The following is a 230,686-nucleotide window of genomic DNA, read 5'->3' as shown; positions in this document are numbered from 1 at the left end:
CCCGCACGCAGCATCGTGCGCGCAGCAATCGCGGGGACGCCGTTCACGGCGAATGTTCCGCTGTGTTTGATCCGTTTCCAGAGCCCCGAGGAAATGCCGCGCGTGCGCATCAGGTACGCCTTTGCGGGGCATGTTTCATCCGCGTGCAGGTCGACTGTGATTTCCATCACTCGCTCTGTTTCTGCTCCTGACGGCGCAGGGCGAGGATGATGCGGAAAGAGACGGAGAGGATGATGGCAATGACAGTCGCGAGCGACATACCGCGCAGTGTGACCGTGCCGATGGTGAGGCTTGCCGTCGAGACACCGACACCCATGACGATCGAGGTGAGGAGGAGATTCATCGGATTGTTGTAGTCCACCTTCGCCTCGACAAGGATACGGATGCCCGAGGCGGCGATGACGCCGAAGAGCAGCATGGAGACGCCGCCCATGACGGGCGTCGGGATGCTCTGGATGAGCGCGGCGAGCTTGCCGAGACAGGAGAGCAGGATTGCAAAGATCGCTGCGCCGCCGATGACCCACGTGGAGTAAACCTTTGTGATGGCGAGCACGCCGATGTTCTCGCCGTAGGTCGTGTTCGGTGTCGAGCCGAAGAAGCCCGAGAAGATGGTCGAGACGCCGTTTCCGAGGAGGGAGCGATCAAGCCCCGGATCCTTTGCGAGGTTGCGTCCGACAATATTGCCCGTGACAATGAGGTGGCCGATGTGCTCCACGATGACGACAATGGAGGCGGGCAGGATGATGAGGATGGCACGCAGGTCGAACTCCGGCGTGTAGATCGTCGGTATCGCGAGCCACGGCGCGCTCTCAACGTGCGAGAGATCGACGATGCCAACGGCAAAGGCGATGATGTAGCCCGCGACAACGCCGATGAGAATCGGAATGATGGAGAGGAAGCCGCGGAACGCCATCGAGGCGAAGATTGTGATGGCGAGGGTTGCGATCGAGACGAAGATGACGGTTGCGTCGGTATTTTCTCCCGTCAGCCCTGCCATGCCCGCCGCCGTCGGCATTAGCTCGAGTCCAATGACGGCGACGATTGCGCCCATCGAGGCGGGCGGGAAGATGACGTCGATCCAGCTCGTTCCGATCGTATGCACGATGAAGCTGACAATGCAGAAGACGATGCCGACGACGATGAAACCGCCGAGTGCTGCCTCGTAGCTGTACTCGGAGAGGACGAGGAAGACGGGGGAGAGGAAGGCGAAGCTCGAGCCGAGATAGGCGGGAATCTTGCCCTTGCAGAGGATGAGGTAGAACAGTGTGCCGATGCCGTTGAAGAGCAGCACGGTCGCGGGGTTGACGTGAAAGAGGATCGGCACGAGCACGGTCGAGCCGAACATCGCGAAGAGATGCTGCAGGGAGAGCGGGATGGTGGTGAGGAGCGGCGGGCGCTCCGTGGTATCAATGACCTTTTGGGACATGGTGAATCACTCCGTTTCAGATGGGTAAAATATTTTATGAAAGAAATCCTGCGTCTGCTGCAGGCGTTCCTATGATACCACAGTCAGCGGTGGGGAACAATCATCATTTCATAGGTCGTGCTTTGTACTTGCAGTTTTTTGTAGAATTCGGTAAGATAGTCCTATGAAATGAAATAAGGACGTGAATTATGAAGTATCCGATGAAACTCATTGCGCCGCTGAAGGACTATCTCTGGGGCGGTACGCGGCTCAGGGATGAATACGGAAAGGAAACGCAGCTGACGAAGGTCGCCGAGAGCTGGGAGCTTGCCTGCCATAGGGACGGCAAAAGCGTCATTGCAAACGGCGCTGCGGCGGGATGGACTCTTTCGGATTGGCTCGCGGAGGCGGGCACGGATGCACTCGGCACGCGTGCGGCGAAGTTTTCGTATTTCCCACTGCTCATCAAGCTCATCGATGCGCGTGACGATCTCTCCGTGCAGGTGCATCCAAATGATGATTATGCACTGCGCGTCGAGGGGGAGTACGGCAAGACGGAGCTGTGGTATGTCGTGGACGCAGCACAGGGGGCGGAGCTGCTCTATGGATTTGCGCACGAGATCTCAAAGGAAGAGTTTCGTCGGCGCATAGAGGACAACACTCTGCTCGATGTTGTGCGTCATGTGCCTGTGCAGAAGGGCGATGTCTTCTTCATCCCTGCGGGGACGCTCCATGCAATCGGCAAGGGCATCCTCATCTGCGAGATCCAGCAGAACTCGAATACGACGTATCGCATCTACGATTACGGCCGCATCGGTGCGGACGGCAAGCCACGCGATCTTCATATCGAAAAGGCGCTTGATGTGACCTCCCTTGCACCTGCTCCCGCGTATGCGTGCGGCAATGAGGTCGACATCTTCGCGGGAGCGAGGGCGCGCCTTCTGGCGGCGTGCGGGTATTTCACCGCCTATCATCTCACAGTGGACGGGGAATGTGCGCTTACTGTAAGCGAAGACTCATTCCAGTGTCTGACCGTGCTTTCGGGCAACGTACAGCTTCGCACTGAAACGGACGAACTGCAGGTACAAAAGGGGGAGAGCGTCTTCCTGCCCGCAGGATTGGGACACTGTGTGCTCACGGGCATGGGAGAGCTGATTCTCAGTAAAATATAGAGCAGAACAGGTAGGGCTTGACGGCTTTGTTATAATGAAACCGTTAGGAGAACTTTTATTAAGGACTCGCTGATAAATATGGCGATTCCTTACGAATGCCCAAAGGGAAGGTGAGACTCATCGAATTTCATGCCTTGACAAAGGAAGACAAGCCGCTGCTTGATCGATATTTTCGTGCGAATTACTATGAGAATTCGCATTTTAACTTTACGAATCTCTACATGTGGCGCGAACCGTTCCATGTCCACATCGCCGAGGAGGACGATGTCCTCTACGTTGTGAGCGAGTGGAAGGCGCGTGTCTCCGCCTTGCAGCCGTTTTGCGATTCCGCGCTCTATCCTGCGGCGACGAAGAAGCTGCTCGCGTACTTCGAGGAGATTGAGCAGCCGTTCCACATCTATGACATGGAACGCGGCTATGCGGATTTCCTGCGCAGCTGCGACTGCGCACACTTTGAGGTGGTCGCTGACCGCGACAACTATGACTATGTGTACCTTTCGGAAAAGCTCATCAGCCTCGCGGGCCGCAAGCTGCACTCGAAGAAGAACCATCTGAATGCGTTTCGCAAGGAGCATCCCGACGCGGTGTTCGTGCCGATTACGGATGAGATCGTAACGCTGTGCAAGCTCGAGCTGAACAGCTGGTACAAGCAGCACAAGCAGGAGGACGGGACCGTTGATCCGTTCATCGGCTATGAGCGTACGGCGATCCTCGAGGTGCTGAACAACTTCGCGGACTTCGGGCTGAAGGGCGGCGCGATTCTCCTCGACGGGCGCGTCATCGCCTTTACCTTCGGTGAGCAGCTGAACACGGATACAGCGGTCATCCACGTGGAGAAGGCAGACCCCGAGCTGCGCGGCGCATATCCCGCGATCAATCAGGGGTTCGTGGAGCACGCGTGGAGCCATCTGACCTACATCAACCGCGAGGAGGATATGGGGATCGAAGGGCTGCGCAAGGCAAAGGAGTCGTACAAGCCCGAGAAGCTGATTGAGAAGTTTAATGCGACCTTGGTCGGATTTGCAAACTGCACGTGAATATGGTAAGATAGCACAACGCTAGGATAACGCAGGCGCGTCCTTCGCCCCACATCAGCGGCGAGGGACTTTCTTGTTTATATGGATGATGCAATGTTATACGGGGGGAACGATCATGAATCACACGAAGTACACCAAGGGATACTATATGCCGCCTGAGATCCGTCTGGACTGGCTGCGCCAGGACGCGCCGGACAAGGCTCCAATCTGGTGCTCGGTTGATCTGCGCGACGGCAATCAGGCACTCATCATCCCGATGAGTTTGGACGAGAAGCTGGCGTTCTTCGATCTTCTCGTGCGTGTGGGGTTCAAGGAGATCGAGGTCGGTTTTCCTGCCGCGTCGGAGACGGAGTACGAGTTCCTGCGCCGCCTCGTCGATGACAATCTCATCCCCGACGATGTGACCGTGCAGGTGCTGACACAGGCGCGGGAGCATATCATCCGAAAGACGTTTGATGCGCTGCGCGGCGTGAAGAACGCGATTGTGCATGTCTACAACCCCACGTCTGCAGCACAGCGCGAGCAGGTATTTGCACGCTCAAAGGAGGAGATCCTCCAGATCGCCGTGGACGGCGCAAAGCTTCTCAAGAAGCTGACGGAGGAGGCGGGCGCGAACTATCGGTTTGAATACTCGCCCGAAAGCTTCACGGGCACGGAGCCCGAATATGCGCTCGAAGTCTGCAATGCCGTTCTCGATGTGTGGCAGCCCACGCCCGATCGCAAGGCGATCATCAATCTTCCCTCGACGGTTCAAATGTCGATGTCACACGTCTACGGAATGCAGATTGCCTACGTCAATGAGCGGCTGAAATACCGTGACAGCGTCGTCCTTTCCCTCCACCCGCACAACGACCGCGGCTGCGGCGTAGCAGATGCGGAGATGGGGCTGCTCGCAGGCGCAGATCGTGTCGAGGGCACGCTCTTCGGCAACGGGGAGCGCACGGGCAACGTCGACATCATCACGGTTGCAATGAACATGTTCGCGCTCGGTGTCGATCCGAACCTCGACTTCTCCGATCTCCCGCACCTCGTTGAGGTCTATGAGCAGGTGACGCGCATGCAGGTCAACCCGCGCCAGCCGTATTCGGGCGCACTCGTCTTTGCCGCGTTCTCCGGTTCCCATCAGGATGCCATCGCCAAGGGCATGAAGCACTGGGATGAGAACAAACCCAAGCACTGGTCACTGCCCTATCTCTACATCGATCCGAAGGATATCGGGCGCACGTACGACGGCGATGTCATCCGCATCAACAGCCAGTCGGGCAGGGGCGGTGTCGGTTATATCATGGAGCAGCAGTACGGCATCAGCATGCCGAAGAAGATGCGCGAGGATCTCAGCTACCGCGTCAAGTCCGTATCCGACAGCGGGCACAAAGAACTCCTGCCGGACGAGATCTACAAGGTGTTCATGGATACCTACGTCAATGTTGTATTCCCGTTCGAACTCACGGATTTCCATCTGAAAAAGCAGCCGGACGGCACGCGCATGGGCGACGTTCATCTCAAGGTGGACGGCGAGGACCGCACGTATGAGGCACGCGGCAACGGCCGCCTCGACGCCATCTCGAACGCCATGCAGGCAAATCTGGGGCTTCGCTACACGAACCTGACCTACAGTGAGCACGCGCTTGAGATCGGGCAGACCTCGCGCGCCATCTCCTATATCAGCATCACGGGCGAGGACGGCAATGTCTACTGGGGAGCGGGACTGGATACGGACATCATCACCTCGTCCATCCTCGCGCTCTTCAGTGCGATCAACCGCATGAAGGCAGGGCATTGAGAACGTGACCGACCTCGTTGCCGAAAAACTGAAGTTGCTGCCAGAGAGTCCCGGCGTCTATCTCATGAAGGACGCGCGCGGGAAGATCATCTATGTGGGCAAGGCAATCGTCCTCAAGAACCGCGTTCGGCAGTATTTCCAGAGCAGCCGCAATCAGGCGCCGAAGGTGCGTGCGATGGTTTCGCACGTTGCCGACTTCGAGACGATCATGACAGCGAACGAAGTCGAGTCGCTGATTCTCGAGGCAAATCTCATTAAGAAACATCGTCCGCGCTACAATATACGGCTCAAGGACGACAAGAGTTACCCCTATGTCAAGGTGACGGTGCAGGAGGAATATCCGCGCGTCTTCATCACGCGGCGCGTACTGCGTGATGGAGCGCGCTACTTCGGCCCCTATACGAATGTGACGGCGCTGCGGGACAGCTTAAAGCTCCTGAAGCGCCTTTTTCCTCTGCGTACGTGTCGGACAATGCCTGATCGGCCATGCCTTGAGTACCATATCAAGCGCTGTCTCGCACCCTGTGTAGGCAAGGTGGGGGAGGAGGATTACCGAGCGATGATCCATGCTGTTCTTCTCTTTCTCGAGGGACGGACGGACGATGTGGAGCGTGAGCTTGAGCACCGCATGGCACTTGCGGCGGAGGCGTACCACTTCGAGACGGCGGCGCGCCTGCGGGATCAGCTCATAGCCGTGCGCAAGGCGGCAGAGCGGCAGAACATCGTGACGGGCGCGGGAGATCAGGATGCGCTCGGCATGGCGCGCTCGGCGGCAGGCGTCTGCGTGCAGATCTTCTTCATCCGCGGCGGAAAGATGATTGGGCGCGAGCACTTCCTCCTCCGTGGGAGCGAGGAGGAGAGCGATGCGGACATCCTGCGCGCCTTCCTCGAGCAGTACTACAATCAGGCGACCTTCGTGCCGCGCGAGGTGCTGTTGCCGCATGCGATCGACGACGCTGCGCGTGCGATCATTGAGCAGTGGCTCTCAGAGAGAAAGGGCGGTGGCAAGGTCGCGCTCCTCACGCCGCAGCGCGGGACAAAGCGCGATATTGTGACGATGGCGACGGGCAATGCGGAGAAATTCCTCGCGGATGAGGAGACACGCCGCAGTCTCGCCAATGAGACTACACTCGGCGCGGTCGAGGAGCTGGGGCGCTATCTCGGACTCAAAAAGCCGCCGCGCCGCATGGAATGCTTTGACATCTCGCACAATCAGGGGCAGGAGACCGTCGCCTCGATGGTCGTCTTCGAGGATGGCATGCCGAAGAAGTCCGACTATCGCCGCTTCAAGATTCGGAGCGCGGAGGGCAAGCCCGACGACTTCCTCTCCATGCGTGAGGTGACGACGCGACGCTATGTGGGACTGCCCGAGGACGAACTGCCTGACCTCATCATCATCGACGGCGGCAAGGGTCAGCTCTCCTCCGCGCTCGAGATCATCCGAAATGAGGCGGGGCACAAGGATGTGCCCGTCGTCGGGCTCGCAAAGCAATTCGAGCTCATCTTTACAGAGGGGCATTCGGAGCCGGTCGAGCTGCCGCGCCGCAGTCAGTCCCTTTACCTCGTCCAGCGCATCCGTGACGAGGCGCACCGCTTTGCCATCACCTTTCATCGCAAGCTGCGCGGCAAGCGCAACCTCGTCTCCGTCCTCGATCACATTGTCGGTGTCGGCCCGAAGCGGCGGCAGAGTCTTTGGTCGCACTTCGGCACACTCGATAAGATCAAGGCGGCATCTGTCGATGAACTCGCCGCTGCGCCGGGGATGAATCGCCCTGCGGCAGAGGCGATTGTGCATTTTTTCGACGCACAGCGTGCGCTTCGTGGGAAAGATTAGCCGTACTTCCACCGCTATCCGGTACATTTAATTTCGTTGCGTCCTATCAAGATAGGATTCTCCCCCAAAAATGACGAACTGTATGATTGCACTGCAGTTCTGATTATTGTAGAATTATCAAAAAGATTTGAAATTGATGACATCTCGTTGAGGAGGTGTCGCACGATGATCATCTTTCAGCGCATGCAGATATGGGGTGCGACGCTTCTGCTCACGGCAGGGTTTCTCCTTGCAGCCTGCGGCATAGAGACGCAGAGCGTGCAGCCGGATGAAAATATCGTTGTTGTCTACAACTGTAATACGGATGACTGGACAGCTCCGCTTGCCAAAGAGTTTCAGGAGCAGACCGGCATACAGGTACAGCTTGTCAGCGGCAGTTCGGGCGAGCTCATGGCGCGTGTCCGCACGGAGCAGGAGAACCCGCACGGCGATATTATATGGGGCGGAACGACGGATGCCTACGTCGCACTTGAGTCCTATCTCGAACCCTATGTGTCACCCGAAAAATCTGCAATTCTACCCAATTTTGTGCGCGGGAACAATGCATTCTACAACATGGTTATGGATCCCTACGTCATCGCCTACAACAGTGATCTGGTGAGCGAGGCAGACGCCCCAAAGGGGTGGCGGGATCTGCTCGACCCAAAGTTTCGTGGACGCATTGCACTGGCAGACCCGACGAAGTCCACGTCCTCCTATGCCGTCCTCCTGACGATGATGGATGCCCTTGGCGGCGATACCACAGTCATCGGAGAAGTGGCAGAGCAGCTCGACGGACGCAGTACCGCCAGCTCAGCAGCGCAGATCAAGGCACTTTCCGATGGAGAATACGCCGTTACTGCAACGTTTGAGGAGGCTGTACTCACATACATTGCGGGCGGTGCCCATATGAAGATTGTCTATCCTGAAGAGGGGACGGCTGTGTCCTCGGGCGGAATTGCAATCATTAAAAATGCGCCGCACGCAGAGAATGCAAAGAAATTCCTCAATTTCCTGATGAGCCGTCAGGTTCATGAACGCCTCGGCGAATATGAACGACGCTCAACGCGTGCCGATATTCCGGCACCGCCGAATCTTCGTCCTCTTTCGGAGATTCGTTACATTTGGTTTGATACGCAGCGCGCCGTCTCCTTTCGGGACGAGTTCCTAAGCAAATGGCGCGCGGCGGTTATCAAATAAATCCCCATTTTCCCCCCATCCCCCCATTCCCATATTTTCCCCTTCCAAGACCGTCACGTTTCGTGGCGGTTTTTCCTTTGCTTTCGTTCCTTTTTGTATGTAAATATATTTTTTCTATTTATACATGATTTTACTTGACAGGAATTGAATTTATCCGTATTCTTTCTTTATAGTCTGAACATTAAGGAAGACTTTTGTTTTCCTCGTTTTTCCGTCGCTCTTTACTTGCGGCTGGAGAGGGGCTGCGCCATTTATGGGACGATATCGGATCAGCTATCAGAAGCGACTGCTTGCCTATCTGCTCTTTGGGGGACTCTTTCCGCTCCTTTTAGCTTCTGCGATGATCCTCTATGCGGCGGATCGTGTCTATGAAAATACGCAGGCAAAGGGCGGCCGTGCCGAGGTACAGCGCATCTCGCGCGAGATCGACAATCTTGTCGGCAGCTATCAGCGCCTGATGAACCCTCTGCTCGTGCGTGGGGAGACCATTGCATTTCTGCGTGGTGAGCGTGCAGATGTAGAGAACATCTACGGCGATCTCTATGCGATTCTGGCAGGACGTTCCGGCGAGGCAGCAATCTATCTCCTCTCCGCAGACGGCAGTCAGGTCATTGCGACGGATGATCTGCCGCGCGATTATCGGCTGCCGGAACATCTGCATTGGGGGCTGCTCGGCCGTGCCGTGGAGGGGCAGGACTGGGTGATTGCTTCTGCAGACCGCTATGAGGCAGATCGCAGGGAGACGGTCTTTTCGATGGCGCGTGCGATTCGTCAGGGGGAGGAGCTGCTCGGCTTTGCCGTTATCGATGTGCGGCGTGAGGCTCTTGTGCCGCTCATTCAGCGTGTGCAGGACGGCAATGAAGGGCAGATCATCCTGACGGATCGCTATCGCTATGTCATGATGGACATGCTCGATCATCACCGCGAGGGTTTTTCTTCCGTATTTTCCACGCCCGAGGAGGGGACGGCTTCGGAGTCTGTCTTTCGCGACTATGCCTACTCCTCGTCGGATACGGGCTTTGCCGTGCATCTGCGCCAGCGGCTTGACTCCGCACCGCTTGACTATCTTTTCCGTCTCGTGCTGATGGTGGATGCCGTCGCGCTCTGCATGACTGCGTATCTTGCCTATCTGCTGAGCCGTCATCTCTGGCGTCCGCTGCACAGCCTTGCGCTTGCCATGCGCCGCGTACGCAGCCGCGATGATTTCTCGGTACAGGTGGACGCGCAGCGCGGCGATGAGATCGGGGAACTTGCACTGACATTTAACAGCCTCGTTTCGCATATCCGCACGCTGCTTGCAGAAAATCGGGAGCGCGAGCGGACACTGCGCGTGGCGCAGGTGAAATCGCTCACGGAGATGATCAAGCCACATTTCATGTATAATACGCTCAACCTCATCAAGTGGAGTGCAAAACTCGGCGATAGTGAGGGGGCTGCCGACATTGCCGTGCAGCTGGGGAAGTTGCTGCGTGCCTCGGTGAGCATGAAGGAGTTCGTAACAGTGGCGGAGGAGCTCACCTTTCTCCGCACGTATCTGAAGATCCAGCAGCGCCGATTCGAGGGGCGCCTCAAGGTGACGGTGCGTGTGGAGTCCTCGGCATATGGCTGTTATGTGCCGAAGCTGATTTTGCAGCCCCTTGTGGAAAATGCGATACAGCACGGCATCGAGATGGCAGAACGCGGCGGATGCATCACGATCACAGGCGCGCGGGAAGACGGGTATCTCGTCTTTCGCGTGAAGGACAACGGACAGGGGATGAGTCCCGAGCGGCAGCAGGAAGTGCTCGCGCGGCGGGATGACAATCATTTTGGACTTTACAATGTGCACATGCGCGCGGTGCTGAATGGGGATGAAGTTTGCGGAGTTGAGTTGCACTCTGCGGAGGGGAAAGGGACGGAGGTAATACTGAGATTGAAGCACTGGGAGGAGGCTCCTCATTATGATTAAAGTGCTGATTATTGACGACGAGCCCATGCAGCGTGAGGGCATTATGCGCCTGACGCCGTGGGAGGATTTTGGCGCCGAGGTCATCGGTGCGGCAGGCAGCGGCATGGAGGGGATTCTTCTCGCGCGCGAGTATCGTCCCGATGTACTGATTGTGGATATCAAAATGCCCGGGCTCTCGGGGCTGGATGTGATTGCGCGCCTGCGCGAGGAGCTGGAAGCAGAGTACATCATTCTCTCAGGCTACGGTGAGTTCGAGTACGCGCAGCAGGCGATTGCACTTGGCGTATGTGCCTATCTCCTGAAGCCGCTTGACGATGAGGAGCTCTCCGCGGCCGTGCGTCTGGCAGCAGACCATATCAGGGAGCGCCGCGTTCATCTCCATGAAGCGAATGCTTCGGAGGTCATCGTCACACATCTCGATCTGCCGGAGGAGGAGCCGGTCCGCGGCTATCTCCTGCACGCTGTGCGCCATATGGAGGAGCATATGGCGGAGCCGATCACCGTGCGTGAGGTCGCGGATGAGCTGGGACTGAGCGTCAGCTATCTGCACAAGCTCTTCGCACGCTGCGGCACCTCGTTTAGCGCCTATCTCACGGATTGCCGCCTGCGCCGTGCGGGGCAGATGCTGCGTGAGGGCGATGAGAAGATCTATGCGATTGCCGCTGCCTGCGGCTATCAAGACACGCGCTATTTCAGCAAGATCTTTCAAAAGCATATGGGCGTAAAACCAACAGAATATCGCCATGGTAAGGAAGCACTGATAAATTCAGCACCGCCATCTTAGCGCATCTTTTTGCCCGCACTTCGCCCTCGATCCTCCACAGAGCACCACTCTGCGTCCGGTTTGCCTCCTCGTTCGGACGAAAAAATCTACGCCAATCTGACGGGCTTCATTTTATCAGCGATTCCGTAAAAATTTATAAATTTTTTTCAAAACCCCTAGCCAAAATACAAAATATGTTGTAATATAATAATTGTTATTGGGTAGTAACTTATACATAAGTCTAACCTCCCGATACATCTGTGTGTTATGTTTTAATCGTGTGTATTATATTAAGGAGGGCTTCCCATGAAGACATGGGTTTGTACGGTTTGCGGTTGGGTCTATGATGAGGCAGTCGGCGATGCCGACTACGATCTCGCCGCAGGTGTGGCGTTTGAGGATCTGCCGGAGGATTTTGTCTGCCCGCTCTGTGGCGTGGACAAGTCTCTGTTTGAACAGCAGGAGTAACGTCGTCCATCTAGGAGAGCAACCCCGCGTATGCGGGGTTTTTTCATGCCAAAGAGCGCGAGCTCCTGAAAAATTTTGCTTTTCGGGCAAAAATCTCGTATAATGAACGTCATATTGTTTAAGGAAGCACTGATAAATTCAGCCCGATCATCTTGGCGCATCTTTTTCGCCCTCTCTGCGTCGACAAATCCTCCACATAGCTTTTGCTATGCGTCCGGTTTGTCTCCTTGACAGGACAAAAAATCTACACCAATCTGACGGACTTCATTATTATCAGCGATTCCTTGCTAACGGGGGATTTGTCTTTGGCAGAGCAAATTGAAATCAGCGTCATCTTCCTTGTCTATATGCTCGTGATGATGGGGATTGGCGTCTATTACTATCGGCGTACGCGTAATATGAGCGACTACTTTCTTGGCAATCGGAAACTCGGCGCATGGGTGACCTCGATGAGCGCCGAGGCATCGGATATGTCGGGGTGGATGCTCATGGGGCTGCCCGGATTTGCGTATGTGGCAGGGCTCAATGCGGGCTGGATTGCCCTCGGTCTTGCACTCGGTACATGGGCGAATTGGCAGTTCATTGCGGCGCGCCTGCGCGTCTATACGGAGCTTGCGAACAACTCGCTGACGCTGCCGGATTTCTTTGAGAATCGGTTCTTTGCGACATCGGGTGCACTGCGCATCGTGCCGGCAATCTTCATTCTGATCTTCTTCATTCTCTATACGTCTTCGGGATTCGTGGCGGCGGGGCGTCTCTTCGAGACGATCTTTCAGCTGCCGTATTTCACGGCTCTCATTGCAGGCGCGGCCGTGGTCGTCTTCTATACGCTTGTTGGCGGCTTCCTTGCCGTCTCGCGCACGGATTTCATCCAGGGCGTGATGATGTTCTTCGCGATCCTCGTGGTGCCCGTGGGTGCTGCCGTCATGCTCGGCGGCTTCACGGCGACGGCGGAGCTGATCTACATGGAGCACGCCTCGTTCTTTTCGCCGCTGACAAAGGTGGACGGGAGTACGCTCGGATTCATTGAATTCATTTCTCTCATGGCATGGGGCATCGGCTACTTCGGACAGCCGCACATCCTCGTGCGCTTCATGGCGATTCGTCATGCGGAGGAGCTGCCGCAGGCGACGCGTATTGCAATGGCGTGGGTGGTGATCTCGCTCTCCGCTGCGATTCTGGTCGGCATGGTCGGTGCAGTCTATCTCAAGACACCCCTTGAGGGGACGGCGGCAGAGACGGTGTTCCTCGCGATGGCGGGCGAGCTCTTCCCGCCCATTGTGGCAGGGCTGATCCTTGCGGCGGTGCTTGCGGCAATCATGAGTACAGCCTCTGCGCAGCTGCTCGTTGCGGCATCGGCGTTCGCGCAGGATATCTATCGGCGTAGCTTCCGTCCGAATGCACAGCAGGTGGAGCTCGTCTGGGTGAGCCGCCTGTCCGTGCTTGCAATTGCGGCGGCGGCGATCTACCTCGGACTGAGTCCCGATAATTTCATCCTCGATATGGTGGCGTACGCATGGGCGGGATTTGGTGCCTCGTTCGGCCCTGCGCTCCTCATGTGTCTGTTCTGGCGACGCACAACGGAACGTGGCGTGCTTGCGGGGATTGTGACGGGCGGCATTACGGTGCTCATCTGGAAGCAGTTTGCGCTCTTTGGTCTCTATGAGATTGTGCCGGGCTTTTTGCTCGGACTTCTTGCGATCTACATTGTGAGCAAGCTCGATCGGGAGCCCGCACCTGAGGTGACGGAGCTCTTTGACCGCGTAGACCGCACGTAATTATTGTGTTTGTTACTGCATATGCAGTGTTTCCGAGATACAATGTATTTTTGGTTGGGAGGACAGGATGTCATTTACGTTTACGCACGTGAATTTCAATGTGCTTGATCTTGCACGCAGCATGGACTTCTATGAGAAGGCCTTCGGCTTTCGTGAGAAGCGCCGCTTGGAGGCTGAGGGATTTACGCTCGTCTACCTCTGGGATGGCGTGACGGATTTCGAGCTCGAGTTGACGTATCTGCATGCGCGCACGGAGCCGTACGATCTTGGGGAGAAGGAGTTCCATCTCGCGCTCTATACGGACGATTATGCTGCAGCACGCGCAAAACATGCGGAGATGGGCATCATCTGCTATGAAAATGCGGAGATGGGCATCTATTTCGTTGAAGATCCGGACGGGTACTGGGTGGAAGTTTTGCCAAAAAACATGTGACGAATGCCGTTGTTTCGTGTATAATAGGGAATACATGTAACAGTCCGTAAAAGAGGGTGAGTTTGTATGGGGAAATTACGGGTGCTGATTGTGGATGACTCCAAGATCAGCCGCGTGATGATTGCTGAAAATCTAAGGGATACGGATTTCGAGGTCTGCGGGATGGCGGCGGATGCGGTAGAGGCACTGCGCCTTTACACGGAGCTGCATCCGGATCTTGTGACAATGGATATGAATCTGCCAGATGCAAATGGGTTGGAGTGCAGCAAACGTATTCTTGCGGCGGATGCGCATGCAAAAATTCTGATGATCAGTGCGATGAAGGATCTGAATCTCATCACGCAGGGAAAGGCTGTCGGAATCCGCGCATTTTTGCAAAAGCCGGTGTCGAAGTCGGATCTTGTGGACACGCTCCATCTCATCTGTGAGTCTGCGGTGAGTCAGGAGTCGGCGTTTCGTGAACTCTATGCCAAGCCCTTTGGGCGAGGTCTCCAACAGGGACTCGCAGGGCTTCTCGGCATGGAGGGGGAGGTCGAGATTGAGCCGTATGATTCGCGCTCACTCGATGTGAGCGGTGTTGCCGTCATTATCGGCATTACGGGATTCACGACAGGTCGTGCGATTTTCTATATGGATGAGTCTGTAATCAAGCTGTTCGCGATGCACATGCTTGGACGTGCATCTGTGGAAGAAGTCGATGATGTCGAGGCGGTGGATGCCGTCGAGGAGGCGGCGAACATCCTCGCGGGACGTGCCGTCTCGAAGATCAACAACGTACTTGAGGGAAAGGAACTGCGCCTGACACCGCCGGGGACGATTCATGGGTCTCAGGTGCATATTGTCAGCCCACGTATGACGACGTTCTGCATCAGCATACGGCTGCCAATTGGAATGGTGCGGATGAATGTGGGCTTTGCAGAGGGAGAGTAGTAGATGGATGCAAAACTGATCAATCCTTTTGTGGATGCCTTTACAACGGTCATGCCGATGCTGGGGTTCCCCGAGCCGACGCGGACAAAACTCTATGCCGCATCGGATCGAGTCAAGAGTCACGGGGTATCGATGCTGGTCGGCTTTACGAAGCAGATCCGCGGGAATGTCGTCTACAATATAAGTGAGGATACGGCAAAGTTCATCGCCTCTCAGATGATGATGGGAATGCCGGTGGAGACGTTTGACGAGATGGCACAGAGCGCGATCTCGGAGCTTAGCAACATGTTGACGGCGCACACGGCGACAAATATCACGGGGCTGGGACTCGACGTTGACATCTCCACCCCGTCTCTGAGCGTGGGCAAGGATTTCGATGTCAAGATCAGCGATGGGCAATACCTCGTTGTGGAGATGAATTTGAGCGGTCAGATGGTGGATCTCGCGATTGCCGTCGATCAGAATTAGGCTATGCAGGACACTTTTTGTCGGAGGGACGATTCGATGAAGGGTGCGGAGCAGGTACGTGTCTTCCTCGACGGGAGGCAGGTGGATGCTGCGGGCGAGGAGAGCCGCATTGCGCTGTCCGTTACCGGACAGCGTTTTTTGCGTGGTGAGAGCCACTATGTCAGCTACGATGATGCGACGTTGATCGATGGTGAGACCGTTCCGTCGGTTCTGCGGATCGGCGCGGCGGGGGTTATGCTCCAGCGTCGCGGCGTTGTACGCTGGACGCAGCATTTTGCCGCAGGTGAGGAGCGCTCGAGCAACTACCGTACGCCGTACGGCACTTTCCTCATCAAGACGGATACGCGCCGCCTGCGCATGCGTACATTTGCGGACGGGCGGGAGGAGATATATCTCTTCTATACACTCTATGTGGATGGCGTGCGTCAAAGTGATAATACGCTCGAGATACGGATCGAACCTATGTAAAGGAGTAATAACGAAGGTGGATATCAAGCAGCAGATCGAGCAGGCGCTCATACGCGCAGTAGAGGCAGCTGTGGCGGCGGGAGAGCTGCCGGAGGGCGGCGCACTCCCTGCAATTCTTCTGGAGGAGCCGCCCGAGAAGGAACTCGGCGACTTTGCGACGAATTTTGCCATGCAGTCCGCACGCGTCTTTCGTCAGCCGCCGCAGAAGATTGCAGCCGCGATACAGGCGCATCTCGCGGGTGACTGGCTCGATCGTGCGGAGGTCGCAGGCCCCGGCTTCATCAATCTCTATCTCAAAAAGTCGGTGATTGCCGATACTCTGCGTGCCATTCTTGCTGCAGGAGAGGACTATGGTACGCTGCCATCGCAGGATGCGCCGCGTATTCAGGTGGAGTACGTCAGCGCGAACCCGACGGGTCCTCTGCACGTAGGACATGGGCGCGGTGCCGCCGTTGGTTCGGCGCTTGTGAAGTTGCTGCGCACGGCGGGATATGCTGTGGACAGCGAGTACTATGTGAACGACGCAGGCAATCAGATGAATCTCCTCGCTGTGTCGGTGAATGCGCGCTATCTGGAACTCCTTGGCAAAGAGGTGGTCTTCCCCGAGAATGGCTACCACGGTGCGGATATCGTGGAGACGGCGCAGCGGATCATTGACCGCGAGGGGGATAGGTATCTCGCACTGCCCGAGGAGGAGCGTCTGCAGCTCTTTCAGGATGTCGCCTACCGCGAGAAACTTGCGGCGCTTGAGGAGGATCTGGCGGATTTCGGCGTGACCTTCGATCGCTGGTACAGCGAGCGCACACTGCATCCCGATGCCGTGCGTCGTGTGGTGGACACGCTGCTCGAGCGCGGGAAGGCATACGAGAAGGACGGCGCAGTCTGGCTGCGCTCGACGGACTACGGAGATGACAAGGATCGCGTGATCTTCCGCGATAACGGCGTACCGACCTATCTCGCAGCAGACATCGCCTACCACGACGATAAATACGAGCGCGGCTACGGACGCCTCATCAACATATGGGGCGCGGATCACCACGGCTATGTGGCGCGTGTCAAGGCGGCGATGGCGGCACTCGGACACGATCCCGAAGTGCTCACGATACTCCTCCTGCAGATGGTGAGCCTCTACCGTGATGGAGAGCTCGTGAAGCTGAGCAAGCGCACGGGTGAGACGGTCACACTGCGCGAGCTGATGGAGGAGGTCGGCGTCGATGCAGCGCGCTACTTCTTCCTCATGCGCTCGCTCGACAGTCAGCTTGATTTCGACCTCGACCTTGCCAAGAAGAAGTCCAATGAGAATCCCGTTTACTACATCCAGTATGCGCATGCGCGCATCTCGAGCATCTTCCGTCAGGCGGATGAGGCGGGGATTGCCGTGCGGGATGGGGGAGAGCTCGAGCTCCTGACGGACGAGACGGAAATCGCACTCATCAAGAAGCTCGCCTCCTACCCCGAGGAAATCGCGCGCGCAGCGACGGATTATGCTCCGCAGCGCATTGCACGTTACAGTCATGAACTCGCGAGTGCATTCCACTCGTTCTACAATAAATGCCGCATTGTCGGACAGGAGCCGGCTCTCGCCTCTGCGCGCCTCGCCCTTGTGCTTGCGACAGGGCGCGTGATTCGCCACAGTCTCGGCGTGCTCGGGGTCTCGGCACCGGAGAAGATGTAAGCGCCGCTTGAAAGGAGCGTATCTATGGATTTTGAACACATGTCGGAAGTGGACGCCGCCTATCACATCCTCGCGAAGAAGGGGACGCCCGTTCACTATAAGGAGCTGATCACCGAGGTCATCGAGGCGACGCACAAACCCGTACAGTCTCTGGCGATGGCGATCTCCGAGATCTACACGATGATGAACATGGACAGCCGCTTTCACTATGAGGGCGAGAGCAAATGGGGGCTGACGGAGTGGGTTCCGCCTGAGGTCAAGCGCTCCTCGTCCCGCGCCTCCTCCGCTACGGCAAAGACGGCGATTACGAAGGAGACAGCGCGCAAGAAGAAGCTCGAGAGCATTCAGAACTGATGTAAGGAGTGCGGAGGAACGGCATGGCAAAGTATATTTTCGTCACGGGTGGAGTGGTCTCATCGCTCGGCAAGGGCATTACGGCGGCATCGCTCGGTCGGTTGCTCAAGAATCGCGGGCTGAAGGTCACGATTCAGAAATTCGACCCCTACATCAATATTGACCCCGGCACGATGAGCCCCTATCAGCACGGCGAGGTGTTCGTCACCGACGACGGGGCGGAGACGGATCTCGATCTCGGGCACTATGAGCGCTTCATCGACATTAACCTCACAAAGCGTTCGAATATCACGACAGGCAAGGTCTACTCGACCGTCCTTAACAAGGAGCGCCACGGCGACTATCTCGGCTCGACGGTGCAGGTCATTCCGCATATCACGAACGAGATCAAGCAGCGCGTCTACGATGTGGCAAAGGCGGACAACGCCGACGTGGTCATCACGGAGATCGGCGGGACGGTCGGCGATATCGAGAGCCTGCCGTTCCTCGAGGCGATTCGCCAGGTTAAGAAGGAAGTCGGCAAGAACGACGCACTCTATATCCATGTGACCTTGCTGCCCTACATCGGGGCGGCGGGCGAGCTGAAGACGAAGCCGACGCAGCACAGCGTCAAGGAGCTGCGCGCGATCGGCATCCAACCGGATATCCTCGTCTGCCGCACGGAGCAGCCGATTCCGCGCGAGATGAAGGAGAAGATCGCACTCTTTTGCGATGTGGATGCGGATGCCGTCATCGAGAACCGTACGGCAGCGACGATCTACGAGGTTCCCCTCATGATGCAGCAGGAGGGACTCGACCGCATCGTGCTCGAGAAGATGGCGATGAACTTCGATCCGTCCAATATGGAGACGTGGGAGAAGATGGTCTTCAAGATCAACCATCCCACGAAAAAGGTGAAGATCGCCGTTGTCGGCAAATACGTCGCCCTGCCGGACGCCTATATGTCTGTGACGGAGGCGCTCCATCACGGCGGCATCGAGCACGATGCTCAGGTGAAGATCACGTGGATCAACGCGGAGGAGCTTGAGGCACCGAATGCCGATCTCGATGAGATCTTCGTCGGATGCAGGGGGATTCTCGTCCCCGGCGGCTTCGGCGACCGCGGTGTCGAGGGGAAGATCCGCGCGATCCAGTATGCACGCGAGCATGAGATTCCCTTCCTCGGGCTCTGTCTCGGCATGCAGTGTGCCGTCATCGAGTTCGCGCGTCACGTTGCGGGTCTCGCCAATGCGCACAGCACGGAGTTTGTGCCCGAGACGCCGCATCCCGTCATCGCCCTGATGGCAGATCAGCAGGATGTGGAGGAAAAGGGCGGTACCATGCGCCTCGGTGCATATCCGTGCATCCTCTCCGACGCGTCCCGCTCCCGTGCAGAATACGGCACAATCGAGATCAGCGAGCGCCATCGCCATCGCTTTGAGTTCAACAATGCCTACCGTGCACAGCTCGAGGAAAAGGGCATGGTCATTGCGGGCACAAGCCCCGACAACCGCCTCGTGGAGGTCGTGGAGATCGCGGATCATCCGTGGTTCGTTGCCTCTCAGTTCCATCCGGAGCTCAAGTCGCGGCCGAACCATCCGCATCCGCTCTTTGCAGGTTTTGTGCGCGCAGCGCTCGCTGCAGCTCCCAAATGAACGCACTCTTTTCGATCCTGCGTGCAGACAGCGGCGTGCATCAGCTGGTAGATTCATTGGGCGGGGAGCCACAGCAAATCCTTGCGCACGGCTTTGCCGGCTCTATGAAGCACGCTGCCGTCGCTGCTGCCTATGACAGCGCCCCGCGCCCACTCGCCATTGTGACGAGCGGGCGCGAAGCGCTGCGCGCGTGGCAGGAGGATCTGGCATCGCTCCTGCCTGAGGCGGATGTCTACGAACTGCCCGAGCTGGATCGCATCGATTTCGCTGCACCCGGTGCGGCAAAGGGGCTCGAGCGTTCGGCACAGCGGATGAACATTCTCGCCCGGCTCCTGCGCCATGAGCCGATCATTGTGCTCGCGGATATCGGGGCGGCGGCACAGAAGGGGCTCAGTACGGCAGAGTTTTCGCGCGCTGCGCTCTCCCTGCGCCTCGGTGAGGAACTGCCGCGCGATACGCTGCTCGAGCGCCTGACTGCGCTCGGCTATGAGCACGCGGCCGAGGTGGAGCACGTTGGGCAGTTCAGCGTGCGCGGCGGCATCGTCGACATCTTTCCCATCAACGCGCTCTCTCCCATCCGCATCGAATTCTTCGACGCGGAGATCGACTCTATGCGCGAGTATGATCCTTTGACAAAGCGCTCCATCAAAAATATCGGCACGGCTTCCGTCATGCCGCTGCGTGCAGCGGATGATGAGGGGGAGGCGTGCTTTTTGACGTATCTCGGACGAGAGGGAATCACGCTGCTCGATGAGCCATCCCGTCTGAGTGCAGCGCTTTCGGACGCTGCGCAGGAGGATGACATACGCGCCGCGCGCCTCTTCTCGTGGGAGGAGCTGGTTGTGGCGGGCGCGGCGGGACACGAAGTGTTTGCCGCACTGATGAGCCGCTCCTATCCCGCCTGTGCACCGACGACCCTTGTCGGCTTCCACATGGTGCCGATGACGGCATTTCAGCGTCAATTCGCCCTCCTCGAGAGTGAACTGCGCCGTTATCTTGCGGATGGGACAAGAGTGCTTGTCCTCGCAGGCGGCGTGGAGCGGGCGAATCTCGTCCGCGATATGCTGACGGGATGGAAGATCCCTGCAATTGTTCTTCGCAGGGAGGGTGAGGAGGTCAGGGATGCGGTAGTCGTGACCTCGGGGGCATTGCGCGCGGGCTTTGAACTGAGCGCGGCGAAGATTGCGGTTCTTACGGAGCAGGATATCTTTGGGCGCCACAAGGCAAAGCTGCGGCGCACACCGTCGGCAGGGGAGCGCATCCGTCACTTTCGCGAGATTGCGCCCGGCGACTACGTTGTCCATGTATCACACGGCATTGGGAAGTACCTCGGGGTGGAGACGCTCGAGGTGGCAGGTGTGCACCGCGACTACCTGCGCATTCAGTACGGCGGAGACGACAAGCTCTTCGTGCCGACAGATCAGGTCGGCCTCCTGCAAAAGTACATCGGCTCGGAGGGCGCAGCGCCACGCCTGCACCGCATGGGTACGGCGGACTGGGCGCGTGCGCGCGCAAAGGCGCAGAAGTCCGTGGAGGATATTGCCGACCATCTGCTCGAGATCTACAGCGCGCGCCAGCTCGCGAAGGGGCATGCCTTCACACCCGACGATGCAGGTCAGCGCGAGTTCGAGGAGGCGTTCCCCTACGAGGAGACGGCAGATCAGCTGCGCGCCGTTGCAGAGATTAAGCGCGACATGGAGAGCGAGAAGCCCATGGATCGCCTGCTCTGCGGGGACGTGGGCTTTGGCAAGACAGAGGTCGCCGTGCGTGCGGCGTTCAAGGCAGCAATGGACGGCTTTCAGGTCGCCGTGCTCGTGCCGACGACGGTGCTTGCCCAGCAGCACTACCAGACCTTTGCTGCGCGCTTTGCCGAGTTCGCGCCGAAGGTGGACGTGGTCTGCCGCTTCCGCTCCGTGCGTGAACAGGCTGCAACCCTGCACGAGGTGGCACGCGGGCGCGTGGACATCCTCATCGGGACGCACGCGATCCTCAATCGGAAGCGCGTGCGCTTCCAGAACCTCGGTCTCCTGATCGTGGATGAGGAGCAGCGCTTCGGCGTCACGCAGAAGGAGAAGATCAAGGAGTTCGCGGCGGGGGTCGATGTGCTGACGCTCTCGGCGACGCCGATTCCGCGCACGCTGCATATGTCGCTCGCGGGAGCGCGCGACATGAGCATCATCGAGACGCCGCCCGCCGACCGTCTGCCCGTGCAGTCCTACGTTGTGGAGAGCAGCGATGCAATGATGCGTGGCGCGATCGAACGCGAGCTTGCGCGCGGGGGGCAGATCTATTTCATCTACAACCGCGTGGAGAGCATCGACCGCATGCGCGAGCATCTGCTGCGTCTCGTGCCCGAGGCGCGCATTGCCTCGGCACACGGGCAGATGAACGAAGACGTGCTCGAGCAGGTCATGATGGACTTCTACGAGGGACATTATGACATCCTGCTCGCAACGAGTATCATCGAGAACGGCATCGACGTGGCAAATGCGAATACGATCATCATCTACGATGCTGATCGCTTTGGGCTCTCGCAGCTTTATCAGATGCGCGGGCGTGTGGGGCGTTCGGCAAAGATGGCGTTTGCCTACTTTACGTATCGACGCGACAAGGTACTCAGCGAGACAGCGGAGAAACGTCTGCAGGCGATGAAGGAGTTCGCCCAGCTTGGCTCGGGCTTTAAGATCGCCATGCGCGATCTCGAGATTCGCGGGGCGGGTAGTCTGCTTGGAGCACAGCAGCATGGGCATATCGCAGGCGTCGGCTTTGAGATGTATGTCAAGCTGCTCGAGGAAGCTGTTGCGCGCAAGCGCGGTGAGGCACCTGTGCCGCCGCCCGTGGAGACGGTCATCGATCTGCCCGTGGAGGCCTATCTCGACGGCGGCTACATCGATGATGCGATGCACAAGATCGAGATCTATCAGAAGATTGCCGCTGTCCGTACGAATGAGGATCTGGATGCACTGCTCGACGAGCTGATCGACCGCTTCGGCGAGCCGACAGCACCTGTGCTCGCACTCCTCGACATCGCGCGCATCAAGAACTATGCGCGCAGCTTTGGCGCGCGCAGCATTGCGGCTAAGGGGGAGGCTCTGGATATCGCACTGCCCGAGGGAGAGAAGCTGCCCCTGCCCGCGCTCATGCGCCTTGACCGCGCCTTTGGGCGGCGTGTTGGGCCCCTGCCGGAGGGAGATGGCTACCGCATTCGCTTGCAGCCGAAGGAGCGCAGGGAGATATTGGATACGGCACTGGAGATTGTGCAGATGGCAAGTGGAGAGTGAGATATGGCAGAATATAAACTGACAGTGGCGGGACTTGGTCCCGGGGATGCGGGGCTTATCACGCGCGCGACATGGGCGCGCATCGAGGCGGCGCAGCACATTATCCTGCGCACGCGCATTCATCCGACGGTGGAAGTGCTCGATGCAGCGGGGATTTCTTACGAGACGTATGACCATCTCTACGAGGAAGCCGACGATTTTGATGAACTGTACGCGTCAATTGTGGATGATTTGATGGCGCGTGCACGCACGATGGATGTGCTCTATCTCGTTCCAGGCAGCCCCTTTGTCGCTGAGCGCACGGTACAGCTTCTGCGCGAGCGCACGATGGAGGCGGGGGTGCCTCTCGAGATCCTGCCTGCGATGAGCTTTTTGGAGCCGCTTTTTGCTGCACTCGAGCTCGATCCCGTGAACGGGCTCTCCATTGTGGATGCGATGGATGAGGAGGCTGTTGCTGCGCCACCTGCACAGAATCTCATCATCACACAGCTCTATTCACGTGAGCTGGCGTCTGATCTGAAGATCCTCCTGATGGAGCACTTCCCAGATACGCAGGAGGTCATCTATCTTCATCATCTTGCACTGCCCGATGAGCGCGTGCAGCGCATCCCACTTTTTGAACTTGATTGGCAGGAAGATATTGATCATCTGACCACACTTTTTATTCCATACACCCCTGGTTTTTGGGAAAATGGATAAAAAAACGTGTATTTTTAGGGAAAAAAGCGGTTTTTTTTGATTTTCCCCTTGATTTTTCGAAGTAATTCTGTTAAATTCTCTCATGACAGCGCGACCCCTTGTGGTCGCTAGGAAAATGGAAAATATCTAAAGGAGGATGCTACTTTGAACAAGCAGGAATTGGTCGCAAACGTAGCAGAGCAGGCAGGTCTGACGAAGAAGGACGCAGAGAAGGCGGTCAACGCCGTTTTTGAGGCAGTCAAGAATGCGCTTTCCGAGGGTGACAGGATTCAGCTGATCGGCTTCGGTACCTTCGAGGTGAAGGATCGTAAGGCACGCAAGGGGCGCAACCCTCGGACGGGCAAGGAGATCAACATTCCGGCCTCGAAGACGCCTGTGTTCAAGGCTGGCAAGGCTCTGAAGGATTCTGTGAACTAAGTTTTCTCTTGAACGTGAGACCGGACTTCCGTTGGGAGTCCGGTTTTTCTTTTGATCGGACGGATATGGAACAGAATATTTTTACACGGGATGCCTTCGTGGGAAAAACGGCACTGATCTCGGGCGGCACCTCGGGCATCGGGCTGGCTGCGGCAGAGATCTTTCTTGCGGGCGGGGCATCGGTCATGCTCGTGGGGCGCGATGCGGCGCGTGGTCAGACGGCGCTTGCACAGCTTTCGGCGGGGGAGCGGGCGCAATTTACGCGCTCTGATGTGCGCCGCACGGAGGACTGCCATCGTGCGGCAGAGGAGACAGTGCACGTGTTTGGCGACATCGATATCCTCGTGAACTCTGCCGGGATCTACGTAGAAGGTGCGCTGGATGATCTCACGGAGGAGACCCTAGATGACTTGATTGCGACGAATGTCAAGGGGACATTCCATCTGACGCAGGCGACGCTGCCGCATCTGCGGAGCACGCTGGGCAATATCGTGAATGTAGCCTCGGATGCGGGACTGCACGGGAATTATTTCTGCGCGGCATATGCGGCGACGAAAGGGGCGGTCATCGCCTTTACACGCTCACTTGCGCTCGACCTTGCAGGCGATCAGGTGCGCGTGAATGCCGTTGCTCCTGCCGATATCCTGACGCCGCTCACGGAGCGTCAGCTCTCATCGCAGCGTGCCCGTGAGGAGCAACTGCGGGAGATGGCGTCAGTCTATCCGCTCGGACGCATCGGAACGCCCTGCGAAGCCGCTGCTGTAATCGCATTTCTCGCCTCACCCGCAGCAGGTTGGGTGACGGGGAGCGTTTACTGTGTCGACGGTGGTCTCACAGCGTAAAAAAATTTTGTCCATCGTTGAAAATTGTGATACAATAATCGTGGTTCTGTGAGGAGGTGGAGGATGGAGCGTGCCCGTATTCTCATCCTGACAGCGTCCATCGGGTCCGGACACACGCGCGCAGCCGAGGCAATCCGTGCAGCGCTCGCGGCGCACCCGCAGGCAGATGCTATACAGGTGGATGTTGTCGATTTTATGGCGCGTGAAGTTTCCACAATTCACTACCTCATGAAGCGCATCTATCTCACGATGCTGCGCTTCGTCCCGGATCTCTATGATGTGTTCTTCCGCATTGCGGGAAAGAAGGCGAGCGGCGGTATTGTGCGCGGCGCATTTGCGCAGGTGATGGTGCGCACGATGGGACGGATCGTGCGGCGTTATGAGCCGGATCTCGTCATCGCGACGCATCCCTTTCCCGAGGGGGCTGCGGCGCTCTGGCGCACGCGATATGGAGGCTCCTACGCATTGGCGGCACTCCTGACGGACTATGCGCTGCATGCAATCTGGCTTGTGCGCGGCGTAGATCAGTACTTTGTCGCAACGGAGGCGATGGCGGCGGAGATGGCAGAGCGAGGATTTGCTCCTCGCACGGTAGAGGCGAGCGGCATACCGATTGCGCGGGCGGATTATGCGCTGAGACAGATGGAGGCACAGGAGCGGGTAGGCCTGCATGGAGGACTGCCGACCGTTCTTCTCATGGGCGGAGGACTCGGACTCGGCGGCATGGATCGCACGCTTGTGGCACTTGAGACGCTTGAGCGACGGCTTGCCATCCTCGTTGCTGCGGGGCACAATGAGGTGCTCGAGGCACATGCGCGTCGTGTGGCTGAGACATCGCGGCATGTGATCCGCGTCTTTGCCTATACCGATGAGGTGCCTGTGCTCATGCGGGCGGCAGACCTCCTTATCACGAAGCCTGGAGGTCTCACGATTAGTGAGGCATTTGCAGCGGGGCTGCCGCTCCTCCTGCACGATCCGATTCCAGGTCCTGAGACAGAGAACGCCGTCTATGCGACGCGGCGTGGAGCCGCCGTATGGCTGCACCCAGGGGAGCGCATGGCGCCTGCGGTGGAGGAGATCCTTGCGCATCGGATTTCGGAGATGCGGCGGGCGGCAGGTGACTGTGCATGTGAGGATGCAGCACAGCGCGTGGCCAAGATTCTGATGGAAATGCTGACAAGGAAGAGGGGGCATACGCATGGCAAGGAGAAGGACGCATAGGAGACCGCGCTGGTTTATGATCGCACTCCTTCTCATTCTGGCCTATTTTGGCTCGATGATCGTATCACAGGGATTCTACCTCTCCCATGTGTATGAGGATCAGCGTCTTGCAACGGAGCGCCTCACGGCGGCGCAGGAAGAGAATGACCGTCTGCGCGCTGAGAAGGAGCGTCTGGGCGAACTCCCCTATATTGAGAAGCTGGCGCGTGAAGAGCTGGGCATGACGGGGGCGGGGGAGCTTCCCTATGCGCCAGGAAAGCGTTCCAACAACAATTGACTCCATATCTGTGAAAACGCCGTACAATGGCTCCGATGCGCACCTGAATTTCTTGACACAGGATGTATTTGCCCTGTATAATAAACGGGTCAAATAAATATGGGGGACGACCCCGACGGTTTGTAGTTGAAGGGAAGAGTTGTATTGGCCATCGAAGTTGGCAGTGTAGTAGAGGGCGTCGTGACGGGCATCACGAATTTTGGCGCCTTTGTCGAGCTCCCCGAGGGAAAGACGGGACTGATCCACATCTCAGAGGTTGCCGATGTCTATGTGAATGATGTGCACGATTTCCTCAGAGAACGCGATACGGTCAAGGTCAAGGTGCTCACCGTGGACGACCGCGGCAAGATCGGACTATCGATCAAGGCGCTTCAGGATAAGGCGGCAGCCCCGGCACAGCCGTCTGCAGCTCCTGCACGTCCGCCGCGCCCCCCACGTGATATGCGGCGCACGGCTGCCTCGCGGCAGATCGGCTCTCCTTCCTTCGAGGACAAGCTGTCGCGCTTCCTGAAGGACAGTGATGAACGGCTGACCGATCTGCGCCGCAAGACGGATTCCAAGCGCGGCGGACGCGGATCGCGCCGTGGCTGAGACAGGGATGTGCTGATATTGGATGGAATGTGTGCGCTCTTCTGCAGCAGCATACAGTCATAGAAGAGGGAAAAGGGCACTCCGTTTGGAGTGCCCTTTTTTATATCGGGAGCATATCTTGCTGAAAAATCTCGAAGGTATTCTGCGCGCACATGATTTTTTCAATGCGGCGCGTACGCTGCTTGTTGCATGCTCGGGCGGAACGGACTCGCTTGCCCTGCTGGATGCGTTGGAGCGTCTGCACAGCGCGGGCGGTGCGCGTGTCATTGCCGCCCACTATGAACATGGCATTCGCGGTGCGGCGTCCCGTGCGGATGCGCGCTTTGTCAAGGAATTCTGTGCGGCGCGTGCGCTTCCGTTCGTATGTGAGTCGGGTGCCGTGCCTGCCTATGCGCGCACGCATAAGATCTCGATTGAGATGGCGGCGCGCATCTGCCGCTATGACTTCCTGCATCGCGCAGCCAAGGAGCATGATGCGGATGCGATTGTGCTCGCGCATCATGCGGACGATCTCGCAGAGACCGTACTCCTGCGCATCCTGCGCGGGACGGGGCCTGCGGGGCTCGCGGCGATGCGCGTCTTTGACGGGCTGCATTTGCGCCCGCTTCTCTCCCTCACGCGCGCCGCAATCGAGGCGTATGCGGAAGAGCGTGGGCTGTTGCCGCGTCACGATGCGACAAATGATGCCTTGGATGTGTGGCGTAATCGCATACGTCATGAACTCCTGCCCGCGCTTCGCGCGCAGTATAACCCCGCCGTGGGGGATGCGCTCACGCGACTCTCTGCCCTTGCGGCGGAGGAGGACGATTTGCTCGCCGCACTTGCGCGCGCGGAATACAGTCGGGCGCGCTGCGAAGGTGGGCTTTCTATCGAGGTACTGCGCGCACTTCATCCCGCCTTGCAGCGGCGTGTGCTGCGCCTCTTCTGGGCGGCAGAAACGCAGGCGGCGCAGGATTTTTCCTATCTCCATGAGGAGCGGCTGCGCGCGCTCCTCACTGCCGAGGGCACGGCACATGCTGAGATGCAGGGGGGATGGCATGCATACAGCCGCTATGGCGTGCTTGCGCTTTGCCGTCTGCCCGCACACAAAGATGCTTTAGAAAATCGTGAAATTTTGCTTCCTTTCACCCGCGAATATGCTATAATGAATTTTCAGGGCATGGAGTTTCATATCAGGTGTCTGAACCGCATGACAGCGGATGATTGGCGCAGGATGGAGGCGCGCGAAGCGGTCTATGCAGATCGCATGGCACTTCCTCCGCTCGTCCTCAGGACGCGGCGGGAGGGCGACTATATGCAGCTTCCCGTCGGGCGAAAGAAGCTCAAGGAAATCCTGATTGATGACAAGATTCCGCGTGAGGAGAGGGATACGATGCCGCTCATTGCGCTTGCGGATACACATGAGATTTTCTGGATTGAGGGCGGACGGCGCAGCACGCTTGCGCCCGTGACGGAATCCACCCATGATATTTTGTGTATTTCATATGTGAAGGAGACGGTAGCCAAATGATGAGCAGCGACATCGAGCGTATTTGTTTTTCCGAGGATGATATTCGCACGCGCGTGCAGGAACTCGGCGCGGAGATTGCGCGGGACTACCGCGATGCACCGGAGACGGTCTACTGTGTCGGCATCCTGAAGGGGGCTGCGGTCTTCTTCACCGATCTCGTGCGCGCCATCGATCATCCCGTTGCCTTTGACTTTATGCTTGTGTCGAGCTATGGAGACGCGACGGTCTCGAGCGGGCAGGTCAAGATCCTGAAGGATCTCGATTTCTCCATCGAGGGCAAGCACGTCATCATCATTGAGGATATCATCGACTCGGGTACGACCATGCACTATCTGAAGCAGATGCTCCAGGGGCGCCATCCGAAGAGCATCAAGATCTGTGCGTTCCTCTCGAAGCCCTCGCGCCGCGTCGCGCCCGTGGAGATCGACTACCTCGGCCACGAGGTGCCGGATGAATTCCTCGTGGGCTATGGCCTTGACTATGCGGAGAAATATCGGAATCTGCCCTACATTGGGGTGCTCAAGCGTTCCGTCTACGAATAAACCGGAGGAGGTAGAAATTGAATCAGTCGATATTGCGAAATCTTGCTTTTTACGCGCTCATGTTCTTCGTTGTCTGGACGGTCGCCGACTATATGTCGGGCAGCCATCAGGCACCGCAGGCGACGGCGCTCGGATACAGCGACTTTAACGCAAAGGTGCAGTCGGGCGAGGTCGACAAGGTCGTCATCGTACAGAACAACATCCGCGGCACGCTGACGGACGGGACAGAGTTCACGACGATTGCGCCCGATGCACCGAACAGCGATCAGGATCTCTACAAGCGCCTTTCGGACAAGGGGATCAATATCTCAGCGGAGAATCCGCCCGAGCCGCCGTGGTGGCAGACGATGCTCACCTCACTCATCCCGATTGCGATTCTCATCGGTTTCTGGTTCTTCATTATGCAGCAGTCACAGATGGGCGGCGGCCGCATGATGAACTTCGGCAAGTCGCGCGTGCGGCTCATGGTGAGCGACAAGAAAAAGGTGACGTTTGCCGATGTCGCGGGTGCGGACGAGGCGAAGCAGGAGCTTGAGGAGGTCGTGGAATTCCTTAAGACCCCCGAAAAATTCAACGACCTCGGTGCGCGCATCCCGAAGGGCGTCCTGCTCTTCGGCCCTCCGGGCACGGGTAAGACCCTCCTCGCAAAGGCGGTTGCCGGCGAGGCGGGCGTGCAGTTCTTCACAATCAGCGGCTCCGACTTCGTCGAGATGTTCGTCGGCGTCGGTGCTTCACGCGTGCGCGATCTCTTCGAGCAGGCAAAGAAAGCCGCGCCGTGTATTGTCTTCATCGACGAGATCGACGCCGTCGGTCGTCAGCGCGGGGCAGGGCTCGGCGGTGGACATGACGAGCGCGAGCAGACGCTGAACCAGCTGCTCGTCGAGATGGATGGCTTCGCATCGAACGAGGGCATCATCATCATCGCGGCGACGAACCGCCCCGATGTGCTTGACCCCGCGCTCCTGCGCCCCGGTCGCTTCGACCGCCAGATCGTCGTGGACAAGCCCGACGTGCGCGGGCGCGAGGCGATCCTCAAGGTGCATACGAAGGGCAAGCCAATCGCGGATGATGTGAATCTGGACGTGCTTGCGCGCCGTACGCCCGGTTTTACGGGCGCGGATCTCAGCAACCTCGTGAACGAGGCGGCGCTCCTTGCTGCGCGCCGCGACAAGAAGAAGATCTACATGGCGGAGATGGAGGAGGCGATCGAGCGCGTGCTGGCAGGCCCCGAGCGCAAATCCCACGTCATGACGGACGAGGAGAAGCGACTCACGGCATACCATGAGGGCGGTCACACCCTTGTCGGTCTGCTGCTCGAGCACGCCGATCCCGTGCACAAGGTCACAATCATTCCGCGCGGGCGTGCGGGCGGCTATATGCTCTCCCTGCCGAAGGAGGATCGCTCCTACCGCACGCGTTCGGAGCTGTTCGACCGCATCAAGGTCGCGCTCGGCGGGCGTGTTGCAGAGGAGGTCGTGCTCGGTGAGATCAGTACGGGTGCATCGAGCGACATCCAGCAGGCGACGCAGATCATCCGCAGCATGATTATGCAGTACGGCATGAGCGATACCATTGGCCCCATCGCCTACGGTGAGGAGAACCATCAGGTCTTCCTCGGGCGTGACTTCAACCGCGACCGTAACTATTCCGAGGAGGTCGCGGGCGAGATCGACCGCGAGGTGCGCCGTTACATCGAAGAGGCGTACGAAGCGTGCCGCGTCATCATCACGGAGAACCGCGAGAAGCTCGATTTGATTGCGAACGCACTGCTCGAGCGTGAGACGTTGAATGCAAGCGAGCTCGAGGAGCTGATGACGAAGGGGGAGATCAGCGATAAGAGCAAGGATGACGACGATACGGATGATACCGGCAAACCTGCGATGATTCCCGTTGATGTCGTGATCGACGACTCTACGCAGACGAGCGAGGAAGCAGAGCGCGCCGCCGAGGAGCGTCCTGCGCCCGTTCCGAGCACAGAGCCGAAATTCAATGTGACGCAGTGGAATAAATAGAAACAATGACGGAGGCGTTGCTGCATGAATGAGAATGCGGCAGCGCCTTTTCTTTAGGAAATGTGAGATTTTGACGATAATATAAGGGATACATTATCGTATGGATGTGATTGCAGGGGTGCGAAAAGAGGAAGACTATGCAGTGGTATGAAGAGATCATGGAGGCGGCGCAGGAAGCGGTCGACTATGTCGGCGCTGTCCTGCATGAAAATGGTGTGCTGACGGTACCTGCACAGCAGGTCTTGACGGATTTTGCAGCGGCAATGGATTCTGTCGCAGAGTATCTGGCGGGAGAGGAAGGCACTCTGATCGAAAAATGTCGTCGCTATGCATTGAATGCAGCGCATTCTGCCGAGAAGGCACTGGCGGCTGAAACGTCAGAAGAGGCACGGTCGTACTTCTCCTACGAAGTACGACCGCTCTTTCTCGACCTGCACTATCAGCTTGATCTGGAATATAACATACTGCGCCACCCTGAGCGAGAAGAGGAGTATCTGGCGCAGACACTTGCGGCATTTGAGGCGGCACGCAAACGCCCGCGCCGAACAGATTTCAAATATCGCATCTCGATCATCGTACCTGCCTATAACAAGGTGGAGTTTTCGCGCTGTGCCATCGAGAGCCTCTTCCGTCATACGGACTTTTTGCGCGGGGATATCGAGCTCATCACGATCAACGATGGCTCGTCTGATGAGACGGAGGAGTATTTCAACAGCCTGCCGCACGAGAAGAAGATCAATCTGAAACACAATGTCTACAATCATCTCGGCTGGGGCATTGCACGCCACATTGTCGAGGGGGAATACGTCGTCTATTTCTCGAACGATGCCGTTGCGACACCTCATTGGCTCGAGAATCTCCTTGCCGTTCATGCGGCGGAGCAGGATGTGTTCTGGGTCGTTCCGACTTGCAACGCAGGCTGTATTGCCAACTATCAGGGCATTCCTGTGGACTATGAGAATACCTTTGAGGCGATGGGGGAGATGGAGCAGTTTGCTGCGCATTACAATGTATCGAACTCTCTCCTCTGGGAGGAGAGAGCAGTTCTCATGCCATTCGTGAGCGTTGTGCCAAATCTTTTCGACGTGCCTGAGATCCGTGCGGATTATCGCTATGTTATGTGTGACTTTGAGGATGATGACTTCTCGGCAATGCTGCGTCGCTCTGGATTTCGTCAAATCCTTGCAAAGGATACCTTTGTTCATCATTTCGGCGGGATGACGTTGAACGAGGTTCGCACGAAGCGCGGCAAATATAAGAGCATCGTATCCATGCGCCCCGTCTTCCGCAGCAAATGGACGGTCGATCCGTGGGAATCGCGCGGACACTTGCCTTTTCTAGGTGAATTTCTAAAGGGTCTGCACGATGTTCGATCAGTGGAGCGCGTTCTCATCATCGAGCCGCTCTTCGGCGAGGGAGTGCTCGCCGTCCGCAATCATCTCCGTCAACGGCGGCAGGAGTCCATCATTGACGTCATCGTGACGGATGTGCGCTACCTAGTGGACGCACAGCATATGGCGGACAATGTGCGCTGCCTGTCCTCGATTGACTGTCTTGAGGAGGAGCTGAACGAGAGTTATGATATGATCATCGTTGGCGCGCCGCTGAACAACCTTGATATATCCCATATCATTCCTTTCTTTCAGATCTGTCACAGACATTTGCGCGCACGCGGCTTTCTCTATGCCACATGGCACAATTTCAACAGCTTTACGCATACGATGGAGAGTCTGACGAATGAGCTTCCATATCTCGCCCGCCCTGTGATCATCTCTCTCGAAGGACAGCGCATACTTCCGACGCCGCACCTCGTCGAAGCGTTGGAGACGCAGTTCTCTCCGTCCTTTGTACGTGTGGGATATATGAGAGTGGGGCATATCTTCGAGGGCCTAGAAGATTTTGCCGAAATGACGGGGCAGCTTCTCCACGTCGAGGATGATGAGAAAACGCGCGTTCAGCGACTTCTCACGGGAGATGAAATTGCTGTCTGCATTACGCAACAGCCTATATGATAAAATACGGAGATATGGTATGATAACAAGATTGCAGAAGGAAGATATCACGGTTATCCATTCGGATGAAAAAGAGCCGATCGTATATGGCGATGTATTGGATCCCTATGCGAACCGCGAGAAGAGTGTCGCTAGTGTTGCAGCAGTGGATGATCCTCTCGTGAGCATCTACTTTCAGGCGTTCAATCATCTGGAGGATTATACGAAGCCTGCGATTGCTGCGCTTCTGCGGTATACATCGGGGATTGACTATGAGCTGATCTTAGTGGATAATGGCTCTACAGATGGGACGTTCGAGTTCTTTCAAAGTATTCCGCATCCACGTAAACGCATTTATCGAATCACGAAGAACATCGGGGCGTTTTATGCCTACAGCGCGGCGAAGTATGCGACGCAGGGTCGCTTTCTGCGCGGAAAATATTTTGTAGGTCTGCCGAATGATATTCTTGTAACAAAGAATTGGTTGAAGAATATGCTTATCTGTATGGAGTCGGATGAGCGTATCGGATTTGTTGTGCCCATGTCGGACAATGTGACAAATAAGCAGAGTGTTGACTTGGGATATTCCAACTTTGCAGATATGCAGGAGAAAGCAGCGGCTTTTAATGTATCCGACCCGCGAAAGTGGCATGACCGCCTGCGCCTGATCCCAACTGTGTGCGTGATTCGCACCTCTCTGCGCGAATGTTACGAAGCCGACTATGCCTTTGTCTACGATTTTGCGGATGATGATGTCTCATTTACCTATCGACGGCTGGGATATCGAATTGTTCTGTGCGGTGATGTATTCGTCCATCATGAAGGAAGCAGCATTGGTAGGGCAGACCCAAAACAATATGCTATGAATATTGAGAAGGGGCGTATTCTGTTTCGATTGAAATATAATGGAATAGATGCTTGGGATGATGTTATCAACTTCGAAGTGTTTTTGCAAAGAGTCCTTTTTGAAAAAATAGCAATGAAGGAGAATGTTCGCGCTCTTGGTATTGATGTGCGCTGCGGAACACCGCTTCTCGAGATACGGAATACTTTGCGTAGTGACGGCTTTGGGAGTACGCGGTTGACGGCATATACCACCGATCCGAAGTATTGGCAAGATTTATCGTCATTTTGTGATGATGGAGTTCTCTGCGGAGATATTGACAGACTGTCTGATAAGATTGGTAATGAACGGTATGACTATATTATCATCGGAGAATATGTGGATCGCTATGAGGATCCCTTTTCCGTGATTCAGGCTGCTGCAGCGCATTTGGCAGAGCATGGCACATTGGTTTTTAAGGCACGCAATTATGACATCCCATATGATCTGCAAGCAGTTGCCAATGCCATGCAGAGTGAGCCACAGGCGCTTGCGCAGGGATTGTCAGGATTGACAGAGAAACTTGCAATGCTGCCTTATGTTATGGATATATATCCCTATATGGAAGAGGTGTATGATCTGAGAGAAAATTTCTTTGCACAGCTGAGAGCGATGGAGGAATACCGGAACAATTCCTATGTGCGTGAAATATTCTCGGAGGAGCGCTTTGACGCGCTGATGACCCAGTATGCCGTTGTATTGAGGAAGAGCGTATGAAATCGCCTGCGGATCTGCATAAACTCGAACAGTTTTTTACATCCCTCCATGAGACACCCGCGCGGCATGGATTTTCTGCTTTTCAGGCACAGCCGCTGCTCCTCTACGGGGCGGGGAATCTTGGGAAGAAACTCTATGCGTGCCTTGTCGGTAACGGCATCGAGCCGCATGGCTTTATCGACCGGAATGCTGCGCGATGTAGCACGTCCGCACCGGTCTATGCACCGGATGCGCCGGAGCTGGCTCCACACTGCAAGGACAGCGTTGTAATCCTTGCGGGACTCTTTGGTCGGATGCAGGACAGAGCCATACGCCGCTCCCTTGCGGGAATCGGTTTTCGGCATATCTACGCTCTACATGAGATTGACTGGCAGGCAATCAAGAGCCGTAGCTTCCTCTCGCATATGTTTATCGGCTCGTACGACCCCATCAATCTGCCGCGCGATGCAGAGAAGATACGCGCGGCATATGAACTGTTTTCGACTGAGGAGGAGCGCGATTTCCTTCTCGCCGCATTGTCCGGCTATCACGCGCACGATGTCACGCGCTTCCCGCAGCCGCTGCCCATCGAGGGGCAGTATCTCGCGGCGGATGTGCCGGAGGAGATGGACTACCGTCGCCTGATTGACTGCGGTGCCTACGACGGCGATACCCTGCGCAGCATCCTCGGGAGCGGCAGAGAGATCGAGGCGTATGCGGCGCTCGAGCCGCAGGGGGATCTCTGCGCAGGGATTCAGACCTATATCGTCGCGCAGCAGGGAATTCACGAGGCACATATTCTGCCGCTCGGGGCATCGGATTGCTATGAGCAGCTGCATTTTATGGAGGTCTCGGACGGACGCTCTGCGGCAAAGGCAGACCCGACGGGCACGGCGGTACTCCCCTGCGCACCGCTCGACGCCGTGCTGCGTGGCTTTGCGCCGACGATGATCAAGATGGACATCGAGGGTATGGAGCCGCGTGCGCTCAGAGGGGCACGGGAGCTGGTTCAAGCATATCATCCGCAGCTCGCGATCTGCGTCTATCACGATATTTCACATCTGTGGGAGATTCCCCTGCAGATCAGGGAACTCTATGAGGGCTACCGCCTCTACATCCGCAACTATCAATTCATGGGACTGGAAACGGTCGTGTATGCCGTTCCCTGACCCTCTGGCGAAGGAACGCCGTTAGGAGAGCAAAGAGCAATGGCAGAGATCAAGCCAAACTACGATACAAAGAGAAAAAAGCTCGCGGAGATCATCCCTCTTGCAAGCCCCTTCACCGTCTATATCGAGCAGACGAAATACTGCAATTTCAAATGCTTCTACTGCATTCACTCCACTCGTGACGAGGAGGGCGGCGAATTCCGTGCCCTCGGACATCGTATGCAGCATATGGACGAGAGCTTCTTCGAGAAGATCATCCGCGAACTCAAGGAATTTCCGCAGGACGGCGTCAAGCGCATCGTCTTCTCGGGACTTGGCGAGCCGCTGATGAACCCGCGTCTGCCGGAGTACGTGCGCATGGTGGTGGAGGCGCAGATTGCAGGGCGCGTCGAGGTCATCACGAACGGCCTGCTGCTGACGCCTGAGAAGAGTCGAGCGCTCGTTGAGGCGGGCATCACGAACATCAATATCTCTGTGCAGGGGCTTGATGCGGCGGGGTATGAGGAGACGTGCGGCATCCGCATCGACTTTGAACGCTATCTCGAGAATCTGAAATACCTCTACGAGCACAAGGGGAACGTCCAGATTTACATCAAGGCAATCGACGCGACACTGGGGACAAAGGAGAACGAAGAAAAGTTCTTCGAGATCTTCAGCCCCTTTGCCGATCGCATCTACATCGAACACCTCGTCGTCATGCAGCAGCAGATGGACGGACTCCGCGAGATCGTCGATGGTTCAAAAAATTTCTACGGTGAAGAACTTGATGTGAACCGCAAAGTTTGCGCCCAGTCTTTCTATTTCATGCAGATCGGCTGTGAGGGCGACATCTTCCCCTGTCCCGTGCCGGGGCTGGGCAAGAACCTCTCTATGGGCAACGCGAAGGAGCATACGCTCACGGAGATTTGGAACGGCAGCCGCCGCAGGGGATTCCTGCGCAAGATGCTCAAGAAGGAAAAGGATCAAATTCCGGATTGCGCGACATGCACTTGCTTCAATGCAATCAACAACCCGATGGAGCAGCTGGACGATGATGCGGAGCGTCTGCTGCCGCTCTTTGCAGACTAGGGAGGGACTATGGCATCCGAAATAAAGCCGATCTACGGAACGGAACGCGTCCAGCTCGCCTCCGTCCTTCCACTTGCGACCCCGTACAGTGCGTTCGTCTTTCCAACGACGTTCTGTAATTTCAAATGTGCCTACTGCGGGCATTCGCTTGGCTTTGCCGAGATGAAAAAGCAGTATGACTTCACGCCAGAGCACATGACGATGGAGACGTACGAAAAGACCATCGAGCAGCTTGCAGAGTTCCCACAGCGGCTCAAGATGCTTTCGCTCACGGGACAGGGGGAACCGCTGCTCAACCCGCACATTGCGGACATGGTACGCATTGCGAAGGGGCAGGATGTTGCCGAGCGCATCGAGATCATCTCGAATGCCTCCATGCTCCGTCCCGCGCTCGCCGACGCACTCATTGATGCAGGGCTGGATACGCTGCGCGTCTCGCTGCAGGGACTTTCCTCGCAGAAATATGCGGAGATTTGCCGTGCAAAGGTGGACTTTGATGAGTTTGTCGAGAACATCCGCTATTTCTATGCCCATAAGAAGACGACGAACCTCTTCCTCAAGGTGATGGATGTTGCCTTGGACGAGGGGGAGGATGAAAAGTTCTACGAACTCTTTGCCGACTGCACGGACCGCATGTATATCGAGCACATGCTGCCCGCTTACGACGGCGTGGAGATGACGAAGGACATGGTGATTGAGACTGACCGCAACGGCATCAAGACCGATCGCATCTATCAGGTCTGTCCGCTCGCATTCTATATGCTCGGGGTGTTTCCAAACGGCGACGTTGAGCCGTGTGATACGATCTATAAGCCCATCGTACTCGGCAATGTGCACAATGGACGGATTCTCGATATGTGGCACAGTGAGCAGATGCACGAATTCTGGCGGATGCAGCTTGAGGGACGGCGCAGCGAGAACAAACGCTGCGCGATCTGCTGCGCGGCGAACGATGTCGCACATCCTGAGGATCATCTCGACGACGATGCGGATGCGATCCTCGCACGCATTGAGGAGTTACGGAGATGAGGGCGCAGCGCATCGACGGGCAGACGCCGGGCGGAAAGCGCACGCCGCTCGCCGATGTACTGCCGCTCGCGACGCCTTTCTCCGTACAGATCTTTCCCGTGTACGGATGCAACCTCGCCTGTGCCTACTGCATTCACTCCGTCCCTCCATCGGAGCGCGGCTTTGTTGCGGGCAAGGTTATGCTTGATTATGATCTCTATGAAAAGTGTATTGACGGCTTGACCGAGTTCCCGCAACCGCTGAAGATGCTGCGCTTTGCGGGGACAGGCGAACCGCTGCTGCATCCACGCATTGCGGATATGGTTGCCTATGCAGCGGAGCATGGCGTTGCCGATACGATCGACATCGTGACGAACGGGCTTGCCCTCACGGAGGATCTTTCGCGTGCGCTCATCGACGCGCGGCTCGGCAGAATACGCATCTCGATACAGGGGATAGACGATGCGGCGTATGCGCATACGAGCCGCAGCGGCGTCTTTCGGGAGCTGGTCGAACGCATTCAGTTCTTCTATGAGCATCGCGGTGCGACGCGGATCTATGTGAAGATCATCGACTGCGCGCTGAAAGAGGGCGAGGAGGAGCGCTTTTTGGAGATCTTCGGCGACATCTCGGATTTCATCGCCGTGGAGCATCTGATCCCCGCCGTGCCGCAGATCGACTACGATCAACTCGGCGGTGCGGCAGAGGTGACGCAGAACGGTGCGGCTGTTGGGAGCGCCGCCGTCTGCCCGCAGCCCTTCTACATGATGCAGCTGAACCCTGACGGCATGATTGTGCCGTGCTGCTCGATGGAGACACCGTATATCCTCGGTGATCTTGCGAAGGAGTCCATGCGCGCCATTTGGCAGGGTAAAAAGACCGAGGCATTCCGCCGGGCACAGCTCACATTCAACAAGGATAAATACGAAGTCTGCGCCAAGTGCAGACAGTACCAATACGCCATGTTTGAGGAGGATATCCTCGACGGCAATGCCGCAGAACTCTTGCAGCGCGGCGTGATAAGATAGGGAGATAACATTGATGGGAACGAAAAGAATTGACGGAATGTCGGGTAAATGTGACAATATGGCGCCGCCCTCTTCGACAGATACCAAGAAATATACATGTGTTTCACCACTTTTTGCCAGTAGGGCATGGAATTATTTGCTCGTGATGCCGCGCTTCGTCGATAAGGTTGGCGAGTGGTATCAGTTCCCACTCGGGATTCCCTATGTTTCTTCCTGTATGAAGGCGGCGGGGCTGCGTGTGTATACACTCAACATGAACCACGAGGAGGGTTCTGTTGCCGATACGGTGCAGGCATATATAAAAAAATATGATATTGGGATGCTCCTCACAGGGGGACTGTCCTTTCAGTACAATGCCATCAAGGAGATCCTGCAGGCGGCCAAGGAATATGATCCGAATATCGTCACCGTTGCGGGTGGCGGCATCATCACGAGTGCACCCGAGGCAGGCATGGAGGTCTTGGCGTTTGCTGACTATGGCATTATCGGTGAGGGGGAGGAGACCACACCAGAGCTTTGCAAGGTTGTTGCCAAGGGCGGCGATCCACTCTCTGTCAACGGGCTCATCATTGCACCTCGTGTCCTCGGAGAGGAGCTGCGCGAAACCCCGAATCCATACAAGCGCGGTTATCGACGCACCTTGCCGCGCAAGGAAGTGCGCGATCTGGATTCGATTCCGTTCCCCGACTATGATGGTTTTGACTTTGGCAGGATCGCCGGTAATATGGCGAATTTGCTTGGAATCAATGAGGATCATGCGATTACAATGACTTCGAGCCGTTCCTGCCCATTCCAGTGCACGTTCTGCTTTCACACGAGTGGCAGTCACTATCGAAAACGTTCATTGGATAATTTCTTTGGAGAACTCGATATTCTTGTAGAGAAATACGGCATCAAGTACATCTTTGTATCGGATGAGCTTTTCGCATATAATTTCAAGCGCGTCCTCGAGTTCTGTGCCCGCATCAAGCCGTACAATATCCGCTGGTGGGCGCAGTTCCGTGTCTCGGATGTGACGGAGGAGATGCTCCGCGCATTGAAGGATGCGAACTGTGTTACGATGGGCTTTGGTCTCGAGAGTGCGGACGACCGCATCCTTGAGAGCATGAACAAGAAGATCAAGTTTGAGCAGACGGAGCGTGCACTGAAGCTGACCTATGACTATGGCATTACGATACAGGGCGGCTTCATCTTTGGCGATGTGGAGGAGACACTGGAGACGGCGACGAAGACGCTGAACTGGTGGAAGGATCATCCGGAGTACGGTATTACGCTAAATTTCATCACAGCATATCCCGGTACGCCGCTCTACAAGCAGGCGCTGCAGCGGGGACTCATCAAGGACGAGGTGCAGTTTATTCGCGACGGCTGCCCCGTTGTGAACCTGTCGAAGATGTCAAAATCTGAGATGGACTGGGTCGCCGAGCAGATCATGACGCTGCCGCAGCGTGCCTTCCTCGTTCCGGATAGGATTCGGGAGGTCACACTGGACTACGAGGAGAAGCGCATCGGATTTACAGGGGATTGTACCTCGTGCGGTATAGAGAACACATGGAAGAATGTGCGCTTCTTTACGCGCAATGTTCTGACCTGTAAGGATTGCGGAAAGAAGCACAAGCTGCCGATCCTGCATGAGGTCACGGACTGCATATCGCATTCGGTTGCGCATCTCCTCACGGAGAAGGGGCGCGTTGCGTTCTGGGGGATCAACGATTACTTTGCCAATATGCTGCCCGACCTCCCTGCCGTGCAGAATGAGCACGCCTATCTGATTGACAACTCTCGGATCAAGCAGGGCGGTATCGTTGAGGGGAAAGTCATTCACGCACCCGCGATCCTGAACGAGCTGGGGATTGATACAGTCGTCATCCCTGTTGTCTCCTATGTGACGACTATCGAGAAGCAGATTCGTGCGGAGTATCCGCATGTAAAGGAAGTCATCAATATATTGGATCTGATTCAGCCAATCGAGGAGGGTGAGGCTCTTGTATGCTGACCATGCGGATACCTTTGGAGGTCTGCGCGATACAGACTATGTACTCTGGGGAACGGGGCGCGTAGCGCGGGCGTTCTACGAAAAATACTGTGTCGATCGAAAGCTGCTGCACGCGCCGCTCTGCTTCTGCGACAATGCTGCAAAGATGCAGGGGATGCAGATAGACGGTATACCCATCTATGCGTCTGAGTGCGTATTTGAATCCGCCCATACACATTATCTGGCGGGAAAACCGTTTGCAATCATCATTGGGGCGACGGGGATCAATCTGCTGCAGATTGTCTCGCAGCTAGAACAGCAGGCGGTCAAGGCGCAGATATGTTCCGCAGTTCAGATGGATGCGGCTGCCTACTATGCCGAACACAGGGCGGAGATTGAAGAGATCTGCGCGATGTTCGCCGATGAGAAATCGCGCCGCTTATACGCGCGTCTGATTGAAAACATGATGTGTGGACGCCCGCTGGATTTCTCCCTCGCCAAGACAAATCAATATTTTGCAAATGACGTCATTCCAACGCTGGTCGACGATGAGATATTCGTGGATGCCGGCGTATGCGGCGGTGAGGAGATCGACAAAGCGCTTGCGATGAATCCGAAAGTTCGCGTCTGTGCCTTCGAGCCGGATGCGTCAAGCTATCGCCTGCTTTGCGAAAAGTACGCGGCACTGCCGCAGGTTGCGCTCTATCCTTATGCACTCTGGAATGAGGAGCAGCAGCTTGTGTTCAGCGGCAATCAGGCGACGCCCTCGGCGTCACGTTTGGAGACGCACGGGGCGGCACAGGGGGAGCGGATTCAGGCGATGCCGCTGGACAGCGTGCTGACAGAGGTACCGACGCTCATCAAGATGGACATCGAGGGCGCGGAGTACAATGCGCTCCTTGGGGCAGAGGAGACGATACGGACGCATCATCCGAAACTTGCGATCTGCGTCTATCACAGTCTCGAAGACTATATCCGAATCCCTCTGCTCATCCGCTCGTTTTACAGCGGCTACCGCTTTTTCTTCCGCCATCACAGCGTGACGAGCGGGGAGTCCGTACTCTACGCGCTATAGCGCGTGGAGGAACTGCCGAAAGGAAGATGTTTTGTGAGGATCACGAGAGATCGTGCCATGGCGTATCTGGATGAGGCGCGGCGGCTGAATGACGGAGGCTGGATTGTCCACTCGCTTGCCGTCGGAACGGCGGCGGAGCGCATTGCGGCTCTCGTTGAAGGGCTGGATGCGGAGCGCGCCTTTGTGTTCGGGGTGCTTCACGACATCGGGCGCAGATTCGGCGAGATGGGCATGAATCACGTGATCCTCGGCTATCACTTCCTTTTGGAGCAGGGAGATACGGAGGCGGCGGAGATCTGTTTGACGCATTCCTTTCCTGTGCAGGAGATCACGGCGGTCCACGGCGGCTGGGATCTGACGTCGGAGGACTATGCCTTTCTGGATTCTTTTTTGCAGGAGCGCACATACACCAAGTATGACCGACTGATTCAACTCTGTGATGCGATGGCGACGGGTGAGGGGATCGTGGCAATCGAGCGGCGCATGATGGACATTATGCTGCGCTATGGCATTGACGAGACGAGTTTGCCGCGCTGGCACCAGCTCTTTGCGATGAAGGCGGAGTTCGAGCAGTACATGGGGCGCTCCGTGGAGTCCGCCCTCGGTCTGTGTACGCTTGTTGCGATATGAGGAGGTGATCCCGTGTTTGAGATAGAGGAGACACCGATGGGGGGGTGTCTGAAAATCCTCCCGATTGTACGGGAGGACAGGCGCGGTGTGTTTGTCAAGACCTTCCACGTCGATGCGTTTCGAGAACTGGGGTTGCCGACCGTCTTTGCCGAGGCGTATTTTTCCGTTTCGCACCGAAATGTGCTGCGCGGGCTTCACTTTCAGATTCCTCCGATGGATCATGAAAAGATTGTTTACTGCGCGGAGGGGGAGGTGCTGGATGCGGTTGTGGATCTCAGACGTGCGTCGCCGACATACGGCCAGCACATACTTATTTCACTGCGCGCAGCAGAGGGGACGATGCTCTATATCCCGCGCGGTATGGCACACGGTTTCTGCACGCGCAGCGAACACGCCGTCATGATGTATCAGGTGACGAGCGTCTATGCGCCCGCTTGTGACGCGGGAATTCGCTGGGATTCGGCGGGGATTCCGTGGGATATAGAGAACCCCGTCATCTCGGAGCGTGATATGGGGTTTCCCGCGCTCTCCGATTTCGTCAGCCCGTTCGACTAAAGGAGTCTATTATGCGCGAAGTACTGCATATTACAACGCATATGGGCGGCGGTGTCGGCAAGGTGCTGTCGGGTGTCGCCGCCCATGCGGCGCGGAAGGGGACGCGCTATCGCCACCGCATCCTGCTGCTGGAGCAGCCCGAGAAGATGAACTTTATCGACGCCTGTCGTGCGGATGGCGTGGAGATCATCTGTGGAGCGGATGTGCCCACAATAGAGTCCGCCATGCGTGCTGTCGATGTCGTTCAGATAGAGTGGTGGCATCATCCACAGATGGCAGCATTTCTCGCGGACTTTCCGCAGATTGAGATGCATTTGACACTCTGGGCGCACGTCTCAGGCTGCTATTATCCGTATATTCCTCCGACGTTCCTGCGTGTGCCGCAGAGATTTATCTTTACGTCGCCCTATTCGCTGGATAATCCCTATTGGAGCGCGGCAGAGCGTCGCTGGGCGCGTGAAAATACGTCAGTTGTGCACAGCTCGGGTGGTTTTGCGGCGATCCAACCGCATACGGAACGCGTGCATGACGGTCGCTTCGTCGTCGGCTATGTCGGCACGCAGTCCTATGCGAAGCTGCATCCTGACTTTGTGGCGTACTGCGCGCGCGTGTCACATATCCCCGGCATCGAATTCGTGCTCGTGGGTGATATGACAAATGCGGCGGCGATTCGTGCTGAGGCATGGGCATACGGTATCGAGGAGCAATTCCGCTTCGTCGATTATGTGAGCGATGTGAGCGCGGAACTCGCGCAGATGGATGTATTCGGCTATCTACTGAACCCAACGCATTTCGGCACGACGGAGAACGCTCTGCTCGAGGCGATGGCGGCGGAGCTGCCCGTCGTCGTTCTCGATCAATGTGCGGAACAGTATCTCGTCGTGCAGGATGAGACGGGGCTGCGCGTACAGGATGCAGAGGGCTATCGGCGTGTGCTGGAGGAGCTCTTTGCCACTCCTGCGAAGCGCCGCCGTCTGGGAAAGGCTGCGCGGCAGCGGATTCTGCAGAATTTTTCCGTGGAACGCACGACAGCGCAGCTGCATGAGATCTACGATGCAATCCTGAACGAAGCGCCGCGCCGCTATGACTTTCGGGGGGCGCTTGGGTATACGCCGCATGAATTCTTTCTGCATGGGTTGCCCAATGACCTGCGTGTGATTTTTAGAGAAAGGGTGGCAGCACAGACGTTGCCGCCGATTCTCAGGGAACAGAGCAAGAGCTCGTTGCCGCATTTCTGCCGTGTATTTCCTGCAGATGAGCAGCTGCAGAGATGGCGGGAGTATTTCTGCGGCGACTGATAGGATGGCTTTGGAGAGGAGTAGCATAGATGAAGCGTAGGGCACTGATTACAGGTGTGACGGGATTTCTGGGGGGATATGTTGCTCGTTGCCTCTTGGAGGACGGCTGGCAGGTCACCGCCATCGTGCGCGCGTCCTCACAGGTCAATGTACTCCCTGTGGAGCTGCGCGAAAATATACAATTTTACAATGCTGATCGTATGAAGCTGCCGGAAATTGTACAGGATGCCGCTCCGGATGTGGTCTTTCATCTTGCTACATACTATACGACAGTTCACACATATGAAGAGATTGATAGGCTGATTGCGAGTAATGTTGCTTTTGGAACGAAGCTACTCGAGGCGATGGACGTGAACAATGTTCGCCGACTCGTTTATGCACGCTCCTCGTGGCAGCATTACAATGGGGATGCCTATGAGCCGGCGAATTTGTATGCGGCGACCAAAGAAGCATTTGATGCAATCGTTAAATTCTATACGGCGGCGCGGGGATTGCAGACGATCAGTCTGACGCTGTTCGATACATATGGAGAGGATGATCGACGCAACAAGTTGCTCGCGGTTCTGCCGCAACTTGCCGCAGAGGGGCGGCGCTTGGCTCTATCCTCGGGGGAGCAGCGGGTGGACTTTGTCCATGCGGAGGATGCAGCGCGCGCCTTCCTGCTTGCAGGAAACTACCTTGCGGACGGGCACTATGAACTCTGCGGCGATTATGTCGTATCCTCAGGAACAGCCGTGACACTGCGCGAACTCATTCGTCGCTATGAAGAACTGCGCGGGGAGAAGATGCTCGTTGACTGGGGTGCGCGTTCCTATCGAGAACGGGAAATCATGATTCCGTGGCGCGGAGGCAGGATTTTGCCGGGATGGGAGCGAAACCATAAGGAACTGATGTAGGGGAGAGCTGTTATCAATGCGTGACATGATGTCGAAGGGAGCAGGCATATGAAGGTTGTTATCTTGGCAGGCGGACTCGGTACGCGGATCAGCGAGGAATCGGCGCTCAGACCGAAGCCCATGATCGAAATTGGTGGGAAGCCGATCCTTTGGCATATCATGAAGATCTATTCGTATTATGGATTTCATGAGTTTATCATCTGTCTTGGATACAAGGGCTATATGATAAAGGAATACTTTGCCGACTACTATCTGCACACATCGGATGTGACCTTCGACTTTACGATGGGAAATGCGATGACTGTACACAACAATGTATCCGAGCCGTGGAAGGTGACGCTCGTCGATACGGGGCTGCATGCCCAGACGGGGTGCCGTATCAAGCGCGTACAAAAATACATTGGAGACGAGGCGTTCATGCTGACGTACGGCGACGGTGTGAGTGATGTTGATCTGAATGCCCTCCTTGCAGCGCACCGTGCAAAGACGGGGCAGACGATCGTGACAATGACTGCCATCCAGCCCGGGGGCAGGTTCGGCGTGTTGGATATTGCATCCGATACGAATGAGGTTAGCCGCTTCGTCGAAAAGGCGAAGGAGGACGGCGGTTGGATCAACGGCGGCTTTATGGTGGTAGAGCCGGCGGTATTCGACTATCTGCGTGATGATGATGATTGTGTCTTTGAGACGGAGCCGCTTGAGACGATCGCGCGGAGCGGCGGGCTTCACGCATACAAGCATACGGGCTTTTGGCAGTGCATGGATACCCAGCGTGACAAGTATCGATTGGAAGAACGATGGGCGTCCGGGAGAGCGCCATGGAAGCTGTGGGTGTAATTTTCTATGGAAAATAAGAGGTTTTTGACGTGGCAAAGCTAAGCATTATTATCCCTGTTTACAACATGAATAGGCAGCTTAATCAGTGCCTTTTGACAATACGGAGAAGTGTGCGCTTGCCATATGAGGTAATCATTGTTGACGACGGCTCATCGGACAATGAGCGTGTTGCAGTTTCTGTGGCAGGGGATGACGTTCGTGTCCTTCGCAGTGAGGAGCATCATGGTTTTTCGCATGCCGTAAATATGGGAATCCGCGCGTCTGTTGGAGAAGTTGTTCTATTTCTTCATGCAGATGTCTTGCTCGCACAGCACACTGCAGAGGATATGTTGGATGTACTGATTAGTGATCCCAGGACGGGGGCGGTGTGTGCCGTTGCTCCACGTACGTATGAGTGGGAACAATACCTTCCAGAAACAGACTATCACTCCTTGGATGCTTTTGAAGCGGTCGCAGAGGATGTTCGAGCGCGAGCCGGAAACAAGAGATTTCCTATGATCATCGCGGAGCTGTTTGCACTCATGGTGCGCCGCGATGTACTTGAGAGAGCAGGACTTCTTGATGAGGAATATTCGGTGCCTGCCCTTGCGTCATATGATTATACCATACGAATGACGCGTGCGGGGGACGGCATCGCTGCGATACCAAGCATATATGTGCACCATAATGATAGTATCCATGCCCAGGAGATGGAGGAGTACGACCTGCTGCGTCAGCGTGAGCGCTCACTTTTTTATTCGAAACAGGGGCTTTCTCTCGATTATTCCTTTTACGTACGTCTGGATATTCTGCCGATGGCAGATCTGACACGTGAGGGGGTGCGAGTTCTCGAAATCGGTTGTGCCTGCGGGGCGACGCTAAGGGAGATTGGAGCACGAAACCCAACGGCATTGCTGTATGGCGTCGAACTCAATGAGAGAGCCGCTGCAATCGCAGCACCATTTGCGAAGATTCTCTCTATGAATGTAGAGAATCTTGACCCTGCAGAGATTCCGGAGCGTTTTGATTACATCATCATGGGGGATGTGATTGAGCATCTGTTAGATCCGTGGACGGCGGTTCGCAATATGCGCGAACTGCTCGTGCCGGGCGGTTCGATCATCGCGAGTATCCCGAACGTGGCTCATATCACCAATCTCTATAATATGCTGAGCGGTTCTTGGACGTATGAGGACATGGGGCTGCTTGACCGTACGCATTTGCGTTTCTTTACAAAATCTGAGATTGTCAAGATGTTTGAGGAAGCCGATCTTGTCATCGATGACATACGACCAAGATCGGTGACACTTGGTGATTCGTGGGAGGCGTTTCGAGAAGAGATTCTTTCTCTTCATATGATTGACGTGAATCCCGAGGATCTGGATGCATATCAATGGTATGTGCGCGCACGGCGCGCGTAGGATGTGGAAGTCCATTTTAGATTTTTTTGTGGCATGGAGTCGTTATCTGCGCTATAATAGGGCGGATGACGGCTCTATGATTTTGTGGAGGGATATGATGAGCAGGGATGTGCTGGAACTCCTGCGGGCGGCGGGCGGCTATATCTCAGGCGAGAAGATGGCGGAGCGGCTCGGTGTGACGCGCGCAGCCGTATGGAAGAAGATCGCAGCTCTGCGCGATGCGGGCTATGATATATCGAGCGCGCCGCGCAGCGGCTACGTCCTGCGCTCCGCCCCTGACCGCCTGATCGAGACGGAGATTTCGCAGGATCTGAAGACGGCGCTCGTCGGTCGGAAGGTCATCTGTTACGATGCGGTGGACTCAACGAATCTCGTGCTGAAAAACCTTGCACGCGAGGGTGCGGAGGACGGCACGGTGGTCGTTGCCGACAGTCAGGGGACAGGGCGTGGGCGCATGGAGCGCGCGTTTTTCTCGCCGCCCGGCAAGGGCATCTGGGTGAGCATTCTCCTGCGTCCGACATTCCTGCCGCAGGATGCGCCGAAGTGTACGCTGATGGCGGCTGTCGCCGTCGCGCGTGCGATGGAGGCGTTCGGGCTGCGTGCCGAGATCAAGTGGCCGAATGACATCCTGCACGACGGGCGCAAGCTGGTCGGCATCCTCACAGAGATGAGTGCGGAGATGGATCGCGTGAACTATGTCGTGATCGGCATCGGCATCAATGTGAACATTGCACCCGAGGATTTCCCCGCAGAGCTGCGCGCGATAGCAACGTCGCTGATGCAGATGAAGGGCGCACCGCTGCCGCGCGTGGCGTTCCTACAGGAACTGCTGCGCGCTCTCGATGATCTCTATGCGAGCGTGCAGCGCGAGGGCTTTGCTCCTGTGCTGGCGGCGTGGCGGGAGTATGCCGTGACACTCGGGCAGGAGGTGCGCGTGATCGGCCCTGCGGGCGAGGAGTTCGAGGGCGTTGCGGCGGACATTGATGCGGAGGGCGCGCTCCTTGTCGACACGGCAGAGGGGCGGCGGCGCGTGCTTGCGGGCGATGTGTCGATTCGCCCGCGAAGATAATTTATTTCCGAAAGAAAATTGATAGTACGGAGGAAAGAACTTGCTGCTAGTACTGGACATCGGCAACAGCAACATCGTCATGGGCGCGTACGAAGGGAAGCGGCTTCTGCGGCACTGGCGCATCTCGACGGATCGGCAGAAGACGGGCGACGAATACGGTATTCTGTTCAATGAATTGTTTCGTTATCAGGGCATTGAGATGTCCGATATCAAGGCAATCATTATCTCCTCGGTTGTACCGCCGCTTGTCGTTCCCCTGCGAAAGATGTGTGAGCGCTACTTCCGCATCCGCCCGCTGATCGTTGGGCCAGGCATACGAACCGGTATACGTCTGAACTACGAAAATCCGCGCGCCATCGGTGCTGACCGCATTGTAAATGTCATCGGCGCACACGAGCAGTTCGGCGGGCCGCTCATTGTCATCGACATCGGGACGGCGACGACATTCGACATTGTGGCGGAAAATGGGGACTTCCTTGGCGGTGTGATCGCGCCGGGGCTTGGCTCGAGCGCAGAGGCTCTCTTTCAGCGTGCGGCGCAGCTGCCGCGCATCGAACTCGTGCCGCCGAAAACAGTGGTCTGCCGCAGTACGATCCAAGGCATGCAGGCGGGCATCATCTACGGCTACGTCGGGCAGATCGACGAGATCGTCCGACGCATCAAGGCGGAGCTTGCGATGGAGATGAAGGTGGTCGCGACGGGCGGCTTTGCACGCATGGTAGCAAAGGAATCGCAGACGATCGACAAGGTCGATCACTTCCTGACGCTCACGGGGCTGCGTGTTCTCTATGAGCGAAATCAGCCGTGAATCCGATGAAAATAGGAGCGTTCACGTTCGATGATCCCGTCTTTCTCGCACCGATGGCAGGGGTGACGGACACGGCATACCGCGTGATCGTACACGATATGGGCTGCCCGCTCGCGTTTGCAGAGATGGTGAGCAGTCAGGGCATCCACTACCGCAACGAACACACGATGAAGATGCTCCGTACGGAGGAGGGCGAGCGTCCGATTGCGATGCAGATTTTTGCCAAATCTGCGGCGATGGCGGCGGAGGCTGCCGCCTACATCGAGGAGATCGGGACGGCGGACATTCTGGACTTCAACATGGGATGTCCCGCGCCAAAGGTTGTGAAGAATGGCGAGGGCTCGGCGCTCATGCGCGAGCCGAAAAAGGCGGAGGAGATATTAACCGCGATTCGCCGCGCAACGAAGCTGCCGTTCACGGTAAAAATGCGGCTTGGCTGGGATGATACCTCGCGCAACGCTGTGGAAATTGCACGGATGGCAGAGGCGGTCGGTGTCGATGCCGTTGCCGTGCACGGGCGTACGCGTGAGCAGTTCTACAGCGGCAATGCGGACTATGCGGCGATCGCCGAGGTGAAGCGTGCCGTCAATATTCCCGTGATTGTGAGCGGTGACATCCGCCGTCCTGCCGATCTTGCGCATGCACTCGACATCACAGGTGCAGATGCGGTGATGATCGGACGCGGCGCGCAGGGGAATCCGTGGATTTTCCCGCAGCTCATTCACTGGCTGCACACGAGGAAGGAACTGCCCCCGCCGACTCTCGCGGAGCGTGCACAGGTCATCCTGCGGCATCTCGATCTCCTCGTCGGCTATAAAGGCGAATATGTTGGCATCCGCGAGATGCGAAAGCATGCGGCATGGTACACGCGCGGTCTGAAAGGCAGTGCAGAGCTGCGCGAGCGATTCAATCGCGCGGCATCAAAAGATGAATTCGTGCAGATTTTGCACGAGGCGTGGGATATATGAAAGGAATACATATGAGTGACGATAAGAAGACCTCGGTCTGGTTGAAATACACAATGGAGGAACGTGCCGCAGTCGATGTACTTGCACACGGCTACATTGACTTCCTCTCGGACTGCAAGACGGAGCGCGAGAGCGTGACGAAGGCAGTGCGCCGCGCACGCGCAGCAGGCTACCGTGACCTTGCGGATGTCATCGCGAATGGGGAGACACTTGCGGCGGGGGACAAGGTCTACGCGGTCAACATGAAGAAGGCGATCGTACTCTTCCATATCGGGGCAGAGCCGATGGAGCACGGCATGAACATCCTCGGCGCGCACATCGACACCTGCCGCCTCGATGTGAAGCAGAACCCTCTGTATGAGGACAATGGTCTGGCGTATTTTGACACGCACTACTACGGCGGTATCAAGAAGTATCAGTGGGTGACGATCCCGCTTGCACTCCACGGTGTCGTCGTGAAGAAAGACGGCACGGTTGTCGAGATCACCATCGGGGAGAAGGCGGACGACCCCGTCTTCTGCGTGACGGACCTCCTCGTACATCTCTCGCAGGAACAGCTTGAGAAAAAGGCATCAAAGGTCATCGAGGGCGAGAAGCTGGATGTGCTCATCGGCGGTTATCCGCTGAAAAAAGACGACAAGGAATCCGTCAAGGACGGGATTCTCGCGCTCCTCAAAGAGCATTATGACATTGCCGAGGAGGACTTCAACTCGGCGGAGCTGACGCTCGTTCCGGCGGGACGTGCACGCGAGCTCGGCTTTGACCGCAGCATGGTGCTCGGCTACGGGCAGGATGACCGCGTCTGCTCCTATACTGCACTTTGCTCTATGCTCGAGACGGAAGCGGTAAAGCGTACGGCGTGCTGCCTTCTCGTGGATAAGGAGGAGATCGGAAGCGTCGGCGCGACGGGGATGCAGTCACGCTTCTTTGAGAACATGGTCGCAGAGGTGCTCTCTGCCTGCGGGCAGTATACGGAGATCGCCCTGCGCCGCACCCTTGCACGCTCAAAGATGCTCTCCTCGGATGTGTCGAGCGCGTACGACGGGCTCTATGCGGATGCGTTCGAGAAGAAAAATGTCGCATATCTCGGGCGCGGCATGGTGTTCAACAAATTCACGGGTGCACGCGGCAAGTCCGGATCGAGCGATGCGAGTGCAGAGTACCTCGGCGAGCTGCGCCGCATGATGGACGAAAATGGCGTCAGCTATCAGCTTGCGGAACTTGGGCGCGTCGACCTCGGTGGCGGCGGTACGATTGCCTACATAATGGCGCGCTACGGCATGGATGTGATCGACAACGGCGTCGCTGTCATGAGTATGCACGCGCCATGGGAGGTCACGAGCAAGGTTGACATCTACGAGATGAAGAAGGGCTACGACGTATTTCTGCGGAATGCGTGAGGGCTTGTAAATACTGCATGTCCCTGCCGTCAGATGGCGGCAGGGACATAATTTCTTTTAGGAAAGGGAGTACAGGTATGGTTTCGCAAGAGATGTACGAACTCGGAACGAAGAAATCCACGATTCGCACGATCTTTGAATATGGGCAGAAGCGTGCGTCGGAGGTCGGCGCGGAGAATGTCTTTGACTTCAGCCTCGGCAATCCGAGTGTGCCGACCCCAGACTTCATTCGGGACGCGGCGGTGGACATCCTGACGCACAGTGACCCGACGGAGGTGCACGGCTACACGATTGCGCCCGGAAAACCGCAGGTACGCGAGATCCTTGCGGCCGACATCAAAAAAAGATTTGGTTTGGAAGTCACAGGGAAAAATCTTTTTCTTACGGCGGGGGCGGCGGCATCCGTGACAATCGCATTCAAGGCATTGACGGAAACGGGAGATGAATTTGTCACGATTGCGCCGTTCTTCCCCGAGTATCGTGTCTTTGTCGAGGCGTGTGGAGGGCGGCTTGTCATCGTGCCCGCAAAGACTGACAATTTTCAGATTGACTTTGCCGCACTTGAGACGGCAATCACGCCGCACACGAAAGCCGTTATCATAAATTCGCCGAATAATCCGAGCGGTGCAGTCTACAGCGAGGAGACCATTCGGCGGCTTGCGGAACTCCTGCGTACAAAGGAGCAGACGTATGGACACCCGATTTTTATCATCGCGGACGAGCCCTATCGTGAGATTGTCTACGATGGCCTGAGCGTTCCGTGCATTCCTCTCTACTATGACAACACGATTGTCTGCTACTCCTACAGCAAGTCCTTTTCCCTGCCGGGCGAGCGCATCGGCTATATCGTCGTCCCGGATACCGCTGCGGATTTTGCACGCGTCTACGGTGCAATGGCAGGTGCAGCGCGTGTCCTTACACATGTCAATGCGCCTTCGCTCTGGCAGCTTGTCATTGCACGCTGTGCGGGAAAGGCTGCTGATCTGAGTACATACGCACATAATGCAAAGCTGCTCTACGAAGGGCTGACGGCAGCTGGGTTTGAATGTATGCGCCCGCAGGGGGCGTTCTATCTCTTTCCAAAGGCACTCGAAGAGGACGATGTGGCGTTCTGTGCACGCGCACGTGAGTTCGATCTGCTCCTTGTGCCGGGCGCGGACTTCGGCTGTCCAGGATATTTCCGTGCGGCGTACTGCGTGCGTACGGAGATGATCGAGCGTGCACTGCCGCACTTTCAAGAGTTGAGAAAAACTTACAAAGAAATACATGAATGAAGTTCGTTAATGATGACTTCATTAAAAAAGGTGTATTGACAATCGGTCTCTACAGAGCTATACTTAGTATCGATTCAAATTTCGTAAGGGATATCATTATCGACGGATATACCACGAACTTATAGAAGAATTATACGCGTTTTCATACGTTTGACAAGGAAGGTGTTCTTTTTGACCAGTGCTGAACTCTTTGAAAAAGGCGGACCGGTAATGTACCTGCTGCTCCTGTGCTCGCTCACGGTGGCAGCGATTGCTATCGACCGTTTTTTGCTCTATCGTCGTGCATCGCAGGGGGCACGTGCGCTTGAAGCGGATGTTGCCGCCGCGCTTCGCAAGAAGAAGCTGGATGAGGTCGCACCTGCTGTGAAGGGCAAGGACAACATGGTTGCCCATCTCATACAGAGTGCGGTCGATGCGCGTGCGGCAGGGGAGGATGTTCCCATGACGCTTGAGGCGGTCTACGGTGAGGCGGCAATGCTTCTGCGTGCACGTCTCAACTATCTTTCAACGATTGTCACGCTTGCACCGCTGCTCGGTCTCTTGGGCACGATCTCGGGTATGATCCAGTCCTTCAGCGTGTTCAACCTGCAGGCAGGGCAGCCGATGGCAATTACGGGCGGCATCGGAGAGGCACTGATTGCAACGGCGACGGGACTTCTTGTCGCGATCTTTGCACTTGTTGTGCACACCTACTTCGCACAGCGCATGGACATGATGCTGACACTGCTCGAAAAGACGATGAATACCCTGCTCGCGGGGTTCGCCGCGAATGATGGAGGGCATTCTCATGCGTCGTAATTTTCATGATGTGCGTGAGCCGCTCGTCATGATTATCCCGATGATCGACATTATGCTCTTTCTGCTCGTTTTCTTCATGCTCAGTACGATGTATATGGTGAATGCGAGCACAGTGCAGGTCAGTCTCCCACAAGCGGCGAGTGCACAGCAGGACACGCGCCCGCACATCGTATCCATTACGGTGACGGAGGACGGCAAGGTTCTCTTTGACCGCGATGAGGAGCCAACGCGGGAACTTACGGCGCGGGTCAAGACGCAGCTCGAAGATGATCCCGATACGGTCTTTGTCGTGCGCGGCGACCGCAAGGCGGACTACCAGTTCGTCGTCACCGTCTTTGATGCGCTCAAGGAAGCGGGGACGCGCCATGTGTCCATCGCGACGGAGACGGGAGGGGTCTGAGTGCAGTATCAGACACACTGGCGTCTCGCCTTTGTCCTCGCGTTCTTCTTTCACATCATTGCGTGGCTCTTTCTGACAATTCTCATTCCGCACGTCTTCAAAGCACTTGAAGCACCTCCGCAGGAGGAGCCGATGGAGTGGGTCGAACTCGCGGATGATCCAGGGCCTCCCGAGGAGGAGCAGGCGGAGGAGCCTCCTCCGCCCCCTCCGCCCCCGCCTGAACCCGAGCAGGTCGAAGAAGAACCGGCCGTGGTCGAGGCGGAGGTTCCGGAGGAAGCCATCACGGAGATTATGAAGGAAGTCGAGGAAACGCCGGAAAAGGAGGAGCCTAAGGTTCTTCGATCCGGCGAGGGGAAGCAGATCGGTCAGCCCGGCAAGATTCTGCATGCGGAGCAGCCGCCCTATGGTGTCGTTCAGTTCAAAGGCCGCATTGCCGTCTCGGCACGCATCGGTACGGACGGCAAGGTCATCAGCACCCGCATCCAGGTCTCCTCCGGAAATGCGCTCTATGATCGGATGGCACGGCGCATTGTCGAGAAGCAGTGGAAATTCGAGCCCGCGAAGGATATGAACGGGCAGCCGATGGAATCCGATATGCAGTGTCCTGTTTACTTTAACATGAAGCCTGCACGCAATATCAAATAATGTGCATGTGCCGGAAGAAGGAGAGGAATAAGTAATCCCATGAGAAAACTCATTGTATTCATTATGGCGCTCTTTCTGCTCCTGCCTGCAGCATCCACAAATGCTGCGCAGACGTGGCAGCAGATCCACGACCACATTGCCGCTGAGATGAATAATGTCTACACGATCTACCAATCAGGCAATGCGGAGGGGGCAAAGGATGCCGTCAATGATATCTACTACGGCATCTATGAAAAGGACGGTCTGGAGAGTGCTGTGCGCAGTGGGATCTCCTCCAAGAGTGCGAACCTCACGGAGTACCAGTTCTACACACTGAAAAAGGCGATCCGCGCGGGTGCACCGCAGTCTGAGGTAGAAGCCGAGGGAAAAAAACTTCTCGATATGGTTCAGGCAGAAGTGACAACCCTCGAGACAGCGGGCGTGCAGTCGGGCGGCTGGGGCATGTTCCTGCAGGCGTTTCTGATTCTTCTGCGTGAAGGCGTTGAGGCGATCCTCGTGCTCGTCGGTATCATCGCCTACCTTGGGCGTGCCGGACACGAGAAGGAACTCTCCACGGTCTATAACTGGGCGATTGCAGGCGTTATTGCAAGCTTTATCTCGGCTTATCTCTTCGTTGAAGTTCTTGATAATACGGCGACGACGGGCTCCGGACGTGAGATCATCGAGGGCTGTACGGCACTCTTCGCCGTGCTTGTCCTCCTCGGTACATCTGCATGGATGGGCGGCAAGTCCAACGCGAAGGCGTGGAAATCCTACATTGACAAGCAGGTGAAGCTGACACTCTCGACGGGGAAATCACGAGCGCTCGGTTTTGCCGTATTCCTTGCCGTCTATCGTGAGGGTGCAGAGGTCATTCTCTTCTATCAGGCACTTTTCAACAACGCCATCGGCGATGTCGATATGATTTGGGGCGGCTTTGTCGCTGCTTGTGCTGCGCTTGCCCTGATCTTCTTCCTCATGCAGCGCGGTGCACTGCGCATCCCGATCGGTCCGTTCTTCAAGGTGACGAGCGCGTTCATGTTCATTCTCGCCGTTACGTTCCTTGGCGGCGGACTCAAGGAACTGCAGGAGGCCGATGTGATCTCCACCTCGGTCATCGAGGCGGTTCCCGTGCCGAGCATCGACTTGCTCGGGCTTTATCCCACCTATGAAACCATTGTGCCGCAGCTTTTGCTGATTGCAGCGGCGGTCGCGATGGTATCATATAGAAAGCGCTCTGCTGCGGCAGAGGCGTGAGTTTTCCCCGCAAGAGGGAGCAGTGTTTCATCTTTTTTAAGGAGGATTATCCCATGAAGAAATCCGGTCTCAGCATGCTCAAGAAGGCGCTCGCAGTTGGCGCCATCGCATTCTCCACGTTTGCGATCAATGCGAATGTCAGCGAAGCTGCATTCGAGGAGTTCCCGATCGGCGACGAGATTGAGAATACGACGAACCACTTCAAGGTTGCGCTCGTGTACTTCCAGCCGGTTACGATGGAGCCTGCCGGCATGAGCCTCCCGGCGGATCAGGCGGATATCCACATCGAGACGGATATCCATGCAACCGAGGGCAACGAGTGCGGCTTTGGTGTTGGTGAGTGGATTCCCTATCTGACGGTGCACTACAAGTTCACGAAGCGTGAGACGGGCGAGAGCCTCGAGGGTGTGTTCATGCCGATGAGCGCAGACGACGGTCCGCACTACGGCGCGAATGTCAAGATGCTTGGCGCGGGCACCTATGACTGCGAATTCTCGATCGACAGCCCTGCACGCCAGAACTACATGCTCCACACCGATAAGGAGACGGGCGTTCCGGGTCATTTCTGGACCGAGCCGGTCAAGATGAGCTGGGTGTTCAACTACGTTCCGCGTAAGTGGTAATTTCAGCAACTCCCGGACGATGACGGCGTGGGATTCCTGTGCCGCAGATTGTCCTGCCGGAATTAGAATGGCTGCCGTCCTTCGGGGACGGCGGCTTTTCTAGTAGGAAAGGGTTATTACAATGTTACAGGCGTTTCTACAACAATTGGTGCCGGCGCTCGAAGAGAGCATCAAGCTCGCCGTGCCGCTCGGTATTCTGCTTGCAATCATTCTGCCCCTGCCGAATCAAAGCATTCGCCATACGTTTGTGCGCGTTTTGAAATGGGGCTTTTTCCTCTCGCTCTTTATGACTGCCGTGCGTGTCGGTACAAAGTCCGCAGTCAACCGCGAGATTTTCGAGAGCATGGCAATCGGTGTCGATCTCGTGGGCGCGCTCGTTCTCTGTACGATCCTCCTGCGCAGCCTGCATCGCGAATGGACCTCAAAGGAGGAGCGCGTCTTCCGCCTCGGAACAGGGGCTCTTGCGCTTGGCATCTTCCTCTATCACGGGTTGGAGCTTTGGCTGATCCCCGTTGCTACGGTTCAGGTTGCGATGGGAGATTATTTCACACTCATCTTCTTTGTGAAGATGCTCGGCTTTTTCGGCGGCATCTTTCTCGGCTTCCTCTCTGGGTATCTGGCGTACCATGCGGCAGCTGCCCTCAACCACGGGCGTCTCGTTTTCGTCTTTACTGTGCAGATGGCGGCGACTGCCGTGCAGCAGGTCATATTTGTCATGACGGTTATGATGGCGCGGCAGGTGTTTGGTGCAGAAAGTCTCATTTCTTTCATGGCATCGTTCATCGACAATCAGAACAAGATCATCTATGCGATTTACTTCGTTTCGATTCTCGTGCCTGTCACGCTCTTTCTGCAGCCGCGTCCCGAGCGTCCCGCTTGGGCAAATCCCGCGCAGTACCGTCAGCTGCTCGCCCGTGCGATTCGGCGCAAGCGCTGGGGATCGGGGCTGCTTGCAATGCTCGTCCTGACAATCCTCATATCGAGCGTCGGCGGTTGGTATGCGAACAAGAAGGAACAGCTTGTCCCTGCCGTTGCAGTCAAGGCGGAGGACGGTCTTGTGCAGATTCCGCTCGAGGAGGTTTCGGACGGACATCTCCATCGTTATGCCTTCCGTGCCTCAGATGGGACGGAGGTGCGTGTCATCATCGTACAGAAGGGCGGCTCTGCGTTCGGCGTGGGGCTTGATGCGTGTGAGATCTGCGGACCGACGGGGTATTTCGAGCGCGACGGACAGATCGTCTGCCGCCTCTGCGATGTCGTCATGAACAAGGCGACGATCGGCCTTCCCGGCGGCTGTAACCCGATCCCCGTGGAGTACCGCGTGGCAAACGGTGCGGTGCAGATCGCAGGGGATACGCTTGAAGCGGCGCGCATTCACTTCCGCTGACGGCATGAGAGGAGGAAAGCCATGTTTTGGCAAATGGTAAAAGGGGCGCTCATCCGTCAGCGCGGGAGGTTCATCCTCATCGCACTGACGGTCGCCCTTGGCGTTTCGCTCGCGACTGCCATGCTGAATGTCATGTTCGACATCGGCGAGAAGGTCAATCAGGAGCTGAAGGCATTCGGTGCGAACATAACGGTAACACCGCGCAACTCGATGGTGCTCAAGGATCTCTACGGCGTGGAAACCACGAAGAGTACACATCGTGAATACCTTGAGGAATCGGATCTCGGCAATATCAAGACGATTTTCTGGACGAACAACATTGTTGCATTTGCACCATCACTGACGACGAATATGACGCTTGCGGACGGTGAGACCGTTCCGCTCTTCGGCACGTGGTTTGAGCACACGCTCACGCTGCCGACGGATGAGGTCTACACCACGGGCGTGAAGTTCATGAAGTCGTGGTGGCACGTCGACGGTGACTGGGCGGATGATACGCAGACGGATCAAGTGCTCGTCGGTACAAAGCTCGCACAAAAACTCGGTGTGTCGGCGGGCAGTACACTCTCGTACAAGAAGCCGGACGGTTCGGATGGCACGCTGACGGTCACCGGCATCCTTTCGGGCGGCGGCGATGAGGAGAACCAGATTGTCGGCTCACTTGCTCTTGCGCAGAATCTTGCAAACGCTGCGGGGAAGATCGATCAGGTCGAGGTCAGTGCGATGACGACGCCGGAGAATGATCTTGCACGCAAGGCGGCAGAGAATCCGAAGTCGCTCTCACAGGCAGAGTATGACATCTGGTACTGTACCTCATATGTCGGATCGATCGCCTATCAGATCGAGGAGGTCATGCAGAATGCGGCGGCGCATCCCGTGCGCCAGATCGCAGAGTCCGAGGGCAAGATTCTCGGCAAGACACAGCTCCTTATGCTGCTGATTACAGTGCTCTCGCTGCTCTCTTCGAGCCTCGGTGTCAGCAACCTCATCAGTGCGAACATCATGGAGCGCAGCCGTGAGCTCGGACTTCTCAAGGCGCTCGGCGCGACGAATCTCGCGGTCGTGCTCTCCGTGCTTGCGGAGATCTTTATCGCGGGGATTATGGGCGGCATCCTCGGCTATGTCGTGGGGCTTGGCTTTGCGCAGCTCATCGGCGAGAATGTCTTTGGCTCGGGCATTGCGGTCAATCCGTATGTCATTCCGATCATTGCTGTGCTCATGTCGCTCGTGCTGATCATCGGGAGTGTGCCCGCGATCCGTATGCTTCTGTCGCTGCAGCCGGCAGAGGTTCTCTATGGCAGGTGATGAATGATGAATCGATATAAAATGTTCTTTATCATGGTCGCCAATTCCCTCTTGCGTCGGCGTGCACGTATGGCAATCGCTCTGCTCGCCGTCGCCATCGGAGCGACGATCATCTCGGGCATGATTACGGTCTACAAGGAAGTCCCCGAACAGATGGGACGCGCATTCCGCGCCTACGGTGCGAACCTCCTCATTCTGCCGGGGACGGACAAGGGCGCGATTCAGGAGGATTCGGTTGCCGCCGTGCGTAAGTCCCTCTCGGGCTATGAGATCGTCGGTATCACACCGTTCCTTTACGATACGCTTCTCATCAATCATCAGACGGTGATGGCGGGTGGTACGGATTTTGCCGTCCTGCAGGAGGTCAGCCCGTATTGGCAGATTCGCGGTGACTGGCCGACGGTAGGGGAGAAGGAGATCCTGCTCGGTGCGGAGTTTGCGGCAAAGCTGCGTGTGAACCCCGGTGATACGATTACCGTTTCGGGCGGCGAGGGCACGATCGTGAGCGATTACCGCGTGTCCGGCATTGTCCGAACGGGCGGAAACGAGGAGAATTTTGTCTTTGTCTCCCTGCCCGATATGCAGAGCATGAAGGAACGCCCCGGTGAGCTGAGCCTTGCGCAGGTCTCGGTCGTTGCGGGTCAGGATGAACTGACGCGTGCGGAGGAGAAGATCCGTGCGGACGTGCCCGGCGTTGAGCCGCAGCTGGTCAAGCAGATTGCCCAGTCCGAGGGCACGGTGCTTGGGAAACTTCAAGCGCTCGTGCTCATCGTCACCGTCGTTGTCCTCGTCTTGACGCTGATCTGTGTCTCGACAACAATGATGGCGATTGTGACGGAGCGTCGCCGCGAGATCGGGCTGAAGAAGGCACTCGGGGCGGATAACCGTCACATTGTCATGGAGTTCTTCGGCGAGGGGTGCCTCCTCGGTGCGCTTGGCGGCGTGCTCGGCTCGGGCTTTGGCTATCTCTTTGCCCAGAGTGTCAGCGTCAACGTCTTCGGACGCGGCATCGAGTTCTCGGCGACCATCGTTGTCGTTGCACTCGTTATGTCTGTTTTTGTCACGGGGCTTGCATCGCTCCTGCCCGTGCGCATTGCGACGAATGTAGATCCCGCGATTATCCTGCGCGGCGAATGAGGAGGAATAACGCATGAGTTTGCTTGAACTGCGGCACGTTTCCAAGGCGTATAATGAAAAGGTACTTGCTCTGGACGATGTCAATCTGAAGGTTGAAAAAGGCGAATGGCTTGCGGTCATGGGCCCCTCCGGCTCGGGCAAGTCGACGCTCATGAACATCATCGGCTGTATGGACAGTGCGACGAGCGGAGAGGTCATCCTCGACGGCGAGGTGCTGACGGATGCGACCCCCGAGGAGCTGACGCGCTATCGCCGCGACAAGATCGGCATCGTCTTTCAGCAGTTCCACATGATCCCGTACCTCACGGCTGTCGAGAACATCATGGTCGCGCAGTACTACCACAGCATGCCCGACCGTAACGAGGCAATGGCGGCACTCGAGCGCGTCGGACTTGCCGACCGCGCGAGCCATCTGCCGAGCCAGCTCTCGGGCGGTGAGCAGCAGCGCGTCTGCATCGCGCGTGCCCTCATCAACTATCCCGTCCTCATCCTTGCAGATGAGCCGACGGGCAACCTCGACGAGCAGAACCAGAAGCTCGTCATGAAGATCTTCCATGAGCTGCACGATGAGGGGCATACGATCCTGACTGTTACCCACTCCGCCGAGGTCGGCGATGAGGCGCAGCGCTGCGTCATCATCGAACATGGTCATATGCGTGAAAGGACGGCGTGACGATGAAGAAAAGCGTATTGGGGCTTGCTGTACTTCTCTCGATCGGGGTTATGATCACAGGCTGCGGCGATGAGAAAAAGGAAGCACCGAAAAACGATGCGAAGCCTGCCGCACAGGCGGTGTCACTCGATATGACAGGGGTCAAGGACGGTACGTTTGCGGGGGATAGTTCCAAGCACGAACAGCTTGGACACTCGCATGTTGAACTGACGATCGCAAACGGTGCGATCACGAAGGTCGTCCACACGGGCTTTGACAAGGACGGCAAGGTAAAGGACGAGAATTACGGCGCGGATAAGCCAGAAGGTGTGCGCAAGAAAGCGCAGAATGCCTACAAGGCAATCGGCTCGTACGCAAGCCAGCTGGAGAGCAAGAAGGATCTCGCGAAGGTCGACGCCATCGCGGGCGCAACCGTCAGCTATGACCAGTTTAATGAGGCAGTCGCAAAGGCGGTCGAAGCGGCAAAGAAGTAAATCGTATACAGATAAAATGGAAGTCGTCATACATCATGTGTGGCGGCTTCTTTTTGTCTGTGGTACAATAGGGAAGACAGTTACAGTCAGGAGGCAACCATATGATAGACGATGCAAAACTATTGGAGACGGTCATTTCAGAATTTGAGGCACTGACGCACATTCCGCGTCCTTCGGGACATGAGAAAGCCGTCAGCGACTACCTCAAGAAGCGGTTTGAGGAGATCGGCTGCACGGTGACGCAGGACGAGGTGCTGAACATCATCGCGGAACTCCCCGCGACGAAGGGCTGCGAGGCTGCGCCGCGCACGATCCTGCAGGGACACATGGATATGGTCTGTGTCGCGAAGCCGGGCGTGATTTACGATCCTCTGAACGATCCGATCAAGATGGTGCGTACAGAGGAGTCTCTGACGGCGGACGGCACGAGCCTCGGCGGCGACGACGGCATCGGCGTTTCGGAGATTTTGACTGCGATGCAGCATACGGAGGAACACGGTGCGCTGCGCGCCATCGTCACGGTTGATGAGGAGCAGGGGATGTCAGGGGCGCGGCATCTCGCTGCGGATCATCTGAAGGATGCGCGTTTCCTCATTAATTGCGACTCCGAGGACTATCATATCATGACAGTCGGCAGTGCGGGCAGTGTCAACCTTGACTTCTCGCGTACACTTTCGCGCAGGGAGTCGGAGCTGCCCGCCTATCGCATCGCGGTGGAGGGCTTGCTTGGCGGGCATTCGGGGGAGCGCATCGGCGACGGGCGCGGCAATGCGATTCGCACGCTCGCGCTTGCACTGCAGGCACTTGAGGCACATGGTAAAATTGAGATTGTCACATTCACGGGCGGTACGGCACGCAACGCCATCCCTCCGACGGCAGAGGCGGTCATTCGGACAGGTATTAACGAGCGTGAGATTGTCAATGCACTGGTCGCGGAGGAGAAGCGTTTCCATGCGCTCTATGGCACGGTCGATCCCGCCATGAAGTTTGCATTTACTACGGTGGAGAATGCAGGGCGCGTCATCGGCGAAGCAGAGGAGCGTGACCTCATCGACCTGCTCACGCTCCTGCGTACGGGCGTGCATGATATGTCGCGTCTCCATGCAGATAAGGTGGAGACCTCGGCGAACCTCGGCGTTCTCCGTATGGACGAAAATGAGGTGTGCGTCCAGTTCTTCCCGCGCTCTTCGGTGAATGAGCGTCTGGACGAAATCATCGTGATGGCGCGGACGATGGCAGAGCGTACGAATTTCAACCTCACAGTGGGATCGCAGTCGCCCGCATGGCGTGAGCGCGAGAACAGCGTCCTCGCGAAGATCATGGGCGAGGTCTATGCTGCGCAGAATGACGGAGCAGAGATGAAGATCGAGAGCATCCATGCAGGCCTTGAGACCAGCTGGCACGCAGCGAAGAATCCGGAGTTGGACATGGTGTCCATCGGCGTGACGACGACGGGCATCCACACACCTGCCGAGCGTGTCGATGTTACGACGATTGTTCCGGAAGCGAAACTGCTGATGGGAACCCTGCGCCGTATTGCACAGGAGAAGGAATAAACGGATATTCTCAATTAGTTTTTCATCTCTATAGAAAAAAAATGTGGACTGTGCTATACTATTCTCATTGATTGTGATTATATATTGGAGAGTTATTATATAATAACATGCGGAGGGAAAAAGTATGGCAGAGACCTATACGATGGAAGATCTGAAAAAACGTCTGCAGGCAACGCAGCGCAAGATGACACCGCAGCGCCAGATCGTGTTGCAGGTGATTCTCGATCATCCGAGCGAGCATCTGAGCGCGGAGAAGATCTACGACATCCTGCGCGGCACGGAGTCGGAGATCGGTCTTGCGACGGTCTACCGCAGCCTTGAGATTCTGGTGTCGCTCGGGATCCTGCAGAAGATCGAATTCGGCAAGGAATTCGACAAGCGCAATAAGGGCTCGTACTCCTACGAGTTGAACCCGATTGATCCGAACCAGCACTTCCACCACCATCTGATCTGTACGGAGTGCAAGGAGATCTCGGAGTTCGAGGAGGATATGCTTGATCATCTGGAAGAGGATATCTTCAAGAAGACGGGCTTCAAGGTCGAGAACCATCAGGCGAAGTTTTTCGGCATCTGTAAGAAATGTCAGGAGCAGCAGAAAAAGTTGTGAAGATTCGGTCTCTTACGATCAACAGCAGAGCCGAGGTCATTGTTAAAATCGTCCGCGAGGTATTGACTCTCTTCAAGGTGGAGATCGTCGGGCGGGCAGGGGAGGCGGATTACGCCCAGCTGTCGGTGGTGAACCGGCAGACGGGCTGTGAGCCGCCTTCTGTCATGACCGAGGTTTTTCTTTTTGCGCATGATGGCGCGTGCGAAAAATTTTATTTTGTTTCGGATGGCAAGGCGGATGAAGTGCCGCGTGCCGCCGTTCATCGCGCCATCAAGCGGAATGTCTACGCATTCTTCCGCACACACTTCGCCGTGCCGCCCGCGCCGTGGGGCATCCTCCACGGGGTACGTCCGACGAAGATCGTGCATCGTTGGCTGCGCAGCGGCATGAGCCCCGAGGAAATCATTGCGCGTCTCGGCGAGGACTACAATTGCAGTGCGGACAAAGCGCGTCTTATCACGGATGTTGCCGTGCGTCAGCTGCCGTTTCTCGCGCAGGGGGATGCGCGAACCGTGAGCATCTACGTCGGCATTCCATTCTGTCTCTCGCGCTGCCTCTACTGCTCCTTTCCGTCGAATTTGCTTCCCTCGGAGAAGAAGCTCCGCGCCTTTATGGATGTGCTCGCACGCGACCTCGATGCGGCGGCAGAGGATGTGCGTGCTTTGGGGCTTACGGTGCAGAGCATTTACATCGGCGGAGGAACGCCGACCAGTCTTCCAAATGATTTTTTTGCCGAAATGCTCAAAATGGTATATAATGCGTTTTATGGAGCGCATATCGCGGAGTTCACGGTGGAGGCAGGGCGTCCCGACAGCATGAGTGCAGAGAAGATTGCTGCGATGAAAGAGCACGCGGTAACGCGTGTGAGCGTCAATCCGCAGTCGATGCAGGAGGCGACGCTGGAACGCATCGGCCGTCACCACAGCCCCGAGGACATCGTGCGTATGGTGCATGAGATTCGCGCGGCAATGAACGTGCACATCAATATGGATGTGATCCTCGGGCTGCCGGGAGAAACGGCCGCGGACGTGGAGCGGACGATGGCGGCAGTGACGGCACTTGCGCCCGACGATATCACGCTGCACGCGCTAGCCTTGAAGCGCGGCTCGAATCTCAGGCTCAAGATGGAGACGGAGCACGTCGAACTGCCGTCTGATGCGGAGACCAGGCGCATGAGTGAAGCTGCTGTACGCGCGGTGGAGGAGGCGGGCTATCGTCCGTACTATCTCTATCGGCAGGGCTATATGAGTGGCGATCTCGAGAACGTCGGCTATGCCCGCGCAGGTGCCGAGAGCATCTATAACATTCAGATTATGGAGGAGCACCAGACGATCATCGGCATCGGCGGTGCCGCCACGACGAAGGTACTCGGGATTCGCAGCGGACGTATGCGCTCCGTGTTTAACGCAAAGGATCTTGTGACCTATCTGCGCGATATTGATATCTACATTGAAAAACGCCGTGCGCTCCTGCGCACGGAATACGAGGAGGAAACACCCTGATGCTGACGAATGCGCCACGGGGGACAAAGGATATACTGCCCGATGCAGTGGGAGCGTGGACATACGTGGAGAATGTCATCCGCGAGCTCTGCGCCCGCTATGGCTATCATGAGATCCGCACGCCTGTCTTCGAGCACACGGAGCTCTTCCAGCGCGGTATCGGCGACGGCACGGATGTCGTGGACAAGGAGATGTATACCTTTACTGACCGTGGGGAGCGCAGCCTGACGCTGCGCCCGGAGAATACGGCATCCGCCGTGCGTGCCTACCTGCAGAACAAGCTCTATGCGGACGGAGGGCTGCAAAAGCTCTTCTACATCGGCTCGATGTTCCGCTATGACCGCCCGCAGGCAGGACGTATGCGCGAGTTTCACCAGTTCGGTGTGGAGGCAATCGGCGGGGAGAGCCCTGCCGTGGATGCCGAGGCAATTCTCCTCGCCTATGACTTCCTCACGGCACTTGGTCTAAAGGGGCTGACGCTCAAGCTGAACTCGGTCGGCTGCCCGAACTGCCGCCCCGTCTATCGGGATCGTCTGCAGGCGTACTTCAAGGAGCATCTGCACGAACTCTGCGGCGACTGTCAGGATCGCTACACGCGGAGTCCTCTGCGTATTCTTGACTGCAAGGCGGACGCCGACAAGCCATTTATGGCGGGCGCACCTGCGATTACGGACTGCCTCTGTGCAGAGTGTGCGGAACACTTTGAGGAAGTACAGTCGCATCTGACAGATGCGGGCGTTGCCTATGAGCTCGATCCGCGTCTTGTGCGCGGGCTGGACTACTACACGCGGACGGCGTTCGAGATTGCCTATCCGCCGCTCGGCGCGCAGAGTGCCGTTGCGGGCGGCGGGCGCTATGACGGACTCGTGGAGGAACTGGGCGGCAATCCGACCCCTGCGGTCGGATTTGCAGCGGGGCTGGAACGCGTTCTCCTCGCACTCGAGCAGCAGAGTCTTCTGCCCGCGCGTCCGTCCGATGCGGATGTATTCATTATTGCGCTCGGCGATGCTGCGGCGCACGCGGCATTTCCCCTGCTGCATGCACTGCGGCAGGGCGGTGTGCGTGCCCTCATGGACTATGCGGGGCGCAGCATGAAGGCACAGATGAAGCAGGCGAATAAATCCGGCGCGCGCTATGCCGTCATCCTCGGGGATGATGAACTGACGCAGCATGTGGCAGTTGTGCGGGATATGGAACAGAGCACGCAGGAGAGTTGCTCTCTTGACGATATGGTAAAACGATTGATTTCTGAGGTGAAGGGCTGAGATGGAAACGATGCAGGGACTTAAACGGACACATGACTGCGGCACGCTCCGCAAGGAGCAGGTCGGCGGAGAGGTAACGCTGTGCGGCTGGGTGTCGCGCCGCCGTGACCATGGCGGGCTGATCTTTGTCGATATGCGCGACCGCTCGGGACTCGTGCAGATCGTCTTTGACGAGGCGGCGATGGCGGTGGGCACGTTCCACGAGGCGGAGTCGCTGCGCTCGGAGTTCGTTATCTCTGTGCGCGGTGCTGTACGCGCACGCAGCGAAGACACGGTGAACCCGAACATGGCGACGGGCGAGGTCGAAGTCGTCGTGAACGAACTGCGCATTTTGAACAAGGCAAAGACGCCACCGTTCTACATTCAGGACGGCATCGACGTGGACGAGATGATCCGTCTGCGCTACCGCTATCTCGACCTGCGCCGTCCGGAGATGCAGGCAAATATGATCCTGCGCCATCGTGTGACGAAGATCATGCGTGATTTCTTCGACCGTAACGGCTTCCTCGAGATCGAGACGCCGATGCTCTGCAAGAGCACGCCCGAGGGCGCGCGTGACTTCCTCGTGCCGAGCCGCCTCAATGCGGGCGAGTTCTACGCGCTGCCGCAGTCGCCGCAGATCTTCAAGCAGCTGCTTATGGTCTCGGGCTTTGAGAAATACTTCCAGATCGTACGCTGCTTCCGCGACGAGGATCTGCGCGCAGATCGTCAGCCCGAGTTCACGCAGCTCGATATCGAGATGTCCTTCATGGATCAGGATTCCATCCTGACACTCATGGAGGAGATGGTCAAGGAGCTCTTCGAGAAGAGCATCGGCGCGAAGATCGAGACGCCGTTCCGCCGCATGGGCTGGGATGAGGCGATGGAGCGCTTCGGCTCGGACAAGCCCGATCTGCGCTTCGGCATGGAACTGCAGGACATCACGGACTATGTCGGCGGATCGGAGTTCAAGGTCTTCAACGCCGTCATGGAGGCGGGTGGACGCGTCAAGGTCATCAACGTCGAGGGCTACGCGAATATTCCGCGCCGCGAACTGGACGGGCTGGTCTCCTATGTGCAGAACTACGGGGCAAAGGGACTTGCGTGGATTCAGTACAGTGAGGAGGGCGTGAAGTCGCCCTTCAAGAAGTTCTATTCCGATGAGACATTCGAGACGATCAAGAACGCCGTCGGGGCAAAGACGGGCGACCTCCTGCTCGTTGTCGCCGATCAGCCCGCTGTCGTGGCACAGGCACTCGGCGAACTGCGTCTGGAGATGGGTCGCCGTCGTAACCTCATCGACCCCGATGCGCTCTCCTTCCTCTGGGTTGTGGACTTCCCGATGTTCGAGTACAGTGCGGAGGAGAAGCGCTACAAGGCGATGCACCATCCGTTTACCGCGCCGCGCGATGAGGATATCCCGCTTCTCACGAGCGACCCCGGACGCGTCAAGGCGAACGCCTACGACATGGTGCTGAACGGCGTCGAGATCGGCGGCGGCAGTCTGCGTATCTACCGCAGCGACCTGCAGGAGCAGGTCTTTGAGACCCTCGGCTTTGCGCCGGAGGAGGCGCGCGAGCGCTTCGGCTTCATGATGAACGCATTCGAGTACGGCACGCCGCCGCACGGCGGGCTCGCGTTTGGTCTGGATCGCCTCGTCATGATTATGGCGAAGCGCCGCTCGATTCGCGATGTCATCCCATTCCCGAAGACGCAAAGCGCGTCGGATGTCATGTGCGAAGCACCGTCGCCCGTAGACGAGAAGCAGCTGCACGAGCTCTATATCCGCACGGCTGTGCCGAAGAAAAAGACGGATGGCGCGGCGCAGTAACAGTGATTCTGAAAATAGGGAGGGCGTCTTGTCAGGCGCTCTCTTTTCGCGATATGCATCGCGATACAGGAGGGGTGTGCCCTTGAGCGAACGGGTCAATATTCTTGGCGTGGAGGTGGATGCCGTCACGATGTCGGAGGCGGTTGCTGCTGTCCGCTCCTATATGGATGAGCGCGCGGGCGTGATGATTGCAACGGCAAATGCCGAGATGATTATGCGTGCAACGCAGGACAGGGAGCTGTGCGATGTTCTCAATGCAGCGGCACTTGTCGTGCCGGACGGCGCGGGGACGGTCTGGGCGGCGCGTCATCTCGGGCACGCGATGCCCGAGCGCGTGGCGGGCTACGATCTCGCACAGGAACTGCTGCGTGCGGCTCCCTCAGAGGGGCGGCGCATCTACTTCTTCGGCTCTGCGCCCGGTGTTGCAGAGAAGGCAAAGGCAAAGGCGGAGCAGCTGTACCCCGGCATCGAGATTGTCGGCGTGCGCGATGGCTACTTCAAGCCGGAGGACAATGCGGCGATCATTGAGGAGATTAAGGAGGCGAAGCCTGACCTCCTGCTCGTCGCACTCGGTGTGCCGAAGCAGGAGAAGTGGATTGCCGCACATCTGGCGGAGCTTCGCGTGCCTGTCGTGATTGGCGTCGGCGGGACGCTCGACGTGATGGCGGGCGTGATGAAACGTGCGCCGCGCTGGATGCAGAAGGCAAAGCTCGAATGGCTCTTTCGCGGGATGCTTCAGCCGAAACGTGCAGGACGATTGCTTGCTCTGCCGAAATTCGTGCTGAAGGTGCACGCCTCGCGAAAATAAAAGCCGTATCTGTGGACAAAGAATAGGCTTTCCATTATAATTGATGCAAGTGTAATCATTTGATAAGGAGGCGGATGCGCATGGTCATTGTAAGCGAGGGCTATAAATTTATCGGCGCGGCGCTTATACTGGCTCTGATTCTTGGCATTTTTGCACATCCGTACGCGGCAGTTCCGTTTGTCGTGCTCGCGTGCTACTTTGCATATTTCTTCCGCAGTCCCGCGCGCGAAATCGTGCAGGATGTGAATCACATTCTCTCGCCGGCGGACGGCACGGTCACGGAGATTACGCCCGTAGGCATGGATGACTTCGTGGGCGAGCCGTGCAACAAGATCGTCATCTTTATGTCGGTGTTCAACGTGCACGTCAACCGCAGTCCCATCCATGGTGAGATCAAGCTGCAAAGATACTACTGCGGCCGCTTCCGCCCCGCCTACAAGGACGAGGTGGGCTTTGAGAACGAGCACCATCTGATCGGCATTGATCGGGGCGATCTGCGCATTACGGTGAAGCAGATTGCGGGCATCCTCGCGCGCCGTATCGTCTCGTGGGTGACGCTCGATGATCAGCTGCGGCAGGGGGACATCTACGGCATGATCCGCTTCGGCTCGTGCCTTGAGATCGTCATGCCCGAGCGCGCGGAGATTCTTGTGACAAAGGGCGAAAAGGTTCAGGGCGGCAAGACCGTTCTGGGGAGGCTCGAAAGCGAATGAATTACAGACGGTTTCTGCCGAATCTGTGCACGGCGATGAATCTTGTCTTCGGTATGTGCTCCATCCTCTCGACCATCGAGGGGCATCTCGACTGGGGCGCACTCTTCATCTTCTGCGCGCTCATCGCGGACGGTCTGGACGGGCGCATTGCGCGCGCGTTCGGCGTGTCCAGTGAGTTCGGCAAGGAGATGGACTCCCTCTGTGACCTTGGCTCATTCGGTGTCGCACCCGCAGTCCTCGCATGGACGCTTGCTCTGCACAACTACGGATTCGTGGGCATCGCAGTGACGATCTTCTTTGCCGTCTGTGGAATGTGGCGGCTCACGCGTTTCAACGTGAATGCGAGCGTTGTGCACGGCTACTTCATGGGGCTTGCAATCCCTGCGGGCGGCAACCTCGTCGCCATGTCCACGTGGCTCTTCCTCGAGCTTGGGGGCGACCCAACCTCGTTCGGTCTTGTCTATCCCGCAGCCGTCGCCGTGACGGCGTATCTGATGGTGAGTCACGTCCACTATCCCGACTTCAAGGGGGGCGGGGAGAAAATCTATATGGTGTCCAAGCTCTTTGCGCTCGTTGTTTTCGTGGGGATTCTGTACGTCGGCAGCGCGGCAATCCTGCCCGCTGTCTTTACGGGGATCTTTGCGACCTACGCGCTCTTCGGGATTGTCAATTATACGATTGCCGTCATGGCGCGTGCAAAGGAAGGCTGAGCCCGCATGACTGAGTTCATTCAAACTGTCTCGCCCTATCTTCCGGCACATATCTTCGACATCATTATGGTGCCGATGCAGATTATTCTTCTACTTTTTACCCTCTATTTTTTTTGTATCGGCTTCTGCTGCCTCTGGCGGCGGAGGGAGCAGAAGATCCTGACTCCCGAAAAGACGTTTGCCGTTGTGGTTGCCGCGCACAATGAGGCGGCGGTCATCGGGCAGCTGATCGAGAATCTGAAACGTCTCGACTATCCCGCAGAGCTTTACGATATCTATGTGATCGCGGACAACTGCACGGACGATACAGCGGAGATCGCGGAGCAGGCCGGCGCAATTGTCTGCGTGCGCACACATCCGACGAAGAAGAGCAAGGGCTTTGCGCTCGAGTGGATGTTCGATCGCCTCTTCGAGATGGACAAGGAATACGATGCGATTGCCATCTTCGATGCGGACAACCTTGTGCACCCGAATTTTCTGAAGGAGATGAATCATCGCCTCCTGAAGGGGGACAAGGTCATCCAGGGCTATCTCGACGCGAAGAACCCCTATGATACATGGGTTGCGGGCACGTTCGCCATTGCATTCTGGGTCATCGACCACATCTCACATCTTGCAAAGACGAACATCGGACTCTCTGCCTGTCTCGGCGGCACGGGCATGTGCATCACGACGGACGTGCTGAAGCGGCACGGCTGGCGCGCGACTTGCCTCACGGAGGACATGGAGTTCACGATGAAGCTGCTTGCCGAGGGCATCAAGACGACGTGGGCGCATGACGCCGTGGTCTACGATGAGAAGCCGCTCACGTTCAAGCAGGCATGGAATCAGCGCCGCCGCTGGGCGCAGGGGCAATTCGATGTAGCACACCGCTTTATCCCGACGATGATCCGCGAGGGGTGGAAGCGGCGTGACATCCGCATCTGGGACGGCTGCATCTACCTGCTGCAGCCGCATTTCTTGATGATCTCGACGTTCTTCATCATTATCAGCTACGTGCAGCTCGCATTCCCGCCGTTTTACACGAGCATTTACAAGTTCCTGCCGTCTCAGCTCATGACCGCAATCATGATCGGGCAGTACGTTCTGCCTATGATTATCCTCATCAAGGTTCGCGCGAAGCTGAAGGCGTGGTTCTATCTCTTGCTCTATCCCGTGTTCATCTATTCGTGGATTCCGATTATCTTCCTCGGATTCATCCACCGCAACGAACACGAGTGGAGCCATACGAAGCATACGCGCGCCATGAGCATGGATGAGGTCATGAGCGACGTGAAGTAAGAAGTAAAATAAAGGCTGCTGCATGACTGCAGCAGCCTTTTCATAAACGAGAAGGAGAATAATATGTATACATTGCGCGTTGAGGGCGCATTCGAGGCGGCGCACCGCGTGGTGAACTATCCGGGCAAATGCGATCGTCTGCACGGGCACAACTGGGTGGTCGAGGCGACGTTTCAGGGCAGAGAGCTCGATGAGCTCGGTATGCTGATCGACTTTAAGATTGCAAAGAGGGCGCTTGCCGCAATTCTGGACGATTTCGACCACTACTATCTGAACGATTTCCCGCCGTTTAGCGAGGGGCTGAACCCAACGGCGGAGAATCTTGCACGCATTATCTTCGAGCGGCTTGCGGTGCGTGAGGAAATTGCGGCATCTCCCGCAGAGCTGACTGCGCTCACCGTTTGGGAATCGCCAAAGTCCTCTGTCACCTACACGAAGGACTGATATGCGCGAAAATATCATCGAAATTTTTTCCTCCATACAGGGGGAGGGGAAGTACGTCGGCTGCCGGCAGGTATTCGTGCGCCTAGAGGGCTGCAATCTCGACTGTACATATTGCGACACGGAGAATGAGATTGGACGGCATCCACGCTGCATGGTGGAGATTCCTGTCGGCTCGCATGAACTTGTGCCTTATGAAAACCCTCTCTCACCCGAGGAGGTTGCGGAGATCATCACACGTCTCGCGGACGGCGTGCCGCACCACTCACTCAGCATTACGGGCGGCGAACCGCTGCTCCATGTGCCGTTTATCAAAGAACTCGCCGCACATACTGCGCTGCCGATCTTTCTCGAAACGAACGGCACATTGGACAGGGCTCTCGCGGACTGTATCGACTGCATTTCATACATCAGCATGGACATCAAGCTGCCCGATGTGCTCTCTCGGCCCGTCTGGGATGCACACGCGCGCTTCCTATCTGTCGCGCGCGCCGTCGATGTCTATGTGAAGATCGTTGTTGCGGCAGAGACGCGGGCGGAGTATGTTGAGCGCGCGGCACGCATGGTCGCGGAGATTGCACCTGCGACCCTCTTTGTTCTCCAGCCCGTCACGCCATACGGCGGCTGCACTCCGCCAACGCCCGCACGCCTCCTCGAACTCCAGCGCATCGCACTCTGCCATCTCCCCGATGTCCGCATCATCCCGCAGACCCACCGCATGATGGATCTGCTGTGAAAATGTGTCATTTATCACGAGAAACTATTGACGGATATGGTAAACTAAACGGATAGTGATACTTAGTTATTTTTAGAAAGAGAATATATATGAAGATCATTGATGCTCATCTGCACTTTGGCAGAGGGGAGTATTTTGATACCGTTGCGCGGGCGGCGGGGCACGAGAATACGGAGGAGGCTTTGCGCCGCGACTTTCGTGCGTCGAACATTGTCCACGGCATCGTGATGGGCAATCTGCCTGCGGAGGAGACGAGTCCGAACTATCCCGATATCTTTCATTACTGTGTTGGAATCGGGGGCGACGGTGTAACGGAGATCGTGGAGGGGCGCATCGAAACGCTTCTGCCCGCGCTCGAACAGCATCTAAAAAATGAGCGATGCGTCGGCATCAAGCTCTATCCTGGCTATCATTATTTCTATATCTACGACGATATGCTTGCGCCCGTCTATGAACTTGCCGCGCGGTATCAAAAGCCTGTTGCGGTGCACACGGGGCTGACGGCGACGGAGAAGGCGCTCCTCAAATACGCGCATCCGAATGTGATGGACGAGGCGGCGACGAAGTTCCGCAATGTGAATTTTGTCATGTGCCACTTCGGCGAGCCATATTTCACGGACGCAGTTGCCGTGATGGAGAAGAATCCGAATGTGAGCGCCGACCTCTCGGGGATGCTTGCGGGAAAAATTCAGGATTTTGCGCTATTCTGTGAGCGCAAGAAGTTCTACATCGAGCAGCTGCATGGCTGGCTTGCATATTTGAATGCCTATGACCGCCTGATGTTCGGGACGGATTGGCCGCTTGCAAATCTGGACGACTACATTGCGTTCACGAAGCTGCTCATACCCGAGGAGCATTGGGATGCGGTGTTCTATGATAATGCCGTGCGGATCTACAATCTGCACATATAATGTAAAGTAAGGGAAAAAACCATGGCGATACTGGATATCAAGAAGGCGGGGGATCCCGTCTTGAAACAGGTGGCGGCACCGGTCGACCGCCTCACGAAGTGGCATCGGAAGCTGCTCGACGATATGGCGGAGACGATGTACTCTGCGGACGGCGTGGGGCTTGCTGCGCCGCAGATTGGGAAGTCGCTGCGGATCGTTGTGATTGACGTGCAGGATGAGAACGGGCTGCTCGAACTCATCAATCCTGTCATCACAATGCGCGAAGGTTCTGTGACAGATTCCGAGGGTTGCCTCTCCGTGCCCGAGGTCTACGGCGATGTGGAGCGCGCGGCGCGCGTGACGGTGGAGTATACGGATCGGCGTAGCCGCAGGCGCAGCCTGACGGCGGAGGGGCTGCTCGCGCGCTGCATTCAGCACGAGTGCGACCATCTTGACGGCAGACTCTTCATCGACATTGCCGTGAGTCTGCGCAAGGAGGAGAAAAAGGAGTGACGAGAATGCGTGTCGTCTTTATGGGGACGCCGGACTTCGCCGTGCCGACACTTGCGGCGATCGCCGCGCGCAGCGATCTCGCCGAGGTCGTCGCTGTTGTGACGCAGCCTGACCGTCCGCGCGGGCGTGGAAAGAAGCTCAGCCCGTCGCCCGTCAAGGCGTGGGCGCTCGCGCATGATATTCCCGTCATGCAGCCCGTGCGTGCGCGCGATGCGGCGTTTGTCACCGCATTTCGAGATTTGAAGCCCGATGTGGCGGTCGTCGTGGCGTTCGGTCAGATCCTCTCTCAGGAGGTGCTCGATGTGCCCGTACACGGCTGTATCAACGTGCATGCTTCCCTCCTGCCGAAGCTACGCGGGGCGGCGCCGATTCAGCACGCTATCATGGCAGGTGAGCGCGTGACGGGCATCACGACGATGCAGATGGACGCGGGTCTCGATACGGGCGATATGCTCCTCTGCCGTGAGGTGCCCATCAATGCGGATACGACGTATGGCTCGCTTCATGATGCGCTGATGGAGACGGGGGCAAGTCTCCTCGTCGAGACGTTGGAGCAGCTCGCGGCAGGGACGCTTGTGCGCACGCCGCAGACGGGGGAATCCTCGTATGCGGCGCGCATCACGCGCGAGACAGCCGTCATCGACTGGTCGAAATCTGCGCGGGCTCTGGACGCCCTCGTGCGCGGGCTGAATCCGACACCCTACGCGCAGACTGCGCTTGCAGGAGATACCTACAAGGTTGGGGCATTGCGCTCCACAGGGCGCGTGGCAAGCGCAGAGGTAGGCACGATCATCGCTGCCGATGCCAAGGCGGGACTCGTCGTTGCGGCGGGGGATGAGGACGTGGAAATCACGGAGATTCAAGCGCCCGGGAAGAAGATGATGGCGGCAAACGCCTTTTTGAATGGCTGTGCGCTGACCGTCGGCGCGAGGTTTTCGCCATGAGCGGCGAGACGCTGACGGTGAATGGCAAGAAGGCTGGTGAGAAAAAGACCATCGCTCTCCCGTCGCGCCCGAAAAAACGCCTCTTTATCGGGATGCTGCTTCTCGTGACCGTGCTCGCAGCGGCGCTTCTTTTTGGTATATGGTACATCGGTGTACCGGGGCTTGAGCGCATTCAGCCGGCACTGCCGTGGATTATCGGGGGGGCGCTGACGCTTGCCGTCCTGCTGTCCTTCTTCGGGATTTTCAATATGGTGCTGGCGATTGCAGGACTTCCGTACCTTCCATGGATGAAGCGGCAGACATATGAGCTCATCAATTTGCTCTTTCCTGCGGCGGTGCGCCTCGGCGCAGTATTTGGCGTCAAGCGGCGCAGACTCGAGGGCTCGTTCATCGCGGTCAGCAATCTGCTCTTTCACCGCATGCACATCCGCGTGCCCGCAAACCGTCTGCTCGTCGTAACGCCGCACTGCTTGCAGCTTGCGAGCTGCCCGCATAAGGTGACGCGTGACCCGAACAACTGCAAGCGATGCGGTGGCTGCAACATCGGCGACCTCGTGGCACTCGCGGACGAGATGGGCTTTCACTTCTTCGTGGCGACGGGCGGAACACTCGCGCGTCAGATCATCTACAATATGCGCCCGAAGGCGGTGCTTGCAATCGCGTGTGAGCGCGATTTGATGAGCGGCATTCAGGATGTATTTCCCCTGCCGGCTGTCGGCGTGCTGAACATCCGTCCGAACGGTCCATGCTACAACACGAGTGTGGACATGGCTGAGGTGCGCCGCCAGCTTGAGGAGATCATCGAACCCGTGGAGCAGGTTACGGAGAAAGGGCATAATGCAGAGGTATCGTGAGGACAAAATCGACCGCGTGCGTGAGCTGGCAATGCAGGTATTGCAAAAAATTCACGTCGAGAGCGTGTATGCGAATGTCGCGCTCGCACAGACGTTGCGCGATACAGTGCTCGCGGAGCGCGACCGCCGTTTTCTGACGGAGCTTGTCTACGGCGTCACAAAGGCGGGGGAATCGCTCGACTATATGATCGGGCAGTACGTCGCCGACATCCGCAAGGTTCAGCCCGCCATCCGCGAACTCCTGCGGCTTGGCTTCTATCAGATCTTCGTCATGGATCGCGTGCCGCCGTCTGCCGCGTGCAATACTGCGGTGGAATTGGCGAAAAAACATGGGCGCAGGGGTGCGGATTCGTTCGTCAACGGTGTTCTGCGCGCGGCACTGCGCGCGCCAGAGCGTGCGGTTCTGCCTACGGGACGGGATGCGCGCGCACTTGCGCTCAGGTCTTGGCATCCTGCGTGGATGGTCGAGCGTTGGATGCGCGCCTACGGCTACGAACGTACGGAGGCGCTCTGCCTCTGCAATAATACGAGCGCGCCGCTCTCCGTGCGCGTGAATACACTGCGTACGAACCGCTCCGCGCTGATGGAGCAATTTGCAGTTGCTGGGGCAGAGGCACGCGCCTCTCGGTGGGTGCCGGACGGCATTGTCCTGCATGCGCATGGGGCGCTCGATGATCTGCCGCCGCTGCGCGCGGGACTCGCACAGGTGCAGGATGAGAGCTCGATGCTTGTCGCACATGTACTCGGGGCAGAGCCGGGCATGACGGTGATCGATGCCTGTGCCGCGCCGGGCGGGAAGACGACGCATATCGCTCAGCGCATGGAGAATCGCGGGTGCATTCTGGCGTTTGACATCTACGAGGAGAAGATTCGACGCATTGAGCAGAACGCACGGCGGCTCGGCATCTCCATCATCGAGGCAGAGATGCGCGATGCGCGGGAAATTGGCGCAGCATACGAGGCCATGGCGGATCGCGTGCTCGTCGACGCACCATGCTCGGGGCTCGGCGTGCTCAGGCGAAAGCCCGATGCACGCTGGAAGAAGAGCGTGTCGGACAGAAAGACCCTGCCGCCCATCCAGCGTGCCATTCTCTGGAGTGCGGCACGGGCGGTGAAGTCGGGCGGCGTGCTGGTCTACAGCACGTGCACAATGGAGGAATGCGAGAATGCCGCCGTTGTGCAGGACTTCCTGCGCGCGCATCCCCATTTTACTCTCGAGCAGACGGGCGCATTCCTGCCTGAGCAAAAGACTGCGGAGCCGATGGTTCAGATCATGCCGGAGACGGATGAACCGGACGGCTTCTTTATCGCGCGCATGAGGCGGACATGAAAAACATCTTCGGTCTGACAAAAGAGGCGCTTGCCGATGCGCTCAAAGAATATGATATTCCCCGCTTCCGCGCGGATCAGATCGTCCGATGGATGTATCAGCGCGGTGCGGCTTCTTTTGATGCGATGGACAATCTGTCGAAAGCGCTGCGTACGCAGCTTGCCGCGCATTTCTCTATCGAGCGTCCGAAGGTCGTCTCGCGTCTGCATTCTGCGGACGGGGCGACGATCAAGCTGCTTTATGAATTCACGGACGGGCAGACGGCAGAGACGGTGCTGATGTGTCATCCGTACGGCAACAGCGTCTGTGTCTCGACACAGGCGGGCTGCCGCATGGGCTGTGCGTTCTGCGCCTCGACACTGCATGGCCTGCAGCGCAATCTGACAGCGGGGGAGATTGCGGCGCAGGTGATCGGCATGGCGGATTTCCTGCGACAGGAGGGGGCTCGCGTCGATACGATCGTCGTCATGGGCTCGGGCGAGCCGCTCGAGAACTATGACAATGTGATTGCGGCGCTGCGCCTGCTGCACGAGGAGTACACAATCGGCCTCGGCTATCGCGGCGTGACGCTCTCGACTTCGGGCATTGTACCCGGCATTGAGCGGTTGGCGAAGGAGGGGATTCCAATCTCACTCTCGATCTCGCTGCACGCGCCGACAGAGGAACTGCGTTCGAAGATCATGCCCGTCAACTGCATTTACCCGCTCTCGGATGTGCTGCGCGCGGCGCGTGCCTATGCGGAGCGGACGAAGCGGCGCGTCACCTACGAGTATATTCTCATCCGCGATCTGAACGACTCTGCACGCGAAGCAGAGCAGCTCGCAAAGCTCCTGCGCGGACAGCTTGCGAGTGTGAACCTCATCCCCATCAACCCCGTCGCCGAGCGGAATCTCTTCCGCCCGGACAAGGCTGCCATCCACCGTTTTCAAAAGACGCTCGAGGATCGGCGCATTGCCGTGACCCTGCGGCGTGAGATGGGAACTGATATTCAGGCGGCGTGCGGACAGCTGCGCAACCGCCTGATGGAAGCTGGACTATAAATTTCCATATTTTTGTGGTATGATATAACAGTTAAGCAGTTTATTCTGTATTTATTTCGTTACCAAAGGAGAGTATTGCACGATGATTGATCGCGTGGAATCTTTTCTGGGAGAGCATATCGAGGGCTTTTTCAATCGCAAGTTCAGCAGTCACCTCGAGCCTGTCGAGCTTATCAAGGGGCTCGAAAAGGAAGCGAAGAAGCAGGGCGCGGGCGGACGTCTCGCCAACGCTTACGTCATTTCGCTCGGCACGGAGGACTATCAGCGCCTCTGCTCACACCGCGTGGCGGATGAACTTGCTGTGGCACTCAAGAAATATATCATTCGCGCGGATCTTGTGATGGATGGGAAACTCGGCATCTGCTTTGCGCTCGATGAGGAGCTGCGCGCAGGCTCCTATCATCTCGCGGCGCGTGTGCAGCACGACTGTGTGCCCGTAGAGGAGGGTACAGTTTCTCACGATACGATGGCACAGACCATCGTGCTCGAGCGCCCCTCCATCATAGAGGCGCGTTGTCTGAACCTTCCGCCCGAACATGAGATTGCGACCCTTACGGTGCTTGGCGGCGCGGACGAGGGCATATCCGTGCGTCTGGGAGAGCGCAAGATCTATATGGGGCGTATGGCGCGCAATGAGTTCATCCTGACGGATTCGAATGTCTCGCGCGTACACGCGTGGATTGCGTATGAGCAGCACCGTCATGTGCTGTATGATGCCGAGAGCCGCAACGGCACTTTCGTCAACGGCACGCGCATCACGGCGCAGCGGCTGCGCGACGGCGATGAGATCCGCCTCGGCACGACGGCACTGCGCTACGGTGTACTGTGATGCCGGCGCTCGCATTGAAGGCGCTGCGCGTTCTGCTCGAATACGGCGCGCTCCTCTGGCTTGCGTACGCCGTCCTGCGCCTCGGGCGCAGTATGTTCCGTACGCTGCACAGAGATATCAAAGAGACGGCGCGTCTGCCCGAGGCGCAGCAGGGCGCAGCGTCCTTCCTCGTCATCGCGGGCGAGGGGCTCGCGGGGCGGCGCTTTCCCGTGGGACATGAGCTCACAATCGGGCGCAGCCCCGACAACGATATTGTACTTGCGGATAATTTTGTATCCCATCATCATGTATGTGTCTATCAGAGAGAGAATGCGTATATCGCAGAGGATTTGGGCAGCCGCAATCACACCTATCTGAACGATGGGCTGCTGACGGGGCGGGCGTATCTGCGCGCGGGCGATGTCCTTCGCATCGGCGCCGTTGCCCTGCGTTTTGAGAGGTAAGCACATGATAGAGGTTTCGAGTGCGTCGGACATCGGACGCGTGCGGACATCGAATGAGGACAGCTACGGCGTATTTGCTCCTGCGGTCTATGTCGTTGCCGACGGGCTGGGTGGTCATGCGGCGGGCGAGGTCGCGAGCCGCATGGTGGTCGCCGCCGTCCACGATATGGCAAACGAGGGGGCGGCGATGGATACGGCGACGTTGAAAAGCGCCGTCCTGCGCGCCAATCAGCAGGTGCTGGATGCCTCGGCGGGGAACGCCTCCTACGAGGGGATGGGGTCGACGGCGACCGTCCTCCATGTGGATGAAGCTGCAGGGATGGCGTACTACGCGCACGTCGGGGACAGCCGTCTCTATCTCCTGCGGCGCGGCGTATTCCGTCAGGTCTCGCGCGACCACTCCTATGTGGAGGAACTCGTCGCGCGTGGTGAACTCAGCGAGGCGGAGGCGCAGCACCATCCGCGCAAGAATGTTCTCCTGCGTGCCGTCGGCATCGAGGAGCGGCTGCACGTGGACGGGGATTCCTTCCCGCTTGAGGCGGGCGACCGTCTGCTCCTCGCGACGGACGGTCTGACAAATATGGTGGACGATGCCGTGCTTGCCGCCCTGCTCGGCGGAGATTTTGCAAATGTAGCGGAGCGCATGGTGGAGCAGGCGCTCGCAGGGGGCGGCAGCGACAATATCACGGCGATTGCCCTTGCCTACGAAATGCCATGACAGCGGGTCTGAAATTCGCGCCTGTGGGGCTGCTCCTCTGCGCGCTCGGCGTTCTGTTTCTGAAACAGGGGGCAGGGCAGGCGGGATGGGTATTTGACTGGCACACGCAGCTCGCATATCTGCCGTGGCTCGCACTCCTCATCTGCGCGGGCGCCGCAAGCTATGTACTTGCGGCGCAGCGCAGATTGGACAGCGTTCCTCTTTCGCTCGCCTATCTGCTTCTCGCCGTCGGCCTTGCGGAGATTGCACGGCTGAAGCCCGAACTGTTCACGGCACAGCTTCGATGGGCGTGCGTCGGCATCGCCTTCTGGGCGCTGACGGTTGTTCTGTGGGAGCATCTGAGGAATTTCCTTGCCTATCCCTATGTATTGGGGATTGCGACGACGATCATCCTGCTCCTCCCGCTGCTGTTCGGCGTGAGCATCGGCGGCAATACGAATTGGCTCGCGTTTGGCGGCTTTTCCGTGCAGCCCTCGGAGTTCGGCAAGATCCTGCTCATCTTCTTTCTTGCGGCGTATCTCGCCGACCATCGTGCAGTGCTGACCCTGCCCGCGCGGCGCTTCCTTTTTCTCCATCTACCGCCCGTGCGGTTCATCGCGCCGCTCGTCGTACTCTGGGGGCTTGCCGTCCTCATGTTCGTCATCGCGCGCGATCTCGGCGCGGCACTGCTCTTCTTCGGGATGGCGGTGCTTATGACCTATATGGGGACAGGGCGTAAATCCTACGTGTTCCTCGCGGGGCTGTTCATCCTCGTGGCGGCGGCACTCAGCTACGCGCTCTTCGGGCACGTCCGCGTGCGCTTCGACATCTGGCTGCATCCGTGGGCGGATCCGAACGGTATGTCCTATCAGGTCGTGCAGTCGCTCTTTGCCATCGGTACGGGCGGCATCTGGGGGACGGGCTTTGCAGAGGGGCATCCGCTGCTCATCCCCGAGGTGCACACGGACTTTATCTTTGCGGCGATTGCCGAGGAGTTCGGGCTGATCGGAGCCGTCTTCGTTCTCATGTGCTACGCTCTTCTCTTCTGGCGGGGCAGCCGCATCGCGATGGGTGTGCCGCGTGCGGAGGAGTCGCTGCTCGCGGCGGGTTGTGCCGCAAGTCTCCTGCTACAGGCGTTCATCATCACGGCAGGTGTGACGAAACTCCTGCCGCTCACGGGCATCACGCTGCCGTTTGTCAGCTACGGCGGCAGCTCAATGTCGGCGAGCTTCATTCTTGTCGGCATATTGACGGCACTCTCGGGCGAGAGGAGGGGGGCAGCGGATGGCTGATCGGAAACTCCGAAAGCATATGGCAGTCGCGGCGGCATTCCTGCTCGCCCTGCTCGGTGTTCAAATTCTCTATCTCGCAAAGCTGAGTGTTTGGGATGGGGCTATGCTCGCCGCCCATCCGCTCAATACGCGCTCTGCGCTGATGGAGCAGGGCATTCGGCGCGGGCGCATTGTGGATCGTGCGGGGAACGTGCTCGCGGAGAGTGCGGCGGACGGTATGCGCTCCTATCCCTACGGCAGAATCCTCGCGCCTGTGACAGGCTATCAGACGGAGCGCTACGGCGCAACGGGCGTGGAGCAGACGGCGGGGCAGGAACTCAGCGGCGTGACCTTGGATGTCGCGCATATGGGACCTTTGCGTACGCTTCTGCGTGCAGATGCGGGCTATGATGTCCGCCTGACCGTCGATGCGCAGCTCTCGGAGACCGCATGGAACGCTCTTGACGGGCGACGCGGTGCGGTCGTCGTCATGGATGCAGAGACGGGGGCAATCCGTGCCATGGTGAGCTCTCCTTCCTACGATCCCGCCTCTGCGGCGGCGAACTGGGATGAACTCACGGCACGCGCGGACAGCCCTCTGCTGAACCGCGCGGCGCAGGGACTCTACCCCCCCGGCTCGACATTCAAGACGCTCATTGCCGACGCTGCGCTCACCGCGGGTGTGACGAATTCCGACGAGGTGTTCACCTGTACGGGGGAACTTGCGATCGGTTCGGATTACGTACTTCATGAGCCGCATGGCGAGGTGCACGGAAAGCTCCGACTTGCAGATGCGCTGCGCGAATCCTGCAACGTCACCTTTGCGACGCTCGCCCTGCGCCTTGGTGGCAGCGGTCTTTCATCGGCGTTTGATCGCTTCGGAATCGGTGCAGAGCTGACGGATACCGAGATTCCGATGGCAAAGGCGCATGTCCCTGATCTAAAATCACTCGGTGACGGGGAGATCGCGCAGCTCGGCATCGGGCAGGGGGCGCTGCTCGTCACGCCCTTGCAGATGGCGCTCGTTGCGGATGCCTTTGCAAATGGCGGGCGCATGATGCAGCCGTATCTGGTCGGGCAGGTTCTGACGGCGGACGGGACACCTCTCTATGAGGCGCGTCCACAGGTATGGCGGACAGCGACGACGGCGGAACGAGCGGCTGTCATCGACGGCTATATGGCGGATGTCGTTGCCGCAGGTACAGGCACGGCGGCGGATGTCGCCGGTGTGCGCGTCACGGGCAAGACCGGCACGGCAGAGAATGCGAGCGGAACAGATCACGCATGGTTCATCGGCTCGGCAGAGCGCGGCGGTCAAAAGATCGTCGTTGCCGTCCTCGTGGAGGAGGGCGGCTTCGGCGGGCGCGCAGCGGCAGGGATTGCACATCAGGTGATACGAACGTATTTTGAAGGGCAGCGATGAATACGCTCAACGCACCCTTTCTGAGATAGTGATGGCAGAGGCGTTAGGAGGAACGAACATGGTCGAGCGTGTCTTGGATGGACGCTACGCGCTGGAAATGCTGGTAGGCAGCGGCGGAATGGCAGATGTCTATCGGGCAAAGGATCAGCTCTTGGAGCGCACCGTCGCCGTCAAGATTCTCCACCAGCAGTACGAGAATGACACGGAGTTCATCGCGCGTTTTCAGCGCGAGGCAAAGGCGGCAGCGCGCATTACGCATCCAAACATCGTCAACGTATTCGATGTCGGTGTCGCCGAGGGGCGGCACTACATCGTCATGGAATACGTTCCGGGGCGTACGCTGAAGGAGCGCATCAAGGAGGAGGGACCCGTGCCCGCCGCCGAGGCGCTGCATATCACGCGTCAGATCGCAGGGGCGCTCGCACAGGCGCATGCAAACAACCTCGTGCACTGTGACATCAAGCCGCACAACATCCTTGTCATGCCTGACGGCAACGTCAAGGTCGCGGATTTCGGCATCGCGCGCGCGGTTACAGAGTCCACGATGACCTACAATGACAACATCATGGGCTCGGTGCATTACTTCTCACCCGAGCAGGCGCGCGGAACGATCATCACACCGAAGTCGGATGTCTATTCCCTCGGCGTCGTCCTCTACGAGATGCTGACGGGACGAATTCCTTTCGATGGAAATACGGCAGTAAGCATTGCCCGCAAACATCTCGAGGAGGAGCCGCAGCCCGTGCGCTCCCTCGTGCCGAACATTCCGCCCGTGGTTGAGGCTCTCGTCACGCGTATGATGGCAAAGGACCCGGCTCTGCGCCCGGACAGCCGTATGCTCGTGCAGGACATCATGCGCACGGAGCAGATGATGCGCGGCGACACGGCGGCAATGCCGGCATTCGATCCCGATGCGACGCGCGTCCTCACGCCTGTGGAGGCACAGGAGATCAGCGCCGTTGTGGAGGCGGAGGAAGAGACGGCAATGGAGGAGACAGAGGAGAAGTCCTTCTTCCGCACGAAGAAATTCAAATTTGGTCTTGTCCTCATCCTACTGCTCGGCTTCTTCACAGGATTTTTCCTGAGCTTTGGAAAGTTCTGGAGCTCTGTGGAAATCACAGTGCCCGATGTGACGGGCAAGCAGCTTACGCTCGCACGGCAGATTCTCGAGGATCAGCATCTGCGCGTCACGGTCGCCGAGACCTATGATGCCTCCGTACCCGTGGGCGTCGTCGTGTCGCAGAGCCCCGAGGCAGGTGCAACGGTCAAGGAGGAGCGTACGATCACCATCTATGTCAGTAAGGGCGGCGAGGAACTCGAGATGCCAAACCTGCGCGGACTGAAACAGTCGGATGCGATCGACAAACTCCAGCAGATGGGGCTGCGCCTCGGTTCTGCCTACGAGACGTTCTCCGATGAGGACAGCGGCACGGTCATCTCGCAGGATCCACGCAGCGGGACGCGGATCAGCAAGGGGCAATCCGTGGACATCACCGTCAGTAAGGGGCAGAAGGTCAAGAAGATCAGCGTTCCCGATGTGAAGGGCGTTCCCTCGGATCGTGCGCGCACGATGATTGAGGGCAGCGGTCTGAAGGTTGGTAGTATCTCGGAGGAGGCGAGCACACAGGCGGCGGGCACTGTCGTCAGCCAGTCGCCCTCTGCAGGCAGTGAGGCGGACAGCGGCAGTACCGTACGTCTCGTGGTCTCGAGCGGCAAGAAAACCTCCGGTTCCAAGGAAGATGCGAAGGGCGGCGACAGCAAGAAAAACGACAAGGATCCCGCCGGACGCCGCATCCAGACGGAAAAAACGGAGTAGGGAGTGCATGGTGGCGGAGCAGGGACGTATCCTAAAGGTCTATAACAATGTACTCCATGTCGCGACAGAGGATCATATGATCCTCTGCAAGCTGCGCGGCAGGGTGAAGAAGGGGCGCAGCGAGCTGACGCCTGTCCCCGGTGACATCGTTTCACTTGAACGCATATCATCCGATGAGGGCGTGATCGAGCGCATTGAGGCGCGCACGAACCTCTTGCAGAGACCACGCGTGGCGAACCTTACGCAGATCGTTGTCACCGTCGCGGCGGCATTGCCGGATCCGCACCCACTCGTTGTGAGCCGCTTCCTCGTGCTCGCAGAACGCTCGGGCATCAAGAAAATCGCTCTTTGTGTGAACAAGATGGATCTCTGTCAGGGAACACCGGAGGACGTTCTTGCGGCATACGAGGCAGCGGGCTATCCCGTTCTGCGCGTCTCGGCGGAGCAGGGGACGGGACTGCGTGAGCTGCACGAGCGCCTTGCGGGCGAGATCACCGTGTTTGCGGGACCCTCGGGGGCGGGGAAGTCCTCCCTGCTGAATGCGCTCGACCCATCGCTTGCCCTTCTGACGGGAGTGGTCAGCGAGAAGATCGGGCGCGGGCGCCACACGACGCGCCGCGCTGAACTGCTCCCGTTTGCAGGGGGCTATGTGGTCGATACGCCGGGCTTTACACAGCAGGAGCTGACGGAGATCGCGCCCGAGGAGCTCGCGGCGTGCTTTCCGGAGTTTGCCCGCCATGCGAGCTGCCGCTTCGCACCGTGCAGTCACAGCCACGAGCCGTCCTGCGCCGTCAAGGCGGCTGCAGAGACAGGAGAACTTTCACGCGAGCGGTATGATGCCTACATCGCACTGCTCGATGAACTAAAATTGAAAAGAAAATAGGAGAATCCAATGGCACACGAACATGATCACGAAGAAGAAATGCTCGAAGAGGAGCACATCCACATCGAGCGTCCCACGATCGTCGCACCGTCCATCCTTTCGGCGGACTTTGCAAATCTCGGGGCGGATGTCCGCCGCGTGGAGGAGGCAGGTGCGGAGTACATCCACATTGACGTGATGGACGGGACGTTCGTGCCGAACATCACCCTCGGTCCCTGCGTCGTGGAGAGCCTGCGCAAGGTATCCAAGGCGGTCTTTGACGTGCACCTCATGGTCGAGCATCCCGAGACCCATATCGAGCCGTTCGCAAAGGCGGGCGCGGACATCATCACATTCCACGTCGAGGCGACGCGCCACGCACACCGCGTGATTCAGCAGATCAAGGCGGCGGGCTGCAAGGCGGGCATAGCCCTTAACCCCGGCACGTCGATCTACACCCTTGAGGAGCTGATCGACGATGTGGACATGGTGCTCCTCATGACGGTCAACCCCGGCTTTGGCGGGCAGAAATTCATCGAAAATACGCTCGGCAAGATTCACGCGCTCTATCATACGGTCATGGATAACGAGCTGGATGTCGACATCGAGGTGGACGGCGGCATCAATGCAGAGACGGCAGAGTCTGTGCGCTCAGCGGGGGCAAATGTGCTCGTCGCAGGTTCCTATATCTATGGTGCAAAGGACATTGCCGCAGCAGTTCGCTCGCTGCGCGGATGAGAGGGCACGATATGGGGGAAAAAGCAGTAATCCTGCTCTCGGGCGGGCTCGACAGCTGTACCTGCATGGCGGTTGCGCGCGCAGCGGGCTATGAACTCTATCCGATCAGCTTCGACTATCATCAGCGGCATGACCGCGAACTGGACTGTGCAAAGCGGATTGCTGCACACTATCATGTCGCGGAACATCTCATCATTGAGACAAATATGAATGCAATCGGCGGCTCTGCGCTGACGGACGACAGCATCGCAGTGCCCGCGGGGGATGCAGACCGCACGGAGATTCCCGTCACCTATGTTCCTGCGCGCAATCTCATCTTTCTGAGCTATGCACTTGCTTTTGCGGAGCGCGTAGGGGCGACTCATCTCTACATCGGCGTAAACTCTGTGGACTACTCAGGCTATCCCGACTGTCGCCCCGAATTCATCGCCGCATTTCAGGCGGCGGCGGATGCGGCGACGGCAGCTGCCACCGAGCGTGGACGGCGCATTGTTGTCGAGACGCCGCTGCAGCATCTCTCGAAGGGAGAGATCGTGCGTCTCGGTACTGAGCTCGGCGCACCGTACGAACTGACGACAAGCTGCTATCGCGGCGGTGCGGAGGCGTGCGGCGTCTGTGACAGCTGTGTCCTGCGTCTGCGCGGCTTTGCCGAGGCGGGACGGCGCGACCCGATCCCGTATGCGGCAGGAGTACGATGATGCTGGATGTACAGAACCGCGAGGATGAACGTGGCATTGCGATTCAACGCGTCGGCGTCAAGGAAGTGCGTCTGCCCTTCCTCATCAAGAAGCAGGCGGGCGGCTATCAGCAGGTACTTGCGCGCATCGCGTTCACCGTCTCCCTGCCGATGGAATTCAAGGGGACGCATATGAGCCGCTTCCTCGAGATCCTCCTGCCGTGGAGCGAGAAACCGCTCGCCGAGGAGGAGATGGACGCCATGCTCACGGAGGCATTGGATCGTCTTCATGCAGAGGCGGCTGAGGTATCGCTTGCCTTTACCTATTTTCTTGAAAAAAAGGCGCCCGTCAGTGGGCGCACGTCGCTGCTCGATGTGGACGCTTCCTTTACGGGGCGCAAACGGTGCGGCGAGCCGATGCAGTTTGAACTCGGACTAGCAATGCCGTTCACCTCGCTCTGCCCGTGCAGCAAGGAGATCTCCGCCTACGGGGCGCACAATCAGCGATCCACGGCGCGCGTGCGGCTCAGGTATCGCGAGGGGGTGCCGTGTATCTACATCGAGGATCTGGCAGAACTTCTCGAACGACAGGGATCTGCGCCGATCTATCCGCTGCTCAAGCGTGCGGATGAGAAGTATGTCACCGAAGCGGCATATGAGAATCCGAAATTCGTTGAGGACATCCTGCGCGATACAGTGCTCGCACTGCGCAAGCTGCCCGGGCTTGCATATTTCTCACTGGAATGCGAGAATGAGGAGTCCATCCACAGCCACAATGCCTTTGCGGCGCATGAAGAGTATTTGAACGAGTAGGAGAAAGGGGAGAGCGTAGAGCATGAGCAAATTTGCGCGGCGCTTCCTCTTTCTTTTTGTGCTTGTTGTTGGTATATCTGCTGCGGTCATCTACACGACTGTGGACATCAATACTCTCCACAATCTGACGCGTTTTCATCCGTGGTCGCTGCTGCTGGCGCTCTTCGCCGTCGGGCTTGGGATGTTCTTCGACGGCAGCCGACTCATGCATCTCGTGAAGATTTCCAACGAAAAAATCACACTGTACCAAGCGGTACAGGTGATCTTCGGCAATTATTTCCTCGCGCTCCTCACTCCAGGGGCGACGGGCGGCGCTGTCGCACAGGTCATGTTCCTGCGCCATGCGGGCGTCCCCACGGGTAAGGCTGCTGTTCTCGTCATTGTGCGGACGCTGCTCTCGATCTTCTTTCTCGCGCTCTGTATGCCGTTCATCTTCCTGCACGATGAGGGGATTGTGCCGGGGATATCGAATGATGTCCTCATGGCGGTCACGCTTGCCGCATTCGTCGGCATCGTCCTTATCGTCGTCGGTGCGCGGCGTGGCTACCTCGACTATCTCGTCGTCTGGATCGCGCGTCGCCTGCGCGACAAGAAGCGGCATCAGCTCTTCGGACTCTACCGCGATACAAAGAGCGCAATCTCGCTCCTCCTCGGCGCGCCTCGTCAGATGCTCGTCGTCTTCGCCGAGTCGGGGCTGAACCTCCTCTGTATCTACGCCGTCGTGCCGTGCCTCCTGCTCGGACTCGGCGTTACGGATGCCGACTGGTACACTGTTATGGGGCGCATTATCTTCCTCAATATGCTCCTCTACTTCAGCCCAACGCCGGGCGGCTCCGGCATTGCCGAGGGCGGCTTCGTCCTCCTCTTTGCCGCGACCGTCCCCGCAGGCACTGTCGGGATTGTTGCCGTCTGCTGGCGCCTCATCGCCGAATACCTCCCGTTCCTCATTGGATTCTACTACACCGTTACCGTGTTCGGACGCGAATTTTTGCGACGGTATTAGTGATTCCATTAGATTAAATTTTCTTCTGCGCCGTAATTTCGGCGCTTTTTGTTGACAAAGAATATCATTCTTTGTATAATTCTGGGCACATCTATTGGGGGATGTTATAATTGTATGCTATGGAAAGCGAGGAAACAATTGGGAATGAACTTTAAGTCTGTCCTCGGGGGGGGGACACTTGCACTTGCTAGCGCGGTCATACTGCCAACAGCAGCATATGCAGCGGATGCGGTGCATGCGGATGATTTTCAGACCTATGATCTCGGCGAGGTCGAGGTCGTCGGTCAGCGCGCGGAGGAGCCGCAGACGCAGCCGGTCACGGAGCCGGTTACGGAATCGTATGCGGGCGGACAGGTTGCGCGCAAATCGCAGCTCGGTGTCCTCGGCGAGCGCGACTTTATGGAGACGCCGTTCAATGTGCTGAGCTTCACGGAGGAGCACATTCAGAATCGGCAGGCGCAGACCATACAGGATCTTATCGCTGACGATCCTGCGGTACAGGAATCCTCGGGTTCATCTGCAAGTAACATGTGGACAGTGCGTGGGATGGAGCTGCAGGGTGGCGACATTGCATTTAACGGGCTATACAATATCGCGCCAAACTATACGAACAGCCTCAATGCAGTGGAGCGTGTCGATATCCTCAAGGGACCAGGTGCACTCCTCTACGGCATGGCGCCAAACGGTGGTGTTGGAGGATCGATCAATCTCGTGCCGAAGCGCGCTAAGGATGAGCCGATCCGCCGCTTTACGCTCTCCTATGGGAACGGCAGCCAGTTCGGTCAGAGCGTGGATGTCGGTGAGCGCTTCGGCAAGAACAAGGAATACGGTGTACGCATCAACCTTACGCATCGCAACGGATCGACCACATTCGACCGTGAGAAGCAGGAGACAACGGGCGCTGCGATCGCTCTCGATATGCGCAGGAACAAGTGGCGTGCCTCGCTCGATGCGGGGTATCTGCATCGCGAGTTCAAGAACGAGACAACTTCTCTGCGTATGTCGAATGCTATGGTCGCAGCGTACGGGTCGATTCCAAAGTCACCTTCTTCTAAATTGAATCTCGGAGAGGATGGCACCTTCCTCGATGCCAAGGAGCGCTATGCCCTTCTGCGTGCGGACTATGATTTTGATGAGAACTGGTCTGCATATGCGGCGGCAGGACTGCGCCACAGTGAGCAGGATTATACCTACAACGTATTTCGCCTGACGGGAACCGATGGCACGGCGCGTGTCATTAACTATGCGTTCCCTAGAGAAAGCAGGGCGAATACGCAGGAAATCGGTACGAAGGGAAAGTTCCAAACTGGCGATCTCGCACACGAGATGACCGTTGCATATAACCGTACGCACTGGACAGCGTATACGAATACGAAGACGCTCAATGCATACAATACAAATCTATATAATATTGTATGGCAGGGCGTACAGGGCTATACGGGGCTGTCTCTGCCCAAGACGGGAGAATCCACCCTTTCGGGGCTTGCGATTACCGATGTCATCACCGTACCAAATGAGCGGTGGCAGTTCATCCTCGGGGCGCGCTATCAGAAGATCAAGACGGAGAGCTTCAGCCGTACCACGGGGCTGCGGTCAGCAAGTTACAATGAGGCGGCTTGGAGTCCTGCCTATGCCATCCTCTTTAAGGCAACGCCGAAGATCTCCCTCTACGCGACCTATATGCAGGGACTGCAGGAGGGCGGTACGGCGGACAGATGGTCTCTCAATGCCGGTGAGGTGTTTGCGCCGATCAAGACGAAGTCCACGGAGGCGGGCGTCAAATTTGACCTCGGAAAATTTGCAACCGCTCTCAGCATCTATGAGCTGCAGAAGCCAACTACGATTGATGACTATGTTACCTCGAGCACATATTATCAGCGTCAGGTGGACTATACGAGCCGTGGACTTGAGATTTCGTTCTTTGGTGAGCCGCGCACGGGTACGCGCGTACTTGGCGGTCTGACATGGATCGACGCTCGTTATGGTCAGGAAAATTATAACGGTAATACATTGGAAGGCGTTGCAAACAAGAAATTTGTTATGAGTGTGGAACAGGATGTGCACGGTGTTCCCGGGCTTTCGGTTTCCACTCGATTCCTCTACACAGGATCGGCATATTACGATCCGAACAATGTGCTGCGCGTAGCACCGTGGTTCCGCATGGATCTGGGGACGCGCTATTCCTTCCATATGGGAACGATGCCTGTTACAGTTCGGCTCGATGTGAATAACGTACTCGATCGTCGTTATTGGCAGGCAACGGGCGGCGGCTATCGCGTCAATCTTGGCGAGCACCGGAACTTCATGCTCTCCGTTACGGCAGATTTCTAAGCATTCACATAGTGAGCATATGGCTCGAAAGAACCACGCAGCTGCGTGGTTCTTTTCGTGCCTTGATGGGGGAGTGATGGATTGACACGATATAACCGCGCCTTTTTCCGCGATGTATGGAGTCTCATGCGCGGCTTTTGGCGTATGCGTACGCGATGGACGATGTTCTTGCTCGCCGCCGTGATTCTCGGTCTGCAGGCGTACTATGTTTCCGTCATGGTGGACTACAATGCATGGCAGAAGATGTTCTACGATACCATTCAGGAGATGGATTCGGACAGCTTCTTTTTCTATCTGAAATACTGGCCGATGTATATGGTTGCCTTCATCGCGATGGAGGTCGGGCGCAACTATCTCATGCAATACCTTGAGATCAAATGGCGCACGTGGCTCGTTGATGACTTCGTCCGCCGCTGGCTTTCGGGGCGGACATACTACCTCATGCAGATTGATGAGGAACTCAGCGTGGATGGAAAGAGCGCTGTCGATAACCCCGACCAGCGCATTACAGATGACGTGCGTCTCTTCGTCTCGTACTTTCTCAATTTGACGCTCGGGATCTTCAATGCCGCAATGCGCATCTCGTCCTTCGGGGCAGTTCTTTGGGGACTGTCGGGTATTCTGGATATTCCTCTTTTCGGCGAGAATTTTGCCCTGCCCGGCTATATGGTGTGGCTTGCGATTCTTTATGCGCTGCTTGGCACAGGGGCAACGCTCTGGGCGGGGCGTCCAATCGTGCGCCTGAGTAACCGCCAGCAGGAGTATGAGGCAGATCTGCGCTTTGGGCTTGCACGTCTGCGTGAGCATTTCGAGAGCATAGCGTTCTACGGCGGAGAGGAGCGCGAGAGCGCAGGGGCGCTTGGGCGATTCAATGACGTGCGGCGGAATTTTTTCAGCCTCATGCTGCGGCGCGTACAACTCACGTGGGTCACGGAGCTGCACTGGCGCATCGGTTTCCTCTTTCCGTATATGGTTGCTGTGCCGCGCATCTTCGCTGGGGAGATGCAGTTCGGCGGACTGATGCAGACGGCGGTTGCATTTCAGCAGGTCGTCAACTCTCTGTCCTTCCTCGTCCTGCGCTACTACTCGCCAACGGAGGCGTCGATTGCACAGTTTCAGACGGTCGTGCACCGTCTTACGGACTTCCGCAATCACATGGAGCAGGTCGAGCGCACGATGTCTGCCTCCAATGTGCGCCGCACAGAGGCAGGAGAGAGCCTTTCGGTCAAGGAGCTTACCGTCTGTCAGCCGGATGGGCGCGTGCTGACAAAGGATCTTTCCTTTGATCTCACGCGCGGGGAGCACCTCTTCATCGAGGGACCCTCGGGCATTGGCAAGAGTACTCTCCTGCGCGCGATTGCGGGAATCTGGCCGTATGGATCTGGCAGCATTACCATGCCGCAGGGAGCGGAGATGCTCTTCTTGCCGCAGAAATCCTATCTGCCAATGGGGACGCTGCGTGCGGCACTTCTCTATCCCGCAGCGGAGGATGCGGCGCATACGGCAGAGATTGAGACTGCTCTCGAAAAGGCGAATTTGGCGTCATTTATCCCGCGTCTCGATCAGGAGGAGAACTGGGCGCAGGTACTCTCGCTCGGCGAGCAGCAGAGACTTGCATTTGCAAAGGCGCTGTTGCTGAAGCCAAAATGGATCTTTCTCGATGAGGCGACCTCGGCGCTTGACGAGGAGAACGAGGATCGCATGTATCGGCTCCTCTGGACGGATTGTGCGGACGCTGCTGTTGTCAGCATCGCACACAGGCGTCGTGTGGGTGCCTACCACGAGCGCAAACTTCTGCTCACGGCAGGAGGCGCATGGCACGCAACATAGCAAAGAGGCACCGGTTATACCGGTGCCTCTTTGCTGTTACGGACGACATACGCCGCAGGGCTCATAGCCGTCGGAAATCGCTGCTTCGCGCGAACTGTAGGGAACGAAATGCGGCGCGTCGGGATGTTTGATCGTTCGACAGGTGGCATAGTGGAACTTGCCGGACTTCGTATTCGCCAGATAGTCCGTCGCGAGCGCAGGCGCTGCAGCGGAGAGTGCAACGGCAGCGATGGTAGCGAGCGCAATCTTTTTGAGCATATGGATACTCCTTTCGGGACATGATATGCGTGATTATGCCCTAAAAGTTATTACTTTGCAAGTATGATTTGATTTTCAATCAACACCTATTGGGATATGCTCGTATAAAAATATCTACCAAAATATAATTGCTACTTGCAAAAAGTCAAAAAAACAAATATAATATAGAAAAGCACAATTAAGGAAACAGAGAAGGTGATATGATGAGCAACATTGCCGATATGATTGAGTCCTACATTCTCCGTCAGCTCGCCACACGGCAGGATGGGCAGGTGGAGCTGCGGCGGACGGAGATTGCAGATGAGATTTCATGCGCGCCGTCGCAGATCAGCTATGTGCTCTCCACGCGTTTTACGCAGGATAAAGGATTCGTAGTAGAGTCGCGGCGCGGGCTGGGCGGGTTCATCCGCATTGTTCAAGTGCCGCTGCGTGATCTCGTCTATCAGGACATGCTGTCGAAGATCAACGAAGAGACCGACATGGAGACGGTGCAGTCGATGGTGCGTTACCTCGCCCAACACGGGATGGTGGAGACGCGCGAGGCTGCGCTTCTCATGCAGGTGGTGACGGGGCTGTTCCACTCGGAGACCCTCGCCGCTAAGGAGCGTGTCCAAATGCTGAAAACAATGATATTGACACTGGAGAATTTCCGATAGCTGTTCGATATAGATAAAAAGGACGCTGCATCAGAGGCGCCGGACGGAAAGGCAATCGTTATGATCTGTGAGGAATGCGGCCGCAATGACGCGATTGTGCACATTGTGCAGATCGGGCCGGGCGGTCGGAGTGAAAAAAATATATGTATGAGCTGCGCGGCACGCTATGGAGCATCGATCTTCCGCGCACAGCAGGAAAATGTCTCGGCAGAGGATTTCCTTAAGGGAATCTTCGGCAGCAACCAGCAGGATACAGCGGCAGAAGAGGACGCACCGCATATCACATGTCCGAACTGCGGCGTGCAGTTTCAGGATTTTCCGCAGACGGGGCAGATTGGCTGCTCGGTCTGTTACGAGACGTTTCATCACGAGCTCACGCCGCTCCTGCGGCGGATTCACGGTGCGAGTGTCCACCGCGGCAAGATTCCGCGCCGCTCGGGGAGTTCGATCATGCTTCGTCAGGAGGCGGAGCAGCTGCGCGCCCGCTTGAAGGAGGCGGTGGCGCGCGAGGAGTACGAGAAGGCTGCGGAGTACCGCGATCGGATTCGCAGCCTCGAGAGCCGCATGGAGGAGCAGCCCTATGGCAGTTGATGAGCTCCTTCGGAGCAGTCGGCTCTCGTGGTTCGGCACGGAGGGCGCGGACAGCGATGTCGTGATCTCGAGCCGCGTGCGGCTGGCACGCAATCTCGTATCGCTCCCGTTCCCGGGGCGTGCCAATCTCGCGCAGCTGGCGCAGATTCAAGAGACACTTGACCCTGTCCTTGCGGGACTCGGGGCAGAGCTTGGGCAGCCGTTTGACCGCATTGCACTCGATGAGCTGACGGCTCTGCAGCGTGAGGTTCTAATCGAGAAGCGCCTTATTAGTGAGAAATTTGCCGAGGTGCAGCCGCATCGGCTCGCATATATCAGCGCCAATACGCGCATCAGCATTCTCGTCAATGAGGACGATCATCTCAGGATTCAGTCGATGTCGCCGGGGCTTTCGCTTACGCAGGCATTCGAGATGGCGTCGCGCGTAGATGACTATATCGAGGCGCATCTCGACCTCGCCTTTGATGAGACGATGGGTTACCTGACGGCATATCCGACGAACCTTGGGACGGGGCTGCGCGCCTCGGTCATCCTTCATCTGCCGGGGCTGGTATACACGCGCAACATCGAGAATATTGTCAATACATCGCCGCAGCTTGGACTTGCTGTGCACCCGCTCGAGGGGATTGGCGAGGGGGCACATTTCTACAAGATTTCCAATCAGCTCACCCTCGGTTACTCAGAGGCGGAGATGATCGAGAATTTGCAGACGGCTGCGGGAGAGATCGCCGCACATGAGCGGCGTGCACGCAAGGCACTTTCCTACTTTGGTAAGGATGGGATCGAGGACGGCATATGGCGTGCCTTTGGCATCCTGTCCTATGCGCGCTCGCTGACGGAGCAGGAGCTCTTCGCTCTCGTTTCGCGCGTGCGCTACGGCATTGACCGGGGGATCATCAAAGAGGTGACACCGGACTGCTATGCGGAGATCATCGTTGCGGCACGCGACGGTTATCTCAAGTATGCGGCAGAAAACGAAAATCTATCAACGGGGGAAATCAGCGCCATACGCGCTTCGCGTGTGCGCGCGATCTTACAAAAATATCGAACGCAGGGATGAGGAGGGGGACAGCTTGAACTACCGTCAATTTTTTACACAGGCGGCGATTAAAGCCGTAGAGTTTTCACAGTATATTGCGCAGCGGCGCGGCAAGGGATACATCGGAACAGGCCAGCTTCTGCTGGGGATCATGCACATGCGTGACACCATTGCAGCGGAGGTGCTGGATAAGTTCGGCGCGGATTATGACAGTGCGGAGCAGGTGATTCGCAATTCGGACGGGTTTCAGGATGTCCTGCACCCGGCCGAGGATGTACCGTACTACACGCGCCGTGCCCAGCGCGTCATGCAGGGCGCAATCGACACCGCCCGCGAGGAGCGTTCCTTTGTGACGACGGAGCACATTCTGCTCAGCTTGCTCACGGAGGCGGAGGGCACTGCCGTCCATACGCTCGAGGAGCTGGACGTCGACATCGAGGAGCTGCAGAGCGAGGTGCTTGAACGCATGAGCGAGGCGGAGGAGTCGAAGGAGAAGTCCTCGCGCAGAAAACCGAACAAAGGAGGCGCGAAAGGTCTGCCCGCATCGCTCAAGAAATTCGGGCGTGATCTGATCGGCGTTGCGCGGACGGGCGGGATTGATCCCGTCATTGGGCGCGCGGCGGAGATCGACCGCGTGATCCAGATCCTCGCACGCCGTACGAAGAACAACCCCATCCTCCTCGGGGAGGCGGGGGTCGGAAAGACCGCGATTGCAGAGGGGCTTGCCCAGCGCATTGCAGACGGCGAGGTGCCATTCCTCCTCGAGGACAAGCGTGTCGTCACACTGTCGATGACGGCGCTCGTGGCGGGGACGAAGTATCGTGGCGAGTTCGAGGAGCGGCTCAAGAATGTCGTGGATGATGTCATTAAGGCGAAGAACATCATCCTCTTCATCGACGAGATTCACACGCTCATCCGCGCCGGCGGCGCGGAGGGCTCTCTTGATGCGGCAAATATTCTGAAGCCCGCTCTTGCGCGCGGCGAGATGCAGATCATCGGCGCAACGACGCTCAGCGAGTACAAGAAGCATTTTGCGAAGGACTCCGCTCTCGCACGCCGCTTCCAGACCGTTATGGTGGAGGAGCCGGGCGAGGAGGATGCGGAGCAGATTCTCTTTGGTCTGCGCAGCAAATACGAGGAGTTCCACCGTGCGCGCATCGAGGATAACGCCGTGCGCGCGGCTGTGCGCCTCTCGAAGCGATACATCACGGATCGCTGGCTGCCGGACAAGGCAATCGACCTCGTCGACGAGGCGGCATCGCGCGTGCGCATGAAGAACACGGGCGGAACGGATCAGCTTGTGGGTCTGCGCGCGGAGATCACGGAGATCGTCCGGCAGAAGGATGCTGCGATCAGCGGGCAGGACTATGAGGCGGCAGCCGAACTGCGCGACCGCGAGCAGGAACTGCGCGCCCAGCTTGAGGCGTCGCGTCGCGGCGAGGATCAGCGGGCGGAGATCGTGGTGACAGAGGACGATATTGCTGCTGTTGTGGCGCAGTGGACGGGCATTCCCGTCCAGCGAATCGCGGCGAAGGAGTCCGATCGTCTCCTCGCGCTCGAGAAGCACATCGGGCGTCGCGTCATCGGTCAGGACGAGGCGGTACGCGCCGTCTCGAAGGCGGTGCGGCGCGCTCGTGCGGGTGTCAAGGATCCGCGCCGCCCGATCGGCTCCTTCCTTTTCCTCGGCTCGACGGGCGTAGGAAAGACGGAGCTTGCACGGGCACTTGCGGAGTCTGTATTCGGCTCTGAGGATGCGATTATCCGCTTCGATATGTCCGAGTACATGGAGAAGCATACGACGGCGCGTCTCGTCGGTGCGCCTCCGGGCTACGTCGGCTACGAGGAGGGGGGGCAGCTCACGGAGGCCGTGCGCAAGAAGCCGTTTTCCATCATCCTCTTTGACGAGGTGGAGAAGGCGCACCCCGATGTCTTCCACATGCTCCTGCAGGTGCTTGAGGACGGACGTCTCACGGATGGGCAGGGCACGGTCACGGATTTTCGCAATACAATCATCATTATGACCTCAAATGCAGGTGCAAACCACCTGCGTTCGACGACGGGCACAATTGGCTTCTCCATCGGAGCAAAGGCGAAGGACACGGACGAGGAGCGCGCGAAGAAGCGCGTCATGGAGGAGGTCAAGAAGATCTTCCGTCCGGAATTCCTCAACCGCATAGACGATATGATTGTCTTCAATGCACTGGGAGAGCCCGAGCTGACGAAGATTGTGGACATCCTCCTGCGCGATGTCAAGGCACGCCTTGCCGAGCAGGAGATCAACATCGAGGTCAGCGCGTCGGCAAAGCGTGTGCTCATCTCGAAGGGGACGGATGTCAAATTCGGTGCGCGTCCGCTGCGCCGTGCGATTCAGAAGAACATCGAGGACGAGCTTGCCGAGCGTATTCTCGCACGCGACTTCACGGCGGGGGATATCATCTCCGTGCGCAAGTCTGGTGACGGGCTTGACTTCGTAAAGAAGGATACAAGCCGCAACAAGCGCGTCAAGGGCGATAAGCAGGCATCCTATCATGAAGTATGAGCGGTCTGTCAATTTTTTGGCATCGCCGACACGCGCGGGGCGCGCGGGGGACTTCCTCCTCAATCTGGGCTGGTCGCTGTACTGGCTCGCCCGTGCGGTGCTGCGGGCTCTGATAAGTAAATGGAAGGGACTGTAATGAAACAGTCCCTTTTCTTTGGAAAGAATCGGGTTTTATGGCAAAGAAGAAAAAGACTGCATATGTCTGTCAGAACTGCGGCTATGATACGCTCAAGTGGATGGGGAAATGCCCCGGCTGCGGTGCGTGGAACTCTCTTGTGGAGGAGATTGTCACGCCGCCCGCAGAGGAGCGCAGGGGCGTCGGTACGGGGAATGCGGAGCGTCCGCAGGCAATCGGCGAGATTGCCGTTGAGGATCTGCCGCGCTTCTCGACCGGATCGGGGGAACTTGACCGTGTGCTCGGCGGGGGTGTCATCCCCGGCTCGATGGTGCTCATCGTCGGCGATCCCGGCGTCGGCAAGTCGAGTCTCACGCTGCGCGTTTCGGCAGACATTGCACGCGCAGGACAGCGCGTCCTTTATGTGACGGGGGAGGAGAGCGCGCGGCAGATTCGCATGCGTGCGGATCGTCTGCAGGCGATTGCTGACGATCTCCTCGTCGTCAGCGAGACGAATCTCGATGCGATCTGCGCACATGTGGAGCGCGAGCAGCCCGCACTCTTTATCATCGATTCCATCCAGACCATGTACCGTCCCGACATTGAGAGCGCGCCCGGCAGCGTCTCTCAGGTGCGCGAGTGCGCGATGGAGCTCATGCGCGTTGCAAAGACGGCTGGCATTGCGGTCTTCGTCATTGGTCATGTGACGAAGGAGGGCAGCCTCGCAGGGCCGCGCGTCCTCGAGCACATCGTGGACACCGTGCTCTACTTCGAGGGGGAGCGCAACGCCGAGTATCGCGTGCTGCGCGCCGTGAAAAATCGCTTCGGCAGCACGAACGAGCTTGGTCTGTTCGAGATGCGCGACGTCGGGCTTGTCGATGTGCCGGACGCATCGAAGCTCTTTCTCTCCGAGCGCGCAATGGAGAGCGGCTCGATCATCGTGCCAACGGTGGAGGGGACGCGCCCCTTGCTCGTCGAGGTGCAGGCACTTGTTGCGCCGACGCCGTACCAGCCGCCGCGCAGAACGGCGGACTCTGTCGACGTGAAGCGCATACAGCTGCTCCTTGCCGTCCTCGAAAAGCGCGTCAAACTCCCCATCGGCGCGGCGGATGTCTACGTCAAGGTCGCGGGCGGCATCCGCCTCGACGAGCCCGCTGCCGATCTCGCACTCTGCGTTGCAATGGCATCGAGCTTTGCGAACCGTCTGCCGCGTCCGCATATGGTCGTCTGCGGTGAGGTCGGGCTCTCGGGTGAGGTGCGCGCCGTCTCACAGGCGGAGCTCCGCGTTGCTGAGGCGCGGCGGCTGGGGTTTCACGCGGCACTCCTGCCGATGAAGAACTATCGGCAGCTGCAGGGGAAGTTCGAGGATATGCAGATCTTTGGTGCGGAGAATATTGGCGACGCGCTGAAATGTGCCATGCCAAAAAATATTTAAGGGAATATGAATTTCTTCCGATAAAAAAATAGAAGAGGTGATGTGTAGATGAATGCAAGCAATCTCATGGCTGTAACACCGGCTGATGGGATCTCCGCGGGGGCAGGTGCGCCAAAGGGGCGCAGCGGATCTGCGGGGAATCGTGCGCAGGCAACCTCAGGGAAGAATTCGTTCAGCGATACGTTTGGCGCACTGCAAAAGGGAATGGATGCAGAGGCGGCAAAATCAGAGACGCGTGTGACTTCCGCCGATGCGGCACAGACGAAAACGCTGCAGACGGAAAGTGTTGCGCCGTCGCAGGACACACAGGATGTGACGGCACAAATGCCGAAAGCCGCCGGTCAGAAACAGGTGGAGCCCGGCACAGAAAAAACAGCGTCGGTAGATGAGGCAGCAATCCCAACCGCTGCCGTAGCAGCACTTGCGGCTCTCGTGAACACGGATGTGCCACTTGCGGACAGCGATGTGAACGAGGGGCTTGATGCTGCGCTCACAGAGATCTTGGAGCGATACGGACTGACGGCAGATCAGCTCGGCGATACAAAGCTGAAAAATGCCGTGCAGAATCTCCTGCAGGTCCTGCCGGAGAATGCGGCAAAGAGCCGCAACCTCCTCCGCGCACTCGAGGGACAGCCGCTCGTGCAGGAGAATGCAGCGGCAGAACTCGGCGCAGCTGTTCAGGGTACCGAGGCGGGGAAGAACCCCAACGCGGAGCGGGTTCTGCGTCTGGCGGCACTTGAGACCGTACTGCCCGCGCAGTTGCGCGCCGTGCTCAATACAGAGCCCGCATTGACAGTCGAGAATGCACCTGTACTTACGGCTGAGACCGTCCCAACAGCAGAGGCGCTTCCAGCAGAGGCGAATGCTTCGCGCAATGCTGCAAATATCGCCACCCTTGTTGAGGGGCAGTCAGAGAATTTGCAGGCGGCGACGGAGACGGTTGTTGCTCCGATGCTCAGAGCGCAGTCCGAGCAGACACAGCCTGCGGTACGTACGGCGACAGCGCTCGTTGGGGAGAATCTGACAACGGACGATGGCACTGCGAACCCTCTTACAGTGCTTGCTCAGCGTACGATGCGTCATGATACTTCGCAGGGTGATGCATCGGAACAGGGCACACAGCAGCAGTCAGCACAGGGCGAGCAACAGCCTGCGCGCATGACGACCACGATGCCCTTTGAGGTTCAGACGCGCACCACGGAGACGGCACCGCAGCCCGCACAGCCCATTGCAGTGCAGCCGAATGCAGGCACAACGCCGATACAGGAGGTTGTTTCTCCTGCACCTGTACAAGAGGCACAGCGTCCGCAGCCAGACTATGAGATTCCACGTCAGATTGTGGAGCAGGCGCGACTTATGCGCACACTCACGGATACGCAGATGGTCATCCGTCTGCGCCCCGAACATCTCGGCGAGCTTACGCTTCGTGTGGCGGTTGGTGCGGATGGTGCCGTACAGGCATCGTTCCACAGCGACAACGCACATGTGCGCAATGTGATCGAGAACTCCCTCGTTCAGCTCCGACAGGAACTGAACAACCAGGGACTCAAGGTCGACCGCGTCGGTGTTTATACCGGTCTCGCGGACGGGCAGATGCCGCAGGGGCAGGGGCAGGAGGCATGGCAGCAGAGCAGCAGTCATCGCGGTGAGACGCAGATTTACACGCGCGGCGATGCCGACGACTATCTGGATGAGGTCGAGGGGGTTGCTCCCATTACGGCAGAGGAAAATAACGGAAATACTGCTACGGATGGCGTCGACTATCGCGTATAACGGATCGAGGAGGAAATATCGTGGCAAGTTCAAATCCACTGAATACAATCAACGTCGGCGGTGTTGTGCAGAAGCTGTCTGACTACGAGGCAGCGCAGAACCAGGCGAAAGCGAAGGACAAGAAGAATGACGCGCTCGGCAAGGATGCCTTTCTCCAGCTGCTCGTCACACAGATGAAATATCAGGATCCGCTTGACCCGCAGGACAACAGTGAGTATCTCTCACAGCTGGCGCAGTTCTCCGCACTCGAGCAGATGACGAATGTCTCCAAGGGGCTTGAGAATGTGTCGAAGATCGTCGACAACATCAACTCCTCCGTTCTCATCGGACAGCTCAGTTCCATGATCGGACAGCCTGTTCAGTGGAACAGCGTGGTCATGGGTGATGATAAAAAACCGCTCAAGAACAGCGATGGAACGGTGAAGACGCAGAGCTACGAGGGCAAGATCATCGGTGTCAGCATCACCGACGGTCAGCCGAGCGTCATTGCCGATGTGAACGGCAAGACACATCAGGTCCAGGTATCCGAGATTGTGCGCGTCGGTCGTCTCAAGGCAGGATCCTAAGGAAACAAATCATAATGAGATACCGCTGAAGGATTTCTTCGGCGGTATTTACACTTGCATAAAGTATTTCTATCTATTATAATGTAGGCATAACATCCCAAAGGAGAATGGGGTGGGGAATGAAATGGAGGGACCCATTATGGCAATACCGGCAATTAGAAGCGGTGGTTTTGGATCAAGCCTTTTCCAGCGGGCAAACCGTGAGGCGCAACGCATCGGCGGACAGGTGACACATGCGAAGATGCAGGAGGTCGCATCCGTTATCGGTGGCTCCAACTTCGGCTCGGGCACGAAGCTGGGCAAGGGAGAGTTCCATCAGACGCAGGATCGAGTTGTTCAGAACGGAACGCAGAGCGCATCCCGTGCCGCACAGCAGTCCATGGAGAATATGGATCCGAGGCGTCTTGGGTCGAGCAAGTTCCAGCGGACGAACCGCGAGGCACAGCAGATCGGTGGGCAGGTGACGCACGAGCTTATGCAGCAGGTCAAGCAGGCCTATGCAACCAGCCATCCGGTGCAGAATCTCGGAAAGAACGTAGACATCGCAGCGTAATGCATAAAAATAGGGCATCGAATTCTCTAACGGAGCGATTCGATGCCCTATCTTTATGTGCTTTACTCGTCCGAAATGCCCTTTGATTCGTCGTTAAACCGACGGATCAGGAATTGTTGGAAGCAGATCGCCGCAGGGGGCAGTTGTCGCTGCGTGTTCCATGCGACACCGACGGCACGCTTGCAGATCGGGAACGATACGGGGATGTAGCGCAGCTCCGGATGCTCGACACCCGCGAGTTTTGGCAGGAGGCTTACGCCAAGTCCCGCTGCGACCAGTCCTGACATCGTTGACACATCGTCCCCCTCGAACGTGATTTCGGGGTGAATGCCCGCCAGGTCAAAGAATTGGTCGACGAGGATGCGTAGGCTGTAGCTGCTCTTCATTGCGATCAGAGGCTCGTCCACCAGTTCATTCAGATTGATTTTCTTTCGCTCGGCAAACGGGTGTCCGAGCGGAACGGTGACAAAAAGCTCCTCCGACCAGAGGTAGACCCATGCGCTGTACTCTGTCGTCGGGATGGTGGAGCAGAGGCAGAGATCCGTCTCTCCGGCGGCGACCTGCTGAGCGAGCGTTGCCGAGTCCTGCTGGTTCAGCTGGATGCGGATGTCGGGATAGAGCGCGCGAAAGTCCTGCAGGATATGCGGCAGGACATAGCTGCCGAGCGAGTGGATGAACGAGAGGCGGAACTCCTTTGAGACCTCAGCATTTGCACTGCCAGCTTCCTCGCGTGCACTGTCCACCTCGCGCAGGATACGATCGACGCGGCGCAGGAGACGCTCTCCCTCTGCCGTCAGTTCGATCTCGCCCTCATTGCGCTTGAACAGGGGAACCTCGAGATCCTTTTCGAGCTTTGCCATCGATCTGCTGAGCGCGGGCTGCGTCACATCGAGCATGCGCGCGGCGCGTGTAAAGTGGCGGATGTTTGCCATCACCTGAAAATATTTTAATTGTGCTAGTTCCATTCAGTTATTCCTTTCTTGTATATCTATTATATCTTTGGAGATGCGCGTATTCAATGAAGAAAAAGGAAAAAATCATATAGATTTTTCATATTTTCTATTACTTTTATACATATCTCAAGCCAAAGGCTCTGATAGGTTTTGATATACAATTTTTATCTTGACAAGAATTATATGTTCTGTTAATATATCTCATGTCGCAGATGAAGCGAGAAGTGAATATGGAGTGGTACTCAAGAGGCTGAAGAGGACGGTTTGCTAAATCGTTAGAGTGGGTAACCGCTGCGAGAGTTCGAATCTCTCCCACTCCGCCATTTTTATTCTAAGCCTTTATCGGGCTTTTTTTGTTTTAAGGAGATGTTCAAATGGAGATGCAAGGGACGCCGCCGTGCTTTATCGAGCGGTACTTTAAGATACGTGAAAAGGGCTCGACCGTACGCACGGAGCTGCTCGCGGGCATGACGACCTTTATTGCGATGGCGTACATCCTCTTCGTCAATCCTAACATCCTTGCGGATGCGGGGATTCCAAAGGATGCGGCGATCGCTTCGACGATCTGGATTGCGGCGCTCGCCTCGATGGCGATGGGCGTATTCGCAAACTATCCCGTCGCGCTCGCCCCCGGCATGGGACTCAACGCGTTCTTTGCCTATTATGTCTGTGGCGTTCTCGGACTGCACTGGACGGTCGCGCTCGGCGCGGTCTTCTTTTCGGGCGTGCTCTTCCTCATCCTGACGGTCGGCGGTATCCGACAGGCGATCATCAACGCCGTACCGCGTGATCTGAAACTTGCAATCAGCGTGGGCATCGGACTATTTATTGCATTCATCGGACTTAAGGGCACGGGGCTCATCGTCGAGAACTCGGCGACCTACGTTTCGCTCGGTCATGTGACATCCCCGACGACCTTGCTCTCACTCTTCGGGCTGCTCTTTACGGCGGCGTTGATGGCGCGGGACGTACACGGCTCGATCCTGATCGGCATTTTCGTCACCACGATCCTCGCGATGGTGCTCGGCATGACGCCCGCGCCACAGGGGATCGGCGATATCATCAGCACCTCGCTCCCGCACATGGGGGAGACCTTCGGTCAGCTCGATCTTGCGGGCGCGTGGAACTACGGTCTTGTCTCCATTATCTTCACATTTACGGTTGTGGAACTCTTCGATAATATGGGGACACTCATCGGACTCACGACGAAGGCGAAGATGGTCAAATCTGACGGTCATATCGAGAACATCGACAAGGCGCTGACGACGGATGCGGTCGGCACGATGGTATCTGCGGTCTTTGGTACCTCGACGGTCACGTCCTACATCGAGAGTGCGGCGGGTATTGCCGCCGGCGGACGCACGGGACTCACGGCGCTCGCTGCGGGCGTGCTCTTCCTCGCGGCGCTGCTTTTCACGCCACTGATCGGACTCGTGCCCGCCTTTGCAACGGCACCCGCGCTCATCCTTGTCGGTGCGCTGCTCATGTCCGAGGTTGGCAAGATCGATTTCAGCGACTTTACGAATGCCCTGCCGGCATTCCTCACAATCATCATGATGCCACTCACCTCGAGTATTGCAAACGGCTTTGCATTCGGTTTCATCAGCTACACAATCATGAAGCTCTTCGCAGGGCAGTATAAGAAGGTCAGCTGGATCATGTATCTGGTCTCCATCGCGTTCCTCATCAATCTTGCGCTGCGCTCGTAATTTCGGGAGGAAGAAGCTGCCGTGAATATCAGACAGTGGGCGACATCCGCCCTTGCCGTACTCGTATTCTTCTGTGCGCCGCTTCTTGGCGGCTGCACGGTATCGTTCGACTCCGACACGGCTGCGCATCACGCCTCCGATGGCACGATCACGGTCAAGGTGCTGAACATCGGTCAGGGGGACTCCATCCTCATACAGACATCTGAAAAGACTGTCCTCGTGGATACGAGCGATGTGGACGAGCGCGACAAGCTGCGCGCCGAGCTGAAAAAGGCGAATGTGAAGAAGATCGACACGATCATCCTGACGCATCCGCACGCCGACCATATCGGCGGCATGGATGTCCTGCTTGATGAGTACCCAGTCGGCATGGTCTATGACAACGGTATGCCTTCGACATCGAAGCTCTTCCTCGGCTATGTCAAAAAGCTCAAGGAAAAGAATATTGAGCGCAAGGGGCTGGTCGCGGGTGACCGCATCGATCTCGGGGGCGGTGCCGTATTCGAGGTGCTAGGACCCTCAGCGGAGCTCGTGAAGGAAGGGAGTGTCAAGGGCTACAAGCACGATCCGAACAATGAGTCCGTGGTCGGACGGCTCGTCTACGCCAATTTTTCCATGATGCTGACGGGCGATGCGGAGAAGAAGGAGGAGCAGGCGATCCTTTCCGCAGGCAGCCCCGTGCAGAGCACGATCCTGAAATCGGGGCATCACGGCAGCAAGACCTCCTCCTCGGCGGACTTTCTGCGCGCCGTCAAGCCCGAGGCCGCGCTCATCTCCTGCGGCGTGAACAACGACTACGGGCATCCGCACAAGGAGACGATGAAAAAATATCACGCGCTGGACATTCCCATCTATGTGACAGCTGAGAATGGGACGATCACGGTGCGCAGCGACGGAAAGACCTATGATATTTCCGTGGAAAAGGGGGAGAAACAATGATTTCCGCCTATCTTGATCGCTTTGAGGGGAAGTACGCCGTGCTGCTGCTCGGCGATGCGATGGAAAAAGTGAATTTTCCCAAAAATTTTCTTCCTGCGGACATCTCCGAGGGAGATTATCTGACGATTGCGATGGAGCGCGATGCGGCCGCCACGGAGGCGGCTGAGGCTGAGGCGCTGGAACTGATGAAAGAGTGAATTGGAGGTGTTATTGGCATTGATACGGTGGAATGTACCTGCAAGGACGCTGCTCATAGTGGCAGCGCTTTTTGTCTGTTTTTGCAGCATTTTCACGGGGACGGGCGAGGCAAAGGGCAAGATGCACCGTCTCATGAGCATGGAGACGCAGGAGATGGAGATCGACGGGCGCGCAGCTATGCGCGTTCAGATCGGCGTGAACCGCACAGATCTCTCCTATGCACTCTCGTCGAGCCCTCATAATGATCACGAACTCGTCCTCGAGCTTGAGGATGTGAAGCTCGATAAGAAATTCCCGCAGGAATACGCGCCTACAGGCGCGATTGCGGAGCAGATTTCGGTCACGCCGGAGGGCAAGCGCCATGCCGCCCTTCGCATCAAGGCGGGCGTATCCCTCCTCCATGAGGATGCCTACCGCATCTATACCCTGCCGGGCGACGCGCACGGAAAGACGAAGGAATATCTCGTCATCGACATCTTTTCCGATGGCGGGATTGTGCAGGAGCAAATTGATCTGCACGGGCATACCCTCGTCCTCGACCCGGGACACGGAGGCAGTGACTCGGGGGCGATCGGTTACTCGGGGCTGCGTGAAAAGGATGTGACACTTGCCGTTTCACTGCGCACGGAGCAGCTTCTGCGCGGTGCAGGAGCCGAGGTCATCATGACGCGCACGGAGGATGTGGACGTTGCCCATGCAGGCAGCTCGGCATCACGGGAACTGCAGGCACGCGTAGATGTGAGTCTCGCGCATCCGTCCGCAGAACTCTTTCTCTCCGTGCATTGCAACTCGTTTACAAATCCCGATGCACACGGCATGGAGACCTACTACTATCCGAAGACGGATGCAGATGAACGTCTCGCGGGGCTGCTCAACGAGGAGCTTGCGGCGGCGGGCGGACTCTACAACCGCGGCGTTAAATACGCGAAATTCTACGTGCTGTGGCATACCGAGATTCCAGCATCTCTCGTAGAGCTCGGCTTTCTCTCCAACCCGGATGAGGAGGAACAGCTCGCGGATGGGAACTATCAGGAGAAGATGGCGCAGGCGCTCTTTCATGCCATTGCACGATATTTTAATGAGAGAGGAGAAGAAAAGTGATGTTGATGCGATGCAAAACGATGACATACACACTCGCTTCGCTTGCCTGTGCAGCCTTGATCGCCCTCGGGGCGGGATGCGCGGATGAGCAGAAGGCGCAGAACGACAGCCCTGCGCAGACGGAGCAGACGAAAGATAAGGAGACACCTGCGGCAGCGGTGCCAAAGGAAGTCAAGGTGAACGTCTACTATGCGCGCAGTGACGGGACGGGTCTGGTTGCTGTCAGCCGTACGGTGAACACGGAGAAGGATGACAAGTACACAGCGGCGCTGAAGTCACTCCTCACGGGTACAAAGGAGAAGGGGCAGACCAACGTCATCCCGAAGAAGGCAAAGCTGCGCAGCGTCACGGTGAAGGACGGCGTTGCTGCGGTGGACTTCTCCAAGGAGATGCAGGCGAACTTCAGCGGTGGCTCGACAGGAGAAGAGATGCTCATCGGCTCGATTGTGAACACGCTCACGGATTTCCCCGAGGTGCAGAAGGTTCAGATCCTCATCGACGGGGCACCCGTGGAGACGCTCTCGGGGCATATGGATCTCTCTGAGCCTCTCCCGCGCATGACGGAGCTATTGAAATAAGTTATCTTGTCATTTTGGCGTTTTTGTGATACCATACAGATAGAATCGCGGACGTTGCGCTCTTTGCGTGTCCGCATATCGGGAAGCACCGAGAAATGCGGCGTTTCCATAGGAAAAAAGCAGGAGGTTGTTTCATACAATGAAGGTTACGGCAGAGCATGGTGAGAACCGCGAGGTCACTCTGACGATTGAAGTTGAGCAGGCGAAGCTGGAGAAGGCGACGGACGGCGCGGCAAAGCGCATCTCGGGGCGCATTAACATCCCCGGATTCCGCAAGGGCAAGGCACCGCGCAAGATCGTCGAGAATTTTGTCGGCAAGGATGCAATCCTGCAGGAGGCATTCGAGGGCGTTGCACAGCAGGCGTTTGAGGATGCACTGACGGAGCAGGACATGGAGCCTGTGACGCGTCCCGAGATCGACATCGTGACCCTCGAGGAGGGCAAGGATGTCGTCTTTACGGCGAAGTTCACGCAGCGTCCCGAGGTCACGCTCGGTGACTACAAGGGGCTGACGGTGGAGAAGCCGGAAGTCACCGTGTCCGACGAGGACATCGACCGTCAGATCGAGGGCATGCGCCAGCATCAGGGCACACTCGTGGATGCACCGGCAGACGCCGAGGTCAAGAAGGATGACTTTGTGACGCTCGACTTCGAGGGCTTCGTTGACGGCGAGGCGTTCGAGGGCGGCAAGGGCGAGGATTACCCGTTGCAGATCGGCTCGGGCAGCTTCATCCCGGGCTTTGAGGATCAGCTCATCGGCGCGAAGATTGGCGAGGAGCGTGAGGTGAACGTCACATTCCCCGAGGAGTATCACGCAGAGAACCTCAAGGGCAAGCCTGCGATGTTCAAGTGCACAATCCGCAGCATCAAGTCGCGTGAGCTGCCGGAGCTGAACGATGAGTTCGCGAAGAAGGCGAGCAAGTTTGAGACGCTTGCAGAACTGCGTGAGGACATCCGCAAGAACCTCCAGGCGGGCGCAGAGCGTCAGGCAGAGACAGAGCGCCGCACAAAGGCAATCGACATGGCGACGGACAACTGCACGATGGAGATCCCACCCGTCATGGTCGAGAACCGCATCACAGCGATGATTCAGGAGATGGCGATGCGTCTCGAGCAGCAGGGAATGAGCCTCGAGCAGTATCTCCAGTACGCGGGTCTCGATATGGCGCGCATCCGCGACGAGTATCGCGAGACGGCGGAGAAGAACGTCCGCACGGACCTCATGCTGGAGGAGGTCGCAAAGGCTGAGGGGATCAAGGTCGAGGGAAGGGATCTCGATCAGGAGGTCTATGCGATGGCGCTGTCCTATGGTGCAACGCCCAAGCAGGTTCAGAAGATCATCAAGGAGCAGGGGCGTGTCAGTGACCTTGCTGCGACCGTGCTGCGCAAGAAGACGGCGCAGTTCATCGTGGACAATATCACGGCATAAGGGATCCCCCGTGGGGAGGAACGTATGAGTTATTATGTACCAATGGTGGTGGAGAACTCGAGCCGTGGGGAGCGAGCCTATGATATTTACTCCCGGCTACTCAAGGAACGCATCATCTTTCTTGGTGGACCGATTGACGACAGTGTGGCAAACGTCGTTGTGGCGCAGCTGCTCTTCCTCGAGTCCGAGGATCCCGACAAGGACATCCACCTCTACATCAACAGCCCGGGCGGCGTTGTGACGGCAGGTCTTGCCATCTACGACACGATGCAGTACATCAAGCCCGATGTCTCTACAATCTGCATTGGACAGGCGGCGAGCATGGGCTCCATCCTGCTGACGGCGGGCGCTGCGGGGAAACGCTATGCGCTGCCGCACGCGCGCATCATGATCCATCAGCCGCTCGGCGGAGCGCAGGGACAGTCGACCGATATTCAGATTCAGGCAAAGGAGATTCTGCGCCTGCGTGAGGTTGGCAACAACATCCTTGCACGGCACACGGGGCAGGATCCGGAGAAGATCAATGTCGATACGGAGCGTGACAACTTCATGTCGGCGGAGGAAGCCAAGGCATACGGCCTGATTGACGAGGTAGTTACACGTCCGAAGGCGGCACCCGCAGAGAATAAAGGCTGAGGGGGTGTGACGCGATGAAATTTGGAGAGGAAGACAAGGGGCAGCTCAAATGCTCGTTCTGTGGCAAGACGCAGGAGCAGGTGCGCAAGCTCGTAGCAGGTCCCGGTGTCTATATCTGCGATGAATGTATCGAGCTCTGCAATGAGATCATTGCGGAGGAGTTCAGCGAAGACGCTGAATTCGGACTCAAGGATGTTCCGAAACCGAAGGAAATCCGCCACATTCTCGATCAGTACGTCATCGGGCAGGACGAGGCGAAGAAGTCCCTGTCCGTTGCGGTCTACAACCACTACAAACGCATCAATGTCGGGCAGGGGAAAAGCGAGGATGTCGAACTGCGCAAGTCCAACATCCTCATGCTCGGCCCCACGGGCAGCGGCAAGACCCTGCTCGCCCAGACACTCGCGCGCATCCTGAACGTCCCGTTCGCAATTGCGGACGCAACCTCGCTCACAGAGGCGGGCTACGTCGGCGAAGATGTCGAGAACATCCTGCTGAAACTGATTCAGGCGGCAGACTACGACATCGAAAAGGCGCAGCGCGGCATCATCTACATCGACGAGATCGACAAGATTGCGCGCAAGTCGGAGAACCCCTCCATCACGCGTGATGTCTCGGGCGAAGGCGTCCAGCAGGCGCTGCTCAAGATCCTTGAGGGAACGACGGCATCCGTGCCGCCGCAGGGCGGGCGCAAGCATCCGCAGCAGGAGCTGCTGCAGATTGATACGACGAATATTCTCTTCATCTGCGGGGGCGCATTCGACGGGATCGAGGAGATCATTGAATCGCGTCTCGGCAAGAAGCAGATGGGCTTTGGCGCGGAGGTGCGCTCGAAGAAGCGCGTCTCCGTCGGCGAATCCCTCAGCAAGGTCATTCCCGAGGATCTGATGAAGAACGGTCTGATCCCCGAGTTCATTGGTCGTCTGCCCGTTGTTGTGACGCTGAACTCGCTCGACGAGGACGCGCTCGTACGCATCCTGACTGAGCCAAAGAATGCGCTCGTCAAGCAGTTCCAGAAGCTCTTGGAGCTCGACGGCGTGCGTCTCACATTCGAGGACGATGCGCTGCATCTCATTGCAAAGGAAGCGCTCACGCACAAGACGGGCGCGCGCGGGCTGCGCTCAATCATTGAGGGCATCATGCGCAATGTCATGTACGAGGTGCCTTCGATCCAGGGCGTGACGGCATGTCAGGTCACGAAGGAGGTCATTGCCAACCACAGTGATCCCATCCTGACGATCGACGGTGCCGGGACGGCGAAGATGGCAGCCGCGAATTAACACGACTTTACACGAAAGGAGCCTGCACTGCGGCGCTCCTTTTTTCATTATATAGATGGAAGGAAATACGATGTCCGAGAAAGAAACACTTCCTCTGCTCCCGCTGCGCGGTCTTGTCCTCTATCCGCATATGATGGTCAACCTCGATGTCGGGCGCGATCGCTCGGTTGCAGCGATTGAGTCGGCGATTGCAGGCGACAGCCGCATCCTTGTCGTCTCGCAGCGCGATCCGGAGTGCGATGATCCGACCGCATCTGACCTCTATGAGGTCGGGGCTGTTGCCGAGATCCGACAGTTCCTGCGCATGCCCGAGGGCGTCCTGCGCATCCTCGTCGATGGGCAGAAGCGCGCCGAGATTCTTGCCATCCGCGAGGGCGAGACCTATGCAGAGGCAGACGTGCGCGTGATCGACGAGCCGGAGGATGGGGAGCAGACGAAGGATATGGAGGCTCTTGTCCACGGTGTCACGAGCAAGTTCGAGGAGTGGGTGAAGCTCTCACACAAGATTCCGCCCGAGGCACTCGTCTCAATTTCCATCATGGAGGATATGGGGCGGCTTGCGGACATCATTGCAAGTCATCTGAGCCTGAAGCACGATGTGCGACAGGAAATCCTTGCCGCGATTGACGTACGTGCGCGCCTTGAACGCCTCTATCAGGCACTCATGCACGAGCTCGACATCATGGGTATCGAGAGCGAGATCAACCGCCGCGTGCGCAAGCAGATGGACAAGGTGCAGCGCGACTTCTACCTGCGCGAGCAGATCAAGGCGATCCGCAAGGAGCTTGGCGACGATGAGGACAAAGCGGCTGAGGTGGATCGCTATCGCGAGGCACTTGCGTCGAAGGAGTTTCCCGATGCTGTGCGTGAGGCAATCGAGCGCGAGATTCACCGCCTCGACATGAGCCCGTCGATGAGCGCCGAGGTGGGCGTTATCCGCAACTATCTGGATGTGCTTGTAGAGTTGCCGTGGTCGGAGATGACCGAGGAGCACGTCGACATGACGGAGGCTGCGGAGATCTTGGAGCACGATCACTACGGACTCGAAAAGATCAAGGAGCGCATCCTCGACTACCTCGCCGTTCGGCGGCTTGCGCCCGAGCAGAATGCACCGATCCTCTGCCTCGTCGGTGCGCCCGGCGTCGGCAAGACCTCACTTGGTGCGTCGATTGCGCGCGCGATGGGGCGTAAATTCATCCGCATCTCGCTCGGCGGCATTCGCGACGAGGCGGAGATTCGCGGACACAGGCGCACCTACGTCGGTGCAATGCCGGGGCGCATCCTTGAGGGCATTCGCCGCGCGGGTACGCGCAACCCCGTCTTTCTTCTGGATGAGGTTGACAAGATTGCGATGGACTTCCACGGTGATCCCTCGGCGGCGCTCCTCGAGGTGCTCGATCCCGCACAGAACTGTACATTTAGCGACCACTTCGTCGAGCTGCCGTTTGACCTCTCGCGCGTCTTCTGGATTGTGACGGCGAACAATCCCTCCAAGATTCCCGCGCCCCTGCGCGACCGCATGGAGATTCTGAATCTCTCGAGCTATACTGAACTCGAAAAGATCGAGATTGCGCGGCGTCACCTCCTGCCGCGTCAGCGTACACAGAACGGACTCAAGGCGAAGGATATCCGCATCAGCGCGGGTATCTGGGCGGAGATCATCCGCTCCTATACACGCGAGGCGGGTGTACGTGAGCTCGAGCGCGTCATCGGGCAGATCTGCCGCAAGGCGGCGCGCAGGATTGTCGCCGATGAGAAGCCGCCGATCGCCGTGACGAAGGCGAATCTCACGGACTTCCTCGAGCGTCCGAAGTACCATGCCGCAAAGCAGGAGAAGAAGCCGCTGGTCGGCGTTGTGACGGGACTCGCGTGGACAGAGGTTGGCGGCGATGTCCTGCGCACGGAGGTCAACATCCTGCGCGGCAAGGGCAAGCTCATCCTCACGGGACAGCTCGGCGATGTCATGCAGGAATCGGCGCAGGCAGCACTCTCCTATGTGCGCAGCCGTGCGGATGCGCTCCATCTCGCCGAGGACTTCTATGAGAAGGACGACATCCACATCCACCTGCCCGAGGGCGCGATCCCGAAGGACGGTCCGTCCGCCGGCATCACGATGGCAACGGCGATGATCTCCGCGCTCACGGGGCGCAAGGTGCGCTCTGATGTCGCCATGACGGGGGAGATCACCCTGCGCGGGAACGTCCTGCCCATCGGCGGACTGAAGGAAAAGACCCTCGCTGCGTATCGCGAGGGAGTCAAGACCATCGTCCTGCCGCAGGAGAACGAGTGCGACATCGAGGACATCCCCGATGCCGTACGCTCCTCCCTCGAGTTCGTTCCCGTGGCGCATATGGACGAGGTGCTGCGGGTCGCCCTCTATAATTAACGTGGAGGTGTGTTTTGACCGAACATGTTGTGATTACGAAGGCGACCTACCTCGCCTCCGCCGTGCGGTGCGATCAGTACCCTGAGGAGCGCCGTCCCGCCGTTGCTTTTATTGGACGCTCTAACGTCGGGAAATCCTCCCTCATCAACTCGCTGACACGCATCCGTCAGCTCGCGCGCGTTTCCTCGAAACCGGGTAAGACGCAGACCATCAACTTCTATGAGCTGCTTTTGCGGATCGATGGGGGAGAGGAGCGGCACCCCGTTCACCTCGTCGATCTACCGGGCTATGGCTATGCAAAGGTTGGGCGCGAGAGCCGCAAGACATGGGCGAAGTTCATCGAGGAGTATTTCCTTCATGCCGAGGAGCTGCGCTTTGTCTGCCTCCTGCTCGACATCCGGCACACACCGATGGAGTCCGACTGCCGTATGTTTTCGTGGCTTGTGGAACATGACATCCCCGTGCTCGTCATTGCAACAAAGGCGGACAAGATTGGGAAGAATGCACGCAATGCACAGATTGCAGCGATTCAAAAAAAACTCGGCGTGCCCGAGCTGACCATTCTCCCCTATGCCTCGCCAAAAAATGAAGGGCGTTCAGATTTACTTGACGTGATGGCTGAATATCTGGTAGAATAGGCACAGAAAGAAATGAATTCGGTTCATATTTTGTGCCCCAAGCACGGACGCTTGCTGCGTGCGTGCCAAGCCCCTGAGCAAGGCGGAAATCTGCGGGTGCAGAAGTGTTCCGCGCTGTGTATTATGGGGGTTGTTTGTGATGACTGCGCTTACGGATTTTGACAAACGGCTGCTGAACCTCGTGCAGGGAAACCTGCCCGTGTGTTCGCGGCCGTTTGCGCGTTTGGGTGAAATGCTTGAGACGACGGAGGAGCATGTGCTCAGCCGTCTGGATGATCTGAAACGCGAGGGGTATCTGCGCCGCATTGGCACGTTTTTCAACTCCGAGCAGCTTGGCTATCACGGCACGCTGATTGCCCTGCGCGTTGCGGAGGAGCACATCGCCGATGTCGCGGCAGCGATCAATCGCTATGCGGGGGCGACGCACAACTATGAGCGTGAGGGGAAATACAACCTCTGGTTTACCCTCCTGACGCCGTCGCGTCATGCGGAGGAGAAGATACTCGCCGATGTCACCGCCCTGCCGGGTGTGGAGCGTCTGATGAGTCTCAAGTCGAATAAACGCTATAAGATCAACGTACAGTTCAAGCTGAACTGAGCGGATAGGGAAGGTCAATCTATGATAGAAGAAATAGAGCTCAGCGAACTCGATCGCAAGATCGTCCGTCTCCTGCAAGGGGAGTTCCCGCTTGTTGCAGAGCCGTACAAGGTGCTCGCTGCAGAGATCGGCATTACCGAGGAACAGCTTCTTGCCCGCATTGCCGCCATGCGCGAGGAGAAGAAGATCCGCAAGATAGGGGCTGTCCTGCGCCATCGCGAGGTGGGCTTTACCGCGAACTGCCTCTGCGTCTGGAATGTGCCCGATGAACGCGTGGATGAGGTTGCGCGGCGCATGGCGGAGCATCCGCGTGTCTCGCATTGCTATGACCGCAACCGCGAAGCAGACTGGCAGTATAACCTCTACACGATGATCCACGGCTACAGCCGTGAGGAATGTGAGGCGATCGCCGCAGAGCTTGCCGACGCCACGGGCATCGACGACCGCCGTATGCTCTACACCAAGAAAGAGTGGAAGAAAACATCGATGAAGTACTTTATAGAGGAATAAGAGCTTTTTACATGAAAAACCCGCAGCGCTCTGACCTGACCCCCAAAAGTTAGACTTAGAGAATCTAACTTTTGGGGGTATTGTAATGGCAAAATACAGTACAGAGTGTAAGCTGAAGGTTGTGCAGGAATATCTTGCAGGACACGGAGGCTATGAAACACTATCGAAGCTCTATCATGTTTCGCGCAAATCCATTGAGGAATGGGTAAAGGCTTATCAGGCATTCGGTGACGATGGACTCCGACGCTCCCGTGCACAGCAAACATACACTTTCGAATTTAAGTGTTCTGCGGTAGAATGTTATCTGTCAACAGAGGCATCCTATCAAGAGGTAGCTATCGCGTTTGGTCTGAACAATCCGTCCCTCCTTGCGCGTTGGACAAAGGAATATCGCAACGGCGGCGTAGATGCCCTAAGACCAAAACCGAAAGGAAGAGCCCCCGCTATGCCAAGAAAGAAAAAAGAGCAAACAAAAGACCTCCCACAAGACGAGACCGCGCAGCAACTCAAAGCCCTGCAGGATGAGAATCTGAAACTGCGCATCGAGGTCGCCTATTTAAAAGAACTCAGGAGGCTGCGTCTGCAGGAAAAGATGCAGAGCAAAAGGCAAGGATCGTCCGCAGCCTCCGAGGAGAGTTTCAGTTGAAAGACATCCTTGCCGTCACAGGTTTTCCGAAAGCGACCTATATGTACTGGCAGAAGAAATTTACGCAACCGGAAGTGCCGGACGAGCGGGAGCAGATCATCCTTGCCATTCGTGAGGAGCACAAAGATTATGGCTATCGCCGCCTATGGGCACAGATGCGCAATCTTGGGCACAAGATCAATCGTAAGGCAGTGCAGCGGATTGTACAAAAGCTCAGACTTCAAGTGCATTCCTTTACGCACAGAACACGCAAGTACAGCTCCTACAGGGGGTCTGTCGGAACGGTAGCAGACAATCTCCTGAACCGCAGATTCAAAACTTCCATACCGCATCACAAGATTACAACGGACACGAGTGAGTTCAAGTACTGGCTGCAGGGCGAGGATGGAAAGTCCGTCGTACCTATGCTGTATTTTGATCCGTATATGGATCTGTTTAACAACGAAATTGTCAGCTTCCACATTGGAAAGACACCGTCTGCGATGGGGATTCAGTCCGCACTTGAGGAAGCAATTCGTGTGACAGCAGATTGTCCTTATCGGCGCACCTTCCACTCCGATCAGGGGTGGGCATATCAGATGAAGTCGTACACGAAGCGGCTCAAGGAGGAGAGAATCTTTCAGAGCATGTCACGCAAGGGGAACTGTCTGGACAACAGTGTGATGGAGAACTTCTTTGGACTCTTAAAGCAAGAGATTTACTATGGGCGCGTCTACCATAGCTACGAGGAACTCAAGACGGCGATCGAAGAGTATATCATCTACTACAATGAGTGTCGCATCAAGGAGTCTCTCGGCTGGCTCAGTCCTGTTCAGTTCCGTCGCAAACATCTCGCCGCATAGAAAAAAGCGCAGGAAATCGCTTTCCCACGCTTTCAGGTCTAACTTTTCGGGGTCACTACACTTTTGAATCCTTCGGGTTTTCTATGCTGTTTAGAGTGCCAAAATCTGGTCGCGCAGTCCTGCCAGCTGTTCGGCAGAGGGAACGTAGAGCATACGCACCTTGTCCATGACGATCTCGCAGCCGCCTGCCTTGAGCTCGTCCTCGATCTGCTGGATGCTCTGCCCGCCCCAGCCGTATGAGCCAAATGCAAACGCTTTGCGTCCCTTTGGAGCAAGACCTTTCATGTAGCAGAGGAAGCCCGCGATGGTGGGGAGCATCTCGTTGTTGAGCGTCGGCGAGCCGACGGCGAGATACTTGCTCGTGAGCACATCCGTCATGATGTCGGCATGTGTGTTCTTTTGGATGTCGTAGTAGCCGACAGAGAAGCCCTTGTCAATGAATGCCTCAGCAATGGTATGCGCCATCATTTCGGTGGAGTGCCACATCGTGTCATAGACGATGACGGCGCGATCCTCGGTCTCGCCAAGCGACCACTTGTTATAGAGGTCGATGATCTCGGGGATGTGGGAACGCCATATGACGCCGTGACCCGTCGCAATCATCTCGATGTCGAGACCGTGAACCGCCTTGAGCGCTGTCTGTGCCTGCTTCGCATACAGGAAGAGAATGTTTGCGTAGTACTTCTTTGCCTCTTCGATGACAATCGAGAGATCGTTGTCATCGTCATAGCGTTTGCCGGAGGCGAGATGCTGACCGAACGCATCATTCGAGAAGAGGATCTTCTCCTCGGGGCAGTACGTCACCATGCTGTCCGGCCAGTGGAGCATCGGTGTCGGGACGAATGCGAGTGTACGCTTGCCGATCGAGAGCGTGTCGCCCGCCTTCACGGTCTCATAGGGCATCTCCCCGTAGTAGGCGCGCAGCCCCTTCAGTCCGTTCGGTGCACTCGTGACGACCTTTGCATTCGGTGCGAGGCGTGAGACGAGCGGCACGCCGTACGAGTGATCCGGCTCGACGTGGTTCGAGATGATGTAGTCGATCTGCGAGGGATCGATGACGGAGGAAATGCGTGAGAGCATCTCTTCCTCGAAGCCATGCTTGACGGTGTCGATCAGCGTGATCTTATCGTCAATGATGAGATAGGCGTTGTAGGTCGAGCCGCGCTGCGTGTCGTAGCCGTGAAAGCTGCGCATCGACCAGTCGATCGCTCCGACCCAGTAGATGTCATCCCGGATTTTGATGGCGTTCATGAATGGCTCCTTTCGGTGATAAATCATTTATACAACTTATAGTTTCTTCTTATAAATAAGAATTATATTTATAGAAGTATTCTAGCCTAATTCCAAATCTTTTGCAACAGGAATTTCAGCGTATTTTTCCGCGCAAAGCGGGCGGAATATGGGGGCTTTCTTGACAGATGATTTTGCATACGGTATAATATTTATGACGAAAGCCGCACAAAAACTGGGAGAAAACGACTAGAAAAGGAAGGACCTTCATGCTAGAAAAAATTCTGGTCTTTGACACCGAGACGACAGGTTTTCGCAGTGACGATGAAGTATTGACGCTTGCTGTGGTAAACGGCAATGGGATGACTGTGGTGGACGGGATGTATGCACCCGCACGCAAGAGTGCATGGCCGGACGCAGAGAAGATCAATCGGATCTCACCCGCAATGGTGGCGGACTGCCCGCCAATCCTTTCGCAGCAGGCAGTGCTTGAGCAGATGTTCAACGATCCTGAGACGCTGCTTGTCGGATACAACATCGAGTTCGACATCCGACTTTTGGCGCAGTCAGGGATTCGCATTATAAATCCGAACAGACACGATGTCATGCTTGCGTTTTCGGAGTTTCGCAATGTGCCGGATGCACGGCGCGGCGGTTACCGCTGGTGGAAGCTGACGGAGTGTGCGGACTACTACCGCTATGACTGGGGGACAACAGAGGCGCATGGTGCGCTTGCCGATACGCTTGCGACACTCTATTGCTACCGGAAGATGAAAGAGCCGGTATATGAGGAACAGAGTTTGTTTTAACACAGAACAAGGAGAGGAGGAGACGCTATTATGCCAAAGAGTTCCTATGGAAATACGAACCCGAGTCCGGCAGAATCGATACGGGAACGTAAAAAAAGGGAGATGGAACGGGGGCTTGAACGCGTGCGGAAAAAGCGCGCCTCCTATCAGCGTAAGATCATCGGGACAGCGCTTGTTTTCTTCATCATTCTCATCATTCTGTGTGCGCTTATGCCCAGTGATGATGCGGCAAACTATGACGGTAAGTGGAACAAGGATGTGAACTCGCGCCAGTTGCGCATTATGCAGAGTTTGCAGGATAATTTTAAGTAGGTGCTTGCTATTTTCTAAAAACCGCGTATTCTATAGTAGGAACGCGGTTTTTTATTGGAGGAGTTGTTTGCATGAAATTCCAGGAGGTCATCCTCGCATTGCAGGAGTTCTGGTCGGGGCAGGGCTGCATCCTCGCACAGCCTTACGACGTGGAGAAGGGCGCGGGTACGATGAGCCCGTGGACGTTCCTGCGCGTCCTCGGTCCCGAGCCGTGGAACGTCGCCTATGTGGAGCCGTCGCGCAGACCTGCAGACGGTCGCTATGGCGACAATCCGAACCGTCTCTATCAGCACCATCAGTTTCAGGTCATCATGAAGCCCTCGCCGGACAACATTCAGGAGCTCTATCTTGAGAGCCTTGCGCGCCTCGGCATCCGCGCGGAGGAGCACGATATCCGCTTCGTCGAGGACAACTGGGAGTCGCCGACGCTCGGTGCGTGGGGACTCGGCTGGGAGGTTTGGCTCGACGGCATGGAGATCACGCAGTTCACGTACTTCCAGCAGGTCGGCAGTCACGACGTGAAGCCCGTCTCCGTTGAGATCACCTATGGTCTCGAGCGTCTTGCCATGTATATTCAGGGCGTGGAGAACGTCTATGACATCGCGTGGACGGACGATGTGACCTATGGCGATGTCTTCCATCAGAATGAGTTTGAGCAGTCCACCTATGCGTTTGACCTCTCGGATGAGGCGCTGCTCTTTGAACTCTTTGACAAATACGAGGCGGAGGCGGTGCGCGTCATCGGTGCGGGGCACGTGCATCCCGCGCACGACTATGTGCTGAAATGCTCGCATACGTTCAATCTGCTCGATGCGCGCGGAGCGATCAGCGTCTCGCAGCGGACGGCGTTCATCGGGCGCGTCCGCAAGCTCGCGCGCCTCTGTGCGGAGGCGTATCTCGCCCAGCGTGAGGCGCTCGGCTATCCGATGCTGAAGAAGGAGGGGACGGTATGAGTAAGGATCTGCTGCTCGAGATCGGGACGGAGGAAGTCCCGGCACATGTCATGCCCCATCTTCTCACCGATCTGAAACGGCTCGCGGGCGACCTTCTCGCAGAGCATCGTCTTGCCTATGAGAGCCTGCGGACGATCGGCACGCCACGTCGCAGCGCGCTCCTCGTGACGGGGCTTGCAGAGCGTCAGGAGGATGTCAGTACGGAGATGCGCGGCCCCTCGGTCGCCATTGCCTTTGATGCGGAGGGGAATCCGACGAAGGCGGGCGCGGGCTTTGCGCGCGGGCAGGGCATCGACCCTGCCGATCTCATTCAGCGCGACGGTTACGTCTATGCGTCCGTGCATGAAAAGGGCGCGGAGACGGCTGCACTTCTCACGGAGTTACTGCCGGAGCTGATTCGTGCGATTCCTCTGCCGAACAGTATGCGCTGGGGCGATCTGGACTTCCGCTTCATCCGTCCGATTCGCTGGATCGTCGCGCTCTACGGGACGGAGGTCGTGCCCTTTACACTCGCAAATGTGACGAGCGGGAACACGTCGCGCGGACATCGTACGCTTGCCCCTGCGGAGTTCGTGATCGCTTCGCCCGCCGACTATGAGGCGGCATGTGAGAAGGCGTACATCATCGTTGACCAAGAGCGTCGGCGTGCCATGATCACGGAGCAGATTGCGGAGACGGCAAAGGCGTGCGGTGGTACGGCAGAGATCACACCCGATCTCCTCGAGGAGGTACTCTACCTCGTCGAGTACCCGACAGCGCTCAGCGGCGCGTTCGAGGAGAAATACCTCGCACTGCCTGCAGAGACCGTCATCACGCCCATGCGTGACCATCAGCGCTATTTCCCTGTCAAGGCGGCGGACGGCAGCCTCCTGCCTGTATTTATCACGGTGCGGAATGGCGGCAGGGAGCATCTCGATGTGGTCGCGCATGGTAACGAGCGCGTCCTGCGGGCACGCCTTGCTGATGCACAGTTCTTCTTTGACGAGGATCGCAAGAAGCCGCTTGCAGAGCACCATGAGAAGCTCAAAACCGTGGTGTTCCAGCAGGGGCTCGGCTCGATGTACGAAAAGACGGAGCGTCTGATGGGACTGGTCACGGCGATTGTCGAGGATCTTGCACCGGATGATGCGGCATACGAGACGATGGCGGAAGACGCACGCCGTGCGGCAGAGCTGTCGAAGGCAGATCTCGTGACGGGCATGGTGACGGAGTTCACGGAGCTGCAGGGCATTATGGGGCGTGAGTACGCACTGCTTGACGGCGAGAAGCCGGAGGTTGCGCGTGCCATCGACGAGCAGTATATGCCGCGCTTTGCGGGCGACGAACTCCCGCAGTCGGCACTCGGCTTTGCGCTCAGTGTAGCCGACAAGATCGACAACATTGTCGGTACGTTCAGCCGCGGCAAGATTCCGACGGGCTCGCAGGATCCCTTTGCCCTGCGCCGTCAGGCGCTTGGGCTTGTGCTCATGCTCATTGAGCACGAGAGCAGCCTCTTGCTCTCCGATCTCGTCGATGAGGCATCTGATCTCTACGATCTCGATGCATCTCTGTGTCAGAAAATGCAGGTCTATGTCGCAGACTTTATCCGTCTCCGCCTCAAGAATGTGCTCACAGAGCGCGGCGTACGCTACGATGTGCAGGAGGCGGTGCTTGCAGACGTGGACTTTGTCGCGGACGTGCCCGTGCGCGCAGCCTATGTGGAGCGTCTGCTTGCATCGGACGGTGCGGACGCGCTCGTGCAGTCCTTTGTCCGCGTCGGCAATATCGCGCGCATGACAGAGACCGGGGGTGTCGATCCGGCACTCTTTGTAGCGCAGGAGGAGGGAGCACTTCACTCCGCATACGAGAATGCGGTCGCTGCGCGTGCCGAGGGCACTGACGCCTTTGCGGCGGAGCAGTCGCTTGCAAAGGCGATCGATGCGTTCTTCGATGCGGTCATGGTCATGGATAAGGACGAGCGCATCAAGACGAACCGTCTGAGCCTCCTCAAGGCGATTGACAACTACCTGCTTGAGACGGCAGACTACAGCAAAATCGTATTGAACTGACAATTATACGCTGAAACAAAAAGCAATGGTGGAGTTGCTGCACGATTTCAATTTTGAATCTCGTGCAGCAGCCCACCATTTTTCGTTTTGCCTCTAGTCAAAGCTCTTTCTTTATGGTATTATGTGCAAGTTATAAAATGATAGGGGTTATCATTTTTAGAGCATGTATTTGGGGGGTGAAAATTTGGATGTTACGGTGAAGGAAAAGTACCTGTCTTGGGGGGCGTCGTTCGGGATTCATTTCTGCATTCTCGCGGCGGCGGCAGCGATGGGACTTTTCTCTATCGCAACGGAGAGTGAGAAGCGACCAATCGACGTTGTGATCTACGATGCGTCTGCGCCGGAGAGTGCGCCGGCACCTGCGGCAGAGGCGGCGCCACCCATGCCGAGCATCGACGATATCCCGCTCGAGCCGCCGAAGAAAGAGCAGACAGAGCAGCAGGAGCAGCCGAAGGAGACCCCGAAGACGACAAATTCGAACACTGCACCGAGCACCTCCGAGGGAAAGAGTGAGAAACCGAGTGCTGCACCCTCGGAACGTACGGGCGGCGGTGAGAGCACAGGACGCGATGCCGCAGCGGCGCAGCGTCCGAGCGTCCCTCCGAAGCTCCTCTCGGGCTCTGCGCCCGCCTATCCGAAGGAGCTCGAGCGTAAGGGGATCACGGGGACGGTCGGGCTTGCCATCGTGGTTGGGGCAAACGGCGGCGTGCAGAGCGTCGATGTTACGAGCTCATCGGGGCACGCAGAGCTCGATCAGGCGGCGATTACGGCGGCGTACACCTACAGCTTTGAGCCGGCACGCAATATCTACGATGAGCCGGTCGCGTGCCGCGTAAACCGTTCGTTCTCATTCTCATAAGAGAACACAAAGAATTTATGGAAGTGAAACTACATGGAGGTTATTCAGTGAAGTACGAGTCGAAGAAGCTAAAGAGCAGCATTCGTGTCGCCCTTGCGGCGGCTGTCACAGCACTGCCGATGACGGCATTTGCGGCGGAGGATACGGCGATGGACTCCTATGATCTCGACACCGTCGAGATCGTAGGGCAGCGTCCCGTCTCGCAGCCGGTCGAGGAACCGGTAGAGAATCCCGCCGTCTATGCGGGTGGGCAGATTGCGCGCGAGAGCTCCCTTGGGGTGCTTGGCAAGCGCGACTTTATGGACGTGCCGTTCAACGTCACATCGTTCAGCAATCAGCTGATCGAGAATCAGCAGGCAAGCTCCGTGGTCGATGTCATTGTCAACGATCCGTCCGTGTCGAATCTGACACTCTCGTCCGTGTCGCAGGCATGGATGATCCGCGGCTTCAAGGCACAGCAGCAGGATACGCAGATCAACGGACTCTACGGCGTTGCACCGCGCTTCTACGGCGGCATCGAGTATGTGGATCACGTTGAGGTCCTAAAGGGACCGGGAGCACTCCTCGGGGGCATGGCACCGAACGGCTCGGTCGGCGGCACGATCAACTTTATTACGAAGCGCGCGGAGAAGGAGCCGAAGACGAGCGTCACCATGTCCTATGGAGCGAAGAGCCAGTTTACCCAGCACATCGATATTGGCCGCCGTTCGGATGACGGCAAGCTCGGCGTACGCGTCAACCTCTATAACAACAAGGGCGGCACGGCATATCAGCAGGAGCGTGTCAACACGCACGCCGGTTACATTGGTCTTGATTATACCACCGATCGCAGCCGCACGACGTTCGACGCCGGTATCATTAGCAATCGTGTGGACAATGCACAGTATCGTCTTCGGTTTACTGACGATGCAATCAAAAAGCTCACCAGTCCGCCGCACGTTGACATCAACTCAAAATTCGGTGCGCCCGGAACCTTCCGTCAGATTACGGAAAAGTTCGGTGTGCTGCGCAGTGAATACGATCTTGATAAGAATCTGATGGTTTACGGTGCACTCGGTATGCGTATTACGCATCAGGACACCCTGAATAACTTCTTTGAAATGCAGAAGCCGGATGGAACATCGAAAGTCACCTATCGTTACAACAACCAGATCAACAAGGCGTATTCAGGCGAGATCGGTTTCAAGGGCAAGGTCGATACAAAGGGCGTCGACCACGAGCTGAATGTCTCGGCGAACTATATGCACTACAAGCGCTATATGAACCAGAATCAGTTCCCGAAGAAGATTGCCGGTAAGACTGTCAATGGGAAACCGTATACAACCTCCATATATACTCCCGAGTGGAAGGATGTCAGTTCATATCTGGGACCGCTCGTCAAGCGAACCCCGCTGAACGATACGAAGACACTGCGCAGTATTGCGGTCTCTGATATCATGACGACAAACGACGGACGCTGGACGTTTGTGCTCGGTGGACGCTATCAGCAGATTGTCGTGAACGACATCAAAAAGAACACGACGTATGAGAAGGCGAAGTTCTCGCCCGCCTATGCGCTCATTCACAAGATGAACGACAAGGTCTCCCTCTATGCAAACTATATTCAGGGCTTGAATCAGGGGGACGAGGTTACGGATGATCAGGCTGCCAATTATGGTGAGCAGTTCCCTCCCTATGTCGCAAAGCAGTATGAGTTCGGCGCGAAGTTCGATCTCGGCAAGGTTGCAACGACGATCAGCGCGTTCAGCATTACAAACCCAGGAAAAATACAGGATACAAGGAATCATATATACTCGCCGGGCGGAGAGGTGCGCAACCGCGGTCTTGAGTGGAACTTCTTCGGCGAGCCGAAGAAGGGAACGCGCCTCACGGGCGGTATGATGTGGATGGATGCACGTCATGAGAAGACACTGAACGGACGGTATGACGGCAATCGTAAGGAAGGCATTCCGAACTTTGCCGCTGTCCTCGGCGTGGAGCAGGATATCCACGGAGTCGATGGACTGACGCTGACCGCACGCATGACCTACAACTCCTCGGCATTCGTCAACCAGGAGAATACGATCCGCGTATCGCCGTGGACACGTTGGGATCTCGGCGCACGCTACCGTTTCAACGTCAGCGATACGCCTGTGACCGTTCGTGCGGATGTGTATAACCTCTTCAATCGGAACTACTGGCGTGCACTCGATGAGAATGCGGCGTTCCTCGAAGCAGGGCGCACGTTCATGCTCTCCGTAACCGCAGACTTCTAAAATTTTTCGTGTTATCGAACGGCTCGCGCTTTGGCGGCGTGAGCCGTTTTTTCGTAAGGGGGTACTATGGAAGGAAATACTGCTGCTGCGGCGGAGCCGCGCTCTGTCCTGCCGCAGGCAGCACTCTCTCTTGTCCTCTGCATCACGCTCGCGGGGGCGTGTCTGCTCTCCCTCTGGGTCGGAGCGCAGGACATCAGCATCGCGACGATCATGCAGTCGTTCACGTCCTACAATGCTGCGAACGTGCAGGAGATGATTGTGCAGACACTGCGCTTTCCGCGCCTCCTCGCTGCGCTCACCTGCGGAGCGAGCTTTGCCGTTGCGGGGGCGATCATGCAGGGGGTGACGAACAACCCGATGGCAAGCCCTTCGATTCTGGGCATCAACGCCGGAGCGGGGTTCGGGCTTGCCGTTGCAATGATTTTGTTCCCGCAGGGCAGTCTCGGACTGTCGCTTGTCTTTTCATTCGCAGGTGCGGCGATTGCGACGCTTGCCATCTTTTTGCTCGCGCAGACGAAGGGTGCGGGACGCGGCGCGGTGTTCCTCGCGCTCGCGGGTACGGCGATCGGAGCGGTGTTCGGCGCTGTGACACAGGCGATGACGGTCTACTTCGAGGTGGCGCAGGATATGTCCTACTGGACGGCGGGCGGCATCAGCGGCGTACGCATGGAGCAGGCTCTCTTTATCCTGCCGTGGACGATTCTGGGGCTTCTCATGGCGATGGGGATTGCACGCTCTGTGACGCTGCTCGCGTTCGGCGAGGAGGTCGCCATTGGGCTCGGGAGCAAGATTCAGCGTATCCGCGTTCTCGCGGGGATCACGGTGCTGATCCTCGGCGGCTCGGCGGTTGCAGTCGCGGGTCCTGTCGGCTTTGTCGGTCTTGTGACACCGCACATCGCACGCAGGATCGTCGGCATCGACTACCGCAAGGTCATCCCGCTCTCGGCGATTCTCGGAGCACTTCTCGTGGTCGTTGCGGACATCGTCTCGCGCACGATTCATCCGCCGTATGAAACACCGCTTGGCGCGGTGACGGCGCTCGTCGGTGTGCCGTTCTTCCTCTGGCTGATCCGCCGAAAGAGAGGTGTGCGATGAATGTTCTGCAAAAGCGTTTCTACCTATACAGCGCGGTATTTATCGTGTTGATTGCCGTCATGTTCGTCCTGCATCTCGGGACGGGCTTTGCAGATCTTTCCTATGTGGATCTTGCGCGTATCCTGCTCGGCGGTGGAACGGCAGAGGAAAATATGACCGTGTTTGACTTCCGCATGGTGCGCTCCGTGCTTGCCCTGCTCATCGGCGCGGGACTGGCGCTTGCGGGTCTTATCTTTCAAACGATCTCACGCAATGAGCTCGCGAGTCCCGGCCTTCTCGGCGTGAATGCGGGGGCGGGCTTTGGCGTTCTGCTGCTCATCTACTTCTCGGATACGGCGAGCTCGTCGCTCTGGCTGCAGCCGCTCGTCGCGACGAGCGGGGCGGCTCTGGCGGCGGTCTTCATCTACCGCATGAGCTACGAGAAGGGGAAGAACCTCTCGACCTATACGCTTGTCCTGATGGGCATCTCGCTCACTGCGGGCATCCATGCGATCGAGATGATGCTGATCGTGCGGCTCAGTCAAGAGAAGTTCAGTCAGGTCAATACGTGGATTATCGGCAGCATCTTTGGCGGAACGTGGGAGCACGTCGCTCTGCTGCTTCCGATCATTCTCCTCCTCGCCGCGTTCTTCTATCTGCGGCAGACGGATCTGGACGTGCTCGCGCTCTCGGATGAGACGGCAATCGGGCTCGGCGTGCCGCTGAACCGCGCACGCTTCCTCTATCTGATGGCGGCGGTCGCACTTGCGGCCTCCTGTGTTGCTATTGGCGGGAGCATCGGATTCGTGGGGCTGCTCTGTCCGCACATCGCACGGCGGCTCGTCGGTGTGCAGCACGCACGCAGCATCCCTCTGACTGTGCTCATTGGGGCGCTGCTCGTTGTGTCGGCGGACTGGGTGGGGCGCGTTATCATCGCACCCGATGAGATGCTGCTCGGCATCGTCATCGCGCTCATCGGCGCACCGTATTTCCTGTTTGTTCTCGCGCGTGCAAAGGCGTGATCCTCGGAGGTGAAATAGCAATGAAATTAACGATAGAACATCTGAAGGCAGGCTACGATAGTGTCGTCATCATCGACGACCTGAGCCTTGCGATCCCCGAGGGGAAGATCACGGCCCTCATCGGTGCGAACGGCTGCGGCAAGTCCACCCTGCTCAAGACCATATGTCGCATCCAGCCGCGCCTCGGCGGGCGCGTGCTCCTCGATGGCGCGGATGTGCACGAGGCAGACCCGCGCGCGCTTGCGAAGTCGATTGCCATTCTGCCGCAGAACCCGACGGCACCCGAGGGGCTGACCGTGCGCGAACTCGTATCGTACGGACGCGCACCATACAAGACCTCGTTTTTCTCGCGCACGACGGCGAAGGATCGCGAGATGATCGACTGGGCACTCACGGAGACGAACATGATGGAGTTTCAGCACCGTCCGATCGGTGCGATGTCGGGCGGACAGCGTCAGCGTGCGTGGATTGCGATGGCGATTGCGCAGGATACCGAAATCCTCTTTCTCGATGAGCCCACGAGCTTTCTCGATGTGGCACATCAAATGGAGGTGCTGCGTCTCGTACAGCATCTCAACGAGGCGTACGGCAAGACGATCGTCATGGTGCTCCACGAGCTGAATCAGGCAGCGCGCTTCGCGCACTGTCTTGTAGGAATGTGCCGCGGACAGCTGCTCTACTGCGGCACACCCGAGGAGGTCTTTCACAAGGAGATGCTGCACCGTGTGTTCCACATTGATGCGGAGCTGATGAGCGATCCGCGTACAGGGAAACCCATGTGTATTCCGTACTGTGTGAACGAATTGGAGCATTCGGCATGAGGGGCGGGAAGGGGATCGTCGTCCTGCTTGCCCTGTCTGTGCTTGTCGGTGCTGTCGGCTGCGGACAACAGGCGGACATTCGTGCGCCGAAATCCGAAAAAGCACAGGAGGCAGTGGCAAAGGCGCGGCGATTCGACCCTGCCGTATTGCGTGCCGATACGCCTGAGGCAATCGATGCGGAGTTTGCCGCGCGTCTTGCGGACAAGCGCAAGGCGGCGGAGAAGCTCTATCGCGAGGAAGATGGAAAGCGCATTCTGAAGCATAAGTTCGGCGAGACGGAACTGCCCGATGCGCCCGTGCGTATTGTCTGTATTCGCATGGAGGATCCCATGCTCGCACTCGATGCACCGATGGTTGCAGCGTACGATTTTCCGCAGTACTACCTGCATGACCGGCTTGCGGCACGCGGTATCATGCGCATCAGCATCAACGACGAGAACAAGACGATCAACCTGGAGCAGGTGCAGGGGGCAAAGCCCGACCTCATCGTCATGCGCGACAGCTTCGGCAAGGGCGTCTATCAGGATCTCGCGAAGATCGCACCCGTCGCTGCCTTTGACCTCCGCGACTACGAGCGGTCGCTCCTCGCGCTCTCGATGGTCTTGCAGCGCCCTGCCGATGGTGAGGTGCGTCTCTTGCAGTTCTATGATCGGGCAAAGCGTGACCGCATGCGGATCAAGGGGGCGATCGGGGATTCAACCGTCGCACTTCTGCGCATCATGAATAAGGAGGTGCGCCTCTATCCCTACGCGACGAACGACATCAACCGCTTCATGTACGAGCTGCTCAACCTGCGCCCGCCGCAGATGGTGGTGGACATCGACGGAAACGATGCGAACAACGCGATCTCGCTCGAACTGCTGCCCGAACTCGGCACGGACTATCTGCTCATCAATGCGGGGTTTGGGCCGAGCAGCCGGCAGAACAGTGCCGTCGCACGCAAGCGGTTCGAGGCGATGCAGCGCGATCCGCTCTGGCAGAGTGTGCCGGCGGTGCGCACGGGTCGTATGGATGTGGTGAATGCGATGATCTGGAACGCACACGGCATTATCTCGAAGGAGATGGCGATGGATGCGCTTGCCGACTGGATGGAGGAGCATGGGCAATGATGCAGGGGTGTAAATAGGTTTGAATTAAAGGAATCGCTGATAAAATGAAGTCCGTCAGATTAGCGTAGATTTTTTCGTCCGAACTAGGAGGCAAACCGGACGCATAGCAGAGGCTATGTGGAGGATTTGCCGACGAAGTACGGGCAAAAAAGATGTGCTAAGATGGCGGTGCTGAATTTATCAGTGCTTCCTAAACTTTAATTGCCTGCTAAAAGCTGCTTAACACGCCTTTTCTATACTCTTCCTGTGCAAAAGATCATGAATAGAAGATTCTAAAGGAAAGGTGTTGTTTCGTATGAAGAGATCGACAAGAAGAAATGTTGTTGGTATCACACTGGGTGTCCTCATTGTCAGCGGGAGCATCGGTTCGCTCGCTCATGCACACGAGCCTGCGGGTCATACTGCGGCTCCGCCGCCTGCGCACGGTCAGATGGACAGCGCACATGCGAACGTCCAGATGAGTTCCGAGGATATTGCCAAGCATTTGTCGGAGATGTTCAAGGTGTCCGAGTTTGAGGTGAAACAGGCTGTTGATGCCAAGAAGGATCTCTTTGACATTGGTCAGGCGGCGATGTTCGCCAAGATTTCCGGCAAATCGTTCAATGACGTTATGGCGATGAGGGACAGCGGACAGACGTGGGAGCAGATCGGCGATGCCCTCAATATTATGGAGGACGATGTCCAGAGAGAGCTGGACGAGATCGAGATCATGCACATCACAATGCGCGGCGATGTCGATGAGAAGACGGCGCGTGCGCTCTATGATGAGGGCTATGCGCCGCGCGACATTGATGCCGCGGGCATCATCGCCAAGGCTTCGGGCAAGGATGTACGAGATGTACTGGAGCGCAAGACGATGAAGAACAGCTGGAAGGATGTGGCAAAGGCGTACGGTGTTGATCCTGCGCTTGTAAAGCCGAAACATCCGGACGGTCCGCCTGCCCCTCAGCCGCCGGCGAAGGAATAACGGTATCTGAGAAATCACTAAACTTCAGCAAGGCATTGCATTCTGCAGATGGATGCAGTGCCTTTTTATTTGACAAAATTATTTTGTTCCTTTAATATAATGAAGCGTGAATGGGGGCGATGATATGCGCGTAAAGATATGCGGGATGAAGACACTTGCGGCGGCGCGTGCGGCAGAGGAGGCGGGCGCGGACTACGTCGGCTTTATCTTTGCTAAGGGGAGCAAACGCTATATTGTACCCGCAGCGGCGCGCGAGATTGCGCGGGAACTCCGCCATGTGAAAAAGGTCGGCGTATTTGTCGATGCGCCGATGGATGCGGTGAACGATATCGCTGCGCTTGTTGGGCTCGACTATGTGCAGCTGCATGGGCACGAGACGGCGGATATGGCACTGCGTGCGGCACGTCCCGTCATTAAGGCGTATCGGTACGGAGATGATTTTGATGCGGTGGCGGCGAATGCCTATCCCGCCGAAATCATCCTCGTGGACAGCTATGTCGCGGGTGCGGCGGGCGGCACGGGCACGGCGTTCGGCTGGCAGGAGGCGGCGCGGGAGATTGCACGCGTCACGAAACCCGTGCTTATCGCAGGCGGCATCACGACAGAGAACGTCGGGGAGGCGGCAGAGGTCTTTCATCCCTTCGGCGTCGATGTGTCGGGCGGACTCGAGGAGGATGGAGAGAAGTCCGAGGCGAAAATCCGCGCCTTTATGGCGGCGGTGCGTGCGTGTGATTGACAAAATCGCCGTCCTCCACTAGAATGGGGGAATACGTCGAATCCTAACAGTCCGAAGGAGGTGCAGCGTGCGCGATATATTAGCCGAAATTGTTGAAAAGAAGCGCACAATCGTGGCGGAGGCAAAGAAGGCCGTGCCGCTCGATGAGCTGAAAGCGAATCTCCCATGTGGTACGTTCCGCATGGCGGAGCACTTCCGATGGCGAGGCTGGGGACTGATCGCCGAGTGCAAATTGCAGTCGCCCGCAAAGGGGCGGCTGACGACAAGCCACAGCGTCACAGAGCTTGCCGACATCTATGCAGCGGCGGGGGCAGCGGTGCTGTCCGTGCACACCGACCCGCATTTCCTCGGAAGTAACGAGGACTTTGCAGCTGTGCGTGCACGTGTGGACACGCCACTTCTGCGCAAGGACTTCATCATCGACCCCTATCAGGTATACGAGGCGCGCGCCCTCGGCGCGGATGCCGTGCTGCTGATCGTGCGGATTCTGACGCCCGAGCAGCTGAAGGAACTCCTCTATCTCACGTGGAGCCTCGGCATGGACGCGCTCGTGGAGGTGCACGACCGCGCCGATCTCGAGATCGCGCAGGAGATGCCGGCAGAGTTCATCGGCATCAACAACCGCAACCTTGTGACCTTTGAGACGAGTGTTCAGACGACGCTCGACCTTCTGCCGTATGCGGACGTGAACCGCACGCTCATCAGTGAGAGCGGCATTTTCACGCGGGAGGATGCCGTACGCGTTCATGATGCGGGCTGCAAGGGCGTGCTCGTGGGCGAGGGATTGGTGAAGTCCGCCGATGTCGGTGCATTTGCGAAGGAACTATCCGAAGTTGGAATAAAGGAGCAATGATATATGAGCAAGAAGGGACGATTCGGCGACTACGGCGGGCAGTATGTGCCCGAGATCGCGATGCCCGCGCTGAATGAGCTGGAAGAGGCATATCTGAAGTACCGCGAGGATGAGGATTTCCTCACGGAGTTTCGCGGCTATCTCCGTGATTACGCAGGGCGTCCGACGAATCTCTACTTTGCCGAGCGGCTGACGCAGCACTACGGCAAGGCGAATATCTATCTCAAGCGTGAAGACCTCCTGCATACGGGTGCGCACAAGATCAACAACGCGCTCGGGCAGGCGCTCCTCGCCAAGCGCATGGGCAAGAAGCGCATCGTCGCGGAGACGGGCGCGGGGCAGCACGGTGTTGCCACGGCGACGGTGGCGGCGCTCTTCGGCATGGAATGTCATATCTTCATGGGGGCGGTCGATGTCGAGCGTCAGCGGCTCAACGTATTCCGCATGCGACTCCTCGGGGCGACGGTTATTCCCGTTTCGAGCGGCACGGGCACGCTCAAGGACGCAACGAGCGAGGCGATTCGCTACTGGGCGACGAATATCACGGACACTTACTATGTCATTGGCTCGGCGGTCGGCCCGCATCCCTATCCGGAGATGGTGCGCGACTTCCAGAAGATCATCGGTGAGGAGATCCGCGCACAGGCAAAGGAGCGATTTGATGCCAAGCCGAATTATCTCGTTGCGTGCATCGGCGGCGGCAGCAATGCCATCGGAACGTTCTACGATTTCCGAAACGACTCGGATGTGAAGAAGTTCTGCGTCGAGGGCGGCGGACGCGGCGATGCGGACGGCGACAACGCAAAGACCCTCAGTGGCGCGGGCACACCAGGCATCCTGCACGGCGCATACAGCTACCTCCTGCAGGATGAGGACGGACAGGTCGTCGAGGCATACAGTATCTCGGCGGGGCTTGACTATCCCGGGGTCGGACCCGAGCATTCCTTCTTCAAGGACGAGGGCATCGTCACCTATGTCTCTGTAACGGACAAGGAAGCGCTTGCCGCATTTCAGCGTCTCTCGCGCATCGAGGGAATCATCCCCGCGCTTGAGAGCTCGCACGCACTCGCGTATCTGGAGAAACTCATGCCCGAGACGAAGGCGGGCGAGAACGTCGTCGTCTGCCTCTCGGGGCGCGGCGATAAGGATGTGCAAATGGTCGCAAAGGAACTGGGGGAGGAGATCGCATGAGCATGCGTCTGGATGAAAAACTTGCGAAGCTCCGCGCCGAGGGACGCACGGGGCTCTATATCTACGTCACGGCGGGCTGCCCAAGTGCAGAGGTGACCGTGGACATCGTGCGCCGCGCCGAGGAGGCGGGTGCGGATGTGATCGAGCTTGGGCTGCCGTTCTCTGATCCGATGGCGGATGGTCCTGTTATTCAGGAGGCGAGCGTCATTGCCTTGAAGCAGGGCATGACAATGAAGAAGGCGCTCGAGATCGTCAAGGAAATCCGCAAGCATTCGGAGATTCCTCTGATCGGCATGGGCTACATCAATATGGTGCATCACTACGGCTTTGAGAAATTCGTCGAGGATTTCAAGGCGGCGGGGATGGACGGCGTAATCTTCCCCGACGTGCCGCACGAGGAGTCTGCCGATATGCGCCGCATCTGTGCCGCGCATGACTTCACGCTCACGGAGTTCATCACGCCCGGCACGACCGAGGAGCGCATGGCGGAGACGTGCAAGGACGCGACGGGCTTTATCTACTGCATCTCGAACTACGGCGTTACGGGCGTGAAGGAGATCGACTACTCCATCATCGGCGGTGTCTGTAAGGCGGCACGCCGCTATACGGACGTACCGCTCGCCATCGGTTTCGGCATCGGCACGCCCGAGGCGGCGGCGCGCGCGGGCAAGCAGGCGGACGGCGTCATCGTTGGCAGCGCCGTGGTCAAGCATATCATCGACGACGATATTGATGGCGGCATTCAGCTGATTGCCGATATGCGCAAGGCACTTGATGCGTAAATGAATGAAAGGCTCACCTGCAGCGCGGCGGGTGAGCTTTTGTGTTTATTTTGGAAGGGGCAGAACATGAAATACCTACTCGATACGGCAAATCTCGACGACATCCGTGAACTCTCCGAATATCTGCCCATTGCGGGCGTGACGAGCAACCCCACCATTGTGAAGAAGGAAGGTGCAGTTCCCTTCTTTGCACACATGCGTGAGATTCGCGCCATCATCGGTAATCTGCGCCCTCTGCATATTCAGGTGACGGCACGGGACTACGACGGCATGATGCGCGACGCGGAAGCCGTGTTCCGTCATGTGGATGAGAAGGTATTCATCAAAGTTCCCGTCGACTTCGCGGGCGTCAAGGTTATCAAGGCACTGAAACGACAGGGGGCGAATGTCACGGCGACAGCCGTTTACGGCATGGATCAGGCATTTATCGCACTTGAGGCGGGCGCGGACTGCATCGCGCCGTATTTTAACCGCATGGAAGCACTCGGACTTGACGCAGCGAATGTCATCGGCAATATCGCCGGCATCATCAGCCACTACGGCTATGAGACGGAAATCCTCGCGGCGAGCTTCAAGCAGCCCGCCCAGATTGACCGCGCTATCCTTGCGGGCGCGCACTCCGTCACCGTCGCTCCGAATGTCCTGCGCGAGGTCTTTGCGAAGAAGGTTGTAACGGATGCTGTTCAGGCATTTGCGGATGACTGGTCTAGTCTTTATGGCGGAAAGACGCTTGCGGCGTTGGATGGATGAGCTGGAATTGATATTACGTCCTATGGCATTTGGAAATGTGCATAGGACATTTTTGCTATATTGTTCGCAGAGAATCTACATGAAATGTTTTCTTTGGCAACTAATTCGCTCTAGCGATAGAAGTGGTTCGTGTGATAAAATAAAAAAGAAATGAAGAGATGATGAATGGAGGTGTGCCTTGCTCGTTGGGATACAGGATGAAATACTGCGGCTGAATGCGAAGGGCTTGCTTGCACCGCTGCTGGCAGATAAGACGACAAAGCGAAATATTCTCTGGGCGACCGATGCCTATCGTGCGCTCGGCTATTCCTACGAGCAGACGCAGGAAATCCGACCCGTGCTCATCACGGGAGAGCACTCGGATGTGATCAAGACGCGTGCACGCAAGGAGATGGAGCAGCAGTCGGAGCGGACGCGTCGTCATGCAGAGGTGTTTACGCCGCTATCCATCTGCCACAGGATGATTGCAGAAGCGGATGCGGTCTACTTCGGCGGGGATGATCCGTTTATGAAGGATGGTGTTCCTGCGGAGCGCGTCAGCTTTCCTCGGCGGCGGAAATGGCAGCACTATGTTGATGCGCGGCGGCTTGAGATCACCTGCGGTGAGGCACCCTATCTCGTGCACCGCTACGATGTCGCGACGATGGAGAGCGTCCCCCTCGCCGAGCGGCAGGGCATCCTTGACCGCAAGCTGCGCGTGGTGACGGAGAATGCTGTCGATGAAACGGCATGGATGAAGTGGGCTCTGCGTGCGTATCAGGCGACATACGGCTATGAATTCCAAGGGGATAACCTGCTGATTGCGCGTGTGAATCTCCTCATGACATTCGAGGAATATCTGCGTGCACGATGGCGGCGCAAACCGACGGAGCGCGAATACCGTGCGATTGTGCGGACGATCGTCTGGAATCTCTGGCAGATGGACGGGATTCGCGGGACGATTCCCTGTGTGTCGGCAGAACATGAGGCGATGGAGTTGCCACTCTTTGAGCTGCCCGAGGAGGTGGAGACATTCAGTCTCTTTCCTGCACACAGCGAGGAAGCACCGCCCGTCTGCATCTATGACTGGCGGCGGCAGAGCGGATTGGAGTATCGTAGAGTGAATACGGGGGGAAGAACAATGAAGTTTGATTTTGTGATTGGAAATCCGCCGTATAACGAGGACTTTAACAACTCGGGCGACAATGGTAAATATGCAAAGCCTGTTTACCATTTGTTCATCGACGAGGCGCGTAAAGTATCGGATAGGGTTTCTTTGATTCACCCTGCTCGTTTCCTGTTTAATGCAGGCAGTACGTCGAATGACTGGAATAAAAAGATGCTCAGAGATGAACATTTTAAGGTGCTCTTTTACGAAGCGAACAGTGCGAAGATATTCCCTAATACGGATATCAAAGGCGGGGTTGTTATTACATATTGCGATGCACGAAAAACATTTGAGCCGATTGGAACATTTACGCCGTTTCCCGAGTTAAATAGTATTCTCCATAAAGTTCGCTTGAGTGCAAATAAATTCTTAGCAAGTGTTATAACAGGATACGGCGCATATCAAATATCGGACTTGGCACTAAAAAAACACCCCGAAATCGAGGATATTCAATCCAAAGGACATAAAAAAGATTTGAAAGCGAATGTATTCAACAAGCTGAAAAACATCGTTTACTATGAGACAAAGCCTGACAGTGAAAAAGAATACGGACAATTTTTAGGCTTGGTGAAAGGAAAGAGGGTCTGGTATTGGGCACAACTGGATTATCACGACCTGCCGGATAGTTTTTATGCGTTCAAGGTGTTTGTACCCGCTGCAAACGGTTCTGGAGCGTTAGGTGAGGTGCTAAGTACGCCCCTCATAGGGGCTCCCCTCATAGGGGCTACTGAAACCTTCTTAAGCATTGGTGCATTTGCAACAGAAGGAGAAGCAGCGAATTGCCTGAAATATGTTAAGAGTAAATTTGCGCGTACCATGCTTGGCGTACTTAAAGTTACGCAGCATAACCCAAAATCAAAATGGATTTATGTTCCCCTTCAAGACTTCACATCCTCCTCGGATATTGACTGGTCGCAGTCCGTTGCGGAGATTGACCGACAACTCTATGCGAAGTACGGACTCTCGGCGGAGGAGATTGCCTTTATCGAGTCCCATGTAAAGGAGATGACGTGATGGCGGTGCAGATCAACTCGTTTGCGCGTATTGTCCCGATGATCTATGCCTACAACACACCTGGTGTCTCCTATCACGAGGGCTGGACGAAGGTCGGCTATACGGAGCGCCAGACGGTCGAGCAGCGCATCGCCCAGCAGACGCATACGGCGCATATTCACTGGGAACTCGCGTGGGCGGATAATGCAATGTATAAGGACAGCTCGGGCGAATACTTCACCGACCACGATTTTCATGCCTATCTGGAATCTTTGCAGGTGGCGCGTGAGCCGCATACGGAGTGGTTTCATGCGGACGGTATGACGCTGCTCGGACATTTTCACCGCTTTGCGAGCCGCAAAGCACCACAGGCGGGGGAGAAGCATACCTACGAACTGCGCTGCGAGCAGGAGGACGCCGTGCAGATGACGGCGGACTACTTCAAGAATGGCGGGACGGAGTTTCTCTGGAATGCGAAGCCCCGTTTTGGAAAGACGCTAACCTCGTACGATCTCATTCGCAGGATGGGCTTTACGAAGGTGCTGATCGTGACGAATCGCCCGAGCATTGCGAACTCGTGGGCGGAGGATTTTCACCGCTTCATCGCGTGGCGTGGTGAGCTCGCCTTTGTCTCGGATACGGAGGCTCTGCGCTCCCGTGCAGGAGTTCTCAGCCGCGAGGCATATACGTCGCTGCCGAATGTAGAGGAGATCGGCATGGTGGCGTTCGAGTCCCTGCAGGGGCTCAAGGGCTCGGTGTATTTCGGCGGGGAGTTTGACAAGCTGCGCTGGATGAGCGAGCTCTCCTTTGATCTCCTGATTGTGGACGAGGCGCAGGAGGGCGTGGATACGATGCGCACGGAGCGTGCGTTTCGTCAGATTCATCGTGCGCATACGCTCTATCTCTCCGGGACTCCGTTCAAGGCTCTTGCGAGTGCGCAGTTCGCAGCTGATCAGATCTACAACTGGTCGTATGCGGACGAGCAGGAGGCAAAGGCGCACTGGACGGGGGACGGGTACAATCCCTATGAGCCGCTGCCGCAGCTCTCGATGTTCACGTATCAGCTCTCGCCGATGATTGCAGATAATCTGCGGCAGGGGATGGAGCTCGATGATGAGAGCGTGGACTACGCCTTTGATCTGAACGAGTTCTTTGCCACAAATGAGGGCGGGCGATTCGTCCACGAGGCGGAGATTCGGAAGTTCCTTCATGCGCTCCGTACGAATGAAAAATATCCGTTCTCGACGGAGGAACTGCGGAGGGAGCTGCCGCATACGCTCTGGCTGCTGAACCGCGTTGCGAGTGCAAAGGCTCTGGCGCGGCTGCTGCGGGAAGATCCCGTGTTTCGGGACTATGAGGTCGTGCTCGCGGCGGGGGACGGTGCGCTCGATGATGTGCGTGCGAATGATGCGGCGTATGACCGTGTGCGCGAGACAATCCGTAAACACGCACGGACGATTACTCTGAGTGTGGGGCAGCTGACGGTGGGGGTGACGATCCCGGAGTGGTGCGGCGTGCTGATGCTGTGCAATCTGCAGAGTCCGTCCTCCTATATGCAGGCGGCATTTCGTGCGCAGAATCCGTGTACGCTGACGGTCAACGGACAACGTATGCGTAAGGAGCGGGCGTATGTCTTTGACTTCGACCCCGCACGAACGCTCATCATTTTTGACGAGTTCGCAAACAATCTCTCGCCAGAGACTGCCGACGGGCGTGGAACGGGGGAGGCGCGTGAGACGAATATCCGCCGTCTGCTGAACTTCTTCCCCGTGCTTGGCGAGGATGAGGCGGGGCGGATGGTGCAGCTGGATGCAGCACAGGTGCTGTCCATTCCGAGAAGGCTCAAGAGTATGGAGGTGGTACGGCGCGGTTTCCTGTCGAACTTCCTGTTTCAGAACATTGGAAATGTCTTTGGTGCGCCCGCGATTGTGCGTGAGATCATGGAGAAGCTGACACCGGCGCAGGAGGAGCCGCGCAAAAACAATGCGCCGCCGCTCGATGATCTCTCGTCCGTTGCGGTGGATGAGAACGGTGATGCGGCGATCTCCAATGAGATTGTGATCGGCAGGACGCAGGATATTTTTGGTGCGAAGCACTATGCTGAGATCGAGGAGCAAATCGCGCCGCACATCGACGGTATTGCTGTGAGCGACGGGGCTGCGGCGGTACAGGCGTCGATGGAGCAGCTGGCAGCGACGGTGAAGGAGAAGGTGCGCACGGAGATTGTCGCGCCTGTGGCGGATGCCTATGAGGTCAAGGCAGGTGTGCGGAAGCGTCTCCTGGAGCAGACGGAGCGTGAGATTGATCGGCGGCTTGAGGAGCTGCGCGGGGACTATGTGCAGGAGGAGAACATCGCACGGGCGGAGCTCATGCGTCAGCGTGCCGCTGCCGAGACGCAGGCGGAGGTGCAGGCGGCGGAGGAGAGTTTTGATGCACGCATTTCCGAGGCACTGGATGCGCTCAAGGCATCGGCGGCGGTCGTGGTCAAGGAGACGATCGAGAACAAGCCCGCCGAGCTCGTGGAGCGCATGGAGCGTGTGAAGGCAGAGGAGAAGAAGCGCACGGTGGAGGATGAGGTGCGTGCGCGGCTGCGCGGATTCTCGCGGACGATTCCGAGCTTTATCATGGCGTATGGCGATGAGAATATGACACTTGCGAATTTCGACGACTATACGGATGATGATGTGTTTGAGGAGGTCACGGGCATCAGCGAGGAAGATTTTCGCTTTCTGCGTGATGGCGGGACGTATCGCAATCCCGAGACGGGCATGGAGGAGCAGTTTGCAGGTCATATCTTCGATGAGGTGGTCTTTAACGACTCGATCGCCGAGTTCTGGCGGAAGAAAGAGGAGCTGGCGAACTACTTTGACGAGGGGCATACCGAGGATATCTTTGACTATATCCCGCCGCAGAAGACGAACCAGATCTTTACGCCGCGCCGCGTCGTGCGGCAGATGGTGGACGCGCTCGAACGGGAGAATCCCGGCTGCTACGACGATCCGACGCACACGTTTGCCGATCTCTATATGAAGTCGGGGCTTTACATCACGGAGATTGTGAAGCGGCTCTATCACTCGGACAAAATAAAAGCAGAATACCCGAACGACGCGGAGCGTATTCGGCATATTCTGCAGCATCAGGTCTATGGGATGGCACCGACGCGCATCATCTACCTCATCGCGACGAACTATATTCTGGGCTTTGATGAGAAGATGCGCTTGGAGACGAAGAATTTCGTTCAGGCAGATGCAGCACAGGCGGCAAAGGAGGGACGGCTGACGGAACTGGTGGAGGAGTGTTTCTCTATCTCCAATGATTAAGGAAGATATCATTCTGTGCAATAATGATTGTTGATTGGAGGAGAAGATGGGATTCTTGTTGGGGGCTTTATATGTATGCGGCACAATACTAATATGTTTTCTGGTTGCAGGTTTGATCTTTTGTTTCCTGTTTTGGATCATAAAAATCATTTTTGTGACTGTAAAGCGTATTTTCATGTTCTTTTGCAAGCAATACAATCAAAAAAGGAATCCTGAGCCCTCAGTGCATTGGTTTACACTTCCGGATGGCAGGAAACGATATCTTCCCTAAAGTATCTGGCATATCTGGGCAATCGTGAGTGTTTTTTCCGGAACTGTGAAATCGAACATCGAAAATCCTTGCGCGGAGTCCTTAAACGTGTTATACTAACCCCTGTCGCGTGAGCGTGTGCGTCTTTCGTGCGCGCTTGCATAAGAATAACTCTGCCGCCGACATGAGCGGCGGCCAAAGACCGAAGAGGAGGTGATTTCGTGAGATTGTACGAAGTCATATTTATTGTGAAGCCGATGGAGGAAGAAGCGACAAACGCCGTCATCGAGAAGTTCACGAAGCTCATTCAGGCAAACGGCGGTACGATTGAGAAAGAGGATCGTTGGGGCAAGAAGCGCCTTGCCTATGAGATCAAGGACAACAGTGAAGGATACTATGTTCTGCTGTACGTCAATGCAGAGCCCGCCTGCGTCGCCGAGTGCGACCGCGTGATGAAGATCACGGACGAGCTGCTCAAGCACATGATCGTCCGTGCGGACGGCGTCGAGGAGTAATCGATAACGGGCATCCATCCAGGAGAGACAAACCGATGAACAGAGTCATACTGATCGGTCGCCTTGCACGCGACCCGGAGATTCGCTACACACAGAGCGGCAAGGCATTTTGCCGCTTCACGATTGCGGTGGATCGTCGCTTTTCGCGAGCGGCTCAGCAGGAGGGACAGCAGACGGCGGACTTCATTCCCGTCACATGCTGGGAAAAACTGGCTGAGATCTGCGGAAACAATTTGACGAAGGGACGCCGCATCGGCGTGGAGGGGCGCATTCAGGTGCGCAGCTACGACGGCAGCGACGGACAGCGCAAGTACGCAACGGATGTTGTAGCGGATAATGTGGAGTTTCTCGATTCGAAGAATGCCGGAGGCTCTTCGGGCGGCTATGACGCACCGATGGATCGCAGCGCAGCACCCGCCGCAGGCGGTGCTGCACCGGATATGATGGGACCCGTGATTCCTGACGACGACATTCCATTCTGAGCGGCTGACGCTCAGTACATCCCGTGATGAGGAGGGACAACGAAATGATGAAACGAGATCGAGGCCGCAAGCCTCGTCGCAAGGTCTGCTCGTTCTGCGTGGACAAGGTAGATCATATCGACTACAAGGATGCCGCAAAGCTGCGTCGCTTCACGACGGAGCGCGGCAAGATTCTGCCGCGCCGCATTTCCGGCAACTGTGCAAAGCATCAGCGGCAGGTAACGCTCGCTATCAAGCGCGCACGTAATATTGCACTGCTTCCGTTTACGGCGGAATAAGCAATAAGGGATCACCGTGTGATTTCCTCAAGTGTCGTACCTTTCGAGGTGCGGCGCTTTTTTGTATAAAGAAAACCACGCGATAGTCGCGTGGTTGGAAAGAGCTTAAGCGGTAAACAGAAAATCCCCAGTGTGCTAAACTATGCGTAAGCCTGCCAGCTTAAAAATAGTGAAGACACTAGGGAGGAAACAGCATTATGTTGAAACAACAAAATGCCGATACGCATAGTTTAGCACACACAAAGTGGAATTGTAAGTATCACGTTGTGTTTGCACCGAAGTATCGGCGCAAAGTATTCTACGAAGGGAAACAGCTGGAAATCCGGGAGATCCTAAGAAAGTTGTGCGCGTGGAAGGGTGTAGAGATCATTGAAGGGGAGATCTGTCCGGATCATATCCACCTGCTGTTAAGGAAGCATTGATAAATTCAGCACCGCCATCTTAACGCATCTTTTTTGCCAGCACTTCGTCGGCAAATCCTCCACAGAGCACCACTCTGTGTCCGGTTTGCCTCCTAGTTCGGACGAAAAATTTGCGCCAATCTGACGGACTTCATTTTATCAGCGATTCCCTAGAGAAAGGAAAACAAAGGGGGATATATGGATCCGAAGAAAAAGGCAAAGCCCGTCGGGATTGCATTCATCGTGCTGTTCATCATCGTGGGGCTTGTGCTCATGTATATGGGCAATGACGCTGTTGTGCTCGCCGTGCGGCAAAAGGAAGGGATTCTCACGGCGGAGCAGGTGAAGATGTCGTTCGATGTCGTTCGACTCGGTGAGCGGGCGGCTTGTCCGCGAGGCGGTGCAGGAGGGCGATGAGGTGCGCGCGGGCGATGTCATCATGGAGCTGGACGCGACGGACAACGAGCTCGCGATGGCGCGCGTGAATGCGCAGATTGCCCAGATCGAGGCACAGATTGCGGGGGGCAGAACCTCGATGGGAATCTCTCTCGCCGAGGTTGGGACGAATGAGACGCAGACGTTCCGCCAGATTGACGTGCAGCGTGCGCGCGCATACGCGCGTGGAGGAGGGCGATCCCGCCGAGGTGACGGTCGCAGTCGCAGCAGAGGAGGAGAGTCACCTCATCGTCATGGGCTCGCGCGGCTTCGGCACACTCGAGCGCATCGCATTCGGCAGCGTGTCCACCCATGTCACGCGTCACGCGCATTGCCCTGTACTGCTGGCGAAGTAACTTTAACGCATTGTTTACCTCCTCTTAAATTCGCTCCAAAGAAAAAGCAGTAGGGTATCAGAGGCAGAGATAATATGAAAAAGGGGCGATCAGTATGAAGAAAAAGGCATATATCACGGGGGTTCTGGCTGCTGCGATTGGACTCGGCATCATGACAGCAGCACCGGCTGCAGAGGCCGCGCAGCTCGTTCAGCAGCTCTCCTATGAGAATGGGGCGTCGAATGAGTACAGCTTCCGCATGAAGGAAGAGGATCGTGTGCATGAGCAGAACGTGCGCAAGATTCGCTTCGAGTTCCGCCGCGACGGCGATCAGGCGAAGTATGACCGCGCGATGAAGGAGGAGCAGAAGCGTCACGATCAGGCGGTGAAGATCATCAAGCGGGACTACCAAAAGCGTACTCCGTGGCGTCATTAAAACGGGAAATAAATAGGAAAGCGCCCTGCAAGGCTCACTCTTGCAGGGCGCTTTCCTATTTTTATGATAGATATGCAGTCAGGAGCCGCTCGATCTCCGCTGTCAGTTCCTCGACGGAGTGGCGGCGGCTGCGTGCGCAGACCTGCGCTTGCTCCGTGCATAGGAGGCAGCGGCGCGGCAGGGGGCGTGAGAGCTTCGTGCCATCCGCCGCGAGGACGTCGAGGTCGAAGAGTCGGCCGAGCGGGTGATGCTCCTCGATTTCGGTGCAGATTCTCTTGATCTCTGCTGCGTCTCCGTCGATGGCGAGCAGTGCCTCATCGCCCGTGACATTATGCACCTCCATCTGCACAATACAGGGGAGCTGTGCCGCGCGCAGCCGCCCCTCCAATGCGACGCGCCCATCTTCGAAGCCCTGCCGCAGATCAGGTGAGGTCTTGATTGGCCCCGGAATGTTGAGCGTGAATGAGAGGAGGGGGCGGGCATATTCTTTCAGCCATGCTGCCTGACGTGAGGCGCGCTCCTCGCGTGCGGCGAGCATGGCGGGCAGTTCTACAGGAATACCGTTTAACACAGGAGCTCCTTTCGGGTGCAAAACGAATCAAAATCATTAATAATGTATGACATCCGCCGCCTCCGCAATCTTCTTGCGGATGGCGGCACTTTCTTCGCTTTGGAGGAAGGCGAGCGTCGTTGGCGGCAGGAGGGCGGGGAGCAGCTCCATATCGCCCGTCTGAATGGCGCGGCGCACGGTGGAGGCACTGATCGGCGCGCCGCCATACTCCTTGCGCGGGATGACCCCGCACTCGATGCCGGCGCGCGGGAGGTCGTGCAGCATCGTCTCATTGTAGAGACTGGTGACATGGCTCGCCTGCTCTGCACCGACATAGCGGCGCGTGATGGAGAGCGCTGCGGCAATGCGCGCAAACACCGCGATATCGAGCTGCGCGTGACTGCGGATCACGGCATCCTCATCCTTTTGAAAATAGCTGGGGAAGGTCGCCTGACTGATCATATAGGAACCCGTCCCATGATAGACAATGTTGCCGAGATGCGCCGTGCCCTCACGCACGAGTCGGTCGCGTACGGCAAAGGGGAAGAGGCTCGCGTCCTCGCTGACGATGAAGAGGTGCAGGAGTCCGCTCTCTCCGGCAGCCTGCTCCACAAGGTAGAGATGGCCGAGGGTAAACGGATTTGCATTCATGACAATTGCCGACACGGGGGGCGCGACTGCAGGCGTTTCCGACTGCAAATGTTTCAGATAGTCGGGGAAGCCCCAGCGCCTGTTTTCGAGAAAGACAATCGTGTCGGATACGCGTGCAATCTCGTGAAAGCCGAGGTCGCGAAAGAAACGGACGGATGCGCCCTTGGTATAGAGGAAGATCGCAGTATTCCCTCGTTCCTGCTGGACTGCCATGAGGTGGGTGAGGACTTCATTCAGCAGCCCCTCGCCCTGATGTGCGCTGTCAACGGCAAAGCAGCGCAGCGTGTTCCCATAGCAGCTGCCCGTGGCGATGACCGCACCGAAGTCGTCAAGGACGGCGCAGGTGTAGTCGAGGTTTGCATCCATGCGCAGGCCTTCCTTTTCGAGCAGGGCGCGTACGCGCGCCATACCCGCGTGATCGGATGGGTAGATGGTAGAGATCATAGTTCCTCCTGTGTTCAGGGCAGCTGAGGCTTTCCTTGCTCCAGCAGCGTAATGAAGGCTCGGATCTGCGGCAGAGCGGCGCTTTGCTCGGTATAGAGCAGATAGGTCGATCGCACAAGCGGCCGTCCGTCCGCAAAGTACATGGGATGTACGCATCCGTCAAAATGTGCGAGGCAGATTGCCGGTACAATGCCCCAACCGACTCCCTGCCGTACCATTTCGATGCAGGTCGCCGTGTTGTTGACAAAGATCTGATTCTGCGCCGTGGGAATCTTGTTTTCCCGGCGCCAGAGTGCCGTGTCGCGCTCCATCTCCAGATCGGCTTTGCGGATGACCTGCGGGAGTGCGCCGAGCGGAATTTGCTTATGTTCCCGGCAGGTGATGATGCAGACAGGCTCGCGGTCGAGCAGGATGCGCGGTCCGTCCCAGTCGGAGTATTCACCGCGCACGACTGCCAGCTCCATTTTCCCTGCAATGAACATGGAGAAGATTTTCTGACTGACCTCGATCAGCGTCTGCGTATGCACGAGCGGGTATTGCTCCTGATAGCGGCGCAGGAGGGGCGGGAGGCGGTACATCGCGTAGTTGATCGACACACCGACGCGCAGCGTGCCTGAGATGATGCCCTGTGCATCGTTCAGCTCCTGATTCATCGTGTTGAGCTCTCGCGTGATTGCCTTGACGTGCCGCAGGACAATCTCACCCGCCGGCGTGAACTGTATCCCCTGCCGCGAGCGCAGGGCGAGGATGATGCCGAGTTCCTTTTCGAGCTGACGGATGCGTTTGGACACGGAGGACTGCGTCGTATACAATTCCTCTGCGGCGCGCGTGATATTGCCCGTTCGGTGCAGCGTCATGAGCAGCTGGATGTCTTGCGTGTCCATGCGGTTCACCCTTCCACGAAACAACATATATCATATACTGTTCGTTTATTATATCATGACTATCATCGCTTTTGTGATTGTAAATTATATGAGAAGCATTCTTTTATGGAATGGCATAGGCGGAAAAATGGACGCGTTTACAGCGGCGAGAATTTCCTGCTATTATGGTACCATAATTGATCGTTAGGGGGTATTGCTATGCAAATTGAAAAACCCGCGATGGCGGGGACGCTGGAATCCAGCGATGTGCAGGTCACCGTCGAGCCGGGCACGGGCGAAATCGAAGTTCATTTGGAGAGCAGCGTGATGAACCAGTACGGGCGCGCCATTCGGCAGACCGTACTCGAAACGCTGCAGCGTCTCGATGTAACGTCCGCGCGCGTTCAGGTCGTGGACAAGGGGGCGCTTGACTGCACGATTCGCGCGCGCGTGGAGTGTGCGGTCTTCCGCAGCGCCGGCGTATCCGACAAGAATGTTCCGTGGGGAGGTGTGATTCAATGATTCCAAGACCAAGGCCGGAGCGGTTCCGTCTGCGCCGCACGATGATGTTCATGAATGCGCAGCGTCCGGGACTCATCAAGGATGCCTACATCTACGGTGTGGACAGCATCATCCTCGACCTCGAGGATGCCGTCGCGGAGAACCAGAAGGATGCGGCGCGCTTCTCACTCTATCACGCGCTGAAGAGCATCGACTACGGCGAGACCGAGGTGCTCGTCCGCATGAACGGACTCGAGACGCCGCACTGGCAGGAGGATGTCCGCGTCTGCATCGCGGGCGGCGCGGACGGCGTGCGCATCGCCAAATGCGAGAGTGCGGACGATGTGAGACAGATCGAGGAACACGTCCTTGCGGCAGAGAGGGAATTCGGCGTTGAGGAGGGGCGGACGCTGCTCATGGCGGCGCTCGAAAGCCCGAAGGGCATCCTCAATGCGCGCGAGATCTGCCAGGCGTCGGAGCGCATGCTCGGCGTCGCCATCTCGGGCGGCGATTTCCGCAAGAGTATGCACGTCCGTCCCGAGCGTAGCGGCATCGAGATCAATACGGCGCGCAGCCTCATGCTGCTCGCGGCGCGCGAGGCGGGCATCCAGTGCTTTGACACCGTATTCACGGCGCTCGACGACGAGGAGGGCTTCCGCGCGGAGGTGGAGCTTGATCGCGCGATGGGCTTTGACGGCAAGAGCCTCATCAACCCGCGTCAGATTTCCTATGTCCACAAGACCTTTGCACCTACGGAGAAGGAAATCGCGACGGCGGAACTCTATGTGCGCAGCTTCGAGGAGCAGTCGAAGCAGGGCGTCGGCGTGTATACGGTCAACGGCAAGATGGTCGACATCCCCTTCATCGAGGACGCGCAGCGCGTGATTGCGCTTGCAAAGGCGTGTGGCGTCTATCACGGGGATTTATAAGGGGGGGCAGCGATGAAAGACGCAGTGGGCAGAGAGATACCCGAGGAGCTTCTTGTCGGCGGCAAGGAGGTCTATCAGGGAAAATACTACATGGACGGCAAGACCTTCCACAAGGCGGGGCCGAACGTGCGCCGCGCGGAGAAACCGCAGGCATCCAAGGTGCTCGCCTCCATCCGCGAGGCGTGTGAGAAATGCGGCGCGCATGACGGCATAACCGTGTCCTTTCACCACGCCTTCCGCAACGGCGACTATGTGACGAGCATGGTCATGAAGGTGCTCGTGGAGGAGTTGGGGCTGAAGGATCTGACGGTTGCGACCACCTCCCTCGGCAGTGCGCAGGATCTGCTTGCGGATTACATCGAGGAAGGGAAAATCATCGGCATCCAGTCCTCGGGCGTACGCGGACGAATTGGCGAGGTCATCTCTGCAGGAAAGCTGAAGACACCTGCGATTATCCGCAGTCACGGTGGACGCCCGCGCGCGATTGAGACGGGGGAACTCCACATCGACATCACGTTCATCGCGGCGTCGGCGTCGGATGATTACGGCAACGCGAACGGCACGGGCGGCAAGAATAATTGCGGCACGCTCGGCTATGCCGTTGCAGACTCGCGCTATGCAGATCACGTTGTCGTTGTGACGGACACGCTCGTGCCGTTCCCGAACTCGCCCGTTTCGATTCAATCCATCGACGTGGACTACGTTGTCGTAGTGGACGAGATCGGCGATCCGAAGAAAATCGGAACGAAGGAAGCGCGCGTGACGGAAGATCCGCGCAACCTGATGATGGCAGAGAACTGTGCGAAGATCATGGCGGCGACACCGTACTTCAAGGACGGCTTCTCCTTCCAGACGGGCGTCGGCGGTCCCTCTCTTGCGGTCAATCGCTATCTCGAGGACTATATGCGCGAACGCAACATCGAGATGGGCTTTGCGCTCGGCGGTATGGGCGGCAATATCTGCGACCTCATGGACAAGGGGCTCGTGCGCAAGCTGCTCGATACGCAGGATTTCGATACGAAGGCGATTGCGCATCTTGCGGCGCATCCCGACAAGCATCTTGAGATCTCTACGAGCGAGTATGCAAACCCCGCAAACAAGGGCGCATATGTGAACAAGCTCGACTTTGTGGTACTCGCGGCGCTCGAAATTGACACGGACTTCAACGTCAACGTACTGACCGGCTCGGATGGCGTGCTGCGTGGTGCGCCGGGCGGACATCCCGACACGGCGGCGGGGAGCAAATGCTGCATCATTGTGACGCCGCTCGTGCGCGGACGCATGGCAACGGTCTGCAAGAAGGTCGTCACTGTCACCACGCCGGGGGACTGCGTGGATGTACTTGTGACGGACTACGGCATTGCCGTCAATCCCGCACGCAAGGATCTCATTGCATGTCTGGATGCGGCAGACATTGCGCATACAACCATCGAGGCGTTGCAGGAGAAGGCGTACAGCCTCGTGGGCGAGCCGGATGAGCTCGAGTGGGAGGATCAAATCATCGCCGTTCTTGAGGCACGTGATGGTACGATTCTCGACGTTGTGCGCAAGATCAAGCCGCTCGTCCTTTGAGTGCAGTCTTGGAAGGGCGTGTGTGCGACGCGGATCGCATTGCATCCTGCGCCGTAGAATCCCTGCTCGTTGAGGTGGCAGCAACGCCGAAGCCGGGACTTGTCGACCGTGCGAACAATGGGGCGCACGCCGATATGGACTTCTTCACCTTCCAGGCATCGGCGGCGGCGCTTGCCCCGCACTTCACGGCGTTTGTGCGTGCGGGGGAGGCGTATGGGGGGGCTTTGGAGACGCTGCTCTCTGTCCTGCGTCCGCTTGGGCGCGCGGCAGAATCTGCGATGTATGCACGCACGGGGGGCGTGAACACGCATAAGGGCGCAATCTTCAACTTCGGAATCCTGCTCGGTGCGGCGGGCTGGTTCGGCGCACACGGCGAGCCGCTGACGGCGGATCGATTGCTCGACGCTGCGCGGACGATCTGCACGGGACTATGCCGCGCGGATTACGGTACGCTTGCAAAGAATGCCGTGCCTGAGACAAAGGGGCAGGCAGCCTATCTCACCTACGGCCTCACAGGCGTACGCGGTGAGGCAGAGGCGGGATTCCCGCTCGTGAAAGAGCATGCGTTGCCGCTCTACCGCACGCGCAGAGCGGAGGGAATGCCGCTGAACGATGTGCTCGTCGATGTCCTCCTCGTCCTCATGGCGCACAATATGGACACGAACATCCTCGGCCGTCATGACCTTGCCATGCTGCAGCGCGTGCAGGCGGAGGCCGCCCGCATCGTCGGACTTGGGGGGATGGGCACGGAGGCAGGTCGCACGGCGGTCGAGGCGTTTGATGCGCAGCTGATTGCCGCGTGGGTCAGCCCCGGCGGCTCTGCGGATCTCGTTGCACTCACACATTTTCTCTACGAAATAGAGCAGTCCGAACTGCTCAAGGAAACGTGAAACAACTTTTGGAATGGAGGGTTTTTCATGTTATTAGCCATCACAGGCTTTGTGATGATCTTCTTGATCATCTACCTGCTGTTGCAGTCCAAGGCACATCCGACGCCGATCTTCGTCATCGTGCCGATCCTCTGCGCCGTTGTCTGCGGATTTGACTTCACGCAGATTGCGGAGTTCATGAAGACTGGCGTTACAACGACCATGCCGGTCGCCGTACTCTTTATCTTTTCCATCGTCTACTTCTCAATCATGTCGGAGGTTGGACTCTTCGACCCGTTGGTCGACTTTCTCGTGAAGCATGCGAGATCGAACGTCATCCTGGTCACAGTGGCAACCGCCTGTATTGCGACGATTGCCCATCTCGACGGTGCGCTCGCCGCAACGCTGCTCGTGACGATTCCTGCAATGCTGCCGATCTACAAGAAGCTGCACATTCGCCCCGTCGTGCTCTGCGTCATCATCGGCGCTGCCATGAGCATCATGAACCTCCTGCCATGGGGCGGCCCGGTCGCACGCGTCGGCGTCATTCTGAACACCGATGTCAACGCGCTCTGGCATACGCTCATTCCGCTGCAGATTGTCGGTATCATCATGGTGCTCATCTTTGCGGCATTCATGGGCGTTCTGGAAAAACGGCGCGGCGCGGGTCTGCACCCGACAGGCAAGGCTGCGGAGCTGGATGAGGATGCGTCCTCGGCGCATCAGATTTCCGATGAGGAAGCCGCTGCGCTGAAGCGTCCGAAACTCTTCTGGTTCAACCTGCTCCTCACGGTCGGTGTCATCGCCCTCCTCTGCTTCACGAAGATCCAGCTGTACGCCGCATTCATGATCGGACTATCGCTCGCCCTCATTGTGAACTTCCCCGACCCGAAGATGCAGGGCAAGCGCATTAAGGCGCATGCAGGTGAGGCACTGGGCGTGCCCATGATCCTGCTCGCCTCGGGCGTCTTCCTCGGCGTTCTGACGGGGACGAAGATGATGGATGCGATGGCGGAGACACTCGTCATGCTCATTCCGAGCGTCCTCGGCCCCTACTTCCACATTATCATGGGAATCTTTGCCGTGCCGATCGGCATGATGCTCGGCACGAGCCCATATTTCTTTGGACTGCTGCCCCTTGCGATCGGCGTCGGTGAGCAATACGGCATTTCACCGGAGAATATGTCGAACGCGATGCTCGTCGGCAAGAACTTCGCCGTCCTCGTCACGCCGCACGCGGCGACTACATTCCTCTGCTGCGGACTTGCGGGTGTCTCCATCAAGGAGCTACTGCGCTTCTGTGCGCCATGGCTCTGGGGGCTCTCGATCATCTCGCTGTTCTTTGCCATTGTGCTGGGCATCGTCACAGTGTAGGGCAAGAAGATACGAAAATCAAAAATGGGGATTTCCTACGAAAATTTTGTAGGAAGTCCCCGTTTTATTTATGCAGTTCTGCAGTATCAAGTATTGTGCCGCGCACTGTTTCACAGCGGATGTGGAGATGCTGTGCATCCGCCTCCATATAGAGGTAGTTGGACGGCGCTGGATTTGACCCTGCCGCGAGGTCATAGTCTTCGGCGGGAACATCGAAATACTCATTTCCCGCAGGCCCAGCGAGGAGGTAGAGCGTACCGTGTGCATCCGTCTGTCGCGTGCGGAGCTGTCGGCGACGGTAGGCGTGGACGTGACCCGAGACGACGAGGTCGATGCCGAGCGTATCGAATGTGTCCAAGAAAGTCTGTCCCACGTCGCTGATGCCGTGATTTGTATGCTGCTCGACCTGATAGTCACCGTACGCTAGGATATCCTTGTGCATGAGGACGAGCTTCCACGGTGCTGTGCTTGCCATCGCGTCCCGCTGAAGCCAGTCCATCTGCTCTGCCCTCAGCGCCGCGCCGCGTTCCTCCGCCTCAAGGAACTGGGTATCGAGGACAATGCAGTGCACTGCGCCGAGATCAAAGGAGTAGTAGTGTCCGCGAAAATCACGGCTGCCGTTGTCGGGCAGGGCAAAGGTGCGGAGATAGCGGACGGGCGGCACGGCAGTCCACTGCAATCCGTAGTACTCGTGATTGCCAAGGACGGGGACATGGGGATGCCGTGCGAGCGCTGTCCCTGCCTCCATTGCCTCAAAGAATGCGCGCCAATGCCATGCGGACTCACCGTTGTCCGTGAGGTCACCGACGATGGCGGCAAAGTCCGCCTGCGGGTGACGCTGCCATGCCGCATAATAGACCTCCCGCCACACATCGTAGCTTTCGCCGCATTGGCTGTCTGAGAAGAGGAGGGCGCGCGTCATCTCACTTGCGCTGCGTGTGAGCGGAATCCATGCCGTTGCGCCGTTCGGCTCTATCACGCGATACGATGCGCCGTCAGAAACGGGAATCTCTGCATGATAGATGAACTGTACCTCGTCGTCCATCATGAGATAGCGATAGGAGGGAGCGTACGTGTCTGTTTTCCCGCCGGCGCGCGATACTTCGACGCGTACATCTTGGAGCAGCTGCGGACTGTCCCACGCTATCATGCGCGTCCTGTCGGGCTGCGCCGTAACGATCTGGCGCAGATGACGGATGTTTTCGGCAGCGGCGGCAGCGTGATGAGACGAAAAGAGACCGCCAAAGCCCATCGAGAGAATGGTGCTCATGGCAGTCTGCAAAAATGAGCGGCGCGTCATTCTTTTTTCTCCGTATCCCGCACGACGGCTTCGGCGCGCATCATGTGCTTTTCGTAGCGTATTGCCCCGTAGATCAGAATACCGGCGCAGATCACGACGATGATGAGGCGCGTATTGTCCTCCTGCTGCATGATGAGGTCGTGCCCGATGATCGCTTCGATGCCCGTCGAGGGAAATTTGCCGACGAGCGAGGCGAGTACATAGTCGCGGAAGCGGATGGAGGAGAGCGCGCCGACAGCGTTCATGACAGCGGAGGGAAGGTAGGGCACCATGCGCCCGATCAGCATGATGATGAAGCCCTTGCTGCCGCTGTACTGGTCGATCTTCGCAAGGAAGGCGCTCTTGGCGATCGCCTTTTCCGCCGCCTCACGGAAGTAGAAGCGCATAAGGACAAAGGCGATCGTCACGCCGACCGTCTCTGCCACGCAGGATAGGATGATGCCGGGGACAATGCCGAAGAGGATGACGTTCGCCGTCGAGAAGATGACGGCGGGCGGGAAGCCGAGTGCATTCGTAAAGAGGGTGAGGAGGAAGGCGAAGACAATCGCCCCCTCGCCGAACGAGCGGATGTACTCCACCGTCGCGGGGATGTCGCCGCTCGCGAGCAGGGCGAAGAGTTCAGGCAGGAACTCCGGCGCGATGAGGTGGATAATGACGAAGAGCAGGACGATCGCAAGCGCTGCGCCGACCTTCAGGACACCCATGCCCATCTGTTGTTTCACGTAGATGCCTCCTAGGTTGTAAGAACCATAACGAGTGCGCCGAGTATCAGAGCAATGCTGAAACCCTGCATGGCGTTTGCAATACTCTTTCCATAACTGCGGGAGAATCTCTGCACAATCTTTCGGAGCTCGAACATCAGAAAGGAGAGGCAGAAGAAGACGAGGGAGAGATCGCCCTCCGTCCAGCCGTAGGCAAAGATCACGGAGGAGAGGACGATGCCGGTCTGCTCGCCGCGCGAAAAGATGCGCTCCGGTTCCTTCGAGCGTTCGCGTGCATCAATATCGGCACGCGTCAGAGGAATGCCCATCTCATCGGTCTTTTCCTGATCGCGGTCGAAAAATCGGTAGTGGAATCCCATGACGCTTCACCTCCAGTATTCTATGCTATGTCGCAATGCGACGCTGCTGCGCGGGACGCGGATTCGGTTTTGGGAGATCGGGGCGCTTATTGGGCTTTAGCGCAGGCTTCTCTGGCGCTGGCTGTACGGGCGGATTCGGTGTACTCGGTGTCGGGTGCGCGGGGCGCGTCATGCCGTTCCTCCGTTGCGCCTCCTCCATCTGCTGACGAATGCGTGCGCGCTGCGCCTCCTGTTCCTCACGTTCGTGCTGTGCAATGCGCAGACGCGTTGTCTGCAGTTCATCGGAGGCGTAGAAGATGCGTGCCTGTTGGACAATGTCGGGGAGCTGCGCGTAGAGATGGCGGCCGGGGCAGGCGGTTGCATTGAGATCGCGATGCCCCTTCACCGTGCTCTGCCACATGGGGTCAAGCTGATAGACGGTGCAGAGCGACGTGATCAGTCGAGCAGCAGATGCCTTCTGAGCCTCCGTGGGAACGGCGTTCTCAAAGTTGCCGACGAGGTTGATGCCGACCGTATGGCGGTTCTCGCCGTAGACGTGTGCGCCGATTGTGCCGAGCGGACGCCCCTCCTCGATCGTGCCGTCCTTGCGGATGATGAAATGATAGCCGATGCCCGACCATCCGTTGTTGAGATGCCATTGATGCACGGTCTCCGCCGAGACATCATCATTGTTTGCCATGCCGATATGATGAACGACGATACAGTCTGTGACATAGCGGTTCTCGAGTGGGCCGAACCGCAGATGCGTCGGACGCACGGTAACGCCGGGCAGTGCCGACGGGATGTACCATGATGCCTCCACAGCAGAGGGGAAGAAGGGGAGTGCGGCGGCGCCGATGCCGAAGAGGGCGAGGCGGCGCAGGAATTCTCTACGATTCATGTGGGATCTCCTGATAGGTATACAATTGGTCTTTGAGGTGGAGCTCCGTGTCATGAAGGACAAAAAGAGTCGAGCGATGCCCGACGCTGATGATGCTCGCGGCGGGGAGTTCCTGATGCAGCAGTTCATACAATGCGCGTTCGCGCGGTTCGTCGAGGGCAGATGTCGCCTCGTCGAGGAAAATCCAGTCGGGGCGGATGAGTAATATGCGTGCAAACGCAAGGCGCTGCTGCTCGCCAAGCGAGAGAATGCGGCTCCAATCGTCCACGTCGTCGAGACGTGCGGCGAAATGATCCATCCCTACGAGTGTTAGAATGCGTGCGATCTCGTCATCGGATGCCGCCGCCGTGCGCGGATAGGAGAGCGCGCGGCGCAGAGAGCCGAGAACGAGATAGGGACGCTGCGGGAGGAAAAGCCTCTTTGCGCCCTGCGGCAGCTCAATTTTGCCGCTGCCGTACGGCCAGATGCCTGCGAGCGCACGGAGCAGCGTGCTCTTGCCCGCGCCCGAGGCACCCGTCACGAGGACGTGGCTGCCTGCGGGCAGAGAGAGGATGCAGGCGGAGAGAAGCGGTGCGCCGTCCGGCAGATCGATCGAGAGGTCTTGTAGCACGAGCGCCTTGTCGCTACCCTCGCTGCGCACAATGTCGCTTGTGACCCGTGCGGACTTCTCCATATGCTCCGTGAAGCCCGAGAGTCGCTGAATCACAGCGGCGAGCTCGGCGATGGAGCTGTAGGAATCGACGAAGAAGGAGAGTGCATCCTGCACGCGTCCGAATGCCGAGAGCGTCTGCATGAGTCCGCCGAGCGCCATCTCGCCCGCATAGTAGCGCGGTGCAGCCATGACGAGTGGGAAGATGATTGCGAGCTGAGAGTAGCCGTTGACGTAGAAGTTCAGCAGCTTCGTGCGGCGCATGAGTTCCCAGTAGTTCTTGATGACGTTGGCGAACCGCTCCTTGAAGCCGACCGTCTCCGCCATCTCGCCGCGATAGAATGCGATGCTCTCGCTGTTCTCGCGCACGCGCATCATGCTGAAACGGAAGTCCGCCTCATAGCGCTGCTGATCGAAGTTCAGACGGATGAGCTTCTTTCCGACGGTGTGGACGAAGTATGTGCCGAGTCCCGAGTAGAGGAGGGATAGCCAGAACATATAGCCGTAGACGGTGAACTCTGTGCCGCCGACGGGGACGGTGATGACGCCCGAGAGGTTCCAGAGTACAACGGCGAATGCGCCGAGTGTCGCGAGCTGCTTGAGGATGCCGACGAGCAGCGTCAGCGTCAGGGTGACGAATTGGTTGATATCCTCGCTGATACGCTGATCGGGGTTGTCTGTATCGCTGCGCAGCACCTGCAGACGGTAGTAGACCTGCCCATACATCCAGCGCGTGAGATACTGCTCCGTCATCCACGTACGCCAGTTGATCGTCAGCATTTGCCTCAGATAGACGGCATAGACTGCGATCACAATGTAGAGGAATGCGAGCACGGAGAACTCGCCGACAAGCGGCCAGAACGATGCCCAGTCATACGCTTGCAGCGCGTCGTAGAAAACGCGGTACCAGTCGTTGATCCGCACGAGCAGATAGACCATGATGAGGCTGAGCGCAATGACCGAAATAAGCAGCCCGCGCGCCTTCCATTTTTCGGGTGAACTCCAATATCCTTTGAACAGCTGCCAGAAGCCGCGTGCGAGAGGGAACTTCAAACTGTATCCTCCTTCGATGAGATAACGGCCTTTATTATAGTATTTTTTCACAAGGTCTGCAAGGTATCGGACAACAATCAGAATAATATAATGATATTTGTTATCGTTGACGCAGGCACAAATATGTAGTAGAATAATCTCGCTTATCATGGGATGCGGTGGGTCATTGTAGTTTATTGGGAAAGGAACGGTTATACGATGGATTTTATTGCACAGGGGATTGATTTTTTCCGGCAGGGCGGCATTGTCATGTACTTCCTGCTCGCGGCATCGATCTTTGTCGTCTTTATTGGCATTGAGCGCGCGTTCTATTTTGCACGCATGGATGCGGGGCGGGCGTTTGCACATGCCTTCATGCTGGATATTGCCAACGGACGCTTCAAGGAGGCAGCACAGCTGACCGAGACGCATCGCGGCGCGATTGCGGACATCCTGTTCAGCGCGATCTCGAAGAACAGCAAGAACTCGCGCAAGATGACTTCCTATATGGAGATTCAGTCCGGCATTGCGCTCTCGAAGCTGCGCAACCGCATGTACTATCTGAGCGTGATTGTCACGATGGCGCCGCTCCTCGGACTGCTCGGCACGATCAGCGGCATGATCTCGACCTTCAGCGTGTTCAATATCGAGGCGGGCGAGCCGAGCGCCATCACGGGCGGTGTCGGCGAGGCTCTGATCGCAACGGCGATGGGGCTCTGTGTCGCCATCATCGCACTCACTGTGCACGCATATTTCTCACAGCGCATCGAGAACATCGTCACGGATATGGAGATGTGCTTCTCCGCTGCCGAGAACAGCCGCATCGAGCTTGCGCGTGCAGCGGGTGTCAAGGGCGTGATCGAGACCTCTCTGCATGCGGGAGAATCGGCGGAAGGTGATGAGGCATGAGGCTGCGCGACAGAAGGGCGTTTGAAAAGCCCGAGGTCATGATTATCCCCATGATCGACATCATGTTCTTTCTGCTCGTCTTCTTCATTATGAGCACGCTCTACATGGTGAACCTGAAGACGGTCGATGTGAACCTGCCAAAGGCGCAGACGGCGCAGACACAGCTCAACGTGACCTATCTTGTGACCGTGCGAAAGGATGGCTCGCTCTGGCTCGAGGATCAGCAGATCGACGAGGCGACCCTCCTGCGCCGTGCGCGTGCGGAGAGTCAGAAGAACCCGCGATTTGCCGTCGTTGTGCGCGCGGACGGGGACATCAACTACAGCGGCGTTATGGAGCTGCTGGACAAATTCCGCAAGGAAGGCATTACGCGCTTCGGGCTTGCGGCACAGTGAATACAGTGTAACAGAAAGAACGGAGTCCGTCGGGCTCCGTTCTTTGCGTTACTGGTATAGTTCGATTATCGGCTGCGTTTCCAACCGTATCTCGAAGGTTCGCGGCCACGGGTAGTATGCCGTGATATTGCTCCGCACAAGGCGTAGCTGCATATTGCCCTGCTGAAATGGTGCACGGAATGCAGCTGTACTCTCATAGCTGCGTATGCGGCGATCAAGGTCGTGCATAAGGAGGTCGTTCGCCCAGCGCCAGTTGTGCGTGAGGTCGAGGTCGGCGGTATTCCGATAGCCCGCAATGCGGAGCGTGTTGTTGACGCGGTCGATTGTTTCCTTGAGATAGAACTCATCCTCGGCGATGCGTCCCGTGAGGAATGCGAGATTCGCGTACGTGTATGCCTCCCGCTCCTCGTTACTCGCTGCGCGCTGCATGGCACAGTGATAGAGCAGCGCCTCCGAGAGCGCCGTGCCGATGGCGTTACTTGCCGTGTTCCAGCCCGCATACGCCGTGAGCGCGTTCACGGGCACGTTCTTTTCGATCAGTATGGGCAACAGCGTCTCCTCGGCGTGAAAATGACGGGAGAGATCGACGAGCGCGACGGGCACTCCGCGCGCCATCATATCCCGTATTGCAGCGGCAGTAGGGGCGCGCGTGCCGAGCGTATCTGCGTTGCTGTCACCCGCAGAGATGTAGAGCGTCAAATCATCGTTTTCCGTATCCTCTGCGCACACGGCACCAAGCATGATGATCTTCTCGCGCGCCGTCGCGTCGTTCGAGACCGCCATAAAGGGGAAGACCATCCCCCCCATTGCTTCGTCTGCATAGCGCAGGGAGATACGCGGCGCATCTTTGCCACTTGCTCGCAGTTCATCCACGGCAATCCGCGTGAGCATGGAGAGCGCAATCTCATCCGCGCCGTGCACGATCATCGCCCGATCGGGGGTGATGTTTTTTTGTGCGAGCAGGGCGGAAAGCTCTGCTTTTTTTAGATTGCCGACTGAATACTCCTCGCCGTCGTCCTGCCCGAGGACGAGGCGCGTGAGCACGCCCTCCTCAGTGAGGTCGATGAGCATGGTGGCGAGCGCCGTACTCTCATCGAAGTGTGCGAGATATCGTTGCAGATAGTCGGGGGGGAATTCACCGCGCAGACGCTCCATCTCCGCCGCATCGACGGGCAATCCCTCACCCGCACGCCCAAGGAGGCTCGCATAGGAGAGGAGGGCACGGCGCTCGCGCCAGCCCTCGAGCCCATCCTGCGGAATCGCGCGCGGCAGGATGTAGAACGCGTGCAGGGGAACGGCGGGGTGCGCCGCGTGCAGCGCACGCAGATCGTCCGCAAGACGTTTGATGTCCTCTGCTGAGATATGTGCCTCGCGTGCCGCGAGGAGTCCTCCCGAGAGGAGCTGATCGACCGAGAGAATGACGGCATCCGCATTGCCCGCCTCGCGTGCAAGCCAGTCTCTCAGCGCGCGTGTATCGCCCGCCATGGAATAGTAGTCCATATACTCCGTCGGCGGCGTTATGACATTCCATCCGACAATCTTCCCGCCGTTTACAACGAACTCCCGGCACGGCGGGCGCGAGTCAAGCGGCACGAGCAGGATGCGGCGCTCTCCTGCATTCATTGGAACAGAGGAAAGGGCGAGCCACTCTCTCGCATACGTCGGATGAAATACGAAGTGGAAGAGGAGCAGGGCGACGATCAGGAAGACAGTGGTGATGGATAGTTCCTGCTTCATGCCACGTCCTCCTTCCGTTCCTCACGTTCCTGCGTCATCATTTTACTGTATGAAACCCGCCTGTGCAATCCGTTTTTTGCGGCAATCGTCCGATGAGGAGAAGCGTTGAAAGATCATCTGCACGCTTCATGCTACTTGTATTTAGACATGATTAACGATAAAATAAGAGACAGCTTAGGAGAGACGAAATTTTATGAAATAAAACATCTATGTGGAGACCTTTATACGGCACGAGAAAGAGGGATCATATGAAAAAAGACATTATGCTGTGCTTTCTGAGCGATGTCAAACGCAGCCGTGAGGGCGGCATTTCGGTGGCGGAGTATCAGAACATCGGCGCGAAAAAGGACTGCCACACGACAAATGAGTCCGCCGTCCGTTACCTCCTATGCGGAGGACATGCACAGGTGGACAGTTTGTCGCATCTCTTCCTCGTGCGGACGCAGATGGTCGCAGGGCCGATTGTCGGATACGAGGATGCGGAGGGGCGTGGGTGGACGCACTACGGCTATTTCCTGCATCGGATCTCGGATGTCGTACCCAATGTGGAGGATATTGCGGAATCCATCGACTTTGACGAGCAGGCGCCGATCGAGGAGAATATGGACACCCTCATCGAGGTTGCCTCCTCCGTACGTCGGTATGCACAGAATGTCAGAAGAGATGATCCGACTGCGGAGATTGTTCTCCACGTTGACTGCACGGGCGGGCTGCGCAATGCGTCGATGATTCTCATTGCACTCATGCGCCTCGTGCAGTACGAGCGCATTGCCATCGGCAAGGTGATCTACTCGAACTATCATGCGCATCGTGTCGAGGAGGTCATGCCGCTCTATGCATTCTTCGACCTCGTTGCGGGCGCGGAGGAATTCGTACGTCATGGCGAGGTGTCGGTGCTGCGGGATTATTTCCGCGCGCGGGAGAAGAGCCCCGCATTGGAGCGGCTGCTGGCAGCGATGCATGGATTTGCCGAGGAATTGACACTCTGCCATTATGGCGAACTGCGCACTGCGATTGTCGAGCTTCGGCACAGGATAGAGGCATTTTCCGATGAGTCTTCAGCATCGATATCGGCAGAGGCGGTGCAGAGTGACAATCTCATGCGGCAGATGCTTGTGCGCATCCGTGAAGATTACAGCACCATCCTCACGGAGAAGGTAGACGACATCGCCCTCATCGGGTGGTGCATTGATCGCGGCTTCCTGCAGCAGTCGATTACCTTCTTCACCGAGCGTGTGCCGGAACTGCTCGTGGATTCCGGCTTCCTCCGCCTAAAACCAGAGTATCAGGAAAATTTTTTAGCCTGTCTTGAAAAGGATCCCATGCATCGAAACGCCGGATTCTATCTCGTCAACGAATATCGAGGGGAAAAACTTCCGAGTGAGGAGTTCCACAAGGTGCAGACGGCATGGAGAGATGCCCGGCGGAAATTCCTGTGCGCATTTCGCGCGGAGACGACAGCAGATGAAATCTTTGCCTTTGCTGACGGAGCAATGCGTAACACACCGCAATTCCGTCTTGGTGATGCCCAGCGCATGTGCGATGTCTTTATGTGGCTGAGTCAGATGCTTCGTGAAGAAGATAATCTTGCCCTGCGCGATACGCCGATTGGCAAGGCTTTTTTGGGGCGTGTTCGTACGCCCTATATCAATGCGCGCCGCCCCAAGAAGAGCAAGACGGGGCAGGGGAACGCAGAGCAGAGCGAGGTCTGGGACGCGCTGATGGCACAGAACAACAGAAGCGTCGTTATGAAGCTTGGCAAATTCCTTGGGAAAAACGCTCTGGAAACGGATCTCGACCAAATTTTTTCCGACATCGCATGGATGCCCGTTGTCCGCAGAATGGGCGAGGGTGGATTCACCGTGCGGGACAATGCACTGGCAGAGCGTATCCTGCGGCAGTATTTTGCCGTCAAGGACGAGCGCAACCACACCAGCCACGCGCGCGCAGAAACGGGGCGCCCCGGCATAGAGGAGCTGACCGCGCTGATGCGGAGTGCGCTTGCGGATATTCGCCGCGCATGCGGAGGGGAGGTATATGGCAATGCATGAATTCATCAACCATACAAACCACCCCTCCGCCCGCTGGGAGGAGGTGCAGCGGCGTGCAGCCGAGGAGTATGGCACTATAATGGATATCCCCTTCCCACAGATTCCTGCCGACTGGGATGAGGATGCCGTGCGGCGTCTGGCAGAGGAGAATGCGCGGGTGATCCTCGCACGCAGCCCTGCGGCTGTTCTTGTGCAGGGCGAGTTCACCTATACCTATGCGCTTATCAATCTGCTGAAAGCAGCGGGCACTCCTGTCCTCTCCGCGTGCAGCGAGCGCCATGTGAGCGAGCGTGTGAACGAGGCGGGGGAGACCGTCCGTGAGTCCCGCTTCGCATTTTGTCGTTTCCGCGCCTACTGAGGGCGGTGCATTCGTTCGGGGAGAAGGATATGTTAGGAGTTCTTGTTTATCGGCTGCGCGTGGAGACGGGCGGGCATTTTACCATGTTTCCGGGCAGACTCCTCCACGGGGCGCTCTTTCACTATCTTTCAGAGCGCTCGGCAGAGCTTTCTGCCGACTTCCATGCGCGGCAGATCAAGCCGTTTACGATTGGCTGTCTGCAAAGAGCCGACCGTCGGCGCGCACCTTCCGCAAATGCAGAAAAGACCTTCAACGAACCAGCTTTTACTGAGGGAGAGAGTGTGTTCCTGCGCGTCACAGCGCTCGACGATGCGGCTCTTATGGCGCTTGCCGCTATGCCGCGTGGAACGAGACTGCAGGTAGGTAAACTTGCGTTCAGCCTTGAGGAGGTTCTCGCCGACGGACGCATGGAGACCGGCGCGGCAGCGCCTGACGAACTCGCGGCGGCGGCACTGTCTATGGAGCGCGCGCGGAGCGTCCGGCTCCACTTCCGATCACCGACACTATTCCGTGCGGACGGGTATGATTACGCATTCCCGCAGCCCGAACGCATCTTTGCCTCACTTGCCGACAAGTGGACACAGCAGGAACTTCCTGCTGTGATTTACAAAGACGCGGCGCGCATAGCCGCTGCAAAACTTGTTCCGCTCGCGTGGCGTGGCGAGAGTCTGCGGGTACGGCTGACCAATCAGAAGAGCGTTCCTGCATTTGTCGGGGATTTTTCGTTCAGCCTCGCGGAACTTTCGGAGGAGGAGCGGGAGATCATCCTGCTTCTCACGCAGTTTGCTCCCTTCTGCGGAACGGGGCGCATGACAGCACAGGGAATGGGGGAGACGTATGTATCTATCTCATAGAAATGGATTTGCGCTGCAAAGGAGGCTGTGCAATGCGGTATAAGGCAATACTTTTTGATACGCGTTCCATACAGAGCTACATCTTCTCAGGCAATCAGCTCAAGACGAACATCGGCGCATCATATCTCGTTGAGCGTGTCTTTGACGACGTACTTCTGCCAGCACTGCGGAGCGTGCTCGGCGAGGATGCTCTCGATGCCGAGACATGGATGAGCGTTGAAGAGCCACGTTGGGACGAGATGTCCACTGCGGCGCGCGTCGGCTACATCGGTGGCGGTAACGCCCTGCTCCTCTTCCGCGCGGACACGGCTGAGGAGACACTGCGCACCGTTGTCGCCACATTTACGAAACAGCTGCTCGTCCGTATGCCGGGACTGCATACAGGCGCAGCAATCGGGGAAATCGACCTTGCGGCGGACGGCAGCTTTGTGGGGGAGAAGAATCTCACGGCGCTTGTCCATGCGCTCAAGGACGGACAGAACACCATCTTCCCGTTGGTCAACGTCCCCAGCACAGGGCTGACCCTCACCTGTCAAGAGAGCGGTGAGACGGCGAACGCATGGGATGAGACCGAGCGCAGATTCTATGCATGGGAAGTCGAGATGAAACTGCGCGCTGACCGCAGAGACGGCAGAGAGGCGCCCGCAGAGGTGGAACTGATGAAAAAGCTCTCATCCGTCCTTCCTGCCGCCGATCGGGATGGCTTTCTAAACGGTTATGTCTTCCCGATGGAGTTTACCGATCTCGGACAGCGACAGACGGAGAACGACATTGCCGTCGTCCACATTGACGGCAACAATATGGGGCGCAAATTCCAGGACTGCCGCACGCTGACCGCGCGCAAGAATATGTCGCGCGCGATCCGCAGCAAAACCATTGCGGCGTTTACCGAACTCGTTCAGAATATCATTGCGAACATTGACGTATATGAGGACGAACTCTCCATTAGATACGACAAAGAGCTGCGACGATTCCTTCCCATTCGTCCGCTCGTACTGGGCGGCGATGACATGACCTTTGTCTGTGCCGCAAAGGTCGCCGTAAGCTATACGCGATTCATCATGGATCGCCTGCGGGACAGCGGCATTGCAAGCTGCGGCGGCATCACCATCATGAATACAAACTATCCTTTCTTCCGGGGCTACCAGATGGCGGAGGAACTCTGCGGCGCGGCAAAGAAGTGCATGCGCGCTCTCGAGGCAGCGGCGGGACAGGAGACAGATTCCTGCTGGCTCGACTATGCCATCCTGCACGGTGAACAGGCACCGACGCTCGATCAGTTCCGTGCCGAGGAGTATCGCGGCGCGCGCGGCGACCTGCATTTCGGTCCCTATCGTGTCGACGCATCGGCAGATGCACAGGAGAGTCTGGACGCACTGCTCTCCTGCGTGCAGGGCATGCGTGCGCTCCCGCGCAGCAAGGTCAAGGAACTTCGCCGCGTTCTCGCCTACGGAGAGCATGAGCAGCGACAGTTCATGGCGCAGCTTGCGCATCTCCGCAAGAGCGACCCAGGGATGCGGCTGCCAAGCGTGTCTGCATGGCAGCCATACGAGGAGACGCTCTGGGCGGAAGGCAGGACGCCCTACGTCGACGCGATCGAACTCATGGATTATACCCTTGTGGATGAGGAGGTGTGAGCATGGCGAAGAAAAAAGCGGCAGACAGACGACGCGAAATGAATCAGAGACGTGAGCAGAATCGCATCCTGACTGCGGAGAAAAACAAGGCGGACGAGAGAGCGGAAGAGCGCAGACAATGGGATGAATCCATACGCATTCCTGCTATCCAGTACGAACCTGCCGCACAGATCAGGGACATAGACGCAAAAGAGCCGATCGAGGTCGTCATCGAGACGTTTTCGCCCCTGCATCTCGGAGCAGGACGCGCCGACATCCATGTTGACGCGGACGTCGTGCAGGACGATGTCGGACTCCCGTATTTTCCGGCGAAGCGGTTCAAGGGACTGCTCTACGAGAGCGGACGCGAGGTCGCCGAGATGGCGGAGGCATCGGGACTCGTGCTCTTTGATCGGGCGGCGCTCGATTGTCTCTTTCAGCGTGGGTGCGAAAGAAAGGTGCAGCTCGTTGTCTCGAATCTCCGTTTGAGCGAATACGAGCGGATTCATGATGATCTTCAATACCTTGAGGAGCGCTATCCGTCCATCTTTCGTCCGGCGGACATCCTCAATCACTATGCGGGGCTGCGCTGGCAGACCGCGATCGATCGTGAGACAGGCACGGCAAAGACGACCTCGCTGCACAATATGCGCGTCATCGAGAAGGGGAAGACATTCCGCGGGGAGCTCCGTCTCCTTGACGGAACCATAGCGGAGCTCAGCATCCTCGCGCTCGCTGCGCGCAACCTTTCGCAGTGCGGAGGAAAGCGCACGCGCGGCTTCGGCAGGATTGGCTGTACGCTCAGACAGGGGGGCAGGGACATCCTCGCCCCGCTGGTGGAACGCGCGCTGAAAAACAGCGGACAGAAAGGGGGCAAACGATGATGCAGGCAATGAACATCCGAATCAAGACACTGTCGCCCGTCATTCTCTCCGCACTCGGTCATGCGTCCGTCATGACTGCGACGCACGACTTTTTCAGCGGCTCTGTTCTGCGCGGCATCCTCGCCGCACGATTCATAGAGAAGCAGAAACTCGACAAAATGGCGCATACGGATGCGGACTTCATGCGGCTCTTTTACGGTGACCTGCGCTTTGTCGATGCCTATCCCGTTGATCCCGAGACGGGAGCGCGTGCGATCGTATTGCCGTTCTCAGTGCAGCGCAGCAAAGACGAGCGGGAGATCAGAGACCTCCTGCAGAAGGGCACGGAACTCGCGCCCGGCTTCAAGGGGATGAAGGGCTTTGCTGCCGCGGCGGACGGCGTGCTCCGCCCCGTCAAGGTGCGAAAGAACATCACCCTCCACATGAGCCGCACCGACCTGAAGGATGACAGCGGGATGGAACGCCTCGCGGGAAAGAGCCGCAGCAGCGGCATCTACAACTACGAATCCATCGCGGCAGGACAGCGCTTTGAGGGGGTCATCTATGGAGCGGCAGAGCTGCTCGCGCAGCTCCGCGATGTGCTCGGGACGCAGTTCACCTGCTACGCGGGACGGTCAAAGTACACCCAGTACGGGCAATGCGAGGTCACGCTCACGCAGCCGCAGGACATTCCTGAGGAGGATGCACCGCAGGGCGAACGCCTCTGCATCCGTCTCGAGACCCCCCTCCTCCCGCGCACCGGCATCCCTGGCGATGCTGCGTCCATGCTCGCAGAGATCGTCACAGCCCTCAACGAAAAGACGAGCGGCGGCTTCTCCCTGTTCGAAGAGCCGCGCAGCATCTTTGCAAAAGAAGCGGAGATCGACAACTTCGTCGGCCAGTGGTGCATGAAGCGTCCGCGTGAGACAGGGCTTGCCGCAGGCACCGTTTTTGCGCTTGAGAAGGCGGGCGGCTGGCAGGACGGCGATGCAGAGGCGCTGCGCACCGTCCTCTATGAGGGCGTCGGACGCCGTCGCGCAGAGGGATTCGGTCAGCTGCGCTTGTGGGACGGCAGAGATATCCGCCGCGCGGAGAAGATGGAGCGCAACGACGTAAAGCCGCGTGAACTTGGCGCAGAGGCGAAGAAGATCGCAGCAGCAATCCTCACCGCACACATTGTCGAGCAGATCCGCGTGTTTGCCTCCATGGATGTCGAAACAGAGCTCATTCCGAGCGGTGCGCGGCACGCGCTCTCGCGTCTGGAGCAGGAGCTCGGCACGAGATCGGACGGGGCGATCAGCCGCATGCAGGAGTTTGCGGCCTCGATGCAGGGGAAAAAGACGCCCCTCGGAAAGATGATGACGGGTATTCGGGTGAACGGGATATCGCTGCTTGCTTACTTCCATGAGAAAAACATCGCAGACATGCCATATTTCCTCAGAGGAAAGGAGCTCCTGCGCAGCGAAGTGGGAGATATCGCAGACGAGCTTGGCATAGCGCATGGGATCGAGGGCATCCTGCGCGAAGATCAGGTGTTTTACGCATACTGGAACGCATTCTTCCGCTTTGCACGCAAGCAGGCTGGGCGGTCTGAGGAAGGAGGAACAGAGGCATGAGTACGAACGCGAATCCGGCACGAATCTTGAAACGCATCATGGTGAAGGGAAAACTCCGTCTCGAGACCCCCCTCCTCATCGGCGAGGGAGAGAGCGGGGAGGAGCGTGGCGATCGGGACATCCATGTGCTCCGCAGCAAGGGTGGAACGCCATTCATTCCCGGCACATCGCTCGCGGGTGCACTGCGCAGTTTCGTCGAGGAGGATGCGCCGCGCGCTGCACAGCTTCTCTTTGGCACAGAGCATGATGAGAAGGGCATTGACGAACTGCAGAGCGCCGTCTCCCTCTATGATGTCGAACTCAGCGGGGCGAAACTCGGCTTTCGCGACGGCGTCCGCATCGACGGCGTCACGGGCACGACCATTCCGCATGGCAAATACGACTACGAGATCGTAGAGAGCGGAGCGACCGGCATATTCTACGCCGAGATCGTTCAGCGAGCCGTGCATGAGAGCGAGGAGTCGGCACTGCGGAGCGTACTCGCGCGACTGCGCGAGCGGCTCATCGGAGGCTTCCACGTCGGCGCACTCACCACCAAGGGCTTTGGCAGAATGCGCCTTGAGGGCATGGCAGTGCACTGCTACGATTTTTCCAAACCAGAGGACGTCATAGCGTGGCTGAGACCAGAGCGTGGCTGTGCATTGCAGCACTTGGTGACGCTCCCCGATGAAGAAGCGTCGCACTCCGTCTATATCCCGCAGGACTTCATGATCGAGGCGGACTTTGCCCTCGCGGGATCGCTCATCGTGCGCGACTACGAGGACGCAAATAAAATGGTGGAGGATAGCAACGAGAAGACCCCCGATGCCCTCATGAAGAAGAATGCGGCGGGGCAGTACATCATCCCCGGCACGAGCCTCAAGGGCGTGCTCCGTCACCGTGCAGAATACATCCTCCATGCGCTCGGCAAAGACTCGCACCCACTGGACGAGCTGATGGGAACTGTGAGTGGCGAGATGAAACGGCGCAGTCGCTTCATCGTCGAGGAGGCGGTCGTTGAGGGGAACACCCATCGGCAAATGCGCATCCGAGGCAATCGCTTCACAGGCGGCACCATCTCTGCCGCGCTCTTCTCGAGCATGCCCGTATGGCAGGAGACGCGTGGCGCACGCGCCGTTACCCTGCGGTTCGGCGCACGCCGTGCGAGCGAATGGGAGGCGGGACTCTGCCTCCTCCTGCTCAAAGACCTCTGGCTCGGGCGCACGGCGATCGGCGGGGAGAAATCCATCGGGCGCGGCACCCTCGAGGGACTGTGCGCCTCCATTCACTACTGTGGACGGACATGGGAACTGACCTCGGGGCAGCCGCTCGATGAAAATGCGGCGCGGGAATTGCAGACATTTGTAACAGCATTGAGCGAGGAGGCGGGCGTATGAGTGCGGAACTTGCATTGAACCCCCTGCGCATCTGTGCGGGGACGAGCAGATCGGACAGCTGTGCACTCCGCATCTCGGTGGAGGACATTGTGGGCGAACTTGTGCGTCGCGGCATACAGGACGCAACCGTCATCCTCTGGCAGGTCGATCAGATCCGCTGTGGGACGTGGCGCAATGGCGCATTCCACTTTGCGGATGAGCGTCCCTTGGATGCGGCGCTGCTCGTCGAACTGCGCGTCTTCGATTCCGCGTGTGAACTTCGTCTGCGCCGCGAGGACAGCGAACTCCTTGGGCGGTTTCGGCAGGACGGCACAGGCGATCCCGTCGAACACGTCGACAGCATGGCGCGGCTCATGGGAGAGCGCGAAGATCAGGGCGCATGGATGACCCTGCGTGACCGCGAACGCAAACTCAAGCTCACAATGCCTGCGCTGACGGAGCCCTGTCGTTACGTCGGACTCGTCACGCGCAGCTACATCGGCATCCACGAAAAGACCGCCCAGGCAGGCTACATCGATGACCGCTTCCTTGCCATCGTGCCGGCGGACATGAAAGGGGAGGAATAACATGGCGAACAGGATTGCAACCGCGCCGTACAACTTCGTATCCCTGCCGAAGGGCGTGCTCACATCGCCCATCGACAACGATGCAGCGAGCGACGAAGAGCGCATCGAGAACTATCGGCAGCACGTTCTCGCGCCCAACCGCCTCAGCGGGCGCATCGACCTCACAATCGAAACGCTGACCTCCGTATTCGTCGGCGCAGACGTTGAAACGGAGACATTCTTCTCGCCGACCGGCGTTCCCATGATCCCAGGCAGCACCATCCGCGGCACGATCAAGAACCTCTTCAAGATCGTCACCTGCAGCGCCATGCGTGGAGACGGGGAGGACTACGAAGATCGGCATCTCTATTTTCGTGCACTGGGGGGGAAAGGCAATGCTGCCGTTATGAAAAAAGTCTACGAGAAGCGCGCGCCGAAGGAGTATACCGAGGCGGGCTATCTCATCCGTGTGGAGGAGGAGCAGCAGTATTATATCTGCCCTGCAGAATACGACACAGTACAGGATGCGGACAGTGTTAAAAGAAATGCCGGCTGCATATTCTGGGATGAGCCGCGCAAGGGACAGGTAACCTGCTACACCGGAAAAATGCAGAACAAAGCGCATTACACGATTCATCATGCACCAAACTGGCAGGAGCGCATCCCCGTCCCCGAAAACATCATACAGGACTATCGTGACGACATCAGCCGCGCCGGGGTGAACATCCTTGGCTCGTCCGTGGCAAAAGTGGATGCCGCTGCCGCTGCCTTTACAGGAGACTCGGCGATCGACCTCGTCGTACCATGTTTCTATCAGGAGGAAAACGGACAGGTACAGCACTTTGGCTTCGGGCGGTTCTACCGTATTCCCTATCGGCAGAGTGTCGGCGATCATGTGATCGGCATGGGGACAGCGAAGATCGACTACACCGACGCACTCTTCGGACGCAAAGAACTCTGGGCGGGGCGCCTTGCATTCAGCGATGCGCTGCCGGCAGGAGAGGTGCGCTCAGAATTCGCCGCCTATCCGAAGGTGCTCGGTGAGCCGAAGCCGACCTCCATGCAGCTCTATCTCGAACAGGAGAACGGCACGCAGCTCGCCCATTGGGACACTCCCAATGCCTGCATCCGAGGCTATAAACTCTACTGGCATCAGAAGAACAAAACGAAGTGGCAGAATGACGTGCAGCAAGCGACCAAGGTCTCAAAGACGCGCATCACCCCCGTTCAGGCAGGCTCCGTGTTCCACGGGAGCATTCGATTTGAGCGCCTGTCCGAGGATGAGCTTGGCGCCCTGCTGAAAGTGCTGCGCATCGGCGGCAATGACCTCTGCTGTAAAATTGGCAAGGGGAAATCCATCGGGCTCGGCAGCGTTCGCATCACTGCACGGCTGATCCGCACCGACACGGAGGATTCCTATCGTCACGCCTTTGACAGCACGGGCGTTTGGAACAGAGCCGAGCGCGAGGAGACGATGGATGCCTACATTGCAGCGTTTGATCGGGAACTGGGCGAGCGACTGGATGCGGGTGTCCACAATCGGTACCGGAACGCTATGGCGGAGCTCTCCCACATGCTCGACTGGAAGACGACCACGATCCCCGATTGGGAGAAGAAAACACGGACAATGACCATCGACGACCCCGATCACCCCTTTCAAAATCGTTGGATTCTGCCAACAGCACTGGAGGTGAAGGAGACGTAAAAATAAAAGGAATCTGTGAAAACGGATTGCAAAATCACGGATTTTCTGATATGATACACCCATGGTGCAGAAAAGTGGAAAATGCGACGGCGATGCCGCAAAGCCGCATTCTACCGTCGCGATTTTCCATTTGGGCGCAGCTCCGCGCCGCACAAGGGAAGACGCCGATTGACGCCGTGATTTTTCGGTGAAAATGCCGCCCCATAAGGGAAAACGGCAAAAAAAATCGACGACTTTCCAAAACACCCTCTCGCCCCGCGCGGGACAAGGGCTGCGAGCGACGGAGTTGCACCACATAAAATGCTGCGTGCGGCATTGAGTAATGTATTCTGATGATTTGCGCTGTAGCCTATGAAATACATTATTTGCTACGATATCAAAGAAGATCGCATTCGTACCCGCGTCGTGAAGTACCTGGAGGCGCGGGCGCTTCGCGTTCAATACAGCGTGTTCACCTGTCATGCGACAGCGGCACAGATGAATGATATGCGCGAGGAGCTGACCTGATTCCCAAGGAGTAGATTGTCTAACGTTTGGGGGCAGGTCATTTTTGCGTCTATGGAATCACTGATGCATCGTGACAGGTTGAAATGCGAATGCAAATTGTGGTAAAATAGGAAAGCCTACAGTAAAATGGCGGGAGGAATGCGATGCGGATCATTACGGGCAGTGCACGCGGTGTGCGTCTCAAGACCCCTGCGGGGGACGGGACGCGTCCGACGGCTGACCGCACGCGTGAGGCGCTCTTCAGTATGCTGGGCGCACGCGTCTATGATGCGCGCGTGCTCGATCTCTTCGCGGGGACGGGGGCGCTCTCACTCGAATCACTCTCGCGCGGGGCGGCGCACGCTGTGCTCGTGGATCGCACGACACATGCGATTCTCGTGGAGAATGCACAGCGGACGAAGCTCGCGGCACGCGTGGAGCTTCGTCGCGGCGATGTCTATGGGCAGGCCGCGGCGCTCGCACGAGAGGGGCGCACGTTCGATCTTATCTTCGCCGATCCGCCGTATGCACGCGGAGATAATGCACGCGTGCTTGCTGCGCTGGATGCGGGCGCGTTGCTCGCTGCAGACGGGCTCTTCGTGCTCGAGCAGGGGGCAGGGGAGCAGATCGTCGAGCGGAGCGGCAGTCTCTCGCTCATGCGTGAGCGGCGCTATGGCGCAGCACGCATCTGTTTTTATACGCAGGAGGTGCAGGAATGAGACGTGCGGTGTTTGCCGGCAGCTTTGACCCCGTAACCACGGGACATATCGATATTGTAGAGCGCGCCGCCGCGATGTTTGACGAGCTCATTGTCTGCATTTTTCACAATGTCCAGAAGGAGGGCTGTTTCCCTCTGGATGACCGCATTCAGTTTCTGCGGGAGGCGACCTCCCACGTGCCGAATGCGCGCGTGGATGTGTTCTCGGGTCTCCTGACGGACTATATGAAGCAGCAGAATGCGCGCGTTGTTGTGCGCGGTCTGCGCTCAGTCAAGGACTTCGAGTATGAGGAGAATCACGCATCAATGGTGCGCCACCTCATGCCGGAGAGCGATACGATTTTTTTGCTGACGCGCCCCGACCTGACCTTTGTCAGTTCCTCGGGCGTGCGTGAGCTGATCCGCTTCCGCGGGCCGGTGCAGGGGATTGTGCCGCCGTCGGTGGAGCGGGCGATATTGAAGCTGTATGGAAAGCCTCCTCGGGGATAATACTCTCGAGGCTGCGAAGGAAAAGGAGATAGATTTATGGCAGTTGTGGATACGCTGAAAAAGCTCGAAGATCTGGTCGCGGATGCATCTCACCTCCCCTTCAGCGACAAGGCTCTTGTGAATGACGATGAAATTGTGCACCTCGTGGAGGAGCTGCGCATGGATCTCCCGAAGGAGCTGAACCGCGCGGCGGAGATCATGCAGGAGCAGGAGAGCATCATCACGCGTGCGCGCGAGGAGGCGAAGGATATCGTCGATTCTGCGCAGGCGCGTGCAAACCAGATGCTCGAGGACAGCGAGATCGTCATTCAGGCGAAGGAGCGCGCGCGTGCGATCATGCAACAGACACAGGATCAGGCGCGTGAGATCATGGAGCAGGCGCAGACAGGTGCCGCACGTCTCCAGAGTGATGCGGATGCCTATGCAAATCAGGTGTTCGAGCAGCTGATCGCCCATGTCGGCAGCACGTTCAAGGGCGTTCAGCAGGCGGAGATGGGGCTGAATCAGGCGATGAATGTCCTCCGTACGGCAAAGGCACAGATGAATGCGCCGCAGGATGAGGTGTCGGAACTCTGAAAACGCTCCTTGACAATGCCGATAACCGCCGCTATAATGTGAAAGGTCATGCGTCATGATGAAGCTGGATATCGCGGAGGCGACATTTCCCATCGGGGAGAGCCGTACTTTCTCGTTTGCAGTAACGCCGGAATCCCTCGAACTGGGGGATGAAGATCGGCGTTTTCGTGGAGAGATCCGCGTGGACGGCACGCTGATGAATACGGGCTCGTCCCTGCGCGCAGCGGGAACGGTTCGCGCGCATCGAGCTTTCGTCTGTGACCGCTGCCTCGCCGAGGGGGAGCGGGAGATTGCGCTTGACTTTTCTGAGGACTATGCGAAGACTCCGGGAGAAACGGATGAGGCGGTACTCTACGATGGCGAGACCATTGTTTTGGACGACCTCGTACGTGACACCCTCCTTGTGGCTGAGCCGCTGCGTGAGCTGTGTAAGTCTGATTGCAAGGGGCTCTGTCCGGTCTGCGGGCAGAACCTGAACGAGGGACAGTGCGACTGTGATACGTTCGTACCAGACCCCCGACTGGCGGCTTTAGAGAGCCTATTGAAAAATGATTAAGGAGGTGTATCCAAAGTGGCAGTACCAAAGAGAAAGACATCGAAAGCGCGCCGCGACCGTCGTCGTGCAAACTGGAAGCTCGAAGCGCCGCACTATGTATCGTGCCCGCAGTGTCATGAGCCGAAGCTCCCGCACCATGTGTGCATGGAATGCGGCTATTATGACGGAAAGCCTGTGGCCGAGGCGGCTGAATGAGAACCATGCGGAGCTGTTGCAAGAAGTCTGTGGACTTTTTGCGGCAGCTCTTTTATTTTTTAATCATTTCCTCTTGCAATTTTTTTTAGTACCTAGTATAATGCGTTCATACTGATAGCAGCAGGTGCTAAAAATAACGAATTTATGAATGCGGGAGCTTGCGCATAAGTTCGGAGAGAGGAGTGGTGTGATGACGGAGAAGAAGCGACGGCGGCAGGAGACGCTCGTCATGGCAGTGCGGAAGGAACCGTTCCTGACAGATGAGGCACTGGCGAAGAAACTTGCCGTGAGCGTGCAGACGGTGCGCCTTGACCGCACGGAGCTCGGGATTCCGGAACTGCGCGCCCGCGTGCGCACGCTTGCAGAGAATGCGCGCGAGAAGGTGCGCGCCATTCCGCACACCGAGGTGATCGGCGATCTCCTCTCACTCGAACTGGGCGTACGGGGAACATCGGCGCTACGCGTGACGGACGATCTCATCTTTGCGGACTCGGAGATTGCGCGCGGGACGGCACTCTTCTCTCAGGCAAACTCGCTCGCACTCGCCATCATCGACGCTCCTGTCGCGATGACGGGTGTCGCCAATGTGAAATACAAGACGCCGATCAAGAAGGGCGATACGGTCATCGCACATGCGGAGATCGTAAAGGTGCGCGGCAATAAGATCTTTGTCTGGGTCAAGACGTACCGCGAGGACAAAGAGGTCTTTCGCGCAAAATTTATTGTAGTATCCCTCCAGCGGTGAGGGAATAGCAGCAAGGGAGAAGGGAGCGCAGGATGCGTATAGCGGTCGATGCGATGGGCGGTGATTTCGCCCCGAAGGAGATTGTACGCGGTGCGGTGGAAGCAGCGAAGAAATACGACTGCGAGATCGTACTGGTCGGCGATGAGGAGCAGATTCGTGCAGAGCTGCACGGCGAAGATCCTGCGTCGTTGCGCATCTCCATCGTACACGCCTCCGAGGTGATCGGCATGAACGAGCATCCCGCAGAGGCGGTGCGGTCGAAGAAGGACTCCTCCGTTGTGGTTGCAACGCGTCTTGTGAAGGACGGCAGCTGCGACGCGGTCTTCTCCGCAGGCTCAACGGGCGCTGCTGTTGCGGCGGCACAGCTCATCCTGCACCGCATCCGCGGCGTTGGACGCCCCGCCATTGCAACGCCGATGCCGACCCCGGACGGTGTGACGCTCATGCTCGACTCGGGTGCGAACGTGGACTCAAAGCCCGAGCACCTTGTCCAGAGTGGGGTCATGGGCTCGCTCTACGCGCAGTATGTCTTCGGTATCGAACACCCACGCGTCGGCCTCCTCAACATTGGAGAGGAGGAGACGAAGGGCAATGAGCAGGTGAAGGAGACCTATCAGCTGCTCAAGGTCGAGCCGAACATCCACTTCTGCGGCAACGCCGAGGGACGCGATGTGCCCAAGGGAAATTTCGACGTCGTCATTTGTGATGGATTTGTCGGGAATGTTGTGCTAAAATTTGCAGAGGGGCTTGCGAAAACAATTCTTGGACTCATTCAGGAGGAGATTCGTGGGGCGGGGCTGATGGCGAAGCTCGGCGCGCTCCTCCTCATGCCGACGCTCCGGCGTCTCGGCAAGCGCCTCGATGTGAGGGAGTACGGCGGCGCGCCGCTCCTCGGTGTGAACGGTTGCTGTGTGATCGGTCACGGCTCCTCGGATGCGAAATCCGTTGCGAGTGCGATCGGTGTGACCGTGGACTATGTGAATGGAAAAGTGCTGGATCAGATCCGTGATGCTCTGGCAAAGGAGGGGGATTCGGATCGTGCCTAAGATCAGTGCAGGCATCCTCGGAACGGGCTACTACGTTCCGGAGCGGGTGCTGACGAATTTCGACCTTGAGAAGATGGTTCAGACGAACGATGCGTGGATTGTGGAGCGCACAGGCATTCATGAGCGGCGCATTGCCGCAGAGGGAGAGCCGGTCTCCGTGCTCGCACAGCGTGCGGCAGAGATGGCGCTTGCGGATGCAGGTGTGGATGCTGCGGATCTGGATCTCATCATCATGGCAACGCTCACCTCGGACAGGATCATCCCGTCGACGGCGTGCGTTCTGCAGGATCGCCTCGGGGCGAAACATGCAGCGGCGTTTGACCTCTCGGCGGCGTGCTCGGGCTTTGTCTATGCGGCCTCCATCGCCGCGCAGTTCATCGAGAGCGGCGTCTACCGCCACGTGCTTGTGATTGGCGGCGAGACGCTGTCGAAGGTCGTGGACTGGGAGGATCGCAATACCTGCATCCTCTTTGGCGACGGCGCAGGTGCAGCTGTCTTTGGGGCGGTCGAGGAGGGCTACGGCATCCGTGCCTTTGATCTCGGCAGTGACGGCTCGGGCGGCGATGCTCTTGACATTCCCTCGAGCGGCAGTCTGCGTCCCGTGACCCCAGAGACGATTGAGCAGCGTCTCAACTTCGTCCACATGGACGGCAAGGCGGTCTTCCGCTTTGCAACGAAGGTTATGGGACGGACGGTGGAGACCTCTCTCGAACGCGCAGGAATGCAGCGGGAGGATCTTGACTACCTCGTCCCACATCAGGCGAATATCCGTATTATCCAGGCGGCAGCCAAGCGACTTGACATGCCGATGGACAAGGTTATTATAAATATTCATCGTTACGGCAATATGTCTGCCGCATCCATCCCTGTCGCCCTTGCGGAGGCGGCGCACGCGCAGCAGTTCAAAAAGGGAGACAACATCGCCCTCGCAGGTTTCGGCGCGGGACTTACATGGGCATCGTGTATTATGAAGTGGGCGAAGGAGGAAAACGGTTAATGTTTGATAACAATCCGATTTGTCGGATGCTTGGCATCAAGTATCCAATCTTTCAAGGTGGTATGGCATGGATCGGCACAGCCGAGCTTGCCTCCGCCGTCTCCAATGCCGGAGGGCTTGGACTCATCGGTGCCGGACATATGCCGCCCGATGCGCTCAGGAATGAGATTCACAAGGTGAAGGGATGGACGGACAAGCCCTTCGGCGTGAATGTCATGCTCATGAGTCCCTTTGTGAAGGAAGTCATGCAGGTCGTGCTCGAGGAGCGCGTTCCCGTCATCACGACGGGGGCGGGCAATCCCGGTGAGTATGTGCCGGGACTCAAGGAGATCGGCTCGAAGGTCATCCCCGTGGTGGCGTCGGTCGCTCTCGCGCGTCGTCTCGTGCGCACGGGCGTGGATGCTGTGATCGCTGAGGGCACGGAGTCCGGTGGACACATCGGCGAGATCACGACGATGGCGCTGCTCCCACAGGTGGTGGACGCGGTGGATGTACCCGTCATCGGTGCGGGCGGCATCGGCGATTCGCGCGGTATGGCTGCTGCGTTTGCGCTCGGTGCACAGGCGATCCAGATGGGCTCGCGCTTCGTCCTCAGCGAGGAGTGCATTGCGCATCCGAACTACAAGCAGGCTGTTTTGAAGGCAAAGGATCGCTCGACGGTCGTCACGGGGCGTTCGCTCGGACATCCCGCGCGCGTTCTCCAGAACAAGCTCTCGCGCAAGTATGAGGAGATGGAGGCGGCAGGCGCTTCGAACGAGGAGCTTGAGCAGCTCGGCGTCGGCAGCCTACACCGTGCGACCCACGAGGGGGACGTCGACAACGGCTCCGTCATGATCGGCGAGATCTCGGGGATGCTTGCAGACGTGAAGCCTGTCAAGCAGATCATCGAGGACATTGTAAACGGTCTTCCGGGCGCATTCGACGCTGCACGCAAGACCTGTGATTGAGGTACAGGGGTATGGGAAAACTTGCATTTTTGTTCCCCGGACAGGGGGCGCAGGTCGTTGGCATGGGGAAGGACTTCTTCGATACCTATGATCTTGCAAAGAAGCGCTTTGCCGAAGCGGATGAGGCGCTCGGCTACTCCATCAGCAAGCTCTGCTTCGAGGGGCCTGCCGATCAGCTGCAGCTGACCGAGCATACGCAGCCCGCAATCCTCACGGTGGCGGTGATCGCGGCGGAGCTCCTGCGCGCAGAGGGCATTGAGCCTGAGATTGCCGCGGGGCACAGCCTCGGAGAGTATGCGGCACTCGTTGCGGCGGGCGTGCTCTCGTTCCAGGATGCTGTCGTTCTCGTGCACAAGCGCGGTGCCTATATGCAGGAAGCCGTTCCCGTGGGTGAGGGGGCGATGGCTGCGGTGATCGGGCTCGACGATGATACGATCATTGCGGTCTGCGCCGAAGCGAGTGCAGCAGGCGCCGTGCAGGCAGTCAACTTCAACTGCCCCGGACAGACTGTTATCGCAGGTACGGCGAAGGGCGTAGAGACAGCTGTGCAGCTGCTGCAGGAAAAGGGCGCGAAGAAGGCGGTCATTCTGCCCGTCTCCGCACCGTTCCACTCGACGCTGATGGAACCCGCCGCGAAAAAGCTCGCGGCAGAGCTCGAAAAGGTCACGCTGCACGATGCGGCGTTCCCCGTGGTCTCGAACTATACGGGCGGACTTCAGCAGACGGCAGAGGAGATCAAGGCGAACCTCGTCGCACAGGCAGATCATCCCGTGCGCTGGATTGCGTGCGTCAACACGATGCGCGACTTTGGCGCGGATACCTATGTCGAATGCGGCCCCGGCAAGACGCTCGCGGGCTTTAACAAGCGCATCGACAAGACGCTGAAGAGCCTGAACGTCGAGAATGTGGAATCCCTGCAAAAAACACTTGACACACTAAAGAAGTAATGATTAAATGAATTCGGTGCGATTAAGGAGGAAATCCATGCTTCTTGAGGGTAAAGTTGCTCTTGTTACGGGCGGTTCTCGCGGCATTGGGCGCGCAATCGCCATCCGGCTTGCACAGGAGGGCGCAAAGGTTGCCGTCAACTATGCGGGCAATCAGGCTGCAGCCGAGGAGGTCAAGGCGATCATCGAGGAGCAGGGCGGTACGGCACTGCTCGTTCAGGCGGATGTCTCCGACAGCGCTGCCGCGACCGAGATGGTCACGCGCGTGCATGAGGAACTCGGCGGTCTCGATATTCTCGTCAACAATGCGGGCATTACGCGCGATACGCTGCTCGTCCGCATGAAGGATGAGGATTTCGATGCTGTGATCAACACGAACCTCAAAGGCATCTATGCCTGCACGAAGGCTGCTGCAAAGTTCATGACGAAGCAGCGCAGCGGGCGCATTGTGAATCTCTCCTCCGTGGTCGGCGAGATCGGCAACGTGGGGCAGACGAATTACGCTGCGGCAAAGGCGGGCGTGATCGGCTTCTCGAAGTCTGCGGCAAAGGAATTTGCGCCGCGCGGGATTACGGTCAACGTCGTTGCGCCAGGCTTTATCGACACCGATATGACAGCTGTCCTCAAGGACAGCATTCGCGAAAAGATTGCTGAGGGCATTCCGCTTGGAGCACTTGGCAAACCGGAGCATGTTGCCGATGCTGTTCTCTTCCTTGTAAGTGATGCAGCGTCGTACATTACCGGCCAGACGCTTAATGTAGACGGCGGCATGGTTATGTAGCATACAATCAATCTATTTAAAGGAGGTGAACACGCATGGCAACGTTTGACAAGGTTCGCGACATCGTCGTAGAACAGCTTGGCTCGGAGGCTGATGAAGTCACCCTCGAGTCCACCTTCATTGACGATCTTGGCGCAGATTCGCTCGACATCGTTGAGCTCATCATGGCTTTCGAGGAGGAATTCAATGTTGAAATCCCCGACGAGGCTGCTGAGAAGATTAAGACGGTTCAGGATGTCGTCAACTACATCGATCAGAACAAGTAAGACACAGTGACCTTTGGTCGCATTCGTGCACAAAACTGGTCTTTTAGGGAAATCCCGTGACAGCTCAGGCGCACGGGATTTTTCTCAAAAGACATCTATGAATTTGCATACAATCAGGGTGGGAAGCACCCTGCTGTGATACATGTGCCTCCCGACTGACGATAGAACGAGAGTTGGAGGAGGAGCCAAAACTTCTTGTGGAGAGTCAATGTTCAATGAACATGATGCTGCTGTGTGGCATACTCTCCCGATTGGAGGGCTTATATGAGACTACCCGAGGTGAGGATCGGCAATAAGGTTGCCGCCATCCCCATCATTCAGGGCGGCATGGCGATCCGCATAACAACGGCGCGGCTCGCGGCCGCTGTTGCAAACGAGGGCGGAATCGGACTCATCGCGGCCTCCGGCATGAAGCCGCAGGAACTGCGCTATGAGATTCGTCTCGCGCGCTCACTATCTCCCAATGGGATCATCGGCATCAATGAGATGGTCGCGGCAAGCGACTTTGCGGATGCCGTTAAAATTGCGATTGATGAGGGCATTGACCTCGTGGTCGCAGGTGCGGGATTCTCCCGCGATATGTTCCAGCTCGGCAAGGAGTCCGGCACCCCGATTGTGCCGATTGTCTCCACGGCGAAGCTGGCGAAGATCTCCGAAAAACTCGGCGCGGCTGCGGTCGTTGTCGAGGGCAAGGAGGCAGGCGGTCATCTCGGCACGGATCAGTCCGTGCGCAATATCATCTCCGATGTCCGCGCGGCGGTGAAGATTCCGATCTTTGCAGCCGGCGGTATCCTGACGGGGCAGGATATTGCGGATCTGCACAAGATGGGTGCAGATGGCGTACAGCTCGGTTCGCGCTTTGCGGCTTGTGAGGAGTCCAATGCTGCGCCGTCGCTGAAGCAGTATTACCTGAAATCCAAGAAGGATGACATTGTCATCATCCACAGCCCCGTGGGGCTGCCGGGGCGTGCTGTGCGCACCCCGTTCTCGGCACGGATCATGGAGGGGCCAGTACCGCCGAAGGTGTGCGACCGCTGCCTGAAGCAGTGTGACCATCACTTCTGCATCATCCGCGCACTCTCGCGTGCGCAGCAGGGAGATCTCGAGACGGGCTTGGTCTTTACGGGCGAGTTCATGCCGCGCATCGATCGGATTTTGAGTGTTCATGAGATATTTGAAGAGCTGAAAGAGCAGCTTGAGGCAGCGAACTAGGGTGTGAACTCTAGGAAAGGAGTCGGTTGGTTTGAAGAAGAGAATTGTCGTTACGGGGGTTGGCCCGATCACGCCGATCGGCATTGGTAAGGACGCCTTCTGGGAGGCGCTGCTTGCAGGCAAGAACGGCATTGAACGCATTACCCGCTTCGATGCGACGAACTACGCTGCGCAGATTGCGGGCGAGGTCAAGGACTTCGATGTCGATGGCTACATCGACAAGAAAGAGGCAAAGCGCATGGATCGCTACGCTCAGTTCGCCGTCGTCTCCGCCGGTATGGCGATTGCAGACGCGGGGCTCGATCTGGACAGCGAGGATCGCGATCGCATCGGCGCCTATGTCGGCGCGGGCATCGGCGGCATCGAGACGATGCATAGCACCTATGAGCGCCTCTTTGACAAGGGACCCGAGCGCGTCAGCCCCTTCTTCATCCCCATGATGATTGCCAACATGGCAGCGGGGCAGGTCGCAATCAACTACGGCCTGCATGGTCCTGTGTCCTGTGTTGTGACGGCGTGTGCGACGGGCGCGAACTGTATCGGCGATGCCTATCGCGTGATGCAGCGTGGCGAGGCAGACATCATGATCGCGGGCGGCACGGAGGCAAGCATCTCCGAGGCTGCAAGCGCGGGCTTTGCTGCGATGAAGGCACTCTGCACGGATCACAACGACGATCCCGCGCATGCCTCGCGTCCGTTCGACAAGAACCGCTCGGGCTTCGTCATGGGCGAGGGCGCGGGTCTGGTCGTGCTTGAGACGCTCGAGCACGCAGAGGCGCGTGGTGCACATATCTACGCCGAGCTCGTCGGCTATGGTTCCAACTCCGACGGCTATCACATTACGAGCCCCGCGCCGCATGGCGAATATCAGGCGAAGTGCATGAAGTACGCCCTCGACGATGCGGGACTCAGCCCGGAGGATATCGACTATATCAATGCACATGGCACGTCCACGCATATGAATGACCTCTGCGAGACCGAGGCAATCAAGACGGTCTGGGGCGATGCTGCAAAGGATGTTGCAGTCTCCTCGATCAAGTCCATGACGGGACATCTACTCGGTGCTGCAGGCAGTGTTGAGCTGATTGCAACGGCGCTTGCAGTCGAGAACGATATGCTCCCGCCGACGATCAACTACGATACGCCGGACGAGGGGCTCGACCTCGACTATGTACCGAATAAGGCGCGTGCGAAAAAAGTTCGCGCGGCGATCTCGAACTCCTTCGGCTTCGGCGGGCACAACGCCTGTCTCGTCGTCAAGAAGTATCAGAAGTAAAACAAATGGCACACGAAATGACGGAGGGAAGGCGCGCAGCACTTGTGCGCCTTTCTGTCCAAATAGGTGTTTCCTTCGGCGACCTCTCGCTGCTCGATGAGGCGCTGACCCACCCTTCGTATACAAATGAAGCGAAGGATGATATACCGCATAACGAACGTCTGGAGTTTCTGGGCGATGCCGTGCTGGAGCTTGCCTCCAGCACGTATTTGTATGCGCATTTTCCGGAGTGCTCCGAGGGGGAGCTGACGAAGATGCGCGCGAGCCTCGTTCAGAGTGAGACGCTTGCGCGCCTTGCGCGGCAGCTCGACCTTGGCAGCTACCTCCTGCTCGGGCGTGGGGAGCTGCACAATGGGGGCGCAGATAGGCAGAACAATCTCGAGAACGCATTCGAGGCGCTCGTCGGTGCCGTCTATCTCGACGGCGGCTGGGAGACAGCGCGTGACTATGTGGCACATCAGCTTGCTGCTGAGGCGCTCTCTGTAGAGAAGACGCATGTTGCGCGCGACTACAAGACGACACTGCAGGAGCATGTGCAGCAGAAGCGACATGCGTCGATTTCCTACAAGCTGATCGGTGAGACGGGACCCGACCATGACAAGCGTTTTACGACCCGCGTTCTTATTGGTGACGAGCCGATGGGGGAAGGTACGGGACGTAGCAAGAAGGAGGCGGAGCAGCAAGCTGCCGCAGCCGCTCTTGACCGCATCGGACTCGGTTAAAAATCGGTTAAACTTCACCTTGAAGCACACATCATTTCTTGACTTTTGCACCGTGCTTCGCTAATATGAATCTGTTATGGCAGGGATTCCCGTGCGGATACCTGCCCTTCTTCATACATATGTTAACACCTTTCACATGATGTGGGGAATGGGAAAGAGGAGGTTATTTATTTGTTTGAGAACAGAAAAGGTCTGGGCGTTCTCGTCGCTGCGATCTTCGCGCTCGCTATGCTTCTGAGCGGCTGCGGGAGCGGTCAGCAGGGGGGCGGAGCGCGTGCGACGTCTGTCAAGGCGATGAATGTACTGCGGCAGGATACGCCGCTCACGCATGTATATGCGGGGCAGATCGTGGGCACGGACGAGGTGAAGATTCAGTCGCGTGTCTCCGGGAACATTGTCGAGAAATACATCGTGGGTGGGCAGTCTGTATCGGCAGGGCAGCCACTCTACCGCATTGACTCTCGCCAGTATGAGAGTGCGCTTCTGCAGGCGAAGGCCGTGCTTGCGCAATCCGAGGCGACGCTGAACAATGCGCGCATGGATCTCGGACGCTATCAGCAGCTCTATGCCAGTGCAGCGGTCTCTGAGCAGACACTCTCCACGCAGCAGGCACAGGTGAACGCCTATGAGGCGGCGGTCGCTGCGAATGAAGCACTCGTGCGTCAGGCACAGGAGAATCTCGATGATACGGTGATCTACGCACCGATGTCGGGGCAGCTCTCTGTAGATGATGTGGCGATGGGGACATTTGTCTCTGCGGGAACGACGACGCTCGTTTCGATGGGCACAGCAAACCCGATCTTTGCGCAGTTCAGCCTCTCAGAGAACGAGTACCTGAACTTCGTTGAGCAGGCGGCACAGCAGGGCGGAATCGCTGCTGTTGTGGTCGAGCTGACGCTCTCCAACGGCTCGAAGTATCCGATCATCGGGCATATCGTGACCTCGGATCGCGCTCTTACTGCTCAGACGGGGACACTGACGGTAAAGGCTCTCTTTGATAATCCGGATGGACTTCTCCTGCCGGGCATGTTTGCGCGCGTCAGCCTGATCGGCGACACGATTCCGAATGCGATTCTCGTGCCTGAGCGTGCTGTTCAGCAGCTGCTCGGCAAGTCCTTTGTCATGCTCGTAGGGCCGGACAATAAGGCTGTCGCACGCACGGTGACACTGGGCGATAAGATTGGCAGCTACTACGTTGTCAAGGAAGGTTTGGACAGCTCGGATATCGTTGTGGTTGAGGGGCTGACCACGCTCCAGGAGGGCGGCGATCTAGCCGTGACGATGGTGACAGCAAGCGACATGGGATTCTCGCTTGAGGGGGATACCTCCAACTTTAATACGCGTGAGCTCACGCCCGCGAAGTAAGGAGGAGATCCTTTGGCAAAATTTTTCATACACCGACCGATCTTTGCGATTGTCATTGCGGTGATGATCGTCATCATCGGTACGATCGCGGGGTTCTCACTGCCAATCGCGCAGTATCCGCAGATCTCGCCGCCGACGGTTGCGGTGTCGGCGAACTATACGGGCGCAAGTGCTGCCGTTGTCAATGAGACGGTGGCGCAGGTCATCGAGGAGCAGATCAACGGTACGCAGGGGATGGACTACATGAGCTCCACCTCTGATGATACGGGGCGTTACAGCCTTTCTGTTACGTTCGATGTCGGCACGGACGGAGATATGGATGCCGTCAAGGTGCAGAACAATGCGGCGGGGGCAAATGCCAGCCTGCCATCCTCCGTGCAGTCGGCGGGCGTTACGACGCGCAAATCCTCGGGGCAGATGGCGTACTTCGTTTCGCTGTACTCCGAGGACGGCACCTATGACCGCGCCTTCATGAAGAACTATGCGACGCTCTACTTCCTCGATGCGATCAAGCGCGTCAGCGGCGTGGGCGATGTGCAGGTATTCGGTGCCGACTATGCGATGCGCGTCTGGATGAATCCGGATCGCCTCGCGGAGCTCGGTCTGACCGTTTCGGACATTACACGGGCAATCAACGAGCAGAACGTACAGGCTCCTGCCGGCACGGTCGGCGGTATGCCGACGCAGAACGGGCAGGAGAAGCAGTTCACGGGCAAGGTACAGGGGCGTCTTACGACCCCCGAGGAGTTCGGCAACGTCATCATTGCCGCGGGCAAGGACGGCACATTCGTCCGCTTGAAGGATGTTGCACGTATTGAGACCGGTCAGCGTCAAAATAATATTGTTGCGAAATTTAACGGCTATCCCGCCGTTGGTTTCGGCATTCAGCTGACCTCCGATGCGAACGCCATGATTACCCTTGCGGAGGTGCGCAAGATCCTAGAGGAGGCGGAGAAGACCTTCCCTCCCGGGCTCAAGATGAAGTCCGTCTTTGACAGTACCGACTACATCAACGCATCCATTAAGGAGGTTGTGCATACCTTCCTTGAGGCACTGCTGCTCGTCGTGCTCGTCATCTTCCTCTTTTTGCAGAGCTGGCGCGCGACGCTGATCCCGCTGCTCGCCGTGCCTGTGTCCCTCATCGGTGCATTCGGCGCGTTCGTCCTGTTGGATTTCTCCATCAATACGCTGACACTCTTTGCAATGGTGCTTGCAATCGGTCTTGTCGTCGACGATGCGATCGTCGTCATCGAGAACGTCGAGCATCATATGGAGAGCGGACTTTCGCCCGTTGACGCAACGGAGCGTGCGATGGCAGAGGTGCAGGGGCCTGTTGTTGCGATTGCCTTCGTGCTCGCAGCGGTCTTTGTCCCCGTTGCCTTCCTCGGCGGCATGATGGGCGTGCTCTACAAGCAGTTCGCGCTCACGATTGCAATCTCGATGGCGATTTCTGCCTTTGTCGCGCTGTCGCTGACGCCGGCACTCTGCGCTCTCATGCTCAAACCAAAGAAGGAGAATGGGACAAAGAGCGTACTCGACCGCTTCTTTGACCGATTCAATAACTGGTTCGATGCGACGCGCAAGGGCTATGTTGGTATCGTTAGCAAGTTTATCCGCAAATCGAAGGTTGCCGTTATCTTCCTGCTCATCGTCTGCGGGCTTACGGCGATCATCTATCGGAATCTGCCGACCACATTTGTCCCTGAGGAAGATCAGGGCTATATGATGATCGCGATTCAGCTGCCGCCGGGCACGTCCACGAATCAGACACAGAAGACCGTGGACAAGATCCAGCAGGCGGCACAGCGCGAGATCAAGGGGCAGAGTGCCGTCATGTCCATCAACGGCTTCGACATCCTCGCGGGCGGTGCGAACTCTAACGGTGCTGTCGTGTTCGTTGGTATGAAGGACTGGTCGCAGCGTGCAGGGCTCGCTGAGTCGGTTGCCGCTGCGGTCGGTACGATGTTCCGCGTCGGCGCGATGGAGGCACCCGAGGCACTTGTCGTTGCCATCAATCCGCCCGCACTGCCGGGGCTCGGCAATGTCGGCGGCTGGTCGCTCCAGCTGCAGGACATGAGCGGACATTCCGACACCGAGCTCAACGACATCGTGAATGCGATTCTTGCCGAGGCAAATACGCGCCCCGAGCTACGGGGCGTGCGCTCGACGTTTAAGATCAACGCGCCGAGCTATCAGTATGAGATTGACCGCGAAAAGGTCAAGAATCTCGGCGTTCAGCTCTCGGATGTATTCACGGCACTGCAGGTCAACTTCGGCGGCTATGAGGTCAATGACTTCAACCAGTTCGGGCGGACCTACAAGGTCGTGCTGCAGTCCGACGTGACCTATCGCACCGAGGCAGAGGCGGCAAAGTTCGTCTTTGTCAAGAACTCTCAGGGCGGCATGGTACCTCTCGATACCTTGCTCAAACCCAAACTCACAACGGGTCCCACGCAGATCAGCCGATTCAACGGCGCGCGTTCGATCACGTTCCAGGGAAGTTCCGGCTCCGGCTACAGCTCGGGCGAGGCGATGAACGCCATCACCGAGATTGTGCAGAAGCACGCGGGTTCCGGATTCAGCATCGAGTGGTCGGGGCAGAGCCGTGAGGAGAAGAAGTCGGCGGATTCAACTATGCAGGTGCTTGCACTCTGTCTGGTCTTTGTATTCCTCTGTCTTGCGGCACTCTATGAGAGCTGGAGCGTACCGTTTGCCGTGCTCTTCACGGTGCCGACTGGCATCTTCGGGGCACTCTTCTCCGAGTACATCCTCGCGACGATCTTCGGCACAATTGGCATTCCTGCGGCGGGCTATCAGAACAGCGTCTATATGCAGATCGGTGTCATCATGGTCATCGGTCTTGCGGCAAAGAATGCAATTCTGATTGTTGAGTTCGCGAAGATTCGCGTGGATCGCGGCATGGATCCGCTCAAAGCGGCGATTCAGGCGGCGGGGCTGCGTCTCCGCCCGATCCTCATGACATCGTTTGCGTTCATCATTGGCTGTCTGCCTCTCTGCATGGCATCCGGTGCGGGCGCTGCGGCGCGTAACGGCATGGGCGTCGCTGTTGTCGGCGGCATGCTCTTTGCCACCATTCTGGGTATCTTCCTCATTCCCGTGTTCTATGTCATTGTCGACCGTATCTCGCGTATGCTTGGCCTCCGCAAGAAGGCAAAGACCCGCACGGCGGATGACTATATGTAACCATCAAAAAATTCCCCTTTATGGGGAATTTTTTTTATGGGATGAATACCCATTGAATTAGTATCATATAGACTGCCGTCCCTCCTCCAATCGAGAGCAGCATCTGGCGAAATTTCAGATGAAGCAATGCAGTCACGAGTATTCCTGTAAGCTCCGGCAGACCGTGACTGCCACTGAACAATGTTGTATCCTTGAGACAGTAGACGACAAGCATCCCAAAGACGGCGGCGGGGAGGACGTTGCCGAGGTAGCGGATAATCGGCGGCGTCGGCTTCTTCTCTGAGATCAGGAGAAAGGGGAGGGCGCGCGTGAGTACACTCGCAAGCGCACAGAGCCCGATGGTAATACACTGTTCAGTGAACGTCATGCCATCTCTCTCCCTTCGATGAAGGGACGGAGTGCGAGGCATCCCGCGAGAATGATGAACATGGTCGGGAGCATAAAAGCCTCACGCCCGAAGACGGCAAGTGCGATGCCTGCAGCTGCAAGTCCGAGGATGCCCGTATAATGCTGCGGGTCGTTCATCCACTGCTCCATAAAGATCACGACGAAGAGTCCTGTCATAGCGAATTCAATACCCTCCGTATTGATGGGGAGGCTCGTGCCGACCAGTCCACCGATGGTTGCGCTTGCAACCCAGTAGATCTGGTTCAGCAGGGTGACAAAGAACATAAACCAGCCCGCATCAACGCCCTCTGAAATCTTCGTCGTGTAGTTGATGGAGAAGGACTCATCGCACATCCCGTAGATGAGATAGGGCTTCTTCCAACCCGTGCCGCGATACCTCTCGAACATGGAAATACCGTAGAAGATATGTCGTCCCTGCACCATGAGTGCGAGGAGGAAGGTCTGCAATGGGGCAAAAGGGCTGAGGAGGAGTGTTGTTGCAATGAACTCGAGCGAGCCGCCGAAGATGAGCGCGCTCATTGCCATCGGATACCAGAACGAGAAGCCCGAGACGTTCGTATAGATGCCGTAAGCAAGCCCGATGAAGAGAAAGCCTGCGAGAATCGGGAGCGTGCAGAGAAAGGCTGTGCGCAGGGCGGCGAGGCGCGGATCGACGCCGCTCATGATTTGCTCCAATCGCATTCGTCCGTGTGCGCCGCAAGTACACCAATCGCCTGCAGTGTCGAGTAGATGCAGGTCGAGCCGACGAATCGCATGCCGCGCTTCTTGAGGTCATTTGACACCTTGTCTGAGAGCGGCGAGGTTGTACGCAGTTCGCAGCTCTCGCGCACGGGTTTTCCATCCGTAAAGCCCCAGATATAGCGGTCAAACGAGCCAAACTCGCGCACGATGTCGAGGAAGATGCGGCTGTTCACAATGCTCGCCTCGATCTTGCGGCGGTTGCGCACAAACCCCCCATCCTGCATTAGTTCCTCGACCTTTGCTGCATTGAACGCCGCGACTCGCTCGGGAATAAAACCCTCGTATGCACGGCGGAAGTTCTCGCGCTTGTGGAGGATCGTCGCCCACGACAGCCCGGCCTGAAATGTCTCAAGAATGAAAAGCTCGTAGAGCGCACGGTCATCGTGAAGCGGCTGCCCCCATTCCTCATCGTGGTATTTCACATAGATGGGATCATCCAGTTTCACCCAACTGCAGCGTTTGAGTTCGTCTCCCATATTTGCCTCCGGAAATAAAAACACCGGCGCCCAATGGCTCCGGCTCATATCCATATGAAGATGGTCGGGATGACAGGATTCGAACCTGCGACCTCATCGTCCCGAACGATGCGCTCTACCAAGCTGAGCCACATCCCGACATGGATAGTATTGTAGCGATGTTTTTGATTTTTGTCAAGCAATATGCTCCGGCGGCGTGTATTTATCATATTGCGCAGCTTTTTCCTGTGCCGTGCGGTCAGCGGCAGCATGGAGTCCCGTGAGCGCGGAGAAGGGGGCGAACTGTCCCGCGCGGTCGTGCTGCGACATGGGCGGATGCGTCCGCGAGATGGGGCGCGGCAGATGGATGATGTCCGTATAGTCCTCAATGCGTCGCTGCATATTGTTCTCCTGTCATATTTATGCCTTGTGTCCACCAATCTGGCTGTTGCGCAGACGTGCCGTTGCGCCGTCGATGAGATTCGATCCGCGCAGGATGGCATTCTTGCCATAGGTCTTCTTGATGGCGATGATTGCTTCCTGTAGCGCCTTTTCCTTTTCCTGTGCAGCAATCTCCGCAGGTGTCAGGACAGTTGCCGCCGTCTCCTCGGGCGTAAAGAGGGAGATTTGCTCAGCGGCGGAGGCGTGCTGCTCCTCGGTCATTGAATGTTGTGCGGAGAGTGTGAGTCTTCGGATGAGGAGGGCGGGATTGACGATCTCGTCGAAGAGTTTGGTCAGCGCCTTCATGATTGCGTGCGGGAGTACACCGCGGTCGATGAGCACTCTGCCGTGTGCCGGCCACGGTATCTTTCGCCCATAGCGATCCGTGCGGATGCGGCCGTGGTAGAGGGCGCGGATCTCGGGTCGTGTCAGGTTCTCGATGTCATAGCCGACGGTCAGCTCGAGGCGGTCACTCGTGAGGCGTTTCTCCGCCAGCTCAATGGAGAGGGCATCTGCCATCTCCCAGACGACGAGGCGTGCCTTCTGCGCGGTATACGGATGCTGGAGTACCTGCCCCATATGCGTGCTGCGCGATTTCGGTCGGTAGTTTTTAATGTCCTCCATGCGTGCGCACTCATAGCCCCACGCATGGTCGATCAGCAGCTCCGCCTGTACGCCGAAGAGTCGATAAAGGAGATCTTCGTTGTGCCGTGCATTTGATTTCCCGAGAGAGCAGCGCGCAATGTCGCCCATCGTATAAAGTCCATTCTCCTCGAGCTTTCGCGCATAGCCTCTGCCGACGCGCCAAAAGTCCGTGAGCGGACGATGCGTCCAGAGCTGCTGGCGATAGCTCATCTCGTCCAGTGCCGCAATGCGCACGCCGTCCGCATCCGGCTTCATATGCTTTGCCACGATGTCCATCGCAACCTTTGCAAGGTAGAGATTTGTTCCGATGCCCGCTGTCGCCGTGATCCCCGTCTCGCGCAGTACATCTCGGATGAGGCGCATGGTGAAGTCGTGTGCCGAGATGCGCTCCGTGCGGAGATAGCTCGTCACGTCGATGAATACCTCGTCGATGGAGTAGATGTGAATGTCGTCGGGAGAGACGTGGCGCAGGTAGATCTCGTAGATGCGCATGCTGTAGTCCATGTAGAGCGCCATGCGCGGGGACGCAATGTGATAGGCAATGCCAAGCTCAGGGTGTGCAGCAAGTTCTGCGGCATCCCGTGTCTCGCCCGTGAGCGTTTTTCCAGGCGCACGGTATTTGCGCCGTGCGTTTGCCTGCTCCGCGGCGCGGATGACCTCGAAGAGGCGCGGGCGTCCGCCGATGCCGTGCGCCTTGAGCGCGGGGGAGACGGCGAGGCAGATTGTCTTGCTCGTGCGGCTCTCGTCTGCGACAACGAGATGCGTGGTCATTGGATTCAGGCCGCGCTCGATACATTCGACCGAGGCATAGAACGATTTGAGGTCGATGGCGATATACGTGCGCTCCTTCATCTTTATCCCTCCCATGAGACAGTATAGCACAAATGTTTTTGTTTTGTAAATGAAGGAATAATGAAGGAGATGTCGAATCATCTTTTTGAAGAAAGAAAAAAGGAGCGGAAACTATGAAGATTATCGTGACGGGCGGGGCGGGATTCATCGGCGCGAACTTTGTCTACTACGAGCTGCGTGAGCATCCGGGGGATCAGATCATCTGCTATGATGCGCTGACCTATGCGGGGAATCTTGCAACGCTCGACGCGGCGCAGGAGAATCCGCAGTTCTCGTTCGTGCGCGGTGACATCGCGGATCGCGCAGCAGTCTATGCGCTCTTTGAGCACGAGCAGCCGGATATTGTTGTCAACTTCGCAGCGGAATCCCACGTGGATCGCTCCATCGAAAATCCAGAGATTTTCCTGCGTACGAATATCATCGGGACGAGCGTACTGATGGATGCCTGCCGCAAATACGGTATTCAGCGCTATCATCAGGTCTCGACGGACGAGGTCTATGGCGATCTGCCGCTTGACCGCCCGGATCTTCTATTTACTGAGGAGACACCGCTCCACACATCGAGTCCATATTCTTCGTCAAAGGCGGGAGCCGACCTCCTCGTGCAGGCGTATGCGCGCACCTACGGCATACCTGTGACGATCTCGCGCTGCTCGAACAACTACGGTGCGTTCCAGTTCCCCGAGAAGCTCATTCCCCTCATGATGATTCGTGCGATGCAGGGGGAGAAGCTGCCCGTCTATGGCGACGGTCTGAATGTTCGTGACTGGCTGCATGTTGACGATCACTGCTCCGCCATCGATGCAATCATGCGGCGTGGCACGGTGGGTGAGGTCTACAATGTTGGCGGGCACAACGAGCGCTCGAACATCGAGGTTGTCCGCACGATCCTCTCCGCGCTCGGCAAGGGCGAGGATCAGATCTCCTATGTCACGGATCGCAAGGGACATGACCGTCGCTATGCGATCGATCCGACGAAGATTGGACGCGAACTCGGCTGGACGCCCGCAACGAAGTTCGACGACGGAATCCAGTCGACAATTACATGGTATCAGGAGCACGAAGCGTGGTGGGCGGATATTCTCAGCGGCGCGTATGAGAAGCGCAATGCGGAGGCTTGAAGTCCGTGTGACGGCACTTGACGATTTCAAAGAAAAGTCCTATAATAGGGAATAGAAAAGGTGCTATCGTGTAAACGGTCAGCCCTTATGGTTGCGAAAGAATCCGCCCACAGTTTGCTGCTAGGGGGCGGATTACTTTTTACTGAGAAGTAATACTAGAACGATCAACAGTAACAGCGTCATGTTTGTTTCGTTCATAGACAACCATCGCCCTTCCGGGCTTAGATTGACCGTTCACCGAGTAGATAGCACCTGTTTTTATTATAGAACATATGATTTTCCTTGTAATGCACTTTTGAAAAGTTTTTGCGTGAAGCCCTTGCGCATATAGGTGATTTACGCTATAATACCTTTCGCGGGGGCATAGCTCAGCTGGGAGAGCGCTTGCATGGCATGCAAGAGGTCAGGGGTTCGATCCCCCTTGTCTCCACCATATTGACCGCACGGGATGTGAGAGCAGAATCTCACATCTTTTTTGTTGCGTTTCAAAAAAGACAACAAAAAACCGTACCGCCGCAACGATACGGTAGATTTCGATGGTGCGCCTGGGGGGATTCGAACCCTCGACCCACGGCTTAGAAGGCCGTTGCTCTATCCAACTGAGCTACAGGTGCAATGGTCGGGATGACAGGATTCGAACCTGCGACCCTCTGGTCCCAAACCAGATGCGCTACCAAACTGCGCTACATCCCGATACCGCCCTATTATAATGAGCGGCACGGGAAAAGTCAACTTATTTCACAATATGCTTGCCGCCAAGGAAGCGTGGCTTCCAATAGTCGTTCGACAGCGCATCGATGCGCACGCCCTTGCTCGTGGAGGCGTGGATGAACTCGTCCTTGCCGAGGTAGATGCCGCAGTGGGACGCGCCCTTTTCATACGTCTCGAAAAAGACGAGATCGCCGGGTACGAGCTCCTTCGTGCTCTTTGTGCGCAGTCCGAGTTTGTACTGCTCATCTGCCGTGCGCGGAATCGAGATACCTTGTTTCTGGAAAACGTATTGGAGGTAGCCCGAGCAGTCAAAGCCCTTCGGTGTTGTGCCTCCGAATACATAGGGCGTCCCCATGTAGGCTTTCGCCGTCTTGATGACATCGGATACCTTGCTCGCGGGAAGGATGGGCTTGCCGTTCGGAGCAAGCGGCTGTGTTTTTTCTGCGGGCGGCGGGACATCGATGCCCCACGGGCGTTTTTCGGGTAAGTTTTTGAGGGCGCGCCACGTCGCGTTATTGACGACGCCTGTAATCTTGATCTTGTTGTCGCGCTGGAACTCGGCGACGGCGCGTTCGGTATCCTTGCCGAATACGCCGTCCGCATTTTTGATCTTGTAGCCCGCTTTTTGGAGTGCCTGCTGCAGGACAAGCACCTCGTGCCCGTGTGAGCCCTCGCGGAGGGTGGGGGAGGCAAATGCCGTGCCCGCTGCAAGGAGGAGGGCGACGGCGGTTGAGAGAAAGACGCGGCGTTTCATGGAGAGCATCCTTTCGTGATCTATGCGTGCTGTACGTGCTCGAGACCCTGTCCGAGGAGTTTCAGCACGTGATCGTCGTCAATCGAGTAGAGCACTTCTTTCCCGTCTCTGCGGAACTTCACGAGGCGGGCGGTACGCAGCACGCGCAGCTGATGTGAGATGGCGGACTGTCCCATGTCCAGCCCGTCCGCAATGTCGTAGACGCGCAACTCCTCGGCTGCTGCGAGTAGGGAGAGAATCTTGATGCGCGTGGGATCGCCGAGTGTCTTGAAGAGGTCGGCGAGATGCTGTGCCGTATCCTGATCGATACATTTCATTGGGGCGGCAGTCATACGCTGATATATCCTTTCTTTTGTCAGTAAATCTTGTTGATCTCAAATCCGTTTGCTGCGAGTGCGCAGACAATGCGGTCGATATGCTCCTGTCCGTGTGTCTCGACGGTGACGGTGAGCTGCACCTTCTGAAAGCTGTCCGTCACCATCGTCTGATCGTGATCGAGGCGGATGACGTTGGCATCCTGATCGGTGAGGATCTGCGCGACGGTGAGCAGCTGTCCCGGTTTGTCAGGGAGCTGGACGGAGAAGCGGAATACTCTGCCGCGCGAGATGAGTGCCTTGGAGATGAGTGCGGAGATGGTAGAGATGTCGATGTTGCCGCCGCTGACGAGCACGGCGATCTTCTTGTCCTTCATGCGCAGCTTGCCGAGTGCGGCAAGGGAGAGGACGCCCGCACCCTCAGCGATGAATTTGTGCTTTTCGATGAGGGAGAGCAGGGCGCTCATGATCTCCATCTCGGAGACGGTGATGATCTCGTCGAGGTAGCGGCGACAGAATTCAAGGGTCAGGTTTCCTGCCGTACGTACGGCGCAGCCGTCGGCAACCGTGTCGGCAGAGGGGAGGGTGATTGCACGTCCGCAGGAGAGCGCTGCCTTCATGCACGCCGCGTTCTCCGGCTCGACACCGATGACCTTCACCTGCGGGTTGACGAGCTTTACCGCGAGCGCGATGCCCGAGGCAAGCCCCCCGCCGCCGACGGGGACGAGGATTGCATCCACGTCCTTGAGCGCGTCGATCACCTCGAGGGCGATTGTGCCCTGTCCGACAATCACATTGCGGTCATTGAACGGGTGGATGTAGACGTAGCCCTTCTCCTTTTGTAGTTCGAGGCTATGCGCATAGGCATCATCGAAGCCGTTGCCGTGGAGGATGACCGTTGCGCCGAGTGCACGCGTCGCCTCGACCTTTAGGATCGGCGTTGTCGCTGGCATGCAGATGACAGCCTTCACGCCGAGTTTCTGCGAGGCGTAGGCAACGCCCTGCGCATGATTGCCAGCTGAGGCGGTGATGACGCCGCGCGCCCGTTCCTCCTCCGTAAGCATGGAGATGCGGTTGTATGCGCCGCGCAGCTTGAATGCACCCGTGGTCTGGAGATTCTCGAGCTTCAGATAGGTCGCATTGCCCGCGATGTCGGAGAAGAACTCACTGTGTACCAGCGGGGTCTTTCGCACAATGCCCTCGAGTCTTTTTGCTGCGGCATAGATATCCGAAATCCCTGTCGATGCGACAACTTCCTCATCCGTCTGAACTCTCTGTTCTTCTCCCATAACGCATTGCCTCCATTTATTCCTTATATGTAGAGTCAGTCTATCATTTTCGGTGGGGCACGTCAATTTATTTTCATCAGAGCGAATAATCGTCGGAATAAAGAAGGAGTTTGACAGAATTTCGCGAATAAATACAACAAACAAGGCGGGACGGAGGTGCGTGATGGAGCAGCAGTCAAAGTACGCGCATATCCTTGTCCCCGTGGACGGGTCGCAGGTGTCGTTGCGTGCCGTCTGTCTGGCGGGTGAGCTTGCTGCGCTGATGGCGTCTGAGGTGCATCTCCTCTATGTGTCTCCATTCGACGCGAGCACGGACGAGGGCGATGTCTCGTGGCTCCCGAAGAGCATTGTGCGTCCGGCGGCAGAGGAGGCGCAGGAGATATTTGCCGTGGCAGAGGTGCTCCTGCCCGAGTGTATTGCACGTGAGCGTCACCACCGCACGGGAATACCTGAGGAAGAGATCCTGCGATTCATCGATGAGATGAGCGTGGAGCTCGTCGTCATCGGTGGGCGCAAGCTTTCGCGCGTGAGCGGATTTCTCCTTGGGAGCGTCACGCAGACCGTCTTGGAACACGCGCACTCCAGCGTCATGGTCGCGGGAAGCGCATAAATTTGTCTATATGGTTCATTTCTATAGAGAAGTGAGGAGGAACTGCCATGATTAAGAATATTTTGGTGCCGGTGGATGGCTCCGAGGGTGCTGACCGTGCGATTGAAAAGGCTGGTATGCTCGCCGAGATCTGCGGCGCAAAGCTGAATTTCCTCTACGTCGCGAACATCAATCAGCTCGCGATCAACGCCGTTCTTTCGGACGCGATCCTCGACTCCGTGACGAAGGCGGGGAATGTCATCCTTGACCGTGCGCTCGAGATGGTCCCTGCAGGCGTTGCAAAGGAGTCGTTCTCGGATACGGGCTCGCCCGCAGTGGTCATCCTCGACTTTGCAGAGACGAACGACATCGATCTCATCGTCATGGGCAGCCGTGGTCTCGGCGTGGTGAAGGGTGTTCTGCTCGGCAGTGTCAGCCAGTACGTCGTGGAGCAGTCGAAGTGCCCCGTGCTCGTCGTCAAGTGAGCGGCACACAGGCATAACTTTTGTGGGAAAGGAGCTGCAGCGGAGGTGTATGCTTTCGCCGCAGCTCTTTAGCATGTACTCTGAAAGGTTGGGACAATGAATGATCGGCGCTTTGCGCGGACGGAGATGCTGCTGGGCAGTGCGGGCGTGGAGCGCCTTGCCAGTGCATCCATAGCAGTATTCGGCATCGGCGGGGTCGGCTCCTATGCAGCTGAGGCACTCGCACGTGCGGGGGTAGGTAGGCTGACGCTCATTGATCACGATGTCATCGACGTGACGAATATCAACCGCCAGATTCACGCACTGACCGAGACCGTGGGCATGCCGAAGACGGAGACAATGGCGCGGCGCATCCGCTCCATCAACCCTGCCTGTGATGTGCGTGAGATACGCGCATTCTATCAGCCCGCTGATGCGGATGCGTTCTTTCCTGAGTGCTATGACTATGTACTCGATGCCGTGGACACGTTGACAGCAAAGCTCGACCTCGCCGTGCAGTGCCATCGGCGCGGTATTCCGCAGATCGCAAGCATGGGCGCAGCGAACAAGCTCGACCCGAGCCTGTTCGAGGTCATGGACATCTATCGGACGAAGGGCGATCCGCTTGCGCGCATTTTGCGCAAGAAACTCAAGGAAAAGGGAATCCCGCATCTGAAGGTCGTCTGCTCGCGTGAACGCCCGCGTACGCCCGAGGCGGGAGAAGAGACGCCGGCGGCAGGACGTCGAACAGTGCCCGCAAGCGTTTCTTTTGTGCCCTCTGTGGCGGGGCTGATGATGGCGGGCGCAGTCGTGCGTGATCTCTTGAACATCCGAGTGGAGGTATCGTCATGAACATATCGGTACTGGGCTGCGGGCGTTGGGGCTCATTTCATGCGTGGTATGCGCAGCGCGTCGGGCATGCAGTCATGCTCTGGGGGCGTGCGGGCTCTGCTCATCTGAAAGAGTTGCGTGTGACGCGGACGAATGAGTTCCTGACGCTGCCAGCGGACATCCATCTGACGGACGATCTCGCGGAGGCTGTTCGGGCGGCAGAGGTCGTCATCATCTCCATCCACGCGCAGGCATTGCGCGCCTTCCTCCGCGATCTTTGTTCGCGCGGACTGGGGGTGGAGCTTGGCAAAAGACGCATCATCCTCTGCATGAAGGGGCTGGAGATCGGTACGGGCAAGCGACTCAGTACGGTGGTGCATGAGGAACTGGGCAGTGCTGTGCATCCTGTCGTCTGGGTTGGACCCGGTCACGTGCAAGACTTCGTGCGCGGCATTCCGAACTGCATGGTGCTCGCGGGCGAGGAGCGGGAGGCGCTGCGTGAGCTCGTGGACGCGCTCGGCAGTCCGCTCATCCGCTTCTACTACGGCGAAGACCTCCTCGGAACAGAAGTCGGCGCAGCGGCGAAGAACGTCGTCGGACTCGCGGCGGGGATGCTCGATGGGCTCGGCTACGGCAGCCTCAAGGGTGCGCTCATGGCACGCGGCACGCGTGAGCTCGTGCGCCTCGTGCGTGCGATGGGCGGCGACGGGGAGACCATCTACGGGCTCTCCCACCTTGGCGACTACGAGGCGACGCTCTTCTCCCCGCACAGCAACAACCGCCGCTACGGTGAGGCTGTTGTGCGCGGCACGGCGGGGGACTTCCACAAGATTGCCGAGGGCGTCTACACTGCCGAGGCCCTGATGGCGCTTTCAGAGGAGTACGGCGTCGACCTGCCCATCTCCGCGACCGTCTATGAGATTGTCACGCACGGGCGCGATCCGCGTGATCAGCTGATGCAGCTTTTTCTGCGTGCAACAAAGAGTGAAAAGGAATAGGAAATCCATGAGTGAACGAAAGCATATCGATGTCGTTGCGGGGGCGATCTTGAAGGACGGAAAGGTGTTCGGCGCATGCCGCGGCTACGGTGCATACGCGGGGACATGGGAGTTCGCGGGCGGCAAGGTTGAGCCGGGCGAGACGGACGAGGCGGCGCTCGTGCGTGAGATTCGCGAGGAGTTGGGCGTCGAGATCGCCGTTGAGCGTCTGCTTGGGATTGTGGATCACGACTATCCCGAGTACCATATGAACATGCGGCTCTACATCTGCCGCCACATTGCGGGCGAGCCGCAGCTCTCCGTCCACTCGGCAGGGCGCTGGCTCGGACGCGCTGATCTCTATAGCGTTCCGTGGTTCGAGGCGGACATGGAGCTCATCCGAAAGCTCGAAGCCGACCTGCGCTGACGTTGACAAATCCGCCGCAGGGGTGCTATAATACAACCCATGCCGAAGTGGCGGAATTGGCAGACGCAGCAGACTCAAAATCTGCCGTTGGCAACAACGTGCCGGTTCGACCCCGGCCTTCGGCACCATAGCAGACGATTTCCCTAAGAGTGGACACAGACTCTTAGGGATTTTTTGCAAAATCGGGAAATTTCAACATATCGGCATATATTGCTTCCGTACGGGTTGACACGGCGGGCGGAAGCGCGTATATTAGACAGAAAAATTTTAGGACGGATCATCTCAGGTCGGATACAGAAAGGAAGGATTTCGTTGGCACATTACTACACTGAGCCATCGCACACATTTGGAGAGTATCTGCTCATCCCGGGCTACTCCTCGGCGGAGTGCTTCCCTGCAAATGTCACGCTGCGGACGCCGCTCGTCAAATATCATCGCGACGAGGAGCCGGCGCTCATGATGAACATTCCCATGACCTCCGCGATCATGCAGGCGGTCTCGAATGACACAATGGCGATTGCGCTCGCCAAGCAGGGCGGCGTTTCCTTCATCTATGGCTCACAGTCCATTGAGGAAGAGGCGGCGATGGTCTCGCGCGTGAAGAACTACAAATCCGGCTTTGTCAGCAGCGACTCGAACATCAGCCCTGACACGACACTCGGCGGCGTACTCGACCTCCTCGCGAAGACGGGGCACTCCACAATGGCGGTCACGGAGGACGGCTCGGCGAACGGAAAGCTCGTCGGCATCGTGACGAGCCGCGACTATCGTGTCTCGCGCATGTCGCTCGATACAAAGGTACACACCTTTATGACGCCGTTTGAAAAGCTCGTCTGGGCGGATGCGGACTCCACGACCCTCACACAGGCGAACGACCTCATCTGGGAGCGCAAGCTGAATATGCTCCCGCTCATCGACAAGAATCAGCGTCTGCGCTACATGGTGTTTCGCAAGGACTACACCGACAACAAGGAGAACGAGCTCGAACTGACCGATGATAACAAGAGCTATATCGTCGGCGCGGGCATCAATACGCGCGACTATGCCGAGCGCGTGCCTGAGCTCATCGCTGCGGGCGTGGATGTCCTCTGCATCGACTCCTCCGAGGGATTCTCCGAGTGGCAGCGCCTGACGATTCAGCACATCCGCGAGCAGTACGGAGATACGGTCAAGGTCGGCGCGGGCAACATCGTCGACGGAGAGGGCTTCCGTTTCCTTGCGAATGCGGGTGCGGACTTTATCAAGGTCGGCATCGGCGGCGGCTCCATCTGCATCACGCGTGAGACGAAGGGCATCGGGCGCGGACAGGCGACGGCGCTCATCGATGTCTGCGCCGAGCGCGACAAGTATTTCAAGGAAACGGGCGTCTACATCCCCATTTGCTCCGACGGCGGCATCGTCTATGACTACCACATGACACTCGCGCTCGCGATGGGCGCGGACTTCCTCATGCTCGGGCGCTACTTCTCGCGCTTCGACGAGAGCCCGACGGATCGCGTCATGGTGAACGGCACATACTATAAGGAGTATTGGGGCGAGGGGTCGAACCGCGCGCGCAATTGGCAGCGCTACGACCTCGGCGGCAGCAAGAAGCTGTCCTTCGAAGAGGGCGTCGACTCCTACGTCCCGTATGCGGGTCCTTTGAAGGAGAACGTCCAGACCACCCTCTCCAAGATCCGCTCTACCATGTGCAACTGTGGCGCACTCAGCCTGCCCGAGTTCCGCGACAAGGCGAAACTCACCCTCGTCTCCTCGACCAGCATCGTCGAGGGCGGCGCACACGATGTCATCCTGCGTGACAAGCTTGGACGTGACTGAAAAAAGCCGGACGGCGAAGTGAAACAACTTCATCGTTCGGCTTTTTTGATGTTGTCTGAGGAGGAGAGGCGCTATTTCTTCGCCATAAAGGTGCGGTAGGTGCGCTCCATCTCCTTGCGCGTCTTGCTTGCAGGCCAAAGCTCGCCGAGCGCTCCCTCGCGCATTCCCGCGGCGAGGTGGTTGTAGAGGTTCGGATTATCCTTGCCGAGCGTTTCGATCAGCTCCTTGACGGTCTGACGTGTGGTGTTGCCGTTGTGGGGGCAGGGCGAGGGGATCGGCGTGAAGCCGTGGTATTGGATCGCGTCGATGATTTCCTGCTCGCGGAAGTAGACAAGGGGACGGATGACGGTGATGTCCGTCTTGTCGAGATAGGTTTTGGGGCGGAACGTGTTCAGCTGCCCCGAGTAGAATAGGCTCATGAGAAAGGTCTCCACCGCATCGTCATGGTGATGCGCGTAGGCGACCTTATTCATTTGGTGCGCTGCGGCGTAGCGGTTGACTGCGCCGCGCCGGAAGAACGCGCAGGTGAAGCAGGGGCTTTTGTCGTCCTGTTCCGCAATCGCACCTGCGATATCGACATCCACAACCTCATAGGGGACATCAAGCTGCTTGCAGAATGCTGCAATCGCATCGGTATCAAACGGATCGTCAAACTGCGGATTGACGGTGAATGCCGCGATCGTAAAATCTCTTTTCAGACGCTCGCGCAGGATGGCGAGGGCGTAGGTGAGAAAGATGCTGTCCTTGCCGCCCGATACGCCAATTAAGATACGATCGCCCTGCTCGATCAGCTCGAACTCCACGACGGCACGCATGAGCTTGCTGAAATAGGTCTGTGGAATGTTGATATTCAATGAAAACTTCCTCTATTCTTTATGGCAGAGATAGACACCGAGAACCCCACTCTTGATGGAGACGGTAAACGTGTTCTTGGTGTTTTCTCGTGCGAGCACGTTGCTGATTGCAAGTGACGCACGATTTGTGATGCACGCATCCTGCAGCTCCCAATACAGTCCATGCGTTGTTACGCCCGTACATTTCTCCGTAAAGGGGAGGAGCGAGATGGCACGCGGGGGCGTGTCACAGGTCACGGTGAGCGATTCGCCCGCATGGAGGTAGAAAAGTGTTTCACGCTCGTCCGCAAGTACGCAGGGGATGGGCGCGTGTGCGGCGACAGCGGCGGTACTCATGAGATGGTCGAGCCGCCCGCCGAATGCCGCCGTTAAAATGACGAGCGGGTGGGTATACTGGTCTGCGGCAATTTGCAGCGCAAGCTCCGTATCCGTGAAATCCTTCTCGGGCGGGAAGGTGTGAATCTCTGTGTTCTGTTCCTCTGCCCAACGCCATGCTGTAGGATTCGCACTGTCTCCATCGCCGATCAGATGTGTGGGCACTTGGTTGGCGGAGTGACAGATGTTCACACCGCGATCAATCGCCCAGATGGGAGTGCCTGAGCCGCACATATTTCTTTGTTGTATCAGCCCTGTGAGCCAACCTGTTTCGGGGGCACGTCCTCCGCCAATGCAGATAATCTCCTGCGATGGTGCACATGGCAGCGTCACATGAAGCGTTGGGAGGGTAACAGTGCGCTTGTATTCATGCATGACAATATTTCCTTTGTCGTGTTTATGTGGTAGAATGATTATATCATACGTTATTTTTGACGAAAAGCAAAAAATATAAAAAAGGGGGTTGACGCAGGAGAAATCTCTGTGTTATATTATGACAGTCGCGCCGATGAGAGCTGCGCGGGGGTGAGAACCTCCACAAAGCTAGAAACGGCGCAGGATGTACCCTGAAAACTACACAATGCAAAACATGTTAGATTCGAATCTAACAAGCCAGATGCAACATCGTTGATGTCAGTCAACGAAACAACAATTCTTTTACAAGAATGACATTTTGAGCCAACAGGCTCTCACATAGACTACGGTCTTTCGCGGAGAGTTTGATCCTGGCTCAGGACGAACGCTGGCGGCGTGCTTAACACATGCAAGTCGAACGGAGCGAATGAAAGCTTGCTTTTATGAGCTTAGTGGCAAACGGGTGAGTAACACGTAGACAACCTGCCGACAGGATGGGGACAACATTCCGAAAGGAATGCTAATACCGAATGAAGCGGAGGAGAGGCATCTCTCTTCCGTGAAAGATGGCCTCTGAACATGCTATCACCTGTCGATGGGTCTGCGTCTGATTAGCTGGTTGGTGAGGTAACGGCTCACCAAGGCGACGATCAGTAGCCGGTCTGAGAGGATGAACGGCCACATTGGGACTGAGACACGGCCCAGACTCCTACGGGAGGCAGCAGTGGGGAATCTTCCGCAATGGGCGCAAGCCTGGCGGAGCAACGCCGCGTGAGTGAAGAAGGTCTTCGGATCGTAAAGCTCTGTTGACGGGGACGAACGTGCGAGAGGTGAATAAACTCTTGCAATGACGGTACCTGTCGAGGAAGCCACGGCTAACTACGTGCCAGCAGCCGCGGTAATACGTAGGTGGCGAGCGTTGTCCGGAATCATTGGGCGTAAAGGGAGCGCAGGCGGGCATATAAGTCTTTCTTAAAAGTGCGGGGCTCAACCCCGTGATGGGAAAGAAACTACATGTCTTGAGTACAGGAGAGGAAAGCGGAATTCCCAGTGTAGCGGTGAAATGCGTAGATATTGGGAGGAACACCAGTGGCGAAGGCGGCTTTCTGGACTGCAACTGACGCTGAGGCTCGAAAGCCAGGGGAGCGAACGGGATTAGATACCCCGGTAGTCCTGGCCGTAAACGATGGATACTAGGTGTGGGAGGTATCGACCCCTACCGTGCCGGAGTTAACGCAATAAGTATCCCGCCTGGGGAGTACGGTCGCAAGACTGAAACTCAAAGGAATTGACGGGGACCCGCACAAGCGGTGGAGTATGTGGTTTAATTCGAAGCAACGCGAAGAACCTTACCAGGCCTTGACATTGACTGAAAGAGCTAGAGATAGCTCCCTCTCTTCGGAGACAGGAAAACAGGTGGTGCATGGCTGTCGTCAGCTCGTGTCGTGAGATGTTGGGTTAAGTCCCGCAACGAGCGCAACCCCTGTTCTTTGTTGCCATCACGTAAAGGTGGGCACTCAAAGGAGACTGCCGCGGAGAACGCGGAGGAAGGCGGGGATGACGTCAAGTCATCATGCCCCTTATGGTCTGGGCTACACACGTACTACAATGGAACGGACAGAGAGCAGCGAACCCGCGAGGGCAAGCGAACCTCAAAAACCGTTTCCCAGTTCGGATTGCAGGCTGCAACTCGCCTGCATGAAGTCGGAATCGCTAGTAATCGCAGGTCAGCATACTGCGGTGAATACGTTCCCGGGTCTTGTACACACCGCCCGTCACACCACGGAAGTCGTTCACACCCGAAGCCGGCGCAGCCGTCTAAGGTGGGGAAGGTGACTGGGGTGAAGTCGTAACAAGGTAGCCGTATCGGAAGGTGCGGCTGGATCACCTCCTTTCTAAGGATTCAGATGAACCAAGGGTTCACAATCTTAGGTCGGTCATTTGGCTACGTTTTGCATTGTCTAGTTTTGAGGGCGCATCGAAGAGATGAAAGTCTCTGAGGTAGTCCTTATTGTTCACTGAAAACTGCACAGAAGAAACAAGAAAATCTAAAACAAGGGAGACTTTGTGTACTCATGCATAAAGTTTTCCTCACTGAGGTCTTCTACCGCAAGGTAGAAAAGAACAGAATAGATTTTCCCAAGCAAATTAGGATAAAGCGAAAATACCTTTTATCGCAAGATGATGACTTTCGTGAGAAATCATGAAAAGTTGAGTTCTGCGCCGATGTGAGATCGACGCCGAAGATTCTGCCGGATGCAAGGAGGCGCAAGGAAACGTAGTTCGCTACGTTGACTGAGCCGACACAGCAGGCGGTGGGAGATGCGGTGTCCCTAACATCGAAGGAGAACAGTAAGTCAAGCGAACAAGGGCATACGGCGGATGCCTAGGCGTTTCGAAACGAAGAAGGACGCGATAAGCTGCGATAAGCTGCGGCGAGCTGCAAGTAAGCTATGACCCGCAGATTTCCGAATGGGGCAACCCGGCGGGAGTAACGTCCCGTCATCTTGCACTTTATGCAAGAGGAAAACACCCGATGAACTGAAACATCTAAGTAGTCGGAGGAAAAGAAATCAAAGAGATTCCCTGAGTAGCGGCGAGCGAAACGGGAGGAGCCCAAACCAAGAGACTTCGGTTTCTTGGGGTTGCGGACCTGCAACAAACCGGACACTTTAGTGGAAGCATCTGGGAAGGTGCGGCAAAGAGAGTGAGACCCTCGTACACGAAAGAGTGAAAAGCGGGCAGGGATCCAGAGTACCACAGGGCACGAGGAACCCAGTGGGAAGCAGGGTGGACCACCATCCAAGGCTAAATACATCGAAACGACCGATAGCGATGAGTACCGTGAGGGAAAGGTGAAAAGAACCCCGGGAGGGGAGTGCAATAGAACCTGAAACCGTATGTCTACAAACAGTCGGAGCACTTTACATGTGCGACGGCGTGCCTATTGAAGAATGAACCGGCGAGTTAATTTATGCTGCGAGGTTAAGCGGGAGACGCGGAGCCGAAGCGAAAGCGAGTCTTAAGAGGGCGAAAAGTAGCATGGATTAGACCCGAAACCACAGTGATCTATACATGTCCAGGTTGAAGCTCAGGTAAAAATGAGTGGAGGACCGAACCCGTGCATGTTGAAAAATGTTGGGATGAGATGTGTATAGGGGTGAAATGCCAATCGAACGTGGAGATAGCTGGTTCTCCCCGAAATAGCTTTAGGGCTAGCCTCAGGCGAATAACCATAGAGACGGTAGAGCACTGATCGGGCAAGGGGGCGTAAAGCCTACCGACCCCAGTCAAACTACGAATGGCTCATATGGGCAGCCTGGGAGTCAGAATGCGAGTGATAAGACCCGTATTCAAGAGGGAAACAGCCCAGACCGCCGGCTAAGGTCCCAAATGCTGTGCTAAGTGGAGAAGGATGTAGGACTTCGAAAACAACCAGGATGTTGGCTCAGAAGCAGCCACCATTAAAAGAGTGCGTAATAGCTCACTGGTCGAGAGGCCCTGCGCCGAAAATATCCGGGGCTAAAGCACAGAACCGAAGCCGCGGCAGGGTGTACTAAGGTACACACTGGGTAGGGGAGCGTTCCTGTTTGGACGAAGGCAGACCGGAAGGACTGCTGGACGAGCAGGAAGTGAGAATGCCGGTATGAGTAGCGAAACGACAGGTGAGAATCCTGTCCACCGAAAGCCTAAGGTATCCCGGGCAACGCTCGTCGTCCCGGGGTTAGTCGGGACCTAAGCCGAGGCGAAAAGCATAGGCGATGGACAACTGGCGAAAATTCCAGTACCGGGCGTCTTCGTTTGAGGATGGAGTGACGCAGGAAGGAAGCTGAGCGTGCGAATGGAAGAGCACGTCGAAGGCGGTAGGCTCGTATGGAGGCAAATCCCCATACTGCAAGGCCGAGAACCGATAGATAGGAAAGACTACGGTCAATCTGAATTCAGCTGCACTACACTGCCAAGAAAAGCTTCTAACGAGAGGACGTCCGCCCGTACCAAAACCGACACAGGTAGGCGGGGAGAGAATCCTAAGGTGCGCGGGAAAACCCTCGTTAAGGAACTCGGCAAAATGCATCCGTAACTTCGGGAAAAGGATGGCCGTTGATGGTGAAGCTTTTTACAAGTGGAGCTGTTGGCGGCGGCAGAAAAGAGGCCCAAGCGACTGTTTACCACAAACACAGGTGCCTGCGAAAGCGCAAGCTGAAGTATAGGTGCTGACGCCTGCCCGGTGCAGGAAGGTTAAGGAGAGTTGTTAGCCCCTGAGGTGAAGCAGCGAACTGAAGCCCCTGTAAACGGCGGCCGTAACTATAACGGTCCTAAGGTAGCGAAATTCCTTGTCGGGTAAGTTCCGACCCGCACGAAAGGCGTAACGATTTGGGCACTGTCTCAACGAGGGACCCGGTGAAATTGAAATACCTGTGAAGATGCAGGTTACCCGCGACTGGACAGAAAGACCCCATGGAGCTTTACTGCAGCTTGGCATTGGTCTTTGGCATATAACGTACAGGATAGCCGGGAGACTGGGAAGTCATATCGCTAGATGTGATGGAGTCACCGTTGGGATACCGGCCTTTATATGCTAAGGATCTAACCGGAACATTAACCGTGTTCGGGACAGTACCAGGCGGGCAGTTTGACTGGGGCGGTCGCCTCCGAAAGAGCAACGGAGGCGTCCAAAGGTTCCCTCAGCGCGGATAGAAATCGCGCGCAGCGCATAAAGGCAGAAGGGAGCTTGACTGCGAGACTGACGGGTCGAGCAGGGACGGAAGGAGGGCTTAGTGATCCGGTGGAAAGAGAGTGGAATTGCCATCGCTCAACGGATAAAAGCTACCCTGGGGATAACAGGCTAATCTCTCCCAAGAGTCCATATCGACGGGGAGGTTTGGCACCTCGATGTCGGCTCATCACATCCTGGGGCTGAAGCAGGTCCCAAGGGTTGGGCTGTTCGCCCATTAAAGTGGTACGTGAGCTGGGTTCAGAACGTCGTGAGACAGTTCGGTCCATATCCATCGCGGGCGCAAGATACATGAGGGAGGCTGCTCCTAGTACGAGAGGACCGGAGTGGACGGACCAACGGTGTACCGGTTGTCCTGCCAAGGGCACGGCCGGGTAGCTGCGTCCGGAAGGGATAAACGCTGAAAGCATCTAAGCGTGAAGCCCGTCCCGAGATGAAGTATCTCATTCCTATAAGGAAGTAAGACCCCTTGAAGAAGACAAGGTAGATAGGCTGGGTGTGGAAGCACAGCAATGTGTGCAGCTGACCAGCACTAATCGGTCGAGGGCTTGACTACATTCTAAGGTAGTTTTACCCAATACATTTGCAAGGAAGTTTCTTCTGTGAAGTTTTGAGTGTACAACACTCAGCAATGCGGTGATGATGCCTGAACGGTTCCACCTGTTCCCATTCCGAACACAGTAGTTAAGCGTTCAAAGGCCGAGGGTACTTCGTTGGAGACGACGTGGGAGAGTAGGTAGTTGCCGCAAAAGATAAGCTCGTGATGATTCACGGGCTTTTTTCTATGCATTGATCTATGAAAAGGAATCTCAATTATTTGTTTTGTTTATAGATCGTGTCTTAGGTTATTGACTTTTTATATGAAAGCACATACAATGATGAAAACGTCAATCCCGAGTATTTTTGTAAGGATTAAACTAAGCGTATTTTAAGGAGAGTTTACTATGGCAGATGTATTGCTGCAGATAAAGGATCTTCATGCGGGTGTTGAGGGCAAGGAGATCCTCAAGGGGGTCGACCTCACGGTCCGCAAGGGTGAGGTGCATGTTATTCTGGGACCGAACGGCTCCGGTAAGTCCACGCTGATGAATGTCATCATGGGACATCCGAAGTATGAGATGACGGGCGGCAGTCTCGTCCTCGAAGGGGAGGATATCGCCGAGCTGCGCGCGTTCGAGCGTGCGCGGCGCGGTCTTTTCCTCGCGTTCCAGACGCCGGAGGAGATTCCGGGGATTACGGTGGAGAATATGATCCGCACGGCGCGTCAGATGATTACGGGCGAGCGCGTGAAGCTCATGCCGTTCCGCAAGGAGCTGAACGCGATGATGGCGGAGCTGAAGATCGACCCGAGCTATGCACAGCGCTATCTGAATGTCGGCTTCTCGGGCGGTGAGAAGAAGCGCAGCGAGGTCTTGCAGCTGTTGATGCTCGCACCGAAGCTCGCGCTCCTCGATGAGACGGACTCCGGGCTCGATGTGGATGCGGTGCAGATCGTGTCCGAGGGCGTGGCGAAGTTCCACACGGCGGACAATTCCTGCCTCATCATCACGCACAACGCGAAGATCCTCGACAAGCTGAAGGTAGACTATGTCCATGTGCTCGCGCAGGGCAAGATCGTGCGCGAGGGCGGCGCGGAGCTCGTGCAGCAGATCAACGAGCAGGGCTTTGGCGGCATCCTCGCGGATCAGGGCAAAGTGGGGTGAGCCGCATGGAGGATTTCGTACCAAAGAAAAAAACGCAGGTCGCCGACATTGAGCGGACGATCTACGATATTACGAATGAGGATCGCTCGGCGTATAAGTCGCAGTCGGGACTGACCGAGGAGATCATCCGCGACATTTCGGCGCGCAAGAATGATCCGCAGTGGATGCTGGACTTTCGTCTGAAGTCGCTCGAGGTCTACCACGCGACGCCCATGCCCGCATGGGGACCCGATCTCTCCCCGCTCAATATGGATGAGATTGTGACCTATGTGCGCCCCGATGCGAAGATGGTCGGGGACTGGAATGAGGTACCCGAGGACATCAAGGACACATTCGACCGTCTGGGCATCCCCGAGGCGGAGAAAACCTCGCTCGCAGGTGTTGGTGCACAGTACGACTCCGAGGTGGTCTATCACTCGATTCAGGAGTCGCTCGTGGAGCAGGGCGTTGTCTACACGGATATGGAGACGGCGCTGCAGGAGTACGGCGACATCGTTCAGCAGTATTTCATGACGCTCGTGCCGCCGAAGGCGCATAAGTTCGCCGCGCTGCACGGTGCGGTCTGGTCGGGCGGCTCGTTTGTCTATGTGCCCGAGGGCGTGAAGGTGGACATCCCGCTTCAGTCCTATTTCCGTCTCAATGCGGCGGGCGCAGGGCAGTTCGAGCACACACTCATCATTGTCGAGAAGGGCGCGAGCCTGCATTTCATCGAGGGATGCTCCGCGCCGAAGTACAATGTGACGAATCTCCACGCGGGCTGCGTCGAGCTGTTCGTCAAGGAGGGGGCGCGTCTGCGCTACTCGACGATCGAGAACTGGTCGCGCAATATGATGAACCTCAATACGAAGCGCGTGAAGGTGGAGAAGGACGGCGCGGTGGAATGGGTCTCCGGCTCGTTCGGCTCGCATGTGTCCATGCTCTACCCGACGAGCATTCTCCACGGGGAGAATGCGACCTGCGAGTTTACGGGCATTACGTTCGCCTCGAAGGGGCAGGAGCTGGACACGGGTGCGACGGTGATCTTCGATGCGCCGAATACGTCGGCGAATATCAGCACGCGCTCGATCTCGAAGTCAGGCGGTGTTGCAATCTACCGCAGCGGGGTCAAGGTGACGCCGCGCGCGGTCGGGGCGAAGTGCTCGGTCAACTGCGAGTCCCTGATGCTGGACTCGGAGTCCCGCAGCGATACGCTGCCGGTGATGGATGTCGCGTGTGACGCGGTGGACATCGGACACGAGGCGAAGATCGGCCGCATCAGTGACGAGGCGATCTTCTATCTGATGAGCCGCGGCATCGACGAGGAGGAGGCGCGCGCGATGATTGTGCGCGGCTTCGTCGAGCCGATTGCAAAGGAACTGCCGCTCGAGTATGCGGTGGAGATGAATAATTTGGTCAATATCGAGTTGGAAGGAACAATGGGGTGATGGCAATGCAGGACGTATTCAGCCGTATCCCCATGCCGACATGGCGCTGGCTGGGGGTCAATGATCTCCCTGTGCCGGCAGGGCTTGCGGATACAAGAGATGAGATTCGGCTCTCTGCGGCGGCAGGAGAGCGCGTGCAGCACGTTGTGGAGCTGCGCGAAAACGGCGCGCAGGAGATCTATGTAGATGTTGCGGAGGGGGCGGAAGCCTCGCTCACGTATATCCAGTTCGCACCGACGGACGCACCTGCGGCGAGCCGCATTCATGCAAATGTGGCGCGCGGGGGGCTGTTCTCCTGTACGCTGGTCGAGGCGGGGGCGGCGCATACGGCGTCAGAGCTGCGCGTGACGCTCGCGGGCGATGAGGCGTGTGCGGATGTCTGGGGACTCTACTTTGGCGACGATACGCGCAAGATCGACCTTAACTATGTCATACGGCAGGAGGGGTGGCGCACGGATGCAAATATGCAGGTGCGCGGTGCGCTCCTGGGTCGCAGTGTCAAGACGTTCCGCGGCACGCTCGACTTCGTGCAGGGCGCGCGCGGCTCGGTCGGCAAGGAGGACGAGGAGGTCATGATCCTCTCGCCCCACGCGCGCAACCGCAGCGTGCCGCTCATGCTTTCGCACGAGGGCGATGTGGACGGACACCATGCGGTGAGCATCGGGCGGATGGATGAGGAGAAGCTCTTCTATCTGATGAGCAGGGGGCTTGACGATCGTGCGGCACAGCAGCTGATCGTCGAGGCGTCCTTTGAGCCGGTGCTGGCGCGCATCGAGAGTGATGAGCTGCGCGCGGAGATCGGCAGCTACCTTGAGAGGAGACTTTTGGGTGGAGCGCAGGAATAACGAGTATTTGCAGGATTTCCCGATCCTGCAGACGAAGATGAACGGTCGTCCCATTGTCTATCTCGACAACGGTGCGACGACGCAGAAGCCGGAGGCGGTCATCAAGGCGGTCGCCGACTACTGCACCTACTGCAACGCGAATCCGCACCGCGGGGCATATGAGCTCTCGGTGAAGGCGACGGATATCTACGAGACGGCGCGCATACGCACGCAGCAGTTCATCGGGGCGGCGCGGCCGGAGGAGATCATCTTTACGAAGAATGCGACGGAGGCACTGAACCTCGTTGCATACAGCTACGGGCGTGCGAATATCCGCGAGGGCGATGAGATCGTCATCACGATCTCGGAGCATCACAGCAATATTGTGCCGTGGCAGTTCGTTGCAAAGGCGCGCGGCGCGGTGCTGAAATACATCTATCTCGAGGAGGATGGGAACCTCTCGGCGGCAGACATTGCGTCCAAGATTACGGAAAAGACGAAGATCGTCGCCGTGACGCACGTCTCCAACGTGCTCGGCCTGGTGAACGATGTGCGCGCGATTGCCGACCGCGCTCATGCGGTCGGGGCGGTCATCATCGTGGACGGCTCGCAGAGTGTGCCGCATATCGCGGTGGACGTGCAGGCGATGGATGCGGACTTCTTTGCATTCTCGGGGCATAAGATGCTCTCTCCAATGGGGATCGGCGTGCTCTATGGCAAGTACGATATCCTTGACGCGATGCCGCCGTTCCTCTTCGGCGGAGATATGATCGAGTACGTGGGCGAGCAGGAGACGACCTATGCGGAGCTGCCCGCGAAGTTCGAGGCGGGGACGCAGAATGTCAGCGGCGCCTCGGGGCTGATTGCGGCGATTGACTACCTCGAGAAGGTGGGATTTGATCGCATTGAGGCGATCGAGCGCGACCTCATTTCCTACGCGCTGCCGAAGCTGCGGGAACTGCCCTTTGTGGAGCTCTACGGCTGCGACAGTAAGCGCGACAATAAGACGGGGATCATCACGTTCAACGTGAAGGACATTCACCCGCATGACGTGGCGTCGATTCTCGACAGCTACGGCGTTGCGATCCGTGCAGGGCATCACTGCGCGCAGCCGCTCATGCGCTATCTCGGGCAGAATGCGACCTGTCGCGCGAGCTTCTATCTCTACAATACGCATGAGGATGTCGATCAATTCATCGATGCGCTGAAAAAGGTGCGGGGGGTGCTCGGCTATGGCGACTGAGGGAACGGCGCTCGGCGATCTCTATACGGAGGTCATCGGCGAGCACAGCCGCGCGCCCGAGAACAAGGGGGCGCTCGAGTCGGCGACCGTGCGCGAGCGCGGGCACAATCCGAGCTGCGGCGATGAGATCACCCTCGAGCTCGAGATCGCGGACGGTGTCATCAAAGACGGTGCCTTTACGGGCGTTGGCTGCGCGATCTCGCAGGCGAGCACGGACATCATGATCGACCTCATGCGCGGCAAGACGGTCGAGGAGGCGCACCGGCTTGCGCAGCTCTTCACCGCGATGATCAAGCGCGAGGTGACGGACGATGCCGTGCTCGAGGAGCTCGATGAGGCGGTGGCGCTCAAGAACATCTCGAATATGCCCGCGCGCGTGAAATGCGCGGTGCTGGCGTGGCACACGCTCGAAGATGTACTGAAAACAGGACAAATGTCATAAGATGGGGACTGCTGTGGGAGGATTTTACCTCGCATGGCAGTCCCTTTGGCATTTTTCATCGCGTCACTACTAGCTTTTTTCGTCACGCCCATGTATAATAAGCAAGTATTGCACAATTAGAATAACAGAAAAGGTGGGAATTCGATGCGGATGACAACGGCAATGAAAGCCATCGCTCTCGGCATTGCGGTGCTCGGCCTCGGCGTGACGGCGGGCTGCGGCGGCGATCAGCAGGCAAGTGGTGAGAAGTCGTATAAGATCGGCATTGTCCAGCTGGTCGAGCACAATGCTCTCGATGCGGCGAATCGTGGGTTCGTGGATGGACTCAAGGCGCGCGGCTACGAGGAGGGCAAGAATCTCACGATTGACCGTCAGAATGCACAGGCGGATCAGTCGAATCTCCAGAATATCGCCCAGCGCTTTGTCAGCGACAAGGTGGATCTCATCTGCGCGATTGCGACCCCTGCGGCGCAGTCTGTTGCAAATGCGACGAAGGACATCCCCATTGTCGGCACGGCGATCACGGACTATGTGAACGCAAAGCTTGCGCAGACGAATGAGAAGCCGGGCGCGAACATCACGGGGACGAGCGATCTCAACCCAATCAAGGAACAGATCGATCTACTCATCAAGCTCTATCCGAATGCGAAGACAATCGGCACGATCTACTCCTCGAGTGAGGTCAACTCCGAGATCCAGATCAAGGCGATGACGGAGTACGCCACATCGAAGGGACTCAAAGTGCGTGCGGCGACGGTCTCGACCGTCAACGACATCCCACAGGCGGCACAGAGTCTTGTCAATGATGTGGATGTGTTCTATGAGCCGACGGACAATGTCATTTCCTCCTCCATCCCGACGCTTGTCGGTGTGACGGATGCGGCGGGCAAGGCGGTCATCTGCGCCGAGCCATTCATGGTAACGGGCGGCTGTCTCGCGACCTATGGCATCGACTACTACAAGCTCGGCGTTCAGACGGGCGATATGGCGGCGGACATCCTCGAGGGGAAGAAGAAGCCTGCCGATATGCCGATCCAGACGGCACGCGACCTCACGCTCGTCATCAGCAAGGGCAATGCGGCGAAGCTGGGGCTGACGATTCCGGAGGATGTGCTGAAGGACGCCACGCTGGTGGACTGATAAAATAGTAAAGGTGGGGATACGATGCGGATGAAAAAACTCGCAAAATGTATTGCGCTTGGCATCGCCGCCCTTGGGATTCTGGCGTCGGCAGGCTGCGGACAGCAGGACGCGAAGGGCGAAAAGACATATAAAGTGGGCATTGTTCAGCTCGTGGAGCACAGCGCACTCGACGATGCGAACCGTGGGTTCGTGGACGGGCTCAAGGCGCGCGGCTACGAGGAGGGCAAGAATCTCACGATTGACCGCCAGAATGCACAGGCGGATCAGTCAAACCTCCAGAACATTGTACAGCGCTTTATCAGTGACAAGGTGGATCTGATCTGCGCGATTGCGACCCCTGCGGTGCAGTCGGCGGCGAATGCGACGAAGGATATTCCCATTGTCGGCACTGCCGTGACGGATTATGTGAGCGCAAAGGTGGTGAAGTCGAACGAGGCACCGGGCGGCAACGTCACGGGAACGAGTGATCTCACACCGATTGCCGATCAGATTGATCTCCTGATGAAGCTCTATCCGAATGCAAAGACGATCGGCACGATCTACTCGTCGAGCGAGATCAACTCCGAGATTCAGGTCAAGGCGATGACCGAATACGCCCAGTCCAAGGGGCTGAATGTGCGTGTTGCAACAATCTCGACGGTCAACGACATCCAGCAGGCGGCACAGAGCATTGTCGACGAGGTGGATGTGTTCTATGAGCCGACGGACAATGTAATTGCCTCGGCGATGCCGACGCTCACGAGTGTCACTGATCCCGCAGGAAAAGGTGTGATTTGCGCTTTTGCCGGTGGGGTTACCGCCGGCGGGCTTGCAACCAAGGGGATTGACTACTACAAGCTTGGCGTTCAGACGGGCGATATGGCTGCTGATATTCTCGAGGGCAAGGCGAAGCCGGCAGATATGAAGATCGAGACGGCGCGCGATCTCACGGTGGTTATCAACAAGAAGAATGCGGAGAAGATTGGTCTCACGATTCCGGCAGATGTGCTGAATGGTGCGACGATTGTGCCGTAAGGATGAAACATCGGGCATGGGGCGCCCCTATCGGCTCGCTGTGCTCACTACTTCTACGCGTTCCGCGCACAGGCCCCGCCCTGCTGGTGGGAGCTAAAAATCACTGTGTTCTGCCTTTCAAGCGATCGTAGACACAAAGACGGGGGTTGCATGAAATCTGCATCAGGTTCATGCAACAACCTTTTTTTTCGGACTTATAGGGAGTGACGTTATGGATCTCGTCATTGCGACGGCGGCGCAGGGTGTCCTCTGGGGACTCTATGCACTCGGCGTCTATCTGACTTATCGCGTATTGGATATTGCCGATCTGACGGTCGAGGGCAGCTTCCCGCTGGGCGCTGCCGTCGCCGCGTCTATGCTCGTGGCGGGCTATACGCCGCTGACAGCGATTCTCGCTGCTTGCGCGGCGGGGTGTATCTCGGGCGTTGTCACGGGCTTTTTCTGCACGAAGCTCAAGATCCCCGCATTGCTTGCAGGTATCTTGACGATGATCGGGCTCTACTCCATCAATCTGCGCGTCATGGGCAAGGCGAATCTCCCGCTCCTGCAGCAGGAAACGCTGTTCACTGAGTGGAATATCTGGGGGCTGGATGCGGCGACGAATATCCTCCTCATCGGTACGGTTGTCGTTGTGCTTGCCATTCTCCTCACGTATTGGTTCTTTGGCACGGAGCTCGGAACTGCCATCCGTGCGACGGGGGCGAACCCGCATATGATCCGTGCAAACGGCGTCAATACGGATGTTATGATCGTTCTGGGACTTCTCCTGTCGAACGGCATGGTTGCCATCTGCGGGGCGCTCGTGGCGCAGAGCAACGGCTTTGCGGATGTCGGCATGGGCACGGGCACGATCGTCATCGGTCTCGCGTCGGTTATCATCGGCGAGGTGCTGTTCGGCACGCGCAGCTTCAAGAACTGGCTGATCTCTGTCGTGCTCGGCTCGGTCGTCTATCGCGCGGTCATTGCAATCGTTCTGCAGCTCGGCATGCCGCCGAATGATCTCAAGCTCTTTACGGCAATTCTCGTGGCAATCGCGCTCTCGCTGCCTCTCATCCAGTCGAAATACCACGCGATGAAGAAGGGAGCAGAGTAATGCTGCGCATTGAGGATATCAAAAAGACGTTCAACCCGGGGACGATTACGGAGAAAAAGGCGCTCTCGGGCATCACGCTCCACCTGCAGCCCGGCGATTTCGTTACGGTGATCGGCGGCAACGGTGCGGGCAAGTCGACGCTGATGAATGCGATCGCGGGCGCAATCTCCGTGGACACGGGGAAGATCTCCATCGCGGGCGAGGACATTACGAAGTGGCCGGAGCACCGCCGTGCGAAGTTCATCGGGCGTGTCTTCCAAGATCCGATGATGGGGACGGCGGCGCGCATGATGATCGAGGAGAACCTCGCCATTGCCGCGCGGCGCGGGCAGACGCCGACGCTGCGCTGGGGCTCGACGAGCGAGATGCGCGATGTGTTCCGCGAGAAGCTGGCGCGTCTCAAGCTCGGTCTTGAGGATCGCCTCTCCTCGCGTGTGGGGCTGCTCTCGGGCGGACAGCGTCAGGCGCTGACGCTGCTCATGGCAACGCTTGTGAAGCCGAATCTGCTGCTCCTCGATGAGCATACGGCTGCGCTCGATCCCAAGACGGCGGCGAAGGTGCTTGAGCTGACACAGCAGATTGTTGCAGAGGATCAGCTCACGACGCTCATGATTACGCATAATATGAAGGACGCGCTGCGCTACGGCAACCGCCTCATCATGCTGCACGAGGGGCGCATTCTCTTCGATGTACCGCAGGAGAAGAAGGAGGGGCTCACGACGCGTGACCTTCTGTCGATGTTCGAGCAGGCGGCGGGCAGCGAGCTCGCTAATGATAGTCTACTCCTAAGCTAACAAAGTTCTAACGTCCTTCACAAGACGCTCTAAAGCCATTTCGTTATATTATCCATGAAAGCAAGAGATATTAAGAATGCAGATATGCTTTCATACTCTCTGACTTTCGGTGCGTATTCTGCGGCCTTCCCTTCCGCGGAATTCACATACATTCCCTACATTTCTTTCTCTCTATCGAAAATATGCCTCCTGCTGCCCGGCGGGAGGCATATTTTCTTGCTATTTTTGGGATTCGTAGTAAAATAGGGGGAGTAAATCGAACAGACGGACGGGGGTGTGTGATGGCTGGAAAGGGCAAGTTGGGCTCGGTGCAGCGTGCACTCAGAATGATCTACCGCGATGAACGCATCCCGCCTCCGCCCGAAGGGCAGCGACCGCAGCCCGTACCGAAGCTGATAGGCGCGATGCGTTCTCTGGTGACGACCTCACGTGATTACTGGCAGTCGCGTGCAGAGCTGTTTCTAAAGCAGGCGCGCCTGATGGCGGACTACGAGGACGACTATGCCTATCACGGCGTCGTCAATCAGTACTTTCCGACCTATGACTCGCTCTCAGATGCGGAGCTGCGCGGCTACTTTACGTGGCGGACGGCGGTGCGGCGCGGGCAGATCGAAAAGCGGGGGATGTCCTACGCATCCCTCTATGTCTATGAGCTGCTGCATCTCATCGGCTGTGCGGACGCGCAGGATGCCTATGAGATGCTGCATGATTTCTGTGAGGCATATTGTGAGCTCGATCCGCAGATCGGGCGCTATATAGCGGAGTGGGAGAATGAGTTCATCATCTATTACGGGCTGAATCCCGATCTTATCATCGTGCGCGGAAACGGTGCGTGTCGGCAGCAAGACGATGCGGTACTCACGATGCTTCATCGTTCGGAGCACACCGCAGAGGAGGTTATGGCTGCTGTCTGCGTGCTCTCGTCCTATCGTCTCGAGCGTTCGAAGCTCTATCGCGCCCATACAGATGATGTGAATGTCCTCGCACTCCGTGTATTGGATCGCGTGGCAGAATACTACCGAAAGCATCGGCAGGTCAGTGCGTTTGCCGACCTGATTGCCGTGCCGCAGACAATTCCCGTGCGGCTCTTTGCGTCCGCCGTATTTCAGCCGTCCGGTACGGAGCAGGATCGCGTCTATCAGATGCATCCGCTGCGCCGTTATGAATGCACGGGCGGCTATTGGACACTGTACTCCTACGAGCGTGCAGACGGCGCGGCGCAGCGCATGGGTGCGCTTCTGCGCGGGCTGGATGCCGCTCTGCGTGCGCACTATGGAATCGCTGAGATTCAGCCGCCCAAGCTGAAGCAGTGGCAGGCGAAGATCATCCGTGAGGAGATTGACGCCTTTGTTGCGGAGCGGCGGGCGGTGGAGGCGCGGCGTGTGCATCTGGACTTTTCGCAGCTGGCGCGCATTCGTGCGGATGCGGATGTAACGCAGGAGCGCCTCGTTGTGGAGGAGGAAGAGCTGTCCATGCCTTTGCTTTCTCCGTCACAGGGGAAAGCCGCTGCGCTTCCGGAGATTTTGCCTCCTGCGGCAGAGGCGGTTGCTGCACCGCCCGAGATGTTGTCCGCGGCGGACGGGGCGGCAGAACTGACGGCATCCGAGCTGCATCTCCTGCGTGCTCTCCTGACGGATGGTGATTTCGCATGGGTGCGCGCGGAGGGGCTGATACTCTCCGTACTGGTCGACGGGCTGAACGAAAAACTGTACGAGGACTTTGCGGACACGGTGATCGAGGGCGATCCGCCCACCGTTGTCCCTGACTATCTGGATGAATTGACAGCGAGGTACCTGCATGGCAGCGAATGAGTCGAAGAAAATCCCGCGCCGCATTGCGCAGACGCTCATTAATGCGCTCAAGGGCGGCGTCGTGCCGCGCATTGGGCTCCCATATATCACGGTCGGACGGCGCAGCGAGATCGAGGCGCTGCTCTCCGATGTGGAGATGATCGAGGGCGGCGGGGCGTCCTTTCGCTTCATCGTCGGGCGCTACGGCAGCGGCAAGAGCTTTCTCTTGCAGACAATCCGCAGCTATGTTATGGCGAAGCATTTCGTTGTGGTGGACGCCGATCTCTCGCCGGAGCGCCGCTTGCAGGGGTCGCGCGGGCAGGGGTTGGCGACGTATCGCGAACTGATTCGCAACATGGCGACCAAGACGACGCCCGAGGGCGGTGCTCTCACGCTCATCCTCGATCGGTGGATCAGCCGCGTGCAGCAGGAAGTTGCGGCGGAGGATGGAATCACAGCGGATAATCCACTTTTTTCAGCGGCGGTGGATCGTCGGATTGCCTCCATCATCTACGGGCTGAACGATCTCGTGCACGGCTTTGATTTTACGCGGCTTCTGACACTCTACTATCATGCCTATCGGGACGGCGACGATGATATGCGCGCACGCGTCGCACGCTGGTTTCGCGGGGAGTATACGACAAAGACCGAGGCGCGGCACGAGCTCGGCGTGAACATCATCATCACGGACGACGACTGGTACGAGTATCTGAAACTCTTTGCCGCGTTTCTGCGGCAGGCGGGCTATGCGGGGATGCTAATTCTGATTGACGAGCTCGTGAACATCTACAAGATTCCGCACGCCGTCACGCGCCAGTACAACTATGAAAAGATTCTCACGATGTATAACGATGCAATGCAGGGGCGCGCGCAGTACCTCGGCATGATTCTCTGCGGCACGCCCGCGTGTATGGAGGACACGCGGCGTGGTGTATACAGCTATGAGGCGCTGCGCTCGCGGCTTGCGGAGGGACGGTTTGCGGGGGAGCACCGCGATCTGCTCTCGCCCGTGATACGGCTTGCGCCGCTCACGCATGAGGAGATGCTCGTGCTCATCGAAAAGCTCGCTGCCATCCATGCGGGGCTCTACGAGTACGAGCAGATTGTCACACAGGACGATCTTGCGGACTTCATCCGCATCGAGTTTGGACGCATTGGGGCGGACACGCATATCACGCCACGTGAGGTGATTCGTGACTTCATTCAGGTGCTCGACATCATCTATCAGAATCCCGCGCTGAAACTCGCCGATCTCCTCGGCTCGGACGATTTTGCCTACGCCGCGAACGAGGTGGAGGGCGCAGAGATCAGCGCTCAGTTTGTGGAGTTCGAACTATGAGCGTATTTGAGCGCTATGCGCCCTTCGTGCGGGACTATATCTATGAGCAGGAGTGGCAGAATCTGCGCGGCATCCAGATTGCGGCGGCAGAGGCGATCTTTCACACGGACGACCATGTCCTCCTGACGGCATCCACCGCCTCCGGCAAGACGGAGGCGGCATTTTTTCCGATCATTACGCTCTTTCACGAGGAGCCGCCGACCTCCGTCGGCTGTATCTACATCGGCCCGCTCAAGGCACTGATTAACGATCAATTCGAGCGCCTGACGGAGCTGTGCCACAGGGCGGATATTCCCGTCTGGCATTGGCATGGTGATGTGGGGCAGACGCTTAAGGCGCGGCTGATGAAGCGTCCGTCGGGCATCCTGCAGATCACGCCGGAATCGCTCGAGGCGCTGCTTCTGCACCGTCATGCGGCGATACCGAAGCTCTTCGGTGACCTGCGCTTCGTTGTGATCGACGAGGTGCACTCCCTCCTGCGCGGCGATCGTGGCGGGCAGACGCTCTGTCTGATCGAGCGGCTCTCGCGCATCGCAGGCGTCACGCCACGCCGCATCGGTCTCTCGGCGACGATCGGCGATGCCAAGCGCGTTGGGGATTTCCTCGCGGCGGGGACGGGACGGCAGACCTTCGTGCCGCAGATCGAGGCAAAGGGGAGCAAGTGGCGGCTCTCCCTCGAGCATTTCTACGTGCGAGACACACAGGCGGGGGACGGGCGCGATGACATCAGCGTGCAGCCCGTGCTGGATGCGCCGACCGATACGCCGCCCGAGCATGCCGATCCCGGGCTCGGCTATATCTTTGCCCATACGCGCGGGAAGAAATGTCTCGTCTTTGTCAACTCGCGCGAGGAGTGCGAGGCGGTGACGACAACGCTGCGCTCCTACTGTGAGCGTCAGCACGAGCCGGATCGCTTCCTCATCCACCACGGCAATCTCTCCGCCGCGTTTCGTGAGACGGCAGAGGCGCGCATGAAGGACGAGGACAGCCTCTTCACAACGTGTACAACGGCGACGCTCGAGCTCGGCATCGACATCGGGCGGCTCGAGCGCGCCTTTCAGATCGATGCGCCGTGGACGGTCTCCTCGTTTCTGCAGCGCATGGGGCGGACGGGGCGGCGCGGACAACCGCAGGAGATGCACTTCGTCGTGCGCGAGGATACGCCCGAGGCGCGTGCACTTCTGCCCGCCACAATCCCGTGGAAGCTGCTGCAGGGGATTGCGCTCATTCAGCTCTATCTTGAGGAGCGATGGGTGGAGCCGCCGCGCCTTGACCGTCTGCCGTTCAGCCTGCTCTATCATCAGACGATGAGCATTACCGCGTCCTGCGGGGAACTTGCGCCGCGCGCACTTGCGGATCGCGTGCTGTCGCTGCACGTATTTCACCGCATCACGCAGGAGGACTATCGCACACTCCTGCGTCATCTCGTACAGCAGGAGCATCTGCAGATGACGGAGCGCGGCGGACTGATCGTCGGACTTGCGGGGGAGCGCGTCGTGCAGTCCTTCCGCTTTTACGGTGTCTTTCAGGAGAACGAGGAGTACACTGTGCGGAGTGAGTCGCAGGAGATTGGAACGATTGTCACGCCGCCTCCCGTCGGGGAGAAGATCGCGATTGCGGGGCACGTCTGGCGCGTACTGGAGGTCGACCGCAAGCGTCATCTCATCTACTGCGAGTTGGTCAAGGGGAATGTGCCCGCCTATTTCGGCGAGTGTCCCGGAGACATCCATACGCATATCCTGCATCGGATGCGTCAGGTACTCCGTGAGGAGCTGCTGCCGCCGTATCTCATGAAGAACGCCGTAGCGCGCCTCACGCAGGCGCGAAGTACGGCGCGTCACTCGCGTGCGGCGGAGGATGTGCTCATTCCGCTGGGCGGGGAGATGTACGCGCTCCTACCGTGGCTCGGCAGTTATGCCTTTCTCGCGCTCGAGCGCTTCCTGCGCATCCGCTGCGGCGCGCGGATTGGCCTGCGCGGCTTCGAGTCCATGCGCCCGTACTTCATGCAGTTCACGATGAAGGCATCACCTGCGGAGTTCTTTGCTGTGCTTGCGGAGGAGGCAGCGCAGGAATTTGATCCGATGGAGCTGCTCTATCCCGATGAAGTACCGATTTTTGACAAGTACGATGAATTCCTCCCGACGGAGCTCGTGCGGCGCGGCTTTGCGCACGGCGTTCTGGATGTGAAGGGGATGCGGGAGACGGTGCTCTCATGGGCGCATGCACGGATTGACAGCCCCGCGCCGTCGTGATAGAATACGTTAGCTGAGTTTTCTCACAGGCGGATGTGGCGGAACTGGCAGACGCGCTGGACTTAGGATCCAGTGCCGCAAGGCGTATGGGTTCGACCCCCTTCATCCGCACCATCTTAGTATATAAAGGGGCTGTTATACGAAGTTTTTAGCTTTGTATAGCAGCCCTGTTCTTATGCCCCTTCCACCGCTCACGCGGTCCCCCTCCCCCGTGTCGCACGGAGGAGGCTTTGTGTTGCAGCTATTAGTTTCCCCCGTCACTACGGGGGAAGTGGCGAGCAAAGCGAGCCGATAGGGGCCCTCCAAGAGCAGTTTTTCTACAGAGGAGCGTGAAGATCATGTCGATTCTTGCCGCCTATGCCGTGCCGCACCCGCCGCTCATCATTCCCGCCATCGGTGCGGGACGCGAGCAGGAGATCGCTGCGACTGTCCGCGCATATCATCAGGCGATGCGTACGGCTGCGGAGCTGCGCCCCGATACCGTCGTCATCACCAGCCCGCATGCGACGGCATACGATGATTTCTTCCACATCTCGCCGGGCGAGGCGGCAGAAGGGGATTTTGCCGCGTTTGGACATCCAGAGATCACGGTCGGCATCGAATACGATACAGACTTTGTACATGCGCTCTCTCAGGCGGCGGGGGAGCGTGATGTTCCTGCGGGTACGCTTGGAGAAAAGAATCCGGCGCTCGATCACGGGACGATGATCCCGCTCTTCTTACTGAGCGAGTACCTTGGCGATGCACCAACCAAATTCGTCCGCATCGGCGTGTCGGGGCTGCCCGCCCACACGCACGCCATGCTCGGACAGGCGATTGCTGCGGCGGCGGAGCAGCTCGGGCGGCGGACGATCTGCATTGCGAGCGGTGATCTCTCGCACCGCCTCAAGGAGGACGGGTCGTACGGCATTGCGCCCGAGGGCGCAGAGTTTGATGCACTCTGCACGGCGTTTATGAAGGCGGGGGACTTCCTCTCACTCTTGCAGATTCCCGGAAGCTTTGCCGAGACGGCGGGACACTGTGGGCTGAACGGGCTGTGGGTACTCGCGGGCGCACTTGACCGCGCGGTGCTTACGAGCAGACTGCACAGCTATGAAGGGCCGTTCGGCGTGGGTTATGCCGTCGCCTCGTTCACGGTGACGGGGCGGGATGAGCGCCGAGACTATGCAGATCAGCTCGTGCAGACAGAGGATGCGGCGATTGCAGAGCTGCGCGCACGCGAGGACGCATATGTGCGGCTCGCACGGACGAGCATCGAGCACTATGTACGGGAGCATAGGTATGTGCCGCTGCCTGAGGGACTGCCGTCAGAGCTTCTGGAGCAGCGCGCGGGGGCATTTGTCTCCATCAAGAAATATGGCAAGCTGCGCGGCTGTATTGGGACGTTTGTGCCCGCACAGCAGACTCTTGCCGAGGAGATCCTCTACAATGCCGTCTCGGCGGCGATGCATGACGGGCGTTTCGAGCCGATTGAGGAGGACGAGTTGAATCGCCTCGTTTACTCTGTCGATGTCCTGAGTGCACCAGAGCCGATCTCCTCAGCAGCAGAGCTTGATCCGAAGCGTTATGGCGTCATCGTCAAGAGCATTGCGGACAATCGGCGCGGGCTTCTGCTGCCCGATCTCGCGGGCATTGATACGGTAGAGGAGCAGCTCGCCGTTGCACGTGAGAAGGCGCGTATTCATCCGAAGGAGGAGGTTGCGCTCGCGCGCTTTACGGTTGTTCGGCATCGATAGGGAAAAGGAGTATTATATTTATGGGAGAGAATCCGTCGTTTTCCTTTTGGAATGCGCAGTGGCAGGAGAAGTTTTGCGAACGCGTGCGGCATATCCGTGCAAATCCGCAGGTGGACTATTGGGACAAGCGTGCACGGGACTTCTCTGCGATGCGCAAGAGCAATGGGTACGATTACGGCAGGAAGGTCTATGGAGCGCTGCGCTCTGTCTTGGATGCGGAGGCCTCGATGCTGGATATTGGCGCAGGCCCCGGCTCTTTTGTCATCCCGTTTGCGGAGCATATCAAATTCGTCACGGCGGTCGAGCCGTCGCATGAGATGGCGAATCTCCTGCGGGGGAATGCCGCAGAGGCGGGCATCGACAACTATGCACTCATCGAAGAAATCATGCAGGATCTTCCAATCGGCGGCGAACTTGACGCTGCATTTGATCTTGTGACGGTGTCGCTCGTCTTTTGGATGTATGAGGATGTTTGGCCGCTGATTTCGCAGATGGAGGCCTATTCGAGCAAATACTGCGCGATCATTGCGGAGATTCCGGATCATAAAAATCCAAGGTCGGCGAGCTGCTGCGATGTCGAGGAGTTCCAGATTCTCTACAATATGCTGATTTCGCAGGGACGTTTTGCCAACGTCAGTGTGGTGGACTATCGCTGCGAGCGCTCCGTGGAGGACGAGCTGCAATATCGAAAGCTCGCATACGAGCAATATGCGGGTGACCTTACTCCGGCTGCACAGGAAAAGCTCCGCAGGGAGGTTCTCGCCGAGGCGCGGGATGGTCTGTGTACGGTCGCAACGCGATCTGCTGTCATCTGGTGGGATCGGAGAGATATTGTTTCGTAGTCCTATGTCTTCTGACAGAAAACGCCCCCTTGCAGACTACTAGCCTGTAAGGGGGCGCTTGTATTTGACGCGTGTGCTGTATGTTTTTACTGTGCCGCAGCCGTCTCGCCGATCGAGGCGTTCAGCTCATCGATGAGGGCGTCGATGTCGATGCCGTGTGCCATTGCACCCTGCTCGATGTTCTCGAAGTGCGCCGCCGCGCAGCCGAGGCAGCCCATGCCCGCATTCATCAGAATCTCAACGGTGTCGGGATACGTCTGCACGATCTCGATGATGCTCATATCCTTTGTAATCGCCATGATAGACCTCCTATATCGTAAAAGGAAATTGACTGTAAAGGGGAATCCCCCGATTGGCTAAATTATAACACAAGATTTCAAAAAGGGAAGTATCATTTGCAACATTTGCAGGTATGTTCATAAGAGAAAATGTTTCTGTGGAGCGTGGAATACGTGCACTGATTGACCTTGCTCTATTTTTCTGTTATAACTTAAGGAATCGCTGATAAAATAGACCCTCAGATTGGCGTAGATTTTTTCGTCCGATTGAGGAGGCAAACCGGACGCATAGCAAAAGCTATGTGGAGGATTTGCCGACAAAAAGCGGGCAAAAAAGATGCGCTAAGATGGCGGTGCTGAATGTATCAGTGCTACCTTAACAAGTGTATTAGCGTAAACAACATGACTTCGGTCAGTGAAAGAGGGAATAGCTGTGAGCAATCTTGAGGTTGGAATCGTCGGACTGCCGAATGTGGGCAAGAGCACGCTTTTCAATGCGATTACGAAGGCGGGAGCGGAGGCGGCAAACTATCCGTTTTGCACGATTGAGCCGAATGTCGGCGTGGTGGCGGTGCCGGATGCACGACTGAAGGTGCTGACCGATCTCTATCATTCGAAAAAGACGACACCTGCGAGCGTTCGTTTCCTCGATATTGCGGGACTCGTGAAGGGCGCGTCAAAGGGCGAGGGGCTCGGCAACAAGTTCCTCGAGCACATCCGCCAGGTGGATGCCGTGGCGCATGTTGTCCGCTGCTTCGAGAGCTCGGACATCACGCACGTTGAGGGGGCGGTCGATCCGCTGCGCGACATCGACATCATCGAGACGGAGCTCTGCCTTGCCGATCTCGAAGCCGTGGAGAAGCGCATGGCGAAGGTGACGAAGCTGCTGAAATCCGGCAGCAAGGAGGCAAAGGCAGAGCACGCCGCGCTTGAGCGTCTGAAAACGGCGCTCGATGAGGGGAAGCCTGCGCGCGAGGTGGAGCTCTCGGACGAGGAGCAGACGATACTGCGCGATCTGAACCTCCTCACACGCAAGCCGATCCTCTACATTGCAAATGTCGGTGAGGATGAGGCGGCGACGGCGGATGCGGAGAACCCGCATGTGCAGACGGTTAAGGGCTATGCCGCGCGTACGGGCGCGGAGGTCGTGACGGTCTCGGCACGCCTCGAAGAGGAGATTGCAGAGCTGGATGCCGAGGAGGCCGCGGTCTTCCTCGAGGATCTGGGACTCTCTGAGAGCGGGCTTGACCGTCTCATTCACGGTGCCTTCTCCCTGCTCGGTCTCCAGACCTTCCTCACTGCGGGGGAGGATGAGTGCCGCGCGTGGACGATTACATGCGGGACGACAGCGCCGAAGGCGGCGGGCAAGATTCATACGGACTTTGAGCGCGGCTTCATCCGCGCCGAGATTGTGAACTATGACGATCTCGTCACGCTCGGCAGCGTGGCGGCAGCACGCGATAAGGGGCTTGTACGCCTTGAGGGCAAGGAGTACGTCATGCGCGATGGAGATGTTGTAAACTTTAGGTTTAATGTCTGATTTTTCCCTGTCACTATAGACAAGCGCAGCATTTTGCGTTAAAATTCATTCGGTCATTTTATGAGGATGTTATGAAAGGAAGTGAAGAGATGGACGATACACCTTTGCAGCCAGACCCATACTTATGCAATCCGTCCTCTCTTCGCCTCTGTGCTTTGCACTGACGTGGGAGGGCGGTCGGAAAGGAGCGCCAACCCTTGCTGCAAATCTATAAATCCATGGAATCCGGCCCCCTTCAGGAGCTATCACTCAAGACGCTCACAAAGGGGGCATGGATCAACATTGTCAACCCGACGCCGTACGAGCTAAAGGTCGTGAGTACGCTGACGGAGGTCGATCCCGACTTCCTGCGCTCGGCACTCGACGATGAGGAGCGGTCACATACAGATGTCGAGGACGACTCGGTCATGATCCTGACGAATGTGCCCGTCTATCGCGGCGAGGACAGCTACGATACGCTGCCACTCGCGATTATCCTCACGGACGAGCACATTATCACCGTCTGCCTCGAGGAAACGCCCGTGATGGCGGAGTTCAACGAGCGCACGGCGAAGCTCTTCCGCACCTATAAGAGGACGCGATTCCTCTTTCAGATCCTATACAAATCCGATGTGTTCTATCTGCGCTATCTGCGCCAGATCAGCAAGCTCTCCGAGGAGATTGAGGATCGTCTGCGCCACGATATGAAGAACAGCGAGATCCTGCGCCTTCTGCAGCTGCAAAAGGGTCTCACATACTTCAATGCGGCACTGCGCTCAAACGGCGCGGTTCTCGACCGCCTCATGCGTCTGCGCACCAACACATCGGTGCATCACATCTTCAAGATGTACGAGGAGGACGAGGATCTCCTCGAGGATGTCATCATCGAGAACAAACAGGCGCGCGAGATGGTGGAGATGTATAGCAAGATCCTTGCCCGTCTCGCGGATACGTTCTCATCGATTGTCTCAAACAATCTGAACCTCGTGATGAAATTCCTGACGGCGATCACGATCATTCTTGCGATTCCGACGGTGATTTCGAGTTTCTTCGGCATGAACGTGCCGGTGCCGTATGAGGGTGATCCGCTCGGCTTTGTCCGCGTGGTCATCATCGCGGTCTGCGTCTCGTCTGCCGTCGTCTATATGCTTTGGCGGAGGGATATGTTTTGATACGCGAGGCGCAGCTCTTGCGCGGGATTATCTTCGGTGATCGGAATACCGATGAATATGTATACATGCCGGCGAGTGAGATCGGAGTCGAACATCCCGTCTATGTGTATGAGGAGGGGATGAAGCGCCGCGACATCGACCTCGCTGAGGCGCTTCATCTCATACGCGTGCGCGATCTCAGACCTACGACACATCCACTTCTCGGACGAACGAGCTGCTGAGGGCAGCTCGTTTTTTGATAGAGCTATTAGATATTTTCATAATAAAAAACGATGAGAAAAATCCGTGATTTCAACTCTTGAGAAAGTGTATCTTGTTTACAAGCCTGTTTTTCCGTTGTATAATAAATAGAAAGTATTGAATCAGTGTTCCTCCATAGATATTCTTTTTGATTCTTTTTATCAAAATGAATGAGAGGGGACAAATTCTTTGCTCATGTGGTTATATTTTAATATTTTTTGGAATGCACGTGCATTTCCATTGAGAGGGGAGCAGTAACATGGCCAAGAAAATGAAGACGATGGACGGCAACACAGCTGCCGGCTACATCTCCTATGCCTTTACGGATGTGGCGGCAATCTATCCGATCACGCCGTCATCGCCGATGGCAGAGCACGTTGACAGTCTTGCTGCAAAGGGAATGAAGAATATCTTCGGACAGAAGGTACGTCTCATCGAAATGCAGTCGGAGGCGGGTGCTGCGGGTGCAGTGCACGGCTCACTCCAGGCCGGGGCACTCACAACGACCTATACGGCGTCGCAGGGACTCCTGCTCATGATTCCGAATATGTATAAGATCGCGGGCGAACTCCTGCCTGGCGTGTTCCATGTCAGTGCACGCGCCATTGCGGCGTCCTCGCTGAACATTTTCGGCGACCATCAGGATGTCATGGCAGCACGCCAGACGGGCGTTGCCATGCTCGCAGAGTCGAGTGTGCAGGAGGTCATGGATCTCGCGGCTGTTGCGCATCTCGTTGCGATCAAGGGGCGCGTTCCGTTCATTAACTTCTTTGACGGCTTCCGTACCTCGCATGAGATTCAGAAGATCGAGGTCGTGGACTATGCTGATCTTGCGAAGATTCTCGACTGGGATGCGGTCAATGAGTTCCGCCGCCGTGCGCTCAACCCGGATCATCCGGTGGTACGCGGTACAGCACAGAACCCTGACATTTACTTCCAGGGGCGCGAGGCGGTCAACCGCTACTACGATGCGATCCCCGCGCTCGTCGAAGAGGCGATGGCCGAGATGACGAAGATCACGGGGCGTGAGCACCATCTCTTCGACTACTACGGCGCACCCGATGCAGATCGCGTCATCATCGCAATGGGCTCGGTCTGCCAGACGGCGGAGGAGGTTGCCGAATACCTCAATGCACAAGGGGAAAAGGTTGGTCTGCTCTCCGTTCACCTCTATCGTCCGTTCTCGGTTGAGCATTTCTTCAAGTATCTCCCGAAGACGGTGCAGAAGGTCGCTGTTCTCGACCGTACGAAGGAGCCGGGATCGCTCGGCGAGCCGCTTTACCTCGATGTCAAGGCGGCGTACTACAGCTCGGGGATGAATCCCGTCATTGTCGGTGGACGCTATGGTCTCGGCGGCAAGGATACGACACCGGATCAGGTCTTTGCGGTCTACGAGGAGCTGAAAAAGGACGAGCCGATGCACGGCTTTACGCTCGGCATCGTTGACGATGTCACGCACCGCAGTCTCACACCGATCCACGGCGATGTCAACCTCACGAAAGAGGGGACGACGGCGTGCAAGTTCTGGGGTCTCGGTTCGGACGGCACGGTCGGCGCGAACAAGAGCGCGATCAAGATCATCGGTGATAAGACGGATATGTATGCGCAGGCATACTTTGCATACGACTCGAAGAAGTCAGGCGGCATCACGATGAGCCATCTGCGCTTCGGCAAATCGCCCATCATCAGCCCGTACCTCATCAACAAGGCAGACTTCATCTCCTGCTCGCAGCAGTCCTATGTCCGCCAGTACGACCTCCTCGCAGGTCTCAAGAAGGGTGGCACGTTCCTCCTCAATACGTTCTGGTCGGATGAGGAGCTGAACACGCACCTACCCGCATCGATGCGCCGCTACATCGCCTCCAACGACATTCAGTTCTACACGGTGGATGCGGTTCACATCGCCCGCGAACTCGGTCTCGGCGGTCGCTTCAACATGGTCATGCAGTCGGCGTTCTTCAAGCTTGCGAACATCATTCCCATCGACGACGCGGTCAAGTATCTCAAGGATGCAGTTGTCACATCCTATGGCAGCAAGGGCGAAAAGGTCGTCAACATGAACAACGGTGCGATCGATCACGGCATCGAGTCGCTCCACCGTGTGAATATTCCTGCCGAGTGGAAGGATGCGGTCGATGAAGAGGTTCCGGTCAATACAAAGACGCCGGAATTCATCACGAAGGTTCAGAACGTCATGAACCGGCAGGAGGGCGACAAGCTCAAGATCTCCGAGCTGCTCAGCATGGAGGACGGCACGTTCCCCGTCGGCGGTACGGCATTTGAGAAGCGCGGCACGGCGATCTCTGTCCCCGTATGGCGTCCGGAGAAGTGCATCCAGTGCAACCAGTGCGCATTCGTCTGCCCGCACGCAACGATTCGTCCTGTGCTGACGACGGATGAGGAGCTTGCAGCAGCACCCGAGGGGATGCAGTCCGTGAAGTCGCGTCCGGCGAAGGGGTTGAACCTCACGATTGCCGTCTCGACGCTCGATTGCCTCGGCTGCGGCAACTGTGCACAGGTCTGCCCGGGCAAGGCGCTCGATATGACGCTGCTCGACGACAACCTCCGCGATGCGCAGAAGTACTTTGACTATGGCGTGGACACGGAGAAGGTCTCGGTCAAGAACGTCCCGATGAAGAAGACGACGGTCATCGGCTCGCAGTTCGAGCAGCCGCTCTTCGAGTTCTCGGGTGCGTGCGCAGGCTGCGGCGAAACACCGTACGCAAAGCTCGTCACGCAGCTTTTCGGCGACCGCATGATGATCGCCAATGCAACGGGCTGCTCCTCCATTTGGGGCGCAAGCGCACCTGCAATCCCGTATACGAAGAACCCGAAGGGGTACGGCCCTGCATGGGCAAACTCGCTGTTCGAGGACAATGCAGAGTATGGTCTTGGAATGCTGCTCGGCACGAAGGCAGTGCGCGAATCCATCGCGGCTGCAGTAAAACAGGCACTTGAGGAGAAGAAGGGCTCTGCCGAACTTCAGGCAGCAATGCAGCTCTGGCTCGAAAAGCGGGACAGCGGTGAGGGTACGCGTGACCGTGCCGACCTCCTGCGTGAGCTTCTCGAAAAGGAGAAGGGTACGGACGAACTTCTCTGCCGCATCTACAAGGACAACGACTACTTCGTCAAGCGTTCTCAGTGGGTCTTCGGCGGCGACGGCTGGGCATACGACATCGGCTTCGGCGGCGTGGATCACGTGCTTGCGTCGGGCGAGGATGTCAACGTCATGGTCTTTGATACCGAGGTCTACTCGAACACGGGTGGACAGGCATCGAAGTCGACCCCAGCGGCGGCGATTGCAGAGTTCGCAGCAACGGGCAAGAAGACGAAGAAGAAGGATCTCGGCATGATGGCGATATCCTACGGCTACATCTATGTGGCGCAGATTGACATGGGCTCCGATCAGAATCAGGTACTCAAAGCGATCAGCGAGGCGGAGGCATATCCGGGACCGTCCCTCATCATTGCCTACTCGCCGTGTATCAATCATGGCATTCGCAAGGGCATGGGCTGTGCACAGCTCGAGGGCAAACTTGCCGTCGAGTGCGGCTATTGGGCGAACTATCGCTACAACCCGCAGCTCATCGAGGCGGGCAAGAATCCGTTCACGCTTGACTCCAAGGAGCCGGATTTCTCGAAGTTCCAGGAATTCCTGCTCGGCGAGAACCGCTACATCAGCCTGAAGAGCAACTTCCCCGAGGCGGCGGAAGCACTCTTCGAGAAGACGCAGAAGGATGCTGAGGTACGTTACAACAACTATAAGAAACTTGCAGGAAAGGCGTAAGCTTCCCTGATGTCTGGGCTGCCGTGAAGATTTTCACGGCAGTTTTTTCTTGACATTTTATTAACATAGCAATATAATATGCAAACAATGTTTTATATGGGATTTGAATTTGGGAGGAGTTATATATGGCAGAGCAAAAAAATGCTGCGCCTGTGCGTG

218 protein-coding genes, 7 tRNA genes, 3 rRNA genes and 2 pseudogenes (2 of these 230 cut by a window edge) are annotated in these 230,686 nt (G+C 57.4%); 201 read left to right on the top strand and 29 right to left on the bottom strand.

What is annotated here, in order from left to right; genetic code table 11:
* Together H1B31_RS10820 and uraA are read right to left on the bottom strand one after the other, a co-directional pair.
* Positions 1-167, bottom strand: partial view of an RluA family pseudouridine synthase gene (locus H1B31_RS10820; RefSeq protein WP_185981293.1) — the beginning only. The gene continues 709 nt to the left of window position 1, outside the view; the window shows 167 of its 876 coding nt (coding positions 1-167); its start codon is at positions 165-167; the stop codon falls past the left edge of the window.
* A complete protein-coding gene (gene uraA, locus H1B31_RS10815) occupies positions 167-1,426 on the bottom strand; it encodes a uracil permease (RefSeq protein ID WP_185980325.1) in 1,260 nt (419 codons plus the stop codon). The genes H1B31_RS10820 and uraA overlap by 1 nt, the downstream gene beginning before the upstream one ends.
* 188 nt (positions 1,427-1,614) lie before the next feature.
* On the opposite strand from uraA, the gene H1B31_RS10810 reads away from it, so the two are divergent.
* From H1B31_RS10810 to H1B31_RS10775, 8 genes are all read left to right on the top strand, one after another.
* On the top strand, positions 1,615-2,577 hold the full coding sequence (locus H1B31_RS10810) for a type I phosphomannose isomerase catalytic subunit (RefSeq protein WP_185980324.1): 963 nt from the start codon (positions 1,615-1,617) through the stop codon (positions 2,575-2,577).
* A 95-nt stretch (positions 2,578-2,672) separates the two neighbouring features.
* Positions 2,673-3,614, top strand: coding sequence for a DUF2156 domain-containing protein (locus H1B31_RS10805; protein WP_185980323.1), 942 nt, complete (start codon positions 2,673-2,675; stop codon positions 3,612-3,614).
* 115 nt (positions 3,615-3,729) lie between these two features.
* Positions 3,730-5,397, top strand: a complete 1,668-nt coding sequence (locus tag H1B31_RS10800; protein WP_185980322.1) for a 2-isopropylmalate synthase — start codon at positions 3,730-3,732, stop codon at positions 5,395-5,397.
* Between the two features lie 4 nt (positions 5,398-5,401).
* Positions 5,402-7,231 (top strand): excinuclease ABC subunit UvrC, encoded by a 1,830-nt coding sequence (uvrC, locus tag H1B31_RS10795; protein WP_185980321.1) that lies wholly within the window; start codon positions 5,402-5,404, stop codon positions 7,229-7,231.
* Between the two features lie 165 nt (positions 7,232-7,396).
* On the top strand, positions 7,397-8,410 hold the full coding sequence (locus tag H1B31_RS10790; RefSeq protein WP_185980320.1) for an ABC transporter substrate-binding protein: 1,014 nt from the start codon (positions 7,397-7,399) through the stop codon (positions 8,408-8,410).
* A 253-nt stretch (positions 8,411-8,663) separates the two neighbouring features.
* Positions 8,664-10,358: a cache domain-containing sensor histidine kinase gene (locus H1B31_RS10785; protein WP_185980319.1), complete on the top strand. Its 1,695-nt coding sequence runs from the start codon at positions 8,664-8,666 to the stop codon at positions 10,356-10,358.
* Positions 10,351-11,142: a response regulator transcription factor gene (locus tag H1B31_RS10780; protein ID WP_185980318.1), complete on the top strand. Its 792-nt coding sequence runs from the start codon at positions 10,351-10,353 to the stop codon at positions 11,140-11,142. The genes H1B31_RS10785 and H1B31_RS10780 overlap by 8 nt, the downstream gene beginning before the upstream one ends.
* Positions 11,143-11,427: 285 nt before the next feature.
* Positions 11,428-11,589, top strand: a complete 162-nt coding sequence (locus H1B31_RS10775; protein ID WP_009441845.1) for a rubredoxin — start codon at positions 11,428-11,430, stop codon at positions 11,587-11,589.
* Between the two features lie 118 nt (positions 11,590-11,707).
* Here H1B31_RS10775 and H1B31_RS11515 read toward each other — a convergent pair whose 3' ends face one another.
* Positions 11,708-11,833: a secretion protein HlyD gene (locus tag H1B31_RS11515; RefSeq protein WP_226372168.1), complete on the bottom strand. Its 126-nt coding sequence runs from the start codon at positions 11,831-11,833 to the stop codon at positions 11,708-11,710.
* 61 nt (positions 11,834-11,894) lie between these two features.
* Between H1B31_RS11515 and putP the strand changes: the two genes are divergently transcribed.
* From putP to H1B31_RS10390, 77 genes are all read left to right on the top strand, one after another.
* Positions 11,895-13,367 carry a sodium/proline symporter PutP gene (gene putP / locus H1B31_RS10770; protein WP_185980317.1) on the top strand — a complete coding sequence of 491 codons (1,473 nt, stop codon included), beginning with the start codon at positions 11,895-11,897 and terminating at the stop codon, positions 13,365-13,367.
* Positions 13,368-13,434: 67 nt separating this feature from the next.
* On the top strand, positions 13,435-13,800 hold the full coding sequence (locus H1B31_RS10765) for a VOC family protein (RefSeq protein WP_009441842.1): 366 nt from the start codon (positions 13,435-13,437) through the stop codon (positions 13,798-13,800).
* A 66-nt stretch (positions 13,801-13,866) separates the two neighbouring features.
* Positions 13,867-14,730, top strand: a complete 864-nt coding sequence (locus H1B31_RS10760) for a response regulator (protein ID WP_185980316.1) — start codon at positions 13,867-13,869, stop codon at positions 14,728-14,730.
* A gap of 3 nt (positions 14,731-14,733) precedes the next feature.
* Positions 14,734-15,198 (top strand): chemotaxis protein CheX, encoded by a 465-nt coding sequence (locus H1B31_RS10755; RefSeq protein ID WP_185980315.1) that lies wholly within the window; start codon positions 14,734-14,736, stop codon positions 15,196-15,198.
* A 36-nt stretch (positions 15,199-15,234) separates the two neighbouring features.
* A complete protein-coding gene (locus H1B31_RS10750; RefSeq protein WP_185980314.1) occupies positions 15,235-15,666 on the top strand; it encodes a YwiB family protein in 432 nt (143 codons plus the stop codon).
* Positions 15,667-15,682: 16 nt separating this feature from the next.
* Positions 15,683-17,341, top strand: coding sequence for an arginine--tRNA ligase (gene argS, locus H1B31_RS10745; protein ID WP_185980313.1), 1,659 nt, complete (start codon positions 15,683-15,685; stop codon positions 17,339-17,341).
* Positions 17,342-17,365: 24 nt separating this feature from the next.
* Positions 17,366-17,695, top strand: coding sequence for a DNA-directed RNA polymerase subunit delta (gene rpoE / locus H1B31_RS10740; RefSeq protein ID WP_185980312.1), 330 nt, complete (start codon positions 17,366-17,368; stop codon positions 17,693-17,695).
* Positions 17,696-17,718: 23 nt separating this feature from the next.
* Positions 17,719-19,329, top strand: coding sequence for a CTP synthase (locus H1B31_RS10735; protein WP_185980311.1), 1,611 nt, complete (start codon positions 17,719-17,721; stop codon positions 19,327-19,329).
* Positions 19,326-22,610: a transcription-repair coupling factor gene (mfd, locus tag H1B31_RS10730; protein ID WP_185980310.1), complete on the top strand. Its 3,285-nt coding sequence runs from the start codon at positions 19,326-19,328 to the stop codon at positions 22,608-22,610. The genes H1B31_RS10735 and mfd overlap by 4 nt, the downstream gene beginning before the upstream one ends.
* A gap of 3 nt (positions 22,611-22,613) precedes the next feature.
* The gene (locus H1B31_RS10725) at positions 22,614-23,309 is read left to right on the top strand and encodes an SAM-dependent methyltransferase (RefSeq protein WP_185980309.1); all 696 of its coding nucleotides are present in this window, start codon (positions 22,614-22,616) and stop codon (positions 23,307-23,309) included.
* A gap of 144 nt (positions 23,310-23,453) precedes the next feature.
* Entirely contained in the window at positions 23,454-23,726 is a 273-nt protein-coding gene (locus tag H1B31_RS10720; RefSeq protein WP_009441833.1) for an HU family DNA-binding protein, read from the top strand.
* 65 nt (positions 23,727-23,791) lie between these two features.
* Complete coding sequence (locus H1B31_RS10715; protein ID WP_185980308.1) at positions 23,792-24,568, top strand: SDR family NAD(P)-dependent oxidoreductase; 777 nt, start codon at positions 23,792-23,794, stop codon at positions 24,566-24,568.
* Positions 24,569-24,631: 63 nt separating this feature from the next.
* Entirely contained in the window at positions 24,632-25,789 is a 1,158-nt protein-coding gene (locus H1B31_RS10710; RefSeq protein ID WP_185980307.1) for an MGDG synthase family glycosyltransferase, read from the top strand.
* 16 nt (positions 25,790-25,805) lie between these two features.
* Positions 25,806-26,066, top strand: a complete 261-nt coding sequence (locus H1B31_RS10705; protein WP_009656206.1) for an FtsB family cell division protein — start codon at positions 25,806-25,808, stop codon at positions 26,064-26,066.
* 144 nt (positions 26,067-26,210) lie between these two features.
* Positions 26,211-26,657 carry a S1 domain-containing RNA-binding protein gene (locus H1B31_RS10700; protein WP_009441829.1) on the top strand — a complete coding sequence of 149 codons (447 nt, stop codon included), beginning with the start codon at positions 26,211-26,213 and terminating at the stop codon, positions 26,655-26,657.
* 118 nt (positions 26,658-26,775) lie between these two features.
* Positions 26,776-28,167: a tRNA lysidine(34) synthetase TilS gene (gene tilS / locus H1B31_RS10695; protein WP_226372108.1), complete on the top strand. Its 1,392-nt coding sequence runs from the start codon at positions 26,776-26,778 to the stop codon at positions 28,165-28,167.
* Positions 28,164-28,709: a hypoxanthine phosphoribosyltransferase gene (gene hpt, locus H1B31_RS10690; protein ID WP_185980304.1), complete on the top strand. Its 546-nt coding sequence runs from the start codon at positions 28,164-28,166 to the stop codon at positions 28,707-28,709. The genes tilS and hpt overlap by 4 nt, the downstream gene beginning before the upstream one ends.
* Positions 28,710-28,726: 17 nt before the next feature.
* Positions 28,727-30,721: an ATP-dependent zinc metalloprotease FtsH gene (gene ftsH, locus H1B31_RS10685; RefSeq protein ID WP_009656212.1), complete on the top strand. Its 1,995-nt coding sequence runs from the start codon at positions 28,727-28,729 to the stop codon at positions 30,719-30,721.
* Between the two features lie 137 nt (positions 30,722-30,858).
* Complete coding sequence (locus H1B31_RS10680) at positions 30,859-32,733, top strand: glycosyltransferase family 2 protein (RefSeq protein WP_185980303.1); 1,875 nt, start codon at positions 30,859-30,861, stop codon at positions 32,731-32,733.
* Between the two features lie 19 nt (positions 32,734-32,752).
* Entirely contained in the window at positions 32,753-34,312 is a 1,560-nt protein-coding gene (locus H1B31_RS10675) for a glycosyltransferase (protein WP_185980302.1), read from the top strand.
* Positions 34,309-35,460, top strand: coding sequence for an FkbM family methyltransferase (locus H1B31_RS10670; RefSeq protein WP_185980301.1), 1,152 nt, complete (start codon positions 34,309-34,311; stop codon positions 35,458-35,460). The genes H1B31_RS10675 and H1B31_RS10670 overlap by 4 nt, the downstream gene beginning before the upstream one ends.
* 39 nt (positions 35,461-35,499) lie before the next feature.
* A complete protein-coding gene (locus tag H1B31_RS10665) occupies positions 35,500-36,528 on the top strand; it encodes a radical SAM/SPASM domain-containing protein (RefSeq protein WP_185980300.1) in 1,029 nt (342 codons plus the stop codon).
* Between the two features lie 9 nt (positions 36,529-36,537).
* Positions 36,538-37,557 (top strand): radical SAM/SPASM domain-containing protein, encoded by a 1,020-nt coding sequence (locus H1B31_RS10660; RefSeq protein WP_185980299.1) that lies wholly within the window; start codon positions 36,538-36,540, stop codon positions 37,555-37,557.
* Positions 37,554-38,564 carry a radical SAM/SPASM domain-containing protein gene (locus tag H1B31_RS10655; protein ID WP_185980298.1) on the top strand — a complete coding sequence of 337 codons (1,011 nt, stop codon included), beginning with the start codon at positions 37,554-37,556 and terminating at the stop codon, positions 38,562-38,564. Before H1B31_RS10660 ends, H1B31_RS10655 begins: the two co-directional genes overlap by 4 nt.
* A gap of 145 nt (positions 38,565-38,709) precedes the next feature.
* Positions 38,710-40,560, top strand: coding sequence for a B12-binding domain-containing radical SAM protein (locus H1B31_RS10650; protein ID WP_226372167.1), 1,851 nt, complete (start codon positions 38,710-38,712; stop codon positions 40,558-40,560).
* Positions 40,541-41,614: an FkbM family methyltransferase gene (locus tag H1B31_RS10645; RefSeq protein WP_226372107.1), complete on the top strand. Its 1,074-nt coding sequence runs from the start codon at positions 40,541-40,543 to the stop codon at positions 41,612-41,614. The genes H1B31_RS10650 and H1B31_RS10645 overlap by 20 nt, the downstream gene beginning before the upstream one ends.
* Positions 41,615-41,647: 33 nt before the next feature.
* The gene (locus tag H1B31_RS10640) at positions 41,648-42,244 is read left to right on the top strand and encodes an HD domain-containing protein (protein WP_226372106.1); all 597 of its coding nucleotides are present in this window, start codon (positions 41,648-41,650) and stop codon (positions 42,242-42,244) included.
* Between the two features lie 12 nt (positions 42,245-42,256).
* A complete protein-coding gene (locus H1B31_RS10635) occupies positions 42,257-42,799 on the top strand; it encodes a dTDP-4-dehydrorhamnose 3,5-epimerase family protein (protein ID WP_221933442.1) in 543 nt (180 codons plus the stop codon).
* Between the two features lie 11 nt (positions 42,800-42,810).
* Positions 42,811-44,097, top strand: coding sequence for a glycosyltransferase family 4 protein (locus H1B31_RS10630; RefSeq protein WP_185980296.1), 1,287 nt, complete (start codon positions 42,811-42,813; stop codon positions 44,095-44,097).
* A gap of 29 nt (positions 44,098-44,126) precedes the next feature.
* Entirely contained in the window at positions 44,127-44,993 is an 867-nt protein-coding gene (locus tag H1B31_RS10625; RefSeq protein ID WP_185980295.1) for an NAD-dependent epimerase/dehydratase family protein, read from the top strand.
* 48 nt (positions 44,994-45,041) lie between these two features.
* Positions 45,042-45,830 carry a glucose-1-phosphate cytidylyltransferase gene (rfbF, locus tag H1B31_RS10620; protein ID WP_185980294.1) on the top strand — a complete coding sequence of 263 codons (789 nt, stop codon included), beginning with the start codon at positions 45,042-45,044 and terminating at the stop codon, positions 45,828-45,830.
* A 29-nt stretch (positions 45,831-45,859) separates the two neighbouring features.
* Positions 45,860-47,230, top strand: coding sequence for a bifunctional glycosyltransferase/class I SAM-dependent methyltransferase (locus H1B31_RS10615; RefSeq protein WP_185980293.1), 1,371 nt, complete (start codon positions 45,860-45,862; stop codon positions 47,228-47,230).
* Between the two features lie 97 nt (positions 47,231-47,327).
* On the top strand, positions 47,328-48,299 hold the full coding sequence (locus H1B31_RS10610) for a biotin--[acetyl-CoA-carboxylase] ligase (protein WP_009656204.1): 972 nt from the start codon (positions 47,328-47,330) through the stop codon (positions 48,297-48,299).
* A 40-nt stretch (positions 48,300-48,339) separates the two neighbouring features.
* Complete coding sequence (locus H1B31_RS10605; protein ID WP_009441819.1) at positions 48,340-49,107, top strand: type III pantothenate kinase; 768 nt, start codon at positions 48,340-48,342, stop codon at positions 49,105-49,107.
* 5 nt (positions 49,108-49,112) lie between these two features.
* Positions 49,113-50,075, top strand: coding sequence for a tRNA dihydrouridine synthase DusB (gene dusB, locus H1B31_RS10600; protein WP_185981289.1), 963 nt, complete (start codon positions 49,113-49,115; stop codon positions 50,073-50,075).
* 11 nt (positions 50,076-50,086) lie between these two features.
* On the top strand, positions 50,087-51,475 hold the full coding sequence (locus tag H1B31_RS10595; RefSeq protein WP_185980292.1) for an aminopeptidase: 1,389 nt from the start codon (positions 50,087-50,089) through the stop codon (positions 51,473-51,475).
* A 77-nt stretch (positions 51,476-51,552) separates the two neighbouring features.
* Positions 51,553-52,749: a pyridoxal phosphate-dependent aminotransferase gene (locus tag H1B31_RS10590; RefSeq protein ID WP_185980291.1), complete on the top strand. Its 1,197-nt coding sequence runs from the start codon at positions 51,553-51,555 to the stop codon at positions 52,747-52,749.
* 210 nt (positions 52,750-52,959) lie between these two features.
* Entirely contained in the window at positions 52,960-53,547 is a 588-nt protein-coding gene (locus H1B31_RS10585) for a MotA/TolQ/ExbB proton channel family protein (protein ID WP_009656213.1), read from the top strand.
* Positions 53,537-53,947, top strand: coding sequence for an ExbD/TolR family protein (locus H1B31_RS10580; protein WP_037347065.1), 411 nt, complete (start codon positions 53,537-53,539; stop codon positions 53,945-53,947). The genes H1B31_RS10585 and H1B31_RS10580 overlap by 11 nt, the downstream gene beginning before the upstream one ends.
* A complete protein-coding gene (locus H1B31_RS10575; protein WP_185980290.1) occupies positions 53,948-54,592 on the top strand; it encodes an energy transducer TonB in 645 nt (214 codons plus the stop codon). It begins immediately after the preceding gene.
* 39 nt (positions 54,593-54,631) lie between these two features.
* Positions 54,632-55,828 (top strand): FTR1 family iron permease, encoded by a 1,197-nt coding sequence (locus tag H1B31_RS10570; RefSeq protein WP_185980289.1) that lies wholly within the window; start codon positions 54,632-54,634, stop codon positions 55,826-55,828.
* Between the two features lie 53 nt (positions 55,829-55,881).
* Positions 55,882-56,451: an iron transporter gene (locus H1B31_RS10565; protein ID WP_185980288.1), complete on the top strand. Its 570-nt coding sequence runs from the start codon at positions 55,882-55,884 to the stop codon at positions 56,449-56,451.
* A gap of 121 nt (positions 56,452-56,572) precedes the next feature.
* A complete protein-coding gene (locus H1B31_RS10560; protein WP_185980287.1) occupies positions 56,573-57,838 on the top strand; it encodes a DUF2318 domain-containing protein in 1,266 nt (421 codons plus the stop codon).
* Between the two features lie 21 nt (positions 57,839-57,859).
* The gene (locus H1B31_RS10555) at positions 57,860-59,143 is read left to right on the top strand and encodes an ABC transporter permease (RefSeq protein ID WP_009441807.1); all 1,284 of its coding nucleotides are present in this window, start codon (positions 57,860-57,862) and stop codon (positions 59,141-59,143) included.
* Between the two features lie 3 nt (positions 59,144-59,146).
* Complete coding sequence (locus tag H1B31_RS10550; RefSeq protein ID WP_185980286.1) at positions 59,147-60,280, top strand: ABC transporter permease; 1,134 nt, start codon at positions 59,147-59,149, stop codon at positions 60,278-60,280.
* Between the two features lie 13 nt (positions 60,281-60,293).
* The gene (locus H1B31_RS10545; RefSeq protein ID WP_185980285.1) at positions 60,294-60,953 is read left to right on the top strand and encodes an ABC transporter ATP-binding protein; all 660 of its coding nucleotides are present in this window, start codon (positions 60,294-60,296) and stop codon (positions 60,951-60,953) included.
* A gap of 2 nt (positions 60,954-60,955) precedes the next feature.
* Positions 60,956-61,426: an FMN-binding protein gene (locus tag H1B31_RS10540; protein WP_009657098.1), complete on the top strand. Its 471-nt coding sequence runs from the start codon at positions 60,956-60,958 to the stop codon at positions 61,424-61,426.
* Positions 61,427-61,527: 101 nt separating this feature from the next.
* On the top strand, positions 61,528-62,982 hold the full coding sequence (pepD, locus tag H1B31_RS10535; RefSeq protein WP_185980284.1) for a beta-Ala-His dipeptidase: 1,455 nt from the start codon (positions 61,528-61,530) through the stop codon (positions 62,980-62,982).
* A gap of 124 nt (positions 62,983-63,106) precedes the next feature.
* Positions 63,107-63,589, top strand: a complete 483-nt coding sequence (locus H1B31_RS10530) for a Fur family transcriptional regulator (protein ID WP_185980283.1) — start codon at positions 63,107-63,109, stop codon at positions 63,587-63,589.
* Positions 63,586-65,091: a coproporphyrinogen dehydrogenase HemZ gene (gene hemZ / locus H1B31_RS10525; protein WP_185980282.1), complete on the top strand. Its 1,506-nt coding sequence runs from the start codon at positions 63,586-63,588 to the stop codon at positions 65,089-65,091. Before H1B31_RS10530 ends, hemZ begins: the two co-directional genes overlap by 4 nt.
* Positions 65,091-66,356, top strand: coding sequence for a histidine--tRNA ligase (gene hisS / locus H1B31_RS10520; protein ID WP_185980281.1), 1,266 nt, complete (start codon positions 65,091-65,093; stop codon positions 66,354-66,356). Before hemZ ends, hisS begins: the two co-directional genes overlap by 1 nt.
* A 1-nt stretch (position 66,357) precedes the next feature.
* The gene (aspS, locus tag H1B31_RS10515) at positions 66,358-68,166 is read left to right on the top strand and encodes an aspartate--tRNA ligase (protein ID WP_185980280.1); all 1,809 of its coding nucleotides are present in this window, start codon (positions 66,358-66,360) and stop codon (positions 68,164-68,166) included.
* Between the two features lie 82 nt (positions 68,167-68,248).
* Positions 68,249-68,974: a WecB/TagA/CpsF family glycosyltransferase gene (locus tag H1B31_RS10510; protein ID WP_185980279.1), complete on the top strand. Its 726-nt coding sequence runs from the start codon at positions 68,249-68,251 to the stop codon at positions 68,972-68,974.
* A gap of 80 nt (positions 68,975-69,054) precedes the next feature.
* The gene (locus H1B31_RS10505; protein WP_009657091.1) at positions 69,055-69,687 is read left to right on the top strand and encodes a phosphatidylserine decarboxylase; all 633 of its coding nucleotides are present in this window, start codon (positions 69,055-69,057) and stop codon (positions 69,685-69,687) included.
* Entirely contained in the window at positions 69,684-70,397 is a 714-nt protein-coding gene (gene pssA, locus H1B31_RS10500) for a CDP-diacylglycerol--serine O-phosphatidyltransferase (RefSeq protein WP_185980278.1), read from the top strand. The genes H1B31_RS10505 and pssA overlap by 4 nt, the downstream gene beginning before the upstream one ends.
* A 6-nt stretch (positions 70,398-70,403) precedes the next feature.
* Entirely contained in the window at positions 70,404-71,678 is a 1,275-nt protein-coding gene (locus H1B31_RS10495; protein ID WP_185980277.1) for a glycosyltransferase family 2 protein, read from the top strand.
* Between the two features lie 63 nt (positions 71,679-71,741).
* Complete coding sequence (gene queD / locus H1B31_RS10490) at positions 71,742-72,122, top strand: 6-carboxytetrahydropterin synthase QueD (protein ID WP_185980276.1); 381 nt, start codon at positions 71,742-71,744, stop codon at positions 72,120-72,122.
* Between the two features lies 1 nt (position 72,123).
* Positions 72,124-72,855, top strand: a complete 732-nt coding sequence (locus H1B31_RS10485) for a 7-carboxy-7-deazaguanine synthase QueE (RefSeq protein ID WP_185980275.1) — start codon at positions 72,124-72,126, stop codon at positions 72,853-72,855.
* Between the two features lie 89 nt (positions 72,856-72,944).
* The gene (locus tag H1B31_RS10480) at positions 72,945-73,766 is read left to right on the top strand and encodes an amidohydrolase family protein (protein ID WP_185980274.1); all 822 of its coding nucleotides are present in this window, start codon (positions 72,945-72,947) and stop codon (positions 73,764-73,766) included.
* Positions 73,767-73,787: 21 nt separating this feature from the next.
* Positions 73,788-74,258, top strand: coding sequence for a peptide deformylase (gene def / locus H1B31_RS10475; RefSeq protein ID WP_185980273.1), 471 nt, complete (start codon positions 73,788-73,790; stop codon positions 74,256-74,258).
* A 5-nt stretch (positions 74,259-74,263) separates the two neighbouring features.
* A complete protein-coding gene (gene fmt / locus H1B31_RS10470; RefSeq protein WP_185981288.1) occupies positions 74,264-75,202 on the top strand; it encodes a methionyl-tRNA formyltransferase in 939 nt (312 codons plus the stop codon).
* Positions 75,199-76,056, top strand: a complete 858-nt coding sequence (locus H1B31_RS10465) for a DUF116 domain-containing protein (protein WP_185980272.1) — start codon at positions 75,199-75,201, stop codon at positions 76,054-76,056. Before fmt ends, H1B31_RS10465 begins: the two co-directional genes overlap by 4 nt.
* Entirely contained in the window at positions 76,040-77,386 is a 1,347-nt protein-coding gene (gene rsmB, locus H1B31_RS10460; RefSeq protein WP_185980271.1) for a 16S rRNA (cytosine(967)-C(5))-methyltransferase RsmB, read from the top strand. The genes H1B31_RS10465 and rsmB overlap by 17 nt, the downstream gene beginning before the upstream one ends.
* Positions 77,383-78,426, top strand: a complete 1,044-nt coding sequence (gene rlmN / locus H1B31_RS10455; RefSeq protein ID WP_185980270.1) for a dual-specificity RNA methyltransferase RlmN — start codon at positions 77,383-77,385, stop codon at positions 78,424-78,426. Before rsmB ends, rlmN begins: the two co-directional genes overlap by 4 nt.
* An 82-nt stretch (positions 78,427-78,508) precedes the next feature.
* On the top strand, positions 78,509-79,255 hold the full coding sequence (locus H1B31_RS10450; protein ID WP_009441783.1) for a DUF3662 and FHA domain-containing protein: 747 nt from the start codon (positions 78,509-78,511) through the stop codon (positions 79,253-79,255).
* Positions 79,255-79,698: an FHA domain-containing protein gene (locus tag H1B31_RS10445; protein WP_185980269.1), complete on the top strand. Its 444-nt coding sequence runs from the start codon at positions 79,255-79,257 to the stop codon at positions 79,696-79,698. Before H1B31_RS10450 ends, H1B31_RS10445 begins: the two co-directional genes overlap by 1 nt.
* Positions 79,699-79,702: 4 nt before the next feature.
* A complete protein-coding gene (locus H1B31_RS10440) occupies positions 79,703-80,416 on the top strand; it encodes a Stp1/IreP family PP2C-type Ser/Thr phosphatase (protein ID WP_009441781.1) in 714 nt (237 codons plus the stop codon).
* Complete coding sequence (locus tag H1B31_RS10435) at positions 80,413-81,687, top strand: FtsW/RodA/SpoVE family cell cycle protein (protein ID WP_185980268.1); 1,275 nt, start codon at positions 80,413-80,415, stop codon at positions 81,685-81,687. The genes H1B31_RS10440 and H1B31_RS10435 overlap by 4 nt, the downstream gene beginning before the upstream one ends.
* Positions 81,680-83,089 (top strand): peptidoglycan D,D-transpeptidase FtsI family protein, encoded by a 1,410-nt coding sequence (locus H1B31_RS10430; RefSeq protein WP_185980267.1) that lies wholly within the window; start codon positions 81,680-81,682, stop codon positions 83,087-83,089. The genes H1B31_RS10435 and H1B31_RS10430 overlap by 8 nt, the downstream gene beginning before the upstream one ends.
* Before the next feature lie 58 nt (positions 83,090-83,147).
* On the top strand, positions 83,148-84,905 hold the full coding sequence (gene pknB / locus H1B31_RS10425) for a Stk1 family PASTA domain-containing Ser/Thr kinase (protein ID WP_037347059.1): 1,758 nt from the start codon (positions 83,148-83,150) through the stop codon (positions 84,903-84,905).
* Positions 84,906-84,912: 7 nt separating this feature from the next.
* Positions 84,913-85,788, top strand: coding sequence for a ribosome small subunit-dependent GTPase A (gene rsgA / locus H1B31_RS10420; RefSeq protein ID WP_185980266.1), 876 nt, complete (start codon positions 84,913-84,915; stop codon positions 85,786-85,788).
* A 9-nt stretch (positions 85,789-85,797) separates the two neighbouring features.
* Positions 85,798-86,505, top strand: a complete 708-nt coding sequence (gene rpe / locus H1B31_RS10415; protein WP_185980265.1) for a ribulose-phosphate 3-epimerase — start codon at positions 85,798-85,800, stop codon at positions 86,503-86,505.
* 11 nt (positions 86,506-86,516) lie between these two features.
* Positions 86,517-87,203: a 7-cyano-7-deazaguanine synthase QueC gene (gene queC, locus H1B31_RS10410; protein WP_185980264.1), complete on the top strand. Its 687-nt coding sequence runs from the start codon at positions 86,517-86,519 to the stop codon at positions 87,201-87,203.
* Positions 87,203-87,994 carry a GTP cyclohydrolase FolE2 gene (gene folE2, locus H1B31_RS10405; protein WP_185981287.1) on the top strand — a complete coding sequence of 264 codons (792 nt, stop codon included), beginning with the start codon at positions 87,203-87,205 and terminating at the stop codon, positions 87,992-87,994. The genes queC and folE2 overlap by 1 nt, the downstream gene beginning before the upstream one ends.
* 22 nt (positions 87,995-88,016) lie before the next feature.
* The gene (locus tag H1B31_RS10400) at positions 88,017-88,997 is read left to right on the top strand and encodes a lysylphosphatidylglycerol synthase transmembrane domain-containing protein (RefSeq protein WP_185980263.1); all 981 of its coding nucleotides are present in this window, start codon (positions 88,017-88,019) and stop codon (positions 88,995-88,997) included.
* Positions 88,998-89,141: 144 nt separating this feature from the next.
* Positions 89,142-91,328, top strand: coding sequence for a TonB-dependent receptor (locus H1B31_RS10395; RefSeq protein WP_185980262.1), 2,187 nt, complete (start codon positions 89,142-89,144; stop codon positions 91,326-91,328).
* A gap of 81 nt (positions 91,329-91,409) precedes the next feature.
* Positions 91,410-93,158 carry an ABC transporter ATP-binding protein/permease gene (locus H1B31_RS10390; protein ID WP_185980261.1) on the top strand — a complete coding sequence of 583 codons (1,749 nt, stop codon included), beginning with the start codon at positions 91,410-91,412 and terminating at the stop codon, positions 93,156-93,158.
* Positions 93,159-93,194: 36 nt separating this feature from the next.
* Here H1B31_RS10390 and H1B31_RS10385 read toward each other — a convergent pair whose 3' ends face one another.
* A complete protein-coding gene (locus H1B31_RS10385; protein ID WP_185980260.1) occupies positions 93,195-93,416 on the bottom strand; it encodes a nuclease in 222 nt (73 codons plus the stop codon).
* A gap of 203 nt (positions 93,417-93,619) precedes the next feature.
* Here H1B31_RS10385 and H1B31_RS10380 point away from each other — a divergent pair, with 203 nt between their 5' ends.
* From H1B31_RS10380 to H1B31_RS10340, 9 genes are all read left to right on the top strand, one after another.
* Positions 93,620-94,072 carry a CtsR family transcriptional regulator gene (locus H1B31_RS10380; protein WP_037347054.1) on the top strand — a complete coding sequence of 151 codons (453 nt, stop codon included), beginning with the start codon at positions 93,620-93,622 and terminating at the stop codon, positions 94,070-94,072.
* 60 nt (positions 94,073-94,132) lie between these two features.
* Positions 94,133-94,663: a UvrB/UvrC motif-containing protein gene (locus H1B31_RS10375; RefSeq protein ID WP_185980259.1), complete on the top strand. Its 531-nt coding sequence runs from the start codon at positions 94,133-94,135 to the stop codon at positions 94,661-94,663.
* A complete protein-coding gene (locus tag H1B31_RS10370) occupies positions 94,653-95,723 on the top strand; it encodes an ATP--guanido phosphotransferase (RefSeq protein WP_185980258.1) in 1,071 nt (356 codons plus the stop codon). Before H1B31_RS10375 ends, H1B31_RS10370 begins: the two co-directional genes overlap by 11 nt.
* A 13-nt stretch (positions 95,724-95,736) precedes the next feature.
* Positions 95,737-98,241, top strand: coding sequence for an ATP-dependent Clp protease ATP-binding subunit (locus tag H1B31_RS10365; RefSeq protein WP_185980257.1), 2,505 nt, complete (start codon positions 95,737-95,739; stop codon positions 98,239-98,241).
* Positions 98,231-98,377, top strand: coding sequence for a hypothetical protein (locus H1B31_RS10360; RefSeq protein ID WP_185980256.1), 147 nt, complete (start codon positions 98,231-98,233; stop codon positions 98,375-98,377). Before H1B31_RS10365 ends, H1B31_RS10360 begins: the two co-directional genes overlap by 11 nt.
* 37 nt (positions 98,378-98,414) lie before the next feature.
* Positions 98,415-99,791, top strand: coding sequence for a DNA repair protein RadA (radA, locus tag H1B31_RS10355; protein ID WP_185980255.1), 1,377 nt, complete (start codon positions 98,415-98,417; stop codon positions 99,789-99,791).
* Between the two features lie 48 nt (positions 99,792-99,839).
* Positions 99,840-101,564: a flagellar hook-length control protein FliK gene (locus H1B31_RS10350; protein WP_185980254.1), complete on the top strand. Its 1,725-nt coding sequence runs from the start codon at positions 99,840-99,842 to the stop codon at positions 101,562-101,564.
* Between the two features lie 20 nt (positions 101,565-101,584).
* Positions 101,585-102,130: a flagellar hook assembly protein FlgD gene (locus tag H1B31_RS10345; RefSeq protein WP_037347050.1), complete on the top strand. Its 546-nt coding sequence runs from the start codon at positions 101,585-101,587 to the stop codon at positions 102,128-102,130.
* A 139-nt stretch (positions 102,131-102,269) separates the two neighbouring features.
* A complete protein-coding gene (locus tag H1B31_RS10340) occupies positions 102,270-102,683 on the top strand; it encodes a hypothetical protein (RefSeq protein WP_226372104.1) in 414 nt (137 codons plus the stop codon).
* Between the two features lie 62 nt (positions 102,684-102,745).
* On the opposite strand, the gene H1B31_RS10335 is transcribed toward H1B31_RS10340, so the two are convergent.
* Positions 102,746-103,648: a LysR family transcriptional regulator gene (locus H1B31_RS10335; RefSeq protein WP_009441761.1), complete on the bottom strand. Its 903-nt coding sequence runs from the start codon at positions 103,646-103,648 to the stop codon at positions 102,746-102,748.
* Between the two features lie 220 nt (positions 103,649-103,868).
* On the opposite strand from H1B31_RS10335, the gene H1B31_RS10330 reads away from it, so the two are divergent.
* The 14 genes from H1B31_RS10330 to H1B31_RS10265 all read left to right on the top strand — a co-directional run bounded on the left by H1B31_RS10330 (position 103,869) and on the right by H1B31_RS10265 (position 117,126).
* Positions 103,869-103,959 (top strand) — tRNA-Ser (locus H1B31_RS10330).
* A 51-nt stretch (positions 103,960-104,010) separates the two neighbouring features.
* On the top strand, positions 104,011-105,345 hold the full coding sequence (locus tag H1B31_RS10325; RefSeq protein ID WP_185980253.1) for an NCS2 family permease: 1,335 nt from the start codon (positions 104,011-104,013) through the stop codon (positions 105,343-105,345).
* Between the two features lie 21 nt (positions 105,346-105,366).
* Entirely contained in the window at positions 105,367-106,284 is a 918-nt protein-coding gene (locus H1B31_RS10320; protein WP_185980252.1) for a ComEC/Rec2 family competence protein, read from the top strand.
* Positions 106,281-106,481, top strand: coding sequence for a DUF3006 domain-containing protein (locus H1B31_RS10315; RefSeq protein ID WP_185980251.1), 201 nt, complete (start codon positions 106,281-106,283; stop codon positions 106,479-106,481). The genes H1B31_RS10320 and H1B31_RS10315 overlap by 4 nt, the downstream gene beginning before the upstream one ends.
* A gap of 13 nt (positions 106,482-106,494) precedes the next feature.
* Entirely contained in the window at positions 106,495-107,583 is a 1,089-nt protein-coding gene (locus H1B31_RS10310; RefSeq protein ID WP_185980250.1) for an N-acetylmuramoyl-L-alanine amidase family protein, read from the top strand.
* Entirely contained in the window at positions 107,583-108,161 is a 579-nt protein-coding gene (locus H1B31_RS10305) for a GerMN domain-containing protein (protein WP_009441755.1), read from the top strand. Before H1B31_RS10310 ends, H1B31_RS10305 begins: the two co-directional genes overlap by 1 nt.
* A 139-nt stretch (positions 108,162-108,300) precedes the next feature.
* The gene (gene tig / locus H1B31_RS10300; RefSeq protein ID WP_185980249.1) at positions 108,301-109,590 is read left to right on the top strand and encodes a trigger factor; all 1,290 of its coding nucleotides are present in this window, start codon (positions 108,301-108,303) and stop codon (positions 109,588-109,590) included.
* 24 nt (positions 109,591-109,614) lie between these two features.
* Entirely contained in the window at positions 109,615-110,226 is a 612-nt protein-coding gene (clpP, locus tag H1B31_RS10295; protein WP_037347045.1) for an ATP-dependent Clp endopeptidase proteolytic subunit ClpP, read from the top strand.
* Positions 110,227-110,240: 14 nt separating this feature from the next.
* Positions 110,241-111,506 (top strand): ATP-dependent Clp protease ATP-binding subunit ClpX, encoded by a 1,266-nt coding sequence (gene clpX / locus H1B31_RS10290; protein ID WP_185980248.1) that lies wholly within the window; start codon positions 110,241-110,243, stop codon positions 111,504-111,506.
* A 70-nt stretch (positions 111,507-111,576) separates the two neighbouring features.
* Positions 111,577-113,892, top strand: a complete 2,316-nt coding sequence (lon, locus tag H1B31_RS10285; RefSeq protein ID WP_185980247.1) for an endopeptidase La — start codon at positions 111,577-111,579, stop codon at positions 113,890-113,892.
* A gap of 14 nt (positions 113,893-113,906) precedes the next feature.
* Entirely contained in the window at positions 113,907-114,530 is a 624-nt protein-coding gene (gene yihA, locus H1B31_RS10280; protein ID WP_037347039.1) for a ribosome biogenesis GTP-binding protein YihA/YsxC, read from the top strand.
* 139 nt (positions 114,531-114,669) lie between these two features.
* Positions 114,670-115,128 (top strand): siroheme decarboxylase subunit alpha, encoded by a 459-nt coding sequence (ahbA, locus tag H1B31_RS10275; protein ID WP_185981286.1) that lies wholly within the window; start codon positions 114,670-114,672, stop codon positions 115,126-115,128.
* Between the two features lie 21 nt (positions 115,129-115,149).
* A complete protein-coding gene (gene ahbB / locus H1B31_RS10270; RefSeq protein WP_009441747.1) occupies positions 115,150-115,638 on the top strand; it encodes a siroheme decarboxylase subunit beta in 489 nt (162 codons plus the stop codon).
* 85 nt (positions 115,639-115,723) lie between these two features.
* Positions 115,724-117,126, top strand: a protein-coding gene (locus H1B31_RS10265; RefSeq protein ID WP_404828661.1) for an IS3 family transposase whose coding sequence is annotated in 2 segments (ribosomal slippage) — positions 115,724-116,195 and positions 116,195-117,126 — 1,404 coding nt in all. Because the reading frame shifts where the segments join, the coding sequence is not laid out codon by codon here.
* A gap of 90 nt (positions 117,127-117,216) precedes the next feature.
* On the opposite strand, the gene H1B31_RS10260 is transcribed toward H1B31_RS10265, so the two are convergent.
* Positions 117,217-118,377, bottom strand: coding sequence for an FprA family A-type flavoprotein (locus H1B31_RS10260; protein WP_185980245.1), 1,161 nt, complete (start codon positions 118,375-118,377; stop codon positions 117,217-117,219).
* A 248-nt stretch (positions 118,378-118,625) separates the two neighbouring features.
* On the opposite strand from H1B31_RS10260, the gene H1B31_RS10255 reads away from it, so the two are divergent.
* From H1B31_RS10255 to H1B31_RS10135, 26 genes and pseudogenes are all read left to right on the top strand, one after another.
* Entirely contained in the window at positions 118,626-119,165 is a 540-nt protein-coding gene (locus tag H1B31_RS10255) for a 3'-5' exonuclease (RefSeq protein WP_185980244.1), read from the top strand.
* Between the two features lie 30 nt (positions 119,166-119,195).
* Complete coding sequence (locus tag H1B31_RS10250; RefSeq protein ID WP_037347033.1) at positions 119,196-119,477, top strand: hypothetical protein; 282 nt, start codon at positions 119,196-119,198, stop codon at positions 119,475-119,477.
* A 71-nt stretch (positions 119,478-119,548) separates the two neighbouring features.
* The gene (glyQ, locus tag H1B31_RS10245) at positions 119,549-120,430 is read left to right on the top strand and encodes a glycine--tRNA ligase subunit alpha (protein WP_185980243.1); all 882 of its coding nucleotides are present in this window, start codon (positions 119,549-119,551) and stop codon (positions 120,428-120,430) included.
* Positions 120,427-122,478, top strand: coding sequence for a glycine--tRNA ligase subunit beta (gene glyS / locus H1B31_RS10240; RefSeq protein ID WP_185980242.1), 2,052 nt, complete (start codon positions 120,427-120,429; stop codon positions 122,476-122,478). Before glyQ ends, glyS begins: the two co-directional genes overlap by 4 nt.
* A 184-nt stretch (positions 122,479-122,662) precedes the next feature.
* Entirely contained in the window at positions 122,663-123,337 is a 675-nt protein-coding gene (locus H1B31_RS10235; protein WP_226372103.1) for an energy transducer TonB, read from the top strand.
* Between the two features lie 47 nt (positions 123,338-123,384).
* On the top strand, positions 123,385-125,592 hold the full coding sequence (locus tag H1B31_RS10230) for a TonB-dependent receptor (protein WP_185980240.1): 2,208 nt from the start codon (positions 123,385-123,387) through the stop codon (positions 125,590-125,592).
* A 66-nt stretch (positions 125,593-125,658) separates the two neighbouring features.
* Entirely contained in the window at positions 125,659-126,687 is a 1,029-nt protein-coding gene (locus tag H1B31_RS10225; RefSeq protein WP_185980239.1) for a FecCD family ABC transporter permease, read from the top strand.
* Positions 126,684-127,688, top strand: a complete 1,005-nt coding sequence (locus H1B31_RS10220; protein ID WP_185980238.1) for a FecCD family ABC transporter permease — start codon at positions 126,684-126,686, stop codon at positions 127,686-127,688. The genes H1B31_RS10225 and H1B31_RS10220 overlap by 4 nt, the downstream gene beginning before the upstream one ends.
* 20 nt (positions 127,689-127,708) lie before the next feature.
* Entirely contained in the window at positions 127,709-128,509 is an 801-nt protein-coding gene (locus H1B31_RS10215; RefSeq protein ID WP_185980237.1) for an ABC transporter ATP-binding protein, read from the top strand.
* On the top strand, positions 128,506-129,618 hold the full coding sequence (locus H1B31_RS10210; protein WP_185980236.1) for an ABC transporter substrate-binding protein: 1,113 nt from the start codon (positions 128,506-128,508) through the stop codon (positions 129,616-129,618). The genes H1B31_RS10215 and H1B31_RS10210 overlap by 4 nt, the downstream gene beginning before the upstream one ends.
* Positions 129,619-129,705: 87 nt before the next feature.
* Positions 129,706-129,819 (top strand): annotated as a pseudogene (locus H1B31_RS11580) (secretion protein HlyD); the annotation flags it as partial.
* 94 nt (positions 129,820-129,913) lie between these two features.
* Complete coding sequence (locus H1B31_RS10205) at positions 129,914-130,585, top strand: Tat pathway signal sequence domain protein (protein WP_185980235.1); 672 nt, start codon at positions 129,914-129,916, stop codon at positions 130,583-130,585.
* A gap of 124 nt (positions 130,586-130,709) precedes the next feature.
* The gene (locus H1B31_RS10200) at positions 130,710-131,321 is read left to right on the top strand and encodes a phosphoribosylanthranilate isomerase (protein ID WP_185980234.1); all 612 of its coding nucleotides are present in this window, start codon (positions 130,710-130,712) and stop codon (positions 131,319-131,321) included.
* Between the two features lie 67 nt (positions 131,322-131,388).
* Positions 131,389-132,174 carry an indole-3-glycerol phosphate synthase TrpC gene (trpC, locus tag H1B31_RS10195; protein ID WP_185980233.1) on the top strand — a complete coding sequence of 262 codons (786 nt, stop codon included), beginning with the start codon at positions 131,389-131,391 and terminating at the stop codon, positions 132,172-132,174.
* A gap of 3 nt (positions 132,175-132,177) precedes the next feature.
* Positions 132,178-133,365 carry a tryptophan synthase subunit beta gene (trpB, locus tag H1B31_RS10190; protein WP_185980232.1) on the top strand — a complete coding sequence of 396 codons (1,188 nt, stop codon included), beginning with the start codon at positions 132,178-132,180 and terminating at the stop codon, positions 133,363-133,365.
* Positions 133,362-134,147, top strand: a complete 786-nt coding sequence (trpA, locus tag H1B31_RS10185; RefSeq protein WP_185980231.1) for a tryptophan synthase subunit alpha — start codon at positions 133,362-133,364, stop codon at positions 134,145-134,147. The genes trpB and trpA overlap by 4 nt, the downstream gene beginning before the upstream one ends.
* A 66-nt stretch (positions 134,148-134,213) precedes the next feature.
* Positions 134,214-134,897, top strand: coding sequence for a fructose-6-phosphate aldolase (locus tag H1B31_RS10180; RefSeq protein WP_185980230.1), 684 nt, complete (start codon positions 134,214-134,216; stop codon positions 134,895-134,897).
* Between the two features lie 178 nt (positions 134,898-135,075).
* Positions 135,076-137,058 carry an Eco57I restriction-modification methylase domain-containing protein gene (locus tag H1B31_RS10175; protein ID WP_185980229.1) on the top strand — a complete coding sequence of 661 codons (1,983 nt, stop codon included), beginning with the start codon at positions 135,076-135,078 and terminating at the stop codon, positions 137,056-137,058.
* Positions 137,058-140,357, top strand: a complete 3,300-nt coding sequence (locus H1B31_RS10170; RefSeq protein WP_185980228.1) for a DEAD/DEAH box helicase family protein — start codon at positions 137,058-137,060, stop codon at positions 140,355-140,357. Before H1B31_RS10175 ends, H1B31_RS10170 begins: the two co-directional genes overlap by 1 nt.
* Positions 140,358-140,828: 471 nt before the next feature.
* Positions 140,829-141,122 carry a 30S ribosomal protein S6 gene (gene rpsF / locus H1B31_RS10165; RefSeq protein WP_009441717.1) on the top strand — a complete coding sequence of 98 codons (294 nt, stop codon included), beginning with the start codon at positions 140,829-140,831 and terminating at the stop codon, positions 141,120-141,122.
* Positions 141,123-141,157: 35 nt separating this feature from the next.
* The gene (locus tag H1B31_RS10160; RefSeq protein ID WP_185980227.1) at positions 141,158-141,604 is read left to right on the top strand and encodes a single-stranded DNA-binding protein; all 447 of its coding nucleotides are present in this window, start codon (positions 141,158-141,160) and stop codon (positions 141,602-141,604) included.
* A 44-nt stretch (positions 141,605-141,648) separates the two neighbouring features.
* Positions 141,649-141,882 carry a 30S ribosomal protein S18 gene (rpsR, locus tag H1B31_RS10155; protein ID WP_006306231.1) on the top strand — a complete coding sequence of 78 codons (234 nt, stop codon included), beginning with the start codon at positions 141,649-141,651 and terminating at the stop codon, positions 141,880-141,882.
* A gap of 197 nt (positions 141,883-142,079) precedes the next feature.
* Positions 142,080-142,292: pseudogene (tnpA, locus tag H1B31_RS10150) on the top strand (IS200/IS605 family transposase); the annotation flags it as partial.
* A gap of 189 nt (positions 142,293-142,481) precedes the next feature.
* On the top strand, positions 142,482-142,700 hold the full coding sequence (locus H1B31_RS11505; protein ID WP_226372102.1) for a hypothetical protein: 219 nt from the start codon (positions 142,482-142,484) through the stop codon (positions 142,698-142,700).
* Between the two features lie 149 nt (positions 142,701-142,849).
* Positions 142,850-143,074, top strand: coding sequence for a universal stress protein (locus H1B31_RS10140; RefSeq protein WP_226372101.1), 225 nt, complete (start codon positions 142,850-142,852; stop codon positions 143,072-143,074).
* A 94-nt stretch (positions 143,075-143,168) separates the two neighbouring features.
* A complete protein-coding gene (locus H1B31_RS10135; protein WP_185980226.1) occupies positions 143,169-143,489 on the top strand; it encodes a hypothetical protein in 321 nt (106 codons plus the stop codon).
* A 61-nt stretch (positions 143,490-143,550) separates the two neighbouring features.
* Here H1B31_RS10135 and citX read toward each other — a convergent pair whose 3' ends face one another.
* From citX to H1B31_RS10120, 3 genes are read right to left on the bottom strand one after another with little or no spacing between them, the layout of a single operon-like run.
* Positions 143,551-144,060, bottom strand: coding sequence for a citrate lyase holo-[acyl-carrier protein] synthase (gene citX, locus H1B31_RS10130; RefSeq protein WP_185980225.1), 510 nt, complete (start codon positions 144,058-144,060; stop codon positions 143,551-143,553).
* A gap of 36 nt (positions 144,061-144,096) precedes the next feature.
* Positions 144,097-145,134 carry a [citrate (pro-3S)-lyase] ligase gene (citC, locus tag H1B31_RS10125; RefSeq protein ID WP_185980224.1) on the bottom strand — a complete coding sequence of 346 codons (1,038 nt, stop codon included), beginning with the start codon at positions 145,132-145,134 and terminating at the stop codon, positions 144,097-144,099.
* A 14-nt stretch (positions 145,135-145,148) separates the two neighbouring features.
* Entirely contained in the window at positions 145,149-146,018 is an 870-nt protein-coding gene (locus tag H1B31_RS10120; RefSeq protein ID WP_185980223.1) for a LysR family transcriptional regulator, read from the bottom strand.
* Between the two features lie 198 nt (positions 146,019-146,216).
* On the opposite strand from H1B31_RS10120, the gene citD reads away from it, so the two are divergent.
* From citD to H1B31_RS10095, 5 genes are read left to right on the top strand one after another with little or no spacing between them, the layout of a single operon-like run.
* Positions 146,217-146,519 carry a citrate lyase acyl carrier protein gene (gene citD / locus H1B31_RS10115; protein ID WP_185980222.1) on the top strand — a complete coding sequence of 101 codons (303 nt, stop codon included), beginning with the start codon at positions 146,217-146,219 and terminating at the stop codon, positions 146,517-146,519.
* Positions 146,516-147,427, top strand: a complete 912-nt coding sequence (locus tag H1B31_RS10110) for an aldolase/citrate lyase family protein (RefSeq protein ID WP_185980221.1) — start codon at positions 146,516-146,518, stop codon at positions 147,425-147,427. Before citD ends, H1B31_RS10110 begins: the two co-directional genes overlap by 4 nt.
* Before the next feature lie 12 nt (positions 147,428-147,439).
* Positions 147,440-148,999, top strand: a complete 1,560-nt coding sequence (gene citF, locus H1B31_RS10105) for a citrate lyase subunit alpha (RefSeq protein WP_185980220.1) — start codon at positions 147,440-147,442, stop codon at positions 148,997-148,999.
* A gap of 20 nt (positions 149,000-149,019) precedes the next feature.
* Positions 149,020-149,889, top strand: coding sequence for a triphosphoribosyl-dephospho-CoA synthase CitG (citG, locus tag H1B31_RS10100; protein WP_185980219.1), 870 nt, complete (start codon positions 149,020-149,022; stop codon positions 149,887-149,889).
* Positions 149,890-149,916: 27 nt separating this feature from the next.
* The gene (locus H1B31_RS10095; RefSeq protein ID WP_185980218.1) at positions 149,917-151,242 is read left to right on the top strand and encodes a CitMHS family transporter; all 1,326 of its coding nucleotides are present in this window, start codon (positions 149,917-149,919) and stop codon (positions 151,240-151,242) included.
* Between the two features lie 64 nt (positions 151,243-151,306).
* On the opposite strand, the gene H1B31_RS10090 is transcribed toward H1B31_RS10095, so the two are convergent.
* Genes H1B31_RS10090 through H1B31_RS10070 form a run of 5 tightly spaced genes read right to left on the bottom strand, consistent with a single transcriptional unit; the run spans position 151,307 to position 156,205 of the window.
* The gene (locus H1B31_RS10090) at positions 151,307-152,542 is read right to left on the bottom strand and encodes a metallophosphoesterase family protein (RefSeq protein WP_185980217.1); all 1,236 of its coding nucleotides are present in this window, start codon (positions 152,540-152,542) and stop codon (positions 151,307-151,309) included.
* The gene (locus tag H1B31_RS10085; RefSeq protein WP_185980216.1) at positions 152,539-153,264 is read right to left on the bottom strand and encodes a TVP38/TMEM64 family protein; all 726 of its coding nucleotides are present in this window, start codon (positions 153,262-153,264) and stop codon (positions 152,539-152,541) included. Before H1B31_RS10085 ends, H1B31_RS10090 begins: the two co-directional genes overlap by 4 nt.
* A gap of 11 nt (positions 153,265-153,275) precedes the next feature.
* The gene (locus H1B31_RS10080; RefSeq protein ID WP_185980215.1) at positions 153,276-153,623 is read right to left on the bottom strand and encodes a hypothetical protein; all 348 of its coding nucleotides are present in this window, start codon (positions 153,621-153,623) and stop codon (positions 153,276-153,278) included.
* 25 nt (positions 153,624-153,648) lie between these two features.
* Positions 153,649-154,503, bottom strand: coding sequence for an N-acetylmuramoyl-L-alanine amidase (locus tag H1B31_RS10075; protein WP_185980214.1), 855 nt, complete (start codon positions 154,501-154,503; stop codon positions 153,649-153,651).
* Positions 154,493-156,205, bottom strand: coding sequence for an ABC transporter ATP-binding protein/permease (locus tag H1B31_RS10070; protein WP_185980213.1), 1,713 nt, complete (start codon positions 156,203-156,205; stop codon positions 154,493-154,495). Before H1B31_RS10070 ends, H1B31_RS10075 begins: the two co-directional genes overlap by 11 nt.
* Before the next feature lie 198 nt (positions 156,206-156,403).
* Here H1B31_RS10070 and H1B31_RS10065 point away from each other — a divergent pair, with 198 nt between their 5' ends.
* Together H1B31_RS10065 and H1B31_RS10060 are read left to right on the top strand one after the other, a co-directional pair.
* Positions 156,404-157,093, top strand: coding sequence for a MotA/TolQ/ExbB proton channel family protein (locus H1B31_RS10065; protein ID WP_185980212.1), 690 nt, complete (start codon positions 156,404-156,406; stop codon positions 157,091-157,093).
* Positions 157,090-157,488 (top strand): ExbD/TolR family protein, encoded by a 399-nt coding sequence (locus tag H1B31_RS10060; protein ID WP_066849333.1) that lies wholly within the window; start codon positions 157,090-157,092, stop codon positions 157,486-157,488. Before H1B31_RS10065 ends, H1B31_RS10060 begins: the two co-directional genes overlap by 4 nt.
* A gap of 48 nt (positions 157,489-157,536) precedes the next feature.
* Here the strand turns inward: H1B31_RS10060 and H1B31_RS10055 are convergent, their stop codons facing one another.
* Positions 157,537-159,225, bottom strand: a complete 1,689-nt coding sequence (locus H1B31_RS10055) for a DUF4127 family protein (protein WP_185980211.1) — start codon at positions 159,223-159,225, stop codon at positions 157,537-157,539.
* 248 nt (positions 159,226-159,473) lie between these two features.
* Here H1B31_RS10055 and H1B31_RS10050 point away from each other — a divergent pair, with 248 nt between their 5' ends.
* From H1B31_RS10050 to H1B31_RS09920, 27 genes are all read left to right on the top strand, one after another.
* A complete protein-coding gene (locus tag H1B31_RS10050) occupies positions 159,474-161,276 on the top strand; it encodes a TM1812 family CRISPR-associated protein (RefSeq protein ID WP_185980210.1) in 1,803 nt (600 codons plus the stop codon).
* Entirely contained in the window at positions 161,263-161,634 is a 372-nt protein-coding gene (locus H1B31_RS10045) for a CRISPR-associated protein (protein WP_226372100.1), read from the top strand. Before H1B31_RS10050 ends, H1B31_RS10045 begins: the two co-directional genes overlap by 14 nt.
* 29 nt (positions 161,635-161,663) lie before the next feature.
* On the top strand, positions 161,664-162,488 hold the full coding sequence (gene cas6 / locus H1B31_RS10040; protein WP_185980209.1) for a CRISPR system precrRNA processing endoribonuclease RAMP protein Cas6: 825 nt from the start codon (positions 161,664-161,666) through the stop codon (positions 162,486-162,488).
* Positions 162,489-162,520: 32 nt separating this feature from the next.
* A complete protein-coding gene (locus H1B31_RS10035; protein WP_185980208.1) occupies positions 162,521-164,125 on the top strand; it encodes an HD domain-containing protein in 1,605 nt (534 codons plus the stop codon).
* Positions 164,126-164,127: 2 nt separating this feature from the next.
* Positions 164,128-164,988 (top strand): RAMP superfamily CRISPR-associated protein, encoded by an 861-nt coding sequence (locus H1B31_RS10030; protein ID WP_185980207.1) that lies wholly within the window; start codon positions 164,128-164,130, stop codon positions 164,986-164,988.
* Positions 164,985-166,583 carry a hypothetical protein gene (locus tag H1B31_RS10025; protein WP_185980206.1) on the top strand — a complete coding sequence of 533 codons (1,599 nt, stop codon included), beginning with the start codon at positions 164,985-164,987 and terminating at the stop codon, positions 166,581-166,583. Before H1B31_RS10030 ends, H1B31_RS10025 begins: the two co-directional genes overlap by 4 nt.
* Positions 166,580-167,959, top strand: a complete 1,380-nt coding sequence (locus H1B31_RS10020; RefSeq protein WP_185980205.1) for an RAMP superfamily CRISPR-associated protein — start codon at positions 166,580-166,582, stop codon at positions 167,957-167,959. Before H1B31_RS10025 ends, H1B31_RS10020 begins: the two co-directional genes overlap by 4 nt.
* Positions 167,956-168,525: a type III-D CRISPR-associated protein Csx19 gene (gene csx19 / locus H1B31_RS10015; RefSeq protein WP_185980204.1), complete on the top strand. Its 570-nt coding sequence runs from the start codon at positions 167,956-167,958 to the stop codon at positions 168,523-168,525. The genes H1B31_RS10020 and csx19 overlap by 4 nt, the downstream gene beginning before the upstream one ends.
* Position 168,526: 1 nt before the next feature.
* On the top strand, positions 168,527-170,209 hold the full coding sequence (locus H1B31_RS10010; RefSeq protein WP_185980203.1) for a TIGR03986 family type III CRISPR-associated RAMP protein: 1,683 nt from the start codon (positions 168,527-168,529) through the stop codon (positions 170,207-170,209).
* A gap of 351 nt (positions 170,210-170,560) precedes the next feature.
* Positions 170,561-170,716, top strand: coding sequence for a CRISPR-associated endonuclease Cas2 (cas2, locus tag H1B31_RS10005; protein WP_185980202.1), 156 nt, complete (start codon positions 170,561-170,563; stop codon positions 170,714-170,716).
* A gap of 143 nt (positions 170,717-170,859) precedes the next feature.
* Positions 170,860-171,414, top strand: coding sequence for a 16S rRNA (guanine(966)-N(2))-methyltransferase RsmD (gene rsmD, locus H1B31_RS10000; RefSeq protein ID WP_185980201.1), 555 nt, complete (start codon positions 170,860-170,862; stop codon positions 171,412-171,414).
* The gene (gene coaD, locus H1B31_RS09995) at positions 171,411-171,902 is read left to right on the top strand and encodes a pantetheine-phosphate adenylyltransferase (protein ID WP_009441679.1); all 492 of its coding nucleotides are present in this window, start codon (positions 171,411-171,413) and stop codon (positions 171,900-171,902) included. The genes rsmD and coaD overlap by 4 nt, the downstream gene beginning before the upstream one ends.
* 36 nt (positions 171,903-171,938) lie before the next feature.
* Entirely contained in the window at positions 171,939-172,478 is a 540-nt protein-coding gene (locus H1B31_RS09990) for a hypothetical protein (RefSeq protein ID WP_009441678.1), read from the top strand.
* 55 nt (positions 172,479-172,533) lie between these two features.
* On the top strand, positions 172,534-173,034 hold the full coding sequence (locus H1B31_RS09985) for a YceD family protein (RefSeq protein WP_185980200.1): 501 nt from the start codon (positions 172,534-172,536) through the stop codon (positions 173,032-173,034).
* 15 nt (positions 173,035-173,049) lie between these two features.
* Entirely contained in the window at positions 173,050-173,229 is a 180-nt protein-coding gene (rpmF, locus tag H1B31_RS09980) for a 50S ribosomal protein L32 (RefSeq protein ID WP_006306287.1), read from the top strand.
* Between the two features lie 190 nt (positions 173,230-173,419).
* On the top strand, positions 173,420-173,974 hold the full coding sequence (gene fapR / locus H1B31_RS09975) for a transcription factor FapR (protein WP_037346998.1): 555 nt from the start codon (positions 173,420-173,422) through the stop codon (positions 173,972-173,974).
* A 32-nt stretch (positions 173,975-174,006) separates the two neighbouring features.
* Positions 174,007-175,020 (top strand): phosphate acyltransferase PlsX, encoded by a 1,014-nt coding sequence (gene plsX, locus H1B31_RS09970; RefSeq protein WP_185980199.1) that lies wholly within the window; start codon positions 174,007-174,009, stop codon positions 175,018-175,020.
* Positions 175,013-176,017, top strand: a complete 1,005-nt coding sequence (locus H1B31_RS09965; protein WP_037346995.1) for a beta-ketoacyl-ACP synthase III — start codon at positions 175,013-175,015, stop codon at positions 176,015-176,017. The genes plsX and H1B31_RS09965 overlap by 8 nt, the downstream gene beginning before the upstream one ends.
* Entirely contained in the window at positions 176,017-176,964 is a 948-nt protein-coding gene (fabK, locus tag H1B31_RS09960) for an enoyl-[acyl-carrier-protein] reductase FabK (RefSeq protein ID WP_185980198.1), read from the top strand. Before H1B31_RS09965 ends, fabK begins: the two co-directional genes overlap by 1 nt.
* An 11-nt stretch (positions 176,965-176,975) precedes the next feature.
* Positions 176,976-177,911 (top strand): ACP S-malonyltransferase, encoded by a 936-nt coding sequence (fabD, locus tag H1B31_RS09955; RefSeq protein WP_185980197.1) that lies wholly within the window; start codon positions 176,976-176,978, stop codon positions 177,909-177,911.
* Between the two features lie 37 nt (positions 177,912-177,948).
* Complete coding sequence (gene fabG, locus H1B31_RS09950) at positions 177,949-178,692, top strand: 3-oxoacyl-[acyl-carrier-protein] reductase (protein ID WP_009441671.1); 744 nt, start codon at positions 177,949-177,951, stop codon at positions 178,690-178,692.
* Positions 178,693-178,727: 35 nt separating this feature from the next.
* Positions 178,728-178,958, top strand: a complete 231-nt coding sequence (locus H1B31_RS09945) for an acyl carrier protein (RefSeq protein WP_006689543.1) — start codon at positions 178,728-178,730, stop codon at positions 178,956-178,958.
* Positions 178,959-179,222: 264 nt separating this feature from the next.
* Complete coding sequence (locus H1B31_RS09940; RefSeq protein ID WP_009655192.1) at positions 179,223-180,170, top strand: NAD(P)H-dependent flavin oxidoreductase; 948 nt, start codon at positions 179,223-179,225, stop codon at positions 180,168-180,170.
* Between the two features lie 31 nt (positions 180,171-180,201).
* The gene (gene fabF / locus H1B31_RS09935; RefSeq protein WP_185980196.1) at positions 180,202-181,446 is read left to right on the top strand and encodes a beta-ketoacyl-ACP synthase II; all 1,245 of its coding nucleotides are present in this window, start codon (positions 180,202-180,204) and stop codon (positions 181,444-181,446) included.
* A gap of 5 nt (positions 181,447-181,451) precedes the next feature.
* Complete coding sequence (rnc, locus tag H1B31_RS09930; RefSeq protein WP_185980195.1) at positions 181,452-182,168, top strand: ribonuclease III; 717 nt, start codon at positions 181,452-181,454, stop codon at positions 182,166-182,168.
* Positions 182,169-182,396: 228 nt separating this feature from the next.
* Positions 182,397-183,533 (top strand): efflux RND transporter periplasmic adaptor subunit, encoded by a 1,137-nt coding sequence (locus H1B31_RS09925; protein WP_157049447.1) that lies wholly within the window; start codon positions 182,397-182,399, stop codon positions 183,531-183,533.
* A 12-nt stretch (positions 183,534-183,545) separates the two neighbouring features.
* On the top strand, positions 183,546-186,737 hold the full coding sequence (locus H1B31_RS09920; RefSeq protein WP_185980193.1) for an efflux RND transporter permease subunit: 3,192 nt from the start codon (positions 183,546-183,548) through the stop codon (positions 186,735-186,737).
* Between the two features lie 34 nt (positions 186,738-186,771).
* Here H1B31_RS09920 and H1B31_RS09915 read toward each other — a convergent pair whose 3' ends face one another.
* The 6 genes from H1B31_RS09915 to H1B31_RS09890 all read right to left on the bottom strand — a co-directional run bounded on the left by H1B31_RS09915 (position 186,772) and on the right by H1B31_RS09890 (position 190,279).
* A complete protein-coding gene (locus tag H1B31_RS09915; protein ID WP_185980192.1) occupies positions 186,772-187,104 on the bottom strand; it encodes a branched-chain amino acid transporter permease in 333 nt (110 codons plus the stop codon).
* Positions 187,101-187,808, bottom strand: coding sequence for an AzlC family ABC transporter permease (locus H1B31_RS09910; RefSeq protein ID WP_185980191.1), 708 nt, complete (start codon positions 187,806-187,808; stop codon positions 187,101-187,103). Before H1B31_RS09910 ends, H1B31_RS09915 begins: the two co-directional genes overlap by 4 nt.
* Positions 187,805-188,362 (bottom strand): DNA-3-methyladenine glycosylase I, encoded by a 558-nt coding sequence (locus H1B31_RS09905; RefSeq protein ID WP_185980190.1) that lies wholly within the window; start codon positions 188,360-188,362, stop codon positions 187,805-187,807. The genes H1B31_RS09910 and H1B31_RS09905 overlap by 4 nt, the downstream gene beginning before the upstream one ends.
* 61 nt (positions 188,363-188,423) lie before the next feature.
* Positions 188,424-188,500: transfer RNA gene (locus H1B31_RS09900), tRNA-Pro, on the bottom strand.
* A 36-nt stretch (positions 188,501-188,536) separates the two neighbouring features.
* Complete coding sequence (locus H1B31_RS09895; protein WP_009441662.1) at positions 188,537-188,743, bottom strand: hypothetical protein; 207 nt, start codon at positions 188,741-188,743, stop codon at positions 188,537-188,539.
* 18 nt (positions 188,744-188,761) lie between these two features.
* Positions 188,762-190,279: a Y-family DNA polymerase gene (locus H1B31_RS09890; protein ID WP_185980189.1), complete on the bottom strand. Its 1,518-nt coding sequence runs from the start codon at positions 190,277-190,279 to the stop codon at positions 188,762-188,764.
* A gap of 113 nt (positions 190,280-190,392) precedes the next feature.
* On the opposite strand from H1B31_RS09890, the gene rfbB reads away from it, so the two are divergent.
* Positions 190,393-191,400, top strand: a complete 1,008-nt coding sequence (gene rfbB / locus H1B31_RS09885; protein WP_185980188.1) for a dTDP-glucose 4,6-dehydratase — start codon at positions 190,393-190,395, stop codon at positions 191,398-191,400.
* Positions 191,401-191,757: 357 nt separating this feature from the next.
* Positions 191,758-191,833: transfer RNA gene (locus tag H1B31_RS09880), tRNA-Ala, on the top strand.
* A gap of 104 nt (positions 191,834-191,937) precedes the next feature.
* Here the strand turns inward: H1B31_RS09880 and H1B31_RS09875 are convergent.
* From H1B31_RS09875 to ilvA, 5 genes are all read right to left on the bottom strand, one after another.
* Positions 191,938-192,014, bottom strand: a tRNA-Arg gene (locus H1B31_RS09875).
* Between the two features lie 2 nt (positions 192,015-192,016).
* Positions 192,017-192,093: transfer RNA gene (locus H1B31_RS09870), tRNA-Pro, on the bottom strand.
* A gap of 40 nt (positions 192,094-192,133) precedes the next feature.
* The gene (locus H1B31_RS09865; protein ID WP_037346983.1) at positions 192,134-192,865 is read right to left on the bottom strand and encodes an NlpC/P60 family protein; all 732 of its coding nucleotides are present in this window, start codon (positions 192,863-192,865) and stop codon (positions 192,134-192,136) included.
* A gap of 20 nt (positions 192,866-192,885) precedes the next feature.
* On the bottom strand, positions 192,886-193,197 hold the full coding sequence (locus H1B31_RS09860) for an ArsR/SmtB family transcription factor (protein ID WP_009441658.1): 312 nt from the start codon (positions 193,195-193,197) through the stop codon (positions 192,886-192,888).
* Between the two features lie 23 nt (positions 193,198-193,220).
* The gene (ilvA, locus tag H1B31_RS09855; RefSeq protein WP_009441657.1) at positions 193,221-194,468 is read right to left on the bottom strand and encodes a threonine ammonia-lyase; all 1,248 of its coding nucleotides are present in this window, start codon (positions 194,466-194,468) and stop codon (positions 193,221-193,223) included.
* A 163-nt stretch (positions 194,469-194,631) separates the two neighbouring features.
* Here ilvA and H1B31_RS09850 point away from each other — a divergent pair, with 163 nt between their 5' ends.
* The 7 genes from H1B31_RS09850 (at position 194,632) to H1B31_RS09820 (ending at position 199,574) form a co-directional block, all read left to right on the top strand.
* Positions 194,632-195,078 carry a universal stress protein gene (locus H1B31_RS09850; protein ID WP_009441656.1) on the top strand — a complete coding sequence of 149 codons (447 nt, stop codon included), beginning with the start codon at positions 194,632-194,634 and terminating at the stop codon, positions 195,076-195,078.
* Positions 195,079-195,125: 47 nt separating this feature from the next.
* Positions 195,126-195,542, top strand: a complete 417-nt coding sequence (locus tag H1B31_RS09845) for a universal stress protein (protein ID WP_009441655.1) — start codon at positions 195,126-195,128, stop codon at positions 195,540-195,542.
* Between the two features lie 96 nt (positions 195,543-195,638).
* Entirely contained in the window at positions 195,639-196,373 is a 735-nt protein-coding gene (locus H1B31_RS09840; RefSeq protein ID WP_185980187.1) for a tRNA threonylcarbamoyladenosine dehydratase, read from the top strand.
* Positions 196,370-197,350: an NAD(P)H-dependent glycerol-3-phosphate dehydrogenase gene (locus tag H1B31_RS09835; protein WP_185980186.1), complete on the top strand. Its 981-nt coding sequence runs from the start codon at positions 196,370-196,372 to the stop codon at positions 197,348-197,350. Before H1B31_RS09840 ends, H1B31_RS09835 begins: the two co-directional genes overlap by 4 nt.
* A 7-nt stretch (positions 197,351-197,357) precedes the next feature.
* A complete protein-coding gene (locus H1B31_RS09830) occupies positions 197,358-197,756 on the top strand; it encodes a (deoxy)nucleoside triphosphate pyrophosphohydrolase (RefSeq protein WP_009441652.1) in 399 nt (132 codons plus the stop codon).
* A gap of 41 nt (positions 197,757-197,797) precedes the next feature.
* Positions 197,798-197,884 (top strand) — tRNA-Leu (locus H1B31_RS09825).
* Between the two features lie 184 nt (positions 197,885-198,068).
* Positions 198,069-199,574, top strand: coding sequence for an IMP dehydrogenase (locus H1B31_RS09820; RefSeq protein WP_185980185.1), 1,506 nt, complete (start codon positions 198,069-198,071; stop codon positions 199,572-199,574).
* A gap of 71 nt (positions 199,575-199,645) precedes the next feature.
* Here H1B31_RS09820 and H1B31_RS09815 read toward each other — a convergent pair whose 3' ends face one another.
* Together H1B31_RS09815 and H1B31_RS09810 are read right to left on the bottom strand one after the other, a co-directional pair.
* The gene (locus H1B31_RS09815; protein ID WP_185980184.1) at positions 199,646-200,428 is read right to left on the bottom strand and encodes a tRNA 2-thiocytidine biosynthesis TtcA family protein; all 783 of its coding nucleotides are present in this window, start codon (positions 200,426-200,428) and stop codon (positions 199,646-199,648) included.
* Positions 200,429-200,440: 12 nt separating this feature from the next.
* Positions 200,441-201,178 carry a thiamine diphosphokinase gene (locus tag H1B31_RS09810; protein WP_185980183.1) on the bottom strand — a complete coding sequence of 246 codons (738 nt, stop codon included), beginning with the start codon at positions 201,176-201,178 and terminating at the stop codon, positions 200,441-200,443.
* A 332-nt stretch (positions 201,179-201,510) separates the two neighbouring features.
* Here H1B31_RS09810 and H1B31_RS09805 point away from each other — a divergent pair.
* The 18 genes from H1B31_RS09805 (at position 201,511) to H1B31_RS09720 (ending at position 223,531) form a co-directional block, all read left to right on the top strand.
* Positions 201,511-203,052: ribosomal RNA gene (locus H1B31_RS09805) — 16S ribosomal RNA — on the top strand.
* 460 nt (positions 203,053-203,512) lie between these two features.
* A 23S ribosomal RNA gene (locus H1B31_RS09800) occupies positions 203,513-206,448 on the top strand.
* Between the two features lie 76 nt (positions 206,449-206,524).
* Positions 206,525-206,641: ribosomal RNA gene (gene rrf, locus H1B31_RS09795) — 5S ribosomal RNA — on the top strand.
* Together the 16S, 23S and 5S rRNA genes form the textbook arrangement of a ribosomal RNA operon.
* Positions 206,642-206,836: 195 nt before the next feature.
* A complete protein-coding gene (gene sufC, locus H1B31_RS09790; protein ID WP_185980182.1) occupies positions 206,837-207,595 on the top strand; it encodes a Fe-S cluster assembly ATPase SufC in 759 nt (252 codons plus the stop codon).
* A 5-nt stretch (positions 207,596-207,600) separates the two neighbouring features.
* A complete protein-coding gene (sufB, locus tag H1B31_RS09785) occupies positions 207,601-209,019 on the top strand; it encodes a Fe-S cluster assembly protein SufB (protein ID WP_009655721.1) in 1,419 nt (472 codons plus the stop codon).
* Positions 209,019-209,864, top strand: coding sequence for a SufB/SufD family protein (locus H1B31_RS09780; protein ID WP_185980181.1), 846 nt, complete (start codon positions 209,019-209,021; stop codon positions 209,862-209,864). The genes sufB and H1B31_RS09780 overlap by 1 nt, the downstream gene beginning before the upstream one ends.
* Positions 209,848-211,086 carry a cysteine desulfurase gene (locus H1B31_RS09775; RefSeq protein WP_185980180.1) on the top strand — a complete coding sequence of 413 codons (1,239 nt, stop codon included), beginning with the start codon at positions 209,848-209,850 and terminating at the stop codon, positions 211,084-211,086. Before H1B31_RS09780 ends, H1B31_RS09775 begins: the two co-directional genes overlap by 17 nt.
* Positions 211,076-211,528 carry a Fe-S cluster assembly sulfur transfer protein SufU gene (gene sufU / locus H1B31_RS09770; protein ID WP_185980179.1) on the top strand — a complete coding sequence of 151 codons (453 nt, stop codon included), beginning with the start codon at positions 211,076-211,078 and terminating at the stop codon, positions 211,526-211,528. Before H1B31_RS09775 ends, sufU begins: the two co-directional genes overlap by 11 nt.
* Positions 211,529-211,672: 144 nt before the next feature.
* On the top strand, positions 211,673-212,668 hold the full coding sequence (locus H1B31_RS09765) for an ABC transporter substrate-binding protein (RefSeq protein ID WP_185980178.1): 996 nt from the start codon (positions 211,673-211,675) through the stop codon (positions 212,666-212,668).
* A 24-nt stretch (positions 212,669-212,692) separates the two neighbouring features.
* Positions 212,693-213,685, top strand: coding sequence for an ABC transporter substrate binding protein (locus H1B31_RS09760; protein WP_009439987.1), 993 nt, complete (start codon positions 212,693-212,695; stop codon positions 213,683-213,685).
* A 211-nt stretch (positions 213,686-213,896) separates the two neighbouring features.
* Complete coding sequence (locus H1B31_RS09755; protein ID WP_185980177.1) at positions 213,897-214,778, top strand: ABC transporter permease; 882 nt, start codon at positions 213,897-213,899, stop codon at positions 214,776-214,778.
* Positions 214,778-215,572, top strand: coding sequence for an ABC transporter ATP-binding protein (locus H1B31_RS09750; RefSeq protein ID WP_185980176.1), 795 nt, complete (start codon positions 214,778-214,780; stop codon positions 215,570-215,572). Before H1B31_RS09755 ends, H1B31_RS09750 begins: the two co-directional genes overlap by 1 nt.
* A gap of 281 nt (positions 215,573-215,853) precedes the next feature.
* The gene (locus tag H1B31_RS09745; RefSeq protein WP_185980175.1) at positions 215,854-217,383 is read left to right on the top strand and encodes a TerB N-terminal domain-containing protein; all 1,530 of its coding nucleotides are present in this window, start codon (positions 215,854-215,856) and stop codon (positions 217,381-217,383) included.
* Entirely contained in the window at positions 217,370-218,701 is a 1,332-nt protein-coding gene (locus H1B31_RS09740) for an ATP-binding protein (RefSeq protein WP_185980174.1), read from the top strand. Before H1B31_RS09745 ends, H1B31_RS09740 begins: the two co-directional genes overlap by 14 nt.
* Positions 218,698-220,953: a DEAD/DEAH box helicase gene (locus tag H1B31_RS09735; RefSeq protein WP_185980173.1), complete on the top strand. Its 2,256-nt coding sequence runs from the start codon at positions 218,698-218,700 to the stop codon at positions 220,951-220,953. The genes H1B31_RS09740 and H1B31_RS09735 overlap by 4 nt, the downstream gene beginning before the upstream one ends.
* A gap of 29 nt (positions 220,954-220,982) precedes the next feature.
* Positions 220,983-221,067: transfer RNA gene (locus H1B31_RS09730), tRNA-Leu, on the top strand.
* A gap of 224 nt (positions 221,068-221,291) precedes the next feature.
* Entirely contained in the window at positions 221,292-222,689 is a 1,398-nt protein-coding gene (gene amrA / locus H1B31_RS09725) for an AmmeMemoRadiSam system protein A (RefSeq protein ID WP_185981283.1), read from the top strand.
* A 20-nt stretch (positions 222,690-222,709) separates the two neighbouring features.
* Positions 222,710-223,531, top strand: coding sequence for a class I SAM-dependent methyltransferase (locus tag H1B31_RS09720; protein ID WP_185980172.1), 822 nt, complete (start codon positions 222,710-222,712; stop codon positions 223,529-223,531).
* Positions 223,532-223,617: 86 nt separating this feature from the next.
* Here H1B31_RS09720 and H1B31_RS09715 read toward each other — a convergent pair whose 3' ends face one another.
* Positions 223,618-223,830, bottom strand: coding sequence for a DUF1858 domain-containing protein (locus H1B31_RS09715; RefSeq protein WP_006307127.1), 213 nt, complete (start codon positions 223,828-223,830; stop codon positions 223,618-223,620).
* A 245-nt stretch (positions 223,831-224,075) separates the two neighbouring features.
* Here H1B31_RS09715 and H1B31_RS11495 point away from each other — a divergent pair, with 245 nt between their 5' ends.
* From H1B31_RS11495 to H1B31_RS09690, 6 genes are all read left to right on the top strand, one after another.
* On the top strand, positions 224,076-224,189 hold the full coding sequence (locus tag H1B31_RS11495; protein WP_226372166.1) for a secretion protein HlyD: 114 nt from the start codon (positions 224,076-224,078) through the stop codon (positions 224,187-224,189).
* A gap of 53 nt (positions 224,190-224,242) precedes the next feature.
* Positions 224,243-225,349 (top strand): redox-regulated ATPase YchF, encoded by a 1,107-nt coding sequence (gene ychF / locus H1B31_RS09710; protein WP_185980171.1) that lies wholly within the window; start codon positions 224,243-224,245, stop codon positions 225,347-225,349.
* A 197-nt stretch (positions 225,350-225,546) separates the two neighbouring features.
* Positions 225,547-226,500, top strand: coding sequence for a magnesium transporter CorA family protein (locus H1B31_RS09705; protein ID WP_037345732.1), 954 nt, complete (start codon positions 225,547-225,549; stop codon positions 226,498-226,500).
* The gene (locus tag H1B31_RS09700; RefSeq protein WP_009440044.1) at positions 226,497-226,721 is read left to right on the top strand and encodes a hypothetical protein; all 225 of its coding nucleotides are present in this window, start codon (positions 226,497-226,499) and stop codon (positions 226,719-226,721) included. Before H1B31_RS09705 ends, H1B31_RS09700 begins: the two co-directional genes overlap by 4 nt.
* A 278-nt stretch (positions 226,722-226,999) precedes the next feature.
* Positions 227,000-230,527, top strand: a complete 3,528-nt coding sequence (gene nifJ / locus H1B31_RS09695; protein ID WP_185980170.1) for a pyruvate:ferredoxin (flavodoxin) oxidoreductase — start codon at positions 227,000-227,002, stop codon at positions 230,525-230,527.
* A gap of 125 nt (positions 230,528-230,652) precedes the next feature.
* Positions 230,653-230,686, top strand: partial view of a dicarboxylate/amino acid:cation symporter gene (locus H1B31_RS09690; protein ID WP_009440047.1) — the 5' end (the start) only. It continues 1,289 nt past the right edge of the window; only the first 34 of its 1,323 coding nucleotides appear in the window; its start codon is at positions 230,653-230,655; its stop codon lies beyond the right edge, outside the window.

Source organism: Selenomonas timonae (assembly GCF_014250475.1).
Lineage (GTDB): Bacteria > Bacillota > Negativicutes > Selenomonadales > Selenomonadaceae > Centipeda > Centipeda timonae.
Note: the sequence above shows the minus strand (reverse complement) of the source record. Positions and strands in the feature narration are given on the sequence as shown.

Bases quoted from the DNA above. Each gene is read 5' to 3' on its own strand.
- H1B31_RS10625 (WP_185980295.1), top strand. From the start codon at position 44,127: ATGAAGCGTAGGGCACTGATTACAGGTGTGACGGGATTTCTGGGGGGA.
- cas2 (WP_185980202.1), top strand. From the start codon at position 170,561: ATGAAATACATTATTTGCTACGATATCAAAGAAGATCGCATTCGTACC.
- H1B31_RS10340 (WP_226372104.1), top strand. From the start codon at position 102,270: ATGGCAATACCGGCAATTAGAAGCGGTGGTTTTGGATCAAGCCTTTTC.
- H1B31_RS10335 (WP_009441761.1), bottom strand. From the start codon at position 103,648: ATGGAACTAGCACAATTAAAATATTTTCAGGTGATGGCAAACATCCGC.
- fabK (WP_185980198.1), top strand. From the start codon at position 176,017: ATGTTTGATAACAATCCGATTTGTCGGATGCTTGGCATCAAGTATCCA.
- rpoE (WP_185980312.1), top strand. From the start codon at position 17,366: ATGGATTTTGAACACATGTCGGAAGTGGACGCCGCCTATCACATCCTC.
- H1B31_RS10385 (WP_185980260.1), bottom strand. From the start codon at position 93,416: ATGCTCAAAAAGATTGCGCTCGCTACCATCGCTGCCGTTGCACTCTCC.
- H1B31_RS10480 (WP_185980274.1), top strand. From the start codon at position 72,945: ATGAAGATCATTGATGCTCATCTGCACTTTGGCAGAGGGGAGTATTTT.
- H1B31_RS10760 (WP_185980316.1), top strand. From the start codon at position 13,867: ATGGGGAAATTACGGGTGCTGATTGTGGATGACTCCAAGATCAGCCGC.
- trpB (WP_185980232.1), top strand. From the start codon at position 132,178: ATGAGCAAGAAGGGACGATTCGGCGACTACGGCGGGCAGTATGTGCCC.
- H1B31_RS10800 (WP_185980322.1), top strand. From the start codon at position 3,730: ATGAATCACACGAAGTACACCAAGGGATACTATATGCCGCCTGAGATC.
- H1B31_RS10665 (WP_185980300.1), top strand. From the start codon at position 35,500: ATGGCAGAGATCAAGCCAAACTACGATACAAAGAGAAAAAAGCTCGCG.
- nifJ (WP_185980170.1), top strand. From the start codon at position 227,000: ATGGCCAAGAAAATGAAGACGATGGACGGCAACACAGCTGCCGGCTAC.
- H1B31_RS10750 (WP_185980314.1), top strand. From the start codon at position 15,235: ATGAAGGGTGCGGAGCAGGTACGTGTCTTCCTCGACGGGAGGCAGGTG.
- H1B31_RS09925 (WP_157049447.1), top strand. From the start codon at position 182,397: ATGCTTCTGAGCGGCTGCGGGAGCGGTCAGCAGGGGGGCGGAGCGCGT.
- H1B31_RS10710 (WP_185980307.1), top strand. From the start codon at position 24,632: ATGGAGCGTGCCCGTATTCTCATCCTGACAGCGTCCATCGGGTCCGGA.
- sufU (WP_185980179.1), top strand. From the start codon at position 211,076: ATGGCGACTGAGGGAACGGCGCTCGGCGATCTCTATACGGAGGTCATC.
- H1B31_RS10735 (WP_185980311.1), top strand. From the start codon at position 17,719: ATGGCAAAGTATATTTTCGTCACGGGTGGAGTGGTCTCATCGCTCGGC.
- H1B31_RS09845 (WP_009441655.1), top strand. From the start codon at position 195,126: ATGATTAAGAATATTTTGGTGCCGGTGGATGGCTCCGAGGGTGCTGAC.
- pknB (WP_037347059.1), top strand. From the start codon at position 83,148: ATGGTCGAGCGTGTCTTGGATGGACGCTACGCGCTGGAAATGCTGGTA.
- H1B31_RS10030 (WP_185980207.1), top strand. From the start codon at position 164,128: ATGGCGAAGAAAAAAGCGGCAGACAGACGACGCGAAATGAATCAGAGA.
- H1B31_RS09755 (WP_185980177.1), top strand. From the start codon at position 213,897: ATGGATCTCGTCATTGCGACGGCGGCGCAGGGTGTCCTCTGGGGACTC.
- rsmD (WP_185980201.1), top strand. From the start codon at position 170,860: ATGCGGATCATTACGGGCAGTGCACGCGGTGTGCGTCTCAAGACCCCT.
- H1B31_RS10160 (WP_185980227.1), top strand. From the start codon at position 141,158: ATGAACAGAGTCATACTGATCGGTCGCCTTGCACGCGACCCGGAGATT.
- def (WP_185980273.1), top strand. From the start codon at position 73,788: ATGGCGATACTGGATATCAAGAAGGCGGGGGATCCCGTCTTGAAACAG.
- H1B31_RS09985 (WP_185980200.1), top strand. From the start codon at position 172,534: ATGATGAAGCTGGATATCGCGGAGGCGACATTTCCCATCGGGGAGAGC.
- H1B31_RS10655 (WP_185980298.1), top strand. From the start codon at position 37,554: ATGAGGGCGCAGCGCATCGACGGGCAGACGCCGGGCGGAAAGCGCACG.
- H1B31_RS10540 (WP_009657098.1), top strand. From the start codon at position 60,956: ATGAAGAAAAGCGTATTGGGGCTTGCTGTACTTCTCTCGATCGGGGTT.
- H1B31_RS10445 (WP_185980269.1), top strand. From the start codon at position 79,255: ATGCCGGCGCTCGCATTGAAGGCGCTGCGCGTTCTGCTCGAATACGGC.
- hpt (WP_185980304.1), top strand. From the start codon at position 28,164: ATGATGAGCAGCGACATCGAGCGTATTTGTTTTTCCGAGGATGATATT.
- folE2 (WP_185981287.1), top strand. From the start codon at position 87,203: ATGCTGGATGTACAGAACCGCGAGGATGAACGTGGCATTGCGATTCAA.
- plsX (WP_185980199.1), top strand. From the start codon at position 174,007: ATGCGTATAGCGGTCGATGCGATGGGCGGTGATTTCGCCCCGAAGGAG.
- glyQ (WP_185980243.1), top strand. From the start codon at position 119,549: ATGAAATTCCAGGAGGTCATCCTCGCATTGCAGGAGTTCTGGTCGGGG.
- H1B31_RS10435 (WP_185980268.1), top strand. From the start codon at position 80,413: ATGACAGCGGGTCTGAAATTCGCGCCTGTGGGGCTGCTCCTCTGCGCG.
- H1B31_RS10250 (WP_037347033.1), top strand. From the start codon at position 119,196: ATGCCAAAGAGTTCCTATGGAAATACGAACCCGAGTCCGGCAGAATCG.
- H1B31_RS10580 (WP_037347065.1), top strand. From the start codon at position 53,537: ATGCGTCGTAATTTTCATGATGTGCGTGAGCCGCTCGTCATGATTATC.
- H1B31_RS10325 (WP_185980253.1), top strand. From the start codon at position 104,011: ATGGAGATGCAAGGGACGCCGCCGTGCTTTATCGAGCGGTACTTTAAG.
- H1B31_RS09940 (WP_009655192.1), top strand. From the start codon at position 179,223: ATGAGACTACCCGAGGTGAGGATCGGCAATAAGGTTGCCGCCATCCCC.
- H1B31_RS10485 (WP_185980275.1), top strand. From the start codon at position 72,124: ATGCGCGAAAATATCATCGAAATTTTTTCCTCCATACAGGGGGAGGGG.
- H1B31_RS10215 (WP_185980237.1), top strand. From the start codon at position 127,709: ATGAAATTAACGATAGAACATCTGAAGGCAGGCTACGATAGTGTCGTC.
- hisS (WP_185980281.1), top strand. From the start codon at position 65,091: ATGCTGACGAATGCGCCACGGGGGACAAAGGATATACTGCCCGATGCA.
- ahbA (WP_185981286.1), top strand. From the start codon at position 114,670: ATGACTGCGCTTACGGATTTTGACAAACGGCTGCTGAACCTCGTGCAG.
- rnc (WP_185980195.1), top strand. From the start codon at position 181,452: ATGGCACACGAAATGACGGAGGGAAGGCGCGCAGCACTTGTGCGCCTT.
- H1B31_RS10095 (WP_185980218.1), top strand. From the start codon at position 149,917: ATGTTATTAGCCATCACAGGCTTTGTGATGATCTTCTTGATCATCTAC.
- H1B31_RS09745 (WP_185980175.1), top strand. From the start codon at position 215,854: ATGGCTGGAAAGGGCAAGTTGGGCTCGGTGCAGCGTGCACTCAGAATG.
- citD (WP_185980222.1), top strand. From the start codon at position 146,217: ATGCAAATTGAAAAACCCGCGATGGCGGGGACGCTGGAATCCAGCGAT.
- H1B31_RS10560 (WP_185980287.1), top strand. From the start codon at position 56,573: ATGTTACAGGCGTTTCTACAACAATTGGTGCCGGCGCTCGAAGAGAGC.
- H1B31_RS10785 (WP_185980319.1), top strand. From the start codon at position 8,664: ATGGGACGATATCGGATCAGCTATCAGAAGCGACTGCTTGCCTATCTG.
- H1B31_RS10370 (WP_185980258.1), top strand. From the start codon at position 94,653: ATGGCAGTTGATGAGCTCCTTCGGAGCAGTCGGCTCTCGTGGTTCGGC.
- H1B31_RS09740 (WP_185980174.1), top strand. From the start codon at position 217,370: ATGGCAGCGAATGAGTCGAAGAAAATCCCGCGCCGCATTGCGCAGACG.
- H1B31_RS09835 (WP_185980186.1), top strand. From the start codon at position 196,370: ATGAACATATCGGTACTGGGCTGCGGGCGTTGGGGCTCATTTCATGCG.
- H1B31_RS10060 (WP_066849333.1), top strand. From the start codon at position 157,090: ATGAGGCTGCGCGACAGAAGGGCGTTTGAAAAGCCCGAGGTCATGATT.
- tig (WP_185980249.1), top strand. From the start codon at position 108,301: ATGAAGGTTACGGCAGAGCATGGTGAGAACCGCGAGGTCACTCTGACG.
- H1B31_RS10135 (WP_185980226.1), top strand. From the start codon at position 143,169: ATGAAGAAAAAGGCATATATCACGGGGGTTCTGGCTGCTGCGATTGGA.
- H1B31_RS10205 (WP_185980235.1), top strand. From the start codon at position 129,914: ATGAAGAGATCGACAAGAAGAAATGTTGTTGGTATCACACTGGGTGTC.
- lon (WP_185980247.1), top strand. From the start codon at position 111,577: ATGTCCGAGAAAGAAACACTTCCTCTGCTCCCGCTGCGCGGTCTTGTC.
- clpX (WP_185980248.1), top strand. From the start codon at position 110,241: ATGAAATTTGGAGAGGAAGACAAGGGGCAGCTCAAATGCTCGTTCTGT.
- H1B31_RS10545 (WP_185980285.1), top strand. From the start codon at position 60,294: ATGAGTTTGCTTGAACTGCGGCACGTTTCCAAGGCGTATAATGAAAAG.
- H1B31_RS09860 (WP_009441658.1), bottom strand. From the start codon at position 193,197: ATGACTGCCGCCCCAATGAAATGTATCGATCAGGATACGGCACAGCAT.
- H1B31_RS09830 (WP_009441652.1), top strand. From the start codon at position 197,358: ATGAGTGAACGAAAGCATATCGATGTCGTTGCGGGGGCGATCTTGAAG.
- H1B31_RS09715 (WP_006307127.1), bottom strand. From the start codon at position 223,830: ATGGCGATTACAAAGGATATGAGCATCATCGAGATCGTGCAGACGTAT.
- H1B31_RS10440 (WP_009441781.1), top strand. From the start codon at position 79,703: ATGATAGAGGTTTCGAGTGCGTCGGACATCGGACGCGTGCGGACATCG.
- rfbB (WP_185980188.1), top strand. From the start codon at position 190,393: ATGAAGATTATCGTGACGGGCGGGGCGGGATTCATCGGCGCGAACTTT.
- H1B31_RS10595 (WP_185980292.1), top strand. From the start codon at position 50,087: ATGAGTGACGATAAGAAGACCTCGGTCTGGTTGAAATACACAATGGAG.
- coaD (WP_009441679.1), top strand. From the start codon at position 171,411: ATGAGACGTGCGGTGTTTGCCGGCAGCTTTGACCCCGTAACCACGGGA.
- H1B31_RS10465 (WP_185980272.1), top strand. From the start codon at position 75,199: ATGAGCGGCGAGACGCTGACGGTGAATGGCAAGAAGGCTGGTGAGAAA.
- H1B31_RS09750 (WP_185980176.1), top strand. From the start codon at position 214,778: ATGCTGCGCATTGAGGATATCAAAAAGACGTTCAACCCGGGGACGATT.
- H1B31_RS10680 (WP_185980303.1), top strand. From the start codon at position 30,859: ATGCAGTGGTATGAAGAGATCATGGAGGCGGCGCAGGAAGCGGTCGAC.
- H1B31_RS10775 (WP_009441845.1), top strand. From the start codon at position 11,428: ATGAAGACATGGGTTTGTACGGTTTGCGGTTGGGTCTATGATGAGGCA.
- fapR (WP_037346998.1), top strand. From the start codon at position 173,420: ATGACGGAGAAGAAGCGACGGCGGCAGGAGACGCTCGTCATGGCAGTG.
- H1B31_RS10255 (WP_185980244.1), top strand. From the start codon at position 118,626: ATGCTAGAAAAAATTCTGGTCTTTGACACCGAGACGACAGGTTTTCGC.
- H1B31_RS10380 (WP_037347054.1), top strand. From the start codon at position 93,620: ATGAGCAACATTGCCGATATGATTGAGTCCTACATTCTCCGTCAGCTC.
- H1B31_RS10065 (WP_185980212.1), top strand. From the start codon at position 156,404: ATGGATTTTATTGCACAGGGGATTGATTTTTTCCGGCAGGGCGGCATT.
- H1B31_RS10360 (WP_185980256.1), top strand. From the start codon at position 98,231: ATGAAGTATGAGCGGTCTGTCAATTTTTTGGCATCGCCGACACGCGCG.
- pssA (WP_185980278.1), top strand. From the start codon at position 69,684: ATGAATTACAGACGGTTTCTGCCGAATCTGTGCACGGCGATGAATCTT.
- ahbB (WP_009441747.1), top strand. From the start codon at position 115,150: ATGATAGAAGAAATAGAGCTCAGCGAACTCGATCGCAAGATCGTCCGT.
- H1B31_RS09990 (WP_009441678.1), top strand. From the start codon at position 171,939: ATGGCAGTTGTGGATACGCTGAAAAAGCTCGAAGATCTGGTCGCGGAT.
- dusB (WP_185981289.1), top strand. From the start codon at position 49,113: ATGAAAATAGGAGCGTTCACGTTCGATGATCCCGTCTTTCTCGCACCG.
- H1B31_RS09780 (WP_185980181.1), top strand. From the start codon at position 209,019: ATGGCAATGCAGGACGTATTCAGCCGTATCCCCATGCCGACATGGCGC.
- H1B31_RS10025 (WP_185980206.1), top strand. From the start codon at position 164,985: ATGATGCAGGCAATGAACATCCGAATCAAGACACTGTCGCCCGTCATT.
- fabD (WP_185980197.1), top strand. From the start codon at position 176,976: ATGGGAAAACTTGCATTTTTGTTCCCCGGACAGGGGGCGCAGGTCGTT.
- rpsR (WP_006306231.1), top strand. From the start codon at position 141,649: ATGATGAAACGAGATCGAGGCCGCAAGCCTCGTCGCAAGGTCTGCTCG.
- H1B31_RS10220 (WP_185980238.1), top strand. From the start codon at position 126,684: ATGAATGTTCTGCAAAAGCGTTTCTACCTATACAGCGCGGTATTTATC.
- H1B31_RS10080 (WP_185980215.1), bottom strand. From the start codon at position 153,623: ATGGGATTCCACTACCGATTTTTCGACCGCGATCAGGAAAAGACCGAT.
- H1B31_RS10350 (WP_185980254.1), top strand. From the start codon at position 99,840: ATGAATGCAAGCAATCTCATGGCTGTAACACCGGCTGATGGGATCTCC.
- H1B31_RS10565 (WP_185980288.1), top strand. From the start codon at position 55,882: ATGAAGAAATCCGGTCTCAGCATGCTCAAGAAGGCGCTCGCAGTTGGC.
- H1B31_RS10570 (WP_185980289.1), top strand. From the start codon at position 54,632: ATGAGAAAACTCATTGTATTCATTATGGCGCTCTTTCTGCTCCTGCCT.
- rsmB (WP_185980271.1), top strand. From the start codon at position 76,040: ATGCAGAGGTATCGTGAGGACAAAATCGACCGCGTGCGTGAGCTGGCA.
- H1B31_RS09945 (WP_006689543.1), top strand. From the start codon at position 178,728: ATGGCAACGTTTGACAAGGTTCGCGACATCGTCGTAGAACAGCTTGGC.
- H1B31_RS10765 (WP_009441842.1), top strand. From the start codon at position 13,435: ATGTCATTTACGTTTACGCACGTGAATTTCAATGTGCTTGATCTTGCA.
- clpP (WP_037347045.1), top strand. From the start codon at position 109,615: ATGAGTTATTATGTACCAATGGTGGTGGAGAACTCGAGCCGTGGGGAG.
- H1B31_RS10660 (WP_185980299.1), top strand. From the start codon at position 36,538: ATGGCATCCGAAATAAAGCCGATCTACGGAACGGAACGCGTCCAGCTC.
- cas6 (WP_185980209.1), top strand. From the start codon at position 161,664: ATGTTAGGAGTTCTTGTTTATCGGCTGCGCGTGGAGACGGGCGGGCAT.
- H1B31_RS09840 (WP_185980187.1), top strand. From the start codon at position 195,639: ATGAATGATCGGCGCTTTGCGCGGACGGAGATGCTGCTGGGCAGTGCG.
- H1B31_RS10705 (WP_009656206.1), top strand. From the start codon at position 25,806: ATGATCGCACTCCTTCTCATTCTGGCCTATTTTGGCTCGATGATCGTA.
- H1B31_RS10555 (WP_009441807.1), top strand. From the start codon at position 57,860: ATGTTTTGGCAAATGGTAAAAGGGGCGCTCATCCGTCAGCGCGGGAGG.
- H1B31_RS09910 (WP_185980191.1), bottom strand. From the start codon at position 187,808: ATGAGCGGCGTCGATCCGCGCCTCGCCGCCCTGCGCACAGCCTTTCTC.
- H1B31_RS10020 (WP_185980205.1), top strand. From the start codon at position 166,580: ATGAGTACGAACGCGAATCCGGCACGAATCTTGAAACGCATCATGGTG.
- csx19 (WP_185980204.1), top strand. From the start codon at position 167,956: ATGAGTGCGGAACTTGCATTGAACCCCCTGCGCATCTGTGCGGGGACG.
- H1B31_RS10530 (WP_185980283.1), top strand. From the start codon at position 63,107: ATGGCAGAGACCTATACGATGGAAGATCTGAAAAAACGTCTGCAGGCA.
- H1B31_RS10090 (WP_185980217.1), bottom strand. From the start codon at position 152,542: ATGACGCGCCGCTCATTTTTGCAGACTGCCATGAGCACCATTCTCTCG.
- H1B31_RS10180 (WP_185980230.1), top strand. From the start codon at position 134,214: ATGAAATACCTACTCGATACGGCAAATCTCGACGACATCCGTGAACTC.
- H1B31_RS09905 (WP_185980190.1), bottom strand. From the start codon at position 188,362: ATGGGAGACGAACTCAAACGCTGCAGTTGGGTGAAACTGGATGATCCC.
- H1B31_RS10120 (WP_185980223.1), bottom strand. From the start codon at position 146,018: ATGGACACGCAAGACATCCAGCTGCTCATGACGCTGCACCGAACGGGC.
- H1B31_RS09765 (WP_185980178.1), top strand. From the start codon at position 211,673: ATGCGGATGACAACGGCAATGAAAGCCATCGCTCTCGGCATTGCGGTG.
- H1B31_RS10505 (WP_009657091.1), top strand. From the start codon at position 69,055: ATGGTCATTGTAAGCGAGGGCTATAAATTTATCGGCGCGGCGCTTATA.
- H1B31_RS10075 (WP_185980214.1), bottom strand. From the start codon at position 154,503: ATGAATCGTAGAGAATTCCTGCGCCGCCTCGCCCTCTTCGGCATCGGC.
- H1B31_RS10210 (WP_185980236.1), top strand. From the start codon at position 128,506: ATGAGGGGCGGGAAGGGGATCGTCGTCCTGCTTGCCCTGTCTGTGCTT.
- H1B31_RS10375 (WP_185980259.1), top strand. From the start codon at position 94,133: ATGATCTGTGAGGAATGCGGCCGCAATGACGCGATTGTGCACATTGTG.
- glyS (WP_185980242.1), top strand. From the start codon at position 120,427: ATGAGTAAGGATCTGCTGCTCGAGATCGGGACGGAGGAAGTCCCGGCA.
- H1B31_RS10170 (WP_185980228.1), top strand. From the start codon at position 137,058: ATGGCGGTGCAGATCAACTCGTTTGCGCGTATTGTCCCGATGATCTAT.
- H1B31_RS10050 (WP_185980210.1), top strand. From the start codon at position 159,474: ATGAAAAAAGACATTATGCTGTGCTTTCTGAGCGATGTCAAACGCAGC.
- H1B31_RS10495 (WP_185980277.1), top strand. From the start codon at position 70,404: ATGACTGAGTTCATTCAAACTGTCTCGCCCTATCTTCCGGCACATATC.
- H1B31_RS10810 (WP_185980324.1), top strand. From the start codon at position 1,615: ATGAAGTATCCGATGAAACTCATTGCGCCGCTGAAGGACTATCTCTGG.
- H1B31_RS10610 (WP_009656204.1), top strand. From the start codon at position 47,328: ATGAGCAGGGATGTGCTGGAACTCCTGCGGGCGGCGGGCGGCTATATC.
- H1B31_RS10805 (WP_185980323.1), top strand. From the start codon at position 2,673: ATGCCCAAAGGGAAGGTGAGACTCATCGAATTTCATGCCTTGACAAAG.
- aspS (WP_185980280.1), top strand. From the start codon at position 66,358: ATGGAAACGATGCAGGGACTTAAACGGACACATGACTGCGGCACGCTC.
- H1B31_RS10400 (WP_185980263.1), top strand. From the start codon at position 88,017: ATGAGCAAATTTGCGCGGCGCTTCCTCTTTCTTTTTGTGCTTGTTGTT.
- H1B31_RS10630 (WP_185980296.1), top strand. From the start codon at position 42,811: ATGCGCGAAGTACTGCATATTACAACGCATATGGGCGGCGGTGTCGGC.
- H1B31_RS09810 (WP_185980183.1), bottom strand. From the start codon at position 201,178: ATGCATGAATACAAGCGCACTGTTACCCTCCCAACGCTTCATGTGACG.
- H1B31_RS10675 (WP_185980302.1), top strand. From the start codon at position 32,753: ATGATAACAAGATTGCAGAAGGAAGATATCACGGTTATCCATTCGGAT.
- mfd (WP_185980310.1), top strand. From the start codon at position 19,326: ATGAACGCACTCTTTTCGATCCTGCGTGCAGACAGCGGCGTGCATCAG.
- ilvA (WP_009441657.1), bottom strand. From the start codon at position 194,468: ATGGGAGAAGAACAGAGAGTTCAGACGGATGAGGAAGTTGTCGCATCG.
- sufB (WP_009655721.1), top strand. From the start codon at position 207,601: ATGGAGGATTTCGTACCAAAGAAAAAAACGCAGGTCGCCGACATTGAG.
- H1B31_RS10260 (WP_185980245.1), bottom strand. From the start codon at position 118,377: ATGAACGCCATCAAAATCCGGGATGACATCTACTGGGTCGGAGCGATC.
- H1B31_RS10395 (WP_185980262.1), top strand. From the start codon at position 89,142: ATGAACTTTAAGTCTGTCCTCGGGGGGGGGACACTTGCACTTGCTAGC.
- queD (WP_185980276.1), top strand. From the start codon at position 71,742: ATGTATACATTGCGCGTTGAGGGCGCATTCGAGGCGGCGCACCGCGTG.
- rpe (WP_185980265.1), top strand. From the start codon at position 85,798: ATGGCACACGAACATGATCACGAAGAAGAAATGCTCGAAGAGGAGCAC.
- citC (WP_185980224.1), bottom strand. From the start codon at position 145,134: ATGATCTCTACCATCTACCCATCCGATCACGCGGGTATGGCGCGCGTA.
- H1B31_RS10450 (WP_009441783.1), top strand. From the start codon at position 78,509: ATGATTGATCGCGTGGAATCTTTTCTGGGAGAGCATATCGAGGGCTTT.
- H1B31_RS09735 (WP_185980173.1), top strand. From the start codon at position 218,698: ATGAGCGTATTTGAGCGCTATGCGCCCTTCGTGCGGGACTATATCTAT.
- H1B31_RS10035 (WP_185980208.1), top strand. From the start codon at position 162,521: ATGCGGTATAAGGCAATACTTTTTGATACGCGTTCCATACAGAGCTAC.
- sufC (WP_185980182.1), top strand. From the start codon at position 206,837: ATGGCAGATGTATTGCTGCAGATAAAGGATCTTCATGCGGGTGTTGAG.
- amrA (WP_185981283.1), top strand. From the start codon at position 221,292: ATGTCGATTCTTGCCGCCTATGCCGTGCCGCACCCGCCGCTCATCATT.
- H1B31_RS09720 (WP_185980172.1), top strand. From the start codon at position 222,710: ATGGGAGAGAATCCGTCGTTTTCCTTTTGGAATGCGCAGTGGCAGGAG.
- H1B31_RS10590 (WP_185980291.1), top strand. From the start codon at position 51,553: ATGGTTTCGCAAGAGATGTACGAACTCGGAACGAAGAAATCCACGATT.
- H1B31_RS10790 (WP_185980320.1), top strand. From the start codon at position 7,397: ATGATCATCTTTCAGCGCATGCAGATATGGGGTGCGACGCTTCTGCTC.
- H1B31_RS10725 (WP_185980309.1), top strand. From the start codon at position 22,614: ATGGCAGAATATAAACTGACAGTGGCGGGACTTGGTCCCGGGGATGCG.
- trpA (WP_185980231.1), top strand. From the start codon at position 133,362: ATGAGCATGCGTCTGGATGAAAAACTTGCGAAGCTCCGCGCCGAGGGA.
- H1B31_RS10430 (WP_185980267.1), top strand. From the start codon at position 81,680: ATGGCTGATCGGAAACTCCGAAAGCATATGGCAGTCGCGGCGGCATTC.
- H1B31_RS10550 (WP_185980286.1), top strand. From the start codon at position 59,147: ATGATGAATCGATATAAAATGTTCTTTATCATGGTCGCCAATTCCCTC.
- H1B31_RS09895 (WP_009441662.1), bottom strand. From the start codon at position 188,743: ATGCAGCGACGCATTGAGGACTATACGGACATCATCCATCTGCCGCGC.
- uraA (WP_185980325.1), bottom strand. From the start codon at position 1,426: ATGTCCCAAAAGGTCATTGATACCACGGAGCGCCCGCCGCTCCTCACC.
- H1B31_RS10715 (WP_185980308.1), top strand. From the start codon at position 23,792: ATGGAACAGAATATTTTTACACGGGATGCCTTCGTGGGAAAAACGGCA.
- H1B31_RS10315 (WP_185980251.1), top strand. From the start codon at position 106,281: ATGATTTCCGCCTATCTTGATCGCTTTGAGGGGAAGTACGCCGTGCTG.
- rfbF (WP_185980294.1), top strand. From the start codon at position 45,042: ATGAAGGTTGTTATCTTGGCAGGCGGACTCGGTACGCGGATCAGCGAG.
- citF (WP_185980220.1), top strand. From the start codon at position 147,440: ATGAAAGACGCAGTGGGCAGAGAGATACCCGAGGAGCTTCTTGTCGGC.
- fabG (WP_009441671.1), top strand. From the start codon at position 177,949: ATGCTTCTTGAGGGTAAAGTTGCTCTTGTTACGGGCGGTTCTCGCGGC.
- queC (WP_185980264.1), top strand. From the start codon at position 86,517: ATGGGGGAAAAAGCAGTAATCCTGCTCTCGGGCGGGCTCGACAGCTGT.
- H1B31_RS09760 (WP_009439987.1), top strand. From the start codon at position 212,693: ATGCGGATGAAAAAACTCGCAAAATGTATTGCGCTTGGCATCGCCGCC.
- radA (WP_185980255.1), top strand. From the start codon at position 98,415: ATGGCAAAGAAGAAAAAGACTGCATATGTCTGTCAGAACTGCGGCTAT.
- H1B31_RS10755 (WP_185980315.1), top strand. From the start codon at position 14,734: ATGGATGCAAAACTGATCAATCCTTTTGTGGATGCCTTTACAACGGTC.
- H1B31_RS10780 (WP_185980318.1), top strand. From the start codon at position 10,351: ATGATTAAAGTGCTGATTATTGACGACGAGCCCATGCAGCGTGAGGGC.
- H1B31_RS10650 (WP_226372167.1), top strand. From the start codon at position 38,710: ATGCCGCGCTTCGTCGATAAGGTTGGCGAGTGGTATCAGTTCCCACTC.
- rlmN (WP_185980270.1), top strand. From the start codon at position 77,383: ATGAAAAACATCTTCGGTCTGACAAAAGAGGCGCTTGCCGATGCGCTC.
- H1B31_RS10045 (WP_226372100.1), top strand. From the start codon at position 161,263: ATGGCAATGCATGAATTCATCAACCATACAAACCACCCCTCCGCCCGC.
- H1B31_RS11505 (WP_226372102.1), top strand. From the start codon at position 142,482: ATGGATCCGAAGAAAAAGGCAAAGCCCGTCGGGATTGCATTCATCGTG.
- H1B31_RS10585 (WP_009656213.1), top strand. From the start codon at position 52,960: ATGTACCTGCTGCTCCTGTGCTCGCTCACGGTGGCAGCGATTGCTATC.
- H1B31_RS10140 (WP_226372101.1), top strand. From the start codon at position 142,850: ATGAGACGCAGACGTTCCGCCAGATTGACGTGCAGCGTGCGCGCGCAT.
- H1B31_RS09890 (WP_185980189.1), bottom strand. From the start codon at position 190,279: ATGAAGGAGCGCACGTATATCGCCATCGACCTCAAATCGTTCTATGCC.
- pepD (WP_185980284.1), top strand. From the start codon at position 61,528: ATGATAGACGATGCAAAACTATTGGAGACGGTCATTTCAGAATTTGAG.
- H1B31_RS10010 (WP_185980203.1), top strand. From the start codon at position 168,527: ATGGCGAACAGGATTGCAACCGCGCCGTACAACTTCGTATCCCTGCCG.
- H1B31_RS09865 (WP_037346983.1), bottom strand. From the start codon at position 192,865: ATGAAACGCCGCGTCTTTCTCTCAACCGCCGTCGCCCTCCTCCTTGCA.
- H1B31_RS10200 (WP_185980234.1), top strand. From the start codon at position 130,710: ATGCGCGTAAAGATATGCGGGATGAAGACACTTGCGGCGGCGCGTGCG.
- H1B31_RS10670 (WP_185980301.1), top strand. From the start codon at position 34,309: ATGAAATCGCCTGCGGATCTGCATAAACTCGAACAGTTTTTTACATCC.
- H1B31_RS09915 (WP_185980192.1), bottom strand. From the start codon at position 187,104: ATGACGTTCACTGAACAGTGTATTACCATCGGGCTCTGTGCGCTTGCG.
- H1B31_RS10110 (WP_185980221.1), top strand. From the start codon at position 146,516: ATGATTCCAAGACCAAGGCCGGAGCGGTTCCGTCTGCGCCGCACGATG.
- rsgA (WP_185980266.1), top strand. From the start codon at position 84,913: ATGGTGGCGGAGCAGGGACGTATCCTAAAGGTCTATAACAATGTACTC.
- H1B31_RS10305 (WP_009441755.1), top strand. From the start codon at position 107,583: ATGTTGATGCGATGCAAAACGATGACATACACACTCGCTTCGCTTGCC.
- fmt (WP_185981288.1), top strand. From the start codon at position 74,264: ATGCGTGTCGTCTTTATGGGGACGCCGGACTTCGCCGTGCCGACACTT.
- H1B31_RS10055 (WP_185980211.1), bottom strand. From the start codon at position 159,225: ATGAAGCAGGAACTATCCATCACCACTGTCTTCCTGATCGTCGCCCTG.
- H1B31_RS09850 (WP_009441656.1), top strand. From the start codon at position 194,632: ATGGAGCAGCAGTCAAAGTACGCGCATATCCTTGTCCCCGTGGACGGG.
- H1B31_RS10225 (WP_185980239.1), top strand. From the start codon at position 125,659: ATGGAAGGAAATACTGCTGCTGCGGCGGAGCCGCGCTCTGTCCTGCCG.